At 63.2% G+C, this 221997-nt stretch carries 219 protein-coding genes, 2 tRNA genes, 2 pseudogenes and 1 riboswitch (2 of these 224 running past the window's edge); of the genes and pseudogenes, 123 read left to right on the forward strand and 100 right to left on the reverse strand.

Translation table 11 applies throughout. From position 1 onward, the window contains the following. From ruvA to ACYG9R_RS13365, 3 genes and pseudogenes are all read left to right on the forward strand, one after another. Window positions 1-241: the 3' end of a Holliday junction branch migration protein RuvA gene (gene ruvA / locus ACYG9R_RS13355; protein WP_023684176.1), read on the forward strand. The gene continues 380 nt to the left of window position 1, outside the view; only the last 241 of its 621 coding nucleotides appear in the window; the start codon falls outside the window, past its left edge; it ends in the stop codon at window positions 239-241. Between the two features lie 43 nt (window positions 242-284). Then, a complete protein-coding gene (gene ruvB, locus ACYG9R_RS13360; RefSeq protein ID WP_023688958.1) occupies window positions 285-1322 on the forward strand; it encodes a Holliday junction branch migration DNA helicase RuvB in 1038 nt (345 codons plus the stop codon). Between the two features lie 136 nt (window positions 1323-1458). Beyond that, window positions 1459-2361: pseudogene (locus ACYG9R_RS13365) on the forward strand (metallophosphoesterase). A 144-nt stretch (window positions 2362-2505) separates the two neighbouring features. Here the strand turns inward: ACYG9R_RS13365 and ACYG9R_RS13370 are convergent. Continuing rightward, entirely contained in the window at window positions 2506-3756 is a 1251-nt protein-coding gene (locus ACYG9R_RS13370; protein ID WP_023684178.1) for a glycoside hydrolase family 5 protein, read from the reverse strand. 65 nt (window positions 3757-3821) lie between these two features. Here ACYG9R_RS13370 and ybgC point away from each other — a divergent pair, with 65 nt between their 5' ends. The 9 genes from ybgC (at window position 3822) to ftsH (ending at window position 13832) form a co-directional block, all read left to right on the forward strand. After that, on the forward strand, window positions 3822-4292 hold the full coding sequence (gene ybgC, locus ACYG9R_RS13375) for a tol-pal system-associated acyl-CoA thioesterase (RefSeq protein ID WP_023824259.1): 471 nt from the start codon (window positions 3822-3824) through the stop codon (window positions 4290-4292). A gap of 312 nt (window positions 4293-4604) precedes the next feature. Continuing rightward, on the forward strand, window positions 4605-5315 hold the full coding sequence (tolQ, locus tag ACYG9R_RS13380) for a protein TolQ (RefSeq protein ID WP_023673844.1): 711 nt from the start codon (window positions 4605-4607) through the stop codon (window positions 5313-5315). Between the two features lie 9 nt (window positions 5316-5324). Next, the gene (tolR, locus tag ACYG9R_RS13385; protein WP_023673843.1) at window positions 5325-5777 is read left to right on the forward strand and encodes a protein TolR; all 453 of its coding nucleotides are present in this window, start codon (window positions 5325-5327) and stop codon (window positions 5775-5777) included. 7 nt (window positions 5778-5784) lie between these two features. Then, complete coding sequence (locus ACYG9R_RS13390; protein ID WP_023699374.1) at window positions 5785-6942, forward strand: energy transducer TonB family protein; 1158 nt, start codon at window positions 5785-5787, stop codon at window positions 6940-6942. A gap of 38 nt (window positions 6943-6980) precedes the next feature. Next, complete coding sequence (gene tolB / locus ACYG9R_RS13395) at window positions 6981-8285, forward strand: Tol-Pal system beta propeller repeat protein TolB (RefSeq protein WP_460221829.1); 1305 nt, start codon at window positions 6981-6983, stop codon at window positions 8283-8285. Window positions 8286-8544: 259 nt separating this feature from the next. Next, window positions 8545-9051, forward strand: coding sequence for a peptidoglycan-associated lipoprotein Pal (pal, locus tag ACYG9R_RS13400; RefSeq protein WP_023684182.1), 507 nt, complete (start codon window positions 8545-8547; stop codon window positions 9049-9051). Between the two features lie 211 nt (window positions 9052-9262). After that, on the forward strand, window positions 9263-10345 hold the full coding sequence (gene ybgF, locus ACYG9R_RS13405) for a tol-pal system protein YbgF (RefSeq protein ID WP_023733018.1): 1083 nt from the start codon (window positions 9263-9265) through the stop codon (window positions 10343-10345). Between the two features lie 51 nt (window positions 10346-10396). Further along, the gene (tilS, locus tag ACYG9R_RS13410) at window positions 10397-11803 is read left to right on the forward strand and encodes a tRNA lysidine(34) synthetase TilS (protein ID WP_023824258.1); all 1407 of its coding nucleotides are present in this window, start codon (window positions 10397-10399) and stop codon (window positions 11801-11803) included. A gap of 103 nt (window positions 11804-11906) precedes the next feature. Continuing rightward, entirely contained in the window at window positions 11907-13832 is a 1926-nt protein-coding gene (ftsH, locus tag ACYG9R_RS13415) for an ATP-dependent zinc metalloprotease FtsH (protein WP_023673598.1), read from the forward strand. 66 nt (window positions 13833-13898) lie between these two features. Here the strand turns inward: ftsH and ACYG9R_RS13420 are convergent, their stop codons facing one another. After that, complete coding sequence (locus ACYG9R_RS13420; RefSeq protein ID WP_023824257.1) at window positions 13899-14267, reverse strand: winged helix-turn-helix transcriptional regulator; 369 nt, start codon at window positions 14265-14267, stop codon at window positions 13899-13901. A 185-nt stretch (window positions 14268-14452) separates the two neighbouring features. Here ACYG9R_RS13420 and ACYG9R_RS13425 point away from each other — a divergent pair, with 185 nt between their 5' ends. Together ACYG9R_RS13425 and ACYG9R_RS13430 are read left to right on the forward strand one after the other, a co-directional pair. Then, entirely contained in the window at window positions 14453-15217 is a 765-nt protein-coding gene (locus ACYG9R_RS13425; protein ID WP_023726186.1) for an SDR family oxidoreductase, read from the forward strand. Window positions 15218-15245: 28 nt separating this feature from the next. Further along, the gene (locus tag ACYG9R_RS13430; RefSeq protein ID WP_023726187.1) at window positions 15246-16121 is read left to right on the forward strand and encodes an NAD(P)-dependent oxidoreductase; all 876 of its coding nucleotides are present in this window, start codon (window positions 15246-15248) and stop codon (window positions 16119-16121) included. A 73-nt stretch (window positions 16122-16194) separates the two neighbouring features. Here the strand turns inward: ACYG9R_RS13430 and ACYG9R_RS13435 are convergent, their stop codons facing one another. Next, a complete protein-coding gene (locus tag ACYG9R_RS13435) occupies window positions 16195-16647 on the reverse strand; it encodes a hypothetical protein (protein WP_023726188.1) in 453 nt (150 codons plus the stop codon). 239 nt (window positions 16648-16886) lie between these two features. Then, entirely contained in the window at window positions 16887-17891 is a 1005-nt protein-coding gene (locus ACYG9R_RS13440) for a hypothetical protein (RefSeq protein WP_023755560.1), read from the reverse strand. Window positions 17892-18234: 343 nt separating this feature from the next. Between ACYG9R_RS13440 and glmM the strand changes: the two genes are divergently transcribed. The 5 genes from glmM to serA all read left to right on the forward strand — a co-directional run bounded on the left by glmM (window position 18235) and on the right by serA (window position 24811). Next, the gene (gene glmM / locus ACYG9R_RS13445) at window positions 18235-19587 is read left to right on the forward strand and encodes a phosphoglucosamine mutase (RefSeq protein WP_023704880.1); all 1353 of its coding nucleotides are present in this window, start codon (window positions 18235-18237) and stop codon (window positions 19585-19587) included. A gap of 251 nt (window positions 19588-19838) precedes the next feature. Then, on the forward strand, window positions 19839-20684 hold the full coding sequence (locus tag ACYG9R_RS13450; protein ID WP_023824256.1) for an outer membrane protein: 846 nt from the start codon (window positions 19839-19841) through the stop codon (window positions 20682-20684). A 229-nt stretch (window positions 20685-20913) separates the two neighbouring features. Then, a complete protein-coding gene (locus ACYG9R_RS13455) occupies window positions 20914-21774 on the forward strand; it encodes an outer membrane protein (protein WP_023694608.1) in 861 nt (286 codons plus the stop codon). 201 nt (window positions 21775-21975) lie between these two features. Continuing rightward, window positions 21976-23151 (forward strand): phosphoserine transaminase, encoded by a 1176-nt coding sequence (locus tag ACYG9R_RS13460; RefSeq protein ID WP_023726191.1) that lies wholly within the window; start codon window positions 21976-21978, stop codon window positions 23149-23151. 58 nt (window positions 23152-23209) lie between these two features. Further along, on the forward strand, window positions 23210-24811 hold the full coding sequence (gene serA / locus ACYG9R_RS13465) for a phosphoglycerate dehydrogenase (RefSeq protein WP_023726192.1): 1602 nt from the start codon (window positions 23210-23212) through the stop codon (window positions 24809-24811). 64 nt (window positions 24812-24875) lie between these two features. Here the strand turns inward: serA and ACYG9R_RS13470 are convergent, their stop codons facing one another. Both ACYG9R_RS13470 and ACYG9R_RS13475 read right to left on the reverse strand, forming a co-directional pair. Further along, a complete protein-coding gene (locus ACYG9R_RS13470; protein WP_023726193.1) occupies window positions 24876-25340 on the reverse strand; it encodes a DUF2231 domain-containing protein in 465 nt (154 codons plus the stop codon). A 105-nt stretch (window positions 25341-25445) separates the two neighbouring features. Further along, on the reverse strand, window positions 25446-26351 hold the full coding sequence (locus ACYG9R_RS13475; RefSeq protein WP_023699181.1) for a DMT family transporter: 906 nt from the start codon (window positions 26349-26351) through the stop codon (window positions 25446-25448). A gap of 208 nt (window positions 26352-26559) precedes the next feature. Between ACYG9R_RS13475 and ACYG9R_RS13480 the strand changes: the two genes are divergently transcribed. Both ACYG9R_RS13480 and ACYG9R_RS13485 read left to right on the forward strand, forming a co-directional pair. Continuing rightward, complete coding sequence (locus ACYG9R_RS13480; RefSeq protein ID WP_023684197.1) at window positions 26560-27858, forward strand: adenylosuccinate synthase; 1299 nt, start codon at window positions 26560-26562, stop codon at window positions 27856-27858. Window positions 27859-27933: 75 nt separating this feature from the next. Next, window positions 27934-29592 carry a hypothetical protein gene (locus ACYG9R_RS13485; protein ID WP_460221830.1) on the forward strand — a complete coding sequence of 553 codons (1659 nt, stop codon included), beginning with the start codon at window positions 27934-27936 and terminating at the stop codon, window positions 29590-29592. Between the two features lie 26 nt (window positions 29593-29618). Here the strand turns inward: ACYG9R_RS13485 and ACYG9R_RS13490 are convergent, their stop codons facing one another. Genes ACYG9R_RS13490 through ACYG9R_RS13505 form a run of 4 tightly spaced genes read right to left on the reverse strand, consistent with a single transcriptional unit; the run spans window position 29619 to window position 32696 of the window. Further along, the gene (locus ACYG9R_RS13490) at window positions 29619-29918 is read right to left on the reverse strand and encodes a CcdB family protein (RefSeq protein ID WP_023825044.1); all 300 of its coding nucleotides are present in this window, start codon (window positions 29916-29918) and stop codon (window positions 29619-29621) included. Next, window positions 29918-30160 (reverse strand): type II toxin-antitoxin system CcdA family antitoxin, encoded by a 243-nt coding sequence (locus ACYG9R_RS13495; RefSeq protein ID WP_023709715.1) that lies wholly within the window; start codon window positions 30158-30160, stop codon window positions 29918-29920. The genes ACYG9R_RS13490 and ACYG9R_RS13495 overlap by 1 nt, the downstream gene beginning before the upstream one ends. Window positions 30161-30214: 54 nt before the next feature. Continuing rightward, the gene (locus ACYG9R_RS13500; RefSeq protein WP_023825043.1) at window positions 30215-32035 is read right to left on the reverse strand and encodes an ABC-F family ATP-binding cassette domain-containing protein; all 1821 of its coding nucleotides are present in this window, start codon (window positions 32033-32035) and stop codon (window positions 30215-30217) included. Window position 32036: 1 nt separating this feature from the next. Beyond that, entirely contained in the window at window positions 32037-32696 is a 660-nt protein-coding gene (locus tag ACYG9R_RS13505; protein WP_023702808.1) for a thiamine diphosphokinase, read from the reverse strand. A gap of 162 nt (window positions 32697-32858) precedes the next feature. Then, a riboswitch (TPP riboswitch) is annotated at window positions 32859-32973 on the forward strand. A 43-nt stretch (window positions 32974-33016) separates the two neighbouring features. On the opposite strand from ACYG9R_RS13505, the gene thiB reads away from it, so the two are divergent. The 4 genes from thiB (at window position 33017) to ACYG9R_RS13525 (ending at window position 38340) form a co-directional block, all read left to right on the forward strand. Then, complete coding sequence (gene thiB / locus ACYG9R_RS13510) at window positions 33017-34024, forward strand: thiamine ABC transporter substrate binding subunit (RefSeq protein ID WP_023825042.1); 1008 nt, start codon at window positions 33017-33019, stop codon at window positions 34022-34024. 220 nt (window positions 34025-34244) lie between these two features. Then, window positions 34245-35843 (forward strand): thiamine/thiamine pyrophosphate ABC transporter permease, encoded by a 1599-nt coding sequence (thiP, locus tag ACYG9R_RS13515; protein ID WP_023825041.1) that lies wholly within the window; start codon window positions 34245-34247, stop codon window positions 35841-35843. Beyond that, complete coding sequence (thiQ, locus tag ACYG9R_RS13520; protein WP_023707251.1) at window positions 35840-36604, forward strand: thiamine ABC transporter ATP-binding protein; 765 nt, start codon at window positions 35840-35842, stop codon at window positions 36602-36604. The genes thiP and thiQ overlap by 4 nt, the downstream gene beginning before the upstream one ends. A gap of 329 nt (window positions 36605-36933) precedes the next feature. Further along, window positions 36934-38340, forward strand: coding sequence for a M48 family metalloprotease (locus tag ACYG9R_RS13525; protein ID WP_245260137.1), 1407 nt, complete (start codon window positions 36934-36936; stop codon window positions 38338-38340). A 92-nt stretch (window positions 38341-38432) separates the two neighbouring features. Here the strand turns inward: ACYG9R_RS13525 and ACYG9R_RS13530 are convergent, their stop codons facing one another. Further along, window positions 38433-39290, reverse strand: coding sequence for an RNA polymerase factor sigma-32 (locus tag ACYG9R_RS13530; protein ID WP_023825040.1), 858 nt, complete (start codon window positions 39288-39290; stop codon window positions 38433-38435). Between the two features lie 397 nt (window positions 39291-39687). Between ACYG9R_RS13530 and ACYG9R_RS13535 the strand changes: the two genes are divergently transcribed. The 3 genes from ACYG9R_RS13535 (at window position 39688) to ACYG9R_RS13545 (ending at window position 42043) form a co-directional block, all read left to right on the forward strand. Next, window positions 39688-40461: an amino acid ABC transporter substrate-binding protein gene (locus ACYG9R_RS13535; RefSeq protein WP_023702802.1), complete on the forward strand. Its 774-nt coding sequence runs from the start codon at window positions 39688-39690 to the stop codon at window positions 40459-40461. Window positions 40462-40598: 137 nt separating this feature from the next. Further along, a complete protein-coding gene (locus ACYG9R_RS13540) occupies window positions 40599-41279 on the forward strand; it encodes an amino acid ABC transporter permease (protein ID WP_023693608.1) in 681 nt (226 codons plus the stop codon). Next, window positions 41276-42043, forward strand: coding sequence for an amino acid ABC transporter ATP-binding protein (locus tag ACYG9R_RS13545; protein WP_023673665.1), 768 nt, complete (start codon window positions 41276-41278; stop codon window positions 42041-42043). Before ACYG9R_RS13540 ends, ACYG9R_RS13545 begins: the two co-directional genes overlap by 4 nt. Before the next feature lie 196 nt (window positions 42044-42239). Here the strand turns inward: ACYG9R_RS13545 and ACYG9R_RS13550 are convergent, their stop codons facing one another. The 6 genes from ACYG9R_RS13550 to ACYG9R_RS13575 form a co-directional block, all read right to left on the reverse strand. Beyond that, the gene (locus tag ACYG9R_RS13550) at window positions 42240-42821 is read right to left on the reverse strand and encodes a CarD family transcriptional regulator (protein ID WP_023673664.1); all 582 of its coding nucleotides are present in this window, start codon (window positions 42819-42821) and stop codon (window positions 42240-42242) included. A gap of 426 nt (window positions 42822-43247) precedes the next feature. After that, window positions 43248-43586: a ferredoxin FdxA gene (gene fdxA / locus ACYG9R_RS13555; RefSeq protein WP_013529180.1), complete on the reverse strand. Its 339-nt coding sequence runs from the start codon at window positions 43584-43586 to the stop codon at window positions 43248-43250. Window positions 43587-43839: 253 nt separating this feature from the next. Further along, on the reverse strand, window positions 43840-44226 hold the full coding sequence (locus tag ACYG9R_RS13560; protein WP_023748301.1) for an RNA-binding S4 domain-containing protein: 387 nt from the start codon (window positions 44224-44226) through the stop codon (window positions 43840-43842). A 75-nt stretch (window positions 44227-44301) separates the two neighbouring features. Further along, complete coding sequence (locus tag ACYG9R_RS13565) at window positions 44302-47865, reverse strand: helicase-related protein (protein WP_023825039.1); 3564 nt, start codon at window positions 47863-47865, stop codon at window positions 44302-44304. A gap of 694 nt (window positions 47866-48559) precedes the next feature. Further along, a complete protein-coding gene (phbB, locus tag ACYG9R_RS13570) occupies window positions 48560-49285 on the reverse strand; it encodes an acetoacetyl-CoA reductase (RefSeq protein ID WP_023698448.1) in 726 nt (241 codons plus the stop codon). Between the two features lie 129 nt (window positions 49286-49414). Continuing rightward, entirely contained in the window at window positions 49415-50599 is a 1185-nt protein-coding gene (locus ACYG9R_RS13575; protein WP_023673832.1) for an acetyl-CoA C-acetyltransferase, read from the reverse strand. A gap of 302 nt (window positions 50600-50901) precedes the next feature. On the opposite strand from ACYG9R_RS13575, the gene phaR reads away from it, so the two are divergent. Next, on the forward strand, window positions 50902-51516 hold the full coding sequence (phaR, locus tag ACYG9R_RS13580) for a polyhydroxyalkanoate synthesis repressor PhaR (RefSeq protein ID WP_023685813.1): 615 nt from the start codon (window positions 50902-50904) through the stop codon (window positions 51514-51516). 45 nt (window positions 51517-51561) lie between these two features. Here the strand turns inward: phaR and ACYG9R_RS13585 are convergent, their stop codons facing one another. Both ACYG9R_RS13585 and ACYG9R_RS13590 read right to left on the reverse strand, forming a co-directional pair. After that, window positions 51562-51936, reverse strand: a complete 375-nt coding sequence (locus ACYG9R_RS13585) for a GNAT family N-acetyltransferase (protein ID WP_081726950.1) — start codon at window positions 51934-51936, stop codon at window positions 51562-51564. Between the two features lie 132 nt (window positions 51937-52068). Beyond that, window positions 52069-52488, reverse strand: a complete 420-nt coding sequence (locus tag ACYG9R_RS13590; RefSeq protein WP_023698451.1) for a rhodanese-like domain-containing protein — start codon at window positions 52486-52488, stop codon at window positions 52069-52071. An 89-nt stretch (window positions 52489-52577) separates the two neighbouring features. On the opposite strand from ACYG9R_RS13590, the gene ftrA reads away from it, so the two are divergent. After that, window positions 52578-53570: a transcriptional regulator FtrA gene (gene ftrA / locus ACYG9R_RS13595; RefSeq protein WP_023715058.1), complete on the forward strand. Its 993-nt coding sequence runs from the start codon at window positions 52578-52580 to the stop codon at window positions 53568-53570. On the opposite strand, the gene ACYG9R_RS13600 is transcribed toward ftrA, so the two are convergent. Further along, on the reverse strand, window positions 53567-54706 hold the full coding sequence (locus ACYG9R_RS13600) for a citrate synthase (protein WP_023825036.1): 1140 nt from the start codon (window positions 54704-54706) through the stop codon (window positions 53567-53569). The two genes, ftrA and ACYG9R_RS13600, sit on opposite strands and share 4 nt — an antisense overlap. Window positions 54707-54799: 93 nt before the next feature. On the opposite strand from ACYG9R_RS13600, the gene ACYG9R_RS13605 reads away from it, so the two are divergent. The 10 genes from ACYG9R_RS13605 (at window position 54800) to ACYG9R_RS13650 (ending at window position 66227) form a co-directional block, all read left to right on the forward strand. After that, window positions 54800-55888 carry a citrate synthase/methylcitrate synthase gene (locus ACYG9R_RS13605; RefSeq protein ID WP_023693621.1) on the forward strand — a complete coding sequence of 363 codons (1089 nt, stop codon included), beginning with the start codon at window positions 54800-54802 and terminating at the stop codon, window positions 55886-55888. A gap of 385 nt (window positions 55889-56273) precedes the next feature. After that, the gene (locus ACYG9R_RS13610; RefSeq protein WP_023825035.1) at window positions 56274-57404 is read left to right on the forward strand and encodes a patatin-like phospholipase family protein; all 1131 of its coding nucleotides are present in this window, start codon (window positions 56274-56276) and stop codon (window positions 57402-57404) included. 518 nt (window positions 57405-57922) lie between these two features. Then, on the forward strand, window positions 57923-59101 hold the full coding sequence (locus ACYG9R_RS13615) for an efflux RND transporter periplasmic adaptor subunit (protein WP_023825034.1): 1179 nt from the start codon (window positions 57923-57925) through the stop codon (window positions 59099-59101). Window positions 59102-59182: 81 nt separating this feature from the next. Continuing rightward, window positions 59183-62353 (forward strand): efflux RND transporter permease subunit, encoded by a 3171-nt coding sequence (locus ACYG9R_RS13620; protein ID WP_023825033.1) that lies wholly within the window; start codon window positions 59183-59185, stop codon window positions 62351-62353. Window positions 62354-62449: 96 nt separating this feature from the next. Then, window positions 62450-62608, forward strand: a complete 159-nt coding sequence (locus ACYG9R_RS13625; protein ID WP_023734747.1) for a DUF3309 family protein — start codon at window positions 62450-62452, stop codon at window positions 62606-62608. Window positions 62609-62956: 348 nt separating this feature from the next. Beyond that, complete coding sequence (locus tag ACYG9R_RS13630) at window positions 62957-63373, forward strand: DOPA 4,5-dioxygenase family protein (RefSeq protein ID WP_155923330.1); 417 nt, start codon at window positions 62957-62959, stop codon at window positions 63371-63373. A gap of 301 nt (window positions 63374-63674) precedes the next feature. Further along, entirely contained in the window at window positions 63675-64130 is a 456-nt protein-coding gene (locus ACYG9R_RS13635; protein WP_081725537.1) for a manganese catalase family protein, read from the forward strand. A 260-nt stretch (window positions 64131-64390) separates the two neighbouring features. Beyond that, on the forward strand, window positions 64391-64999 hold the full coding sequence (locus ACYG9R_RS13640; RefSeq protein ID WP_023825032.1) for a hypothetical protein: 609 nt from the start codon (window positions 64391-64393) through the stop codon (window positions 64997-64999). Further along, entirely contained in the window at window positions 64996-65388 is a 393-nt protein-coding gene (locus ACYG9R_RS13645) for a phage holin family protein (RefSeq protein ID WP_023693628.1), read from the forward strand. Before ACYG9R_RS13640 ends, ACYG9R_RS13645 begins: the two co-directional genes overlap by 4 nt. Beyond that, window positions 65385-66227, forward strand: coding sequence for a hypothetical protein (locus ACYG9R_RS13650; protein WP_352445323.1), 843 nt, complete (start codon window positions 65385-65387; stop codon window positions 66225-66227). The genes ACYG9R_RS13645 and ACYG9R_RS13650 overlap by 4 nt, the downstream gene beginning before the upstream one ends. 275 nt (window positions 66228-66502) lie before the next feature. Here the strand turns inward: ACYG9R_RS13650 and ACYG9R_RS13655 are convergent, their stop codons facing one another. The 5 genes from ACYG9R_RS13655 to ACYG9R_RS13675 form a co-directional block, all read right to left on the reverse strand. Then, window positions 66503-66748 carry a MoaD/ThiS family protein gene (locus ACYG9R_RS13655; protein WP_023684042.1) on the reverse strand — a complete coding sequence of 82 codons (246 nt, stop codon included), beginning with the start codon at window positions 66746-66748 and terminating at the stop codon, window positions 66503-66505. 23 nt (window positions 66749-66771) lie between these two features. Then, on the reverse strand, window positions 66772-69036 hold the full coding sequence (locus ACYG9R_RS13660; RefSeq protein ID WP_023825031.1) for a xanthine dehydrogenase family protein molybdopterin-binding subunit: 2265 nt from the start codon (window positions 69034-69036) through the stop codon (window positions 66772-66774). Continuing rightward, window positions 69033-69515: a (2Fe-2S)-binding protein gene (locus ACYG9R_RS13665; RefSeq protein ID WP_023825030.1), complete on the reverse strand. Its 483-nt coding sequence runs from the start codon at window positions 69513-69515 to the stop codon at window positions 69033-69035. The genes ACYG9R_RS13660 and ACYG9R_RS13665 overlap by 4 nt, the downstream gene beginning before the upstream one ends. Continuing rightward, window positions 69515-70375, reverse strand: a complete 861-nt coding sequence (locus ACYG9R_RS13670; protein ID WP_460221831.1) for an FAD binding domain-containing protein — start codon at window positions 70373-70375, stop codon at window positions 69515-69517. Before ACYG9R_RS13670 ends, ACYG9R_RS13665 begins: the two co-directional genes overlap by 1 nt. A 178-nt stretch (window positions 70376-70553) precedes the next feature. Continuing rightward, a complete protein-coding gene (locus ACYG9R_RS13675; RefSeq protein ID WP_023825028.1) occupies window positions 70554-71510 on the reverse strand; it encodes an SDR family oxidoreductase in 957 nt (318 codons plus the stop codon). Between the two features lie 94 nt (window positions 71511-71604). Between ACYG9R_RS13675 and ACYG9R_RS13680 the strand changes: the two genes are divergently transcribed. Next, on the forward strand, window positions 71605-72513 hold the full coding sequence (locus tag ACYG9R_RS13680; RefSeq protein ID WP_023825027.1) for a LysR family transcriptional regulator: 909 nt from the start codon (window positions 71605-71607) through the stop codon (window positions 72511-72513). On the opposite strand, the gene ACYG9R_RS13685 is transcribed toward ACYG9R_RS13680, so the two are convergent. The 3 genes from ACYG9R_RS13685 to ACYG9R_RS13695 form a co-directional block, all read right to left on the reverse strand. Further along, window positions 72477-73652, reverse strand: a complete 1176-nt coding sequence (locus tag ACYG9R_RS13685) for an MFS transporter (RefSeq protein WP_023825026.1) — start codon at window positions 73650-73652, stop codon at window positions 72477-72479. The two genes, ACYG9R_RS13680 and ACYG9R_RS13685, sit on opposite strands and share 37 nt — an antisense overlap. Before the next feature lie 155 nt (window positions 73653-73807). Further along, window positions 73808-74116: a DUF1244 domain-containing protein gene (locus tag ACYG9R_RS13690; protein WP_023673120.1), complete on the reverse strand. Its 309-nt coding sequence runs from the start codon at window positions 74114-74116 to the stop codon at window positions 73808-73810. A gap of 12 nt (window positions 74117-74128) precedes the next feature. Further along, a complete protein-coding gene (locus ACYG9R_RS13695; protein WP_023684035.1) occupies window positions 74129-74926 on the reverse strand; it encodes an N-formylglutamate amidohydrolase in 798 nt (265 codons plus the stop codon). Window positions 74927-75172: 246 nt separating this feature from the next. On the opposite strand from ACYG9R_RS13695, the gene ACYG9R_RS13700 reads away from it, so the two are divergent. Both ACYG9R_RS13700 and pyk read left to right on the forward strand, forming a co-directional pair. After that, on the forward strand, window positions 75173-75661 hold the full coding sequence (locus ACYG9R_RS13700) for a DUF1036 domain-containing protein (protein WP_023673118.1): 489 nt from the start codon (window positions 75173-75175) through the stop codon (window positions 75659-75661). Continuing rightward, window positions 75658-77103, forward strand: a complete 1446-nt coding sequence (pyk, locus tag ACYG9R_RS13705) for a pyruvate kinase (RefSeq protein WP_023673117.1) — start codon at window positions 75658-75660, stop codon at window positions 77101-77103. The genes ACYG9R_RS13700 and pyk overlap by 4 nt, the downstream gene beginning before the upstream one ends. Before the next feature lie 8 nt (window positions 77104-77111). Here the strand turns inward: pyk and ACYG9R_RS13710 are convergent, their stop codons facing one another. The 4 genes from ACYG9R_RS13710 to ykgO all read right to left on the reverse strand — a co-directional run bounded on the left by ACYG9R_RS13710 (window position 77112) and on the right by ykgO (window position 79590). Beyond that, on the reverse strand, window positions 77112-77576 hold the full coding sequence (locus ACYG9R_RS13710; RefSeq protein ID WP_023684034.1) for a hypothetical protein: 465 nt from the start codon (window positions 77574-77576) through the stop codon (window positions 77112-77114). 5 nt (window positions 77577-77581) lie between these two features. Continuing rightward, window positions 77582-78646, reverse strand: coding sequence for an alpha/beta fold hydrolase (locus ACYG9R_RS13715; RefSeq protein ID WP_023825025.1), 1065 nt, complete (start codon window positions 78644-78646; stop codon window positions 77582-77584). 123 nt (window positions 78647-78769) lie between these two features. Further along, window positions 78770-79351: a tetratricopeptide repeat protein gene (locus tag ACYG9R_RS13720; protein WP_023711628.1), complete on the reverse strand. Its 582-nt coding sequence runs from the start codon at window positions 79349-79351 to the stop codon at window positions 78770-78772. Between the two features lie 113 nt (window positions 79352-79464). After that, window positions 79465-79590 carry a type B 50S ribosomal protein L36 gene (gene ykgO / locus ACYG9R_RS13725; RefSeq protein ID WP_006327841.1) on the reverse strand — a complete coding sequence of 42 codons (126 nt, stop codon included), beginning with the start codon at window positions 79588-79590 and terminating at the stop codon, window positions 79465-79467. A gap of 47 nt (window positions 79591-79637) precedes the next feature. Here ykgO and ACYG9R_RS13730 point away from each other — a divergent pair, with 47 nt between their 5' ends. After that, window positions 79638-80261, forward strand: a complete 624-nt coding sequence (locus tag ACYG9R_RS13730) for a lysozyme inhibitor LprI family protein (RefSeq protein WP_245260135.1) — start codon at window positions 79638-79640, stop codon at window positions 80259-80261. A 38-nt stretch (window positions 80262-80299) separates the two neighbouring features. Here ACYG9R_RS13730 and ACYG9R_RS13735 read toward each other — a convergent pair whose 3' ends face one another. From ACYG9R_RS13735 to ACYG9R_RS13770, 8 genes are all read right to left on the reverse strand, one after another. Then, window positions 80300-81376, reverse strand: coding sequence for a 5-(carboxyamino)imidazole ribonucleotide synthase (locus tag ACYG9R_RS13735; RefSeq protein ID WP_023825023.1), 1077 nt, complete (start codon window positions 81374-81376; stop codon window positions 80300-80302). Continuing rightward, complete coding sequence (gene purE, locus ACYG9R_RS13740; RefSeq protein ID WP_023752880.1) at window positions 81373-81870, reverse strand: 5-(carboxyamino)imidazole ribonucleotide mutase; 498 nt, start codon at window positions 81868-81870, stop codon at window positions 81373-81375. Before purE ends, ACYG9R_RS13735 begins: the two co-directional genes overlap by 4 nt. Before the next feature lie 74 nt (window positions 81871-81944). After that, window positions 81945-83150 carry an aminotransferase class V-fold PLP-dependent enzyme gene (locus ACYG9R_RS13745; protein ID WP_031197096.1) on the reverse strand — a complete coding sequence of 402 codons (1206 nt, stop codon included), beginning with the start codon at window positions 83148-83150 and terminating at the stop codon, window positions 81945-81947. Window positions 83151-83170: 20 nt separating this feature from the next. After that, the gene (locus ACYG9R_RS13750; protein ID WP_023673109.1) at window positions 83171-83632 is read right to left on the reverse strand and encodes a RidA family protein; all 462 of its coding nucleotides are present in this window, start codon (window positions 83630-83632) and stop codon (window positions 83171-83173) included. A 117-nt stretch (window positions 83633-83749) separates the two neighbouring features. Next, window positions 83750-84544 (reverse strand): amino acid ABC transporter ATP-binding protein, encoded by a 795-nt coding sequence (locus ACYG9R_RS13755; RefSeq protein ID WP_023673108.1) that lies wholly within the window; start codon window positions 84542-84544, stop codon window positions 83750-83752. Window positions 84545-84548: 4 nt separating this feature from the next. Further along, on the reverse strand, window positions 84549-85199 hold the full coding sequence (locus ACYG9R_RS13760; RefSeq protein ID WP_023684027.1) for an amino acid ABC transporter permease: 651 nt from the start codon (window positions 85197-85199) through the stop codon (window positions 84549-84551). Window position 85200: 1 nt separating this feature from the next. Continuing rightward, window positions 85201-85866: an amino acid ABC transporter permease gene (locus ACYG9R_RS13765; RefSeq protein WP_023673106.1), complete on the reverse strand. Its 666-nt coding sequence runs from the start codon at window positions 85864-85866 to the stop codon at window positions 85201-85203. A 69-nt stretch (window positions 85867-85935) separates the two neighbouring features. Beyond that, window positions 85936-86766 (reverse strand): transporter substrate-binding domain-containing protein, encoded by an 831-nt coding sequence (locus tag ACYG9R_RS13770; protein ID WP_023673105.1) that lies wholly within the window; start codon window positions 86764-86766, stop codon window positions 85936-85938. A 156-nt stretch (window positions 86767-86922) separates the two neighbouring features. Here ACYG9R_RS13770 and ACYG9R_RS13775 point away from each other — a divergent pair, with 156 nt between their 5' ends. Beyond that, window positions 86923-87738: an IclR family transcriptional regulator gene (locus ACYG9R_RS13775; RefSeq protein WP_023673104.1), complete on the forward strand. Its 816-nt coding sequence runs from the start codon at window positions 86923-86925 to the stop codon at window positions 87736-87738. A gap of 24 nt (window positions 87739-87762) precedes the next feature. On the opposite strand, the gene ACYG9R_RS13780 is transcribed toward ACYG9R_RS13775, so the two are convergent. Then, the gene (locus ACYG9R_RS13780) at window positions 87763-87966 is read right to left on the reverse strand and encodes a YdcH family protein (RefSeq protein WP_023673103.1); all 204 of its coding nucleotides are present in this window, start codon (window positions 87964-87966) and stop codon (window positions 87763-87765) included. 239 nt (window positions 87967-88205) lie between these two features. Here ACYG9R_RS13780 and ACYG9R_RS13785 point away from each other — a divergent pair, with 239 nt between their 5' ends. The 6 genes from ACYG9R_RS13785 to ACYG9R_RS13810 all read left to right on the forward strand — a co-directional run bounded on the left by ACYG9R_RS13785 (window position 88206) and on the right by ACYG9R_RS13810 (window position 93482). Beyond that, complete coding sequence (locus ACYG9R_RS13785) at window positions 88206-88385, forward strand: YdcH family protein (protein WP_023684024.1); 180 nt, start codon at window positions 88206-88208, stop codon at window positions 88383-88385. Window positions 88386-88671: 286 nt separating this feature from the next. Further along, window positions 88672-89925 carry a flavodoxin-dependent (E)-4-hydroxy-3-methylbut-2-enyl-diphosphate synthase gene (gene ispG, locus ACYG9R_RS13790; protein WP_023825021.1) on the forward strand — a complete coding sequence of 418 codons (1254 nt, stop codon included), beginning with the start codon at window positions 88672-88674 and terminating at the stop codon, window positions 89923-89925. A 3-nt stretch (window positions 89926-89928) separates the two neighbouring features. Then, entirely contained in the window at window positions 89929-90789 is an 861-nt protein-coding gene (locus ACYG9R_RS13795) for a lytic transglycosylase domain-containing protein (protein WP_023825020.1), read from the forward strand. An 8-nt stretch (window positions 90790-90797) separates the two neighbouring features. Next, the gene (locus ACYG9R_RS13800) at window positions 90798-91349 is read left to right on the forward strand and encodes a chloramphenicol phosphotransferase CPT family protein (protein ID WP_023825019.1); all 552 of its coding nucleotides are present in this window, start codon (window positions 90798-90800) and stop codon (window positions 91347-91349) included. A 164-nt stretch (window positions 91350-91513) separates the two neighbouring features. Then, complete coding sequence (locus ACYG9R_RS13805; protein ID WP_155923329.1) at window positions 91514-92650, forward strand: sterol desaturase family protein; 1137 nt, start codon at window positions 91514-91516, stop codon at window positions 92648-92650. Between the two features lie 79 nt (window positions 92651-92729). Continuing rightward, window positions 92730-93482: a Stf0 family sulfotransferase gene (locus ACYG9R_RS13810; protein ID WP_023825017.1), complete on the forward strand. Its 753-nt coding sequence runs from the start codon at window positions 92730-92732 to the stop codon at window positions 93480-93482. Here ACYG9R_RS13810 and ACYG9R_RS13815 read toward each other — a convergent pair whose 3' ends face one another. From ACYG9R_RS13815 to ACYG9R_RS13825, 3 genes are all read right to left on the reverse strand, one after another. Further along, complete coding sequence (locus ACYG9R_RS13815; RefSeq protein ID WP_352545481.1) at window positions 93483-95825, reverse strand: response regulator; 2343 nt, start codon at window positions 95823-95825, stop codon at window positions 93483-93485. Between the two features lie 85 nt (window positions 95826-95910). After that, window positions 95911-96096 (reverse strand): hypothetical protein, encoded by a 186-nt coding sequence (locus tag ACYG9R_RS13820; protein WP_023684018.1) that lies wholly within the window; start codon window positions 96094-96096, stop codon window positions 95911-95913. A 37-nt stretch (window positions 96097-96133) separates the two neighbouring features. Next, window positions 96134-97153: a LacI family DNA-binding transcriptional regulator gene (locus tag ACYG9R_RS13825; RefSeq protein WP_031195645.1), complete on the reverse strand. Its 1020-nt coding sequence runs from the start codon at window positions 97151-97153 to the stop codon at window positions 96134-96136. A 218-nt stretch (window positions 97154-97371) separates the two neighbouring features. On the opposite strand from ACYG9R_RS13825, the gene ACYG9R_RS13830 reads away from it, so the two are divergent. The 4 genes from ACYG9R_RS13830 to ACYG9R_RS13845 all read left to right on the forward strand — a co-directional run bounded on the left by ACYG9R_RS13830 (window position 97372) and on the right by ACYG9R_RS13845 (window position 102703). Further along, window positions 97372-98205: an inositol monophosphatase family protein gene (locus ACYG9R_RS13830; RefSeq protein WP_050587494.1), complete on the forward strand. Its 834-nt coding sequence runs from the start codon at window positions 97372-97374 to the stop codon at window positions 98203-98205. Between the two features lie 34 nt (window positions 98206-98239). Further along, window positions 98240-99292: an ABC transporter substrate-binding protein gene (locus ACYG9R_RS13835; RefSeq protein WP_023727596.1), complete on the forward strand. Its 1053-nt coding sequence runs from the start codon at window positions 98240-98242 to the stop codon at window positions 99290-99292. Between the two features lie 91 nt (window positions 99293-99383). After that, window positions 99384-101588, forward strand: coding sequence for an ABC transporter permease (locus ACYG9R_RS13840; RefSeq protein ID WP_245260134.1), 2205 nt, complete (start codon window positions 99384-99386; stop codon window positions 101586-101588). Window positions 101589-101602: 14 nt separating this feature from the next. After that, window positions 101603-102703 (forward strand): ABC transporter ATP-binding protein, encoded by a 1101-nt coding sequence (locus tag ACYG9R_RS13845; protein ID WP_245260133.1) that lies wholly within the window; start codon window positions 101603-101605, stop codon window positions 102701-102703. Window positions 102704-102867: 164 nt separating this feature from the next. On the opposite strand, the gene ACYG9R_RS13850 is transcribed toward ACYG9R_RS13845, so the two are convergent. From ACYG9R_RS13850 to ACYG9R_RS13865, 4 genes and pseudogenes are all read right to left on the reverse strand, one after another. Continuing rightward, on the reverse strand, window positions 102868-105249 hold the full coding sequence (locus ACYG9R_RS13850; RefSeq protein ID WP_460221832.1) for a xanthine dehydrogenase family protein molybdopterin-binding subunit: 2382 nt from the start codon (window positions 105247-105249) through the stop codon (window positions 102868-102870). Next, window positions 105246-106238 carry an FAD binding domain-containing protein gene (locus ACYG9R_RS13855; RefSeq protein ID WP_023825013.1) on the reverse strand — a complete coding sequence of 331 codons (993 nt, stop codon included), beginning with the start codon at window positions 106236-106238 and terminating at the stop codon, window positions 105246-105248. Before ACYG9R_RS13855 ends, ACYG9R_RS13850 begins: the two co-directional genes overlap by 4 nt. Then, window positions 106235-106725: pseudogene (locus tag ACYG9R_RS13860) on the reverse strand ((2Fe-2S)-binding protein). The gene ACYG9R_RS13855 and the pseudogene ACYG9R_RS13860 overlap by 4 nt, the downstream one beginning before the upstream one ends. 239 nt (window positions 106726-106964) lie before the next feature. Next, the gene (locus ACYG9R_RS13865; protein ID WP_023825012.1) at window positions 106965-107798 is read right to left on the reverse strand and encodes an SDR family oxidoreductase; all 834 of its coding nucleotides are present in this window, start codon (window positions 107796-107798) and stop codon (window positions 106965-106967) included. 154 nt (window positions 107799-107952) lie between these two features. On the opposite strand from ACYG9R_RS13865, the gene ACYG9R_RS13870 reads away from it, so the two are divergent. After that, a complete protein-coding gene (locus tag ACYG9R_RS13870; RefSeq protein WP_023825011.1) occupies window positions 107953-108846 on the forward strand; it encodes a LysR family transcriptional regulator in 894 nt (297 codons plus the stop codon). 313 nt (window positions 108847-109159) lie between these two features. Here ACYG9R_RS13870 and ACYG9R_RS13875 read toward each other — a convergent pair whose 3' ends face one another. Further along, window positions 109160-109744 (reverse strand): TetR/AcrR family transcriptional regulator, encoded by a 585-nt coding sequence (locus ACYG9R_RS13875; protein ID WP_023825010.1) that lies wholly within the window; start codon window positions 109742-109744, stop codon window positions 109160-109162. A gap of 102 nt (window positions 109745-109846) precedes the next feature. On the opposite strand from ACYG9R_RS13875, the gene ACYG9R_RS13880 reads away from it, so the two are divergent. Both ACYG9R_RS13880 and ACYG9R_RS13885 read left to right on the forward strand, forming a co-directional pair. After that, entirely contained in the window at window positions 109847-110662 is an 816-nt protein-coding gene (locus tag ACYG9R_RS13880; protein ID WP_023825009.1) for an oxidoreductase, read from the forward strand. Window positions 110663-110730: 68 nt separating this feature from the next. After that, the gene (locus tag ACYG9R_RS13885) at window positions 110731-111732 is read left to right on the forward strand and encodes an NADP-dependent oxidoreductase (protein WP_023702756.1); all 1002 of its coding nucleotides are present in this window, start codon (window positions 110731-110733) and stop codon (window positions 111730-111732) included. 97 nt (window positions 111733-111829) lie between these two features. On the opposite strand, the gene ACYG9R_RS13890 is transcribed toward ACYG9R_RS13885, so the two are convergent. After that, window positions 111830-112747: a polyprenyl synthetase family protein gene (locus ACYG9R_RS13890; protein WP_023693656.1), complete on the reverse strand. Its 918-nt coding sequence runs from the start codon at window positions 112745-112747 to the stop codon at window positions 111830-111832. Window positions 112748-112879: 132 nt separating this feature from the next. Between ACYG9R_RS13890 and ACYG9R_RS13895 the strand changes: the two genes are divergently transcribed. From ACYG9R_RS13895 to ACYG9R_RS13910, 4 genes are all read left to right on the forward strand, one after another. After that, the gene (locus ACYG9R_RS13895) at window positions 112880-113587 is read left to right on the forward strand and encodes a biosynthetic peptidoglycan transglycosylase (protein WP_050587122.1); all 708 of its coding nucleotides are present in this window, start codon (window positions 112880-112882) and stop codon (window positions 113585-113587) included. A 153-nt stretch (window positions 113588-113740) separates the two neighbouring features. Next, window positions 113741-113923, forward strand: a complete 183-nt coding sequence (gene rpmF, locus ACYG9R_RS13900; RefSeq protein WP_008834724.1) for a 50S ribosomal protein L32 — start codon at window positions 113741-113743, stop codon at window positions 113921-113923. 198 nt (window positions 113924-114121) lie between these two features. Beyond that, a complete protein-coding gene (locus ACYG9R_RS13905; RefSeq protein WP_023693659.1) occupies window positions 114122-115069 on the forward strand; it encodes an agmatinase in 948 nt (315 codons plus the stop codon). Between the two features lie 193 nt (window positions 115070-115262). Continuing rightward, entirely contained in the window at window positions 115263-115664 is a 402-nt protein-coding gene (locus tag ACYG9R_RS13910; protein WP_023670154.1) for a hypothetical protein, read from the forward strand. A 122-nt stretch (window positions 115665-115786) separates the two neighbouring features. On the opposite strand, the gene ACYG9R_RS13915 is transcribed toward ACYG9R_RS13910, so the two are convergent. The 3 genes from ACYG9R_RS13915 to ACYG9R_RS13925 form a co-directional block, all read right to left on the reverse strand. Next, window positions 115787-116218 (reverse strand): GlcG/HbpS family heme-binding protein, encoded by a 432-nt coding sequence (locus tag ACYG9R_RS13915; RefSeq protein ID WP_023690074.1) that lies wholly within the window; start codon window positions 116216-116218, stop codon window positions 115787-115789. Between the two features lie 175 nt (window positions 116219-116393). Next, window positions 116394-116627 (reverse strand): hypothetical protein, encoded by a 234-nt coding sequence (locus ACYG9R_RS13920; RefSeq protein ID WP_023684002.1) that lies wholly within the window; start codon window positions 116625-116627, stop codon window positions 116394-116396. 79 nt (window positions 116628-116706) lie between these two features. Continuing rightward, entirely contained in the window at window positions 116707-117234 is a 528-nt protein-coding gene (locus ACYG9R_RS13925) for a winged helix-turn-helix transcriptional regulator (RefSeq protein ID WP_023684001.1), read from the reverse strand. 115 nt (window positions 117235-117349) lie between these two features. On the opposite strand from ACYG9R_RS13925, the gene ACYG9R_RS13930 reads away from it, so the two are divergent. The 5 genes from ACYG9R_RS13930 (at window position 117350) to ACYG9R_RS13950 (ending at window position 120167) form a co-directional block, all read left to right on the forward strand. Beyond that, window positions 117350-118183 carry an alpha/beta fold hydrolase gene (locus ACYG9R_RS13930; protein WP_023727309.1) on the forward strand — a complete coding sequence of 278 codons (834 nt, stop codon included), beginning with the start codon at window positions 117350-117352 and terminating at the stop codon, window positions 118181-118183. Window positions 118184-118299: 116 nt separating this feature from the next. Continuing rightward, complete coding sequence (locus tag ACYG9R_RS13935) at window positions 118300-118956, forward strand: glutathione S-transferase family protein (RefSeq protein WP_023683999.1); 657 nt, start codon at window positions 118300-118302, stop codon at window positions 118954-118956. 5 nt (window positions 118957-118961) lie between these two features. After that, on the forward strand, window positions 118962-119288 hold the full coding sequence (locus ACYG9R_RS13940) for an ArsR/SmtB family transcription factor (RefSeq protein ID WP_023699361.1): 327 nt from the start codon (window positions 118962-118964) through the stop codon (window positions 119286-119288). 23 nt (window positions 119289-119311) lie between these two features. Continuing rightward, the gene (locus tag ACYG9R_RS13945; RefSeq protein WP_032887163.1) at window positions 119312-119686 is read left to right on the forward strand and encodes a nuclear transport factor 2 family protein; all 375 of its coding nucleotides are present in this window, start codon (window positions 119312-119314) and stop codon (window positions 119684-119686) included. Between the two features lie 16 nt (window positions 119687-119702). Further along, a complete protein-coding gene (locus ACYG9R_RS13950; RefSeq protein ID WP_023715031.1) occupies window positions 119703-120167 on the forward strand; it encodes an SRPBCC family protein in 465 nt (154 codons plus the stop codon). Between the two features lie 29 nt (window positions 120168-120196). Here ACYG9R_RS13950 and ACYG9R_RS13955 read toward each other — a convergent pair whose 3' ends face one another. The 3 genes from ACYG9R_RS13955 to ACYG9R_RS13965 form a co-directional block, all read right to left on the reverse strand. Beyond that, window positions 120197-120460, reverse strand: coding sequence for an ArsR/SmtB family transcription factor (locus tag ACYG9R_RS13955; RefSeq protein ID WP_023670147.1), 264 nt, complete (start codon window positions 120458-120460; stop codon window positions 120197-120199). 32 nt (window positions 120461-120492) lie between these two features. Continuing rightward, complete coding sequence (locus ACYG9R_RS13960; protein ID WP_023670146.1) at window positions 120493-121731, reverse strand: MFS transporter; 1239 nt, start codon at window positions 121729-121731, stop codon at window positions 120493-120495. Between the two features lie 96 nt (window positions 121732-121827). Further along, entirely contained in the window at window positions 121828-122022 is a 195-nt protein-coding gene (locus ACYG9R_RS13965; protein ID WP_023825008.1) for a DUF1192 domain-containing protein, read from the reverse strand. Between the two features lie 146 nt (window positions 122023-122168). Here ACYG9R_RS13965 and ACYG9R_RS13970 point away from each other — a divergent pair, with 146 nt between their 5' ends. The 3 genes from ACYG9R_RS13970 to ACYG9R_RS13980 all read left to right on the forward strand — a co-directional run bounded on the left by ACYG9R_RS13970 (window position 122169) and on the right by ACYG9R_RS13980 (window position 124696). Continuing rightward, window positions 122169-123179, forward strand: a complete 1011-nt coding sequence (locus tag ACYG9R_RS13970) for an NAD(P)H-quinone oxidoreductase (protein ID WP_032887144.1) — start codon at window positions 122169-122171, stop codon at window positions 123177-123179. Window positions 123180-123536: 357 nt separating this feature from the next. Beyond that, window positions 123537-123677 carry a DUF1127 domain-containing protein gene (locus ACYG9R_RS13975; protein ID WP_023670143.1) on the forward strand — a complete coding sequence of 47 codons (141 nt, stop codon included), beginning with the start codon at window positions 123537-123539 and terminating at the stop codon, window positions 123675-123677. Window positions 123678-124003: 326 nt separating this feature from the next. Further along, window positions 124004-124696: a DUF1013 domain-containing protein gene (locus ACYG9R_RS13980; protein ID WP_023670142.1), complete on the forward strand. Its 693-nt coding sequence runs from the start codon at window positions 124004-124006 to the stop codon at window positions 124694-124696. A 63-nt stretch (window positions 124697-124759) separates the two neighbouring features. Here the strand turns inward: ACYG9R_RS13980 and ACYG9R_RS13985 are convergent, their stop codons facing one another. The 3 genes from ACYG9R_RS13985 to ACYG9R_RS13995 form a co-directional block, all read right to left on the reverse strand. After that, the gene (locus ACYG9R_RS13985; protein ID WP_023683994.1) at window positions 124760-125479 is read right to left on the reverse strand and encodes a helix-turn-helix transcriptional regulator; all 720 of its coding nucleotides are present in this window, start codon (window positions 125477-125479) and stop codon (window positions 124760-124762) included. 126 nt (window positions 125480-125605) lie between these two features. Beyond that, window positions 125606-126016, reverse strand: coding sequence for a hypothetical protein (locus ACYG9R_RS13990; protein ID WP_031199867.1), 411 nt, complete (start codon window positions 126014-126016; stop codon window positions 125606-125608). Between the two features lie 182 nt (window positions 126017-126198). Next, window positions 126199-126369: a hypothetical protein gene (locus tag ACYG9R_RS13995; RefSeq protein WP_023670139.1), complete on the reverse strand. Its 171-nt coding sequence runs from the start codon at window positions 126367-126369 to the stop codon at window positions 126199-126201. Between the two features lie 204 nt (window positions 126370-126573). Between ACYG9R_RS13995 and ACYG9R_RS14000 the strand changes: the two genes are divergently transcribed. Beyond that, on the forward strand, window positions 126574-126735 hold the full coding sequence (locus ACYG9R_RS14000) for a hypothetical protein (protein ID WP_023683991.1): 162 nt from the start codon (window positions 126574-126576) through the stop codon (window positions 126733-126735). 9 nt (window positions 126736-126744) lie between these two features. Here the strand turns inward: ACYG9R_RS14000 and ACYG9R_RS14005 are convergent, their stop codons facing one another. From ACYG9R_RS14005 to tkt, 8 genes are all read right to left on the reverse strand, one after another. After that, window positions 126745-127065: a hypothetical protein gene (locus ACYG9R_RS14005; protein ID WP_155923328.1), complete on the reverse strand. Its 321-nt coding sequence runs from the start codon at window positions 127063-127065 to the stop codon at window positions 126745-126747. Between the two features lie 25 nt (window positions 127066-127090). Further along, a complete protein-coding gene (locus ACYG9R_RS14010; protein ID WP_023706280.1) occupies window positions 127091-127804 on the reverse strand; it encodes an SGNH/GDSL hydrolase family protein in 714 nt (237 codons plus the stop codon). A gap of 63 nt (window positions 127805-127867) precedes the next feature. Next, the gene (locus tag ACYG9R_RS14015; protein WP_023825005.1) at window positions 127868-128608 is read right to left on the reverse strand and encodes a DUF899 domain-containing protein; all 741 of its coding nucleotides are present in this window, start codon (window positions 128606-128608) and stop codon (window positions 127868-127870) included. 173 nt (window positions 128609-128781) lie between these two features. Further along, complete coding sequence (locus tag ACYG9R_RS14020) at window positions 128782-129807, reverse strand: class I fructose-bisphosphate aldolase (protein WP_023825004.1); 1026 nt, start codon at window positions 129805-129807, stop codon at window positions 128782-128784. 121 nt (window positions 129808-129928) lie between these two features. Beyond that, window positions 129929-131131, reverse strand: a complete 1203-nt coding sequence (locus tag ACYG9R_RS14025) for a phosphoglycerate kinase (RefSeq protein WP_023727301.1) — start codon at window positions 131129-131131, stop codon at window positions 129929-129931. A 145-nt stretch (window positions 131132-131276) separates the two neighbouring features. Next, the gene (locus ACYG9R_RS14030) at window positions 131277-133163 is read right to left on the reverse strand and encodes a potassium/proton antiporter (protein ID WP_023825003.1); all 1887 of its coding nucleotides are present in this window, start codon (window positions 133161-133163) and stop codon (window positions 131277-131279) included. A 210-nt stretch (window positions 133164-133373) separates the two neighbouring features. Further along, complete coding sequence (gene gap / locus ACYG9R_RS14035) at window positions 133374-134384, reverse strand: type I glyceraldehyde-3-phosphate dehydrogenase (protein ID WP_023683984.1); 1011 nt, start codon at window positions 134382-134384, stop codon at window positions 133374-133376. A gap of 155 nt (window positions 134385-134539) precedes the next feature. Next, window positions 134540-136531 (reverse strand): transketolase, encoded by a 1992-nt coding sequence (tkt, locus tag ACYG9R_RS14040; RefSeq protein ID WP_023825001.1) that lies wholly within the window; start codon window positions 136529-136531, stop codon window positions 134540-134542. 273 nt (window positions 136532-136804) lie between these two features. Here tkt and ACYG9R_RS14045 point away from each other — a divergent pair, with 273 nt between their 5' ends. The 4 genes from ACYG9R_RS14045 to ACYG9R_RS14060 all read left to right on the forward strand — a co-directional run bounded on the left by ACYG9R_RS14045 (window position 136805) and on the right by ACYG9R_RS14060 (window position 139323). Next, entirely contained in the window at window positions 136805-137077 is a 273-nt protein-coding gene (locus tag ACYG9R_RS14045; RefSeq protein ID WP_023670128.1) for a DUF4164 domain-containing protein, read from the forward strand. 12 nt (window positions 137078-137089) lie between these two features. Beyond that, window positions 137090-137455: a cell division protein ZapA gene (locus ACYG9R_RS14050; protein ID WP_023735225.1), complete on the forward strand. Its 366-nt coding sequence runs from the start codon at window positions 137090-137092 to the stop codon at window positions 137453-137455. Window positions 137456-137645: 190 nt separating this feature from the next. After that, the gene (locus ACYG9R_RS14055) at window positions 137646-138305 is read left to right on the forward strand and encodes a peroxiredoxin (RefSeq protein WP_023825000.1); all 660 of its coding nucleotides are present in this window, start codon (window positions 137646-137648) and stop codon (window positions 138303-138305) included. A 145-nt stretch (window positions 138306-138450) separates the two neighbouring features. Continuing rightward, window positions 138451-139323 (forward strand): MBL fold metallo-hydrolase, encoded by an 873-nt coding sequence (locus ACYG9R_RS14060; RefSeq protein WP_031199864.1) that lies wholly within the window; start codon window positions 138451-138453, stop codon window positions 139321-139323. Window positions 139324-139631: 308 nt separating this feature from the next. Here ACYG9R_RS14060 and rpoH read toward each other — a convergent pair whose 3' ends face one another. Continuing rightward, entirely contained in the window at window positions 139632-140543 is a 912-nt protein-coding gene (gene rpoH, locus ACYG9R_RS14065; protein WP_023670124.1) for an RNA polymerase sigma factor RpoH, read from the reverse strand. Between the two features lie 242 nt (window positions 140544-140785). After that, the gene (locus tag ACYG9R_RS14070) at window positions 140786-141844 is read right to left on the reverse strand and encodes an RluA family pseudouridine synthase (protein WP_023824999.1); all 1059 of its coding nucleotides are present in this window, start codon (window positions 141842-141844) and stop codon (window positions 140786-140788) included. A gap of 25 nt (window positions 141845-141869) precedes the next feature. Here ACYG9R_RS14070 and ACYG9R_RS14075 point away from each other — a divergent pair, with 25 nt between their 5' ends. The 6 genes from ACYG9R_RS14075 (at window position 141870) to ACYG9R_RS14100 (ending at window position 145231) form a co-directional block, all read left to right on the forward strand. After that, on the forward strand, window positions 141870-142250 hold the full coding sequence (locus ACYG9R_RS14075; RefSeq protein WP_023690093.1) for a hypothetical protein: 381 nt from the start codon (window positions 141870-141872) through the stop codon (window positions 142248-142250). Window positions 142251-142263: 13 nt separating this feature from the next. After that, window positions 142264-142671 carry a VOC family protein gene (locus tag ACYG9R_RS14080; protein WP_023824998.1) on the forward strand — a complete coding sequence of 136 codons (408 nt, stop codon included), beginning with the start codon at window positions 142264-142266 and terminating at the stop codon, window positions 142669-142671. A 92-nt stretch (window positions 142672-142763) separates the two neighbouring features. After that, a tRNA-Glu gene (locus ACYG9R_RS14085) sits at window positions 142764-142838 on the forward strand. A gap of 594 nt (window positions 142839-143432) precedes the next feature. Next, window positions 143433-144056, forward strand: coding sequence for a VOC family protein (locus tag ACYG9R_RS14090; RefSeq protein WP_023824997.1), 624 nt, complete (start codon window positions 143433-143435; stop codon window positions 144054-144056). After that, a complete protein-coding gene (locus tag ACYG9R_RS14095) occupies window positions 144040-144915 on the forward strand; it encodes a glutathione S-transferase family protein (protein WP_023824996.1) in 876 nt (291 codons plus the stop codon). The genes ACYG9R_RS14090 and ACYG9R_RS14095 overlap by 17 nt, the downstream gene beginning before the upstream one ends. Before the next feature lie 55 nt (window positions 144916-144970). Further along, window positions 144971-145231 carry a hypothetical protein gene (locus tag ACYG9R_RS14100; RefSeq protein WP_032887139.1) on the forward strand — a complete coding sequence of 87 codons (261 nt, stop codon included), beginning with the start codon at window positions 144971-144973 and terminating at the stop codon, window positions 145229-145231. Between the two features lie 135 nt (window positions 145232-145366). Here ACYG9R_RS14100 and ACYG9R_RS14105 read toward each other — a convergent pair whose 3' ends face one another. Next, the gene (locus ACYG9R_RS14105) at window positions 145367-145582 is read right to left on the reverse strand and encodes a hypothetical protein (protein ID WP_023696431.1); all 216 of its coding nucleotides are present in this window, start codon (window positions 145580-145582) and stop codon (window positions 145367-145369) included. A 292-nt stretch (window positions 145583-145874) separates the two neighbouring features. Between ACYG9R_RS14105 and ACYG9R_RS14110 the strand changes: the two genes are divergently transcribed. After that, the gene (locus ACYG9R_RS14110; protein WP_023754145.1) at window positions 145875-146786 is read left to right on the forward strand and encodes a DUF2865 domain-containing protein; all 912 of its coding nucleotides are present in this window, start codon (window positions 145875-145877) and stop codon (window positions 146784-146786) included. A gap of 118 nt (window positions 146787-146904) precedes the next feature. Here ACYG9R_RS14110 and ACYG9R_RS14115 read toward each other — a convergent pair whose 3' ends face one another. Continuing rightward, window positions 146905-147261 (reverse strand): hypothetical protein, encoded by a 357-nt coding sequence (locus tag ACYG9R_RS14115; RefSeq protein ID WP_023696429.1) that lies wholly within the window; start codon window positions 147259-147261, stop codon window positions 146905-146907. Window positions 147262-147449: 188 nt separating this feature from the next. On the opposite strand from ACYG9R_RS14115, the gene ACYG9R_RS14120 reads away from it, so the two are divergent. From ACYG9R_RS14120 to phoB, 7 genes are all read left to right on the forward strand, one after another. After that, complete coding sequence (locus ACYG9R_RS14120; RefSeq protein ID WP_196813633.1) at window positions 147450-152012, forward strand: PAS domain-containing protein; 4563 nt, start codon at window positions 147450-147452, stop codon at window positions 152010-152012. Window positions 152013-152508: 496 nt separating this feature from the next. Continuing rightward, window positions 152509-153537, forward strand: a complete 1029-nt coding sequence (locus tag ACYG9R_RS14125) for a substrate-binding domain-containing protein (RefSeq protein WP_023670113.1) — start codon at window positions 152509-152511, stop codon at window positions 153535-153537. 95 nt (window positions 153538-153632) lie between these two features. Beyond that, complete coding sequence (gene pstC / locus ACYG9R_RS14130) at window positions 153633-155093, forward strand: phosphate ABC transporter permease subunit PstC (RefSeq protein WP_023806534.1); 1461 nt, start codon at window positions 153633-153635, stop codon at window positions 155091-155093. Further along, window positions 155090-156406 (forward strand): phosphate ABC transporter permease PstA, encoded by a 1317-nt coding sequence (pstA, locus tag ACYG9R_RS14135; protein ID WP_023824994.1) that lies wholly within the window; start codon window positions 155090-155092, stop codon window positions 156404-156406. Before pstC ends, pstA begins: the two co-directional genes overlap by 4 nt. Before the next feature lie 17 nt (window positions 156407-156423). Beyond that, a complete protein-coding gene (gene pstB / locus ACYG9R_RS14140; protein WP_023670110.1) occupies window positions 156424-157248 on the forward strand; it encodes a phosphate ABC transporter ATP-binding protein PstB in 825 nt (274 codons plus the stop codon). 41 nt (window positions 157249-157289) lie between these two features. Further along, on the forward strand, window positions 157290-157994 hold the full coding sequence (gene phoU, locus ACYG9R_RS14145) for a phosphate signaling complex protein PhoU (protein WP_023670109.1): 705 nt from the start codon (window positions 157290-157292) through the stop codon (window positions 157992-157994). 16 nt (window positions 157995-158010) lie between these two features. Beyond that, window positions 158011-158700, forward strand: coding sequence for a phosphate regulon transcriptional regulator PhoB (gene phoB, locus ACYG9R_RS14150; protein WP_031193203.1), 690 nt, complete (start codon window positions 158011-158013; stop codon window positions 158698-158700). A 30-nt stretch (window positions 158701-158730) separates the two neighbouring features. On the opposite strand, the gene ACYG9R_RS14155 is transcribed toward phoB, so the two are convergent. Next, window positions 158731-159966: an ROK family protein gene (locus ACYG9R_RS14155; protein ID WP_023683969.1), complete on the reverse strand. Its 1236-nt coding sequence runs from the start codon at window positions 159964-159966 to the stop codon at window positions 158731-158733. Between the two features lie 266 nt (window positions 159967-160232). On the opposite strand from ACYG9R_RS14155, the gene xylF reads away from it, so the two are divergent. The 4 genes from xylF (at window position 160233) to ACYG9R_RS14175 (ending at window position 165347) form a co-directional block, all read left to right on the forward strand. Continuing rightward, window positions 160233-161273, forward strand: coding sequence for a D-xylose ABC transporter substrate-binding protein (xylF, locus tag ACYG9R_RS14160; RefSeq protein WP_023683968.1), 1041 nt, complete (start codon window positions 160233-160235; stop codon window positions 161271-161273). Window positions 161274-161417: 144 nt separating this feature from the next. Beyond that, window positions 161418-162734, forward strand: a complete 1317-nt coding sequence (locus ACYG9R_RS14165; protein WP_023683967.1) for a sugar ABC transporter permease — start codon at window positions 161418-161420, stop codon at window positions 162732-162734. Window positions 162735-162746: 12 nt separating this feature from the next. After that, a complete protein-coding gene (locus ACYG9R_RS14170) occupies window positions 162747-163544 on the forward strand; it encodes an ATP-binding cassette domain-containing protein (RefSeq protein WP_023824993.1) in 798 nt (265 codons plus the stop codon). A 156-nt stretch (window positions 163545-163700) separates the two neighbouring features. Beyond that, a complete protein-coding gene (locus ACYG9R_RS14175; RefSeq protein WP_023824992.1) occupies window positions 163701-165347 on the forward strand; it encodes a CHASE domain-containing protein in 1647 nt (548 codons plus the stop codon). A gap of 39 nt (window positions 165348-165386) precedes the next feature. On the opposite strand, the gene ACYG9R_RS14180 is transcribed toward ACYG9R_RS14175, so the two are convergent. The 6 genes from ACYG9R_RS14180 to ACYG9R_RS14205 all read right to left on the reverse strand — a co-directional run bounded on the left by ACYG9R_RS14180 (window position 165387) and on the right by ACYG9R_RS14205 (window position 168849). Then, window positions 165387-165629: a YMGG-like glycine zipper-containing protein gene (locus tag ACYG9R_RS14180; RefSeq protein ID WP_023683965.1), complete on the reverse strand. Its 243-nt coding sequence runs from the start codon at window positions 165627-165629 to the stop codon at window positions 165387-165389. A gap of 83 nt (window positions 165630-165712) precedes the next feature. Continuing rightward, window positions 165713-166039, reverse strand: a complete 327-nt coding sequence (locus ACYG9R_RS14185; RefSeq protein ID WP_023824991.1) for a hypothetical protein — start codon at window positions 166037-166039, stop codon at window positions 165713-165715. A gap of 142 nt (window positions 166040-166181) precedes the next feature. Next, window positions 166182-166340 carry a hypothetical protein gene (locus tag ACYG9R_RS14190; protein WP_023706297.1) on the reverse strand — a complete coding sequence of 53 codons (159 nt, stop codon included), beginning with the start codon at window positions 166338-166340 and terminating at the stop codon, window positions 166182-166184. Window positions 166341-166468: 128 nt separating this feature from the next. After that, window positions 166469-167503 (reverse strand): sensor histidine kinase, encoded by a 1035-nt coding sequence (locus tag ACYG9R_RS14195; protein ID WP_023670099.1) that lies wholly within the window; start codon window positions 167501-167503, stop codon window positions 166469-166471. A 163-nt stretch (window positions 167504-167666) separates the two neighbouring features. Continuing rightward, on the reverse strand, window positions 167667-167834 hold the full coding sequence (locus ACYG9R_RS14200; protein ID WP_023670098.1) for a DUF1328 domain-containing protein: 168 nt from the start codon (window positions 167832-167834) through the stop codon (window positions 167667-167669). 220 nt (window positions 167835-168054) lie between these two features. Next, window positions 168055-168849, reverse strand: a complete 795-nt coding sequence (locus ACYG9R_RS14205; protein ID WP_023670097.1) for a response regulator — start codon at window positions 168847-168849, stop codon at window positions 168055-168057. A 212-nt stretch (window positions 168850-169061) separates the two neighbouring features. On the opposite strand from ACYG9R_RS14205, the gene ACYG9R_RS14210 reads away from it, so the two are divergent. Beyond that, window positions 169062-169265, forward strand: a complete 204-nt coding sequence (locus tag ACYG9R_RS14210; protein ID WP_023670096.1) for a NepR family anti-sigma factor — start codon at window positions 169062-169064, stop codon at window positions 169263-169265. A 3-nt stretch (window positions 169266-169268) separates the two neighbouring features. After that, window positions 169269-169820 (forward strand): sigma-70 family RNA polymerase sigma factor, encoded by a 552-nt coding sequence (locus ACYG9R_RS14215; protein WP_023670095.1) that lies wholly within the window; start codon window positions 169269-169271, stop codon window positions 169818-169820. Window positions 169821-169876: 56 nt separating this feature from the next. On the opposite strand, the gene ACYG9R_RS14220 is transcribed toward ACYG9R_RS14215, so the two are convergent. Next, a complete protein-coding gene (locus ACYG9R_RS14220; protein ID WP_050485906.1) occupies window positions 169877-170194 on the reverse strand; it encodes a response regulator in 318 nt (105 codons plus the stop codon). A gap of 339 nt (window positions 170195-170533) precedes the next feature. On the opposite strand from ACYG9R_RS14220, the gene ACYG9R_RS14225 reads away from it, so the two are divergent. From ACYG9R_RS14225 to ACYG9R_RS14235, 3 genes are all read left to right on the forward strand, one after another. Next, window positions 170534-171295 carry a Crp/Fnr family transcriptional regulator gene (locus tag ACYG9R_RS14225; RefSeq protein ID WP_023670093.1) on the forward strand — a complete coding sequence of 254 codons (762 nt, stop codon included), beginning with the start codon at window positions 170534-170536 and terminating at the stop codon, window positions 171293-171295. Between the two features lie 124 nt (window positions 171296-171419). After that, on the forward strand, window positions 171420-171746 hold the full coding sequence (locus ACYG9R_RS14230; protein WP_023670092.1) for an ElaB/YgaM/YqjD family protein: 327 nt from the start codon (window positions 171420-171422) through the stop codon (window positions 171744-171746). A gap of 11 nt (window positions 171747-171757) precedes the next feature. After that, entirely contained in the window at window positions 171758-172219 is a 462-nt protein-coding gene (locus ACYG9R_RS14235; protein WP_023706299.1) for a hypothetical protein, read from the forward strand. Between the two features lie 58 nt (window positions 172220-172277). Here the strand turns inward: ACYG9R_RS14235 and ACYG9R_RS14240 are convergent, their stop codons facing one another. Then, window positions 172278-173852, reverse strand: a complete 1575-nt coding sequence (locus ACYG9R_RS14240) for an HWE histidine kinase domain-containing protein (RefSeq protein WP_081726947.1) — start codon at window positions 173850-173852, stop codon at window positions 172278-172280. Window positions 173853-173967: 115 nt separating this feature from the next. Between ACYG9R_RS14240 and ACYG9R_RS14245 the strand changes: the two genes are divergently transcribed. Then, the gene (locus ACYG9R_RS14245; RefSeq protein ID WP_023735212.1) at window positions 173968-174195 is read left to right on the forward strand and encodes a hypothetical protein; all 228 of its coding nucleotides are present in this window, start codon (window positions 173968-173970) and stop codon (window positions 174193-174195) included. Between the two features lie 26 nt (window positions 174196-174221). On the opposite strand, the gene ACYG9R_RS14250 is transcribed toward ACYG9R_RS14245, so the two are convergent. After that, window positions 174222-175142 (reverse strand): diacylglycerol/lipid kinase family protein, encoded by a 921-nt coding sequence (locus ACYG9R_RS14250; protein ID WP_023751666.1) that lies wholly within the window; start codon window positions 175140-175142, stop codon window positions 174222-174224. Between the two features lie 257 nt (window positions 175143-175399). On the opposite strand from ACYG9R_RS14250, the gene ACYG9R_RS14255 reads away from it, so the two are divergent. Next, on the forward strand, window positions 175400-176704 hold the full coding sequence (locus ACYG9R_RS14255) for a PRC-barrel domain-containing protein (protein WP_023706302.1): 1305 nt from the start codon (window positions 175400-175402) through the stop codon (window positions 176702-176704). Window positions 176705-176801: 97 nt separating this feature from the next. Here ACYG9R_RS14255 and ACYG9R_RS14260 read toward each other — a convergent pair whose 3' ends face one another. Then, window positions 176802-178340 (reverse strand): alkaline phosphatase family protein, encoded by a 1539-nt coding sequence (locus tag ACYG9R_RS14260; RefSeq protein ID WP_031197104.1) that lies wholly within the window; start codon window positions 178338-178340, stop codon window positions 176802-176804. A 217-nt stretch (window positions 178341-178557) separates the two neighbouring features. On the opposite strand from ACYG9R_RS14260, the gene ACYG9R_RS14265 reads away from it, so the two are divergent. From ACYG9R_RS14265 to ACYG9R_RS14280, 4 genes are all read left to right on the forward strand, one after another. Beyond that, window positions 178558-179490 carry a VOC family protein gene (locus tag ACYG9R_RS14265; protein WP_023824990.1) on the forward strand — a complete coding sequence of 311 codons (933 nt, stop codon included), beginning with the start codon at window positions 178558-178560 and terminating at the stop codon, window positions 179488-179490. 4 nt (window positions 179491-179494) lie between these two features. Continuing rightward, window positions 179495-180127 carry an alpha/beta hydrolase gene (locus ACYG9R_RS14270; protein ID WP_023824989.1) on the forward strand — a complete coding sequence of 211 codons (633 nt, stop codon included), beginning with the start codon at window positions 179495-179497 and terminating at the stop codon, window positions 180125-180127. Further along, window positions 180120-180419: a GNAT family N-acetyltransferase gene (locus tag ACYG9R_RS14275; protein ID WP_023683956.1), complete on the forward strand. Its 300-nt coding sequence runs from the start codon at window positions 180120-180122 to the stop codon at window positions 180417-180419. Before ACYG9R_RS14270 ends, ACYG9R_RS14275 begins: the two co-directional genes overlap by 8 nt. 248 nt (window positions 180420-180667) lie before the next feature. Continuing rightward, the gene (locus ACYG9R_RS14280) at window positions 180668-181726 is read left to right on the forward strand and encodes a dipeptidase (protein ID WP_023824988.1); all 1059 of its coding nucleotides are present in this window, start codon (window positions 180668-180670) and stop codon (window positions 181724-181726) included. Window positions 181727-181729: 3 nt separating this feature from the next. Here ACYG9R_RS14280 and ACYG9R_RS14285 read toward each other — a convergent pair whose 3' ends face one another. The 4 genes from ACYG9R_RS14285 to ACYG9R_RS14300 are packed head-to-tail and all read right to left on the reverse strand — an operon-like array spanning window position 181730 to window position 186427. Beyond that, window positions 181730-181975 (reverse strand): hypothetical protein, encoded by a 246-nt coding sequence (locus ACYG9R_RS14285; protein ID WP_023690115.1) that lies wholly within the window; start codon window positions 181973-181975, stop codon window positions 181730-181732. A gap of 2 nt (window positions 181976-181977) precedes the next feature. Next, a complete protein-coding gene (locus ACYG9R_RS14290; RefSeq protein WP_023824987.1) occupies window positions 181978-183204 on the reverse strand; it encodes an aminomethyltransferase family protein in 1227 nt (408 codons plus the stop codon). Between the two features lie 51 nt (window positions 183205-183255). After that, window positions 183256-184821, reverse strand: coding sequence for a phytoene desaturase family protein (locus ACYG9R_RS14295; RefSeq protein WP_023824986.1), 1566 nt, complete (start codon window positions 184819-184821; stop codon window positions 183256-183258). Beyond that, entirely contained in the window at window positions 184808-186427 is a 1620-nt protein-coding gene (locus ACYG9R_RS14300; RefSeq protein WP_023670078.1) for a phytoene desaturase family protein, read from the reverse strand. Before ACYG9R_RS14300 ends, ACYG9R_RS14295 begins: the two co-directional genes overlap by 14 nt. Window positions 186428-186741: 314 nt before the next feature. On the opposite strand from ACYG9R_RS14300, the gene ACYG9R_RS14305 reads away from it, so the two are divergent. The 5 genes from ACYG9R_RS14305 (at window position 186742) to ACYG9R_RS14325 (ending at window position 191762) form a co-directional block, all read left to right on the forward strand. After that, window positions 186742-187428: a class I SAM-dependent methyltransferase gene (locus tag ACYG9R_RS14305; RefSeq protein WP_245260131.1), complete on the forward strand. Its 687-nt coding sequence runs from the start codon at window positions 186742-186744 to the stop codon at window positions 187426-187428. 27 nt (window positions 187429-187455) lie between these two features. Next, window positions 187456-188136, forward strand: coding sequence for a transcriptional regulator BetI (gene betI / locus ACYG9R_RS14310; RefSeq protein WP_023670076.1), 681 nt, complete (start codon window positions 187456-187458; stop codon window positions 188134-188136). Window positions 188137-188194: 58 nt separating this feature from the next. Then, window positions 188195-189277 (forward strand): ABC transporter substrate-binding protein, encoded by a 1083-nt coding sequence (locus ACYG9R_RS14315; protein WP_023824985.1) that lies wholly within the window; start codon window positions 188195-188197, stop codon window positions 189275-189277. Between the two features lie 116 nt (window positions 189278-189393). Beyond that, window positions 189394-190470, forward strand: a complete 1077-nt coding sequence (locus ACYG9R_RS14320; RefSeq protein WP_023727280.1) for an extracellular solute-binding protein — start codon at window positions 189394-189396, stop codon at window positions 190468-190470. After that, window positions 190467-191762 (forward strand): flavin monoamine oxidase family protein, encoded by a 1296-nt coding sequence (locus ACYG9R_RS14325; protein WP_023727279.1) that lies wholly within the window; start codon window positions 190467-190469, stop codon window positions 191760-191762. Before ACYG9R_RS14320 ends, ACYG9R_RS14325 begins: the two co-directional genes overlap by 4 nt. Before the next feature lie 40 nt (window positions 191763-191802). Here the strand turns inward: ACYG9R_RS14325 and ACYG9R_RS14330 are convergent, their stop codons facing one another. From ACYG9R_RS14330 to ACYG9R_RS14340, 3 genes are all read right to left on the reverse strand, one after another. Next, complete coding sequence (locus ACYG9R_RS14330; RefSeq protein WP_023824984.1) at window positions 191803-192876, reverse strand: ABC transporter ATP-binding protein; 1074 nt, start codon at window positions 192874-192876, stop codon at window positions 191803-191805. 91 nt (window positions 192877-192967) lie between these two features. Then, window positions 192968-193792, reverse strand: a complete 825-nt coding sequence (locus tag ACYG9R_RS14335; protein WP_023693704.1) for an ABC transporter permease — start codon at window positions 193790-193792, stop codon at window positions 192968-192970. Further along, complete coding sequence (locus ACYG9R_RS14340; protein ID WP_023701363.1) at window positions 193789-194706, reverse strand: ABC transporter permease; 918 nt, start codon at window positions 194704-194706, stop codon at window positions 193789-193791. The genes ACYG9R_RS14335 and ACYG9R_RS14340 overlap by 4 nt, the downstream gene beginning before the upstream one ends. Window positions 194707-194998: 292 nt before the next feature. Here ACYG9R_RS14340 and ACYG9R_RS14345 point away from each other — a divergent pair, with 292 nt between their 5' ends. Then, on the forward strand, window positions 194999-196411 hold the full coding sequence (locus ACYG9R_RS14345; RefSeq protein WP_023824983.1) for an aminotransferase: 1413 nt from the start codon (window positions 194999-195001) through the stop codon (window positions 196409-196411). A 15-nt stretch (window positions 196412-196426) separates the two neighbouring features. Here ACYG9R_RS14345 and ACYG9R_RS14350 read toward each other — a convergent pair whose 3' ends face one another. After that, window positions 196427-197629 (reverse strand): aromatic ring-hydroxylating oxygenase subunit alpha, encoded by a 1203-nt coding sequence (locus tag ACYG9R_RS14350; protein ID WP_023696407.1) that lies wholly within the window; start codon window positions 197627-197629, stop codon window positions 196427-196429. A 503-nt stretch (window positions 197630-198132) separates the two neighbouring features. Here ACYG9R_RS14350 and ACYG9R_RS14355 point away from each other — a divergent pair. After that, window positions 198133-198513, forward strand: coding sequence for a hypothetical protein (locus ACYG9R_RS14355; RefSeq protein WP_023670066.1), 381 nt, complete (start codon window positions 198133-198135; stop codon window positions 198511-198513). A 234-nt stretch (window positions 198514-198747) separates the two neighbouring features. Here ACYG9R_RS14355 and ACYG9R_RS14360 read toward each other — a convergent pair whose 3' ends face one another. Together ACYG9R_RS14360 and ACYG9R_RS14365 are read right to left on the reverse strand one after the other, a co-directional pair. After that, a complete protein-coding gene (locus tag ACYG9R_RS14360) occupies window positions 198748-200838 on the reverse strand; it encodes a hybrid sensor histidine kinase/response regulator (protein WP_023670065.1) in 2091 nt (696 codons plus the stop codon). A gap of 222 nt (window positions 200839-201060) precedes the next feature. Continuing rightward, window positions 201061-201789, reverse strand: a complete 729-nt coding sequence (locus tag ACYG9R_RS14365) for a response regulator (RefSeq protein WP_023670064.1) — start codon at window positions 201787-201789, stop codon at window positions 201061-201063. Window positions 201790-201883: 94 nt separating this feature from the next. Between ACYG9R_RS14365 and ACYG9R_RS14370 the strand changes: the two genes are divergently transcribed. Then, the gene (locus ACYG9R_RS14370; RefSeq protein ID WP_023670063.1) at window positions 201884-202588 is read left to right on the forward strand and encodes a response regulator transcription factor; all 705 of its coding nucleotides are present in this window, start codon (window positions 201884-201886) and stop codon (window positions 202586-202588) included. A gap of 71 nt (window positions 202589-202659) precedes the next feature. Here the strand turns inward: ACYG9R_RS14370 and ACYG9R_RS14375 are convergent, their stop codons facing one another. Then, window positions 202660-202830 carry a hypothetical protein gene (locus tag ACYG9R_RS14375; protein ID WP_023670062.1) on the reverse strand — a complete coding sequence of 57 codons (171 nt, stop codon included), beginning with the start codon at window positions 202828-202830 and terminating at the stop codon, window positions 202660-202662. A 33-nt stretch (window positions 202831-202863) separates the two neighbouring features. After that, entirely contained in the window at window positions 202864-203196 is a 333-nt protein-coding gene (locus ACYG9R_RS14380) for a hypothetical protein (protein ID WP_023670061.1), read from the reverse strand. A gap of 331 nt (window positions 203197-203527) precedes the next feature. On the opposite strand from ACYG9R_RS14380, the gene ACYG9R_RS14385 reads away from it, so the two are divergent. Further along, window positions 203528-203989 (forward strand): L,D-transpeptidase, encoded by a 462-nt coding sequence (locus tag ACYG9R_RS14385; RefSeq protein ID WP_023730774.1) that lies wholly within the window; start codon window positions 203528-203530, stop codon window positions 203987-203989. A gap of 165 nt (window positions 203990-204154) precedes the next feature. Here ACYG9R_RS14385 and ACYG9R_RS14390 read toward each other — a convergent pair whose 3' ends face one another. Next, window positions 204155-207238 carry an efflux RND transporter permease subunit gene (locus tag ACYG9R_RS14390; RefSeq protein WP_023696405.1) on the reverse strand — a complete coding sequence of 1028 codons (3084 nt, stop codon included), beginning with the start codon at window positions 207236-207238 and terminating at the stop codon, window positions 204155-204157. Beyond that, window positions 207235-208539, reverse strand: a complete 1305-nt coding sequence (locus ACYG9R_RS14395; RefSeq protein ID WP_023735209.1) for an efflux RND transporter periplasmic adaptor subunit — start codon at window positions 208537-208539, stop codon at window positions 207235-207237. Before ACYG9R_RS14395 ends, ACYG9R_RS14390 begins: the two co-directional genes overlap by 4 nt. A 149-nt stretch (window positions 208540-208688) precedes the next feature. Here ACYG9R_RS14395 and ACYG9R_RS14400 point away from each other — a divergent pair, with 149 nt between their 5' ends. The 8 genes from ACYG9R_RS14400 to ACYG9R_RS14435 all read left to right on the forward strand — a co-directional run bounded on the left by ACYG9R_RS14400 (window position 208689) and on the right by ACYG9R_RS14435 (window position 216347). After that, window positions 208689-209225, forward strand: a complete 537-nt coding sequence (locus tag ACYG9R_RS14400) for a TetR/AcrR family transcriptional regulator (protein WP_023824982.1) — start codon at window positions 208689-208691, stop codon at window positions 209223-209225. A 333-nt stretch (window positions 209226-209558) separates the two neighbouring features. Beyond that, window positions 209559-210347 (forward strand): 3-hydroxybutyrate dehydrogenase, encoded by a 789-nt coding sequence (locus tag ACYG9R_RS14405; RefSeq protein ID WP_023824981.1) that lies wholly within the window; start codon window positions 209559-209561, stop codon window positions 210345-210347. A 140-nt stretch (window positions 210348-210487) separates the two neighbouring features. Continuing rightward, window positions 210488-211306, forward strand: a complete 819-nt coding sequence (locus ACYG9R_RS14410) for a chromate resistance protein ChrB domain-containing protein (protein ID WP_023683941.1) — start codon at window positions 210488-210490, stop codon at window positions 211304-211306. Continuing rightward, complete coding sequence (chrA, locus tag ACYG9R_RS14415; RefSeq protein ID WP_023751679.1) at window positions 211303-212694, forward strand: chromate efflux transporter; 1392 nt, start codon at window positions 211303-211305, stop codon at window positions 212692-212694. Before ACYG9R_RS14410 ends, chrA begins: the two co-directional genes overlap by 4 nt. Window positions 212695-212931: 237 nt before the next feature. Beyond that, entirely contained in the window at window positions 212932-213918 is a 987-nt protein-coding gene (locus tag ACYG9R_RS14420; protein WP_023824980.1) for a methyltransferase, read from the forward strand. A gap of 378 nt (window positions 213919-214296) precedes the next feature. Further along, the gene (locus ACYG9R_RS14425; RefSeq protein WP_460221833.1) at window positions 214297-215502 is read left to right on the forward strand and encodes a pilus assembly protein TadG-related protein; all 1206 of its coding nucleotides are present in this window, start codon (window positions 214297-214299) and stop codon (window positions 215500-215502) included. 19 nt (window positions 215503-215521) lie between these two features. Next, window positions 215522-215947, forward strand: coding sequence for a TadE/TadG family type IV pilus assembly protein (locus ACYG9R_RS14430; RefSeq protein WP_245260130.1), 426 nt, complete (start codon window positions 215522-215524; stop codon window positions 215945-215947). After that, window positions 215937-216347 (forward strand): TadE/TadG family type IV pilus assembly protein, encoded by a 411-nt coding sequence (locus ACYG9R_RS14435; protein WP_023708223.1) that lies wholly within the window; start codon window positions 215937-215939, stop codon window positions 216345-216347. The genes ACYG9R_RS14430 and ACYG9R_RS14435 overlap by 11 nt, the downstream gene beginning before the upstream one ends. A 278-nt stretch (window positions 216348-216625) precedes the next feature. On the opposite strand, the gene ACYG9R_RS14440 is transcribed toward ACYG9R_RS14435, so the two are convergent. Continuing rightward, window positions 216626-216702 (reverse strand) — tRNA-Arg (locus ACYG9R_RS14440). A 106-nt stretch (window positions 216703-216808) separates the two neighbouring features. Next, window positions 216809-217972, reverse strand: a complete 1164-nt coding sequence (locus tag ACYG9R_RS14445) for a M20 aminoacylase family protein (protein WP_023699100.1) — start codon at window positions 217970-217972, stop codon at window positions 216809-216811. A 233-nt stretch (window positions 217973-218205) separates the two neighbouring features. Here ACYG9R_RS14445 and ACYG9R_RS14450 point away from each other — a divergent pair, with 233 nt between their 5' ends. Then, a complete protein-coding gene (locus ACYG9R_RS14450; protein ID WP_023694057.1) occupies window positions 218206-219384 on the forward strand; it encodes a D-alanyl-D-alanine carboxypeptidase family protein in 1179 nt (392 codons plus the stop codon). Window positions 219385-219387: 3 nt separating this feature from the next. Then, the gene (locus tag ACYG9R_RS14455) at window positions 219388-220485 is read left to right on the forward strand and encodes a CobW family GTP-binding protein (RefSeq protein WP_023822508.1); all 1098 of its coding nucleotides are present in this window, start codon (window positions 219388-219390) and stop codon (window positions 220483-220485) included. Window positions 220486-220497: 12 nt separating this feature from the next. Here the strand turns inward: ACYG9R_RS14455 and ACYG9R_RS14460 are convergent, their stop codons facing one another. Both ACYG9R_RS14460 and ACYG9R_RS14465 read right to left on the reverse strand, forming a co-directional pair. Next, window positions 220498-220746: a sulfurtransferase TusA family protein gene (locus tag ACYG9R_RS14460; RefSeq protein WP_027050749.1), complete on the reverse strand. Its 249-nt coding sequence runs from the start codon at window positions 220744-220746 to the stop codon at window positions 220498-220500. 60 nt (window positions 220747-220806) lie between these two features. Further along, window positions 220807-221997, reverse strand: the 3' portion of a protein-coding gene (locus ACYG9R_RS14465; RefSeq protein ID WP_023706316.1) for a L,D-transpeptidase family protein. 105 nt of this gene lie beyond the right edge of the window; only the last 1191 of its 1296 coding nucleotides appear in the window; its start codon lies beyond the right edge, outside the window — the gene reads right to left on this strand; it ends in the stop codon at window positions 220807-220809.

Raw genomic sequence — 221997 nt, forward strand, 5'->3', positions numbered from 1 at the left:
CGAATTGAAGAACAAGGCGCCGGCCTATGCCGGAACCGCCTCCGGCGCCATCGGCCTGAAGCAGGAACTCGGGGAAGGCGTGGCGCCGGCGCCCATCACCGACGCCGTCTCGGCGCTGGTTAATCTCGGCTATTCGCGCGACACCGCAGCCAATGCTGTCGCGGCGGCGCTGAAGACGGCCGGCGAGGACGCCGATGCCTCGAAGCTCATTCGTTTCGGGCTGAAGGAACTGGCGCGGTGAGTGATTGCTTGTCCGGTCCTTTGCCCTGTGCGAGGAAGGCCGCATGAGCCTTTCACCCCGCCTCATTGCCCCGGAAAAGCGCGGCGAGGATGCTGAGCAGACCTTGCGGCCGCAGACGCTCGCCGATTTCGTCGGCCAGGCCGCGGTGCGGGCCAACCTCAAAGTCTTCATCGAGGCCGCCAAGGGCCGCAGCGAGGCGCTTGACCATGTGCTGTTCGTCGGGCCGCCGGGGCTTGGCAAGACAACGCTGGCGCAGATCATGGCGCGCGAGCTCGGCGTCAATTTCCGCTCGACCTCCGGTCCGGTGATCGCCAAGGCCGGCGATCTCGCCGCACTTCTCACCAATCTGGAAGACCGCGATGTACTGTTCATCGACGAGATCCACCGGCTCAATCCGGCAGTCGAGGAAATCCTCTATCCGGCGATGGAGGATTTCCAGCTCGACCTGATCATCGGCGAAGGTCCGGCGGCACGCTCGGTCAAGATCGATCTTGCCCGCTTCACGCTCGTCGCCGCCACCACCAGGCTCGGCCTTTTGACCAACCCGCTGCGCGACCGTTTCGGCATTCCGGTGCGGCTCAATTTCTATTCTGTCGAGGAACTGGAGCAGATCGTGCGGCGCGGCGCCCGCATCCTGCAAATGCCGCTTGGCGACGATGGCGCGCTGGAGATCGCACGTCGCGCCCGCGGCACGCCGCGCATCGCCGGCCGGCTGCTGCGCCGGGTGCGCGACTTCGCCTCCGTTGCCGGCGACGGTCACGTCGACAAGCAGGTTGCCGACGAAGCCCTGACGCGGCTGGAGGTCGACGCGCTCGGCCTCGACGCGCTCGACCGCCGCTATCTCTCGATGATCGCGCGCAATTTCGGTGGTGGGCCGGTCGGCATCGAAACCATCGCCGCCGGCCTGTCCGAGCCGCGCGACGCCATCGAGGACATTATCGAGCCCTATCTGATCCAGCAGGGTTTCATCCAACGCACGCCACGCGGCCGCGTGCTGACCGCCAATGCCTGGCGCCATCTCGGCCTCGACGCACCGAAGGATCTGGCGCAGCAGCAGATCAACCTGTTCCAGGAAGAGTAACGGAGATTTGTCCTCCGGAACGGGCTGTCTGCGCAGAATTTCCTCAAGCCTGCCAGCGTGAAGGCGCATTCCTGGATGCTATCGGGCGTCGTAGTGTCGGCGCGAACTGCTCCGATCAAGCGTCGGAGCCAGAAAAGTGATCACCAGACGCGGGTTCCTGAAATTCGTCGGGGGTTCGTTCCTCTCGCTGGCGTCGCTCAGTGCCTATGCGGTCGGCATCGAGCCGATGCTGTTGACCCATGTGAAGCGCTACCGGCTGACGCCGCCGCATTGGCCGGCGGGCTTGAAGCTGCGCGTTGTAGCACTTGCCGATATTCACGCCTGCCGCCCCTGGATGACGCCTGAGCGGATCGCTTCGCTCGTCGAGGGTGCGAACGTGCTGCAGCCCGATCTGATCGTACTGCTCGGCGACTATATCTCAGGCATGTCCCTGGTGACGAACCGGGTGGAGGCCCATGAATGGGCGCCGGCCTTGTCAGGACTGAAGGCGCCGCTTGGTGTCCTGTCGATCCTCGGCAATCACGACTGGTGGCACGATCCTTTCGCGCAGCAGGCCGGAGCGGGGCCGACTGTGGCGCGCAAGGCATTGGAGGAAGCCGGCATCTCGGTTCTGGAGAACGACGCTGTGCGTCTGGAAAAGAATGGATACGGCTTCTGGATCGCCGGACTCGCCGACCAGCTGGCCCTGTTACCGAACAAGGCCGCAGGCCGCGACAAATTTGAAGGCCTCGACGATCTCGACGGCACGCTGGCCAAGATCACCGACTAGGCACCGATCATCCTGCTTGCGCATGAGCCTGACATTTTCCCGAAAGTGCCGTGGCGGGTTTCGCTGACGCTGTCGGGCCACACACATGGCGGGCAGGTCAGGCTGTTCGGCTATTCACCGGTGGTGCCGTCCCGCTTCGGCAACCGCTTTGCCTATGGCCATGTCGTCGAGAATGACCGCAATTTGATCGTGTCAGGCGGGCTCGGCTTCAGCATCGCGCCGGTGCGCTTTGGCATGCGGCCGGAGATCCTACAGATCGACCTCGGTTAGAGCATGCCGGTATTCAGGTGATGCCGGCCTGCAAATGAGGTGTTCCTGCGCTTCCGGTAGTCACGGACCAAAGTCCGCTCCGTTCCGGTTCTCGGACCCCTCATTTCCGACTCGGCCTGATCTGGATCTCGACATGCCCTAGGGCTAATGGAGCGAGCGGATTGCATCCATCACGGCGGGTTCGGCCTTTTCGCCGTTGAAGGCATCGACGATGCCGAAGGCGCCGCCAAAACTCCACACCGACCATGAGAAGCCATGCGCCTCGGCGCGCGCGATCATGTCCTTGACATAGGCGGCGCGGTATTTGGGCGGCATCACATAGGGGTTGCCATACTCCTGGCGGATCATGCCGAACTCGCCCAGCGTGATGTTTTCCGGCTTGATGGCGTTGGCCTTTGCCCAGGCCTCGACCTTTTCAAACGGCGCATCCATGACGCCGAGCAGCTTTTCGTCCGTGTCCATGCTGGCGGCTTGTTCATCGAGATAGGCGAGCAGGCCGTTCCGTTTGGTCCATGGCGCCTCGGCTTTTATCTTGGCGCGGATCGCATCCAGCGTCGCATCGAGCTCGGCGCGCGGCACCGCGGTCAGCGGATAGGGCAGCCCGGTAACATAAAGAATGAAATCGCCGGCCCAGGTCGCGCCCTGATGCGTCAGCAGGAACGGGTCGTAGGAGTGGAAGGTCCAGATGAGGTTGTCGTCGGGGATCGACTTTGGGTCGATCCTGACCAGCGAAGCCGCATTCGAATAACAGGCGCCGGTCAGGATCAGCGTCAGCCTGGTGGCCGAGGCGCGCGCGGCCGCGAACAGCTTTTGCTGACGCTCCGGCCACAGGCTGGTGCCATCGCTGTCGCAGTCGACGATAGGCTCGTTCATCGGCTCGAAAGCGACCTGCGCCGGGTCCTCAGTGGCAAGCGTGCGCGCCATTTTGCGGACGACCTCGACATAGGCGTCGAAGGTTGCGGGATCGTCCATCACCTGGCCCATGCCGATCTCGCGGCCGCCGCCGGCCGGGATCAGGTGCATGTCGACGATCACTTTCAGACCGGCCCGGTTGATCATGCGCGCCGAGTCCCGCACGCTGGCATAAAGGTCGTCACGCAGCGCCAGTGTCTGATCCGACATAAACGGCGAGGGATCGACCGGCATGCGCAGAAAGTCGAAACCGGCGGCCTTCAGCGCCTTGAGGTCACCCTCGTCGAGGAACTTGCGCCATTCCGGATAGGGCAGGATGGCTTGTCGGTCGTTCCATTTGTCTTCCCCGACCCAGGTCGTCCACTGGTCGAGGTTGAGGCCGCGCTTCATCGAAAAGCTCGCGGCCTGACCGGGAAGCGCAGACGCCGCCAGCACCAGCAGCGCTGCCATCAAGGTCTTGATCCTCGCCGTCAACAGTGCCATCCGGTTTGCTGCGCTGGTGATTTTGGCAAGACAGGTGCCCCGCCGGGGGCAAAAAGGAAAGCGCGATGGACGATCATGGTGAATCGGCGGCGCTTGCCGGCGGGCTTTCCGGAGCCTTGACGGAATTCGGCCATCGGCTGATGGCGCGGGTCTACTATGCCGACACCGACTTCTCCGGCGTCGTCTACCACGCGCGCTATCTCGAATTCTTCGAGCGCGGCCGCTCGGACTATCTCAGGCTGGCGGGCGTCCACCACACAGAACTTCAGGAAGGCAAGCACGGCGAACGGATCGTCTGGGTGGTGCGGCGGATGGAGATAGATTTCCGCTCGCCTGCCCGCATGGACGACATCCTGACCATCGACACATCAACGCAGGATATTTCCGGCGCCCGCATCGTCATGGCGCAGCAATTGAAACGCGGGACAGAGGTTCTGGTCGAAGCAAAGGTCGAGGCGGCGATCATCGGCGAGAACGGCCGGCCGAAGCGCTTTCCGAAAGAATGGATCGCGGCCTTTCTACCAGGAGCAAGCTGATATCCAGGCCTGCCGGCCGGCAACGAGCGGCCAATCGGCAGCGCATTCGATTGTGGATGGATGGCCCGCGTCGTGCCTTGGCGCGGCAATGCGCCGCGCCATATTTCCTAACCCATCCTTAACCATAACGGTTCATGAAGAGATCGGTGAAGATTGGAAGAATCCGCGCGCCTTCCTTTCACCAATATTTGCCCTGAAAAGGCCGCCAACGGTGCATTTTGGGGTTAATCCGGAAGCCAAGCGCGAACGGACCACAAGGGATGCCCATGGGCCAGCCGCCAGCGATGCCCGGAAAATCTTAAGGACTGAAGCATGGAAACTACCGCACTCGCCGATCCGGCAGCGCAATTGTCGATTTGGGCGCTGTTCACACAGGCCAGCTGGGTGGTCAAGCTGGTCATGATCGGTCTGCTCTGCGCCTCGGTCTGGACCTGGGCGATCATCGTCGACAAGCTGGTCAGCTATGCCCGCATGCGTCTGTCGCTCAATCGCTTCGAACAGGTGTTCTGGTCGGGGCAGTCGCTGGAAGAGCTCTATCGCACGCTTGCCGACCGCAAGACCACGGGCATGGGTGCGATCTTCGTTGCGGCCATGCGCGAATGGAAGAAGAGCTTCGAGAAGGGGGCCAAATCGCCGCTCGGCCTGCAGACCCGCATCGACAAGGCGATGGACCTGGCGTTGACGCGCGAGATGGAGAAGCTGGAGGGCCGTCTCGGCTTTCTCGCCACCACTGGTTCGGCCGCACCCTTCATCGGCCTGTTCGGCACCGTCATCGGCATCATGACCTCGTTCCAGGCGATTGCCGGTTCGAAGAACACCAGTCTCGCGGTTGTTGCACCCGGCATTGCCGAAGCGCTGCTGGCGACGGCCATCGGTCTTCTCGCCGCCATACCGGCGGTTATCGCCTACAACAAGCTGTCATCCGACGCGAACAAGATCGCGGTGCGGATGGAAGGGTTCTCGGATGAGTTCTCCGCCATACTCTCGCGCCAAATCGATGAAAAAGTAGCGCCTAAGGGCTGAGGTAAGAAGATGGGTATGTCGGTTGGCATGGCAGGACGCGGCGGGCGCGGACACAGGCGGCGCGGCCGCCACCATGCATTGATGTCGGAAATCAACGTCACGCCGATGGTCGACGTGATGCTGGTGCTCTTGATTATCTTCATGGTCGCCGCACCTATGTTGACGGTCGGAGTGCCGGTCGACCTGCCGGAGACGAAGGCCAAGGCTATGAACGCCGACACCCAGCCGATCACCGTTTCGATCGACGCGGCCGGCAAGATTTTCCTGCAGGAGACCGAAATCCCAAGGGAAGAGCTGGTCGCCAAACTGCAGGCGATTTCCAAGACCGGCTACGAAGAGCGCATCTTCATCCGCGGCGACAAGGCGACCAACTATGGGGCCGCGATGGAGGTCATGGCCCTCATCCAGGCCGCCGGCTACAAGAATATCGGCCTGATTTCACTGCAGCAACAGGATCAGTAGACGCACGATGAAGACCGGCCTCACCACATCGGTGATACTGCATACGGTGGCACTGGCTTTCGGCCTGTTCACCCTGTCGGCGCCGGCCGCGCTGCCGTCCACGGATGTGGAGTCGATAGCGGTCGACATCGTTCCCATGGAAGCCATTGCGCAGACGCTGCAGGGCGACAAGAAGGCGGTGATGCACGAAAAGCCGGCGCCGATGCCGACCAAGCGTCCCGACATCGTGCCAGATGCACAGAAAATCGGCGAGAACAGCGTTGATACCGACAAGCCGGTGACGGACGAGCCCAAGCCGAAGCCGGTGGAGAAAACAGCGACGGCTGCTCCGGCGCCGACCCCGACCGAAAAGCCGAAGACCGAGGACACGCCGAAGCCAAAGGAAGCGCCGAAGCCGACACCTGCGACGGAGGTGGCGCCGGAGCCGCAGCCGAAGGAAGAGGTCAAGCCCGAGCCGGTGAAGCAGGTTGAACCGAAGCCGACCCCGGTGAAGGAGCCTGCACCAACACCGCAGCCGGACACGACCGCCGCCATAGAGCCGAAGCCACGCGTGAAGCCCGATGCGGTCGCCGAAGCCATATCGGATCAGCAGCCTCTGGAAGAAGCGCAGCTTCCGACTTCCGCTCCTGCTCCCGAAGCACGGCCGAAGCCGCAGCCGGCGCAGGCCGAAAGCGCGAAGGCACCGGACCGCAAGGACGCTGACAAGCCAGTCAAGGAAGCCTCGTCGAAGCCGAAGTCGGATGACAAGCAGTTCAATGAGGCTGACATTAAGGCTTTGCTCGACAAGCAGAAGCCATCCGGCGGCGGCGCCAAGCGCTCGACCCAACAGGCATCGCTAGGCGGCGACAAGGATCAAGGCCAGAAGCTGTCGAAGTCCGAGCAAGGGGCATTGGAAGAACAACTCGGTGGCTGCTGGACCCTCCCGGTTGGGCTTGAGGGTTCTGAGGATTTCACCGTGGTGATCCGTTTCAGCCTGGATGCCTCCGGCAAGCTGGAGGGCCGTCCGACCGTCGAGAAGTCCAGCGGCAACCCCCAGTTCGACAGCAGCGCGGTTCGCGCTGTGCAGAAATGCGATGTCGCCGGCCTGCAGGTGCCCGCCGGAAAGCATGACATTTGGTCCGACGTTCGCGTCAACTTCGATCCCAGAGCGATGCTTGGCCTGTAGCCTGAGCACCCAGAAATCAGCAAGAGAAGCGAGAAGACATGAAATCCATCCTCAAGCCGCTCCTGATGGTCGCCGCGATGGCGATGGGCATGAACGCCGTCGTCACCTTGCCTGCTCGAGCAACCCTCGAGCTCAACGTCAACAAAGGCAATGTCGAACCGATGCCGATCGCCATCCCAGATTTCCAGGGAGGGCTCGGCGCGCAGATTTCCGAGATCGTCACCGCCGACCTGAAGCGCTCCGGTCTCTTCGCACCGATAGACAAGAACGCCTTCATCGAGAAGATCGCCAATCCGGATGCGCAGCCCCGTTTCGACGACTGGAAGGTGATCAATGCGCAGGCGCTGGTCACCGGCAGCGTGAGCAAGGAGGCGGACGGCCGAATCCGCGCCCAGTACCGACTATGGGATATTTTTGGCAACCAGCAGATAGCCGGGGAGCAGTTTTTCGCCAACGACGCAAATCAACGCCGTGTCGCCCACATCATCGCCGATGCGATCTATGAGAAGCTCACCGGCGAGAAGGGCTATTTCGACACACGCGTCGTCTTCATCGACGAATCCGGCGCCAAGAATGCGCGTAAGAAGCGGCTCGCCATCATGGACCAGGACGGCGCCAATGTGCGCTATCTCTCCGATGGCCGCTCGATCGTGCTGACGCCGCGTTTCTCGCCGAATCGGCAGGAAATCACTTACATGTCGTATGAAAGCGGCCAGCCGCGGGTCTATCTGCTGCAGATCGAGACCGGACAGCGCGAACTGGTCGGCAACTTTCCCGGCATGACCTTTGCGCCGCGCTTCTCGCCCGACGGCCAGAAGGTGATCATGAGCCTGCTGCGCGATGACGGCAATTCCAACATCTTCGCCATGGACCTGCGAAGCCGCTCGACCACCCGGCTGACCAACTCGACCGCCATCGACACCTCGCCCTCTTATTCGCCCGACGGCAGCAAGGTGGTATTCACTTCCGATCGTGGCGGCCGTGCGCAGATTTATGTGATGGGCGCCGACGGCTCGGGCCAGACCCGCATTTCGTTCGGCGACGGCGTCTATTCGACGCCGGTGTGGTCGCCGCGCGGCGACCTCGTCGCCTTCACCAAGCAGACCGGCGGCGAATTCCAGATCGGCGTCATGAAGACCGACGGTTCGGGCGAGCGCATCCTCTCCTCGGGCTTCCAGCAGGAGGGACCGACCTGGGCGCCCAACGGCCGCGTGCTGATGTTCTTCCGCGACTCCGCCGGCGGCCCAAAACTGGTCTCCGTCGATCTCACCGACCGCAACGAACAGTCGATCCCGACCGCGAATTTCGCGTCGGACCCCGCTTGGTCGCCGCTGCTGGAGTAACCAACTTTCGGCCTGGTCCGCTCGCTTCGTTGCAACTCGGCAACACTACCTTAAAAGCCCCGTTTTGGGGCTTTTTTCACGCCAAAGTCGCGTTTTGGCCGCATTTCCGCCTACGGTCCGCGACCATTGTGGCATCAGGTCATTTTGGCTGGGGACGGCGGCTGAAACCAAATTTTAACCGTGTTTCTTGAATGCCGGTTAACCCAAACGTGGTTACTGGGTGATCAACGAAGTCACTCGAATACGAAGGAGAGGCGGCATGGGCCGTATCGCAGCACTTACCAGAAACCCGGCGATGATCGCCCTGATCGCGATGCTCGCCATCACCGGTTGCGCCTCGAAGAAAACCCCGAACAACGCTGCCGATCTCGGTCTCAATGGCGCGGGTGCGGCAACGCCGGGCTCGGCGCAGGACTTCACCGTCAACATTGGCGACCGCATCTTCTTCGACACGGACTCGACCGCGATCCGCGCCGATGCGCAGACGACGCTGTCGCGCCAGGCGCAGTGGCTCAACCAGTACAAGCAGTACGCCATCGTCGTCGAAGGCCATGCCGACGAACGCGGCACGCGTGAATACAATCTGGCTCTCGGCGCCCGCCGCGCCGCCGCCACCCGCGACTTCCTGGTCGCCAGGGGCGTTTCGGCGAGCCGATTGAAGACGATTTCCTACGGCAAGGAACGTCCGGTCGCGGTCTGCGACGACATCTCCTGCTGGTCGCAGAATCGCCGCGCCGTCACCACGCTCTCCGGCGCCGGCTCCTGATGAGTAAGACGGCGGCCTTAGTCGCATAATTGCAACACCTCCATGCGAAAGGCGGCCTTGTGGCCGCCTTTTTCAGTTTCGGCCCCGGAAACAAACCCGGAAACAAAATTTGGCCGAAGTCTCCCCTCCTGCTAAGAGCCGAGGGCGTCGTGCCGGTCCCACTGTGATCGGAAGGCGCGAACAGGCTCACGATATTCACGGCGAGAGGCACATGCATTTCAGATCGGTCTTGAGCGGCACGCTTGCGCTGCTGCTCGTATCAGGCTTCGCGGCTTCTGCGAGCGGCACCGGACAACCCGCGGATAGCGGCTTTTCCTTCCATCTGCCGACGCTCGGCATTTTCGGCAAGAAGGAGAAGCCGGAGCAGCAACAGATCGCGCAGCAGCAGGACGGCACCGCCGCCGCGGGGCTGGAAGATCAGCTCCGGCAGATGAACGGCAAGCTCGAGGAACTCAACTTCCAGATCCTGCAGATGCAGGAGCAGATGCGCAAGCAGCAGGAAGACAACGAGTTCCGCTTCCAGCAGTTGGAAGGCGGCTCCAGCGGGCAGCCGCCGGCCCAGAAGAAATCGGAGGCCGCGCCGCAGGACGGTGGCGCGGGCACCGGCGTCGCCGAGGCCCCGGCAGACCAGGCGCCGGCCGATGCCGGCGCGCAGTCGGATGGCGGCCAGAGCGTCGGCGAGGTCATCGTCGAATCGCAGACCGGCGATCCCGGCAAGGTGATCAACGGCACGCCGCCCAAGACCTTCGGCACCATTACCGTCGACAAGAACGGCAATGTAATCGACGCCGGCGGCAACACGCAGGCAGCGGCGCCGGCGGAAGGTGCGGCTCCCGCCGCCGAGGCGCCGGCTGCCGGGGCTAAGACCGGCAAGTCGGACGGCACGGTGGTGGCGGCGCTGCCTGCCACCAACAACCCGGAAGAGATCTACCGCAACTCCTACCAGTTCATCCTGTCGGGCGACTACAGCACCGCCGAGCAGGGTTTTCGCGACCACATCGCCCGCTTCCCGAAGGACGCCAAGGCGGCGGACGCGCATTACTGGCTTGGCGAATCGCTGCTTGGCCAGCAGAAGTATCATGACGCTGCCGAGGTTTTCCTCTCCGCCAGCAAGGACTATCCGAAGGCCAAGAAGGCGCCTGACATGCTCCTGAAGCTTGGCGTGTCGCTGGTCGGCCTCAAGCAGAAGGATGTCGCCTGCGCCACCTTCGGCGAGATCGGCAAGCGCTATCCCGATATTTCGGCCGCGCTCAAGGAACGCGTCAAGCAGGAGAGGGCGCTGGCGGCGTGCTAGTCTTTGCCGTGTTGTCCCAGAACCGGGACCACTTTTGCGCGACATGCATTGATGCTCGATACCGAGCCTGACCTTTCGAATTTTTCGCAGATCGACTTTACCAACGGCGCGCTTGCGGCCGTGTCCGGCGGCAGCGACTCGACCGCCCTCCTTCTTCTCCTCAAGGCTCACCTCGACCGCAGCGCCCCGACAGCCCGGCTGCTGGCGGTGACGATCGACCACGGCCTGCGTCCGGAAGCAGCAGTCGAAGCGCGCAGCGTGGCAAAGCTTTGTGCCGAGCGCGGCATCGCGCACCGGACGCTCAACTGGTCCGGCGCCAAGCCGTCGGCCGGCCTGCCCGCGGCGGCGCGAGAGGCGCGCTACCGGTTGCTGGCCGAGGCAGCGCAGGCGCAAGGCATCGGTGTGATCGTGACCGGCCACACCGCCGACGACCAGGCCGAGACCGTCCTGATGCGAGTCGCGCGGAATGACGGGCGAGAGCTTGCAGGCCGAGGTCTCGCCGGCATGGCGCCGGCCACCCTCTATGACTGGCGGATCTGGATCGCGCGGCCGCTGCTCGGCGTACGGCGCGCGGCGTTGCGCGCCTTCCTGCAGCGCGAACATGTCGGCTGGGCGGAGGATCCGACCAACATCGACACGAATTTCGAACGCCCGCGCATCCGGGCCGTGCTCGGCGAAGACCGGAGCGGGCAGCGTTTTGCCGAGGCAATCGGCCTGGCTGGGCGGGCTGCCGGCGATCGCGAGGAACTCGGTCGCCGCGCCGCCGCCCTGATCGGTGAATTTGCCAGCCGGCCGGCGAGGGGTCTCATCCGTCTCGATCTCGGTTTGGCGGAAGCGGATGACACGCAAGCCGCGGTCTATGCGCTGCGTGTTCTGCTGGCGGTGACGGGCGGCACCGCCTTGTTGCCGGACCAGGCGCGCAGCGAAGCGCTGTTCGAGCAAATGCGGGCCGGTCGGCTTTGCGCCACATTGTCGCGGGCGGTCGTCGATATCAGGCGAAACGGCATCTTCCTGCGCCGTGAATCGCGCGACCTGCCGCGTCCCGCGCCGGTAGCTGGCACTCTGCTTTGGGACGGTCGCCGGCGGATCACGCCACACATCGAAGCCGGGGCGATCACATTGGACGACAGTCCGGGTGCATGGTTGATCGCGCCGCTTGGCGCCGCTGCCGCCGCCAAAACGCCGATTGCCGGGGATGGCGCGCCGCCAAGCCTTGTGCGCGCCGCCCTGGCTGCGGAACCGGCGCTGTGGCGCGGCGGCGAATGCCGTGGTTTTGCAGGGGATGTAGCGGCGGCGGCGGCAATCGCGGTCAGCCCCGCCGCTGCCCCCTTTGCCCGTTTCCTGCCTTGCTTCGATCTGGTGTTGGCGCAGCCCGTCGCCGAGTTGATCGGCGCACCGCCTGTTCCGGCTTGCCCTTTGGCCGCCACAGTGCCGGTTGATCATGGCGCGAAAGCTTAACCCAGACGTGCTGTTATGCTTGGCAAGGGGGGGCGCTCTCCCTATGTTAGGCGCAAGTTTCCTCTCATGACGCGTGTCCCAGCGGGCACCAACGGGACAATTGATGAATCCGAATTATCGCAATCTCGCGCTCTGGGCGATCATAGCGGTCCTGCTCATTGCTCTCTTCAATCTGTTCCAGACGCCGCAGACTCGCGGGGCCTCGACCGACGTTCCCTATTCGCAGTTCCTGCAAGAGGTCGCGGCCGGCCGGGTCAAGACGGTGGTCATCGCCGGCGCCCGCATCACGGGCACCTACGCCGACAACGCCAATGGCTTCCAGACCTATTCGCCTGGCGATCCGCAGCTGGTCTCGCGGCTGCAGGACAAGAACGTCACCATCAATGCGCGGCCTGAGTCGGACGGTTCCAACTCGCTGTTCAGCTATCTGATCTCCTACCTGCCGATGATCCTGATCCTTGGCGTGTGGATATTCTTCATGCGCCAGATGCAGTCCGGCTCCGGCCGCGCCATGGGTTTCGGCAAGTCGAAGGCCAAGCTTCTCACTGAGGCGCATGGCCGCGTCACCTTCCAGGATGTCGCCGGCGTCGACGAGGCCAAGGAAGATCTGGAAGAGATCGTCGAGTTCCTGCGCGATCCGCAGAAGTTCCAGCGCCTCGGCGGCAAGATCCCGCGCGGCGTGCTTCTGGTCGGACCTCCCGGCACCGGCAAGACGCTGCTCGCCCGCTCCGTCGCCGGCGAGGCCAATGTGCCGTTCTTTACCATTTCGGGTTCCGACTTCGTCGAGATGTTCGTCGGCGTCGGCGCAAGCCGTGTCCGCGACATGTTCGACCAGGCCAAGAAGAATGCTCCCTGCATCATCTTCATCGACGAAATCGACGCTGTCGGCCGCCATCGCGGCGCCGGCCTCGGCGGTGGCAATGATGAGCGCGAACAGACGCTGAACCAGCTGCTGGTCGAGATGGACGGCTTCGAGTCCAACGAGAGCATCATCCTGATCGCCGCCACCAACCGGCCCGACGTGCTCGACCCGGCGCTGCTGCGTCCGGGCCGTTTCGACCGCCAGGTGGTGGTGCCGAACCCCGACATCGTCGGCCGCGAGAAGATCCTCAAGGTGCATGTGCGCAACGTGCCGCTGGCGCCGAATGTCGACCTCAAGGTGATCGCACGCGGCACGCCGGGCTTCTCGGGCGCCGACCTGATGAACCTGGTCAATGAATCCGCTCTGATGGCGGCGCGCCGCAACAAGCGACTTGTCACCATGGCCGAGTTCGAGGACGCCAAAGACAAGATCATGATGGGCGCCGAGCGCCGCTCGTCGGCCATGACCCAGGCCGAAAAGGAACTCACGGCCTATCACGAGGCCGGCCACGCCATCCTGGCGCTCAACGTGCCGTCGGCCGATCCGCTGCACAAGGCGACCATCATCCCGCGCGGTCGCGCGCTCGGCATGGTCATGCAGCTGCCGGAAGGCGATCGCTATTCGATGAGCTACAAATACATGATCTCGCGGCTTGCCATCATGATGGGCGGCCGCGTCGCAGAGGAGTTCAAGTTCGGCAAGGAGAACATCACCTCCGGCGCCTCTTCGGACATCGAGCAGGCGACAAAGCTGGCGCGCGCCATGGTCACGCGCTGGGGCTTCTCCGACAAGCTCGGCCATGTCGCCTATGGCGACAACCAGGAAGAGGTTTTCCTCGGCCATTCGGTGGCGCGCACGCAGAACGTCTCGGAAGAGACCGCGCAGATCATCGACGCCGAAGTGCGCCGGCTGATCGACGAGGCCTATGTCACGGCCAAGTCCATTCTGACCAAGAAGAAGAAGGAATGGATCGCTCTGGCGCAGGGCCTGCTCGAATACGAGACGCTTTCGGGCGAAGAGATCAAGCAGCTGATCGCCGGGCAGAAGCCCGCGCGAGATTTGGGGGATGACACCCCCACAAGCCGCGGCTCGGCTGTGCCGAAGTCCGGCCGCCGCAAGAAGGGTCCCGAGCCCGAAGGCGGCATGGAGCCTCAGCCGTCGAGCTGAGCTGACATCACTTGATGCAAGAAAACGCCGCGGCTCAATCCGCGGCGTTTTGCTATTCAGGGTCTCTCAAATAGCATGCGGGACGGATGCATTTGCTTTGCCGGGGCGCACACCGTCAGTCCGGCCAGCATGTTGCTTGCCCCATCTGGCCAGCGGGATCAGGGCATTGTCCAGCTCGATGCCGAATTCGGTAATCGAGTATTCGACCCTCGGCGGCACCTCGGGAAAGATTTCGCGATGGACGATGCCGTCGGCCTCCATTTCGCGCAGCTGTTGGATCAGCATCTTTTCGCTGATGTCAGGCACCAGCCGCTTCAGCTCACCGAATCGTGCCGGCGCCTTGTGAATCTGCCAGAGCAGTAGCGCCTTCCATTTGCCGCTGATGACCTCCAGCGCCGGCCCCAATCCGCAACTATCTGTCTGTTTCTTTCCCATGTTTCATCCAATTCTGAGCAATCGGTGGGTAGCTTACATTTTTGTCGGTACTTGAGAAAAACCAAGCCGGTCCATAGCTTCAAACCAGCTCGCCGGCATCGGCGAACACCACAACATCATATCGGTACCTCGCTTCGACCTGCAAAGGCCGTCGGCGGCCGGATTTTGTCAAAAAGGGATGGATCATGACACGATACGCAAACAAGAAGGCCGTTGTCATCGGCGGGACGCACGGCATGGGGCTCGCCGTTGCCGAAGCCCTGATCGAAAGCGGCGCCGAGGTCCTGGTCACCGGCCGCGACCAGCGCAACATCGAGGCCGCGCGAGTCAAGCTGTTTTCGCGAGCTCATGTCGTGCGGTCCGATATCTCAGACATGGCCGATATCGTCACGCTCGGTGCCGAAGTGGGGCAGAAGCTTGGCCAGATCGACTTCCTTCACGTCAATGCCGGGGTGGCCAATCTCGAACCCGTCGAGCGGGTCACCGAGGACAGTTACGATCGCACCTTCGACATCAACACCAAAGGCGCTTTCTTCACCGCGCAGCGCCTGCTGCCCCTCATCAGGGATGGTGGCGCCATAGTCTTCACCTCGTCGATCGCCGACGAATCCGGCACTGGCGGCATGAGCGTCTATTCCGGATCGAAGGCGGCACTGCGCGCCTTCGCCAAGGTCCTGGCCGCCGAGCTTCTGCCGCGCCGGATCCGCGTGAATGTGGTCAGCCCTGGTTTCATCGATACGCCGACGATGGGTGTGGCCGACGCGTCGGCCGAGGAGCGGGCCGCCTTCATGGCGATCGGCGACGCGGTCACGCCGATGAGGCGCCACGGCACGATGGAGGAGGTGGCGCGCGCAGTGCTGTTCCTGGCGTTCGACGCGACCTTCACCACGGGCGCGCGGCTGACCGTGGACGGTGGCCTTGGCCAGGACCTGAGCCCGACACCGGCGTAACCGCGCAACCAAACCAAGGAGAAGCAGAATGAGCGACATAACAGTGATCGGTCTCGGCGCCATGGGCACGGCGCTTGCCGAAGCCTTTCTGAACCAGGGACATGCGGTGACGGTGTGGAACCGTTCTCCGGCAAGGGCTGAGGCTTTGGCAGCCAAGGGCGCCATTGTGGCCAAGAGTGTCGAGGAAGCCGTCAGATCGAGTCCACTGATCGTGGCGTGCCTGCTTGTCTATGACACCGTTCGTGAGGTGCTCGGCCCAAGCCGAGAGGCGCTGTCGGGCCGCACATTGGTCAATCTCACCAACGGCACGCCCGAGCAGGCGCGGGCGATGTCGGGCTGGGCGGTGAGCCAAGGCGCCAGCTATATCGACGGCGGCATCATGGCGGTGCCGCCGATGATCGGCGGGCCGCACGCACTGATTCTCTACAGCGGTTCGCGCCAGGCGTTCGATGCCTGTTCGGGGCAGCTCGGAGCGCTCGGCACCAGCAAATTCCTCGGTGAGGATGCTGGCCTCGCGCCGCTCTATGATATCTCGCTTCTGACCGGCATGTACGGCATGTTCGCGGGCGTTCTGCAGGCGTTGGCATTGACGGGCGCAGCAGGAATCCCGGCCGGCGAGTTCATGCCGCTGCTGGCCTCCTGGCTTCAGTCGATGCAAGGCCTGCTGCCGAAGTGGGCCGAACAGATCGACAGTGGCGATCACACCAGCAATGTCGTTTCCAATCTGGGCATGCAGGCTGATGCCTACGTCAATCTCATCGATGCCAGCAGGTCGGCTGATGTCAGCACCGAACTCGTCCTGCCGATGCAAAGCCTGATGAAGCGCGGGGTGGCTGCCGGCCAGGCCAATGCCGATCTTACAAGCCTGGTCGCACTGCTCCAGCTCTCGAAACAAGGCGCTTGACGGGGCAAGACCCGAGAGAAGGCCCGCCAACCTTGCGGTTGGGGGCCTTCGATCTTCAAACGCTGCTGGTCGATCAGCTCTTCAGCTTGGCGTTGCAGAGGCTGTAATAGCCGCCGCCCTTCTGGATCCAGCGAAGGCCGTTCAACGTACCCGCGTCCTTGTTGCCGTGGTAGCCCTGCAGGCAGGTCTTCATCCGCGCCTTCGAGGGCTTCTCGGTCTTGAATTCGGCGGCGAGGGTGGTCGGGAATGTCACGCCCGTCGGCGCTACAGCGGGGGCGATCCCCGCGCTGGCTTCCTTCTCCGGCTGCGGCTGGGTTTTGACCGCATCCGTACTGGCACTCTCCGCAGCTGACGTCGCGCATTTCTCGGTGCGGAAAGCGGTCCAATCCATGCCGTTCAGAGTGCCGCCTTCCTTGGCTGTGCGATAGGCCTCGCCGCATTCCTTCATCGTCAGTGCGCTTGCAGGGGCGACGCTCCAAGCAATCCATACCGTCACAGCGAATGCCGCCAATTTCAATCTGGACATAAGACCCTCCTGGTTGACAAAAGTTCGATGTCCTTTTGTATACCATTTGTTCTACATATGTTCAATTGGAATCTTGCGAACCACCGATATGTCTGGCGGTGGGCAGTGTGGGCGATAGATGATGCCGACAGCTTCCGCGGTATGTAGACGCGAGCAACTCCGGGTGTGTTCGAGCGCAACAAAAAGGCCCGCGCATGCTGCGATGCGCGGGCCTCTGTCTGGAGAATATGGCTACGCGATCAGCTCTTCAGCTTGGCATTGCAGAGGCTGTAGAAGCCGCCGCCCTTCTGGATCCAGCGCAGGCCATTCAGCGTGTTGGCATCCTTATTGGCGTAGTAGAGTTCGAGGCAGGTGTGCATGCGGCCCTTGGCCGGCGTCTCGCCGGCGTATTTCTTCGAGATCGCGGCCGGGAACTTCACGCCCTTGGGAGCGGTGACCGAGGGCTTCTCGGGCTCGCTGGTATAGGTCGCCTCGCTCGGAGCGGGCACGGTGTCGTCGTCATCTGCGCCTGCGCCGCATTCGGCCTTGCGGAAGTCGTTCCACTTCTTGCCGCCCAGAGTATTGGCAGACTTGGCAGCCTGGTACTTGGCGCTGCAATCGGCCATGCTCAGGCCCTTGCCGCTGCTGTCGGCAGCTGCCTTGGTGGTTGCCTTGGCGGGTGCTGCCGCGGCCGAGGCCCCGGCGGCGCATTCGGTCTTGCGGAAGTCGTTCCACTTTGCGCCATTGAGCGTACCGGCGGCCTTTGCCGCCTGGTACTTGGTGCTGCATTCCTTGGCCGTCAGGCCCTTGGCGCCATCGTCGGTTGTGGCTGCGGCCTTGGTCGTGGCCTTGGCGGGTTCTGCCGCGGCGGATGCGCCGGCGGCGCATTCGGTCTTGCGGAAGTCGTTCCACTTTGCGCCATTGAGCGTACCGGCGGCCTTGGCAGCCTGGTATTTAGCGCTGCATTCCTTGGCCGTCAGACCCTTGGCGCCGTCATCAGCAGCGGCGGCGGCCTTGGTCGTGTCCGTCTTGGCCGCAGCGGCCTTCTTGGCCGCCGGCTTTGCGGTCTCGGTGGTGGCCGCCGCGTCGGTGCCGCACTCGGCCTTCCGATACTGATTCCAGGTCTGCCCGTTCAGCGTGCCGGCGTCCTTGGCGGCATTATACTTGGTACTACACTGGGCCATGGTCAGCGCGCTGGCGGGCGCCGCCATGAACAAGGTTGCGACGGCAAGACCCGTCAAAGTTGCAAGTCGGTGGATGAGCATGGCGTTCTCCCGTTGCTGCGCCCATAGGTTGTACCTGTGTCAATCAATAGCTCTCAACGCTAGGCTGCGCCAGATGCTAAACGGCGTTCTCCCGATAAGGTGATGGACCCTTGCGATCTGCCGCTCCAACAGTCCGGCTTACCGGCCCAATCTGCGCAGTGTGGCCCAGTGTGAATGCTATATTGCGGCAACACCGTGTCATGATACGCTGCCAACGCTCCGAACAGCCTGCTACAATGATTTTCTAAGAATTGGTAATATACAATCACACAATGTGATAGTCGGGCTCGGACCAATTGTGGCATTACGAGCCGGCTGAAAACCGACGGGGATTCTGGCAAGCATGGCAGGACGTTATTTTGGCACCGACGGCATTCGCGGGCGCGCCAACAAGTTTCCGATGACGGCTGAGATCGCGATGCGGGTCGGCATGGCCGCCGGCCTGTCGTTCCAGCGCGGCAGCCATCGCCACCGCGTCGTGCTCGGCAAGGACACCAGGCTGTCCGGCTACATGATCGAAAACGCCATGGTGTCCGGCCTGTGCGCGGCCGGCATGGATGTGTTCCTGCTCGGCCCGATCCCGACACCGGCGGTCGCCATGCTGGTGCGCTCGCTGCGCGCCGATATCGGCGTCATGATCTCGGCCTCGCACAACCCTTATTACGACAACGGCATCAAGCTGTTCGGTCCCGATGGCTACAAGCTCTCCGACGAGATCGAGGAGCGCATCGAGAGCATGCTCGACAAGGATATCGAACTGGCGCTCGCCGATTCCGACGGGCTCGGCCGCGCCAAGCGCGTCGACGGCGTGCATGACCGCTACATCGAATTCGCCAAGCGCACGCTGCCGCGCTCGATGTCGCTGTCGGGTCTCAGGATCGTCGTCGATTGCGCCAATGGCGCAGCCTACAAGGTGGCGCCCGCCGCACTTTGGGAACTGGGCGCCGAGGTCATTGCCATCAATGTCGATCCGAACGGTTTCAACATCAACAAGGAATGCGGCTCGACCCATCCGGCCGGCCTGCAGAAGAAGGTGCATGAAGTGCGCGCCGATATCGGCATCGCACTCGACGGCGATGCCGACCGTGTCGTCATCGTCGACGAGAACGGCACCATCGTCGACGGTGACCAGATCATGGCGCTGATCGCCGAGTCCTGGCACCAGAGCGGGCGACTGGCCGGCGGCGGCGTCGTCTCGACGGTGATGTCCAATCTCGGCCTCGAACGCTTCCTTGGCGACATGAAGCTGCAGCTGCATCGCACCAAGGTCGGCGACCGCTATGTCGTTGAGCATATGCGCGCGCACGGGTTGAATGTCGGCGGCGAGCAGTCGGGCCACATTGTGCTGTCCGATTTCTCGACCACTGGCGACGGGCTGGTCTCGGCGCTGCAGGTGCTGGCCTGCATCAAGCGGCAGAACCGGCCGGTCAGCGAATTGTCGAAGAAATTCGAGCCGGTGCCGCAACTGTTGAAGAATGTCCGCATCGCCGGCGGCAAGCCGCTTGAAGAAGCCTTGGTCAAGGCGGCGATCGAAGATGCGCGCAACCGTCTAGGCAAGGCCGGCCGCCTGGTTATCCGGCCCTCGGGCACCGAGCCGCTGATCCGCGTCATGGCCGAGGGCGACGACCCACAGCTGGTCGAGGCCGTGGTCAACGACATCGTCGACATCATCTCGGAAACGCGCAGCGCCGCCTGATTGCGCTGCCTCCGACGGGAGGGGCGAACTGCCGGCTCAAGACTTCAAGCCCGCCTGCAGGCGGGCTTTTTGTTTCGGCCAGGGTTGGTCCCAGCGTCATGGCGGCGGAGGCCGTTTGCTAAAATGTCGAGAATTCGTGGTTAATCGACAGGGTTAAACGCCTTTTAACTTTTGCAATTCATTATCCACAACTGAGGTCAAACACATTCGAGCGGATTCAAAGTTCCGACGGGTTCTCAGGGGTGACAAACATGTTCAATGCAGCAAAAATGGCTTTCCTTGCCGCGCTGTTCGCAGGCGTGGCCGGGCCAGTATTCGCCGCCGATCTGGCGGAGCCGCCAGTGGTCAAAGAGGCGCCGGCGCCGATCGCCTATGAACAGCCGGCCGATTTCGGCGGCTGGTACATCCGCGGCGATATCGACTATCACTGGTCGAAGTTCCGCGGTGGTGACTACACCACCTACAGCCCGGCACCGCCCCAACTCCCCGGTTCGTTCGCCTCCGGCAAGTTGAAGAGTTCCTTTTCGGCCGGCGCCGGTGTCGGTTACCAGGTCAACCGGTACTTCCGCACCGATCTGACCTTCGACTGGATGGGCAAGTCCAATTTCCGCGGCTCGACCAATGGTTTCTGCGGCGGCGGCATAGCTTGTACCTCCGTCGACACATCGTCCTATTCGGCGATGCTGCTCCTGGCCAATGCCTATGTCGATATCGGCACCTGGCACGGCGTGACGCCCTATGTCGGCGCCGGCATCGGTGGTGCCTGGGTCAAGTGGGATACGCTGCACAATACCGATCTCGATGGCTCCTTCGAGCACAGCGGCGGCAAGGGCTGGCGCTTTGCCTATGCCCTCATGGCCGGCGCCTCCTACTGCCTGACCGACCGGGTCAAGCTCGATCTCGGCTATCGCTACAGCCACATCAATGGTGGCAAGATGTTCAACTACGCCTCCGACAGCGATGTCGGCCCGGGCTTCGATCGCGGCATCAACGTGCACGAAGTGCGCGGCGGCCTGCGCTACCAGTTCGGCCGGTCGGACTGCGCCCCGCCGCCGGAGCCCTACGTTCCCGAACCGGAGCCGGTCTACACCAAGTAGTCGCTTCGAAATCCAGGAATTTGCGAACCGCCCGGCCATGCCGGGCGGTTTTTGTTTGCCGATTGCGGTGCACTTCCAGGCCGCGGCGTGCGGAGAGAAAGCCTATCGAAATCAAATCGGTAACGTCGCGTTATCCTTAACCCGCACTTAACCACTATGGTTAACAATGCCTACTGAAACGGCGCTTGCGATCAAAATGAAGAGCGCCAATTTCAGGAGCCGGGGACCCATGAATTTCAAATTGCTGACAGCGCCGGCACTTGCCGCACTCGCGCTTGCGCTGCTGACGCCGGCGCAAGCCGCGGACTACGATCCGCCGATCTATGTCGATCAGGCGCCGGACTATCAACCGGTCGAGGTCGGCTCGGGCTGGTATCTGCGCGGCGATGTCGGCTACGCGTTCAGCCATCCCTTCGAGCATGAGGAAGCGACAACCGGCCCGCTTAACAGCTTTACCGATGAGAGCAGCCTTTTCACAGGCAGTTTCGGTATGGGGTATCATGTCAACGACTATCTTCGGGTCGAGCTGAACGGCGGGATTCTTCCGACCGACAAATTCGGGGAACACGCCAAGTTGGCAGCCACTTGCGACGGCCATACGCTTGTGGACGACGGTTTTGGCACCATCAATTCCGTCGCGGCTACGCAGGCATGCGATCTTTCCGACAATGCTTCCAACAAAGGCTACAGCATCATGGCCAATGGCTATGTCGATCTCGGCACCTATGTTGGAATCACTCCATATCTTGGCGGAGGGGTCGGTGTCGCATACAATAAATATTACAGGAGCATTGGGGCGAAGGATTGCGTGGAAGTGGCCCCCAATTCGTCCGGCACGGGCGGGTTCTCTTGTGATGATCCGGCCGGTTACGAGGGTGCAACGGATAAGGAGGGCAAATTCAACCTTGCCTATTCGATCGGGGGCGGTCTTTCCTATCAGGTGGCCAAGAACGTGTCGGTTGACCTTGGCTACGAATATTTCTCGGTGCCGGGCGCCAAATACGTCGCTTATGACAGCGGCGCCTTCAACATCCACAAGGGCATCAATTATCAGACGGTCAAGCTCGGGCTGCGCTACGACCTCTGGTAGGCTGGCTGCAGATACGAAACCCGACGGCGGATCTCTTCGATCCGCCGTTTGCGTTTGGGCTCACGACATCCTGATCCCGGACTGCTTCTATCTTGTCAGCGACAAAAACTTTCCTCTTGACGCCTGAGGGCTGAACGCATATCGCCGTCCGTGGGCCACCCCTCCCCAACGAGGGGCCACTATCTGGAAGGATAGACCACGATGACGACGCATACGAAGCCCGGACTCCGTCCGGCAAATCCCAATTTCTCCTCAGGTCCCTGCGCAAAACGCCCCGGCTGGTCGGTCGAGGCGCTGAAGAATGCCGCGCTCGGCCGTTCCCACCGCGCCAAGATCGGCAAGACCAAGCTCGAACAGGCGATCGAGCTGACTCGCGAAATTCTCCAGGTTCCGGCGGATTACCGTATCGGCATCGTGCCGGCGTCGGACACGGGTGCTGTCGAGATGGCGCTGTGGTCGCTGCTCGGTGAACGCGGTGTCGACATGGTGGCATGGGAAAGCTTTGGCTCGGGCTGGGTGACCGATGTCGTCAAGCAGCTGAAGCTCGCCGATATCAGAAGGATCGAGGCAGGCTATGGCGAACTGCCGGATCTCACCAAGATCGATTTCGACCGCGATGTGGTCTTCACCTGGAACGGCACGACCTCAGGCGTGCGCGTGCCGAATGGCGATTTCATACCGGCGGATCGCAAGGGCCTGACCATCTGCGATGCCACCTCAGCGGCATTCGCGCAAAAGCTCGATTTCCAGAAGCTCGATGTCGTCACCTTCTCCTGGCAGAAAGTGCTGGGCGGCGAGGGCGCACACGGCATGCTGATCCTGTCGCCTCGCGCCGTCGAGCGACTGGAAACCTACAAGCCGGCGTGGCCGCTGCCGAAAATCTTCCGCCTGACCTCGGGCGGCAAGCTGATCGAAGGCATCTTCAACGGCGAGACCATCAACACGCCGTCGATGCTGTGCGTCGAGGACTATCTCGATGCGCTTCATTGGGCGAAGTCGATCGGCGGTCTCGATGCGTTGATTGCCAGAGCCGATGCCAATGCCGCCGTGCTCGATGGCTTTGTCGACAAGTCGTCCTGGCTCGGCCATCTCGCGGTCGATGCGGCGACACGGTCCAACACGTCCGTATGTCTGTCCTTCACCGACGCCGATGTCGCGGCGCTCGACGCCGACGGGCAGGCGGCTTTCGCCAAGGCGATCGTCTCTATGCTCGACAAGGAAGGCGTCGCGTACGACATCGGATCCTATCGCGATGCACCTTCCGGCCTGCGCATCTGGTGCGGTGCCACCGTCGAGACATCCGATCTCGAGGCGCTGCTGCCTTGGCTCGACTGGGCCTTCGCCACGCAGAAGGCTTCGCTGAAGGCCGCAGCCTGAGATTTCGTGGTGGCCTGCGGGCCGCCCTTTCCCGACAATCCAGTTCAAGGAGGCCGCCATGGCGCCCCGCGTTCTCGTCTCTGACAAACTCTCCACCACCGCCGTCCAGATATTCAAGGACCGCGGTATCGAGGTCGACTATTTGCCCGATCTCGGCAAGGACAAGGAAAAGCTGCTCGAAGTCATCGACCAGTATGATGGTCTTGCCATCCGCTCGGCGACCAAGGTCACGGAAAAACTGATCAACGCAGCGACAAGACTCAAGGTCGTCGGCCGCGCCGGCATCGGTGTCGACAATGTCGACATCCCCGCGGCGAGCCGCAAGGGCATCATCGTGATGAACACGCCCTTCGGCAATTCGATCACCACGGCCGAACATGCGGTGGCCATGATCTTTGCACTCGCCCGGCAGATCCCGGAGGCCAATGCCTCGACCCATGCCGGCAAATGGGAAAAGAACCGTTTCATGGGCGTCGAGATCACCGGCAAGACGCTGGGTGTCATCGGCTGCGGCAATATCGGCTCGATCGTCGCCACGCGCGGCGTCGGCCTGAAGATGCATGTCGTTGCCTTCGACCCGTTCCTGTCGGACAAGCGCGCCGAGGAACTCGGCGTCGACAAGGTCGAGCTGGACGAGCTTTTCGCCCGCGCCGATTTCATCACGCTGCACACGCCGCTGACCGACAAGACGCGCAACATCATCGACGCGGCGGCGATCGCCAAAATGAAGAACGGCGTGCGCATCATCAATTGCGCGCGTGGCGGGCTCATCGTCGAAGCCGACCTGGTCGCGGCGCTGAAGAGCGGCAAGGTGGCGGGCGCCGGCGTCGATGTGTTCGAGGTCGAACCGGCGGAGAACAACGCGCTGTTCGGCATGGAGAATGTGGTGGCAACGCCGCATCTCGGCGCCTCGACAGCGGAAGCACAGGAAAATGTTGCGCTGCAAGTAGCCGAGCAGATGGCCGACTATCTGATCAAGGGTGCGGTTTCGAATGCCATCAACATGCCCTCGATCACGGCCGAGGAAGCACCGCGGCTAAAGCCGTTCGTCAAGCTCGCCGAAGTGCTCGGCGCCTTTGTCGGCCAGGTCACCGAGGACCCGATCAACGAGGTCGAGATCCTGTTCGACGGCTCGACCGCGACGATGAACACGCGCGCCCTGATCAGTGCGACGCTCGCCGGGCTGATCCGGCCGCAGGTCGCCGACGTCAATATGGTGTCGGCGCCGATCATGGTGAAGGAGCGCGGCATCATCGTCGCCGAGGTCAAGCGCGACAAGTCGGGCGTGTTCGACGGCTACATCAAGCTGACGGTGAAGACCGAGCACATGACGCGCTCGATCGCCGGCACCTGCTTCTCCGACGGCAAGCCGCGCTTCATCCAGATCAAGGGCATCAATCTCGACGCCGAGGTCGGCCAGCACATGCTCTACACAACCAATGCCGATGCGCCCGGCATTATCGGCCTGCTCGGCACGGTGTGCGGCGAGAACGGCGTCAACATCGCCAACTTCCAGCTCGGCCGCAACCGGCCGGGCGGCGACGCGATCGCGCTGCTCTATCTCGACGCGCCGTTCCCGGAGAAAGTGCTGGAACAGGTCAAGGCGCACAAGTCCATCGACTCGGCCAAGCGGCTGCAGTTCGACGTCAACGCAATGTAGTTGACGGCGTGGCGGATGCGGCGGTCCTCCCCCCATCATTGGGGCGGCCGTCGCAGAGGCCGGTTCAGGTCAATTCGTCTGAGCCGTCGGAGACGCCCACGCGATGCCGATAGACCAGTTCCCAGCCCTTCCACCCTGTAAACAGCAGGATCAGAACCACGATCAGCGATAAGATAAAGCCGGTCGGGATCACAGCCGCCGCTCCACCGGCATAACGCGAGTACCAGTTATAAAGCTCGATCAGCACGACGAGCACGTTGCCGCCGGCATGGAGCCATGCCGTCGTGAGATTGCGGATCTGAACATCGCCGAGAACATCCGTCAGGCCGGTAAGAGCGGCCAAGGCGCCCATGATCAGGCCGGCGCCGAGAAGCCAAAGCGATCCGGTGACCCACCCGGGATCGGCTGTTTGCCAGAAAATCAGATCGCAAACGAAGGTGCCGACAAAGAAGGCGATCGGAAACGGAATCAGCATTGGATGAATGGGGTGACCGGCAATGCTTGCCGTGCTGCGAGGGTTATGGCTCATCTTGTTGCCTCCCACGCAAGCAAACTCCGCCAGAGGTAAAATGTTCCAGGTCGGCGCGCGGCAGCAGTTATCGCGACGGCGGCGCAGCGCGGCAGCAGCCAAATGTTATCCGCGGCGGTTCGGTGCCGCCATCTTGCGCCCGCTGTATTCGGCGAGCGAAATGCCGCCCAGCACCAGGACGAGCGCCAGCGCCTGGTAGAGCTGGAATGTCTCGCCGACGATCAGCACTGACAGCAGCGTGCCGAAGATCGGCACCAGATTGATGAACAGCCCGGCACGGTTGGCGCCGATCAGTTCGTTGCCCCTGATGTAAGTGATCTGCGAAATGACCGAAGCGCCGATCGCGGTATAGACGATGACCACCCAGCCGCTGATATCGGGGACGATAACCTTGCCGGCGGCGACCTCCCACAGGAAGAACGGCAGCGAGGTGATGAGGGCAGCGATCGCCAGGGACAACATCAGGCTCTGCCAGCGCATCACCGGCTTCAGCCGCAGCCCGACCGAATAACCGCTGTAGAGGACGACCGCGACCAGCATGATGGCGTCGCCGAAATTGAGTTCCAATGTGAGCAGCCGGCGCGGATCGCCGTGGCAGGCAGTCAAGATGACACCGAAGATGGTCAGCACCACGCCCGCAATCTGCGCCCAGCTCACGCGCAGGCGGAAGAAGAAGAAATTGGCAATGATGATCAAGACCGGCATCGCCGCCTGTTCGATCGAGACATTGATCGCCGTCGTGTAGTTGAGCGCGGTGTAGAAAATGGTGTTGAATAGAGTGAAGCCGCTGGCGCCAAGTGCAGCCAGGACGAACCAGTGTTTGCGCACCACCGGCCAGTCCTCCCTGATCGTGCGCCAGCCGATCGGCAGCAGGATCGCGACGGCCAGCACCCAGCGCAGGAAGACCAGCGTCATCGGCGAGACGTGACCGACCGCCAGCTTGCCGGCGACGGAATTGCCGCCCCACAGCAAGGTGGTCAGCAGCAGGAACAGGTAGGCGCGTCGATGCATGCGGGATTCCGGCCGCCTGGGAAGTTGTGTTTGCCGGCCTATTGCCCCCGCCGACGCAAGTAAATGATGTCAAAGCCGAAAATTGTTGTGCCTCAGGGCATTTTCGACGGCAAAGAAAGGTCGCGCTTGCGAGGTCTTGACGCTATAGAGGCCTGTCGTTTCGAACCATATCCAGGCCGCCAGGGCGGCATCTCAAGGGAAAAGAAACATGGCCAATGTGGTGGTCGTCGGCTCGCAATGGGGCGACGAAGGCAAGGGCAAGATCGTCGACTGGTTGTCGGAGCGCGCCGACGTGGTCGTGCGCTTCCAGGGCGGCCACAATGCCGGCCATACGCTGGTCGTCGACGGCAAGGTCTACAAACTGTCGCTGCTGCCGTCGGGCGTGGTGCGGCAAGGCAAGCTGTCGATCATCGGCAATGGCGTCGTCTTCGACCCGCACGCCTTCGTCGCGGAAGTGGCAAAACTCAAGGCGCAAGGCGTCGAGGTCACGCCGGACCGCCTGAAAATAGCCGAAAACACGGCGCTTATCCTGTCGCTGCACCGGGAGCTGGACGGATTCCGCGAGGACGCCGCCTCCAATTCCGGGACGAAAATTGGCACGACGCGTCGTGGCATCGGCCCAGCCTATGAAGACAAGGTGGGCCGGCGCGCGGTTCGGGTGATGGATCTGGCGGATTTGGAAACGCTGCCTCTCAAGGTCGACAGGCTGCTGACGCATCACAATGCGCTGCGTCGCGGGCTTGGCCATGGCGAAGTCACGCATGAGGCGATCATGACCGAGCTGACCTCGGTCGCCGATGAGATCCTGCCCTATATGGACCGCGTCTGGAAAATCCTCGACGACAAGCGCCGCGCCGGCGAACGCATCCTGTTCGAGGGCGCGCAAGGCACGCTGCTCGACATCGACCACGGCACCTATCCGTTCGTCACCTCGTCCAACACCGTTGCCGGCCAGGCAGCCGCCGGCTCGGGGGTGGGCCCCGGCGCCATCGGCTATGTCCTGGGCATCACCAAGGCCTATACGACGCGTGTCGGCGAAGGCCCGTTCCCGACCGAGCAGAAGAACGAGATCGGCGAATTTCTCGGTACGCGTGGCCACGAATTCGGCGTCGTCACCGGGCGCAAACGCCGTTGCGGCTGGTTCGACGCCGTGCTGGTGCGCCAGGCCGTCGCCGTCAACGGTATCAAGGGCATCGCCCTGACCAAACTCGACGTGCTCGACGGGCTGGATGAGATCAAGGTCTGCACCGGCTACCGTCTCGACGGCGAAACGATCGACTATCTGCCGGCCAGCCAGGGCGCGCAGGCGCGTGTCGAGCCGGTCTACGAGACGCTCGAAGGCTGGAAAGGCACCACCGCCGGCGCGCGCAGCTGGAACGACCTTCCGGCGCAGGCCGTCAAATACGTCCGTTACATCGAGGAGCTGATCGGCGCACCCGTCGCGCTCCTTTCCACCAGCCCGGAACGGGACGACACGATACTTGTGACCGATCCGTTTCAAGACTAGTTTTCTGAAGCCTTTCCGGGCATCGCGGCCGATTTGCGGGGGCCGGCGCGGAAACAAATACAGGTCGACTGAAGCATGGCAGATTTCGTTGCTATTCTGAAAAAGGCGCTCGACAAGCACGGCGACGAAACGCCCGAAAAGCGTACGCGGATCTATGAAAGCGTTCGTACCATGCTGGCGAAGAAGCTTGCGGAGTATTCGCCGCCGCTGGCCGCCGAAGCCATAAGCACGCAGAAGCGATCCCTGGAAGATGCCATCTCGAGCGTCGAGCGCGACTATGCCAGGGCACTGCCGGCATCCGATCCGCTGGCGGAGCTGGAGCACATCTTCTCCTCCATAGACCGCAACAAGAACCAGTCCAGTCATGTAAAGCCTTCCGCCACGCCTGCGCCGGCCTGGCAGCCGGCGAAACCCGTGCAGCCGGCGCCGACCACCAGGACAGAGCCGAGCTGGCAGAGGCCCGCTCCGACACCGCCTTCGCCTGTGGCGCGTGCAGAAACCATCGACAAGCAAGCCGCGGAGCTGGACGCCGACGACGATAGCGCCGATGTCTTTGCCAATGACGAGCAGCCGGCGGCGGACACGTTCCAACGCCTGCGCCCCGCCGAGCGCAGGCGCAGCTATGGCGGGTTGATCGCGGCTGTCGTCGCGCTTTTGGTGGTGGCCGGCGGTGGCTATGGCATCTGGCTTAACAAGGATGCCTTTGGCTCGATGCTGGGCCTCGGCGGCGACACCAAGACGGTCTCGACCGAACCGCTGGTAAAGCCGGCGCCGGCCAAGCCCGCGGCCGATGCACCCGCACCGGCTCCTGCCGGCGAGGGAACGAAGTTCACCCAGCGCCTGTCGCCCGAAGGCGGTGAAACCGACCCCGGTCCCGCGGCCGGTCAAAGCGGCATCGGCGAGGGCGAGTCCGTCGCCGCGCTGACCACACCGCCACCCCCGGCTCCAGCGCCACCTGCGGCTCCAGCGCCTGCGACCCCGCCGGCCGGCGACGCCGCAGCCACGGGCGCGCCCGCCACGCCGGCGCCCGACGCTTCCGCCACGCCACCGGCAACGCCGCGCGCCGATGGCGTCGCTCCGCCGGCCAACGGGGCAGCACCGGCTGATGCCGCCGCCACGCCGCCCGCGGCCGGCACGCCGCCCGCTGCGCCGGCGGCCGCCGCTCCCGCGCCGACCGTTGCGGTCGGCCAGAAGGCGATCTTCTACGAGGAACGCACCTCGACCGCGCAAGGTTCGGCCGAACCCGGCAGCATCGTCTGGTCGCTGGTGCAGGAATCGCCCGGCGGCGACCTGCCGCCCGAGCCGGCGATCCGCGCCGAGGCGACCATTCCCGGCAAGGACATCCAGCTGCGCATGACCATCCGCCGCAATACCGACCAGACGCTGCCGGCCAGCCACATCATCGAGATGATCTTCCTGACGCCCGAGGGCTTTGACGGCGGTGGCGTCGACAACATCCTGCGCGTCGCCATGAAGAGTTCGGAACAGGATGCCGGCAGCCCGCTGATCGGCATTCCGGCCAAGATCGCCGACGGCTTCTTCCTGGTGGCGCTCAACGACACCAAGGCCGACGAGGACGCCAATATGACCTTGCTTCGAGGCCAGGACTGGATCGACGTGCCGGTGGTCTACAAGACCGGACGCCGGGCGCTGCTGACCATGGAAAAGGGCATTCCGGGCGAGAAGGTGTTCGACGAGGCGCTGAAGGCCTGGCAGGCCAAGACGGCAGGTTGACGGGCGGCAGTAGCGGCTGCCTTCGCTCAGAAGCCCTGGAACAGCATGTCGAGGGCGGCGACGATGTCGTCGTGATGTCTAGAAAGGTTTCCCTCTGGCATCCGCAATTCGGACGCGCTGAAGGCCGACACAAACTGTTTGACCATCACAAGATCTTTGCCGTTTATAGCGAAGGTCGGGTTCAGGCGGCGGCCAGGAAGCGGGGCAATCTCGGGCGGCATCAAAGGAACGACCACCGTCGTGCTCAGCCCTTCAAGCATATCTGACTGCACGTCGAGAAGATAACCGTCGCTCTCGGTACTCCGATAGAAATCGTAACGCGCCATCAGAACGGCCGGTGTTTAGCCAATGGCAGTCCGTTCTTTCGGACATATTCGTTGGAGCTTTCGATGGCTTCCCTGTTTTCTTCTTGCCATCGACGCGTTTTCTCCGCCGCAATCGCTTTCGCGATCCCTGCTTCGGCAGCGCGGGAGATGTTGATGCCCAACGCTTTGGCGTCCTTGATCAACTGAGAGTCAATGGACGTGTTGACAGAGGCCCGCTGAGTTTTTGGCGTCGATTGAAGCACGGAGATGCCTCCTTTCATGCGCACAATATACGCGCATAAAGACCGCAAGCAATGCTACCCCTCCATCTCCTCACGCAGCATTTCCAGCTCCAGCCACTCTTCCTCGAGTGCGGCCAGCGTGGCGCGTTCCTTGTCGAGGGCGGCGATGGTCTTTTGGAACGAGGCCGGGTCGCGTTCGTAATAGGCGGGATCGGCAATGTTGTTTTCCAACCGCGAGATCGAGGCCATTACCGCCTCGATCTTCTTGGGCAAGGATTCCAGGGCGAATTTCTGCTTGAACGACAGTTTCTTCGACGGCCCTTTCGGCGCTGCCGGCTCGCTCTTGCCCGGCGCCGGCGCATCGCTGGCTTCGGCCTTGGCGCGCGCCTTGCGGTCGTCGAGCCGGGTGCCGCCGCGCTGCGCCAGCATGTCGGAATAGCCACCGGCATATTCGATCCAGCGGCCGCCTCCGTCCGGGGCGATGATGCTGGTGACGGTGCGGTCGAGGAAGTCGCGGTCGTGGCTGACCAGGATGACCGTGCCGGCAAAGCCGGCGACAAGTTCCTGCAACAGTTCCAGCGTCTCCATGTCGAGATCGTTGGTCGGCTCGTCGAGCACCAGAAGGTTGGCCGGCCGCGCCAGAACACGCGCCAGGAGCAGCCGCGCCCGTTCGCCGCCGGACAGCTCGCGCACCGGGGTGCGCGCCTGTTCCGGCTTGAACAGGAAATCCTTCATGTAGGACACGACATGGCGCTGCTCGCCATTGATGACGAGGTTTTCGCCGCGCCCGTCCGTGAGATACTGCGCCAGGGTCTCGGCCGGATCGACCGCCTCGCGCTTCTGGTCGAGCGTGGCGATTTCCAGATTGGTGCCGAGCCGCACCGAGCCGGCGTCGGGCTTCATCTCGCCGGTAAGCATCTTCAACAGCGTCGTCTTGCCGGCCCCGTTCGGCCCGACAAGGCCGACGCGATCGCCGCGCTGGATGCGGGTCGAGAAGCTTTTGACCACGGTGAGGTCGCCAAAGCTCTTTTCGATGTTCTTGGCCTCGATCACCAGCTTGCCGGATTCGGCGGCGTCGCTGGCCACCATGGTGGCCGAGCCCTCGGCGCCGCGATGGCCGCGAAAACGCTGGCGCATGGTCTGCAGTTCGCCCAGGCGGCGCATGTTGCGTTTACGGCGAGCCGTCACGCCATAGCGCAGCCAATGCTCCTCGCGCACGATCTGGCGGCCGAGCTTGTGCTGTTCGCGCTCTTCCTCTTCCAGCACAAGGTCGCGCCATTCCTCGAAATGGCCAAAGCCCTTGTCGAGGCGGCGGGTCTGGCCACGGTCGAGCCAGACAGTGGCGCGCGAGACGCGTTCGAGGAAGCGACGGTCGTGCGAGATGACGATCAGCGCCGAAGACGTCCGGACGAGCTCCTCTTCCAGCCATTCGATGACCGACAAATCGAGATGGTTCGTCGGCTCATCAAGCAGCAGAATATCGGGTTCGGGCGCCATGACGCGGGCAAGTGCTGCGCGGCGCGCCTCGCCACCGGAGAGATCGTTGGGGTTCTCCGTGCCGGCGAGGCCGAGATGCTCCATCAGATATGTGGCGCGGTAGGGATCGTCGGCAGGCCCAAGCCCAGCCTCGACATAGGCATGCACATTGGCAAAGCCGTCCATGTCGGGCATTTGCGGGAGATAGCGCACCGTTGCCGAAGGCTGGCGGAAGACCTCGCCGTCTTGCGGCTCGATCAGACCGGCGGCAATCTTCAGGAGCGTCGACTTGCCGGAGCCGTTGCGGCCGACGAGCGCGATCTTGTCACCGGCGGACGCCGTCAGTTCGGCGCCGTCGAGCAGCGGCGTGCCGCCAAAGGTCAGTCTTATGCCGTCGAGGTTGAGAAGGGGCGGGGCCATGTCAGCTTTCAGGCAAGGGGTAGGGGTGGGCGAGCAGCAGCGCGCGGCCATGGCCGAGCGCGATTTCGAGGCCGCCCCCGGTCGTGTTGGACTTGACCTCGTTCGAGATGGTCAGCGACGAGCCGAACACGACCTCGACATGGTCGAGCGGCCACTTCGCGCCGGACACGGTGAGGCCCGAAAGATCGGAAAAGCCGAGCACCGAAAACAGCGTTCCGTCGGCATAGTCGAAGCCGGCCTTGCCAGGCAGCAGAGGGGCGCCTTCCTGCGCTCCGCTGGTCAACAGCACTTTTGTGCCTGTCTCTGCCAGCCGCAGGCTGAGCGCCAGATGGAGGAAGGCGTGGTCGGCGCGCTTGCCGCCGAAAGCGCCGGCCAGCACCAGGCTGGTGGCGCCGCGTTCCAATGCCGCCGCGATCGCCAGTTCGCCATCGGTCTTGTCCTTTTCGGGAGGAAACACCTCCCGCGGCACGGCGGCGAGATCGGCAGGCAGGTCCGCCGGCACGGAATCGAAATCGCCGACCCACAGCTCCGGCATCAGGCCGAGCAGGCGGGCATGATCGATGCCGGCGTCGGCGGCGATGACGCGCGTGCCCGCGACCTGCCGGTCGAGCCGCGGCGTGCGGACGAGATCGCCGCCAAGCAGGATGGTGAATGTGCTCATATCCGCTGGCCCTTACCAGCCCCGCCGACGAAACGGAAGGCCGAGCGGCACCGTCACTCTTTGTTGGAGCATGATCTTTTTCCGGAAACGGATTCCACTTTCCGGGATCATGCTCGGGCAAACTTCCACTTGCGTGGCACCTTGGCCGGGCCTATGTGTCGAAACGCTCTAACGGGGTGCCGGACGCGATCTTCGCGGACCGGCTGAGAGGCAGTCTCGCCAACCCGCTGAACCTGATCCGGTTTGTACCGGCGGAGGGATTAGACGCTTCGGACAGCCCGACGCCTCAATTCCTTTCAACACGAATGAAGGAGGCGCCGATGCGCATGTTTTTGTCCCGTCTTGTCCCAGCGCTGGGGCTTGCTGTTTCGCTACTGGCAAGCCCTGCGTCAGCGCAGGAAAAACTCACGATCTATACCTATGAGAGTTTCACTGCCGACTGGGGTCCGGGCCCCCAGGTGAAGAAGGAATTCGAAGCCGAGTGCGGCTGCAGCGTCGACTTCGTCTCGGCGGCCGACGGCGTCGCACTTCTCAACCGCGTCAAGCTGGAAGGAGCCTCGACCAAAGCAGATATCGTGCTTGGCCTCGACACCAACCTCACCGCGGAAGCCAAGGCTTCCGGCCTGTTTGTCCGACATGGCGCGGTGGCTGAAAACAACGTGCCGGGCGGCTGGAGCGACGACACTTTCGTGCCCTATGATTATGGTTATTTCGCCGTCGTCTACGACACCGAGAAGCTGAAGAACCCACCGAAGAGCCTGAAGGAACTGGTCGAGGGCGATGCCGCCGACAAGATCGTCATCCAGGATCCGAGGACGTCGACGCCGGGCCTCGGCCTGCTGCTGTGGGTTAAGTCGGTCTATGGCGACAAGGCGCCGGAAGCCTGGGCCAAACTCAAGGGCAAAGTGCTGACGGCGACGCCCGGCTGGAGCGAGGCCTATGGCCTGTTCACCAAGGGCGAGGCGCCGATGGTGCTGTCCTATACGACATCGCCGGCCTACCACATGGTGGCCGAGAACACCGGGCGCTTCCAGGCGGCGTCGTTCGAAGAAGGCGAGTATTTGCAGGTCGAGGTCGCCGGCATCACCACCACGGGCGCGAAGAACCCGCTGGCGGCAAAGTTTCTGGCCTTCATGACCGGGCCGAAATTCCAGGATGTCATTCCGGAGACCAACTGGATGTTCCCGGCTGGGAAAACCGACAAGCCGCTCAATCCGGCTTTTGATAGGCTGGTCAAGCCGGCGAAGACCTTGCTGTTCAGCCCGGAAGAGGTCGCGGCAAATCGCAAGGCCTGGGTGGATGAATGGCTGGCGGTGATGAGCAAGTAGATTTGGCTGTATAGTCAAAAGATGAGTGCTCTACGGCGCCCCCCTCTGTCCTGCCGGACATCTCCCCCACGAGGGGGGAGATTGGCCTTTACGTTGACTTTCGCCAATCTCCGAAGCTGCAGGAATGAGCGGAGCGCTAAAACCGCCAATCTCCCCCCTCGTGGGGGAGATGTCCGGCAGGACAGAGGGGGGCGCGAAGGAACGCGACGCCCGGTAAAGAGTGCAACGCTCTGACCCCCGCATCACGGCCGGCATTGTCGCGCTTGCGGCAATCGCGCTGCTGATCGGTGGCGCCTTCGCCGGCCTTATCCGCGAAGGCGCGCACGACCTTTCCGGCGCCGCGTCCGCCTTTGACCTCTATCTCCTGCGCGTTGTCCGCTTCACGCTCTGGCAGGCTGCGCTCTCGACTCTGCTTTCCGCCGTACCGGCGCTCTTCGTCGCCCGGGCGCTGTCGCGGCATCCGCGCTTCTTCGGACGCGGCTTCATCCTGCAGCTATTCACTGTGCCCCTTGCCTTGCCGGCAATTGTCGGAGCGCTGGGAATACTGGCGCTCTATGGCCGCGCCGGTTATTTCGCCGCGATCGGTGGCCAGAGCTGGCCCGACATCTATGGGCTGTCGGGCATCCTCGTCGCCCACGTCTTCTTCAACCTGCCGCTGGCCACCCGGCTGTTCCTCGAAGCGCTGGGAACGGTGCCGGCCGATCAATGGCGGCTGGCGAGCCAGCTCGGCATGGGGGCGAGGCCAGCCTTCCGGCTGATCGAGTGGCCGGTGCTGCGCGCCGCGCTGCCGGGCGTCGCCGGGCTTGTCTTCATGCTTTGCATCACCTCCTTCACCATCGTCCTGATCCTCGGCGGCGGGCCGGCGGCGACGACGCTGGAAGTCGCCATCTATCAGGCGCTGCGTTTCGACTTCGATCCGGCGCGAGCGGTGACGCTGACGGTGCTACAGATCGCGCTGACTTTCGCCGTCATGCTGGCGCTGACGCGGCTCGGCGCCAATGTGACCGGCGACGCCAATTTGCCTGTCGCGCCGCGCCGCTATCACTTGGCCGGCAAAGCAGAAACAGCGTTCAACGCCGTCCTGATCGTGCTCGCCTTGCTGTTCGTCGCCGGACCGATGGCGGCCACCGTTGCCTCCGGCCTCGGCGCCGATCTCGGCCGGCTGGCGGGCGAGAGTGCCGTGCGTCAGGCGACGCTGACCAGCGCCGGTCTCGCCTTCTCGGCGGCGCTACTTTCGGTGGCGCTGGCACTGTCGCTGATCATGGCGCGGCGGGCACTGTCGCTGCGCCGCCGGTCCAGTGCCCGTTCATTGCTCGAACATGCCACCGACACCGGCGCCGGCTTCGTCCTCGTCGTGCCGCCCATCGTCATCGGCGCCGGCTGGTTTCTCCTGCTGCGCACGATCAGCGATGTCTTTGCCATCGCGCCGGTCATGGTCGTCACCGTCAATGCGGTGATGGCGATGCCCTTTGCCATCCGCGCGATGCGCCCGGCCTATGATGCGGCGAGCGAGCGCCATGAAAAGCTGTGCGCGCAGCTCGGCATTGCGGGCTGGAACCGGCTGCTTCTGGTCGACTGGCCATCGCTCCGGCGGCCGCTGGCCACCGGCTTTGCCTTCGCCATGGCACTGTCGCTCGGCGATCTCGGCGTCATCGCGCTGTTCGGCAGCGATTCGGTGCAGACCTTGCCCTATCTCCTGCTGGCGCGCATGGGCAGCTATCGCACGGCCGATGCTGCCGGGCTGGCTTTGCTGCTCGGGGCGGTCTGCCTTGCATTGGTGGTCGCGGCAGACTGGCTGGGACGGGGAGAGAGATCGTGACGTCCGCTGTGGAGAAAGGCACGACTGTCCGGCTGGACAAGGTCTCGTTCAGCTATGGCGAAACGCCATTCCTGTTCGATGTCGAATTCGATACATCGAAGATCACCGCCATCATGGGGGCAAGCGGTTCGGGCAAATCGACCTTGCTCAATCTGGTGGCTGGTTTCGAGACGCCAGAGTCCGGTCGTGTGCTGATCGGCGCCGCCGATGTCGGCGCCGAGCCGCCTTCGGCGCGGCCGGTGTCGATGGTATTCCAGGAAAACAATCTGTTTGCTCATCTCTCGGTGGAGAAGAATGTCGGGCTCGGCCGCTCGCCATCGCTCAACCTGACCGACGCCGATCGCGCCGCAATCGCCGAGGCGCTTGACCGCGTCGGCCTGGCCGGCAAGGAAATGCGCCTGCCGCGCGAACTCTCCGGCGGCGAAAGGCAGCGCGTGGCGCTCGCCCGCGTTCTGGTGCGCGACCGGCCAGTGCTGCTGCTCGACGAGCCGTTCGCTTCGCTCGGGCCAGCACTGCGCGACGACATGCTCGACCTGGTGGCCGGCGTTCATGCCGAGCGGGCGATGACGGTGCTGTTCGTCACGCATCAGCCGGAAGACGCTCGCCGTATCGGCGAGCAGATGGTTTTTCTGGACAATGGCAGGGTTGCCGCGACGGGACCTGCCGGCGATTTTTTCGACGGCACTGGCCCTGAAGCGTTTCGGCGCTATATCGGCGCAAGTTCGGGCGGATCACGCGATATTGCCCGGAAGCGGACATAATTTACGACCAAACCGGCTACAGGTGATGTGGCGCTTGCTTGCCATGGTCCAGTCGATGTGGCTAGGTCCGCTTAGTACTGGTCCGGCACGAGCCGTGATTTGCCCCTACAGCGCCGCACCCGGCCGGATGCGTAAACGCTGTAGGTTTTTTGATGTGTGCAGGATTGCCAACGAAACCGATTTTTCGCTGGCGCGGACCCCGGTCCAAATCATGCGCCGAGAGCTGAAGGAACGCCGTGCTGCCGACCGGCACTGACACTTTGAAACGCAGACCGCTGGTGCGCTTCCTCGCGCTGGCCGGCCTTGCCGTGGCGCTGGCCAGCTGCCAGATGTTCACGCCTCCCGAAGTGCAGGAATCCGGCTTCCAGCCTTCCGACAAGCCGATCACGGTCGACAATGTCGCCGCCAACAGCAAGCTTGCCGAACTGGCGAAGGCACAGCATCCGCGCATCCTTGCCACCTATGGCGGCGAATATTCCGATCCCAAGCTCGAGCGCATGGTGGCCAAGGTTGTCGGCAGCCTGACCGTGGTGTCGGCCAATCCGACCCAGACCTATCGCATCACCATCCTCAATTCGCCCAACGTCAACGCTTTCGCGCTGCCGGGTGGCTATCTCTACGTCACCCGCGGCCTGCTGGCGCTGGCCAATGATTCGGCCGAACTCGCCGCCGTCATCGCGCATGAGATGGGCCACGTCACCGCCAATCACGGTCTGCAGCGACAGCAGCTCGAGGCCGAGGAAGGCCTGGCGACCAAGGTGGTCTCCGATGTGCTGGGCGACAGCCCGACCGCCAAGCAGGCATTGATCCGCGGCAAGCTGAGGCTGGCGCAGTTCTCGCGCAACCAGGAGCTGGAGGCAGACGCCATCGGCATCAAGTCGATCGGCGAGGCGGGTTACGATCCCTATGCCGCCGGGCGTTTCCTGCAGTCGATGTCGGCCTACACCGATTTCCGCTCGATCAGCGGCGCCACCGACGCCAGCCTCGACTTCCTGGCCACGCACCCCAACACGCCGCAGCGAATTGATCTGGCGCAGCGCCACGCCCGCCAGTTCGGCGCGCCGGGCATCGGCACCCGCGACCGCGATTCCTTCCTGGCCGGGATAGACGGCCTGCTCTATGGCGACACGCCGGAAGAGGGCTATGTGCGCGGCCAGACCTTCCTGCATCCGGGCCTCGGCGTTTCGTTCACGGTGCCCGACGGCTTCATCATCGACAATTCGGCGGCGGCGGTGACGGCGACCGGTCCCGGCGACATGGCGATCCGCTTCGACGGTGTGTCGATCGACAAGGATCGTGCGCTGACCGACTACATCAGAAGCGGCTGGGTGGCCGGTCTCGACGAGACCAGTGTGCGCCAGGAGACGATCGACGGCAACCAGGCGGCGACCGCGCACGCCGGCGCCGATGGCTGGCAGTTCGACATTGCGGTGATCCGCGCCGGCGGTCAGGTCTACCGGCTTTTGACAGCGGCCCCCTCGGCCAGCACGACACTCGATCCGGTGGCACGCTCGGTCAGCGGTTCGTTCCGCGTGCTCAGCCCCGCCGAGAAGGCGGCACTGAAGCCGCTGCATATCCGCGTCGTCACGGTACAGGCCGGGCAGACGATGGGCACACTTTCGGCGCAGATGGTCGGCGTCGACCGCAAGCTCGATCTGTTCCGCGTGCTCAACGCGATGTCGCCGGGCGCCTCGGTTTCGGCCGGCGACAAGGTCAAGATCGTCACGGACAGATAGCGCCGGTCTTCGTCAGAAACCCCAGCCTTCGTAGTGCTTTTTTCTGAGATAACTTTTCTGAGATAACTCGGGGTACCCCGTTCCTGGCAATCTCAGGCCGCCATGAACTCCGGATTCTGCTTCACCAGCGCGAGCTTGAGCTTTTCCATGGCGCGGGCCTCGATCTGCCGGACACGCTCCTTGGAAATGCCGAGCGTCTCGCCAAGCGCCTCAAGCGTCGCACCTTCGTCGCTCAGCCGGCGCTCCTCGATGATCCTGAGTTCGCGGGCATTGAGCGCGCGGAGCGCCGTCTTCAGCCACATCAGGCGCCGTTCGACGTCGATGGTGTCGCCGGCGACCTCGTCAGGCAATGGATCGTCCGAAATCAGGAAGTCCATCCGCTCGGTGGTGCCAGCTTCGTCGGCGAGCGGTGCGTTGAGCGAAGAGTCAGGTGCTGAAAGCCTGGAATCCATCTTCTCGACATCGGCCTCGGAGACGCCGAGGGCTACCGAGACTTCGCGGTAGAGCGTGGCGTTAGAGATCGGCTCGGCGCCGTTGGCAAGACGGGCGCGCAGGCGCCGCAGGTTGAAGAACAGCGCCTTTTGCGCCGAAGAGGTGCCGCCGCGAACGATCGACCAGTTGCGCAGGATGTAGTCCTGCATCGAAGCGCGGATCCACCATGTCGCATAGGTCGAGAAGCGCACCTCGCGCTCCGGCTCGAAACGCGCGGCTGCTTCCAGCAGCCCGACATGGCCCTCCTGGACCAGATCGCCGAGCGGCAGGCCGTAATGTCGGAATTTCGAAGCCATGGAGATGACCAGCCGCATATGGGCGACGGTAATCTGATGCAGCGCCTGCTGATCCTGGTCTTCCTTCCAGCGCAAGGCGAGAACATGTTCCTCATCGCGCTCGAGGTAAGGGGCTTTCATTGCCGTGCGGACCATGGTCCGTCCTGCCGTGTCTTCGATCATGCCGCGCTCCTGCTCCCGGACATTTTCGGACGGCCTGGCGGCCGTTATCTCTGTTTGACGCAATTCCGACGGAAACCGCTTTCCCACTTTCCTGGAATTGCTTCGGGCCTAGCGCAGCCAAGGGTTCTTGAAATGGAAACGCGGCGCCCTACAACAAGCCATGAACGTGCCACACCGGGGATTGGTTCCGCCGCCGATGGCGGTTGTTTTGTGCGGTCCGACAGGGCGCATCGACACCGCAGATCGGGACTATTGGCACCGATCCGAGCTGCTTTGAGAATCTGATTTCTGGATCGCCGTTTTTTTGAAATCTGGTTCCTTATTTTGCTGCGCTGTATCTGTCAGTTTCCGGCTCTCACAAGCGCCGGACACCGGCCAAGGACGGGATCACATAGAAATGAAATGGCTCAATTCGCTCATCGTCGCCGGAACGCTTCAGGTTCTGGCTGTTACATCAGGCCATGCCGGCGCCAATCTTGACCAGATCAAGCAGGCCGGCACCCTCAAAGTCGGCACCGAAGGCACCTATGCGCCCTTCACCTATCATGATGCTTCCGGCGCGCTGGTCGGCTTCGACGTCGAGATCGCCAAGGCGATCGGCGACAAGCTCGGCGTCAAGGTCGAGTTCCTCGAAGGCAAATGGGACGGGCTGATCGCCGGCCTCGACGCCAACCGCTACGACGCCGTGATCAACGAGGTCGGCATCACCGACGCGCGCAAGGCCAAGTACGATTTCTCCGATCCTTACATCGCCTCCAAGGCCGTGCTGATCGTGCGCGGCGACAACACCGACATCAAGACCTTCGCCGACCTCAAGGGTAAGAAGTCGGCACAGTCGTTGACATCGAATTTCGGCAAGCTCGCCGAGACCAACGGCGCCGAACTCGTCGGCACCGACGGCTTCGACCAGTCGATCCAGCTGCTGCTCACCGGCCGCGCCGACGCCACCATCAATGACAGCCTGTCTTTCCTCGACTTCAAGAAGCACAAGCCGGACGCCAATGTGAAGATCGCCGCGCAGGAAGAGAACGCCGACTATTCCGGCGTCATCGTGCGCAAGGGTGATCCGGAGCTGGTCGCGGCGATCAACAAGGCGCTGGCCGACATCAAGGCCGACGGCACCTACAAGAAGATCGCCGATACCTATTTCGGCCAGGATGTCTCGCAGTAAAGACCATCTCCCGGCGGTTTGCCGGCAATGACAAATAGCGGCGGGCCGTCTTTGACGGCTCGCCGTTATTCGCATGATATGAGAAGCACACAATCGCACTGCCGTCACCGCGGCGGTCTGTGAGGGAGGAGCCGTTCGTGCCGCACTGGCTACACCTGATGCTGGACTCGTTGCCGACACTGCTGTGGGCGGCGTTGATCTTCACCGTACCGCTGACATTGCTATCGTTCGCACTCGGCCTGTTCGTCGGCCTGGTTGTCGCCCTGGTGCGGCTGTTCGGCCCCAAGCCTCTGGTTGCCGTGGTCCGCTTCTATGTCTGGATCTTTCGCGGCACGCCGCTTCTGGTGCAGCTGTTCCTGATCTTTTACGGCCTGCCTTCGGTCGGCATATTGCTGGACGCTTTTCCGGCGGCGCTGATTGGCTTCACCCTCAACATAGGCGCCTACAGTTCGGAAATTATCCGCGCCGTGATCGGCTCGGTGCCGAAGGGCCAGTGGGAAGCGGCCTATTCGATCGGCATGACCTGGAGCCAGGCGATGCGGCGCACCATCCTGCCGCAAGCCGGCCGCGTCGCCGTGCCGCCGCTGTCCAACACCTTCATCTCGCTGGTCAAGGATACGTCGCTGGCCGCCGCCATCACCGTGCCGGAGATGTTCCAGGCGGCGCAGCGCATCGTCGCCACCACCTATGAACCGCTGATCCTCTATGTCGAGGCGGCGATCCTTTATCTGGCGATGAGCTCGGTGCTTTCGGCCTTGCAGACGCGGCTGGAGGAGCGGCTCAACCGCTATGGCGGCTTCCTGGAGGCGCGCTCATGATCGGCCTCACCGATATCGAAAAGCGCTTCGGCGACAATCTGGTGCTGAAGGGCGTGACGGTCACCATTGCCGAAGGCAGCGTCACCGCGCTTGTCGGTCCCTCCGGCGGCGGCAAGAGCACTCTGCTGCGCTGCATCAACCTGTTGGAGATCCCGACCTCGGGCATGGTGCGCATCGGCGACGAGACGCTGGAATTCCGTCCCGGCATCAAGATCCCCAGCCGCGACATCCAGCGCCTGCGGCTGCAGACCGGCATGGTGTTCCAGAACTTCCAGCTGTTCCCGCATCGCACCGCGATCGAGAACGTCATGGAAGGCCTGGTGACGGTGCTCAAATGGCCGACGGCAAAGGCGCGCGAGCGGGCACTGGCGCTGCTCGAGAAGGTCGGCATGGCGCACAAGGCGGACGATTGGCCGGCAACGCTGTCGGGCGGCCAGCAGCAGCGTGTGGCCATCGCCCGCGCCCTGGCGCCGTCGCCCAAGGTTCTGCTTTGCGACGAGCCGACCTCGGCGCTCGATCCGGAACTGGCGCAGGAAGTGGTCGACGTGCTCGGAAAACTCGCCAGCGAAGGCACCACCATGGTGATGGCCACGCACGACCTTCGCCTTGCCTCCAAGATCGCGCAGGAGGTGGTGTTCCTCGATGCTGGTGTCGTCGTCGAGAAGGGGCCGTCCACCGTGGTGTTCAGCAATCCGGAGCGGGAACGGACCAAGCGTTTTATTGCGACGCTGAAGCAGGAGGCGGAGAAGGAAGCCGGCGGCTGAGCCTTCTACGTTCCCCTTGTGGGGAGGTCGGACGGAAGGTCCGGGTGCGGTCTGGTGTCGTCCCCATCCTCGCTGCTTCGCAGCGACCCTGCCTGGGCGAGCCACGGGTCTCGCCCGTCCTTGGAACCCCACAAGGGGGTAAAAACAAAAACCCGGCACAAGGCCGGGTTTTTCATGATTTCGACGGTGAAAGCGATCAGGCAGCTTCTTCCTGCTCGGCTTCCTCATTGTCGGCCTTGGCGCCGCGCTTCGGGCCCTTGTTGAGGTTGACCTCGATCAGGCGCACGGCTTCGGTTTCCGACATGCGGTTGACTGCCGCGATCTCGCGCGCCATGCGGTCGAGTGCCGCCTCATAGAGCTGACGCTCGGAATAGGACTGTTCCGGCTGGTTGTCGGCACGGTAGAGGTCGCGCACGACTTCCGAGATCGAGATCAGGTCGCCCGAATTGATCTTGGCATCATATTCCTGCGCACGGCGCGACCACATGGTGCGCTTGACGCGGGCGCGGCCCTGCACGACCTTCAGCGCGCGCTCGACATAATCCTCTTCCGACAGCTTGCGCATGCCGATGGAGGTCGCCTTGGCGACCGGAACCTTCAGGCGCATCTTGTCCTTCTGGAAGTCGATGACGAACAGTTCCAGCTTGTGGCCCGCAACTTCCTGCTCGTCGATCGAGACGATCTGGCCGACGCCGTGTGCCGGATAGACGATGTACTCGCCGGTCTTGAAACCGTGGCGTGCCGAGGTGGACTTCTTCTGCGGGGTGATCGTTGCCATTACGCCCTGAACTCCTTGTTGTGGCACCGGCGGCCTGCCGGTCCGAACGCATGCGACCGGGGACACCGATCGTTAGCCGCACAACAGATGAACCCATCGGAAAAAGCCGGGACCGGCAAACCGCATACATAGCGACTGCCTGGCCCAGATCGCTCTGGTCCGATTGGGGATTTCACCTTTCAGTGATTTGGGGCGCTTGCGCCATAAATCGACGTTGTGTCACCGGCATGTTTCAACTGGTGTAGCACAAAAAGTCGGAAGAATCAAGGTTTTGCTGCAAACGCGAAGGTCGAGCGCCATCGCCGCCTGTCAAGGCAGTTAATGTATGATGCGCGTTACGCAGCGTTATGACGATCCAATAGGCCGCACTTTTTTGCTTTGCGCATCACCCTTTCCGAAATCGATTCCGATTCCAGCGTCATGTGCTCAGTCGCCTTCGCCGGGCTCGGCGGAGAAATATTTCTCGAACTTGCCGGCTTCGCCGTCGAAGCTCTTGGCATCTGCCGGAGGCTCCTTCTTGGCGGTGATGTTGGGCCATTTCTCGGCGTATTCGGTGTTGACCTGCAGCCATTTGTCGAGGCCCGGCTCGGTGTCGGGCTTGATTGCATCGGCCGGGCATTCCGGTTCGCAGACGCCGCAGTCGATGCACTCGTCGGGATGTATGACAAGCATGTTCTCGCCCTCGTAGAAGCAGTCGACCGGACAGACCTCGATGCAGTCCATGTACTTGCATTTGATGCAGTTGTCGGTCACGACATAGGTCATTGGTCGGCTCCGGGACGTCCCGTTCTTGCTAGAGCGACGTGCGTCCAATTGGACGCACAAAGTACGCTCTGACACTTTGAATCTGCGCATCGTGCCTTCCGAAAAATCGATTTCCGATTTTCGGGCCGATGCGGCGGCTTTTTTGGTGAGGTAACGCCTTTGCCTGCCGCTTGCAAGGGCAGCCATTGCAGGCGGGGCCCGCGTGTCCGGAATGAAATTCCAGACCGCCGGCATGGCGCAGACGGCCAAGGCTTCAGTCTTCGCCGAACAGCCGGTCGGTTTGCCTGCGCTCTTTCTTGGTCGGCCGGCCGCTGCCGGCGTCGCGCAGCGCCGGAATGGCATCGGCAACAGCCTCGCCTTTTGGGACCGGCGGCGGGGACATGTCCTCGTAGAGCGTGCGCGCTTCCTCGGCCGGACCGCGCCGCACGCCGGTGCCAAGCACCTTCCAAACGAAGATGCGGCGCTCGTGCGTAATGGTCAAAACGTCGCCAGGCTTGACCAGATCGGAGGCCTGCGCTGCTTTGTCGCTGTTGATGCGGACGCGTCCGGCGACGACCAGCTTGGCCGCCAGCGAGCGCGATTTTATCGCGCGCGAAAAGAACAGCCACTTGTCGATGCGCTGACGACCTTCAGCAACCATCGCAGCGAGTTATCTCTTGTTGGAGCATGATCTTGTCCGAAAACCGGTTCCACTTTTCGGGATCATGCTCAGAGCCTACTTCTTCAGCTGGTCGCGCAAGGCGGCGAGCTTGGCGAAGGGCGAGTCCGGATCGAAGCGCGCCGGGCGTTCCTCGCGTGGCTTGGCCTGGAAAGCCGGCTTGGCGCCTTGCGGTCCGCCTTTGCCTTCCGGCCTGCCGCCTTTCCAGTCGGGCCGGCCCTCGCGCGGACGCTCGCCTTGCGGCTTGCCGTCGCGGCGCTGTTCGCCCTCGGCCTGCGGCTTGGGCTTGAACTTCGAACGGTCGAAGCGTGGCTTGGCGGCACCGTCGCGCTGGTCGCGCCGGCCTTGGTAGGCCGGCCGCTCGCCCGTTGCGGGCTGTCCGCCGGCAGCGTCGGCCGGCGCGTCGGCGCGGGCAGCCTGGCCGTTACGCGCGCGATTGTCCCGGCCTTGACGAGGGCGCGGGCGCTGCTCGAAACGACCCTGCCGCCACAGCAAGATGGGCTTTGGCGCTTCGGCCTCGGCGCTTCCACCCTCCCCCTCGTGGGGAGGGTCGGCGCGCAGCGCCGGGGTGGGGGCAGCGCCGGCGTCGGTGGTTGCGCCTGAAGCGTCTGCTGTGTCTGCACCTGCTTCGTCAACGCTGTCACCCCCACCCGCGTCGCTTCGCGCCGCGACCTCCCCCATCGAGGGGGAGGTAAGGGCGTCGGCGTTTTCGGCGACGGTGGCGTCGGTGCTTTCGGGGACGGTGTCGTCAGCTTCTGCAACAGCCGGAGCTTCTTCCGTGATTTCTATGGGGGCTTCGACTTGGGGAGCTTCGACCTGTTCTTCCGCGACGGGCTCTGCCGTTGCTTCCGCGATGGCTGGAGCTTCGGCGGTGGCTTCAACGGCCGCAGTTGGCTCCGAACCCTCGGGAGGTGCGCCATGAGCGTCCGCAGCAACAGCCTCCGCTGCGGCTTCGGCGACGGGCTGCTCAGCCGCAGGCTCAGCGGCGGCAACCGCATCCGGCTCCGATCCAACGGCCGGCGCTTCAGCGACGGCTTCACTTGCAGCGGCTTTCGCCGCCTTGGCCTGTTCAGCTTTTGCAGCCGCGTCCGCAGCCAGCTTGGCGGCAGCCGCTTCCCGTGCCGCGTTGTCCTGTGCTTCCAGCCGCGCCTTGACCTCTGCCGGCGGCTTCGGCTCGGCGCGGTAGCCGAGGCCTTTCAGGATCTCTTCCATGTCGTCGGCGGTGGCGCCGAGGATGGACATCATCGGCGGCGTCACCATGAAGGACTGGCCGTCATAGGCGCCGTCCGGGCGCTGTCCCAGACCGGGCTTCCAGTTGGTCGCAGGCCGGATCAGGTCGGCCAGCCGTTCCAGAATGTCGATGCGCACGGCGCGGCGGCCGAGATTACGGTAGCCGGCGAGCTTGTAGAAGCTCTTGTCGAAAGCCGGATCGATGACCACCGAGGTGCGGCCGGAGGCCAGCGCGTGCACGACGTCGCCAAAGCCGGGCTTGTCCTTGCCGTCGTTCTTCAGCGCCCACAAAAGCGTGATCAGTCCGGCGGGCGCCGGCTTGATCAGCGCCGGCACGAAGACGTGGTAGGCGCCGAAGCGCACACCGAGCCGGCGCAAGGCGGCGCGACCCTCCTGGTCGAGCGACTTCATTTCCTCGGCGATGTCGCGGCGGTTGATGAGGCCGAAATGCTCGACGAGTTGGAAGGCGATGCCACGGCCGATGCCGGCGATCTGCTCGGCATTCTTCAAGTCGACCAGCGGCTTCAGCAAGGATTCGATCTGGAAATTGACGAAGCGCTCGGCGCGCGCGGCGACCTTGTCGCGGGCGGGACCGGTCAACTGCTCGTCGGCCAAAAGCACCAGGCGCGGCTTCAGCGCGTCCTCGCCGGCAACCAGCGTGCCGATCGGCGCGCCGATCCAGCGCAGCGTGCCGTCGGAGCCGAGCGCAAGGTCGCCATTGGCGCAGGCGCCGAAGCGTTCGGCACGTGCCTCGAACTCGGCGGCCAGCGCTTTTTGCGCTGCCGTACGCACGGCCTTGGCGTCTTCGCCGCCGGCGCTCTGATCGGCGGTGAAGCGGAACCCTTGCAACTCGCCGACATGATGGCCTTCGACAAGGACGGTTCCGGTAGGACTGATTTCGGCTTCAGGCATTGTATTTTCTCTAAGGCGCCGCATGAGGACGGAAGTCCTGCGGTCTACAAACCGTTTCGTCAACCGCTCATGCAGCGCATCCGACAATCTGTCTTCGATTTCGCGCGTCTTTTCCCGCCAGTGTGCCTGATCGGCCAGCCAGCCCGGCCGGTTGGACACGAATGTCCAGGTGCGGATCTGCGCAATGCGGTGCGACAGCGTGTCGATGTCCCCCTCGGTCGTATCGGCGCGGCGCACCTGCTCGGCCATGTAGTTCTCGTCGACATGGCCGTGTTTGGCGAGGTCGGTGTAGATAGAAGCGATCAGGTCGGAGTGCTGGGCCGGCGCGATCTTGCGGTAGTCCGGCAACGCGCAGGCTTCCCACAGCAGCGCCACGCGCTTGGCATTGGTAGCCAGCGCGCGGATGTCCTCGTCGCGGGAGAGATGTTCGAGCGCCTGCGCATCGACCGCCGGCAGCGCCCGCGTCAGGCCTTCGACCGGCGCGTTGGTTTCGATCGAGCGCTTCAGCGCGTCGAGGCTGGCGAAGTCGAAATGCGCGGTGCGCCATTGCAGCACCTTCACCGGATCGAACTCGTGCCCCTCGATGCGCTTGACCAGTTCCTCGTCCAGCGGATCGACCTGGCCGGTGACGCCGAAGGTGCCGTCGCGCAGATGCCGGCCGGCGCGGCCGGCGATCTGGCCGAGCTCGGCCGCAGTCAGGTTGCGGTACTGGTAGCCGTCGAATTTGCGGTTCTGGGCGAAGGCGACATGATCGAGATCAAGGTTGAGGCCCATGCCGATGGCGTCGGTGGCGACGAGATAGTCGACGTCGCCTGCCTGGAACATTGCCACCTGGGCGTTGCGGGTGCGGGGCGACAGCGCGCCGAGCACGACTGCCGCTCCTCCTTGCTGGCGGCGGATCAGCTCAGCGATGGCATAGACCTCGTCGGCGGAGAAGGCGACGATGGCCGTACGCCGCGGCAGGCGGGTCAATTTCTTCGAACCGGCATAGGCCAAGTGCGACAGGCGAGGGCGCGTCACCACCGAGACGCCTCTCAGCAGCTTTTGCAGGATGCCATGCATGGTGGCCGCGCCGAGCAGCAGCGTTTCCTGGCGGCCGCGCAGGTGCAGGATACGGTCGGTGAAGATGTGGCCGCGCTCGAGGTCGCCGGCGAGCTGCACCTCGTCGATGGCGACGAAGGCAACGTCGGTCTCGCGCGGCATGGCTTCGACGGTGCAGACCGAATATTTCGCGCCGGGCGGCTGGATTTTTTCCTCGCCGGTGATGAGCGCCACCTTGTGGGCGCCGACCTTTTCGCAGACGCGGGCATAGACCTCGCGCGCCAGAAGGCGGAGCGGCAGGCCGATAATGCCGCTCTCATGCGCCACCATGCGCTCGATGGCGAGATGGGTCTTGCCGGTGTTGGTCGGACCCAGCACGGCAGTCACGTCGCGGCCCGACAGGATCAGCGGCTCGGTGTGTTTCGGCTGGATGTTCATCGGCCTGGAGATGAGGCTTTCTGCATCGTGTTGTCGGGAGCGCGCCTCGCGTGGCGCGTATGACAGGCGACACATAGGGATTTCAGGCGCGAAGCGAAAGCGGAATGTTCCGGCCGGCAATCCCACGGTTCGTCTTTGAGGTCTCAATTAACAGTTGGAACGAGTCTGGAACGAATCGGCGACGAATCAGTGACTCCGGTAGATTCAGCTTTTGTTCACGGCTACATGTGGATTTTGCGAGCCTGAGTCTCACCATATGCTGAATCGCGGAAACTGGCCCGATTCCTGCAAGGCGACCATTGGCGTTAACCTTTGCCGGCGGGGCATCGTCGTGATCCGATACGCCTCGGCCAACATTATGAAATTGTTGAATTTTCTTAATCGGCCTTAACCATTTGCCGGTGATTTTCGGCCTTGGTCGTTAACGTTGCGCTCAAAGCCGGAACGAATCGGCTATGAATCAGCGATGGCGGGATTTTCCTGGTTTGTTCACCCCAACATGTTGTGTTATCCACAGCTTGTCCACCGAGAATTCACAGCTTGCGAACCGGGTTTTGCACAGGGCGCCTGGAAATCGTTAATCTTTGCGTGCCGGAACGGGTCAATGTCTAGCGCGCAGCCCGGGAACATCGCCGGCCGGCGATGAAAAAACGGGCCATAAGCCGGCCCGTCCTACCGGGCGAAATGCTGTCGTTCAGGCGAAATACTGGCCGCCATTGGCTGTGATGGTCGAACCGGTGATGAAGCCGGCGTCTTCGGAAGCGAGGAAGACGACGCAACGCGCGATCTCTTCCGGTTCGCCGAGGCGGCCGACCGGAATCTGCGGGATGATGCGTTCATTCAGCACCTTCTCGTCGATCGCCTTGACCATCTCGGTGGCGATGTAGCCGGGGCAGATGACATTGACTGTGATGCCCGCGCGCGCGCCCTCCTGCGCCAGCGCCTTCGAGAAGCCGATGTCGCCGGCCTTTGCGGCGGAATAGTTGACCTGGCCGGCCTGGCCTTTCTGGCCGTTGATGGAGGAAATGGTGATGACGCGGCCGAATTTGCGGTCGCGCATGCCGCCCCACAGCGGATGCGTCATGTTGAAGACCCCAGACAGATTGGTGTCGATGACTTCCTTCCACTGCTCGCGCGTCAGCTTGTGGAACATGGCGTCGCGGGTAATGCCGGCATTGTTGACCAGCACCGAGACCGGGCCGAGATCGGCCTCGACCTGTTTGATTCCGGCGGCACAGGCGTCGTAGTCGGCGACCGACCATTTGTAGGCCTTGATGCCGGTTTGTGCGCTGAACTTCCCCGCTGCCTCGTCATTGCCGGCATAGTTGGCGGCAACGGTGTAACCGGCATTCTTCAGGCCGATCGATATGGCGGCGCCGATGCCGCGCGATCCACCGGTGACGAGCGCTACTTTGGTCATTGAAAGTTCTTCCTCCCTTTGGTCGGAAGAAGGGAATAGGGAGTAGGGAATAGCGAGTAGGGATCGATATCCCGCCGCGCTGCTCCTTCTTCCCTATTCACTACTCCCTATTCACTACTCACTTCTTGTTCACAGCGCTTCCACGCACAGAGCGACGCCCATGCCGCCGCCGATGCACAGCGTGGCAAGGCCCTTCTTGGCGCCGCGGCGGCGCATCTCGAAAACCAGCGTGTTGAAGACGCGGGCGCCCGACGCGCCGATCGGATGGCCGATGGCGATGGCGCCGCCATTGACGTTGACGATCGACGTATCCCAGCCCATGCCCTTGTTGACGGCGCAGGCCTGCGCGGCGAAGGCTTCATTGGCCTCGACAAGGTCGAGGTCCTTGACCGACCAGCCGGCCTTCTCGAGCGCCCGCTTCGAGGCGGGAATAGGTCCGGTTCCCATGATCGCCGGATCGACGCCGGCCGTCGCCCAGGATGCGATGCGCACCAGCGGGGTGATGCCGCGCCTTGTGGCTTCAGCCTCGCTCATCAGCAGCGCGCCGGCGGCGCCGTCATTGATGCCCGACGCGTTCGCGGCGGTCACGGTGCCGTCCTTGTCGAAAGCCGGCTTCAGCTTGGACATGGCGTCGATGGTGGCGCCGTGGCGGATGTACTCGTCCTGGTCGACGACAGTGTCGCCCTTCCTGCCCTTGATCGTGAAGGCGACGATCTCGTCCTTGAACTTGCCGGCCTTCTGCGCGGCCTCGGCCTTGTTTTGCGAGGCCAGCGCAAACTGGTCCTGGTCGTCGCGGGTGATCTGGAACTGGCGGGCGACGTTCTCGGCGGTGTTGCCCATGTGGTAGCCATTGAAGGCGTCCCACAACCCGTCCTTGATCATGGTATCGATCATCTTGTAGTCGCCCATCTTGACGCCGGCGCGCAGGTGCTCGGCATGCGGCGACAGCGACATCGATTCCTGGCCGCCGGCGATGATCACCGTGGCGTCGCCGGCGGCGATCTGCTGCATGCCGAGCGCGATGGCGCGCAGGCCAGAGCCGCAAACCTGGTTGAGCCCCCAGGCGGTGGTCTCCTTGGGCAGGCCGGCATTGATCGACGCCTGGCGGGCGGGGTTCTGGCCCTGCGCGGCGGTCAGCACCTGGCCGAGAATGACCTCGTCGACTTCACCCGGCTCGACGCCGGCGCGCGCCAAAAGCTCCCTGATGACGACGGCGCCAAGTTCATGCGCCGGGGTGGCGGCGAAGGCGCCGTTGAAAGAGCCGACAGCCGTGCGTGCGGCGCTGGCAACGACGATTGAATTGGAAGCGGACATTTTTCTCTCCAGACTTCGAGGTGTCGTGTTCTTGGGGGCTTGTTGGGACTTTTCTTGCTCGTTCCACACCCCAAGTCAAACCGGAAATGGGCATGCCGGCCAAGCGCCGCAAGCAGGGCGTGAGCGGCCGGCGGGATCGCCCAACCTTTGCTGCGCAGCATAATTGGCCGGCCATGCAGCAATAAATGATGCCGCACTGCACAAAGCGCTTGGAATTATAGAGCTTTTGCGCATATCCTTAAAAATGGCGCAATCGTTACCGGCGGCTTACTCAGGCGCGCCGGTGTCCCGGGAGGATGCTGATGGCCGCGAAAGACGACCCTATCATTATCAAGAAATATGCCAATCGCCGGCTCTACAACACCGGCACCAGCACCTATGTCACGCTCGAGGATCTGGCCGAGATGGTCAAGAAGGGCGAGGAGTTCACCGTCCAGGACGCCAAGACCGGTGACGACATTACCCATCCGGTGCTGACGCAGATCATCTTCGAACTGGAGAACAAGGATGGGCAGAACATGCTGCCGATCCCGTTCCTGCGCCAGTTGATCGCTTTCTATGGCGACCAGATGCAGCAGATCGTGCCGAGCTTCCTCGAACAGTCGATGATGGCCTTCTCCAAGGAACAGGAGCGGTTCCGCGAGCAGATGAAGGGCGCGATCGGCAAGTCGCCGCTGGATGTGATGAAGATCGCCACGCCGATCAAGGCGCTGGAAGAGCAGACACGCCGCAACATGGAAATGTTCCAGAACGCGATGCGCCTGTTCACGCCCTTCCCGACCGCCGCCACAAATGCTGCGGCCGCGGCTGCACCCGAGCCGGCCCGCAAGGACGTCCCGGAAAAGAGCGGCGACGACCTTCAGGAACTGAAGCAACAGATCGCCGCCATGCAGCGCAAGCTCGACACCATGTCGTAAGCGACCGCCGCATGGTCGACCGCCCTCAGTTGGTCGAGGCGGCCGTCACGGGTCGATTTTCAGCTGCCACGGTTCCCAGATATCGTCGGGCTGGCCGTCGAGCGAGCGGTAGAAGGCTTTGGCCGGCGAGTTGGATTTCAGCACCGTCCATTTGATGGCGGAGGCGCCAATGCTCAAAGCGTGTTGGCGAAGCTGTTCAACAAGCGCATGGCCGACCCCCATGCCGCGCGTCGCTTCAGTGACGTAGAGTTCCTTCAGCCAGACAACCGGCTTCAGGTCGTAGGTCCAGGGGATGAGGTAGTGGACGGCGATGCCGACGATCACGCCCTCTCGCTCCGCCACCAACACGCCGAACCGGGGCGATGGCCCCAGCCCGTGCTCGAATGAGGTTCGCTTCGGTGACGCGAAGCTTGTCGTCATAACCCTCGAAGACAGCTAGCGCCCGCATGAGGGCGAGCACCGCACCGACATCCTGGCGCTCGAATGGACGAATTCTAACCATCGCCTTCTGCATGCTTGCTCAGTCTTCAAGGCCGACCATATCGCGTGGCCTCACGCGTGCAAGACACCGGGCTCCTTGCCTGAAGCGAAAGGAAGGTCCTCGTCCTGCCAACCGGTTATGCCGCCGATCATGATCTTCACGGGACGACCGAGGCTGGCCAGCTTGAAGGCCGCCTGATCCGCGCCATTGCAATGCGGTCCCGCGCAATAGACGACGAACAGCGTCTTTTCGGGCCATTGCGCCATCCGCTCGGCCGATATTTCGCGGTGCGGCAGATGCAGCGCGCCCGGCACATGGCGGCGTCCATAGGCTTCCGGCGAACCGACCACATGCAGGAGAACAAAGTCCGGCTCCCCGGCACGCAGTGCGGCGGCGACGTCGGAACAGTCGGTCTCGACGGAAAGCCGGCGCAGAAAATGGTCGCGGGCGATATCCGGCGATGCCGCCGGAATGTCTGTCACGTGGCTCATCCTCGTATCTCCATTGCTGATGCGACGGAGAGATATGACAGGAAGCAGGGCGATTGCAGCTGGCAGCTTTGCCATATATCGTCAAGATCATGCCATCCTCTGCCAATCCGCGCCCTGCCAACCCTCTTGTCGTTGCCGTTGCCTATGACGGCCTGTGCACGTTCGAGTTTGGCGTGGCGGTTGAGATCTTCGCCTTGCCCCGGCCGGAAATGGGTGAGGATTGGTACCGTTTTGCAGTTGCCGGTATTGATACCGGTGAAATGCGCGCGCTGGGCGGCGTGCGTATTGTTGCCGACGGCGGGATCGATCTGATCGGCCAGGCCGGCACGGTGATCGTACCGGGATGGCGCGGAACGGAGGCTCCGGTGCCGCCGGCGCTGATCGAGGCGCTTCGAAAGGCACACGAGCGCGGCTCTCGCATTCTTTCGATCTGTTCGGGCGTGTTCGTGCTTGCCGCCGCCGGCCTGCTTGCGGGCAAAAGAGCGACCACGCATTGGCGCTACAGCGAGAAGCTGACGGAGATGTACCCCGACATCACCGTGATTCCGGACGTTTTGTACATCGATGAGGGCAATGTGCTGACATCGGCAGGCAGTGCCGCGGGCATCGACCTCTGCCTGCATCTGGTTCGGCGCGACTTCGGCACCAAGGCTGCAAACATGGTGGCGCGCCGTCTGGTCGTGCCGCCGCATCGCGACGGCGGCCAGGCGCAGTATGTCGAGAGCTCCGTTCCCGAGCCACATGAGCGCAGCCGGCTTGGACCGTTGATCGACAGGATGCGCGCCAATATTTCCGCCGACTATCCCGTCGCCATCTTGGCCGAGCTTGCCGGGATGAGCGAGCGGACGTTTCTGCGCCGCTTTGCGGCCGCAACCGGCGTCACGCCGGCGCGCTGGCTGCTGTCGGAACGGCTTTCGCGGGCGCGCACGCTGCTGGAAGACACCGCCATGCCGATCGAACGGATTGCCGAGACCGCCGGCTTTGGCGCGGCAGGCACGTTGCGGCATCACTTCCGCCGGCAATTCGCCACGACGCCCGTCGCGTACCGTGCGCGTTTCGGGAACACGGCCAGGTCGGCTTAAGTCACGCGTCCCTCATAGCGGCCACGCGGCCTGATGATGCTGCCGCTAATGATCTGTTCGACCATATGCGCGGCCCAGCCGACGCTGCGTCCAAGCGCGAATAGCTGGAACGGTGCATCGCGCGGCAAGCCAAGGCCGCGCGTTAGTGCGGCCAGGGCGAAGTCGATGTTGGGCTGGGCACCGGCTGCCGCCATGGCGGCTTTTTGCAGCTGTTGCAGCGTCTCGTCGACAGGGATGACTGCCAGAAGTGCGGTGGCACGGGGATCGCCGTCGGGATAGAGCGGATGGCCGAACGCCGGCAAGGGCCGATCATGGCCGAGCCAGCGCCGGATCGCCGCATCCGCGCCGTGGGCTGCTGCATCTTCAGCCAGTTGCATCACCGCTTCGCCGGCGCCGCCGTGGCGCGGGCCGGACAGCGTTGCCAGGCCGGCCAACAGGCATGCGGCAGGCGAGGCCCCTGTGGACGCTGCGACGCGGGCGGCGAAGGTCGATGCGTTGAGTTCATGATCGGCGAGCAGGACGAGGGCGCAGCGGATCGCTTCCGCTCCCGTCGCATCTACCGACCAGACCTGCGCCAGGCGCTTATGGACGGGCGCTGTGCCGGCTTCAGCGCCCAGCGACTGCGCCAGCGCTCCGACTGTGCGCGCGGCCTCGGTGCACAGCGAGGCGGCGCTGCGTCCTAGCGAAGGCCGCCCGTGGCCTGCAAGCATGGCAAGCTGCGCAAAGGCCGAGGCGCGGCCGACTGGATGAGGCGCTTCAGATGACGGAGCTTTGAAAGCCACCGGTTCAGGCGAGGCCCAGAGCACAGCAGCGGTTTCCTCCAGCGTCGCCGCTTTGGAAAGCGCAACGGCGTCTTGCCCTCGGTAGATGAGGCGCCCGTGCAGAACGGTTGAAATTGCTGTTGCGATCGAGGGTTCGCCCCAGGCGATCGCACTCTCGGCGATGGCCGAGGGACTGCGGCCCCGCGCCCGGCGGGTCGCCAATGCCGCGATGTCGTCGGCGCGGTACTGGCTGCGGCGCGGGTCGCTCTCATCCGGCCGCATGCCGATGCGGCCACGGCTGACATAGGCGTAGAGCGTCTGCGGCCGGACCTTGAGCCGTTCCAGCGCCTCATCCCGCGACAGCCATTCGGACATTTTTAGCCCATGCATTGATTATATTGATCAAGATTGATCGAGGCGCAGCCTAACCCTTATCTCCCATGCAGAAAAGCTGCAAGGAGATGAGATATGCCGAACGGGCTCGATGATGTGGTGGCGGCGGAGACCGTGCTCTCCGATGTCGATGGCCTTGGCGGCCGCCTGACGATCCGCGGTCATTCGCTGCCGGAATTGGCGGGACGCTGGCGCTATGCGCAAGTGGTTCGCCTGTTGCTCGACGGCTTCTTCGACGGCCTTCCCGGCGATGCCGAACTGGCAGCGAGGCTGGGCAAGGCTCGCGTCGAGCTGTTCGAGCGGCTTGCACCCTCGCTGCCGCTGCTCGCACCGATTGAGATCTATGGCGCCATGCGCGCCGGCATGGCGCTGCTGCCGGATGGCGAGACACCGACGGACGCCTTGCGGCTGATCGCGGCGCCCGCCGTGCTGACGCCGGCTCTGCTGCGCCTGGCGCGTGGCGAGCAGCCGATCGCACCTGACGCGAAGGCCGATCATGCCGCCGACATGCTGAGGATGCTCGAGGGATCCGTCCCGTCGCCGGCGCTGGCAAGGGCACTCGACACCTATCTGGTGACCGTCTGCGATCACGGCCTCAACGCCTCGACCTTCGCCACCCGCGTCGTCGCATCGACGCTGGCCGGGCTGACATCGTCGGTGCTGGCTGGGCTCGGCGCGCTCAAGGGGCCGCTGCACGGCGGCGCGCCCGGCCCGGTGATCGAGATGCTCGATGCAATCCAGGCGCATGGCGACGCGGCCGGTTGGCTGCGCGAGAAGGTCGCGCATGGCGAGCGCATCATGGGTTTCGGCCATCGTATCTACCGCGTGCGCGATCCGCGCGCCGATGTACTGAAAGCCGTCGTGCGGCAGCTCGGCAGCGAGGGCGAAGCCGGCCGCCGCCTGGCCTTCGCCGAACAGGTCGAGCACACGGCGCTCGAAGTGCTGCGGATCGCCAAGCCGCAGCGCTCGCTGCAGACCAATGTCGAGTTTTACACAGCGCTTGTGCTTGAGGCGGCTGGCTTTCCGCCACAGGCGTTCAGCAATGTCTTTGCCGCCGGACGTGTCGCCGGCTGGATCGCGCATGCGCGCGAACAGCAGACGACGGGGCGGCTGATCCGTCCACAGTCGCGCTATGTCGGGCCGGTGCCGGACCTCGTGGCCTGAGGTTCCAAGTTCAGATTGTTGCGAAGAGGACCCCACCCTAGCTTGCCGGGGCGAGCCACGAATCTCGCCCGTCCTTCGGACCCCCACAAGGGGAGGGCAGCTGGCGCGCGCCGCCGAAACGTCGGTGGTTTGCTGAGATCAGCGTCTACCAAGTCTCCCTCCCCCTTGTGGGGAGGGATCAAGGGTGGGGGTATTCGTAGGGCGAAGACCTGGGCGTGGAGGAGCATTCCCCATGACCAAAATTTCATGTGATCACGCGACCGTGTTCGTGTTCTTGCCTTGGTCATCCCTTATATGCTGCACTGCAATATAAGTCCGCTGCCGTCGAACCCGCCCGATTTCCGGGCGGAATGAGGCAGCAGCGACCAAACCGAACAGGAACGCCATGACCAAAAACGGCAAGGCGGAGGAAACGAAGAAGATCAACATCGCGCTGCAGGGCGGCGGCTCGCACGGGGCTTTCTCCTGGGGTGTACTCGACCGGCTGCTGGAGGATGGCAGGCTCGACATTTCAGCCGTGTCCGGCACCAGCGCCGGCGCCATGAATGCGGTGGCGCTGGCCGATGGTTTTGTGCGCGGCGGCGTCGAGGGTGCACGGCAAAAGCTCGACGATTTCTGGCGCGCGGTGGCGGCCAAGGGCCGCTTCAGCCCGGTGCAGCGCATGCCGTGGGACGTCGCCTGGGGCAACTGGTCGATCGAGAATACGCCCGGCTATTTCTTCTTCGACACCATGTCGCGAGTGTTTTCGCCCTATGTCGCCAATCCGCTGGGCTTGAACCCGCTGCGCGACGTGGTCGAGCAGGAGATCGATTTCAAAAATGTTCACGCCTGCAAGTCAATGGAGCTGTTCATTTCGGCGACCAATGTCGAGACCGGCCAGCTGCGCGTCTTTTCCGATGGCGAGATCGACCTCGACACGGTGATGGCCTCGGCCTGCCTGCCGCAATTGTTCCGCGCCGTCGAGATCAAGGGCGTGCCCTATTGGGATGGCGGCTATGGCGGCAATCCGGCGCTGTTCCCGTTCTTCAAGACGGCGGCGACCGAGGATGTGCTTTTGGTGCAGATCAATCCGGTGGTGCGCGAAGGCACGCCGAAAAGCGCCAACGAAATCCAGAACCGCATCGACGAGATCACCTTCAATGCCGGGCTGCTGAACGAATTCCGCTCGATCGCCTTCGTCAAGGAACTGATCGCCGCCGGCCGGCTGCCGCCTGGCGAATACCGCGACATCCGCATGCACCGCATCGATGCCGACGAAGCGTTCAAGGATCTGTCGGCGTCATCCAAGGTCAACGCCGAATGGGCTTTTTTGACCTATTTGCGCGACCTTGGCCGCATAGCGGCGAGCGACTGGCTGGAGGAGAATTACGACGCCGTCGGCAAGCGGCCGACGCTCGATCTTTCCGGCGAACTCGATGACGGCTTCAAACCGGTGCGCGGGCCGGCACCGGGACGGCGGGTGAAGGAATTTCTCGCCGCCCGCAAGAAGCCGGACGCGGAACGCCGGCGGGCCTGAGTCCGCCCGGATTGATCAAGACGATCAGCGAAGTGTTCGGAAAATCGGAGTAGCGCCGATGACTTTCCGTCCCGGAACAACCGTTGCGTGTGACGGTATACAAAATCATACTGACGCCTGCTGCCATTCACTGAGTGGCTACGCAGGTCGCGCCCACATTTGAGCGTCAAAAACTAGTGCGGGCACAGGGGGTGTCGGTGCTCAAAACGCCTTGAAAACAAAGCGCCTCCAACATCCGTATGGTTCCGAGACTGTGGTTCCGCCGCCTGACGGGGCGCCGATAAAACCGTTTTCGTTGGCCACACTACATCGCCTGGCACAATGTTCCTGCAACTTTTCGACTGTATTGCGATGCAACTTTGATGTAGAAGCGCGGCTTCGCCGTTCACGGCAAATTGAACACGGCCTGGCGCGCACCCATATCGGCGACGCGCCCGAGTTGGAAGACACGGTAGCTGTTAGACGACGGACTCCTGTTGGATAACGACTTGGCCGAACCCCGCAGTGGAAAAACAATGATGCCGAAGATCAGGTTTCACAAGCTTGCCGCTATTGTCGTGCTCATCGGCTTCGCCGCCTGGATGGGAACAGGCGCGTTCTCGTCCGTCGGCAGCGCCGCTGTCGAAGGTGCTGGCAAGGCAGGCGATCAGGCCAAGCCGGGCGATCAGGCCAAGGCGCCGGATGGAGCCAAGACCGCCGAGGCCGAACCGAAGGCGCCGCTGCGCACCGTCGCCGTGGTGACGCCGCCGCGCAAGACCCATGCCCGCGCCATCCGCATTTCCGGGCTGACCGAGGCCGACAAGCGCGCCGTGCTGGCGACGCGCGTCGCCGGCGTCATCGAAAAGCTGCCGGTCAAGCAGGGCGATCACGTCAAGACCGGCGACCTCGTGCTGATGCTTGCGGCGGAAGAAAAGATCTCGATGGTCGACAATGCCAAGCAGCTCGTCGTGCAGCGCCAGGCTGAACTCGACGCATCGCTGCGGCTCATGAAGACCGGCAATCTGCCCAAGCTGCAGCTCGACACGGCGCGTTCGAACCTGACCGCTGCGCAGTCGCAGCTGGAAACGGCGCAGGCCGAGCTCGACCGCAATCTGGTCAAGGCGCCCTTCGACGGCGTCATCGACCGGGTGCCGGTGGAGCTCGGCAGTTCCGTCATGCAGGGCGGCGAGGTGGCAACCATCCTCAAGCTCGATCCGGTGATTGCGCGCGGCGAAGTCAGCGAACGCGACCTCGGCTATCTCAAGCTCGGCGACAAGGCCACTGTCCGGCTGGTCAGCGGCCAGACCGTCGAAGGCACCGTGCGCTACATCAGCCGCGACGCCTCGTCGGCCACCCGAACCTTCCGCGTCGAGATCGCCGTCCCCAATGCCGACGGCTCGGTGCCGGCCGGCATGACGGCAGAGATTGCGCTCAGCGCGCAGCCGACCGACGCCGTCATGTTGCCGCGCTCCGTGGTGACGCTGGGCGACAAGGGCGATCTTGGCATCCGTGCCGTCGACAAGGACAACAAGGTGGTGTTCTTCCCGATCGACCTCGTTGACGACTCGCCGAAGGGCCTGGTGCTTGGCGGCATTCCAGCCGATGCCCGCGTCATCGTCGCCGGCCAGGAACTCGTCAAGGAAGGCGACGTAGTCAAGCCGGTCGAGGCCGACCAGGCGACCATCCAGAAGCTGTTGGGCGAAGCGACAACGCAGTAGCGCCGGAACGGCCCCGGCCGGGGACAGCCGGGGCGGGGACAACCGGCCGCAATGCGGCTCCTGAAATCTTGAGAACAGGCCATGGATATCGTCAAACTCGCGATCAACAATGCCCGGCTGACCATTGCGGTGCTGGTGTTCCTGCTGCTGGCGGGCTGGGTCGCCTATCAGTCGACGCCGAAGGAAGCGGAACCCGACGTTCCTACCCCTTATGTTTATATAAATGTTGCCTATCAAGGCATCGCGCCCGAAGACGCTGAAAGACTTCTGCTTAGGCCTCTGGAGGCAAAGCTTAAGAGTCTCAAGGGGTTAAAGGAGATGAAATCATCCGCCTATCAGGGCGGTGCCTTTGTCTTCCTTGAGTTTCTGCCGTCTATAAAAGTCGACACCGCGGTGACTGATACACGCTCGAAGGTTCAGGACGCGAAGGCTGACCTTCCCCAAGCGGCAGAAGAACCGGTTGTTACCGAGGTCAACATTTCCGAGTTTCCCGTCCTGGTCGTCACGCTGTCCGGCGATGTGCCCGAGCGTGTGCTTACGGCGGCGGCGCGCGAACTGCGCGACCGCATCGAGGAAGTCCCGGGCGTTCTTGAGGGCACCATACAAGGCGCGCGCGACGATCTCGTCGAGGTCGTCATCGACCCGATGAAGCTGTCCTCCTACGGCCTGCAGCTCGACCAGTTGATCGGCGCGGTCGGCGCTTCCAACAGCCTGGTCGCCGCCGGCAATATCGAGGGTTCGGAAGGCAAATACGCGGTCAAGGTGCCGTCGCTGATCGAGACACCCGAGGATGTCGCGTCCTTGCCGGTGGTCGCCGGCCCCAATGCCGTCGTGCAGGCGAAGGACATCGCCACGGTGCGTTCGACCTTCGCCGACGCCGAGACCATCACTCGCCTCAACGGCAAGCCGGCCATCGCCATCGAAGTCAAGAAGCGCATCGGCGCCAACCTGATCGACACGCTGGCCAAGGTGCGGGAAGTGTCCGACGCCTATGTCAAGACGATGCCGGAAGGCATGAACATCACCTACACGCAGGACAAGTCTGTCTTCGTCAACCAGCTGCTGGGCGACCTGCAGAACCACGTGATGATCGCCGTCATCCTGGTGTTCATCGTCATCCTCTATGCGCTGTCGGGCCGCGCCTCGCTGCTGATCGGGCTTGCCATTCCGTCATCCTTCCTGATCGGCATCCTGCTGCTTGCGATGATGGGCTACACGATCAACATGATCGTGCTGTTCAGCCTTATCCTGGCGGTCGGCATGCTGGTCGACGACGCCATCATCGTCACCGAATTCGCCGAACGGCGCATGGGCGAAGGCATGCCGAAGGCGGAAGCCTTCACGCTTGCCGCCAAGCGCATGGCCGGTCCGGTCATCGCCGCGACGATGACGCGCATCGCGGCGTTTTCGCCGCTGCTGTTCTGGCCCGGCATCATCGGCGACTTCATGAAATACATGCCGATCACGCTGATCGTCACGCTGTCGGCCTCGATGCTTTATGCGCTGGTGTTCGCGCCGACGCTTGGCGCGCTCTTCGCCAAGGCGCCGGAGCATCACGAGGAACACAATCGCGACGGCTGGTACATGGCGCTGGTCAAGCAGGCGGTGCGCTTCCCCATCACCGTGCTGGTGCTGACCGCCGTGCTGCTCACCGGCGTCGGCTTCGCCTATTCGAAATATGGCGCCGGCGTCGAGTTCTTCCCCAGCGTCGAGCCCGATTACGGCCTGCTCTATGTGCATGCCCGCGGCAATCTCTCGCTGGCCGAAATGGATACGGCAACCAGGATCGCCGAAAACCGGCTGCTCGGCTGGCCCGGCGTGAAATCGGTTTACACCCGCGTCGGCAAGACGCAGGGCGGCGGCCAGGATGTGCCGGAGGACGTCGTCGGCGTCATCCAGTATGAGTTCATCGACTGGCGCGAGCGCAAATCGGCCAACCACATCCTGGACGAGCTGCGCACTGTCATGGCCGGCATTCCCGGCGTCGATGTCGAAGTGCGCGTGCCGGAGGCCGGTCCTCCCACGGGCAAGGCGGTCCAGCTCCGGCTTTCGGCCATCGATCCCAAAGGGCTCGACGACCAGGCCCGCGCCGTTGCGGCGCGCATCGCCAAGGTGCCCGGTGTCATCGACGTTTCCGACGGCCTGCCGCCGCCCGGCGTCGACTGGGCGCTCGAGGTCGACCGCGCCAAGGCGGCGCAGTACGGCATCAGCCCGACCGCCGTCGGCACGGTGGTGCAACTGGTGACCAATGGCCTGAAGCTGTCCGAGTACCGGCCGGCCGGCGCCGACGATGCCGTCGACATCAGGCTGCGCCTGCCCGAAGACCGGCGCACGCTGTCGACGCTCGACGAGCTCCGGGTTCAGACCGCGCAAGGCTCGGTGCCGATCTCCAACTTCGTCGTGCGCAAGCCGGAGCCGACGGTCGGCATCCTCAACCGCATCGACGGCGCCCGCACCGTGGTCGTCCAGGCCAACGTCGCCGCCGGTAACCAGGTTGCGGCGGTGCAGGCGGAGGTGACCAAGGCGGTCACCGACATGAAGCTCGACAGCGGCATACGCTGGAAGCTGGCGGGGTCGAACGAGGACAGCGCCGAAGCCAGCGCCTTCCTCGGCAAGGCCTTCGGCGCGGCGATCTTCCTGATCTTCCTGGTGCTGCTGATGCAGTTCAACAAGTTCACCAGCGTGCTTCTGGTGCTGTCCTGCGTGGTCATGGCGACGATCGGTGTGTTCCTGGGGCTGCTGCTGACCGGCGAAGCCTTCGGCATCGTCATGTCGGGCATCGGCGTCATCGCGCTGGCCGGCGTGGTGGTGAACAACAACATCGTGCTCATCGACACCTATGACCGGCTGCGCGAAGAAGGCTGGGACAAGATGGAAGCGGTGCTGCAGACCTGCCGCGAGCGCGCCCGCCCGGTGGTTCTGACGGCGGTCTCGGCCATCCTCGGCGTTCTGCCGATCGCCTTTGGTCTCGGCCTCGAAATCTTCCATCACGAGACGACGATCAACGCACCGTCGACGCAATGGTGGATTTCGCTGTCCTCGGCCATCGTCTTCGGCCTGTCGTTCGCCACCCTGCTGACGCTTGTGGTGACGCCGTCGATGCTGATGATCTTCACGCGCAGCAAGAACAGCCGCTTCTATGCCTTCTTCCGCCGGCTGTTCGGCCGCGACAAGAAAAGGGATGCGTCCACAGGGCCGAAGCCGGGTCCGCTCGATGAGCCGGCAATCGCCTTCCCGAAAGCCGCGGAATAGCTGCATTCGACCAGTCAGACGAAAGGCCGTCCGGAACAACCGGGCGGCCTTTTGCATTGTCCCCCCGTATCCGACCAGCAAGGCGAGGGACTCTTAATGACCGTCAGCACCATCCTCATCATCGTTCTAGTCCTGATCCTGATCGGCGCCGTACCGGCGTGGCCACACTCGCGCTCCTGGGGTTATGGGCCATCGGGCATCGTCGGCATTGTGCTGGTGGTGCTGCTGATCCTGGTGCTGATGGGCAGGGTTTGATCGGGGCAAGAGACCTCTGCGATCAGCGTTTCCTCGCCCGATGAAGTGCTGGCAATAGGCATACGGCGGCGCCCGCCCCCACTCCGGCCGCTGGGCGGCCACCTCTCCCCCATGTCCATGGGGGAGAGGAAATGCCAAGCTTTTCAAGGCCACGACCTCGGCGGTTAGCATTTCCTCTCCCCCACGAATGTGGGGGTAGAGGTGGCTCGGCGAAGCCGAGACGGAGTGGGGGAACGCCTACGCGATTGGCCTGAAATTGAGATGACGAGCACACGCTGTTCCCCCTTGGCCGCCCCGCTCCCTTGCGTATACGCTGCCCGCACATCAATCACCGAGGGAGCCATCAAGGTGAACACCGCCAGCCCGCCCAGGCCGCTCGCCGAGATCGCCAGCTATCACGCCCACATCTACTATGACGGGCAAGCCGAACGGCAGCAGGCCGAATGGCTGCGCCTGCGCATCGGCGAACGCTTCCGCGTGCGACTGGGCAACTGGCGCGACGAGCCGGTCGGCCCGCATGAGCGGGCCATGTACCAGGTCTCCTTCGCCACCGAGATCTTCGCCACGCTGGTCCCATGGCTGATGCTGAACCACGGCGGCCTGAGCATTCTCATCCACCCCAACACCACCAACCCCAAACGCGACCATCTCGTCGATCCGATCTGGATCGGCCGGCCGCTGGGGGTGCATGGGGAGGTGCTCGGCGAGGAAGATGAGGCGGAAGAGGCGCTGGAGGTGAATACGGAGCCGACGTTGGGGGCGTAGGGAGGCGTTCTGCAAAGTAGAGACTTGGCCTTGGAGACGCGTTCACCAGTAGCCTAGCTCAGGCATGCCTCAGGTCTTTGAGCTGGCCCCAGCGGAATCCCAAAGGCAGAAATTCGAGCGTACAGGCGGACCGGCACGATCCACCCCAGAAAAGTACGCCCAGCAGTCATTAGCGATGAGTGCAATCTCCAGCCGCAGAGTCGGCGAGCTGGTGGGCATGGCGTCAAAGCAGCGGGGGTAAGGTGGTCGCGGAAGCGCTACCGCCTTTCCCCGACAGGTCGGCGGCTCGGCCCTCAACGGGATGAACGTCCGCCAAATCTTGTCGACCGGCCTGGCCGCACTGCCTGAAAACGCCAACGGCGTTTCCCTTCAATGCTTCGCATCCCTACGCCGGCGGCAATCTTGCGCAGATATGGTCGCAAACGTCACTGCGGAAGGAAGTGGCCGCGTACTTGCTACCCGCCTGTACAACATGACCAACGATCCCGGCATGAAGGACATCGTGTCCTTCCTTATTGCGCGCGACACCATGCACCCACAGCAGTGGCTCACGGCCATTGAAGACATGGGCGGACTTAACGCGTTTCTGCCGGTCCCAACTCCTTCCCGTGTGTATCAGGACGTATCCTATGCCTTCATCAATTGCTTCGTCGAAGGTATCGAACCAGCGCGGGGCCGTTGGAGGATGGACCGTCGATGGACGGCAAGGGAGAGTTCTCCCTGGTCGCCGGTACGCCGAGGCGGGGCCGCCGAATAGGCAAACATTGCAATACAGGAGGCAGCCGGCACTCGGCTCCTGCCCACGAGGGACAGGGCAACTCACTGGTGACTGGGTGCGTGCCTGACGAAGCTCTTCGTTTCGGCTGAGATAAATGCTCTCACTTACGGAACATCGCAGGTTCGTCGAAGTTGGAAAGCTACGGAGGACGTGCACATGAACAGTGTAATCTATCTTATCGGCCTTATCGTCGTCGTGCTCGCGGTCCTCTCCTTCCTCGGTTTTCACTAGGTGGCCTCATGCAGCATGAGAAGGATCAGGGTGGACAGCCCACCGATTTCGACAAGGCGAAAAGCGACGTCTCCGAAAGACTTCGCCAGGAAAATGAGCGTGCCAGCGAGTTGCTTCACGACGCGCGGGACGAGGTGACCCGTAAGGCTGGCGACTATGCATCTGAAGCCACGCAGGTCATCTCCGACAAGGCGGAGGAGGCGCAGCGCGACATCGGATCGAGCTTGGCGGCGTTGGGTGGTGCACTGCGAGCGGCCAGCGATCACCTTGCCAGCAACGATGAAAGGAACGCATCGAAATTCGCTTTGGATGCTGCCAGTGGCCTTGAGCGGCTTTCATCGTCCTTGAAACAGAAGCCCTTTAGCCAAGTCCTTGATGACGTCCAGTCCTTCGGCCGGCAAAATCCCGGTGTCCTGCTTGCGGGATCGGTGTTGGCCGGATTGGCTCTCGGGCGGTTCATCAAGGCTTCTCCGCCGGCAACGCCCGATTCTGAGGCCGCTCCGGGAGGCCTCAGATCACACACCGATCAGCCACAGGGTTGGTCCGCTGATCGTCCACAAGATTTTGGCGTGGTCGGCGATGATGGCGCCACGCAGATCGCGGAGCAGGACAGATGAACAACCAGGACAATCCCAGCCTTGCCGGGCTAGTCACCGATTTGGCCCAGAATGTAACCACTCTGGTGCAAACCGAGGCGAGGCTGTTTCGGGCCGAGCTCTCTGAAAAGCTTACCAAAGCCGGAGCAGGTGCCGCGGAAGTGCTGGGCGGCGCGATTTGCCTGCTCGCCGCGCTCTTGGTGTTGCTGCAGGCGCTCATTATCGCACTGACGCGGGCAGGGCTTGGCGCGGGATGGTCTTCCCTGCTGGTCGGTGTGGTCGTGGCGGTCCTCGGCGTCATCCTGCTGCGGACGGGGACGGCCAGCATGGCGCCTTCGGAACTTACCCCCGACCGGACCCAGGGACAGCTCAAGCGCGACGCGAGCGCGATTAAGGAACAGGTGAGATGAACGAGAAATCCGCAGCCGAACTTGAACGCGAGGCCGAGGCTGCTCGCGCTCGGGTGATGGAGACCGCCGAATCCATTCGAGGCAAGATGACGCCTGGACAATTGCTGGATGAGTTCACCGGGCTGTTCTCGGGAGGGGAGAGCGCGGCCATGCTCAGAAATCTCAGAACGCAGGTCCGAGACAATCCTTTGCCGGTCACCATGGTGGGCGCAGGTCTGGCCTGGCTGATGTTCGGCAGCGGTACCTCAAACACAGCCCACCGTTCGGCTGGCTATCCATTGCCTTCAGCGCCGGGACGACATGATGTAGCAGGGGAGCGCGGCGGCTTGGGCGGCACGCTCTCCGACGCCGCGGAATCGCTCTCCTCGAGCGCTGCCAGCGTCGGCGACACCATATCGAGCACCGCAAGAGCCGCTGCGGCGGGTCTGACGGGAAGCGCTGCCAATGCAAGCTCGACGACTGGGGACATGGCGGCGAAAGCCAGCCGCTCCGCGCAAGATCTGTTGGAGGACCAACCCTTGGCCGTAGCGGCCGTCGGTCTCGCCATCGGCGCCGCTATAGGTGCAATGCTGCCCCATACCGCAACGGAGGACGAGCAACTAGGCGCCTATGGCGACAAGCTTCGCGATTCCGCCGAAACTTTGCTCAATAGGGGCCTCGATGAGGCCAAGCAGGTCGCCGCCGAAGCCTATGAGACCATCAAGCAGGAAGCTGGCCGGCAAGATATGGAAGCAGACACGATAGCCGATCAGCTCGGCGAGATCGTGAAGTCCACAGCAGACAAGACCGAGCATGCCGTGCGCGAACGTATTTCCGATACGTCTCAGCGCCAAACCTAGCTTGATGATCCTGGATCAACGATAGCCGGCCTCTCCAGAAAGGGGCCGGTGTTGTCCGTCAAACGGTGACCCGCTCGAGTCACTTCAGAGCGGTGTGCGGACTGATGTCCCTTGCCGATAGTAATCCAGCGGATCAGGTTCTCTGGATTATTGGCCAACCCGCCGCCGATAACACGCGGTCAGCAAAACTGGTATCTAGGCGAGGACCGACCTGCACTTGAAGGTCGCAGACCGAGGATGCCGGTCCGCTCTGGGACGTAGGGCGACACCCCACTTCACCCCCCAGCCAGCCGCGGCAGCAGAAAAATCTCCGCCCCCGGCGGCAGTTCCTTCGACCACGTATCGCGATAAATCGTCCCGTCAATGGCCACCGCGATGCCCTTCTCGATCCAGGGCTCGATGCCGGGATACTGTTCAGCCAGTTTCCTGAACAGCTCCCTGATGTCCTTGGCCTCGACCTCGACCTTGCTCTGGCCGCCGGCGAGCTGGCCCAGCGCGCCCCAGAGCGTCACTTCGACCATTAGGGCAAGAACCTCATTTTGCCCTAGCCTCCCCGTTCCGCCTCGATCGCGGCGAGAACCCGTGGCGGCGACATCGGGATGTGGGTCATGCGCACGCCGGCTGCGTTGGAGACGGCATTGGCGATCGCCGCCAGCGGCGGCACGATCGAGGTTTCGCCGACGCCGCGCACGCCATAGGGGTGGTTGGGATTGGGTATCTCGAGGATCTGCGTGTCGATCATCGGCAGGTCCGAGCAGACCGGGATGCGATAGTCGAGGAAGCCGGCATTCTGGAGGCGCCCGTCCTTGCCGTAGATATACTCCTCGTTGAGCGCCCAGCCGATGCCTTGCGCGGCACCGCCCTGGTACTGGCCCTCGACATAAGTCGGGTGCACCGCCTTGCCGGCATCCTGGATCACCGTGTAGCGGATCACCCTGGTCGAGCCGGTATCGGGGTCGACCTCGATGTCGCATATATGGGTGGCGAAGGAGACGCCGGCGCCGTCGGCGACGAGTTCGCTGTGGCCGGCGATCGGCCCGCCGGTCTTGCCGGAAGCGGCGGCGATCTCCTTCAGCGACAGGGCTGCAAGATTGCCGTATTTTTCGCCCTTGGCGATGGCGTGGCCGTTTTCCCAGACCACGTCGTCGACGGGGATGTCCCATGTCTGGGCGGCGCGCTCACGCAGGATCTTGATCGCGTTGCGGGCGGCCGAGATGGTCGCCATCGAGGACGAGAAGGTGCCGCGGCTGCCGTCGGTCATGTCGTTGTAGCCGAGCGAGGACGTGTCGGCGACCACCGCCTTGAGCTGGGCATAGTCGATGCCGAGCTCCTCCGCCGCCACCAGCGACAGCGAGGCGCGCGAACCGCCTACGTCCACCGTGCCGACGGCCAGCGACACCGAGCCGTCCATGCCGATGTTCAGGTCCACGCAGGTCTGCCCGCCGAAATTGAACCAGAAGCCGCATGCCATGCCGCGGCCCTGGTTCTTGCCCAGCGGGGCCTTCATGTGCGGATGGTGCTTGGCCGCCTCCAGCGTCGGGCCGATGCCGATCGGGCCGTAGACGGGGCCATAGGAAGAGCGGGTGCCTTCCTGCGCGGCGTTCTTGATGCGGAACTCGACCGGATCCATTCCAAGCTCCTTGGCCAGCTCATCCACAGCGCTTTCCACCGCGAACGCCGCCATCGGTGCGGAGGGTGCGCGATAGGCCGCGGTCTTCGGCCGGTTGACCAGCACTTCGAAGCCGACCGTCTTGACGTTATCGAGCTTGTAGCAGGCGAAGGCCGTCATGGCGCCGATCTCGGCCCATGTGCCGGCATAGGGGCCGCTGGTGTAGCGCAGCGTCGCTTCGGCGGCGGTGATGGTGCCGTCCTTGCGGGCGCCGATCTTGACGTCGATCGAGGTGGCGCTGGTCGGACCCGAGGCGCGGAACACCTCGTCGCGGGTCATCACCAGCTTCACCGGCCGTCCTGCCTTGCGCGACAGAGCGAGTGCCACCGGCTCGGCCCAGACATGGGTCTTGCCGCCAAAGCCGCCGCCGATCTCCGAGGAGGTGACGCGCAGCTTGGAGGCTTCCAGCCCGAGCAGTTGCGCGCAATGCTGGCGGTAGACGAAATGGCCCTGCGTGCAGACCCAGAGGTCGGCGGTGCCGTCGGACGAGACGCTCGCCACGCAGGCATGCGGCTCGATATAGCCCTGGTGCGTCTGCTCGGTCTTGAACGAGCGCTCGACGATGACATCGGCATGGCCAAAGCCTTGATGGACATCGCCATGGCCAAACTGGCTGCGCTTGGTGACGTTGGAGGGTTTTGCCGGCTTTTCCTCGAGGCCCTCGGTGAAGATGGCGTCGTTGATCAACGGGGCGGTGTGCTTCATCGCCTCGTCGACATCGGTGACGTGCGGCAAAAGCTCGTACTCGACCTCGATGAGCTTCAGCGCCTGCCTGGCCGTGCGGGCATCGACGGCGGCGACCGCGGCCACGGCGTGGCCGTCATAGAGCGCCTTGCCGCGCGCCATGCAATTGTCGAGGACGTCGTACATGGCGGCATCGCCATCGGTGAGATCGGGCAGGTCGGCGGCGGTGATCACCGCTTTCACGCCGGCCAGCTTTTCCGCTTTCGAAGTGTCGATCTTGAGGATCCTGGCATGCGCATGCGGGCTGCGCAGGACACGCCCGACCAGCTGTCCCGCCATGTTGAAGTCGGCGCCGTAGCGGGCGCGGCCCGTCACCTTGTCGACGCCGTCGGGACGGATAGGCCGCGTGCCGACGGAGGAGAATTTGCGGCCCGAAAAGCGTGGATCGAAGTTCATGCGTGCGCTCCCTTCATCACATTGGCCGCATCCTGGACCGCGCGCACGATCTTGTCGTAGCCGGTGCAGCGGCAGAGGTTGCCGGCGAGGCCGAAGCGGATTTCTTCCTCGGTAGGATCGGGGTTCTTGGCCAGAAGATCCTTCGCCGCGATCAGGAAGCCCGGCGTGCAGATGCCGCATTGCAGGGCCGCATGCTCGAGGAATTTCTGCTGCAGCGGATGCAACTGATCGCCATGCGCCATGCCCTCGACGGTCTCGATATGCCTGCCTTCGGCTTCAGCGCCGAGCACAAGGCACGAGCAGACCAGCCGATTGTCGAGAACGATCGAGCAGGCGCCGCAGTCGCCGGTGCCGCAGCCTTCCTTGGCGCCGGTCAGGCCGAGCCGATCGCGCAGGACGTCGAGCAACGTCTCGTCGGGCTGGCAAAGGTATTCGACGCTGTCGCCGTTGATCGTCGTTGAAACTGCTACACCGGCCATCATTTGCCTCCTGCGCGTGCGTAGGCGGTGGTCGCGGCCCGTCCGGCCAGCACGCCCGCAACTTTTCGTCTGAACTCGATGGTGCCGCGCTTGTCGTCGATGGGGCGGCAGGCCCCAGCGCAGATCTTGGCGAGCCGCTCAAGTGCCGCCTCATCCAGCTTCCTGCCGATGAGAGCCTCGGCTGCTTCTTCCACCAGAAGCACGGTCGGGGCCGCGGCGCCCAGCGCGACGCGGGCGGCTGTTATGACGCCATGCTCGTCGAGCGTCAGGTTCACGCCGGCGCTGACCACCGCGATGTCCATCTCGGTGCGCGGGATGAATTTGAGGTAGGCGTCGCCCGAACGCGGCGCGCGCTTGTCGAGCAGGATCGCCTCGACGATCTCACCCTTGGTGAGCGAGGTCTTGCCAGGCCCGATCGGCACAGCCTCGACCGGAATGGTGCGCTTGCCCGAGGGACCGGCAACCACGGCCTTTGCGGCGGCGGCCACCAAGGCCGGGACGCTGTCGGCGGCCGGCGAGGCGTTGCACAGATTGCCAACGATGGTGCAGCGGCCCTGGACCTGTTTAGAGCCGATCAGCTTCGACGCTTCGACGACACCGGGCCAGGCCTTCTTCAGAACCGCGCTCTCGCCCAGGACGGCGCAGGGGACGGTGGCGCCGATGCTGAAGCCGTCGGCCGTCTGCCTGATCTCGCTCAAGCCCTCGATCGCCTTGATATCGACGATCAGGTCGGGATCGACAAACCCGCCCTTCATCCGAACGAGGAGGTCACTGCCTCCAGCGAGAATGGCTGATGTGCCGGAAGCGTCGGCCAGCAGGCCAACGGCGTCTTCGATTGAAAGCGGACGTATGTAACGCATCGTCTCCCCTTGGTGATGGTGATCTCGCCGACCGTTATAAACAGTCTCCTCATAATGACCATCCGGTTGCTGATTTCCAGCGATTGGGCCAGCACCGCGAGAGAGATTTTTGTCTAAAGTCTTTGTTTTGATGCATGTCGTTGTCCCAGAACCGCGCACACTTCTGGGCGACATGCATTTAAGCGGCGTCTTTTGCATTGTCGAGGCTGATGCCGATGTCCTTCAATGCCTCGGCCACGGCCTCGTCCAGCGGGGTGTGCGGGACTTCGCCGATGATGCCTTCCAGCCGGTCGGACACGAGCCGGTGCGGTTCGAAGCGCAGATAGGACATCGAGACGATCGCGCGCCACATCGCCACGAACGGGCTGCCGGCGCGCAGCACCCACCAGGGCATGAAGGTCAGTTTCAGCGGACGGCCCAGCGCCTTCTCGGCCGCGGCCTTGATGTCCATGTCGGTGACGGCGTGGCCGGGGAAGTTGAGCGCCTCAAAGAAGCCGAGCTTGCCCTGATTACGCGCCAGGCCGACGAAGCCGATGGCGAAGTCCGGCAAATAGGCCCATTCATGCACGAGGTTGGCAGGGCCGGGCGCGGTGTAGACGCCCTTGCTCATCTTGGCGGCGACGACGAGGTCGAACCATGATCCGCTGCCGGTGCCGCCGAAGAAATCGCCGGCGCGCAGGATGATGGTGCGGACGAGGCTGGCATCGGCCTCGCGGCGAAACAGCGCTTCCATGGCGCAGCGGATGCGGCCCTTCTCGGTGGTCGGACGGAATGGCGTGTCTTCGGTGACCACCTCAGGCATCGGCGAGCCGTAGTTGTAGACAGTGCCGGGGAAAAAATGCAGCGCGCCGTTGGCATGGCAGGCGGCCATGACGTTCTCCGCCATCGGCAGACACTTGCCCCAGTCGGTGTAGATCGGGTTGAGGCCGTTGAAGATGATGTCGACCCCTTGCGTGGCGCGGATCAGCGCCTCGCGGTCGAGCGCATCGCCGGCGACGGCGGTGGCGCCCTTGAGTTCGGCCGGGACCTTGCCGCTGCGGGTGACGGCGCGGACATCGAAACCGGCGTCGATGAAGGCCTTGCCAACCACGCGGCCGAGCCGGCCATTGGCGCCCAGAATTGCGATCTTGGTCATTTTCTTCTCCGTGTCTGTGTTTGCACGGCGAATATGATGCGTTCATACGCGAATGAAAATTGACTATGGATGCAGATTTGTTATTCATAAATGAATGGAAGACATCGACTGGAACCTGATCAAGAGTTTCGTCACCGTGGCGGAGACCGGCAGCCTGTCGGCCGCAGCGCGCAAACTGTCGGCCAGCCAACCGACGCTCGGGCGTCACATCGGTGAGCTCGAACAGGCGTTGGGCGTCACCTTGTTCCGGCGCGGGCGGCGCGGCTATGCGCTGACGGAAGCAGGCGCCACGCTGTTCGAACGCGGCAAGGCCGTGAGCGAGCAGGCGAGCGCGTTCTCACTATTGGCATTGGGCTCGGTCGAGGCGATCGAAGGCACGGTGCGCATTGCCGCCAGCGAGGTGGTGGCGGCCTATGTGCTGCCGAAGATGACGGCGCGGCTCGGCATCGAGGAATCCGGCATCGAGGTCGAGATCGTCGCCTCGAACCAGGTCGAGAACCTGCTGCGAAGGGATGCCGATATCGCCATCCGCATGGTCAAGCCGGCGCAGAACGAGCTGACGGCGCGCAAGGTCTGCGATATCAAGCTCTGCTGCTGCGCGGCGAAATCCTATCTCGACCAGCACGGCCGCCCGCTCAAGCCCGCCGATCTTCTCGACCATCCGCTGATCGGCTTCGACCGCAGCGACGAGATGATCCGGGGCTTTACCCAGGCCGGCATCCCCGTCACCCGAAGCAGCTTCCGCTTCAGGGCCGACAACCAGATCGTGCTGTGGGAAGCGCTGCGGGCGGGAAACGGCGTCGGTCTTGGCCAGGAGCCGCTGACGGACAGCGACCCGTCGCTGGAGAAACTGCTGCCCGGCCTGCCACTGCCCAGCCTGCCGGTGTGGCTGGCCATGCATCGCGACGTGCGCACCAGTGTGCGCATCCGCCGCGTCGCGGATTTCCTCTACGAGGAGCTGAAGCGCTATTCGGCGGGGGCGACCGCGAATTCGGCGCGGTGAGCGAGCCCAGCCATCAACAACACGACGACCAGCAGCGCCGACATGGCGACGAAAATCGGGCCGAAGCTGGAATGCTCGGCGACGAAGCCGATCGCCGACGGCGCTACCAATATGCCGGAATAGCCCATGGTGGTGACCACGCTCATGCCGGTGCCCGACGACATGCCTTCCTGGTTGCCGCCGGCCGAGAAGATGATCGGCACCATATTGGCGATGCCGAAGCCGCACAGGGCAAAAGCCGCGATGGCGATCCAGGGCGAAGGCGACAGGCCGGCGACCAGCATGCCGGCGGCGGCGACCACCGCCGAGCCGCGCAGCGTCGCCACCGCGCCGAAGCGGTTGCGCACGCCGTCGCCGAAAAAGCGCATGACAGCCATGACGCCGGAGAAGGCGGCGTAGGCAAGGCCGGCGATGGCGAGGTCGGCGCCGAGCTCCTGCCGGAGATAAAGCGCTGCCCAGTCGAGCACGGCGCCCTCGGAAATCATCGTCAGCAGCGCCATCAGCCCGACAAGATAGACCAGCGGGTTGGCCGGCAGCGTTAATCTGTGATGCTCGGCGGCCTGCGGCTTGTCCTCGGCGATGAGGTAGCCGACCGCCACGGCGATGACGGCAAAAGCAATGATCGTGACTACAGCCGCATGGGCGAGGTGGCCGTAAGTCTGGATGGCGTAACCGCCCAGACCGCCACCGGCGAAACCGCCGAGGCTCCAGAAGCCGTGCGACGACGACATGATGGCGCGGGAGAGCCGGCGCTCGACCACCACCGCATTGGCGTTCATGGCGACATCCATGCCGCCGATCGAGCCGCCGAAGATGATCATGGCGATCGACGCCAGCGGCACGTTGGGCGTCAGCGCCACGACCAGCAGGCCGAGGCTGCCGCACAGGCCGAACCAGCGCAACACGGTGCGCGAGCCATGCCTGGAGATCAGATGGCCGCACCAGCTCATGGCCGCGACCGCGCCGACGCCGAACAGAAGGATCAGCAGACCGAGGGTGAATTTCGAGATGTCGAGCCGGGTCAGGAACACCGGAATCTGCGGCGCCCAGCTGCCGGTCAGGAATCCGTTGGCGAGGAAGATCGCGGCTACGGCCCATCGCCCCTGAAGGGCGCTCTGCATGGTGTTTTGCGCGTTCATGGCCCGAATCCGGTCAAGGAATGGCTTTGCGCGGCAAATTAGATCGATTCAATTTCTCGTCAAGCGCTTGGCTGCGAAAAGCTTGTGGGCCACATCTAAGGGGAAACCGTTAGGCGCTGTCCCGCCGACGTCAATCCTGTGAACCGCGCGCTACTTCAGTGATCCCTCGGCCGTCTTGCCTCGAACTCCGCTTTCTTGGCGTCCGAAGCCTCGGTCTGGTTCAGCGCCTGCCATTGCGCATAGGGCATGCCGTAGACGATTTCGCGCGACTGATCCTTGCCGAGATCGACGCCCTCAGCCTCGGCCGCTTCGCGATACCAGTTCGACAGGCAGTTGCGGCAGAAGCCGGCGAGGTTCATCAGGTCGATGTTTTGCACATCGCTGCGCTCGCGCAGATGATCGACAAGCCGGCGGAAGGCCGCGGCCTCGAAATCGCGTTTCTGGTCATCGCTGAGTTCGGTCATTGCCTTGGATCCTCACAGCGGCCCGGTGCGCGAGCCGAACATCTTCACCTGATGTATATCGGGACGGCGGTCGATGGCGTCAACGATCGGCGCCAGCCGTTCCGCCCAGGCCAGCGCCCCCTTGCGGTCTGATATCAGGTCCTGGCGGATCTCGATCAGCGCATGGGCAAAGCCGTTGACGATAGCGTGCTTGAACATGGTGTCGCCGCGCAACGCGCCGTCATAGGGTTCATTGTCGCCGACAACGAGGTTTTTATCCTGCGCCAGCATGTCGATCAGCGGCCGCGCCACGCGGTCGTCGAGGTCCCACAATATGCCGACATGCCAAGGGCGGATGAAGCCCTGCATGACAGGGGTGAAGGAGTGTACGGAGAAGATGAACGGCGCTTTGCCTGAGGCGTGCGCCACCGACGCGATCATGGCGCCGACCGCGTCCTGATAAGGCCGGTAGAAGCCGTCGAGCCGCCTTTCGCGTTCGGCCGGTGCCATGGGATAGTTTCCCGGCACGACGGTGCCGTCATAGAGCTGGCGGATCAGCGTCGGGTCGTCCTCGCCGCGATTGGGATCGATCAGCAGCCGCGAAAAATTGGCGATCACCGCCGGCACGTCGAGCGCTGCGGCAAGTTCGCGCGTCACCGTCTCGACACCGATGTCGTAGGCGATATGGCGATCGAGTTCCGCCGCCGGCAGGCCTAGACTGCCATACTCCTCCGGCAGGTCGCGGCGGGCATGGTCGGCGACAAGCACGATGCCTCGCTTGCGGTCGCCTTCGACAATATCGAAAGGCGCGAAAACTGTGGATCGGGTCATTGGCTGGAAAGGTCTGTTCGCTGGCTTCCGGGGAGGGTGGTATCGTCATTCCCACGAAGAGGACTGTTGCGCAATGCCGTTGTTTGGCCACGGTTTCTGCGAAAATCCTGTGACGCGCGGCAGATCGCGTGTCGGGGGCCTTTCTAAATCGATTGGAATTGGACAGAACGGCGCGTTGACATGCGCCCGGACTTTTCCGAAAAGGGGCGTTGAGAGATGCAGATGACGTTATTGAGGGGTTTCGGGATGGGTTCCGCCGGCAGGCCGCGTGCGCGCACCGCCTTTGCCGTGCCGCTCCTGACCCTGACGCTAGGGCTCACCGCGCTGGTCGCGGCTTCGCCCGCCCGCGCCGATTTCCGCGTCTGCAACGCCACGCAGAACCTGGTCGGCGTCGGCATCGGCTACCGCGCCAAGGCAGGCTGGATCACCGAGGGGTGGTGGCACATCGAAGGATCGAGCTGCAAGACGCTGATCGAAGGTCCGCTGTCATCGAGGTTTTACTATCTTTATGCAGAAGACGCCGAGCGCGGCGGGCGCTGGGATGGCCCGATCAACATGTGCGTGGCTGAAAAAGAGTTCAAGATCGCAGGCGTTACCGATTGCGTCGCTCGGGGCTTCCAGCGCGCCGGATTCCAGGAATATGACACGGGCGAGCAGGCAAGCTGGATGGTCCAGCTGACCGATGAGTCCACAACGGGAGGCGCTCCAGCCGCCCCGGGAACAAACAGTCAATGAGACGTAGCCGCAAGGTCAAGATCCTCGCCACCATCGGTCCTGCCTCCTCGTCCGAGGAGATGCTGCAGAAGCTGTTCGAAGCCGGCGCCGATGTCTTCCGCATCAATATGAGCCACACCGATCACGAGTTGATGCGCACGCTGGTCGGCCGCATTCGCGCGGTCGAGGAGAAAGTTGGCCGTCCGATCGGCATCCTGGCCGATTTGCAGGGACCGAAGCTGCGCGTCGGCAAGTTCGCCAACGGCAAGGAGGTTCTGACGCCGGGCCAGACCTTCACCCTCGACAACAATCCCGAGCCCGGCACGTCGACCCGGGTCTACCTGCCGCATCCCGAAATCCTGAGCTCGGTCGAGGCCGGCCACCGTCTGTTGATCGATGACGGCAAGCTGGAGCTCAGGGCGGTGAAGAGCGACGGCAAGTCTATCACCTGCACCGTCGTCGCCGGCACCACCATTTCCGACAAGAAGGGCGTCAGCCTGCCCGACACCGACCTGCCGGTCGGTGCGCTGACCGAAAAGGACCGCAAGGACCTCGATGCGGTGCTGGCGGAAAGCGTCGACTGGGTGGCGCTGTCCTTCGTGCAGCGGCCGGAGGATTTGGCGGAAGCCCGCAAGATCGCGCGCGGCCGGGCACTGATCATGGCCAAGATTGAAAAGCCGCAGGCCGTCGCCCGGCTGGCCGAAATCATCGAACTTTCCGACGCGCTGATGGTCGCCCGCGGCGATCTCGGTGTGGAAATGCCGCTGGAAGCGGTGCCCGGCATCCAGAAGCAGATCACGCGCGCCGCGCGCCGCGCCGGCAAGCCGGTGGTGGTCGCCACGCAGATGCTGGAATCGATGATCACCGCGCCGGTGCCGACCCGCGCCGAGGTGTCCGACGTGTCGATCGCCGTGTTCGAGGGCGCCGACGCAATCATGCTTTCAGCCGAATCCGCTGCCGGCGCCTATCCGGTCGAGGCGGTGGCGATGATGAACCGCATCGCCACCAAGGTCGAAACCGACCCGACCTATGCCGGCATCATCAACGCGCAGCGCTCGGAACCGGAAGCAACCGGCGCCGACGCCATTTCGCTCGCCGCCCGCGAGATTGCGGAGACGCTGAAACTGTCGGCGATCATCACCTATACGGCGTCGGGCACCACGGGCCTGCGCGCCGCGCGCGAGCGGCCGCAAGTGCCGATCATCGCGCTGTCGCCGATCCTCAACACGGCGCGGCGGCTGTCGCTCTTGTGGGGCACGCATTGCGTCGTCTCGCCCGACGCCAGCGACCTCGACGACATGGTCGACCGCGCCTGCCGCATCGCTTTCGAAGAGGGGTTCGGTCAGCCGGGCGACCGCGTCATCATCACGGCGGGCGTGCCGCTGAGGACGCCGGGTTCGACCAACATGCTGCGCATCGCCTATGTCGGGTCGGACGTGCAGGCCACCCGCAACATAGGTTGACAGAGGCTTCAACTCATCACAGTTCGCAGCGCTCTTGCCGCACCTTCGGCGTGATCGATACGCTGAAGGAAGCGGTGTGCGCGAGGAACGGGGTCGTGCAGGTACTGGTCCGGACCCAGCATCTTTCGCCGGTTGAGTTCGACTGTGTCGAGCAGATCGAAATCGACCGTGGCGATGGTGCAGTGCCACCCGGGATTGCGCGACGCCCAGCCCCTCTTGTGGTGTTCCAAAAGCCGCTCGCGGGCTGAATAGCCGTGGTAGTCGAACGCGATCACGCCGTTCGTCGCGTAAATATGGTTCCCGGAAAAGCCCTCGCCAGGAATGATCCGTTCGCCGTAAAAGCCGTCCAGAGGAGGACGCTCGAGAAAGGCGCCGGCAAGAATGGCGCACGCGCCATAGCCGAAGAAGATGCGGTCCGGCAACGCCCATCGCTTCTCCGGGTTTCTCTTGATGCCGTGTTTCAGGACATACATTGCGATCAGGTCGGGGCCAGTTCCGCGTCGGGCACCGTAATGTCGGGGCACTGTGCATCGTTGTAGGCATCGCCGGCGATGCGTGCTTCCACGGTTTTTGCCATTGCCTGCAGGTCGACGACCTTGCCGGCGACTTTCTCGATCGCGCCGACGACGAGGTCGGAGGCGATCCAATCCGGCTTGTGGCCCAGATTGTGGACCCAGATCAGTTCGGCGCCGGGGATGTCCCTGACCAGGCCGACCGAATGGATCGAGGCATAGACCACCTTGTCGCGGTCGCCCGAGATGACAATCGTCGGCGCTCTGATGTCGCGGTAATGCGGCGCGGCCTTCAACGTATAGTCGTAGAGGCCGGCGACATCGATGGCGTTGGCGCGGAAAGCGCCGGGACGCAGCACCAGCGGAATCGAGGCATTGCCGACATAGCCTTCCGGCACCTTGTTGGGAGAAAACACGCAGGCCGTGGCGCTGTCCATCTGCAGCGTGCCTGCCGGATAGGTCAATGTCTCCGAGAACAGCCAGCCGATGATGGGGGTGGCGGTCAGCTTGTAGTACCAGGCGGTCGCGCCGCCCGGCCAGGGGTGGCTGACCGGCGACAGAAAGACCAGCCCGAGCGTCTTCTCCGGGTGTTCGCGGCCAAAGGCGGCGGTGATCACGCCGCCAAAGGAATGGCCGACCATGATCGCATTGTGGATGCCGAGACGGCCCATCAGTCTGGCGATGGTGTCGGCCTGCGCAGACGGGCTCTCTTTGCCGGGGCCGCGCGCCGACCAGCCGAAGCCCGGCCGGTCGAGGAAGACCATCTCGGCGCGGCCTTCGAGCAAAGGCCTGATCGGCAGCATCTGATCCCTGAGGTTGGCGCTGGCGCCATGGATGAAGACGATGGCCGGCAGCTCTGCATTTTGCGGCGCCGGCAGGTGGACATAGTGGATGCGGGTGCCGTCGATGTCGGCAAATTCGCCGGCCGGCGGGTTTCGCCACTCGATCAGCCACGCGCCGGCGCGGGTGACACCGGCCAAGGCAAAGACGAGCGCGAGGAGCAAAGCACAGGCGGCGTAAATGAGGTTCATGCGCGGAGATACGGGGGTGGAGGGGGATAAGTTCTAGGGAGTAGGGAGTAGGGAGTAGGGAGGTGGCGTCTCGACCAATCTTCTCTACTGACTACTCACTAATCCCTAATTCCTACTGCCTAATCAAATTCCTTCGCCGGCAAGCTCTTCCGAAATTGCCGCGACCTGGTCCTGGGCGCTGCGCATCATCGGATAGATGGTAAGCACCTTCTGCCAGGCTTCGAGCGCCGATTGCTTGTGGCCGGTGGCGGCCATGATCTGGGCCAGGCCGGAAAGCGCGCCGAAATGGCGTGGTTCCAGCTGCAGCGTCTGGTCGATGTCGGACATCGATTTCCCGAAATTCTTCATCATGTAATGCACGGTGGCGCGCCGGTTCCAGCCTTCGGCATATTTTGGCTGCAGGACGACGACCTGGTCGAGGAAGTCGAGGGCGACGTCGAACTTCTGGTCGTCCATCGCCTTTTGCGACCATTGCATCATCAGGTCGATCGAGGCGCTGCCGGACTGGAACCATTCGCCCCAGATGCGCCCGGCGATGCGCTCGGCCGCCTTTTCGTTGCGCTCGCGCTTCAGCTCGGCAAACAGTTGGTCGAGCCTGGCTTCCCTGGTCAGGGCAACCGGCGGCTTTGCCGGCGGATCGTCCGCCGACGCCGGAGCGACGCCGAAAAGAAACAGGGTCGCCAAAAATGCAAAAAGAATCCGCATCACCGGAATCTAACCCCGGACGGCGGATCGTCAAACTGAAATTAGCGTGAAAGTGCCTGAAACCAGGCAATTACCATCATATGGACGGAGGCAACGAGCCCCCGGCCGAACGCTCAGCCCTGGCGCGCCTTGTAGCGCGGAGCGGTCTTGTTGATGATGTAGACGCGGCCCTTGCGGCGAACCAGCTGGTTGTCGCGGTGACGCGCCTTCAGCGCCTTGAGCGAATTCTTGATCTTCATGGTCTTGCCCGTCGGTCTGGGCCCTGTCCGGGCCGAATTATTAAGGCGTGCCTGAAAAGCGCGCCTTTGAACTTGCGGTGGCTCATAAACGAGGAGCCTTGCCCGTGTCAACCGCAAGCGTGCTGGATAGAGGCCGAGAATGGCTTTGGCAATCAAATATCCGCCATCTCGGCTCCACGCCATTGCGCGGCCGAAGGCGGGCTGGAATGGTGCGGCACCCGCAAGCCGATTTGGAGACCTCCATGCGCCTGTTGTTTGTGTCCGCGAGCCTTGCCGTTATGGCAGCGGCATCCACCGCGCAGGCGCAGGAATGCGACCGCAACGACGACAGCCAGCAGATGATGAACATCTGCGCCGGCGAGGACTATCAGGCGGCCGATGCCAAGCTCAACCAGGCCTACAAGGATCTCATCGGTCGCAACGACGACAAGGGCAGGAAGCTGCTGCAGGTCGCGCAACGCGCCTGGATCGCCTTCCGCGACACCGAATGCGCCTATACGACGACAGACAGCGAAGGCGGCTCCATCCATCCGATGGAGGTTTCACAATGCCTGACCGAACTGACGGACCAGCGCATCAAACAGCTCACCGCGGGCGCCAATTGTAGGGAAGGCGATGCGAGTTGCGCCAGCCCCGACGAAGACGGGGATCTGAACAACGAGTTGCAATAGGGCTCGAGCCACGCCCTCGCGCAAAGTGCCGGAATGGCTTAGCTACGGCGGCTGATGCGCGTGAAATGGCCCATCTTGCGGCCTGGGCGCGCTTCCGCCTTGCCGTAGAGATGCAGCATCAGATCGGGCTCGGCGAGCAAAGCGGGTACGCGCAGCACATCGTCGCCGATCAGGTTTTCCATGACGCAGTTTGAATGCCGGCCAGGGTTGCCCAGCGGCAGGCCGGCAATGGCCCGGATATGCTGCTCGAATTGCGAAACGATGCAGGCGGCTTCCGTCCAGTGGCCGGAATTGTGCACGCGCGGCGCCATTTCGTTGGCCAGCAGCGTGCCATCGGCAAGAACGAAGAACTCGACGCCGATGACGCCGACATAGTCGAGGGCCGACAGGATTTTCGCCGCCGCCCCCTGTGCCGTCGCCGCCGTCTCCAGCCTGATCTGGGCCGGCAGGGTCGAGGTATGCAGGATGCCGTCGCGGTGGACGTTCTCAGCCGGATCGTAGGCGGCGACCGCGCCGTCCAACCCGCGCGCGGCGATGACCGAGATTTCTCGCTCGAAAGCGACGAAGGATTCGAGGATCAGCGGCACATTGCCCATGGTCTCGCATGTGCCGGCAAAGCCGCCCGTCTCCATGTTGCGGAAGACGCGCTGGCCCTTGCCGTCATAGCCCATGCGGCGGGTTTTCAAGATGCCGCTGCCACCGAACTCTCTCAGCGCCGCCGTCAGCTCGTCGTCATTGTCGACGGAGCGGAAATCCGCTGTCCTGATGCCGATGCTGTTAAGGAATAGCTTCTCCGCCACCCGGTCCTGGGCGACTTCCAACGCCCTGGGCAGCGGATAGACCGGGACCTTGGCGGCGAGCGCGCCGGCAGCCGCTACCGGCACATTCTCGAATTCGTAGGTGACGACGGCGCTGACTGCCGCCAGTTCGGCAAGGGCGTCCGCATCGTCATAGGCGGCGGTGATCTGGCGGTTGGCGACCTGAGCCGCCGGGCAATCGGCCTGCGGTTCGAGGATAATTGTGCGGTAGCCGAGGCGCGCTGCGGCGACAGCCAGCATGCGGCCGAGCTGGCCGCCGCCGATGATGCCGATGCTCGATCCCGCGGGCAGGCTCACGGCGCGTCCGTCGGTTCGGTGGCGACCCTGGCGGTTTGGGCGGCGCGCCAGGCATCCAGGCGGGCGGCAAGTTCTTCGTCGTTCAGCGCCAGCACGGCGGCCGCCAGAAGGGCGGCGTTGGCCGCACCCGCCTTGCCGATGGCAAGCGTGCCGACCGGAATGCCGGCCGGCATCTGGACGATGGAGAGCAGCGAATCCTGGCCGGACAGCGCCTTCGATTCGACCGGCACGCCGAACACCGGCAGCGGCGTCATCGCCGCCGTCATGCCGGGCAGGTGGGCGGCGCCGCCGGCGCCGGCGATGATCACCTTGTAGCCGGCCGCCTTGGCGCCCTTGGCGAAATCATAGAGGCGGTCCGGGGTGCGGTGGGCGGAGACGATCAGCCGCTTGTGCGGAATGCCCAGCGCCTCCAGCGTTTCGGCGGCGTGGCGCATCGTCGCCCAGTCGGACTGGCTGCCCATGATGATGGCGACGTCGGCGCGGTGGTCGGTCAAGCGCATGCTCCCGGCGGTAAAGGCGCGCCTTAGCGGAATTCGGGCTGGCCCGCAAGGATGGCGGCCGCCGCAGCCTAGTCCGGCCAGCGCAGGGCGCCGGATGAATCCTTTCGCGGCTGTCTCATCGCATCCGCCGGCCTGTCGGCCGCGGTGAGCACGGCGCGGAGGCGTTCGGCGACGATCTCGGCCTCGCCTGGGTGCAGGTTGCACGGGTCGAGGAAGAAATGGCCACGCTCGACTTCGTGGTTGCGCACGATGATGGGCGGCGATCCGGCCGCCAATGCCGAGGCGAGGCCGGCGGCACTGAAGCGGCTTTCGGGGGAGACGAAGATCTGCAGCCGGTCGAGCGGATTGGCGGTCGGGTCGGGAATGATGTTTGCGACGATGCCGGGTATTCCCTGCAGCGAATCCCTCCATAGATGGAGCGCCGCTTCCTCGCGTCGGCGGATGCCGGCATGGTCGCGCTTTTCCCAGGCTTCGAGCGCCGCGATGGTGCCGGCGATGCTTTCCTTGCCGACCTTCATGGCGCGGGCGACGCCGCGGTTCTGCAGATAGGCGGCGCGGACCAGATCCTTGCGGCCGGTGACGATGCCGCTGGTCGGCCCCGAAAGGAATTTGTGGCCGCTATAGACGACGATGTCGGCGCCGCGCGCCAGGAAGCTGCGCAGGTCATATTCGGAAGCCGCATCGACGATCACCGGCACGCCCCTGGCGTGGCAGATATCGCAGAATTCCTCAAGGGAAAGCATGCCGTATTGCACGGTGTGGTGCGCCACGACGTAGAGCGCCGCCGCCGTGCGCTCGTTGATAGCCTCGCGCACATGATAATCCTGCGTGACGCTGACCGTGCCGGCCGGAATGACCTTGGCGCCGGCGACGCGGATCGACTGGTCGATCGGTGCGCCGTAATTGACGATATGGCCGAGCTGGATGACGACTTCGGACTTCAGCCCTTCGGTATCGTCGGGCAGCCGTTCGATCGCCAGCAAATTGGTGCCGGTCATCGCCCCGGCGATCGCCATTGTGATGCCTGAGGCGCAGCAGGCGGTGATGAAGCCGGCCTCGCCGCCGGTGAGGCGGGCGGTGATCACGCTTGCGGCGCGCTGCAGATCGTCCATCTCCACCCATTGCGAGGCGATCTCGGCCATGGCGCTGATCGCCTCGGGAACGATGATCGAGGCGCCGAGCGTCGTCATCGTGCCGGAGACGTTGATGATCGGCCGCAGTCCCAGCCGTTCACGGATCGTGGTGTTGGAGCCGGTGTCGGAATAGGTTTTCATGTTCAGCAATCCCTTGACGGTCAGGCGGCGATCTCGACGACCGCTTCGATTTCGACGGTGATGTTTCCAGGCAGCGAGCCGACCCCGATCGCCGAGCGGGCATGGCCGCCGATCTTGTCGAAGACGCTGGCGAACAGGTCCGAGCAGCCATTGACCACTTTCGGGTGGTCGCTGAAGGTCGGCGTCGCATTGACGAAGCCGAGCAATTTGACGACGCGCACGATGCGGCCGAGATCGCCGGCGGCGGCGTGCATGACGGCGAGCAGGTTGAGGCCGGTGAGGCGGGCATGCTCATAGGCCTGCTCGACGGTGACGTCCTCGCCGACCTTGCCGGTGCACAGCGTGCCGTCGGCGCGCAGCGGCCCTTGACCCGAAAGAAAGATCAGCCGGCCGCTTTCCGCATGGGTGACGAAATTGGCGATCGGTGTCGGCGGCTCGGGCAGCGTCAGGCCGAGTTCGGCGAGCCGGATGTAAGGCGTCATGGAAGAATTCTCCTTGGGCCGGCCTGTTGTTTTACGCAATTCCCAGGGGAAAGCGCTTCGCGCTTTTCCCGGGAAAACCGCTTACACTTCTCCTGGAATTGCTTTGGGCCGCCCATGTCAGAAATGGGAGGCGCGGAAGCGCGCCAGGAAAGAGCGGAGGCGCTCATTGGTGGTCTCTTCGGCAAGGATCTCCTTCGGCGGGCCAACAGCGCTGACACCGCCATCGGCCATGAAGACAATGCGGCTCGAAGCGTCGCGGGCGAAGGCCATCTCGTGCGTGACCATCACCATGGTCATGCCGTCTTCGGCCAGGCTGCGCACAACGGCCAGCACCTCGCCGACCAATTCGGGATCGAGCGCGGAGGTGATCTCGTCGAGCAGCAGGATCTTCGGCTCCATGGCGACTGCCCGCGCTATGCCGACGCGCTGCTGCTGGCCCCCGGAGAGTTCCGCCGGCAGGCTGTCGGCCTTGTGGGCCAGGCCGACGCGGCTCAGCCAATGCTCGGCGATCTGGCGCGCCTCGGCCTTGCTCTTGCCGCGCACCTTGGTGAGGCCGAGCATGATGTTGCCGGCGGCGGTGAGGTGCGGAAACAGGTTGAAGCTCTGGAACACCATGCCGGTTTCGGCGCGCATATTGGCAAGGTCGCGCTCGCTGCGCCGCTGGCGCGCGCCGGCCTCACGAAAACCGACCTCCTTGCCGTCGATTCGGATCGAGCCTGAGTCGTAGCTTTCGAGAAAGTTGACGCAGCGCAGCAGGGTGGTCTTGCCGCTGCCGGAAGGGCCGATGACGGTGACCACCTCGCCCCTGTCCACCTTGAGGCTGACCGAGCGAAGCACCTCGACCGAACCAAAGGCTTTCGAGACCCCGGCAATGTCGAGAAGGGCAGCATTGTCGTTCGAGCTTGTGGCCATCGTGCTAGTCCCGGATGAAGGCAAAGCGCCGTTCCAGCCGCCGGCTGGCGTAGGAAAGCGCATAGTTGACGGCGAAATAGATCAAGGCGCCGAGGATGTAGAGCGGCATCGCCTCATAGGTGCGGCCGATGACCTGGTTGATCGCCTGCATCAGGTCGGTGATGCCGAGCAGCGAGACCAGGGCGCTGCCCTTGACCGCATCGGTGACGCCGTTGATCCAGGGCGGCAGGAAGCGCCGGAAGGCCTGCGGAAAGATGACGTAGGTGAGCCGCTGGCGAAAAGTCAGCCCAATGGCCATCGCCGCTTCTGACTGGCCCTTGGGAATAGAGCCGACGGCGCCCCGGAGATACTCAATGACCTGCGCCGTCTTGAACAAGGTCAGCGCCAGCACCGCCGCCGAGAAGGATTGCAGATGCAGGCCGATGGCCGGCAGGCCGTAATAGACGAAGAACATCAGCACCAGGATCGGGATGCCGCGGATGGTGTCGGAGAAGATGCGCACGGCCCAGCGCAGCGGCGCCGGGCCGTAGACCAGGCCGACGCCGAGCGCGACGCCGGCAATCAGCGACAGCACCACGACCAGCAGCGACACCCACAAAGTGATGGCGAAGCCCTGGGCGAGGAACGGTACGGCGTAGAGGATCTGGCTCAGCATGTCAGCGCGCAGCCCTGAACCGGCGTTCGACCAGCCGCAGTCCGAACAGCAGGGTGTAACCGGTCACCAGATACATCGCCGTCGTCACCAGATAGACCTCGACGATGCGGAAGGTGTTGAAGTTGATCCACTGGGCGCCGAAGGTGAGCTCGGGCACCGAGATCACCGAGGCGATCGACGTGTCCTTGAACAGCGAGATGAAGGTGTTGGACAGCGCCGGCAGCGTGATGCGCAGCATGGTCGGCAGGCGCACATGAACCAGCCGCTGCCAGGGCGTCAGGCCGATGGCTTTGCCGGCATCGAGCTGGCCGCGCGGCACGGCTTCCAGGCCGGAGCGGAACACCTCGACCAGATAGGCGCCGCTATAGACCGACAGCGTCAGCACGAACGAGGTCGGCGCGTCGTAGGCGACGTCGATCACCGTCGGCAGGCCGTAGAAGACGAGATAGACGAGCAGGATCAGCGGCACGTTGCGGATGAATTCGACGTAAGCCGCAATGATGGCGCGCACCACGCGTCCGGCCGAGACATACCAGACCGCCAGCATCAGGCCGATGACGACGCCGATGGCAATCGAAATCACGGCAAGCTCGAGGCTGAGCAGAAGGCCGCCCCACAGCTTGTCGAAATGCCGCCAGATCAGGTTGAAGTTGAGCGTATAGCCCATGCGTCTCCCGCAATAACCAAGGGGATGCGAACTAGAAGGCGGAAGGGCTAACCCTTCCGCCAGCACTTGTCAGACAACCGGGAAACCCGGATGGCGGGCCGGCGGCTCTTGGCCGAAATAGTCCTTGAAGGCGGCGTCGTAGAGTGCGGTCTCATGGCCGAACATGGCGATGGTGAAGGTCTGGTTGACGAAGGTCAGCCAGTCCAGGTCGCCCTGCCTGACCGCCGCGCCGTAGAGCATCGAGTACCAGCTCTTGCCGGCATCGAAATATTTGTCGGGGTTGCGCGAGGCCAGCCAGCGCACGGTTGAAAGATCGACAGCGGCGGCATCGGCGCGTTTCGATTCCAGTGCCTGCAGCACATTGGCCTGGGTGTCGATCTGCAGCACCTGCGCCTCCGGCAGGGCGTAATGGACCGAGCTTTCGGCGTCGACATTCTGCAGGATCGAGATGCGCGTCGCCGAACCGCCGGCGAGCAGCTTGTCGAAGGTCTTGTTTTCCGCCGTCGGCAGCGTCAGCAGGGCGACGCCCTCGACATAGTATGGTCTGGAGAAGTGGATCAGCTGCGAGCGCTGCGCGGTCATGGTCATGAACTGGATGGTAATGTCGACCTTGTTGGTGGTGACATTGGGGATGCGCTGCGCCGGATCTTGCATGACGAACTCGACCTTGCTCGGATCGTCGAACAGACCCTTGGCCAGGATGCGGCCCATGGTGATGTCCATGCCGACCAGCTCGCCGGCATCGTTTTCGAAATGCCATGGCGCGTTGGTGCTGCCGGTGCCGACGATCAGCTTGCCGCGGTCAAGCGCGGTGCGCAGAACGCTGTCGGATGCGGCTTGTGCCGCCGCCTTTTCGGCGCTGACAGCGGTCATCACGCCCGCCGTTGCAAGCCCGGCCATGCCCAGTTTCAGAAAATCTCGCTTGGATGCGTCGTTCACTGCGACCTCCTGTTGTTTGAGTTCCCCTTACAGACACACGTGTCGCCGACCTGAATTGTCTCTTACAATAGACACATGTATCCTATACAAGACAGATACTAACATCAGGAATCAGTTATGCAAGACAGCAATGGACTCACGGATCGGGCGGAGCTTGGTCCAGCCGAGAGCCCGACGCCCGACAAGACCTCCGGCTCGCGCGAGAAGGGCCTCAACCGGGTGCTGGAGATCCTGGAATTCCTGCATGTCACGCAGCGCGCCATCGGCATTGGCGATCTCGCCAAGGGGGTGAATGCGCCGCGCTCCACCACCTATACGCTGGTGCGTTCGCTGGTCGATGCGGGTCTCCTGGAGATGGAGGGCGACGGCAACCGGGTCTATTTCGGCAAGAAGCTCTACCTCTATGGGATGGACTATGTCAGGGGCAACGACCTGCTTAGGCGGGGCCGGCAGGAGGTCGACAATCTGTCGCGCGAGACCGGCGAGACCTCCGAATTGTGCATGCTGCAAAGCGGGCGCTATACCATCGTCCATTCCAGCCCCGGCACCAGGCCGTTCCGCATCAGCTCGGCCACTGGCTTGCAGATCCCGCTGCCATGGACGGCATCGGGGCGGCTGCTTCTGGCCGGATTGGAAAGGGCCGCCATCCAGGACATGGTCTCGGAAGACGACCTTTTGCTGCCCGACGGCCGCAGGCTGCAGTTCGACGACTTCATTGCCGATATCGCGACGGCCAGAACGACCGGCTATTGCATCACTTCGGGGCTGGTCGACGCCTACACCAAATGCCTGGCCGCCCCTGTCTTCGCGGCCGCCGGCAAGGTCGAGGCGACGATGTGCCTGGTGGTGCCGATCGACACTTCAGCGGAGAAGACCGACGAATTGCTGACGTTGCTGCGCCATCGCGCGGCGCGGCTGTCGATAGCGGGGTGAGCAGTTAGGCCCCGAGGCCGTCGGCTAAGCGATGATATCCGGAATGATCTTGTCTTCCAGCGCCATCAGCCGGTCCTTGAGGAAAAGCTTCTTCTTCTTCATGCGCTGGATCTGCAAGGGGTCGCAGCCCATGGCGATCATCGCATTGATGGCCGCGTCGAAATCGGCATGCTCCTGCTTCAGGCGGGAAAATTCGAGGCGGACATCGGCCTTTTCCTGGTCGGACATTCTCTACCGTCTGCATGTCTGCGGCGCCCGGCAATGGGCATGATTGGGCGGGGGCGGCATCAATTGCCGCCGGCGCGCAGCCAATATCACATATCACATTGTCGTGGAATGCTACCACGCAGCATTCGACATCGCAGCCGGATGGTGGCAGACTGTCATGGTGCCGTCACAGATGCGACCTGCGGTGGACGTGCCTTTGACGGCTGCAATCGAGGAAACCATGAAAGGGAGAACCAATCATGTCTCTTGCATCCCATCTTGATGAGTTGCAGCGGAAACACGGTGATATCGAACGCGAGATCGACGATGCGATGAACCATCCATCGGTCGACGACCTCGAAATCGTGAATCTGAAGCGACGCAAGCTGGCACTCAAGGACGAGATTGAAAAACTGAAGGCGAAACCGACGAGACACTGACGCCCTTCCAGGATTAGACGCGCCGCCTTGGCGCGTGACTATCGCTCCGGTGGCGACATGCCGCCGGAGGCCTGTGTTTGCTACTGATTCCGATACTGTTGCCGGCGAAACCCGTCTGTGGGGTCGCCGCGCTGCTGCGATTTGGCGGCTCTGCTTGTCTGTCGCCATTGACAAGCCATCTTTGCTCCTCCACCTCATGCCCGAACCTCAGCGCTATGCGCTGATAGCTGATTGAGCGTGCGTCGACGTGGACGTGTGTCGCTCGGGTGATCAAGAGGCTGCCGGCATGACCGGGTATTTTTCCTCCCCCTTTGGGCGCCGGACATCGGTCGGCGTCGATGTCGGCGGCGTGGTCGTCGGCGGCGGCGCGCCGGTCGTCGTGCAGTCGATGACTAACACCGACACGGCCGATATCGACCAGACCGTCGCGCAGGTTGCGGCTTTGCATCGCGCTGGCTCCGAGATCGTGCGCATCACCGTCGATCGTGACGAGAGCGCCGCCGCCGTGCCGCGCATCCGCGAACGGCTCGAGCGGCTCGGCATCAATGTGCCGCTGGTCGGCGACTTCCACTATATCGGCCACAAGCTGCTGGCCGACCATCCGGACTGCGCCGAGGCGCTGGCCAAATACCGCATCAATCCCGGCAATGTCGGCTTCAAGGACAAGAGGGACCGCCAGTTCGCGGCGATCGTCGAAATGGCGATCAGGCATGACAAGCCGGTGCGCATCGGCGTCAATTGGGGGTCGCTCGATCAGGAGTTGCTCACCCGGCTGATGGACGAGAACCAGCGCCAAGGCTTCCCGCTGACGGCGCAGGAAGTAACCCGCGAGGCGATCGTGCAGTCGGCGATCCTGTCGGCCGAAATGGCTGAAGAGATAGGCCTCGCCCGCGAAAAGATCATCCTGTCGGCCAAGGTCAGCGGCGTGCAGGATTTGATCGCCGTCTACACCGAGCTTGCCACGCGTTCCAACCATGCGCTGCATCTCGGCCTCACCGAAGCCGGCATGGGCTCCAAGGGCATCGTCGCCTCGTCGGCGGCCATGGGCATCCTCTTGCAGCAAGGCATTGGCGACACCATCCGCATCTCGCTGACGCCGGAGCCGAATGGCGATCGCACTCGCGAGGTGCAGGTCTCGCAGGAACTGCTGCAGACCATGGGCTTCCGTCAGTTCGTGCCGATCGTCGCCGCTTGCCCCGGCTGCGGCCGCACGACATCCACCGTGTTCCAGGAACTCGCCCAGAACATCCAGGCCGATTTGCGCAAGAACATGCCGGTCTGGCGGGAGAAATTTCCCGGCGTCGAGAACCTCAAGGTCGCGGTGATGGGCTGCATCGTCAACGGCCCGGGCGAATCCAAGCACGCCGATATCGGTATTTCGCTGCCCGGCACCGGCGAGACGCCGACCGCGCCCGTCTTCGTCGACGGCAAGAAGTCGGCGACGCTGCGCGGTCCCTCGATCGCAGCGGATTTCGAAAAAATGGTCGCCGATTATATCGAGCAACGGTTTGGGCAGCACGGCAAGGCCGCCGCGGAATAGATGATGCGGCGTTTCCTCAGGGCGACGCTGATCCTGCTTTGCGGTCTGTCATGGTCGACCGCTGCCCTGGCCGATCCACCGCAATCGCGCTCGGCGGCGAAACGATTGATCGGCCGTGTCTGTGACCTGATCGAGACGCATGCCGAGCGGAACGGCCTGCCGAAGGATTACTTCGCCCGGCTGATCTGGAAAGAAAGCCGCTTCGATCCCAATGCGGTTAGCCCGGTGGGCGCCGAAGGCATCGCCCAGTTCATGCCGGGCACCGCCAAAATGCGCGGGCTGGCCGATCCTTTCGACATCGAGCAGGCGATCCCGGCTTCGGCGAAATATCTCGGCGAGATGAAGCTCGCCTACGGCAATCTCGGCCTGGCGGCGGCCGCCTACAATGCCGGCGAGAACCGGGTGTCGCGCTGGCTGGGTTCGGGCGGCTTCCTGCCGATGGAGACAGAGAGCTATGTCTTCGACGTCATGGGCGAACCCGTCGACAAGTTTTCCGACAGCGCTTACACCGGGACGGTCGAGCCGCTCGACGCGAAAACCAGCTTTGCCGTCGCCTGCCGCAAGCTGCCGGTGATCATGTCGAGAACCGTGGCGATGGCGTCGATCAATGTGAAGCCATGGGGCGTCCAGGTGGCCGGCAATTTCCGCAGGGGCGCGGCGATCAATCAGTGGCTGAGGGTCAGGAGCCGGTTTCCGGCGCTGCTTTCCGGTCGTGACCCGGTGGTCAGCCGGGTGCGCACGCCGATCGGCCGACGCGGCATCTACGCCGTCAGGATCGGCGTCGACGACCGCGCCGCCGCCAACGTCATCTGCCAGAAACTGCAAAGCGTCGGCGGCGCCTGTATCGTCGTGCGCAACCGATAGGGGGCGACATGACGGCCAAAATCGTCCTGCTTAATGGCGTCGGCAGCGCCGGCAAAAGCTTGATCGCCAGGGCGCTGCAAACAATCGCCACCGAGCCCTTCCTGCATGTCCAGATGGATGCTTTCATCGACATGCTGCCGCCGGCGCTGCAGGATCATGCCGACGGGTTTTCCTTTGAGACCGTGCTGGAAGACGGCAAGCCGTCGGTGGTGATCAGGAGCGGGCCGGTCGGCGCGCGAGCCATGCGCGGCATGCGCCATGCCATCGCCGCCATGGCCGGGCAAGGCAACAATCTCATCGTCGACGACGTGATCTTCAATGAAGAGATAGCGGAGTATGTCGAGTTGCTGTCGAGCTTTGACCTGCATCTGGTCGGCGTCATGGCGCCGCTGGAGGTGCTGGAAGCGCGCGAGGCCGCGTGCGCCGACAGGCTGCTTGGCCTGGCGCGCTGGCAATATGGACGCGTCCACAAGGGCATGGACTACGACCTCGAAGTCGACACCAGCCTGCTGACGCCGCTTGAATGCGCCCGTCGCATCCAGGAAAGATTCCGACTATAGTGGCCGGTGTCTTTGACACGATCGCAGCTTTTACCAATTGCCCAAAACGCAGATAGCCGTCTCTGGCCTGCAAAGTCGTGTCGATTAATATTTATGAGCCTTGCTGTAGTAAGACGGGTCGAAATTTCTGGCGAGACCTTTGGGGCCGTTAACGGGGGAACATCATGCCGGTGACAAATTTCCTTAGACGCGTCGTCGGTGAACTTGAAACGCCGCGCGCCAAACGGCCGTTCGGTTCTGGCTGGCTGTCCGGCTCGATTGGCTTGCTTGCCGGGGTCACCGCCCTGCTGATGGTCATCGTGCTGCGCTACCCGTCGCTTACATCGATGCCGGATCTGGCCCCCATCCACCAGATGCTGTTCTTCAAGCCGGTGCTCTATTTCGTCCTCATCTCCGGCTATATCCTGGCGATCCTCAGCATGACGCTGCGCAGGCAAAAGACGCTCGGCGCGGCAGCCATGTTCACTGTGCTGCTGGCGTCGCTGGTCGGCATGCTTCCGGTGCGCCATCAACTGCACATAGACGGGGTGTTCTTCGGGCTCGATTTCTTCATCCTGAACGCCTTGTTCATGGGTGTGCTGTTCGTCCCGCTCGAACGTCTTTTCGCGCGCAACAAGGATCAGACCGTGTTCCGCGACGAATGGCGCGAGGACCTGTTCTACTATCTGGTCTCATCGCTGCTGGTGCAGATTTTGACCTACCTGACCTTGGCGCCGTCCAACTTCGTCAATGCGCAGGGCGCCCTTGGTTCGGTGCGCGCCTGGGTCCACGACTTGCCGTGGCTGGTGCAACTGCTGGCGGTAATGTTCCTGACCGACTTTGCCCAGTATTGGGTGCATCGGGCCTTTCATCGCATTCCCTGGCTGTGGAAGTTCCATGCCGTGCACCATTCCGCCAAGTCGATGGACTGGATTGCCGGTGCGCGCATGCATTTCCTGGAAATTATCGTGCTGCGCAGCCTGACGGCCACCCCGATGTTCGTGCTGGGGTTCGATGAATCGGCTATCCAGACGTATATATTGATCGTCTACGTCTATTCGTCTTTCATCCATTCCAACATCGGAACCAGTTTCGGTCCAGTCGAAAAGGTGCTGGTGTCGCCGCGTTACCACCACTGGCATCACGGCCTCGAGAAAGAAGCGATCGACGTAAACTTCGCCATCCATTTCCCGCTGCTCGACCGGCTGTTCGGTACCCACCATATGCCTGAAGGACGCTGGCCGAACGGCTACGGCATTCACGGACATCCCGTTCCGAACGGATACTGGCAGCAATTCCTCTATCCCTTCCGGCGCGGCTAGACTGGATCCATTAGCGAACCGCGCGTGTCACCGCGCCTGGCGAGGTAGCCCAATCCATGACAAGCGACAGAGCCCCCAGATGCGTGACGGCTACATAATCTGCGGCACGCCGAGAACCGGAAGCACATTGCTGTGCGGTCTGCTGGCATCGATGAAAACAGCCGGCGATCCGCACTCCTTCTATAGGCGGGAGGACAAGGCGGAATGGGCCGAAGAGTGGAAATTGCCGCATCCCGAGACGATGAGCGCGCATGACTTCGATGTCGCCTACCTCAAGGCGGCAATCAGCGCGGGAAAGGGCGGAACAGCCGTCTTCGGCTTGCGCCTGATGCGGGAGAACCTGGGTGAACTCTCGGCCATCCTCGACCGGATCTACCCAGACCTGCCATCGGACAAAGCACGCTTTGAAAAGGCCTTCGGGCGGGTCCTCTACATCCATCTTTCGCGCGAAAACAAGCTGGCGCAGGCGGTGTCGCTGATCAAGGCCGAGCAGACCGGGCTTTGGCACATCGCGCCCGACGGAACCGAGATCGAACGAGTCGCACCGCCGCAGGAACCCCGCTACGATTTCAAGCGGATCCAGCGCGAGCTTGCCGAACTCGAAGCCTATGACGGGGCCTGGAACGTCTGGTTCGCGGAGCAGGGGATCGTCCCGCTGCGAATCGGCTATGAGCGCCTGTCAGCCGATCCGGCAGCGGCATTGGCATCCATCTGCGAGGCCCTGGGTGTTCCGGCGCCGAATGCCGCCGACATAAAGCCTGGCGTCGCCAAGCTCTCGGACGAGACCAGTCTCGACTGGATGCACCGCTATTGTCTGGACGCGGCGATTTGATCAAGCCCTCTTTACCGCCACCGTTTCGCTGAGCCATGTGCCGATCTTGCTGCCGAGACGGTCGGGCGACACCGGCTTGGGCAGATAGTCGTCCATGCCGGACTCGATACATTTGTCGCGGTCGCCCTTCAGTGCGTGCGCGGTGACGCCGATGATTGGTGTGTGATTGCCACTCGCTGCCTCCGCCGCCCGGATGGCGCGGGTCGCCTCGTAGCCGTTCATCTCCGGCATGGAGACGTCCATGAGGATCAGCTTCGGTCCCAGCGCCCGGTACATCTCGACGGCCGTGCGGCCATTGCTGGCGATGCGGTAGCTGAGGCCAAGCCCATTGAGGATCTGGCCGAACACCAGCTGGTTCACGTCATTGTCCTCGGCGATCAGAATATCGATCGGGCCGTTTGGCGTGGCGATCGATTCAGGCACTGTGGCCGCCGGAATTGCCGGGCCGCGAATGACGGTGAAGGCGGGTGGCGCCACAGGTGCCGCCTGCGGAACAACAGGCTCGCGAACAAACTGGGCCTTGCCGATCTGGGCCCGCACTTTCTGGATTGCCGAGATGACGGTGCCGAGCAGGACGGCCGAGCGCGCCGGCTTGGTGAGATGCGCGGCGATGCCGAAATCGATGACCATCTTGCCGAAATCGACCTGATCGACCGAGGTCAGCAGCACCACCGGGATGGCGGAGAGACGGCTGTCGGCGGAAATCGCCTTGGCGACATCGGCGCCGTTCATGCCGGGCATCTGGTAGTCGAGGATGATGCAGTCGACCGCAGCACCGAGTTGGCTGGCCCGGTCTAGAAAGGCGAGGCCGACGGCGCCGCTTTCGGCGGCCGCGCAGTCGAAGCTCCAGCTTCTGAGCTGCTCCAGCAAGATCTCGCGGTTGACCGGGTTGTCGTCGATGACCAGCACGCGAGCGCCGGTGACATCGACCGGCACGACCTCGTTGCGCGTGTCCTGCTGATGCGCCGGCAGCGGCACGGCGAACCAGAACACCGAGCCGCGGCCGATCTCGCTTTCGACGCCGATCTTGCCGCCCATCAGATCGATGAGGCGGGCGGCGATGGCAAGGCCGAGGCCGGTGCCTTCATGGCGGCGCGTCGACGAGCCGTCGACCTGCGCGAATTTCTCGAACACGTTCTCGAGCTTCTCGGCAGGAATGCCGATGCCTGTGTCCTCGACGCGGACCTTGAGCTGGACCATGCCGTCGACCACCTCGCCGCCGACATCGATCAGCACATGGCCCTTCTCGGTGAACTTCACCGCATTGCCGAGCAGATTGGTGACGATCTGACGGAACCGTCCGGCATCGCCGACGACATGGGCAGGCAGGCGCGGGTCGACACGCACGATCAGCTCGAGGTTCTTTTCGGCGACGCGCGCCGACACCAGTGTGGCCACGTCCTCGACCGCTTCGGCAAGCCGGAAGGGTGCAGGATCGAGCGTCAGCTGACCGGCATTGATCTTGGAGAAATCGAGGATGTCGTTGATGATGGTGAGCAGCGCATTGCCGGACTTGACGATGACTTCGGTGAAGGTTTTCTGGCGCGCGTTAAGCTCGGTCTTGGCGAGCAGTTCGGCCATGCCCAGCACGCCATTCATCGGCGTGCGGATCTCATGGCTCATATTGGCCAGGAATTCCGATTTGGCGCGGTCGGCCGCTTCGGCCTTGAACAAGGATGCGGCGGATTCGGTGAAGGCGCGGCGGATCGCCTTTTCCATCGGCCGGAAGATCCAGAGGGCAACGATGGCAAGAACCGCGAACAGAAGGCCGCTTGCCCACAACAGCAGCCTGTCGCTGGAGGCGTCGGCCAGATGGCGTTCGCCATCCATGGCGGTACGCACACGCACCAGCATCGGCTGGACGAACAGGTCGTTCTGGTTGAGGATTTCGCGCGAACTCCATTCGTCGGTCTGTTGCGCCGCCGACATCTGGTTGAAGTTGCGCACGATGTCGCGCGACGACCAGAACAGGTCGCCGTTGACGGCGGCCGACGAGAGTTCGTCCAGCGTTTTGGCCGACAGGCTCGGCTTGATCGCGGCCAATTCCGCGGACAGTGTTTCGATCTCGCTGGTCAGGCGTTGCGAATGGCCGCGCGCTGCGGCGGCAAGGCCGTCACGGGTTTCGGTGCGCCAGGTCGTGCTGGCGGTTTCGGCAAAGCTGGAGGCGTTGCGCAGGTCGCGGGTGAAGACGACGAGATTGCTGCTCAGCGCGTCGATGTCGTGGCGGAAGGAATTGACGCGATTGAGCGCAAACATCACCGCGGTGGAAGCCAGCGCAAAGATGAGCAATCCCGAGATGTAGCGGATCCGGATCGAGCGGATGAAGAAAGAATATTCCGGCATGCGCAACCCCAACACATACGCATCATTTTAACGGTCGGGATTACGCTTGATTTACATTAAAATTCCGTTCGCGCCTGGCGGGCCGTCAAGATCCTGGCTGCACGTGCCCGGAGTTGGCGCCATAGAGGGTGGCATCGCATTCGCGCATCATGCGCAGTGCTTCTTCCTCGGTCAGGCCGAACTTGCGCATCATGCTCCGGATTTCGGGGCCTACAGCTATCTCCACCGGTCTTGCCGCCTGGCGGGTCTTCCTGGCCTTTTTCTTGGACATCAGTACGTTTCCCGTCTTGACCGACACATGTTTCGCATCAGCCCTGACCCGGCCTCACCGTGCTGCGCCAGACCATGGGCGCATGGCAGATCAGGCGGCTGCCAGCCTCCTCCCGCGCGCCGGTCGCGAGCCGCACGGCGCGCCTGGCGATCTCCTCGATCGGCGGCGAGAACGTCGTCAGCCGGTAAGAGGCCCAGTCGGCCTGTTCAATGTCGTCAAAGCCGATGACGCAGAGATCGCGGGGTACGTTGATGCCGAACTCGTGGCGGGCCGCATCGAGAAAGCCGCACGCAATCAGGTCGGTCACGCAGAACGCCGCATCCGGCCGCTGCCGGCCGGAAAAGAGCCGCCTGGCGCCATCGGCTCCGGTGGCATAGCCGGTGCGGCCCTCGCGCCACACGGTCACCTCCAGCCCTTCCTTCTGCGCGGCGGTAAGGAAGGCGGTTTCGCGGGAGAGCAGGCTGGGCGTGCCGGCAGCCGAGGTCACCAAAGCGGGGCGGGTACAGCCGGCCCGGATGAAGGCATGCAGCGCTGCCTCTGCGGCTGCAGCGTTGTCGACACCGATATTGTGCGGGCCGTCGAAGCGGTCATCGCGATTGATCAGCACCAGCCGCTGGCCGTTCTCAAGACAGGTGCGGATCAGCAACTGCGGCGGCGAGCCGGACAGAACGATGCTCGCATCGGCGCGATAGTTCAGCGTGTTGCGCAGCGCCTGGTCGACATGGTGGCTGGGGCCGGAGGTGTTGAACACCATGGCCATTTTGCCGGCGTCCCGCAGATGTTGGGTCAGCGCCTTCTGCAGGCGGGCATGATAGGGCGTGTCGCCATCGGCAACGATGAGGCAGACAATGCCGGTCGAGGCCCGCATCAGGCCGCGAGCCAGATGGTTGACGTGATAGCCGAGTTGCTCGGCGGCCAGCATCACCCGCTCGCGGGTTTCCCCGGAAACGGAAGCGCCGGGCGTGAAGGTACGTGACACCGCCGAACGTGAAACCCCGGCGAGGTCGGCAACCTGCTGGGCGCTGGAAAAACCGGTGCGGATTCTCGGAACCGTCAAGCGAACGCTCTCGCTGCTGTTTTCGTGATTCTTTGCACGCCAGTGCAATGTAATGCAACTCTTCTGCCATTGCCACCCACCGCACTTGACAGGCATGGCCGAATGCAACAGCTTTGCACAGCCGTGCAATACAAGCCGGCTCAAGAGTGGCATCGGAGGAATACCCTGTCCATTTCGCCGAAGACGGCATTGAGGGCGCGATTGTCCGGACCGGCTGCATGAGCAGGGCGGCGGCGCATCCGAAGGCGGACCGGCTGTCCGAGGCCGAGATGGACAGGCGTGCCGAGGTCTGCCGGAAACTGCTTGTCACGGCCGGGCAACTGGCGATGGAAGGCTATGCCCGGCAGGGCGCCGTCCAGCCGGTGGCGATGAAAGGCCCGCAGGATTTTCTCACTGAAACCGACGGCAAGGTCGAGGAGCACATCCGCGCGACGCTGGCAGAGGCTTTTCCGCAGGACGGGTTTTTGGGCGAGGAAGGCGGTGGCATCGGCTCTGCCCGCATGTGGGTCGTCGACCCCATCGACGGCACCGCCAATTTCATGCGCGGTATTCCGCATTTCTGCATTTCGATAGCTTTCGTCGAGGACGGCCGCAGCGAGATCGGCGGCATTGCCAATCCGGCCATCGGCGAAACGTACTTTGCCCGTCGCGGGCACGGCGCGACGCGCAATGGCGCGCCGATCCATGTGTCGCCGACGCAAGCGTTCGACCGCGCCTTTGTCGAGTTCGGCTGGTCGCCCAGGATTCCCAATCGCGACTATCTGGACAAGGTGAGCCTTGTCTGGGCACTCGGCGCCAATGTGCGGCGCTCCGGCTCCGGAGCGCTTGGGCTGGCCTATGTGGCCGACGGCCGCTCGGATGCCTATGCCGAGCTGCACATCAATTCGTGGGACTGCCTGGCCGGATTGCTGCTGGTGGAGGAGGCCGGCGGCCGTGTGAACCGGTTCCTCGACGGCGACGGCATGGCGAAGGGCAATCCCGTGCTTGCGGCAGCACCCGGTGTCGCGGCGACATTGTCCCAGGTGATCGGAGTGCCGCTCGACGACGGGTAGATCGTTTCCAGTGAGAAGACAGGGAGGAATATCGATGAAGACATTTGACAGTAAGCAAGGCTTGCGCGCCGCCTGGCTTGGCCTTGGCGCGGCGCTGGCCATGTTCGGATTGGCGGGTGCCGCCCAGGCGGCCGACCGCAGCCTCACAATGTATTGCGCCGTCGACGAGGCCTGGTGCCGGGCGATGGCGACCACCTACCAGAAGGAGACGGGCGTCAGCGTCGACATGACCCGCATGAGCGCCGGCGAAATCTACGCCCGCCTCCGGGCCGAGAAGGACAATCCGCAAGCCGATATCTGGTGGGGCGGCACCGGCGACCCGCATCTGCAGGCGGCGGAAGAGGGCCTCACCCAGGAATACAAGTCGCCGCAACTGGCAAACTTGCGCGACTGGGCGCTGAAGCAGGCCGACAGGTCGAAGAACCGCACGGTCGGCATTTATCTCGGTGCGCTCGGCTATGGCTACAATGAGGAAGATCTGAAGCAGCGCGGGCTGACCGCGCCGGCGTGCTGGGCCGATCTGGTCAAGCCGGAATTCCAGGGCGAGATCGAGATGGCCGACCCGAATTCATCGGGCACGGCCTGGACCATGCTTGCCACCATCGTCCAGCTGATGGGCGAGGACAAGGCATTCGACTATCTCAAGCAGCTCAACAAGAACATCGCCGAATACACCAAGGCAGGGGCTGCGCCGGCGCTCGCCGTCGGCAAGGGCGAGACGCTGATCGGCATCTCCTTCCAGCACGACGTGATCAATGCCGCGAAACAGAACCCTGCCGTGAAGGTGGTGTCGCCTTGCGAAGGCACCGGCTTCGAGATCGGGTCGATGAGCATCGTGACGGGCGCCAAGCATGCCGAAGAGGCGCAGAAATTCTACGACTGGGCGCTGAGCCCGGACGCGCAGAAGCTCGCGGCGCCGAACGGCAGCTTCCAGATCCCGTCGAACACCGCCACGCCGGTGCCGCCCGAGGCGCCGGACCTCTCGAAGATCAAGCTGATCGACTACGACTTCGCCAAATACGGCTCGTCGGCCGAACGCAAGCGGCTGTTGAAGAAGTTCACCGACGAGGTCCGCAATGGCGGCTGAGCGCGTTCTTTCGCGCTCACTCTAGCATCTGATCGCCGGCTGCCCTTCGCGGCAGCTGGCGCACCGTCCTTTGGCAACAGAAAGACATTGAATGGCCGCGGCCGGTTCCATGGTCAGTTCCGCTCCTGGACGCAGCGCGCTCCCCTGGGTAATGGCCGCGTGGGCGAGCTTCGTGCTCTTGCCTTGGTACAAGGTCGAAGGCGGCTTCCTTTCGTTCGACTGGCTGGCACAGCCGGCGGATGCGACGCCGGCCATCATGCTGGCGCTCGGTGGCCGGCCCTGGCTGTTGCCGCTTATCCTGCCGCTTCTGCTGGCGAGCTGGCTGGTGGCGCGCAACAACCCCAAGAGCCTGGCGGTTGCAGGCGCGGCGGGCCTGCTGTGGCTGGCCATCGAAGGCTTTTCCATCATCCATTCGGGCTGGGGATTTGGCTTGCTTACCCGGATCGCCGGCACGCCGGGACCGATGCAGCCGGGGCTTGGCTGGGGCGCGGCGCTCTATGCCGTGGCGATGCTGATGTTCATCGCCGAGGCGCTCGCTGCGCGGGGATGGTGCAAGGGCGACCGTTTCGTCGTCGGCTCGCTCTCAATCGTGATTGCTTCGCTGATCCTGTTCGTCGCCTATCCGCTGCTGTCGATCCTCACCTCGGCCATCAAGGACAATGACGGCAATGTCGTGCCGGCGCTGTTCTTCGATAAGATCTTTAGCGCCAACATATGGAGCCTGCGCTGCCTCTATGGCGAGGGCTCCTGCGGCGTGGCGTGGAACACGGTGGCGATCGCAGTCCTCGTCGGCTTTTTCTGCACGGCGCTCGGCCTAGCGCTGGCGCTGATCGCGCTACGCACCAAGCTGCCGGCCAAATGGTTGCTGCGCGGCCTGTCCATCCTGCCGATCATCACGCCGCCCTTCGTCATCGGCCTGGCGCTGATCCTGCTGTTCGGCCGCGCCGGCATCGTCACCAACCTCATGTCGGTGCATCTCGGCATTCCGCGCAGCCGCTGGATCTATGGCATGGCCGGCATCACCATCGCGCAGGTGCTGGCCTTCACGCCGATCGCCTTCCTGGTTTTGGTCGGCGTGCTGCAAGGGGTCAGCCCGAGCATGGAGGAGGCGTCGCAGACCTTGCGCGCCAGCCGCTGGCGGACGTTTCGCACCGTCACCTGGCCGTTGATCCGGCCGGGCCTGGCCAGCGCCTTCCTGATCTCGTTCATCGAGAGCATGGCCGATTTCGCCAATCCGCTGGTGCTGGGAGGCAATTTCAACGTGCTGTCGACCGATATATTCTTCGCGGTGGTTGGCGCGGCGCACGACCAGGGCCGCGCGGCGGTGCTGGCGATCGTGCTGTTGATGTTCACGCTGGCAGCCTTCGTCATCCAGCGCCGCTGGATCGGCAGCCGCAGCTACGTCACCGTCGCAGGCAAGGGCGATGGCGGCGTACCGGCGACGCTGCCCAAGGCCTTGCGGATCGGCTGCTACGCCGCCGTCGTTCCGTGGCTGGTTCTGACCATCGTGGTCTACGGCATCATCCTGGGCGGCGGTTTCGTGCAATCGATCGGGCGCGACAACACGCCGACGCTCCAATATTTCCTCACCGCCTTTTCGATCGAGAAAGGCGTCAATGGCTGGTTTTTCAGCGGCTCGGCCTGGCCGTCGCTGCTGATGACCATCGGCCTTGCGCTGGTGGCGATGCCGTTCACCGCGGCGCTCGGCATCCTGACGGCCTATCTGCTCGACCGGCAGCGTTTCGCCGGGCGTACCATGTTCGAGTTCCTGGCCATGATGAGTTTCGCCATTCCCGGCACGGTGATCGGCGTCAGCTATATCCTTGCCTTCAACGTGCCGCCGGTGCAGTTGACCGGTACCGGGTTGATCATCGTCATCTCCTTCATCTTCCGTAACATGCCAGTGGCGATCCGTGCCGGGCTCGCCAATCTGGGCCAGATCGACAAGAGCCTGGACGAGGCATCGCTGACGCTTGGGGCGCGGTCTTTTGCTACCTTGCGGCGGGTGATCCTGCCGATCCTGAAGCCGGCGATCGTGACCGCGATGATCTACAGTTTCGTGCGCGCGGTGACGGCGGTCAGCGCCGTCATCTTCCTGGCGAGCGGCCGGTTCAACCTTGCCACGGTCTACATTGTCGGGCGCGCAGATGTCGGCGAATACGGCATCGCGATTGTCTATTCGGCGGTGATGATCGTCGTCATGATGGTCATCCTGATCGGCATCCAGCTGCTGGTCGGCGAACGCCGGCTCGGCCGGCGCCGGCCTGGTCCGGAAGCCGTTGTGGCAGCAATCTGATGGGGAGAAGCGGCGTGGATCAGACGGCGAAGACTGCTGCCCCGGTTGCGACGGACAGGCCAGCGGTGCGGTTCGAGGGCGTCACCAAGAAATATGGCGCGGTGACCGCCGTCGACAACGTCAGCTTCGACATCGCGCCGGCCAGCCTGGTGACGCTGCTCGGGCCCTCGGGTTGCGGCAAGACCACCACGCTCAGGCTGATCGCCGGGCTGGAACAGACCAGCACCGGGCGCATCCTGATCGACGACAAGGACGTCACCTTGCTGTCCGCCGCCGAGCGCGATGTCTCCATGGTGTTCCAGTCCTATGCGCTGTTTCCGCATATGAACGTGATGGAGAATGTTAGCTACGGCCTGCGGGCGATGGGGCTTGGCAAGGCGCAGGCAGCCGAGCGCGCCGCCGAAAAGCTGTCGCTTGTCGGCCTGTCCGGCTACGAGAAGCGCCAGCCGAGCGAATTGTCCGGCGGCCAGCAGCAGCGCGTCGCGGTGGCGCGCGCCATCGTACTGGAGCCGAAGGTGCTGCTGTTCGACGAGCCGCTGTCCAATCTCGACGCCAAGCTGCGCCGGCGGGTGCGCGACGAAATCCGCGGCCTGCAGCAAGATCTGGCGCTGACCATGGTCTATGTCACGCATGACCAGGAAGAGGCGCTCGCCGTCTCCGACCGCATCATCGTCATGAACGCCGCTCGCGTCGCCCAGGACGGCACGCCGCGCGACCTCTACAACGAGCCGACCAACCGTTTCATCGCCGACTTTATGGGCGACGCCAATCTGCTCGACGTCGAGGTGCTTTCCAGCAATGCGACCAGTGCAAGGGTCAAGGTCGGACCCTTGCTGCTCGACATGCCGGGTCGCGGTAACGCTCCGGGGCCGGCGATGCTCGCTGTGCGCCCGAATGCCGTGCGCATCTTGCCCGGCCAGCCAGCGGGCACCATGAAGGGCCGGGTGGTCAAGAGCTCGTATCTCGGCGACCACATGGAATACCGGATCGCGATCAGCAATCCGGCGGTCGAACTGTTCGCGACATCGCCTGATGTCACACCCGCCGTGGCGGAAGGGACGATGGTCGGGATCGATTTCGATCCGGCGAAGATCGTGCTGATCAAAGACGATTGAACGCGCCGGGAAAACCGTTGCACACTGTCTGGCGTTGCTTGGTGACGCGTCACAACAGGCGGCGACCAGGGATTAGCGTTCCAGTTTGCATTGGGTTTAGATCGTTCTGTTTGCATGCTCGCCTGTTGCGAGCCTGTGGATCACCAAGGGCGCATCGACCGAACTCAAACGAGCTTTTCCAGCGTGATCGGAAGGCTTCGAATGCGTTTGCCGGTCGCGTGGAAGACGGCATTACCGATCGCAGGTGCGACCCCTACGACACCGATCTCGCCGACGCCTTTGCCGCCAAGAGCGGTTGCCTGCATGTCCGGAATTCCAACCGAAATCACCTGGATGTCGGGCACATCGGCGTTAACCGGGACGGCGTAGTCGGCAAAATTCGCGTTGATGGTGCGCCCGTCTCGCTGGTCGGCGTAACCTTCTTCCAGGAGAGCCTGCCCGAGACCCATGACCATACCGCCGATCCACTGGCTTTCCGCAAGCTTCGGATTGAAGATCCTGCCGCTATCGAATGCCGAGACCATGCGCTTGACGCGGATCGTGCCAAAATCCTCATCGATCCGAACTTCCACGAAATGCGCACACCAGCTATGGGCCGAGACGCCTCCTTCCACAGCGCCCTTCAACTGTGCAAAACTGCGGTCAGCTCCGTTCTTCATCTCCTCGGTGGCGCCGGGAGCAAAGGTGTTACCCTCGATTTCCAGTTTGTCTTTGCCCACTGCCTTCAAGAGTTCCGCGATGCCGATACCGCCGTTCGGCCGTCGGGTCGGTTGCACCGAGCCGTTTTCGAACGTGAGGTCAGTCGCCTTCGAGGTTGCCAGCGGCGACTTCGGATCGGATGCGGCAAGCGCCAGCAAGGCGTCCCGTGCATTCCTGGCCGCCTTGTCCACCGCTCCCGTCAGGTTGTTGGCCTGCTGGGAACCGCCTGCGAGCGCCGATCTGGGGAGGAGGGTATCGCCCAGCCGCACCGCGACTGTCTCAACAGGAACGCCCAATGCGTCAGCCGCTGTCTGGGCGAGAATGGTATAGGTCCCCGTTCCCATGTCGGTGCCCGCGCTGAGGACTTCGATCTGTCCACTGGCATGGAGTACGATCTTGGCTTCGCTCGCGGTACGGATCATGGGGTATGACCCGGCGGCCATTCCATAACCGATCAACTCGCGGCCTTCGCGCATCGAGCGAGGGGCCGGGTTCCGGTTCCACCAGCCGAAGGCTTCCGCGCCCACGGCATAGGCTTCGCCTAACTGTCGAGTGCTCCACTTCATCCCATTGCTGGGATCCGTCTCCGCCCAGTTGGCAAGGCGCAGCGTGACCGGATCCATGCTGAGCGCGTACGCCAGCTCGTCGATCGCGCTTTCCACAGCATAGGCACTGGGGTTTTCGCCGGGGCCCCGTTTCCAGCCGGGCTGGACCGTATTGACCGGGACGACGTTGAGACGCGAAGAAAAGTTCGGCGTCGCATACATGATCTTCGTCACATTGTTGCAAGCCTCGATATGGACTTCGTCAATCGCCGTCTCGTTCCAGCTCTCATGGACGATCGAGCTTATCTTTCCGTCCTTCGAGGCTCCGATTGAGAGTGTCTGCCGTGTCGCCGGTCGGCCGCCAAGGCCGGTAAAGGTCTGCGGCCGCGTGAGAGAAACCTTGATCGGCCTGCCCAGTTTCCGCGAGGCCGCGCAAGCCAGCCCCACATGCGGATGTGCCCCGATCTTGGACCCGAACCCACCGCCGACATAAGGCGAGATCACCCGCACATTCTCGATGCCGATGCCGAGCCATTCCGACACGACGCTCCGTGCCCCGCCAACCCACTGGCTGGGCTCCCAGACGGTGATTTTCCCGTTCTCCCAGGAAGCGATGCACGCATGCGGCTCCATCGGCACATTGTATTCGCGTGACGTCGTGTAAGTTACGTCTACCTTGACCTCGGCATTGGCCAACGCTGTCGCCGCATCGCCCCACGCGGCACCCATCTCATCGATGGGCTGCACTTTTGCCTTGGGATCGTTGATGTCGAGAATAGGGTCGCCGTCCTCATATTCGATCTTGAGAAGACTTGCCGCTTCCGTTGCCTGCTCAAAGGTTTCTGCGACCACGAGCGCGATATGCATGCCGTTGAAACGGACCACATCGTCTTGAATTGGGGTAAATTCCTCGGTCGCTCCGCCGCCCTTGCTGTAGACGGTCGGCTTGTTGAGCTTCAGGGAATTCTGCGCGGTGTAGACATCCAGGACACCCGGTAGAGCCTTGGCGGCCGACGTATCGATACTGACGATACGCCCTGCCGGCCGCGTCGATTGGACGGTAACGCCATAGGCCAGGTTCTCCAGCTTCTGCTCGATCGCATAGCGAGCCTGCCCGGCTACTTTCAACGGGCCTTCGGCGCGGGAAAGCCTGGCACCGAGAGCTGGCGCCTTGGCGGGGACGGTCTCAGCCGCAACGGCTTTTGACGAGAGATCGACAGCGGCGCGAGCGACAGCGGCTACGCCGGCGCCGAGCTTCAAGACGGTGCGGCGGTTGAGTTCGAACGCGTTACCATGTGTCATGCGATACCTCCTACCGTCATCAGGGCGCGGGCCACGACCTTCGGTGCCAGTTCAATCTTGAATGCGTTGTGTCCGCTCGACTTCGCGCCGTCGCCGGCGGCTGACGAGGCGCTTCGAAGCGTCGCCTCGTCGAGCGTCTTTCCCTTGAGCAAATTTTCGACGGCGCGCAGGCGCCAGGGTTTGGTGGCGAGGCCGCCGACCGCAATGCGTACTTCGCGAATTGTCTTGCCATCGGCTTCCAATTCGATTCCGACAGCGGCGCTGGCCGCGGCGAACTCGTACGACGCGCGATCCCGGACCTTGAGATAATGCGAGCGTTCCAGGGCTGCCGAACGCGGGATCTCGATCCCGACGATCATCTCTCCGGGCGACAGATTATGCTCAAGGTGTGCGGTATCGCCAGGGAGCAGGAAGAATTCGTCGGCGGGAATTTTGCGTTCGGAAGCTCCCCGGATGATGACCGTGGCGTCGAATGCCACCAGGGAAACCGCAAAATCTCCGGGGTAGATTGCTATGCACGCGTCACTCGTGCCGAGCACCGCGTGGTTGCGGTTGACGCCGCCAAGGGCAGCGCATCCGGAACCTGGATTGCGCTTGTTGCAGTTCGAATAAGCGCCCGGGTCGCGGAAGTAAGTGCAACGGGTTCGCTGCATCAAGTTTCCACCGATGGACGCCATGTTGCGCAGCTGTGCCGAGGCAGCGCGCCACAGGCTTTCGGAAAGCACCGGCGCAGCCTGCTTGATATCGGCGTGGTCGGCGACCTTGCTCATCTTGGCGAGCGCACCGATGCGAATGGCATCCGCCGATACCTCGATCGTGTCCAGGCCGGGAAGGCGCGTGATGTCGACCACCCGCGCAGGACGCTCGACATTCAGCTTCATGAGGTCAAGAAGCGTGGTCCCACCGGCGAGAAATCTTGTCTCTGGCTTGGTAGCCTCGGCAAGCGCCCTCGCGGCATCTTTGGCGCGGAGATACTCGAAAGGTCTCATAGTGCTGCCTCCTTCTTCAGGCGGCTGGCGGCATCGCGCACCGCGGCGACGATATGGGGGTAAGCGCCGCACCGGCAGATGTTGCCGCTCATGTATTCGCGGATGTCCTCGTCCGTATCGGCGTGGCCCTCACGAATGCATGCAACGGCCGACATGATCTGACCGGGGGTGCAATAGCCGCACTGGAATGCATCGTGCTCGATGAACGCGGTCTGGACTGCGTGCATCACGCCGTCGGCAGCCTGGAGGCCCTCGATCGTCGTGACCTGACGGCCTTCGACCTGGGCCGCCAGCGTCAGGCAGCTCAATACCCGCTCGCCGTGACGTGGACGGTACAGGCGCCGCACTGCCCATGATCACAGCCTTTTTTCGTGCCGGGCAGGTTGGCATGCTCGCGTAGTGCGTCCAGCAGAGTCACGCGTACATCAAGATTAAACTGGTGGCGCCGGCTGTTGATGTCCAAGGCTAGCTGTCGGGGCTCTGGCATGTCGTCTCCTCGGTGGCGGGCGGGATTGGGACTTCTCGCGAAATCGATCGGACCGACGAAGCCTACGGCATCGGTCGGAAAGGGACGTCTATTCAAAGGCCTGTCATTGGCCGGTTGCCTAAGGGTCAACCCTCAGGAGAGCACGGACGCGACATCCGAATTAGCCCTCAAAATTCGCATGAGCCTATCGACGGCGCTCATAAATAGACCTGCGACGACGGCAGTGCTGAATGCGACGTTCAGCTGTCGAAGGCCAGCGACCCGGATAGCTCCTCATGGGCATCGACCTGCTGCTGCAGCAGAGCGAGTTTCTGCCTGACCATTGCAAGAGCATCGGCGCCGGCGATGAACCGACGGGGCAACTCCGGCTTGTCGACCAGAGTGATCAACGCCTGCGCGAGTTTCGCGGGGTCGCCGACTTGCTGGCCGTTCGCGGCTTTCCAACCCGTTATCTGCTGGGCGCGACGTTCGCTGTAATCGCTGACGAATGACGGAGCATATTGTGTGGATTCGTCCGTCAGCAGCTCCGTGCGGAAAAACCCGGGGTTCACGATCATCGTTTCAATGCCGAACGGCGCCACCTCGGCTTGCAGTGACTCGATCCAGCCATCAACGCCGAACTTTGCCGCGGCGTATGCAGAACAGAACTCAAAGCCGACCAGGCCGGCCGTCGATGAGATGGCAATGACCTTGCCAGAACCCTGCGCGCGCATGACCGGCAGGACTGCGCGCGTGACATTCATGGCGCCGGTCAGGGTGGACGCGAGCTGAAGTTCGATATGGGCCGGAGTCAGGTCCTCGAAATAGCCGGCATAGAAGCCCGCGGCATTGTTGACGAGCACGTCCAGGCGACCAAAGCGGTCGAGGGTTGCCTTCACCGCAGCATCGGCGTCGGCCGGCTTGGTCACGTCCAACGTCGCGACCAAAAGATTGTCCCGTTGGCCGATCGCCTCGGCGACCCGATCTGGGTTACGACCGGTCGCAACGACCTTATCGCCGATGGCCAGGACCGCTTTGGCAAAGTCGAGGCCCATACCTCGCCCTGCGCCGGTGATCATCCATACTCTACTCATAGTCGTATCCTTCCTGGTCGGTATCTTTCAGTTTATGCCGCGTTGGCTTGGCACGTCCGTCTCAGCGTTTCGTTGTCTGCCAAGTGAAATAGGGAATAGGACTCGATACGATTAGCCTCTATAATCTGCATGAAGTTAGAAATGGGATTGATAAATGAGGCGCGGAGATTTCAGCGAGTTGGCAGTCTTCATCGCCGTAGCAGAGGCGGGCAGCTTCACGCGCGCCGCAGCAAAGCTTGGTCTATCGCAGTCGGCGCTCAGCTACGCTGTCAGAACGCTGGAACAGCGCATGGGAGTCCGGCTGATCTCACGCACCACCCGCAGCCTGTCCGTGACGGTAGCTGGAGAGCGCTTGCTGCGAAGCCTGCGACCGGCCTTCGATCACATCGAAAGCGAGATCGCCGCCGTCGCCGCCCTGCGCGACAAGCCCACTGGCCTCATTCGCCTGACGACATTCCGGTATGCTGCCAAATCAGTACTGTGGCCCGTCATCGCCAGACTCCTTCTGAAGTATCCGGATATCGAAGTAGAATTGAGCCTGGACGAAGGTCTGGTTGACATCGTTGCAAACAAATTCGACGCCGGTATCCGGATCGGCGAGCAGGTCCAGAAGGACATGGTGGCAGTAAGGATCGGCCCGGACCTGCGTATGGCGGTAGTTGGATCACCGTCGTATTTTGCAACCCGAACGGTTCCAAAGACACCGCGCGAACTTGGGGAACACAAAGGCATCAGCTACCGTCAGAAGACCGGCGGCGGGCTCTTTGCCTGGGAGTTCGAAAAACGCGGTGAGGAACTTGAAGTCAGGATGAATGGCCCACTCATTATCAATGACGGGGAAATGCTGGAGGCTGCGGCCCTCGACGGGCTCGGACTAGCATACACATTTGAAAGCCAGGTCGCTCCGTTCGTCGCAGACGGACGCCTGATCCGGGTGCTGGAAGACTGGTGCCAACCCTTCCCGGGCTATCACCTCTATTATCCCAGCCGACGCCAGCACACTGCAGCGTTCGCTCTTCTTGTGGAGGCACTCCGTCTCAAGGCGTGACGGAAGGGCGAAAACACGCCGCTCTAACTTGGCAAAGTGAGTTATCCCTCCCTCATCAGCACAATTTTCGGGCCTCCAATCGATTCCTCCGTCGCAACTTATCCCTTACGACTGCGTCGCGGTGGCCGTCCGATTCCGAGCCTTGAAGCTGCCAGTCGCTTCCGGCCCCTAATGCGGTCATTCCCTGATGCAGGTTGAGATGGCCTCGTGCTGGCAGTGGCTGACAACTTTTAGGCAAAGCGGATCCTTCTTGTAATGCGGCCCGCCATGATGAGGATGTCGGGCTCTTTGCTGCTTCTGCTCTATCTCTAAATTAGGATGCCTTCTCACCCTCAGATGTCTGGATCAGCCTGCGCGCGGCATCTGCTCCTGCCGCAAGGAAGCGATCCGACAATTCGGTCCCTGCCACCGCGCGGGCCAGTTGAAGCGCGCCGATGAGGGTCGCAAAGACGCCCATGGCAACGCCTTCCGGATCCCTGGCCTGCGGAAGCGCTGCAGACAACTGGCGCACCAAAACCAGCAAGCGTTCGGTGTAGACTTGGCGCGTTTCGAGCGGCTGACGCGCGAGTTCCGGGAGCAGCGCGGCGTTGGCGCAGCCCGTTCCCGGATTGTCCCGGTGCCCGGCTGACAGATACGCCGCTATCCCCATCTCCGGACCACCGGCGGCCAATACCTCTTGCAGTTGCTGCACCTGGCTCTCTAGCGCCGCTACCAGGCTTTCACGCACAAGCTCCGCCTTGGATTGGAAATGCGGATAGAAGGCTCCGTTCGTCAGTCCGGCGTCGCCCATGATGGCTGCCAGTCCGGACGCGGCGATGCCGTCACCGCGAAAACGCTGGGCTGCGACCTCGACGATGCGATCGCGGGAGGCGTCCTTTCGGCCCTTTTCGTAGCGCATGGCGCTCTTCCTTTCTGCTATTGCATTATGGGTGTAATGTGATATTACGATCATAATTCAATCAACGGCAAAAAGCTAGCCCTCATGTCTGTGGAGTATCAAATGAGTACCCTTTCAGAAAGAACCGCAGTCGTGACCGGAGCCTCTTCGGGCATCGGCCGCGCCAGTGCCGAGGCCTTGGCGCGGGTGGGGTATACCGTCTTCGGGACAAGCCGCAGCAAGGCCGGCAACGGCCCGGCTAAGGTGTCCATGCTGACCTGCGACGTGACCGACGGGGAGTCCGTCAGCGCCCTCGTTGCAACCGTGCTGGCCCAGACCGGTCGTATCGATCTGCTAGTGAACAATGCCGGTGTCGGCCTGCTTGGCGGCGCCGAGGAATCTTCGGTCGCACAGGTGCAGGCTCTGTTCGACGTCAATCTGTTCGGCGTCATGCGCATGACCAATGCGGTGTTGCCGTCGATGCGGCGCCGCGGCCAAGGGCGCATCGTCAACATCGGCTCGATTCTGGGATTGGTGCCCGCGCCATACTCAGCGCACTACTCGGCGGTCAAGCACGCGCTGGAGGGCTATTCGGAATCGCTCGATCATGAGGTTCGCGCCTTCAACATTCGCGTCTCGGTCATCGAGCCGGCATTCGTGCGCACCGTCTTCGACCAGAACGGCATCGAGCCGGATTCCCTGTTGAAGGAGTACGATCAAGCGCGCGCCGGGCTCAAGGCGCTGCTTGCCGATGTGATGCCCAAAGCCGATCGGGCGGAAGTGGTGGCGGATGTGGTCGTCAAGGCAGCGACCGACGCCCGTCCGCGACGGCGCTATACCGCAGGGAAGGCAGCGCGCCAGGTCAGCCTGCTGCGCCGCTTCGCCCCCGCGGGGATGTTCGACAAGACCTTGCGCAAGCAGTTCCGCCTGCCGGTCTGAACAACGGTGGGACGGAGAATTTCACGCACAGACAGCAGGCCAACAGACACTCTCAGAAAGTCACTGCCATGAAGGCATTCGTTGTCGACAAATATAACAAGAAAGGCATTTTGCGGCTGGCCGAGATGCCGGAGCCGGAGCTGCTGGACAATGACGTCCTGGTCGAGGTCCATGCCGCCGGGGTGAACCTGCTGGATTCCAAAATCAGGACCGGCGAATTCAAACTCGTCCTTCCCTATCGCCGGCCCTTCATCCTCGGTCACGACGTTGCCGGGAGGGTTGTCAGGGTGGGCTCGAAAGTCCGCAAATTCAAACCCAGCGACGCCGTCTATGCGCGGCCGCGCGACGGCCGGATCGGGACATTCGCCGAATTCATCGCAATCGATGAAGCCGACGTGGCGCTGAAGCCGGCGAACCTCAGCATGGAAGAGGCGGCCTCGATCCCGCTGGTCGGTCTGACCGCCTGGCAGGCTCTCATCGAGAGGGCGGGTCTGAAGACAGGCCAGAAGATCTTCATCCAGGCTGGCTCCGGCGGCGTGGGGACATTCGCCATCCAGTTGGCAAAGCACCTCGGCGCGATCGTTGCGACAACAGCGGGCGCGGCAAGCAACGATCTGGTCAGGGATCTCGGCGCCGATGTCGTCGTCGACTACAGGAAGGACGACTTCGAGAAAATCCTGTCGGGCTACGACGTCGTCCTGAACAGCCAGGACGCCAAGACGCTTGAGAAATCCCTGACTGTGCTGAAACCGGGTGGGAAGCTCATCTCGATTTCCGGTCCTCCGGATCCCGAATTTGCCAGGAAACAGGGACTGAACGTGGTGCTAAGGCTGCTGCTGCGGCTGCTGAGCCGTGGTATCAGGACCAAAGCCAAGCGCCGGGGCGTGGGATTTTCGTTCCTGTTCATGTCGGCGCAAGGTGAGCAACTGAGCAAAATCACGTCCCTCATCGAAGATGGGGCGATTCGCCCGGTCGTCGACAGGGTCTTTCCTTTTGAAGCGACCAATGAGGCGCTGGCTTACGTCGAAACAGGACGCGCCAAGGGCAAGGTCGTCGTCAAGGTCAGATAGCGCGCCCAGTTGCTTTGGGGCATTTGAGAGACACCAAAGCAAGGCAGCGCAAGGCCGACAAATTCCGAAAACGGTTCGGCATCCGATCGCCCAAACCTCAGTTGTTGCGGATTGCAACGAAGCTTGCCGCTGCCTTCAGCAAGGCTGCCTGTCCGCCGTAAGGCTCGAGCAATTCATGGGCCTGCTTGACCAGCCCATGGAGCTGGCTGCGCGCCCAGTTCGCGCCATGCAGCGCCACCAGCGTCGCCTTGCCGGCGGCTGCGTCCTTGCCGGTCGCCTTGCCCATCTGGCTGGCATCGGCGGTCAGGTCGAGCAGGTCGTCGGCAAGCTGGAAGGCAAGCCCGACCGCCGAGCCGAATTCGGCCAGCCGGTCGCGGTCCTGCGGTGCGGCGCCGGCAATGATCGCGCCGGCTTCGCAGGCGAAGCGGATCAGCGCGCCGGTTTTCATCGCCTGCAGCCGGATAATGCCGGCTTCGTCCGGCCTGTTGCGCTCGGCTTCGAGGTCGAGCGTCTGCCCGCCAACCATGCCCCCGGTGCCAGCCGCGCGCGCCAGCGCCAGCACCAGCGCCGCCCTGCGCTCCGCCGGCAGCGCCGTCGCCTCATCGGCGAGGACATCGAAGGCAAGCGTCAGAAGCGCATCGCCGGCAAGTATGGCGGTAGCTTCATCGAAGGCCTTGTGCACGGTCGGCTGGCCGCGGCGCAGATCGTCGTCGTCCATGGCAGGCAGATCGTCATGGATCAGCGAATAGCAATGCACGCATTCGAGCGCCGCCGCCACGCGCATCGCCGCCTCGCCATCGGCGCCAAAAAGGGCGGCACTTTCCATGACCAGGAAGGGGCGCAGCCGCTTGCCGCCGTTCAGCACGCCATGGCGCATGGCCGCCATCAGACGCTCCGGTCGGGCGATCTCGCCGGCAAGCGTGCGGCCGTCGAGCAGCAGCCTGAGCCCGGCCTCGATCGCCGCCGCCCGCCCCAGAAGTGCGGCCTCAAAGGCCAATTGCTCGTCTTTCGTCATGGCCGGGAGCGGTAGCCGACACTCAGACGTTGCGCAAGAAGCCTCGCGCCATTATGCCGGAGGCGGGAGAGTGGCGCGGGTGGGGGCGGCTTGACGGAACCGATCGTCGATCATGAAACCGAAGGGTTTGAGATGGCGCGACCAAGGCGCGTGAACCGCGCCGGTCTGAAGCGCCTGGCACGGCGCGGCCTGGTCGTCGCCGTCGTGCTGGCGGCGATACCCATTGTGCTGACCTTCCTCTATCTGCCGTCCTTCGTGCATCCGATATCGACCTTGATGGTCAAAGACCTCGCGACCTTCTCCGGTTACGACCGGCGCTGGGTGTCGATCGACGATGTGTCCCCGGTGCTGGCCAATTCGGTGATCATGTCGGAGGACGGGCAATTCTGCTTCCATCGCGGCATCGATCTCGGCGAATTGCGCGGCGTCGTCGACGATGCGCTGGCCGGCGAGGCGACGCGCGGCGCCTCGACCATCACCATGCAGACGGTGAAGAACCTTTTCCTGTGGTCGCGGCCGCTGGGCTCGGTGCGCAAGGTGGTCGAACTGCCGCTGGCCGTCTATTTCGACGCGGTGATGTCGAAACGGCGGATCATGGAGATCTACCTCAACATCGCCGAATGGGGGCCGGGCATTTACGGCATCGAGGCGGCGGCGCAGCACCATTTCGGCGTTTCGGCCAAACAGCTGTCGCGGCGGCAGGCGGCATTGCTGGCCGTCTCGCTGCCCAATCCGATCGCCCGCAATCCGGCCAAGCCCGGTCCGGGTCTGCGGCGGCTGGCGTCGCTGATCGAACGCCGCGCCGGCCGTTCGGGCGCGTATGTCGGTTGTCTTGATTAGGTAGAACCGCTGCCAGTTCAAAAAAAATCGCCACGGTGCTGGCCAAAACGGCGCAGGGCGTGTATAGGCACCCGACTTTCTCAGATTATGGCCCTGACGCGGCCCTTTCACGAGGGCTATCGGGGCATTTTGACCATGTAGTGGAGCATATCCATGGCCGTTCCGAAACGAAAAACCTCTCCGTCCAAGCGCGGCATGCGCCGCTCGGCCGACGCTCTCAAGGCCCCGACCTATGTCGAGGACAAGAATTCCGGCGAAATGCGCCGCCCGCACCATATCGACCTGAAGACCGGCATGTATCGCGGTCGCCAGGTGCTGACGCCCAAGGAAAGCTGAGACCAGCTTTCGAAGGGTTTGAATGCCAAAAGAACCGGCCATTGGCCGGTTTTTTTTGCGTTTGGTGCGCCGCGCCGCCAACTATGCCAAAGACCGGGCGTCCGTGGCGATACAAGCTGCGGCGGCGGTGCTGTATTGAGTCCGCATGCCTTGTCGCGGCGCTTCCGCGCGATGATCGACCGGCTTCAGAGGGACCGCATGACCAAGCTCACCACAGCACCCCGCGATGTCTTCCAGACCTTCATGAACTTCCCGCTGGTCGAGGACCTCGATGCGCTGAAGGCGGATGTCGCCATCATCGGCATGCCTTACGGCAGTCCCTACACGATCGACGAGCTGGTCAACGACCAGACCAACGCGCCGACCGCGGTGCGGCGCGCCTCGCAGCGCATCAGCCTCGGGCTCGACCGCTATGATTTCGACATTGGCGGAACCCTGTTCGACGGGCAGGACGTCAAGGTGGTCGATGTCGGCGATGTTCCCGGCGATGCCGCCGGCGGCCACTACAGGTTGGCCGAAACGGCGATCCGCAAGATCCGCGTCGCCGGCGCCTTGCCGATCACCATTGGCGGCGATCACGGCATTCCAATCCCGATCCTGCGGGCGCTTGACGACGAAGGGCCGATCACCCTGGTTCAGATCGATGCCCATCTCGACTGGCGCGACAATGTCAACGGGGTCAGGGAAGGCTATTCCAGCCCCATCCGCCGCGCTTCGGAGATGGCGCATATAGCCGGGATTTTCCAGCTCGGCATCCGCGGCCAGGGCAGCGCCCGGCTCGAGGAGGTCGAGGCGGCCCGCGCCTACGGCTCCAACATCGTCACCGCCAATGAATGGCAGGATATCGGTACGGCGGCGCTGCTCAAGCGCATCCCGGACCGTGGCCGCTATTACCTGACCATCGATGCCGACGGTCTCGATCCCGCTGTCATGCCGGCGGTCGAAGGGCCGGCGCCTGGCGGCATCAGCTACCGGCAGACGATCGAACTGATCAAGGGCCTGTTCGCCAAGGGACGTGTCGTCGGCATCGACATCGTCGAGATCGCGCCGGCGCGCGACGTCAACGAGATCACCTCGATGACCGCCGGCCTTTTCATCCTCAACGCTATCGGCGCCGCCGTGCGGACAGGCCAGTTCAAGCGCTGAATCCCGGCGTGTCGGTGGTCAGCCGGGGCAACTGTGGCTGACAGGGTTGTTTCGCGCGGTCTTTTTCCGTGTTTGCGGGCGCTAGCGAAAAATCTTGACGGCGTGCCTGCGGGGCATTCTACAGAAGGTGCCCCCATTGTTTAGGCAATTCCTTGGGAAACCGCTTTCCTGGAATTGCTAGAGGAGACGCCTGATGTTCGGTGCCATCCCGCTGCTGATCGTGCCCTTCGTGGCCTACAATCTCGGACTCCTCGGAATATTCGGCAGCGGCGACGATCCGTGGGCGACCGAGATCTTCTCGTTCAGCATGATGTCGGGCGGAGTGTTTTCGATGACGCTCGGCGACTTGATGGTCGTGATCGGGCTGATCTTCCTGTTCCTCGAAATGGTGAAGTCGGTGCGCACCACGAACGCTTCGATCATGGACCATCTGTTGTCGACGCTGGTCTTCGTGGCGTTCCTGGTCGAGTTCCTGCTGGTGAAGGGCGCGGCGCACTCCGTCTTCTTCACGCTGATGGTGATCGCCCTGTTCGATGTGCTGGCCGGGTTTTCGGTGTCGATGCGGTCGGCGAGTAGAGACATAAATTTGAACTAGCCGCCTTCGTTGGATGGTCGCATCCGTTCGCGATTGGCGTGGCTGCTCTTTCTGGTCGTCATCCCAGGGTCTTCGCGACGGAGTTTCGCTCCTGCTTCGCCCTGGGATGACGAAGCTCCCCCTCAGCCCGGATCGGCGGTGAAGCCCGCCGCTTCGATGCCGGCGATGGCGGCGGCCTCGTCATTGTCCGACGTATCGCCCGAAATTCCGACGGCGCCGATGACGGCGCCTGCCTTGTCGCGGATCAACACGCCGCCGACGACCGGCAATACGCGTCCACCCGAAACGTCCGAAATGCCGGCGACGAGATGCGGCCGCTCCTTGGCGAAAGCCTCGACACGGCGCGAGCCCATGCCGATGGCCAGCGCCCCATAGGCCTTGCCGGCCGACATTTGCGGGCGCAGGAACGAGGCGCCGTCCTGACGCTGGAAGGCGACGAGATGCGCGCCGGCATCCAGCACGGAAACGCCGAGCGGCTTGAGCTTCAGCTCGGCGCCCTTGGCGAAGGCGGCGTCGATGATGTGCTTGGCTTTTTCGAGGGTCAGTGCGGTCATGGCTGTCTCCTGATCAAAACGCGTCAATCATCGCCTGACATGCGGGATGCGAAATCCCGGTTGCGGTTGAAATTGCTTCGCGTGGGAAAGCGGAAATGGCGGGCATTGCTGATCGTGGCACATGGCCGATACGATCCGCCGGCATCCAGATCGGGCGTCGATGAAGAAGGCCGCGCTATTTTTTCTTGGCTCGGGGCGCTTTCTTGACCGGAACGGCAGGGGCGTTGGCGAGGTCTTCCGCTTCCTTGGCAAGGCGCAATGCCCGGAGCTTGTTGGTCTTGGCCTGGCGGGCGTCGGCCTCGGCGACATACTCCGCCATCGCCTTTTGCCGCACCGTGGCTGCCTCTTCCTGCTTCTTGAAACGCATATCTGCCCTGGCGCGGGCAGTATCCTTAGAGTTCTCGACCAAGAGCGTTATCCAATCCCGTAAATTATGTTTTTCAGCCCCTTGATAGCAGAGCCGGCCTGATAATGGGGAAATAAGTTGGTCAAGCGGCCGGGGCCTCGATGCCGCTCGACGCCTTGCGGGCTACCACCGCCTCATATCCGGCCTGCAATGTAGCGCGGACGGAAGGCTGCGCGGGTGTGGCGACAGGCGTGCCCAGATGGTCGTGGCGCAACTCGTCCATGAACTGCTCCCACATTGGCGGCCCGCCTTTCTCCAGCAGCTCGGCGCGGATCGAAAGCTCCTCGCTCACCGGCAGCCAGACGCGGCCCCAAGCGCCGAGATGCGCCATGATCGGCACCAGCGTGATGGCCATCTCGGTCAGGCTGTAGATCGCCTTCTGCTTGTGCGAGGGGTCGTCGGCCTTGGTCAGCATGCCGAGTTCCATCAGCCGCTTCATCCGGTCGGCCAGGATATTGGAAGCGATGCCCTCGATCGAGCCGTTGAGCAGTTCGCGAAAGTGGCGTTTGCCGCCAAAAATCATGTCGCGCAGGATGATCAGGCTCCAGCGATCGCCGAACACTTCCAGCGACAGATTGATAGGGCATCCCGAGCGGTGTTCGGTTTTCATCCGACTCTCCTCAAAAAACCGGTTGCATTATCGTATCAGTTTTATTATCGTGCAACCGATTGCAAAATGCAACCAGTTTGATTGGCCTTTGATTGGCCGATAGGAGGAGAGTCCCATGACAAGGGCCGCAGCACCCGAAATCGTCTCCCAGACGTTTGGCGATCCCGGAGATCCAGCCATTCTGCTGATCATGGGCGCCATGGCCTCGATGCTCTGGTGGCCGGAGGCGCTCTGCAAAAAGCTCGCCGGCGAAGGCCACTTCGTGATCCGCTACGACAATCGTGACACCGGCCTGTCGACCAAATATACGCCGGGCGAGCCGCCGTATACGTTCGACGACATGGCGGACGATGCGGTGCGCGTCCTCGACAGTTGCGGCATCGGCAAGGCGCATGTGATCGGGATGTCGATGGGCGGCATGATCGCGCAACGACTGGTGTTGAAACATCCCTTGCGTGTCATCTCGCTGACCGTAATCAGCAGTTCGCCGGTGGGGATCGACACATCGCAGCTGCCGGGAACGACCGAAGCCTATATGGAGCACTCGGCCGATGGCGCCAGAGTCGACTGGTCGAACCGCGACCAGGTGGTCGGCTTCGTCGTCAAGGATGCGCGTGCGATCGCCAGCACCGCGCATCCCTTCGACGAGAAGGCGATGCGGGCGTTCGTCGAACGGGACTACGACCGATCCGGCGGCTTCCTGAGCGCGACTAACCATTTCATGCTGAAGAGCTGCGAGGATCTGAAAGGACGCCTGCGCGAGATCAAGGTTCCGCTGCTCGTCATTCACGGGACATCGGATCCGATCTTTCCGGTCGAGCATGGCGCAGCCCTTGCCGACGCTGTTGCCGGCGGGCGGCTTGTCCGCGTCGAAGGCGGTGGCCACGAACTGCATCCCGACGACTGGGGCACGATCGTTGCCGCCATCGTCACGCATACCAAACCCTGAAGGCAGTCTGGAACCTTGACACATTCGCCTCACGGAAATAGTTAAGTAATTGCTTCAGTGTCGGCGCAGGCTGGCACCGCTCCAGCATCGGCGAACCACAAACAGACGAGCAAAAAATGTCCCTGACCTTCCATTTCCATCCGCTGGCATCGTTCTGCTGGAAACCGCTGATTGCGTTCTACGAGAACGACACGCCCTTCACGCCGGTTATCGTCGACCTCGGCGACGAGCAGTCGCGGGCAGCATTCCTGAAGGTGTCGCCGACCGGCAAGATGCCGGCGCTGCGTGACGATGCACGCAATCGCACGGTGCTGGAATCGACCATCGTCATCGAATATCTGGCCGCGCATTATCCCGGGCCGGTCGAGCTCATCCCGGCCGAGGCCGACCTTGCTCTCCAGGTCCGCCAGGCCGACCGTTTCTACGATTTCTACGTGCAGGCTCCGATGCAGAAGATCGTCGGCGACAGGTTGCGCCCGCAGGACAAGACCGATCCGTTCGGGGTCGAGGAAGCGCGCGCGCAACTGCGCAACGCCTATGCGATCATCGAGGAGGAGATGCGTTCGAAAATCTGGGCGGCCGGCCCCACCTTCACCATGGCCGACTGCGCGGCCTCGCCGGCGCTGTTCTACGCCAACAAGGTCGAGCCGTTCGGCGACAGCTATCCGGCCGTGAAACACTACCACGACCGCCTGCTCAAGCGGCCGTCCTTCGCCCGGGTGGTCGAGGAGGCGCAGCCCTACTTCAAGTTCTTTCCCTACAATAACGGCTGATCGCGATGCTGCACGATCCCGCCCAGCTCGACCTGATGTTCCAGGCGCTCGCAGACCCGGCCAGGCGCAGCATGGTCGAACGGCTGTCGCGTGGGCCGGCCTCGGTCAGCCAGTTGGCCGAACCGCTGGCGATGTCGCTGTCGGCCGTCGTCCAGCATCTCAACGTGCTCGAAGCAAGCGGGCTGGTGCGCTCGGAAAAGCTCGGCCGCGTGCGCACCTGCCAGATCGCGCCGCAGGCGCTGCGCAGCGCAGAACACTGGATCAACGAACGGCGGCTGACATGGGAGCGTCGGCTCGACCGGCTCGGCGATTTTCTCGCCGGGACCGAATGACCTGAAGCAGAGGAGAAATGACCATGCCCGGCAAAAGCAGAGCGGAGTTGATCCGCGGCTATTTTTCCGCCTACCAGGCGAATAACAAGGCTGCCGTCGCGGCGGTGCTCGCCGACGATTTCACCTTCACCAGCCCCTATGACGACGCCATCGACCGTGCGACCTATTTCGAGCGCTGCTGGCCGGACAGCCCGGCCTTCAGCTCGATCGTCATCGAGCGGATATGCGAGGACGAGGACGCCGCCTTTGTCCTCTATCGCTGCGAGACGGCGGACGGAAAGACCTTCCGCAACACCGAACTGCATCTGTTCCATGACGACAGGTTGCGCGCCGTCGAAGTCTATTTCGGCGCGTCCTATCGCGACGGCGTCTTCGTCGCGCAGAAACCATCAAGCTGACCAAGAGGACCCGACCATGGCCGAACGATCCGTCGTCCACTCCACCTTCGTCCTCGAGCGCCTCTATCCAGTTGCACCGGCGAAAGTCTATTTCGCGCTCAGCGATCCGGCCGCCAAGCGGCGCTGGTTCGCCGACCCCGACAACCCGATGACCCACAGGCACGAAATGGATTTTCGCGTCGGCGGCCAGGAGGTCAATGCCGGCGGGCCGAAGGACGGGCCGATCCACACCTATACCGCCACCTATCAGGACATCGTGCCCAACCAGCGCATCGTCTACAGCTACGACATGCTGTTCGGTGATGTCAGAATCTCGGTCTCGCTGGCGACAATTGAGCTTCGCCCGGAAGGCACGGGCACGCGTCTGGTGCTCACCGAGCAGGGCGCGTTTCTCGATGGGCACGACACACCGTCATCGCGCGAGCATGGTACCGGATTCCTGCTCGATGCGCTGGGCAAGGCGCTGGCAACGGACACTTGAAAGCCAGGGAGGCGAGCTGGAATCGCGGCCTATGCTTCCCAGAACTGATCAAGCCAAATATTGAGCTTGAGGAAGCCGCCACTGCTGACTGTATAGACCCGCCTCGTGCCCTCGGCCTTGGCCTGAACCAGACCGGCGTCCAGCAACACTTTCAAATGCTGGGACACGGCCGGGCGGGAGACTGGCAGGCCCGAAGCCAGTTCGTTGACGGTTTTCGGGCCACGCCGGAGCTCTTCCAGAAGATAGCGCCGGTTGGGGTCGGCAATCGCCATGAAGGCGTCAGAAAAGATCATGCCTATACTTGTGGGGCAAAGCTTTTCAAATCTCAACCGTCGGCTTCCGCTTTTCTGAGCCGCAGTGCTTCAGGGGTGACCGAGCGATCGGCCGGCTGGGTCTTGAAGGCGTCGCGGTCTTCGATAGGCACCGGCGCGCGGCGGCTGATGCGCAGCAGCGTGTAGGCGGCGAGGCTGAGATGCGCCAGCGCGGTGGCCAGGAACAGGCCTTCGGGGCGGAGCCAGCCCATCAGGGCGGCAGCCAGCAAGGGCCCGATCATGGTTCCGAAGCCATACAGAAGCAGCAGGCCGCCCGAGACCTTGACGAAATCCTCCGATCGGGCGTGGTCGTTGGCATGCGCCACGGCGATCGAATAGAGCGTGTAGGCAAAGGCGCCGTAGGCGGCGGCGAAGACAATGACGAGGACGGCGGAACGCGGTTCGAACAGGAAGATCAGGATGGCGAACAGTGCGGCGCCGAAAGCCGCGCCCGCCAGCACGAAACGGCGGTCGGTCTTGTCGGAGAGGCGTCCGGCCGGAAGCTGCATGGCCGCGCCGGCAATAACGACAAGGCTCATCATCAGTGCGATCTGGGCGGTGGAGATGCCGATACGGGCGCCGTAGACGGCGCCAAGCGTGCCCCAGGCGCCATTGGCGATGCCGACCAACAGGCAGGCGATCGCCGACACCGGCGAGTTGGCGTAGAGACCTTTGACATCGAGCTTGACGTCCTGCAAAGGCTTGGGAGACGAAGCCGACGACACCGCGGTCGGGATCAGCGACAGGCAGAACAATATGCCGGTGATCATGAACAGCGACGCCGATCTGACGTCGCCGCCCGCAACGATCATCTGGCCGCCCATGATCGAGGCATAGGTGACCATCATGTAGAGGCCGAAGACGGTGCCGCGGTTCTCGTTGGTGGCCTTCTCGTTCAGCCAGCTTTCGATGACCATGAAGGCTCCGGCCATGGTGAAGCCAGTGAAGGCGCGCAGCAGGATCCAGACATATTCGTCGATGATCAGGCCGGTAAGCAACGCCACGATGGCGCCCGAAGCGGCAAAGGCGCCGAACGCCCGGACGTGGCCGGCGCGGCGCACCAGGCGCGGTGCGAAGAAGCAGCCGGTGACGAAGCCACCGGCCCAGGCCGTGCCCATCAGACCGAGCGATGCGGTCGAAAACCCTTCGATCTGGCCGCGCAACGGCAACAACAGGCCGTGCAATCCCGAAGCCGCAAGCAGGAAAGCGGTGCCGCGAAGCAGCGAGAGGATCGGCCTGTAGCTTGCAAACATTGTTTGATCCGTCTGGAGATTCGGTGGCGGGGTCTGAAGACAGGCGCATTCGGGCTTTTCGGCGGCGGATGCTCAACGCCGAAACTAACGCGAAAACTAGCCGCGGCGAAACAGGGCTTCGGCCGCCGATTTGGTGCTGCCCTTGGTCTGGAGCTCGGCTTCGAGCCGGGCAATCTCCTCGCGCAGGATGCTGATCCGTTCGGTAAGGTCACCGACCGAAAGCAGCGACAGATCCTGTCCGATCTCATGCGGGCGGGCTTTCTTTTTGGGTTCGTCGTCGGAGATCGCCATCGTCGCTCCTCCCTATTCAGTATTGGGCTGATTTGGCCATTTGCCTGATCCGGCAATCAGCATACATAGGGCAGGGGCGCAGATGCAAACAGCCGGCAAGAAGCTGGCAGCCGGCGACAGACCGGCGGACCGAGACGGGAAATTTCATGGCGAGCGGACATAAAATTCCAGCCACGATGACGGCCATCGCAATCTCGCAACCGGGCGGGCCGCGGGTGCTGAAACCGGAAACGCGCGACGTGCCGGTGCCTGGTCCCGGCGAAATCCTGATCCGGGTGCGTGCGGCCGGCGTCAACCGCCCCGACGTGCAGCAGCGCAAGGGCGCCTATCCGGCGCCGCCCGGCGCCTCCGACCTGCCCGGTCTCGAGGCATCGGGCGAAGTGGCCGCCCTTGGCGACGAGATATCGCGCTGGCGCATCGGCGACCGGGTCTGCGCGCTGACGCCGGGGGGCGGTTATGCCGAATATGTAAAGGTTCATGCCGGCAGCGTGCTGCCGCTGCCCGCCGGCTTCACCCACACGGAGGCGGCCGCGGTTCCGGAAAACTATTTCACCGTCTGGCACAATGTGTTCGAGCGCGGCGGCCTGAAAAAGGGTGAGACGCTGCTGGTCCATGGCGGCTCATCGGGCATCGGCACCACGGCGATCCAGCTGGCGTCGGCCTTCGGCGCCTATGTCGTCACCACCGCCGGCAGCAAGGAAAAATGCGACGCCTGCCTGAAACTCGGCGCCGACCGGGCGATCAACTACCGCGAGGAGGATTTCGTCGCGGCGGTCAAGGATGCGACCGGCGGCAAGGGGGCCGACGTCATTCTCGACATGGTCGGCGGCGACTATATCGCGCGCAACTACGAGGCCGCCGCGGTCGAGGGCAGGATCGTCCAGATCGCCGTCCAGGCCGGCGCGGTGGCGAGCGCCGATTTCTCGAAAATCATGGTCAAGCGGCTGACCCACACCGGCTCGACGCTGCGGCCTCGCACGGTCGAGTTCAAGGCGGCGCTCGCCGCCGCACTGGAAGCACAGGTGTGGCCGCTGCTCGGCACCCGGAAGGTAGCGCCGGTGATGGACATGATCTTCCCGCTGACCGACGCCTGGCGGGCGCATGAGCGCATGGAAGAGGGCGAGCATATAGGCAAGATCGTTCTCGACGTCGGCTAGATGGGGCGAGATTCAGGTGAGGCCGGCCTGCGAATGGCGGCTCCCTGCGCTTCCGGGCCTTCGCCGGCCGAAGCCCTCATGAGGGGTTGCGGCAGTTAAGGCTACGGCCGGCGTAGGCCGGTGCTTCGTACTGAAGTACGCTCCGCTCCGGTTCTCGGGAGCCGCCATTCTCTGCTCGGCCTGACCTGAACCTCGCGCCATGCTCCGCGCTCAGCCTGTCGGCAAGATGAACAGAAGCTTAATGCTGCAATGCAGCATTTGCATTGCGGCTATGCAAAGACGTCTGTTCAATTCGTGGGCAGCACTGCCTATCTAAGCGTCATCGAAACGATTTGATCCAACAACTGGAGGACAACCATGAACCCGATCCGCGCTTTCCGTAACTGGCGTATGTACAACGAAACCGTGCGCGAGCTGAACAAGCTCAATGCCCGTCAGCTCAGCGATCTCGGCATCAGCCGCGGCGACATTGAGAGGATTGCCCGCAAGGCCATCTAATTCGAAGCCTGGTCGACCGATGAGGCCTGACCACGCGGCAGAAGCAAGAGCCGCCGCAGACGGTATCCCGTCGCCGGTTCCGAGCCCGCTGGACCCTGTCCGGCGGGTTTTGTCGTTTTGGACCCCCTGTACAACTCGGCATCAATGATCGCCGGAGCCGAGGTCCTCCTGGCCTCCCCCGCTGTCCGGTGTCCGACGGCTGCGCCCTGCGCCAAAAACATTGCGAAACGGCAGCGGAGCGGTTATACAGGCCGCGAATTTCCCATTTTGGTGGCTCTAAACCACCGCCCGCGCGGGAACGCGGGCGAACGAGAAGGATTTTTGAAATGGCCAATACGCTGCTGATGCCCAAGGCGACCGCCGTCTGGCTGGTCGACAACACCGCGCTTTCCTTCGAGCAGATCGCGCAGTTCTGCGGGTTGCATCCGCTCGAGGTCAAGGCGATCGCCGACGGCGAATCGGCGCAGGGCATCAAGGGCATGGATCCGATCATGACCGGACAGCTGACCCGCGACGAGATCGCGCGCGCCGAGAAGGATCCGAACCAGCGCCTGAAACTGTCCGACCCCAAGGTGCGGGTGCCGGAATCCAAGCGCAAGGGTCCCCGCTACACACCGCTGTCGAAGCGCCAGGACCGGCCCAACGCCATCCTGTGGCTGGTCCGCAACCATCCGGAATTGAAGGATGCGCAGATTTCGCGCCTGGTCGGCACGACCAAGTCGACGATCGAACAGATCCGCGAGCGCAAGCACTGGAATTCGGCCAATCTGCAGCCGATGGACCCGGTGACGCTGGGTCTCGCTTCGCAGATCGACCTCGACATGGAAGTCAACCGCGCCTCGCGCGGCCGCGAGCAGGCGCAACCTGTCGGCGACACGCTGCTGCCGGCTGCCGTGACCGAGCGCCTGGTGCCGGCGCCGGAGAAGCCGAAGGACGAGGATGCCGAACTCGACGCCAACGCCGTGTTCGCCAAGCTCTCGGCGCTCAAGTCCAAGAAGGAAGATGCGGACGACGAGTGAGGTTTGCGACAGTTCAACAAAAAAGCCCGCTTCGAGCGGGCTTTTTCATTGATTGTCGAAGTCTCAGCTGCGCGCCGCCCGGTCCGGCGTCATGCCATAATCCTCGCTGCGCTCGACCGCGCGGTAGAAATCGGCGAGCTGCTTGCCGCGCTCCGGCTTGAAGATGCGGCCGGCGATGACCACCGAGGCGATGCGGTCGATGCGGAAGGCGCGGAAATCGTCGCGCATCTCGCACCAGGCAACCAGCGTCCATACCTTGCCCCAGAACCACAGACCGAGCGGACGGATGTCACGCCCGGTGCCGCGGCCGGCCTCGTCGCGGTAGTCGATGGTCAGCACCTGTCGCTTCTCGACAGCGCGCTCGATCACGTCGATCGCCTCACGCGCGGCGTCGCTCACCACCCACATCGGGGTGTGGATCTCGGTGCGGGCGATGCGGTCCTTCTCGGCGTCGGGCAGGACGGCGCCGATCTTGACCAGCGCCTCGTCGGCCGCACGCGCCATGGCAGCGCCGCCAAAGGCCCGCACCATGCGGGCGCCAGCGACCAGCGCGACGATTTCGTCACGCGTGAACATCAGCGGCGGAAGGTCGAAACCCTCCCTCATCATGTAGCCGACGCCGGCCTCGCCGTCGATCGGCACTCCGGTCGACTGCAAATCGGCGATATCGCGGTAGATGGTCCGCTCGGAAACCTCGAGCCATGTGCCGAGCTTCTGGGCGGTGACCAGCCGGCCGCCACGCAGGTGCTGCACGATCTGAAAGAGCCTGTCGGCACGTCGCATCGTATGGTCCCTCGGCTGCTTGTCTATGAATGTCATGGTCCCAAAACCGGTTCCGGGTGACATCCATGTCCTGTTTTATGCTTGTCGTTCTCCCAAAAACCGCTGCGCACTTTTGGGCGACACGCATTATGGTTTAAGTCCTTCGCGCTTGCGCTGCACGGCGACGAATTCCGCGCCGAAGGACAACTTCTTCGTTGTCGGCGTGTTCACGTCGAGCACACGCCAGTACGGCGTGATATCGTTCAGCGTCATGCCGCGTTCGAGATCCTCATTGGCGGCTTCGGCGACGGTGCGCAGATGATAGCCGATGGTGACCGGACATGTCACTTGCGCCCCATGCTCGATGGCGAGGGCGGTGCGCAAGGCGCGTACATCCATCTCGAGGCCGTTGGGGATCGTGCGGATGAAATCATCGACCTGACGGGCCGTCGGCACCAGCATCGGCTGGCCCTCGACGACGTCGCCCATTGTGCGTGGCGTCGGCTTCACGCCGTTGACGCCCGGCGTGTTCAGCCTGTCGTTCCAGCTTTTCACCATCCATGTCTCCTGACACGTTTATGGCATGGTGCTCCTGACAGCATTCTGTCAGGAGCCTTCAGCATTGTCCGTAGCAGGCGCCAAAAGTCTTTGCGCCAGCCCAAGGCGTCGCCGCCCGGGGGTCCATGTCAATGATCCGGGCGTTGCGGGGTCCGCATCCAAGCATTGTCATGTAAAACGCCTCAGATCTCGCGAATGCGGCTGTGACCCTCATACATATCCGGCCAGCCAATGTCCTTGCGGATGTCAGCCGGCAAGGAGTTCAGGAAGCGCTGGGTACGGACTTCATTACGCATCGTGCGGATCTTGCCGACATAGTGCTGTACGCTGTTCAAAATACCAAAGCTGTTCATGACCATCTCCTCTTCTCTGATGGAGACACTATCGCATACCCCTCCTGACAGCAGTCTGTCAGGAGCATGTCAGCTCGTTGAAGAAAGCTGCGAGGTGCTTGGCGGTCGGTTCGGAAACGAGCCTTTTGTCAGGAATGGCCAAGTCGAACGAGACCATGCAAGAACCGCTTTGACAGCCTGTCGCGATGCTGCTCAAAGGCGGGCATGTCGAAACTCCTCGCGCTCGTCATCATCGGCATGATGGCCATTCAGCTGATCAAGCCGCTCGGCTGGCCGGGCCTGAAGCGGCGCGGCGATTTCTGGAAGCTGGCCCTGATCGCCATGGCGGCCATCGCGCTGGCGGGTGCGCTGGGGCACTGGGCATAGCCTTGAGGGTCAGGTCGGGTCCACCGTTCCCATGGCAATCATCCGGATGGCGTTGAGGCTGGGCACGAAGAAGTAATCGCCACCGCGCGTCGTCATGAATTCCGGCAGGTTCGCCGCAATAAAAGGCGTGGCGTTGGCCGGGCCGGCCGGAATGACATGCTTGCTCGATTCGGCGCGGTTGCCGGTCAGCGTGCAGGTGTCCTTGCCGGTTTCGGAATCCAGGCCGTAGCTCATCCATTGCTGCTGGATGATATTCTGGCTCAGATCCATTGGAAGCAGGCTGCAATCAACAGTATTTGGAAATACTCGCGTCAGTTCTCTGAAGCCCACCAGTCCGAGCTTGTGCTCCCTCAGGTCAATCGGCGAGCACCCATCCGACCAGATGTTCGGCCCAGGCGCGGTAACCGGCTTCCGAGGCATGAAAGCCATCGGAGGCAAAGCCGGCCTCAGGGTTGGTGATCGGCAGCCGTGGCGCCGGCACGGCGCCGCGCTCGAAACAGAGGCGCTCGCCCATGCGGTTCATTGCGGTAGCGCGGATTTCGAGTATCTTGCCGAGCAGCGGCGGCATGGCCGGCGCACGGGTGAATTCCAGCACCGGCGACCAGACGACGCGGGCCTCCGGCCATTTGGCGCGCAGCGCGTAAAGCAGGCCGCCGAACTCTTTCTTGAAGCGCGGCACCGAGTGGAAATTCTTGGTGTCGTTGGTGCCGATGGCCAGCACTATATGCGTCCACCGATCGGCCGACAGATTGGGCAGCACATGGTCGCGGATCTGGCCCGACGTTGCCGAGTTGAATCCGGCGGCGCGCCAGCGCACGGCAAGGCCGGTTCGTTTTGCGACCAGCATTGCAAGCTGCGCGGCAAGCCCGTTCTCGGAATTGCCGATGCCGACGGAAGCGGCCGAGGAATCGCCCAGCACCAGCAGCGAGATGGCCGGCGCCTTGCCCGATATTTCGTGCATGACCGGCCCTTGTGCCGGCAGCATGCGGGTGGTGCGGCGGCGCACGCCGAGGCCCTGCCAGACATAAACGGGGTAGGCGAGCCAGGTAAGAAGGGCCGGGAAGCGCATGGCGATACCGTTTAGAGATCAGCGGCAGCCTTAGCGCAAGTTTCGCCTGAGGTGAACGAGCTTCTAGTCGCAGCAGTTCGGCTTGTCCGCCTGCTTGTCCTGATATTCGTCATGCAACCGCACCCAGTCCATCAGGCTATGATAAGGGCCATTTTCGCCGCGGCCCTTCGGTGTCATGTCGAGATAGTCGTAAGTGCCGATCTGGGCCTCGCCGCCGCGGGCGCGCGACATAAAGGTAAGGAATATGTCGCCGTTCTCTTCCTTGTAGAAAACACTGGTGCCGGGAAGGTCCTTTGACGTGCGCGGACGCGTCTCGAAATTGTAGGTGGTGTCGCCGCCCGCGATCTGCTTGTCGGTGAAGGAGACCTGCATGTCGAAGTTGAAATCCGAGGCGTAGGACGACACCCAGTCGAATTTCCAGCCCATACGCTGCTTGTAAGGCAGCAGTTCCGCCAGCGGCGCGCGCGCAACCACCACCAGCGACACGTCGTGGTGCCTGAGATGCTGATCGGCGCCGTCTATATGGTCGGCAAGGAAGGAGCAGCCTTCGCAGCGATGGTTCGATCCTGGCGTCATCATGAAGTGGTAGACGATCAGTTGGCTGTTGGCGCCGAACAGTCCGGCCAGGTTCTTCGGACCCTGCTCGGTCTCGAAGACATAGTCCTTGCGGATTTTCATCCAGGGCAGTTCACGCCGCTCGGCGGCGATGCGCTCACGCAACCGTGTCAATTCCTTCTCGCGCGCCAGATGCGCCTTGTGCGCCTCAAACCAGTCTTCACGCGAAACCACCTTGTTGCGAGTCATGAAGTTCTCCCTGTCTGTTCACCCAAGGACGTTTGGGGTGGGCAGAAACCGACATCGCTGTCAGCTTTTGCCGAAAGGTAGATAAGGATGAACGAACTCCGTCCAAGCCGGGCTTTGCATAAACAAAACCCGGGCGCATCGGCCCGGGTTGTATGACAACGGGAGGACTGCGCTCAGGCGGCCTGTTCGAGGCTCGCCGTCCATTGTCCCAGCGCCGCCAGATGGTTCATGTGGGCACGATGGGTGAAGGCGGCCTGGCCGGCGGCGACGTTCGATGCCTTGCCGCTCCAGGCCTTTTGCGGGGCGGCCTGCAAGGCGCGGCCATAGGAGAAGGTCAGCTTCCACGGATGCGGCCCGATGGCGTTGATGGCGTTGAGGTTGGCGGTCGCCTCCTCGTCCGACTGCCCGCCCGAAAGGAAGGCGATGCCCGGCACCGCTGCCGGTACGGTTTCGCGGAACAGTTTTATGGTCTTTTCCGCGACCTCTTCGGGGCTGCTCACCTTGCCTGATTTCCTGCCGGCCAGCACCATGTTCGGCTTCAGGATGGTGCCTTCCAGCACAACGCGCGCCGCATGCAGCTCGTCATAGAGCTTGATCAGCGTTGCCTTCGAGATGTCGTAGCAGGTGGCAATGTCGTGCGCGCCGTCCATCAGCACTTCCGGTTCGACGATCGGCACGATGCCGGCCTCCTGGCACAGTGCGGCATAGCGGGCCAGCGCATGGGCATTGGAGGCAATCGAATTGGCCGAGGGCACGCCCTTGCCGGTGTCGATGTCGATCACCGCGCGCCATTTGGCAAAGCGGGCGCCGAGCTTGTAATAATCCGCGAGCCGCTCGCGCAAGCCGTCGAGGCCTTCGGTAACGGTATCGCCGGGAAAGCCGGCGAGTGGCTTGGCGCCGGCATCGACCTTGATGCCGGGAATGGCGCCCGCCGCCTTGATGATGTCGACCAGAGGCGTGCCGTCGGCAGCCTTCTGACGGATGGTCTCGTCGTAGAGAATGACGCCGGAGATGTACTTCGTCATTGCGTCCTTGGCGCGGAACATCATCTCGCGGTAGTCGCGGCGGCTATCGGCGGTCGATTCGACGCCGATAACTTCGAAGCGCTTCTTGATGGTGCCGGAGCTCTCATCGGCGGCCAGCAGGCCCTTGCCGCCGGCCACCATCGCGGCGGCAATGTCTTCGAGACGTTCGCTCATTTTTGCTTCTCCTTGACGGTGTTGTTCCGCGCTTAAGGGAAGTCTACCGCCAAAGGAATGGCATCGGAAAGCTCGAATCGATTGAAAGTTTCCAGCGCCTCGTTTGACGCCCTCGTCCCGATCAGGCCTGCTTCTTCAGGACGTCGACGCCGGGCAGCGGCTTGCCTTCCATCCATTCCAGGAAAGCGCCACCGGCGGTCGAGACATAGGTGAAGTCGTCGGCGACGCCGGCATGGTTGAGGGCGGCCACCGTGTCGCCGCCACCGGCGACCGAGACCAGCTTGCCGGCCCTGGTGCGGGCCGCCGCGTGCCTGGCCGCCGCCACCGTGGCGTGGTCGAAAGGCTCGATCTCGAAGGCGCCGAGCGGGCCGTTCCAGACCAGCGTCGCGGCGCGGTCGATCCATTCACCGATCGTCTTCACGGTCTTTTCGCCGACATCGAGGATCATGCCGTCAGCCGGGACATCCGAAATGGCAACGGTCTCGCTGGCGGCACCCGCCTTGAATTCCTTGGCGACGACACCGTCGACAGGCAGGATGATGGCGCAGCCGGCTTCGGCGGCCTCGATCATGATCTGCTTGGCGGTCGCGGCAAGGTCATGCTCGCACAGCGACTTGCCGACAGCGGTGCCACGCGCGGCGAGAAAAGTGTTGGCCATGCCGCCGCCGATCACCAGCGCGTCGACCTTCTTCACCAGGTTCATCAACAAGTCGATCTTGGTCGACACCTTGGCGCCGCCGACAATGGCGACGACAGGGCGGACCGGATTGCCGAGCCCCTTCTCCAGCGCCTCGAGCTCGGCCTGCATGGTGCGGCCGGCATAGGACGGCAACAGCCGCGCCAGGCCTTCGGTCGAGGAGTGCGCCCGGTGGGCGGCGGAAAAGGCGTCGTTGACGAAGATATCGCCATTGGCGGCGAGCCGCTCTGTAAAGGCCGGGTCGTTCTTCTCCTCGGTCTTGTGGAAGCGGGTGTTTTCCAGCAGCAGCACATCGCCCTTGTTCATGGCGGCGACCGCACTGCCCGCCGTGTCGCCGACGCAGTCGCCGGCAAAGCCGACGGGGCGGCCAAGCACCTCCGCGGCAGCCTTGGCGATCGGCTCCAGCGAGAATTCGGGCGAGGGACCATTCTTCGGGCGGCCGAAATGCGCGAGCAGGATGACCTTGGCGCCCTTGCCGGACAGCTCGGCGATGGTCGGCGCGATGCGTTCGATGCGGGTGGCGTCGGTGACCTTGCCGTCGGCGACGGGCACGTTGAGGTCGACGCGCACCAGCACGCGCTTGCCGCTGATATTGCCGATATCGTCGAGTGTCTTGAAGGCGGCCATGCGGGTTCCTTTCCGTGGAAAATCGCCGGGACCATACCTCGCATCGATGACGATGCAAGGCTTGAGCCGGGGTGCGAGCTAAATTTTGAGATCAAGGCGAAGGCTGTCGTGATGATGCGGGACGTCAGCGTGAACCGATCGCTTGTCAGCCTTCGGTCGTTATCTTTTCCGCCGTCGGCTCAAGGGCCTTCTCATTGGCTGTCGCCTCTGCATTCTGCGTCTCGGTCGGCTTGCGCCAGTTGCGGATGAAGGCGGAGACACGATCGCCGATCTCGCCGGCGCTCAGGAACACCGGAACCCGCGCCACCGGCGCGGTCGGCTCGAAGGAGAGGCCGAGACCGGTGATCTTGCCCTTGTCGTCGACGTCGCGGACGATCAATTCGATCGGGCCGATCAGCACCCGGTCGGCATATTCGGCATGGCCGCCAAGCCTTGCCGTCACCAGCGCGCCGACGGTGAGCTTCTGCTCGGCTTCGCTCAATCCCGGTGTGTATGCGGCCTCGAGCTCTGCGGCCGAGCGGGCGGGATCGACGGCGAAGGCGCCGAAGAAGTCGGCATCCTCGGGGTCGACTACGGCGCGGCTGGCAAACAGCTTGTCAAGCAGGCGCGGATAGCGGTCGGGCACGAAGATGTAAACCTGGTCGCCGGCCGCGAGCCGGCCCATGTCCTGGAAACGCATCGAGCGGCCGTCGCGCAGCACCAACGAGGGCCGTGCCCAGCGCGGGATACGCTCGCCGCGCGCCACCGGGCTGCCGGGCGCCACGCGGTAGGCGAGCAGTTCGTGGTGGGCGGAGCCCGGCAGTTCGAGTTCGACCTTGTCGAGCGGCCCGAGCCTCGCCGGCACGATCAGGCCGAGCCGGCGCGCCAGCGGACCGACCGACCAGCCCTGCACCACCAGCGATACCAGCACGATGATGAAGGCGACGTTGAAGATGGTGCGGCCGTTCTCCAGTCCGCCGAGCAGCGGGGTGATGGCAAGCAGGATGGACACGGCGCCGCGCAGGCCGACCCAGGAGACGAAGGCGATCTCGGGACGCGGCAGGCGGAACGGGATAAGGCAGAGCCAGACGGCGACCGGGCGCGCTACAAACATCAGGAACAGGCCGAGCAGCACCGCCGGCACCATGATCGCCGGAAACTGCGAGGGTGTCGCGAACAGGCCGAGGATCAGGAACATGATGATCTGTGCCAGCCACGACATGCCGTCCTGGAAGCGCTTCAGGATGGTGACGGCGCGGATGTCGGAGTTGCCGGCAATCAGCCCGGCGAGATAGACCGCCAGGAAGCCCGAGCCGCCAATGGCGCCGGCCGCGGCGAACACCATCAGCGACAGGGTTAGCACGAAGATCGGCAGCAAGCCATGGTCGAGGTTGAGCCGGTCGACGAGGCGCACGATGCCGAGCCCGCCAAGCACACCGACGACGGCGCCGAGCCCCATATTGAGCAGGAAGCCGAGGATCAGGTCGGTGACCAGCACATGGGTCTCGGGATTGGCGTGGGCGGCGATGATCTCGACCAGCGTGATGGTCAGGAAGATGGCGATGGGGTCGTTGGTGCCGGATTCGACTTCGAGCGTGGCGCGCACGCGCTCGCGCAGATTGATTTCGCCGGCGCGCAGCAGGAAGAACACCGCAGCCGCGTCGGTCGAGGCGACGGCAGCTCCCAGAAGGAAGGATTCCAGCCAGCTGAGGTCGAGCAGATAATAGGCGGCGGCGCCGAACAGGCCAGTGGTCAGGATTACGCCGAAGGTCGCCAGCGACAGCGCCGGTCCGGCCGCTTGGCGCAGCGCGTTGAGCGGCGTGCCGAAACCGGAATCGAACAGGATGACCGCCAGCGCCAGTGAGCCGGCAAAATATGCCACGCGCGCATTGTCGAATTCGATGCCGAGACCATCGACGCCGCTGGCGAGGCCGATGCAGAGGAAGAGCAGCAGCAAAGGGGCGCCGAAGCGAAAGGCGATCAGGCTCGAGAACGCTGCGGCGACGACTAGCGCTGTGCCGACCAGCGTGACGAGATAGATCGCATGCTCCATCCGTGATTTGCCCCTCGAATTCCTCTTTCTACCGATTCACGGGAGAGTGGGGCGAAGGCATGGCCGGTGCAAGGCGCAAGGATGGCTTTTTGCCTTATGCCGCTGATTTTCCGGCGTTTGGCGGCTCGGCGCGCCTTGCCCGGCGCGCTGACTGACGAAAAACGCCCGGGCAAAGCCGGGCGTTCGAAGCTGCGAGACGGTGCCTTCAGATCAGGCGATGGTCTTGCCGAAGGCGACCGAGGTGTCGGCCATGCGGTTGGAGAAGCCCCACTCATTGTCGTACCAGGACAGCACCGAAACGAAGTTGCCGTCCATGACCTTGGTCTGGTCGAGCGCCAGGATCGACGAGCGCGGATCGTGGTTGAAGTCGATCGACACATTCGGATGATGGGTGACGCCGAGAATGCCCTTCAGCTTGCCGTTGGAGGCAGCGATCACCGCTTCGTTTATCTCCTGCACGGTGGTGGCGCGCTTGGCGATGAACTTGAAGTCGACGACCGAGACGTTGGGGGTCGGCACGCGGATCGAGATGCCGTCGAGCTTGCCCTTGAGGTCGGGCAGCACCAGGCCGATCGCCTTGGCCGCACCGGTCGAGGTCGGGATCTGCGACAGGGCAGCCGCGCGGCCGCGGTAGAGATCCTTGTGCATGGTGTCCAGCGTCGGCTGGTCGCCGGTGTAGGAGTGGATCGTCGTCATCATGCCCTTTTCGATGCCGACGGTCTCGTGCAGCACGGCGGCCAGCGGCGCCAGGCAGTTGGTGGTGCAGGACGCATTCGAGATGACGATGTGGTCCTTGGTCAGCTTGTCGTGGTTGATGCCGTAGACGACGGTGAGGTCAGCACCTTCGGCAGGCGCGGAGACGACGACGCGCTTGGCGCCGGCGGTCAAGTGCGCGGCAGCCTTGTCGCGGGCGGTGAAGATGCCGGTGCATTCGAGCGCGATGTCGATGCCGAGCTCCTTCCACGGCAGCTGCGCCGGGTCCTTGATCGCGGTGACCTTGAAGGTCTCCTTGCCGACGGTGATCTGGTCGCCCGAGACCGACACTTCGTGCGGGAAGCGGCCGTGCACGCTGTCATAGCGCAGCAGATGCGCGTTGGTCTCGACCGGGCCGAGGTCGTTGACGGCGACGACGTCGATGTCCTTGCGGCCGGATTCATGGATGGCGCGCAGGATGTTGCGGCCGATGCGGCCAAATCCGTTGATGGCAACTCTGACGGTCATTTTACTCTCCCTGGGAGCTGGAGGCGGCAGATGGGTCCGCAGCTTCATAGCGGCGGATGGCACAAGAATCCAGCCGCAGAAGGCCGAATTTAAATCGATTAGGTTGGTCCAGCCCCGCGAATCCGCCTTGGAGGTGCGCGGGACTGACCCTGATCTTACTTGCCGTGCAGGCGGGCTTCCGCCGCCTTGGCCGCGGCTTCGGCGGTGATGCCGAAATGCGGGTAGAGCTGCTCGATGGTGCCGGAAGCGCCGAAGCCGGTCATGCCGATGAAGATGCCGTCGGAGCCGATCAGGTGATCCCAGCCCTGACGGATGCCGGCCTCGATCGCCATCTTGATCGGCGCGTTGCCGATCGTCTCCTTGCGATAGGCGTCGCTCTGCTGGTCGAACAGTTCGAAGCAAGGCACCGAGACGACGCGGGTCGGGTGCCCATGCTTTTCAAGCAAATCACGGGCGCCGAGCGCGATCTCGACCTCGGAGCCGGTCGCGAAGATCGTCACCGCCGCTTCGCCGCTCGCCGCGGCCAGTTCATAGGCGCCCTGGCTCGAGAGGTTCCTGGCCGAGTGCTCGGTGCGCACCGTCGGCAGGTTCTGGCGGGTCAGCGCCAGGGTGGACGGGGTCTTTTCCGATTCAATGGCAATCTGCCAGCATTCGGCGGTTTCCACCGCGTCGGCCGGACGGAAGACATTGTGGTTGGGGATGGCGCGGAGCGCCGCCAGGTGCTCGACCGGCTGGTGGGTCGGGCCGTCTTCGCCCAAACCGATCGAATCATGGGTCATGACGAAGATCGAGCGGATGCCCATCAGCGACGCCAGCCGCATCGACGGGCGGGCATAGTCAGAGAAGCACATGAAGGTGCCACCATAGGCGATGAGGCCGCCATGCAGCGTCAGGCCGTTGAGGGCGGCCGCCATGCCATGCTCGCGGATGCCGTAGTGGACATAGCGCTGGCCGTAATCGTCCGGCGTGATGTTCTTGGTCTGGCTGGTCTTGGTGTTGTTGGAGCCCGTCAGGTCGGCAGAGCCGCCGATGGTTTCCGGCACCGCGCCGTTGATGACTTCCAGCGCCATTTCCGACGATTTGCGGGTGGCGACCTTCGGCTTGTCGGCCGACAGCTTCTTCTTGTAGTCGGCAATGACGGCATCGAAATTCGACGGCAGCTTGCCGGCGAGGCGGCGCTCGAACTCGGCCTTCAGCTCGGGCTTGGCCTTGGCGAGCCGGCCTTCCCAGTCGGTGCGCGGCTTGAGGCCGGCCTTGCCGGCGGTGCGCCAGGCGTCGAGAATGTCGGCCGGAATTTCGAAGGGCGCGGAGTCCCAGTTGAAGAATTTCCGCGCGCCGGCGATCTCGTCGGCGCCGAGCGGTGAGCCATGCGCCTTGTTGGTGCCGGCCTTGGTCGGGGCGCCGAAGCCGATGGTCGTCTTGCAGGCAATCATCGTCGGCTTGTCGGAATGGCGGGCGGCTTCGATGGCGTAGGCGATTGCCTCGGGGTCGGTGCCGTCAATGTGGCTGGCGTTCCAGCCCGAGGCCTGGAAGCGGGCGACCTGGTCGGTGTTGTCTGCAAGCGAAACCGGACCGTCGATCGAGATGTTGTTGTTGTCCCAGAAGACGATCAGCTTGTTGAGCTTGAGGTGCCCGGCCAGCGCGATGGCTTCCTGGGAAACACCTTCCATCAGGCAGCCGTCGCCGGCCAGCACATAGGTGTAGTGGTCGACGAGGTCGTTGCCGAAGGCGGCGTTCATGATGCGCTCGCCGAGCGCGAAGCCGACCGAATTGGCGAGACCCTGGCCGAGCGGGCCGGTCGTCGTCTCGATGCCGGTGGCATGGCCGTATTCGGGATGGCCGGCAGTCTTGGAACCCAGCTGGCGGAAATGCTTGATCTGGTCGAGGGTCATGTCCTCGTAACCGGTCAGATGCAGCAGCGAGTAGAGCAGCATCGAACCATGGCCGGCCGACAGGATGAAGCGGTCGCGGTCCGGCCAATGGGGGTTCTTCGGATCATATTTCAGAAAGCGGGTGAACAGCACTGTGGCGATGTCGGCGCAGCCCATGGGCAGGCCGGGATGGCCGGACTGGGACTTCTCGACGGCGTCCATGGAGAGAAAACGGATCGCATTGGCCATCCGGTCATGTTGTTCACGCGACGTCATGGTACCTCCGGGGTGGGGATTTGTGGGCTTGGCAGAGCCCAGGAAAGAGTGCGCGACACATAGCAGCCACGGGCTTTTAGTCAACAAATCGGCTGCACATTTGCCGGTCTTGTGATGGCTTTGAGACCTTATGGGGCGACCTACATTAGCGTTAGCGGGGGACAGTCGCGAGAGCTTTGTTGACGTTGCCTTCACCCGGTGCCTAATGTTTCCTTGTTAACGCGTTCTGAACGCGAAGCGATTCGGTGATGGGCAGGGCACAGGACGAAGGCCATGACCGGCGAAACCACACTCAAGGAAGTCATCCACAGGCTGGGCAAGGCCATCGAGGGGCTGGAAAACGCCGTCGCGGCCAAGCTCGAGCACGAGCGCGACTATTCCGAAGCCGAGGCTGAGGTGCAGCGCATGAACGCCGACCGTTCACGGCTGGCGCAGGAACTCGACAATTCCGAAGCCCGCGCCGAACGGCTGGAAGATGCCAACAAGGAAGTTTCGCGCCGCTTGGTGACCGCCATGGAAACCATCCGCGCGGTGCTGGACAGGTAGGAGCTGCAGGCCATGGCACAGGTCACGGTTTCCATCGACGGCAAGCAGTATCGCATGGCTTGCGACGAGGGTCAGGAAGAGCACCTGATCGACCTCGCCGAGCGGTTCGACCGTTATGTCTCGCATCTGAAGGATTCGTTCGGCGAGATCGGCGACCAGCGGCTGACGGTGATGGCCGGCATCATGGTGATGGACGAGCTTTCGGAGCTGCAGAAGCGGGTCAAGGGCATGGAGGCCGAAGTGCAGACGCTGCGCAAGACGCGCGACGAAGCGCTGACCAAGGCCGACAAGAACGACACCGTGCTGACCAGCGCGCTCGGCGCGCTCGCCCAGCGCATGGAAGACCTGGCCACGTCGCTGGCGGTCAACAAGGCCTGAGCCTTTCCCGCACAAACGAAAGATTGTCGGCCCAACGTCGGTCCGTAGAACGAAAGTGCTCGTTCCGTCGCCAATAATAGTTTCCTATTGTCCTGCAGCCGCGATTTTTGCGCTAAGATGCGGCAATGCCGGAGCGTTGACGCCGTCCACGGCCGCTCCTGACGAAATCTGTTGCTGGGGAAATAATGCCATGAGCCTTCGTATCAACGACATCGCGCCTGACTTCACCGCCGAGACCACGCAAGGGCCGATCAAGTTTCATGACTGGATCGGCGACGGCTGGGCGATCCTGTTCAGCCATCCGAAGAATTTCACCCCGGTCTGCACCACCGAGCTGGGCACGATGGCGGGGCTCGAAGGCGAGTTCAAGAAGCGCAACGTCAAGGTCATCGGCATTTCCGTCGATCCCGTTGCGAGCCACGACAAGTGGCAGGCCGACATCAAGACGGCGACCGGCCAGACGGTGAACTACCCGCTGATCGGCGACAAGGACCTCAGGGTGGCCAAGCTTTATGACATGCTGCCGGCGGGCGCCGGCGAGACGTCGGAAGGCCGTACGCCGGCCGACAACGCCACGGTGCGCTCGGTCTATGTCATCGGGCCGGACAAGAAGATCAAGCTGGTGCTGACTTACCCAATGACGACGGGCCGCAACTTCGACGAGATCCTGCGCGCGGTCGATTCCATGCAGCTGACGGCCAAGCACCAGGTGGCGACGCCGGCCAACTGGAAGCAGGGCGAGGATGTGATCATCACCGCCGCGGTTTCGAACGAAGATGCGGTCAAGCGTTTTGGCGCTTTCGAGACGATCCTGCCCTATCTCAGGAAGACCAAGCAGCCGTCAGCCTAGGTTTTCTCCGTCGGAGCTATTTGGGGCTTCAGTCCTATTTGTGGCAAGGCGTGCTTGACCGGCGCGCTTTGCCAGATGACCATGCTCTTGTTCAACCCGACGGAGAAAACGGTTCCTGTCGGGCAAGGGGCAGGGGGGCCGGACATTGGACATCGCTTCGGCCAAACCTGAGGTCGCCGGCTTCTACGACAAGCCGACCGGCGCCATCCAGTATGTCGTCACCGACCCGGTGACGAGACGCTGCGCCGTCATCGACCCGATCCTCGATTTCGACGAAAAATCCGGCGCGACGGCGACGAAGAATGCCGACGCCTTGCTGGATTTTATCCGCGAAAACGGGCTGGAGCTCGAGTGGATCCTGGACACCCATCCGCATGCCGATCATTTCTCGGCGGCGCACTATCTCCGGGAAAAGACCGGCGCGCCGACGGCGATCGGCGACAGGATCATCGAAGTCCAGGCGCTGTGGAAGGCGATCTACAACTGGCCGGATTTCCCCGCAGACGGCTCGCAGTGGGACCGGCTGTTTGGGGAAGGCGAAACGTTCATGATCGGCAACCTGCCGGTCAAGGTGCTGTTCTCGCCCGGCCACACGCTGGCCTCGATCACCTATGTCATCGGCGACGCAGCCTTCGTCCACGACACGCTGTTCATGCCCGACAGCGGCTCGGCAAGGACGGACTTTCCCGGCGGCAGTGCCGCGCGGCTGTGGCATTCGATTGAGGGCATTCTGGCGCTGCCGGACGATACGCGCGTGTTCGTCGGCCACGACTATCAGGCCGGCGGGCGCGAGCCGTACTGGGAGAGCACGGTCGCCGAGCAGAGGGCAAAGAATATCCACCTCGTTGCGGCGCGCAGCGAAGCCGAGTTCGTCGACTTGCGCGAAGCGCGCGACAAGACACTGCCGATGCCGCGGCTGATCCTGCATGCGCTGCAGGTCAACATGAATGGTGGACGGCTGCCGGAACCGGAGGCCAACGGCCGAAGGTATCTCAAGTTTCCGCTGGATGGGCTGTAGATCGGTTCATGCTGTTGGCGCCGTCGCCGAAGCTGCCAACCTCCCCACTTGAGGGGGAGATGCCCGGCAGGGCAGAGGGGGGTGCTGTCCCGCCGACCTTTGCTGTGTGCTCGAACAATTCCAGGTTGGGGATAGTTAAAATCGCAAGCTGCGATCCGTCACGCCCCCCTCTGTCCTGCCGGATATCTCCCCCTCAAGGGGGGAGATCAGCTGTTGCCCGACTTTCGCTAACCGCCGACGGACGACAAAACAAAAAAGGCGGCGCCGGTTTCCCGACGCCGCCTTCTGTTCCTTAGCCGAACCCGGCTTTACGCCGCGGGCTGCGCCTCGATCGTGCGCAGCGCCTGCATCTGGCGCTTGGCGGCGGCCTTGACCGCGTCCTGCACCTTCTCGAAGGCGCGCACCTCGATCTGGCGCACGCGCTCGCGGCTGATGTCGAACTCGGACGACAGTTCTTCCAGCGTCAGCGGCTCCTCGGCGAGGCGGCGGGCCTCGAAGATGCGCCGCTCACGATCGTTGAGCACGGCCAGAGCGCCCGACAGCATGCCGCGGCGGTTTTCCAACTCGTCCTGCTCGATCAGCATGTCTTCCTGGCTTTCGTGGTCATCGACCAGCCAGTCCTGCCATTCGCCGGATTCACCTTCGCTGGCGCGGATCGGCGCGTTCAGCGACGCGTCGCCGGACAGGCGGCGGTTCATCGACACGACTTCAGCTTCCGACACGTTCAGCCGGGTGGCGATCTCGGTGATCTGGTCGGGCTTGAGGTCGCCATCGTCCAGCGCCTGGATCTTGCCCTTCACCTTGCGCAGGTTGAAGAACAGGCGCTTCTGATTGGCGGTCGTGCCCATCTTGACCAGGCTCCACGAGCGCAGGATGTACTCCTGGATCGAGGCCTTGATCCACCACATGGCGTAGGTCGCGAGGCGGAAGCCACGCTCGGGTTCGAATTTCTTGACGGCCTGCATCAGGCCGACATTGCCTTCCGAGATCACTTCGCCGATCGGCAGGCCGTAGCCGCGATAGCCCATGGCGATCTTGGCGACGAGCCGAAGATGGCTGGTGACGAGCTTGTGCGCAGCGGAAGTGTCTTCATGCTCGGCGTAGCGCTTGGCGAGCATGTACTCTTCCTGCGGCTGAAGCATCGGAAAGCGGCGGATTTCTTCCAGGTAGCGGCTGAGGCCGCCTTCGCCGGAAACAATACTGGGTAGTGACTGGGCCATGATTGCGCCCCCTCTCTATTGGAGTGATGCCCCCGAAACGCGGCGGGCATGTGACGCGAGCACCAAAAGGCTCGCCCGCGGCAACTGATTTATATAGGAACAAAACCAGAAAAGACAGGCATTTGTTCAACACGAAACAGTGTGTCACGCTGAAGTGAACAATGCCGCTCAGGTTTTAGCTGGCTTGTTTAGACGCAATTCCGGACGGAAACCGTTTCACACTTTTCTGGAATTGCTCGGGTTCAGAGTTTGCGAAAGCCGCCGACGAGTTCCTCCATGTCCCCCGGTATCGGCGCCTCGAACCTCATCGATAAATGGGTAGCCGGGTGCCGAAATGCAAGAAGCCAGGCATGCAAAGCTTGCCTGGAAAATGCCTTGACCTGACCCTTCAGCAGTTCGGGCAGCCGGTTGGCCTTGGTGCGGAAGGCCTGGCCGTAATCGGGGTCACCGATGACGGGATGGCCGATATGAGCCATGTGAACGCGGATCTGGTGGGTGCGGCCGGTTTCCAGCCGGCATTCGACCAGGCTGGCGGTGGCGAACGCCTGCTGGCCCTCGCCGAAACGCTCCTTGACGGTGAAATGGGTCACGGCGTGGCGGGCATCGTCACGGCCTTCCGGCACGACGGCGCGGCGCACGCGGTCGGCGGCACGGCCAAGCGGCGCGTCGACCGTTCCGGTCGGCCGTGGAGGGATGCCCCAGACCAGCGCCAAATAGGCACGTTCGAGGTCGCCGGTGCGGCCGTGGTCGGCAAAGGCCTTCGACAGCGCCTTGTGGGCGCGGTCGGTCTTGGCCACCACCATGACGCCGCTGGTTTCCTTGTCCAGCCTATGGACGATGCCCGGCCGCCTGACGCCGCCAATGCCTGAAAGACTGTCGCCGCAGTGGTGGATCAGGGCATTGACCAGCGTGCCGGTCCAGTTGCCGGCGCCGGGATGGACGACGAGGCCGGCCGGCTTGTTGATGACGATCAGCTCGTCGTCCTCATAAAGCACGTCGAGCGCGATGGGCTCGCCTTGCGGTTCGGCCGGTTCCGGCTCGGGCATGACGACCGATACGCGCTCGCCGGCACTCATCTTGCGCTTGGTCTCGTCGACCGGCTTGCCGTCGATCGAAACGGCACCTTGCCGGATCAGCATCTGCACCCGGCTGCGCGACATGTCGGGACCAAGGGCGCTCGCCAGCCACTGGTCGAGGCGCTGGCCGGCCGCTTCCGCGCCGGCTTCGAGCACGGTCGGCGCCGCCTCTATGAATTGTCCAGCCTCTATCAATTCAGGGGTCTCTTCGCTATGAGCGCTCATCGAAAAAAGTTCCGGAAGTTCTGCCATGGCCCGGCCCGTTGCCGATGAAGAAGAAAAGCCGCTCGATCCCGAGATCGAAAAGGTGCGCGGCAGGCTCATCCGTTTCATGGCCATCAATCTCGGCCTGCTTTTGCTGGCCCTTATGGTGGTGATCGCGGCCATTGTCTACAAATCGCGCAAAGCGCCGCCCGCGAACCCGCCGCTCGCCAACGACATTCCAGTTCCGCCCGGCGAGCCGCTCGCGGCCGACATAGTGCTCCCGGTCGGAGCCAAGGTGATCAGCCAGGCTCTGTCGGGCAATCGCATTTCGATCGACGCCGAGCTCAGCGACGGCAGCCGCACCATCTTCGTCTACGACATCGCCGAGCGCCGTATCATCGGCCGCTTCGCCATCCGCAACAAATAGCCGGGCCGAAACAATGACCGGGTTTGCCGACCATCGCCGCATAGCAACCGTCACGCTCGTGGTCGCCGATTATGACGAGGCGATCGCCTGGTATATCGGCAAGCTTGGCTTTGCGCTGTGCGACGACATCGAGCTCGGTGACGGCAAGCGCTGGGTGACGGTGACGCCTGCGGCCGGGCAAGGCCCGCGGCTGCTTCTGGCGGAAGCGTTGGACGATGTGCAGAAAAGCCGCGTCGGCGACCAGACCGGCGGCCGCGTGGTTTTGTTTCTCGAAACCGACGATTTTGCCAGGGACCATGCGACGATGCTGGAAAACGGCGTCGATTTCCACGAAACGCCACGCCATGAGCCGTACGGCACCGTGGCGGTTTTCGCCGATCTCTACGGCAATCTGTGGGACCTGATCGAGCCGAAACGCTAAGTCCGCAAACCGAGATTGCACAGAAGCGGTCCGGCCGTTCGAAGCCCAGTTGCTTTTTCCAAACCGTCAGCCTATATCGCCGGTTCTTGAACGCGCCCATCGTCTAGCGGTCAGGACACCGCCCTCTCACGGCGGGAACAGGGGTTCGATTCCCCTTGGGCGTACCAAGCAACCGCTTTCCTTCCGCATCATCGACAATTTCGGGCAGCAGCCGCGCGGATCGCGTGTGACCGCGAGGGTCGGCGGCATCAGCGAAAACCCGGCAAATCCGCGTCACAGATACACCCAATTTAAGTCAGACCGCGACGCTTGAAAGCGTAGCGATCTCTGTTACTTGCGGTGCGGGGATAGCATCTGCGGCAACGCGGATTTGGTTGGGCATAGCAGGTATGAGTTCGGCAAAAATGATATGCCCGTGCTGTCACGGCAGCGGGCAGGTTTTCGATTGCTTGAAATGGCGCGAGTCGAAAGGGCATTGCTGCCCGCAAGGCACGCATCGGGCCGGCTGTCCCGGGCAGACCATGGCATGCGCCGAATGCGCGGGCCTGGGCACGCTGGCGGAAGCCGAGCTCAGAGCGGTCGCGTAGCCTCAGGTCATGCAACCTTAAGCCTCTTTCACCATCCAGCGCCGGCAGTCTCCGCGAGCTTCTGGCGCGGCGCTGCCAATTGCACTAGCATCATGTACGAAGCCTTGCCAAAGGGCTCGTTGCGGCGCGCAAGACGCCGGGGAACATAGGCGAGGGTCGGCGAGGAGGAGACCGATGCAGAAACTGCAGTCGCAGGGCGTCCATCACATCACCCTCGTCGGCGCCGGCCGCCAGACCTCGATCGATTTCTGGGAGGGCGTGCTCGGCATGCCGTTCATTTTCGAGCAACCCAATCTCGACAAGCCAAGCGAAAGCCATCTCTATTTCGATCCCGGCGACGGCAGGTTGATCACCGTCTTCACCGACGAGAGCCGCACGCCGGTCAAGCGGCGCACGCCCACCGAACCGGGCTGCGTCCATCATATTGCGTTCTCGGTGTCGCGCGTCACTTTCCTGCAGGCGGTCGCCCGGCTCGACGAACGCGCCATCAAGCACAGCGGCGTCAAGGATCGCGGCTTCATGGATTCGATCTATTTCGAGGATCCGCTCGGCCTGTTGATCGAGCTGGCGTCCTACCGCTTCGAGCCGCCGGCCGGCTTCACCCACGCCGATGTGCTGATGCAGGCGCACAAGCTGCGCGTTGTGCGCGGCGACTACAACATCGCCGAAGTGCACCTTGCCGACGCAATCCAGACGCTGGTCGAATGGTCGCGCGCGACCTTGTCAGACGACCGGACGCCGAAGAATCCATACCGACGGCCAGCAAAAGGGGAGGACCACAATGGCAAAGACAGTTAAGAGCGCTGGCAAACCAGCGGCCAAGCCAGCAGTAAAAGAGGCAGTGAAGCCGGCGGCAAAAGCGGCCGTAAAGGCCGCGCCGAAGGCAGCCGCAAAGCCGGCCGCCAAAACCGCGACGACGCCGGCTGCCAGGAAATCCGCGCCGAAGGCCAAGGCGGCGAAAAAACCTGCGCTGAAGCTCTCGATGCTGAAGCCAAGCGTCAACAACATGACCGTTCGGGTGTTTGCCCGTGCAGCCGGGTTCGACGCCGCCGAGACCGACGCCTGGGGCCACACGCGGTCGCCGGAATATATGGCGCGCAATCCGGCGCATCTGACGCCGATGATCGAGGACAAGGGGCTGCCGCGCGGCGTGCTGTGGGAGAGCTGTGCCATCATGCAGTATCTCGCCAACAAGCACGGGCTGGAGAAATTCTATCCCAAGGCACCGGCCAAGCGGGCGATGGTCGACAGCGCCATGTTCTACCTGATCGGCACGCTCTACCCCTATGTGGCGCGCGCCACCTATCCGGCGCTGGGTTTCCCGCACTATGCCGGCGAGGTCGGCCATAGCGACGCTCATCCGGAGAAGAAGTCCGAGGCGCAGAAGGCCGCCATGGCGGCGATTGCCGAGCCGCTGGAGGTGTTTCACTCCTTCTTCAGGGACGGCAAGCCGTTCATCGGCGGCAAGCACCCGTCGATCGCCGACATACGCCTGGCATCGACGCTGGAGTTCCTGGCCGTCATCGACTATGCGCTGCCAAAATGGGCCAAGGAGTATGTCGCGGCGATGGAGAAGAAACTCGGCAAGGCCTATGCCGAGCCGGCCGGCGACGTGCGCGGCTACATCGCCTATGTGAAGTCGCAGGCCAGCGCGTAAAGCTAAGGATTCATTAACCAGAACGCTGTCTATTGAAGGCACCGCGCGACCACGGATGTACTGGCGCAAGGGTGAAGGGAAAGGTCGGCGCAATGCCGGCCTTTTGCTTTTCGCCGATGCGCCATCAGGCCCGTCTCATGCCGTAAAGTCTGACATCAGGATCAAGGTCGATGGCGATGCGGATACCAGGAAGTCGTTCGTCGACGCCGCAACCACTGCCCTGCAAAAGTGCCTGCCGTTGAGCTTCTCGCCGACGCTGGCGCAAGGCGTCGCGGGCAATGTCTTCACCGTGCAATTCGCTTCGCCCAAGCAGTAGGCGAGCGGGCGAGCGTTTCACCGTTTTCACAGAAACGGCGACCCCCTCTCTCGTTGTCTTGACGCAATTCCCAGGGGAAAGCGCTACGCGCTTTTCCCGGAAAAACGACTCACACTTTTCCTGAAGTTGCTCTGATCAGTTGTGCAGGCGTCTGATATCGACATGCCGCTGCAGTTCCGGCGTCTCGAAGACGTAGTCGGCCCAGGCGGATTCCGGAATCTGTCCGGCCAGATAGCATTCCAGCAACAGGCTCTGTTCGGGATCGAGCGCTCTCGGCGCCCGCTCATGGTCCAGCCCCAGCGAGTGGAACAGGTTCCTGGTCAGGCCAGAGACAGTGAAGTGAATAGACATCTTGGTCTCCTTTGCCCGACACAACGCGAGACACCGGAGAAAGGTTTCATCCGCAAGGGCCCGATAACGCGGGATCGATGATTGCGGGCGGCCTGGCTCGCCCGAGCCTGGCTTCGTCTCATCTTGAAACAAAAGTGTAATAGCGAATTTACAGGAACCGGCATAATACACTCGGCATAAAATACCTGGCGGTTGCTGGCGTCTCTTGAATTAGACTTACCTCCCGCATTGAGGCTCAATCGGCTGGAGCGGCGATCGGCTCCACAGGGGTACAAGGAACCAGGTGTCGCCGATGATGCGTTTGTGGCTTGTCGTGACCTTTGCACTGGTGTCGGTAGCGGCAAGCGTCCTCGGCATTTCGGCTTCCCTTGCCGATCCATGCGCCGCGCTCAGGAGCCAGCTGGCACCGTCCGGCCGCAGCGGCGGGATCAGCTCCGAGCTTGCGCAGCTACGTCGCCAGCTTGCGGCGATCCAGGGGCTGGAGAGGCAACGCCGGTGCACGGCGCAAAGTGCGGTGGGGGGCTTCTTCAATGCTTGCGCCGACCTCGCCAAAAGCCGCACACAGGTGCAACGCCAGATCGCCGGCGCCGCGATTTCGCGCCGGGATGCGTCCGGACTGCAGGCCAGGCTCGTCGCGCTCGGCTGCACGCCCGCCGCCGGGCAACAAAGACAGCGTCCGGCTGGCGCCATGATCGGCAGCAATTCGATGCTGTTTTGCGTTCGTCTCTCGGACGGCTATTTCTTCCCGGCGCCGAAATCGCAGTTCGTGCAAGGCGGCGATGCCAAGGAGATGGTCGATCAGTGCCGCTACATCTGCGACGATGCCGGCGTCGACCTATACACGCTCAGTGACCCAAGCCTTGAAACCGAAGAGATGGTCGCGCTCGATACGCGCACATCCTACAAGGACCTGCCGACGGCCTTCAAATATCGCAATGATGCGAACTTCAGGGCCTGCGACCTCAAGCGCTATCACCGGCGCGTTGCCGAGCTGAGAGCGCGCACGGTGACGCCAGCCAATATGGCCAACGCGATCATTCCTTTGCCGTCAGCGAAGCCGGATCTTGGCACCGTGGCGCAACTTCTCCAGCCTGGCGCAGACGCTGCAGAGGCCAGGGGCGCCGCCCAGCGACAGTCGGTCGAGCCATTGGCCGGCTCGCGGCCGGTCAGGGTGGTCGGGCCGGCTTTCTTCCCGGCGGAGTAACCTGCGCCTAGAGCGTTTCACCGTTTCACCGAAACGGCGAACCGCTCTATGTCTTTGTTTTACGCAATTCCGGACGGAAAACCGTTTCACACTTTTCCTGGAATTGCTCTAGTACCAGCTATTCGCAAACCATCCTGTAGCGTTTGCCGGGTTCGCTGACATTCTTGCAGGTGAGCGGATTGGCCGGTTCGGAAGCCATGCTGGGCGGGCTGGACCTGACGTGCCGCCTTGGCGCAGCTATTTGTGTCGTGTGCCTGCGTGCCGCGGGCCGGTAGGGCTCCTGCGGCGGTGGCGTCGGAAACACACCGGCTGCCGCCTGCATCTGGCTGGCCTCAGTCTGCGACGGATCGCGATCCCAGACCCGCCTGATATCGAGCGGCTTCGGGATCACCACCGTGCCGTCATAGCTGCGTGCGCAGCCGCTGCCCGCAAGCAGCGCCAGGCACAGGAAACAAGGCACGATCCAACCGGTCATCAGCAACACCCCCGCTGACTTATAGCCCGGCTGGGGTTCCGCCGACAACCGGCGGAATACCGCAGGGCAATGTGGCTCTGGCCGCAGTCTGGATTGGTTATGGTTAGCGGATCATTAATGCTTCTCGGGCACATTCCGCCGGCGAACCGCTGAGGGGGTTCGGCCTTGGCTTTCGGGGTGGGAACGGGATGGCTGACGGGACTGTTGGAACACGTGGCGGACGCGGTTCCGGAAAAGGGGTGGTGAACGGCGAGGATACGTCCGTCGGGGGTTCGCCCGAAGCGCTGCGCGAACTGGTCGGGGCCGGCGCCGACTGGGTCTGGGAGACCGACGCCGAGCTGCGCTTTTCCTGGCTTTCGGAGAACTACCAGGCCGCCACCGGCATCGATCCCGCCAGCATTCTTGGCCGTTTCCGCTTCGATTTCCTCAAGCAGATGGTGCACGGCAATCGACACGCCGCCGCGCATCTGGAGGATCTGCAGGCGCATCGGCCGTTTCGCGACTTTGTTTATGAGTTGAAGGGCGGCCGTCCCGGCTGCCGCTGGGTTTCGATCACCGGTTCCCCGCGGTTCGACGGCGAAGGCGAATTCATCGGCTATCGCGGCATCGGCCGCAACGTCACGGCACTGGCCGGTGCGCTGGACGAACTGCGGCAGGACGAGAGCGATCCGCCGGCCGGCGAGGCTACGCAGCACCTCGCCGATCTCGAGCGGACAATGGATGCCATGCATATGGGCGTCGTGGTGCTTGACGCGAAGTTCGACACGCTCATCGTCAACAAGGCCTATCGCGAGCTCTCCAGGATCCCCGACGGCGCCGTCACGGTCGGCGCGCCGTTCAGCCTGTTGATGGAACTCAACCGCCGCAACGGCATCTACGGCGATCTCGATGGACAGCAGTGGCAGCACTACCTCGCCACCCGCATCGAGGAGATCAGCGCCGGCTCGGTTGCGCCACGCGAATTTCTCCATGCCAATGGCAGGACGATGATGTTCTCCGTGACGGCGTTGTCCGGCGGCAAGCGGCTGTTGACCTACTACGACGTCTCCGAGCTCAAGCGTCGCGACGCCGAGATCGAGAGTGCCAACGCCAAGATCACCGAGACCTTCGCCAATCTTCGCACGATGGTCGACCAGATGCCGATCGGCGTGCTCGTCCTCGATGCCGACATGCGCGCGGAGGTGATCAACCGCGCCTTCTATGATTTCTGGGAAATCGATCCCCGGCGCGCCGGCATCGGCTGCGGCTTCCGCGAACTGATGCAGGCCAGCCGCGATATGGACCCGTACGGTGCTGACGATGCGGAATGGCAGGACCACATCGCCGAGCGCGAAGCAGAAATCTCGGCCGGCCTGGTGGGCTCCAGGCAACTGCCACGCAATGACGGCCGTACGCTGATTGCCTCGCTGGCGCCGCTCGCCGGCGGCAAAAGGCTGATCTCCTATGTCGACGTCACCAACATGAAGGATCGCGAGGCTGAACTCGCCCAAGCGCTGGAGAAATCGCGGCTGGCCGAGGCGGTGATCAACGGCGTCAAGGACCCGATCTTCGTAAAGGACGACAATCTGCGTTTCGTCTTCGTCAATGAGGCGTTTTCGGCACTGTTCGGACAGAGCCCGCAAGCGATGCTGGGCAGGCCCGGCGGCGACTTCCTCAAGCAAAAGGACGCCGCGCAATTCGAAGACAGCGAACGCGCCGTGCTGGCGACCGGCACGCCCTACGAGGTCGAGGAGACTTTCGACGCCGAGGGCGCCAGCCGCTCGCGCATCGTGCGCAAGAACCGCGTCGGCATGCCCAGTGGCCGCAACTATGTCGCCGGTTTCCTGTTCGACATTTCCGACATGAAGCGCCGCGAGACCGAGGCCGAGGACGCGCGCAAGAACCTCGCCACGGTGCTGGAGTCGCTGCCGGCGGCCGTCATCATCTATGACCGCGACGACAAGTTCATCTTTGCCAATCGCAAGCTGCAGGACACGCTGCCGGCGCTGAAACCGGCATGGCAGCCCGGCCGCACCTTCCGCGAGGCGTTGGAACTTGGACATTCCGTGGGATATTTCCGCTTCAGTGGCGATCCGGAGACCGACAAGCTCTATGACGGCGATCGAGACATCTGGCTGGATGCCATTCTCGCCCGCTACCGCCTGCCGAACTCCTCCTACGAACGGAGCAATCCCGACGGCCGCTGGTATCAGGTCTACGATATGCGCACCGAGGACGGCACCTTCATCGGCGTGCGCGTCGACATCTCGGAGATCAAGAGCCGCGAAAAGGCGCTGCAGGAAAGCATGCGCCAGATCGACCTGTTCCGCCACGTCATGGACGAACTGCCGGTCGCCGCCTTCATCAAGGCGCAGGATCTGAGCATGGAATTCGTCAACAAGGCCTGGTGCGCGCTGACCGGCATCCCCAAGGAGGAGGTCATCGGCCGAACCGATCTCCAGCTTTTCGGCATAGACGACGCCGAAACCTACACCCATGACGACACCCAGGTCGTCGTCACCGGCCGCGGCCGCGAGATCGAGGAGCCCGTTACCCATCGCGACGGCACGGTGCGGCAATTGATGACGCGCAAGAGCCGGCTGGTGGCGCTCGATGGGTCGGTGCACCTGGTCGGGTCCAGCACCGACATCACCGACGTCAAGGCGCGCGAGCAGGCGTTGGAAGAGAGCATGCGCGAGAACGAGGTGTTCCGCAATCTCATCGACAACGTGCCGGTGTCGATCTACGCCAAGCGCTCCGACCTCAGGCAGTTCTACGTCAACAAGGGCTGGTGCGACCTCACCGGCCTCCGCAGGGAAGACGCGATCGGCAAGACGGACATCGAGATTTTCGGCGAGGACGGCGAAGCCTTCGTCAACAGCGATCTCGCCGTGCTGCGCACAGGCGATACACAGGAGATCGAGGAAACGGTGACGCTTGCCGACGGCAGCGTGCGCCACCAGTTCGCCCGCAAGGGCGCGATGATCGCGTCCGATGGTTCGCTCTATCTGATTGGGTCGACCACCGACATCACCGAACTGAAGCTGCGCGAGGCCGAACTGCGCGAGGCGCGCCAGCGCGCCGTACTGGCCGACCGCGCCAAGTCGGAATTCCTGGCCAATATGAGCCACGAGATCCGCACGCCGATGAACGGCGTACTCGGCATGGCCGAGTTGCTGGCCAAATCCGACCTCGATCCCAAGCAGAAGACGTTCACCGACATCATCGTCAAATCGGGTAACGCGCTCTTGACCATCATCAACGACATACTGGACTTCTCCAAGATCGATGCCGGACAGCTGGTGCTCGACCCTGCGCCCTTCAACCTGCCCGAAGCGATCGAGGATGTGGCGACGCTGATATCGACGCGCGCCAAGGAGAAGGACCTCGAGCTCATCGTGCGCGTCGAGCCGGGCCTGGAAAGCCTGTTCGTCGGCGATGTCGGTCGCATGAGGCAGATCGTCACCAATCTGGTCGGCAACGCGGTGAAGTTTACCGACGAAGGCCACGTGCTGGTCGACGTGACCGGACAAAGGGGGCCGACGGGGACAAAGCTTACCGTTTCGGTCACCGACACCGGCATCGGCATTCCGCAGCAGAAACTGAAGCTCGTCTTCGAAAAATTCAGTCAGGCCGACACCTCGTCGACCAGACGCCACGAAGGCACAGGGCTCGGGCTCGCCATCACCTCGCGGCTGGTCGAGTTGATGGGCGGCGAGATCGGTGTCGAGAGCGCCGAAGGCAAGGGCTCGACCTTCTGGTTCACCGTGACATTGCCCAGGGCCGAGGAACAGACCGGACGGCGGATCATGCCGGTCGACGTGACCGGCTCACGGGTGCTGATCGTCGACGACAATGCCGTCAACCGATCGATCCTGAGCGAGCAGATGGCGTCATGGACCTTCGATTCCTGCGCCGCCGAAAGCGGACCCGAAGGGCTCAAGGTGCTGGTTGCCGCGGCTGCCTATGGCGTGCCGGTCGATTGCGTCGTGCTCGATTATCAGATGCCGGGGATGAGCGGCGCCGAAATGGCGCGCGTCGTGCGCAGCACCGCAGGGCTGGCCGACACGCCGATCATCATGCTGACTTCGGTCGACCAGTCGCTCGCCAACACCAGCTATCGCGATCTCGGCATCGACGCCCAGCTGATCAAGCCGGCGCGCTCCTCGGTGCTTCTGGAAACGCTGGTCGCCACCATCCAGCGCCACCATCACAATATCACGGGTGGCCGTGTGCTGCCGGCGGCAAGCAGCGGTTCCGGCGGCGGCAGGAACGAACCGTCGCCGGCAAAGCCGCCGCTCGCTGCCTCGGAACGGGCCCTACTGCAACCGCCGCCGGTTCGTGCCCGCGCCCGGGCCGCCGGGGATGAACGCCGGCTCGACATCCTCGTTGCGGAGGACAATGAAGTAAACCAGATGGTGTTCACCCAGATAATCGGCGAAACCGGCTACAGTTTCGAAATCGTCGGCAACGGGCGCAAGGCGCTCGATGCCTTCGGCCGGCTTAATCCGCGCATGATCCTGATGGACGTCTCGATGCCGGAGATGAACGGGCTCGAGGCCACCGCCGCAATTCGCCGGCTTGAAGAACATACGGGTATGCATATCCCGATCGTCGGCGTCACCGCGCATGCCTTGAAGGGCGACCGCGAGCGCTGCCTGGAAGCCGGCATGGATGACTATTTGCCCAAGCCGATCAGCCCCAGGGCGCTGCTCGAAAAGGTCGAGCGCTGGGTCGGCATATCAGGCGAAGCCCAACGAGACGCTGGATAGCAACCTGCGGCGCCGCCGGGATTCGGCCGCGCCGCAACAGCCAAGGCTATGGTGCGATCGCACCATATCAAAGCTAGCGCCCAGTCAGGACAATGGTCGCAACGAAACCGCTCATTCAGTTACGGGCGGGAGCAAGCGACCGCCGACAAGAAACAGCGTCGAATCTACCCCAACGGACCTGTTTTTGGCGATGGCTCGGCCAAGATTCGCTCTGGCCACGGGCAACGCGCTCCCGTCCGGTTTTTCTTTCTCGGCATCGCGGCCTGCGGTGTGCCGGGACTTGATGCCAGCACGAATTGCGCAAGCGTCTGATTCCAGCGGCAACTTCCATTCCCACCAACCGGCTTAAAGGGTGCGGCCCACAAGACGTCTGTGCGACGTTACCGGGCTGACACGAAACTGTCATGCGACTGTAATAATCGAAGGCTATTGGCCTCAGCGGGCGCCGGTTTGAAGAGGGCGCCAAGAGACCATCTTCCGAACAGGAGCAGGCCACATGAAGAAATTCCTCGTTACGGCATCGGCCGTGGCGGTAGCGTTCGCCGCATCGTCCGGTGTCGCCGCTGCGCGTGACCAGATCCAGGTCGCCGGTTCGTCGACCGTGCTGCCTTACGCCAAGATCGTCGCCGAGCAGTTCGGCGAAACCTTCACCAACTTCAAGACCCCGGTGGTCGAGTCCGGCGGCAGCGGCGCCGGCATCAAGGAGTTCTGCAAGGGCGTCGGCGAAGACACGATCGACATCGCCAACTCCTCGCGCCCGATCAAGAAGGACGAGCTGAAGTCCTGCGCCGACGCCGGCGTCAAGGACGTCCAGGAAGTCCGCATCGGCTATGACGGCATCGTCTTTGCCACCGACATCAAGGGTCCGGACTGGGCGCTGGTTCCCGCCGACATCTACAAGGCGCTCGCCGCCAAGCTGGTGGTCGACGGCAAGCTGGTCGACAACCCGAACACCAAGTGGAACCAGGTCAATCCGAAGCTGCCCGACTGGGATATCGCCGCCTATATCCCGGGTGAGAAGCACGGCACCCGTGAAGTGTTCGAGACCAAGCTGCTCGACGCCGGCTGCGACAAGGCCGCTTTGAAGGCTGCCGGCATCGCCGACGACAAGGAAATCGGCAAGACCTGCATCGCCATCCGCAAAGACGGCAAGGCTGTCGACATTGATGGCGACTACACCGAGACGCTGGCCCGCATCGACTCCAACAAGACCGGCGTTGGCGTGTTCGGCCTCGCCTTCTACGAGAACAATGCCGACAAGCTGAAGGTCGCCACCGTGGAAGGCATCGTGCCTTCGACGCAGACCATCGCCGATGGCACGTATCCCGTGTCGCGGCCGTTGTTCTTCTACGTCAAGAAGGCGCATCTGGGCGTCGTTCCCGGCCTCAAGGAATATGTCGAGTTCTTCCTTGATGACCAGATGATCGGCCCGGAAAGCCCGCTCGCCCAGTACGGCCTGGTTTCCGCTCCCGACGCCGAACGTCAGGGCCAGCGCGACGCCTTCGCCGCTGGAAAGACAATGTAATCAACGGACGGATCAGGGCGCGGATGAACTCCGCGCCCTGACTTCGCCGCTTGCCGCAACGGCTGCGGCGATCTGAATTTTCCCTGGGGTGGGTTATGTCGTCCTTGCTCGTACTCGCCATAGTCATCGCCATAGGCGTGGTCGCTTTTGTGGTCGGCCGCCAGCGCGCCGCGGCGCAGGATACCGGCAAGGTCAAGCCGCATTCGCGCGCGCATTATCATGGCTGGTGGGCCTTTCTGCTCGCGGTCCTGCCTGCCGTCCTTTTGCTCGCCGTCTGGGATATCGGCTCTTCCTTCTATCTCGACCGGCATATCCATGCCGCTTTGCCCGAGCGCACCGCCGACACAAAGGTGGCCAGCGAAGCGCTCGACGCCAGCCTGGTGAAGAGCCTGGCCAAGGGCCTGCGCCGGCTCGATGGCGATACCGCACTTCCCGCTACTTTCGCCGAATTGCAGCCGCTGCTCGCCGCCAAGGGCGTGGCACTGGCCAGCGACACCCAGGACTATATGATTCCGATCGCGGTCGAGGCGAACCAGGTCCAGGACCGGCTCGGCCTGTTCAGCGCCGTGCTGACCTTCGCGCTGTCGGTCGCCGGCGCCTTCTATGCGCTGAGGCAGATCGCGCCGCGCGCCAGGGCGCGCAACAATGTCGAGAAGCTGATGCTGTGGGGGCTGCTTGCGGCCTCGACCATCGCCATCCTGACCACGGTCGGCATCGTGCTGTCGATGCTGTTCCAGACCATCACCTTCTTCGAGAGCGTGTCGCCGATGAGCTTCTTCTTCGGCACGGTGTGGGATCCGCGTTTCGCCGCCGCCGGTTCCGGCGGCAGCCAGGGTCAGTTCGGCCTGATCCCGCTTCTCGCCGGCACGCTCTACATCGCCGCCGTCGCCCTTCTGGTGGCAGTGCCGGTCGGGCTGATGTCGGCGGTCTACATGTCCGAATATGCCTCGCGCGGTGTGCGCTCGGTGGTCAAGCCGGCGTTGGAACTGCTGGCCGGCATTCCGACCATCGTCTACGGCATCTTCGCCGTTGTCACGCTCGGACCGTTCTTGCGCGACCTGTCGGCGGCACTCACCGGCGGCTCGCCCTTCATCCAGGGCCAGAGCATCTTCACCGCCGGTCTGGTGATGGGCGTCATGTTGATCCCGGTCGTGTCCTCTTTGTCCGACGACATCATCACCGCGGTGCCGCGCGCAATGCGTGACGGCTCGCTCGGCCTCGGCGCCACGCGCTCCGAGACGATCAAGCGGGTGATCCTGCCGGCGGCACTGCCCGGCATCGTCGGCGCCATCCTGTTGACGGCGTCGCGCGCTATCGGCGAGACGATGATCGTCGTGCTGGCGGCGGGCGTCGCCGCCAATCTGACGGCCAATCCGTTCGAGGCGATGACGACCATCACCGTCAAGATCGTCAACCAGCTGACCGGCGATCTCGAGTTCAACTCGCCGCAGACGCTGGTCGCCTTCGCGCTCGGCCTGACGCTGTTCGCGCTGACGCTGGTGATGAACATCGTCGCCCTCTACATCGTGCGCAAGTACCGGGAGCAGTACGAATGACCGACATCCCCCTGGACACGATGGCGGGCGCCGTCGCGCGTCCGCGCCGCGACATCGGGCTGAAGGCGCGCTATGCCGCCGAACGCCGGTTCCGCATCTATGGCGTGATTGCGATCTCGGTGGGCCTGGCGTTCCTGGCCATCATGTTGATCACCATCGTCTCGAAAGGCTACACCGCCTTCTGGCAGACGACGGTGACGCTTCCGATCACCTTCGATGAGAAGGTCATCGACCCCTCCGGCAAGCGCGCGACCGACCCTACCGTGCTGATCAAGGCGAACTATCCCAAGCTCGCCGAAAACGCGCTGGTGGCCAAGCTCGGCATCGATCCGGCCAACAAGCCGATGATGCTGAAGCTCAAGGGCTTCCTGTCGGAAGGCGCCCGCGTCCAGCTGCGCGACATCGTCTCCGCCGATCCGTCGGTGATCGGCAGGACGCGTGACGTCGACATCCTGGCTGCCGCGAACCTCGACTCGGCCTTCAAGGGCCAGATCGACCTCGGCGTCGATGAAGCGCGCCGCAAGGTGTCCAACCAGCAGATCGACTGGATGAACAAGCTTAAAGCCGACGGCGTGATGGCCGAGCATTTCAACACCGGCCTGTTCACCTATGGCGCCTCCAGCCGGCCCGAAACGTCGGGCATGGGCGTGGCGATCATCGGCTCGTTCTACATGATGGTGATCGTGCTGTTGCTGGCGCTGCCGATCGGCGTCGCCGCCTCCATCTATCTGGAGGAGTTCGCCAAGAAGAACCGCTTTACGGACCTGATCGAAGTCAACATCAACAATCTCGCGGCGGTGCCGTCGATCGTCTTCGGTCTGCTTGGCCTTGCCGTGTTCATCAACTTCCTCGGCATGCCGCGCTCGGCTTCCTTCGTCGGCGGCCTGGTGCTGACCTTGATGACATTGCCGACCATAATCATCGCCACGCGCGCCGCCCTCGCCACGGTGCCGCCGTCGATCCGCTCGGCGGCCCTAGGTCTCGGCGCCTCCAAGATGCAGATGGTGTTCCATCACATCCTGCCGCTTGCCGCCCCAGGCATCCTTACCGGCACCATCATCGGCCTGGCGCGTGCGCTCGGCGAGACAGCACCGCTGCTCTTGATCGGCATGGTCGCTTTCGTCGCCGATTATCCGACGACGCCTTTCGATCCGGCGACCGCGCTGCCGGTTCAGATCTATATGTGGGCAAACGAGGCTGAGCGCGCTTTTGTCGAGCGCATGTCCGGCGCCATCATCATCCTGCTCGTCTTCCTCATGGCCATGAACATCACCGCGATCGTGCTCCGGCGCCGGTTCGAGCGGCGCTGGTAGAAAAAAGGCAATTTGGTATGAACATCATGACCGAACAGTCCCTTGAAAATGCAGTGGGCGACAAAATGAACGCCAAGTCGAACGAAGTCATCAAGATGCGCGGCGACAAGGTCGGCGTCTTCTACGGCGAGAAGCAGGCGTTGTTCGACGTCAATCTCGACGTCCGCCAGAACCAGGTGACGGCGCTGATCGGCCCGTCCGGCTGCGGCAAGTCGACCTTCCTGCGCTGCCTCAACCGCATGAACGACACCATCGATTCGGCGCGGGTGACCGGCAAGATCACGCTCGATGAAGACGACATCTACGACAAGAACATCGATGTCGTCGAACTGCGCGCCCGCGTCGGCATGGTGTTCCAGAAACCCAACCCGTTCCCGAAGTCGATCTACGAGAACGTCGCCTACGGCCCGCGCATCCATGGGCTGGCCAAGCGCAAGTCCGACATGGACCAGATCGTCGAGCAGAGCCTCAAGAAGGCAGCGATCTGGAACGAGGTCAAGGACCGCCTGCAGGAGCCCGGCACCGGCCTGTCCGGCGGCCAGCAGCAGCGCCTGTGCATCGCGCGCGCCATCGCCGTGTCGCCGGAGGTGATCCTGATGGACGAGCCCTGCTCGGCGCTCGATCCGATCGCCACCGCCCGTGTCGAGGAGCTGATCGACGAACTGCGCCAGAACTACACGATCGTCATCGTCACCCACTCGATGCAGCAGGCGGCGCGCGTGTCGCAGCGCACGGCGATGTTCCATCTCGGCTATCTCGTCGAGGAGGGCGCCACCGACAAGATGTTCACCAACCCCGACGACAAGCGCACCCAGGACTACATTACCGGCCGCTTCGGCTGAGCCGTCCGGCGGGTGAATTTTCAGGCACGAGGACCAAGATCATGGGTGAACATACCGTCGCCTCCTTCGATGAAGAGCTCGGGCAGATCAGCAAGCTGATCCGCGACATGGGCGATCTGGCAGGCTCGATGGTCAGCGGCTCGACCAGGGCGCTGCTCAATTCGGACAATGCGCTGGCACAGCGTGTCGTTTCCGACGACGCCATCATGGATGCGCGCCAGCGCGAACTGGACGACCGCGCCATCACGCTGATCGCCAAGCGCCAGCCGATGGCCAACGATCTGCGCGCCGTGGTCGGCTCGATCCGCATGGCCGGCGACCTCGAGCGCATCGGCGATCTCGCCAAGAACATCGCCAAACGCGTCGGCACCGTGGGCTTGAGCGTCACGCCGCGCGACCTCTCGCACTCCATCGATGCCATGGCGCAGCTGGTGCTGATCCAGGTGCAAGGCGTCGTCGAGGAATATGCCGCCACCGATGCGGCAGCTCTTGCAAAACTCAGGAATGACGACGAGCGCATCGACGTCAAATACACGTCCGTGTTTCGTGAGCTCTTGACCTACATGATGGAAGACCCTCGCAACATCACCGCCTGCACGCATCTCTTGTTCTGCGCCAAGAATCTTGAGCGCATCGGCGATCATGTCACCAACATCGCCGAAAATGCGTATTATGTGCTGACCGGCCAGCAATTGCCCGCCAATCGTCCGAAGCAGGACGAGACGGCGATGGCCACGCCGGCCTGATGAGGGTGAACTGCCTATGATCGCGCCACGCATCATGGTCGTGGAGGACGAGGAGCCGCTAGGCGTGCTCCTCCGCTACAACCTCGAATCCGAAGGCTATCACGTCGAGGTGGTGACACGCGGCGACGAGGCCGAGATCCGCCTGCAGGAAAACGTGCCCGATCTCCTGGTGCTCGACTGGATGGTGCCCGCTGTTTCCGGCATCGAGCTCTGCCGGCGGCTTAGAGTGCGGCCCGAAACCGAGCGGCTGCCGATCATCATGCTGACCGCGCGCGGTGAGGAAAGCGATCGCGTGCGCGGCCTGTCCACCGGTGCCGACGACTATCTGGTCAAGCCATTCTCGACGCCGGAGTTCATGGCGCGCGTGAAGGCGCTGCTGCGCCGGGCCAAGCCGGAAGTGCTGTCCAGCGTGCTCAAGGTCGGCGACATCGTGCTCGACCGCGAGTCGCACCGTGTCTACCGCAAGAAGAGCGAGATCAGGCTCGGACCGACCGAGTTCCGGCTGCTCGAATTCATGATGCGCCATCCCGGCCGCGTGTTCTCGCGCAGCCAGCTGCTCGACAATGTCTGGGGCGAGACGATCTACATCGACGAGCGAACCGTCGACGTCCATGTCGGGCGCTTACGCAAAGCGGTCAACAACGGCCGCATGCCGGATGTCATCCGTACCATTCGCGGCGCCGGCTACGCGATCAGGGAAGACTAGGATGCTGCGCGTCGCGCCGTTGCCGGCCATTCAGGCGACATGCTTGCCGGATTTGGCCTGAATGCCCGGCGCGAAAATCTCCTGATCGACGAAGCCGAGCGCGCGCATGGCACAGCCTTCGCGGATCAGCGGCAGCTCGTTGGGCTCGGTGTCGAAGGAGATCGATTTCGAGTGCTGGCCGCCGGCGGTCTGGGCGATCGCTTCGCGCAATGCCGGCTCGATCAGGTCGAAGGCGGCGGCGCTGACGCCAACCATGGCGACAGGCGCCGGGTCGATCAGCGCAAACAGGCTGCCGAGGCCGAAGCCGAGCGCCTCACCGGCCTTGCGATAGGCTTCGCGCTCCGGGCCATCGGTTTCGCGGGCGCGCGCGGCGAGTGCGCGCATATCAGCGTCGCCGATATCGACCGGCTCGGCATCTTCGCTCATCATTTTGGCGCTGCGCCAGATGGCGTAGTTTCCGGCATAGGCCTCGACGCAGCCGCGCCGCCCGCAGCGGCAGAGCGCGCCGCCCGGACGGTGGATCATGTGGCCGAACTCGCCGCCGGAGGAATGGGTGCCGGTGAACAGTTCGCCTTTCAGCACCAGCCCCATGCCGATGCCGTGCGACAAGAGGATCGCGATGAAATTGTCGCGGTAGCGCTCGGGCTGGCGCCATTGCAGGGCCACCGCCATCATATTGCAGTCGTTCTCCATGGTGGCAGGAATGCCGAATTCCGCTTCCAACATGTCGGCGAAGGCAATGTCGGTCAGTGGCGTGATTGGCGACCACAGCATGGCCCGCGCCTGCGAATCGGTGATGCCCTGGATGCCCATGGCAATGCGGGCGATGCTCTGGACATCGAGGTCCGGGTCCGCGAGACGCCGCCCGACGATTGCTACGCATTCGCCGATCAGCTCGTCGCGCGGCATGGTCAGCGTGTCGAGCCGGCGCTGTTCTTCCGCGACCACCTGGCCGGCATAGTCGATGACGGTGACGGAGAGGAAGTTCAGCGACAGCACCACGGTCATGACCGCCGCCGCTTCCGGGTTGAGGCCAAGGCCGACCTGCGGCCGGCCGCGTTTCAGCGAGCCGGTCTCGCCAGGCTTGCCTTCAATCAGGATGCCTTCTTGAATTAGATCAGACGAGATTGCCGATATCGTCGAATGGCTGAGGCCGGTGGTCGCCGCAATCTCGGTCCGCGACGGCTGGCCGGCCCGGCGCACGGCCGAAATCACCATCGCACGGTTGCGACGGCGCAGATCGTCGTGGCGGATCCCAACCGACATTTGTTTTCCTCCCGGCCTCCTCGCGCCTCATGATAGTGAAGGCGTTCGACGGCACCAGCCAAATATTGGCAGACGCCGGCAGCCCTGTCATTGTTTATTGCGGAGCTCGAAAAAATTCGGCAACGCCATCAGAATCCATCATAATCGATGTTGACAGTGCCTTATCATTGAACCAGTATTTTTTCGAGGCTCGAAAAAATGGAGCCTCTTTGTGCAGGCCTTCGGGCCGGTTTTGTCGCGCCGTGGGCGGCGCAGGGAGGGTTATAATGAACAGATTTGCAGCCGCCATGCTGGCGGGTGTCGCCATGTCGCTGGCGCTGATGTCGGTCGCGCAGGCGAAGGACAAGGTCATCGGCGTGTCGTGGTCGAACTTCCAGGAAGAGCGCTGGAAGACCGACGAGGCGGCGATGAAAACGGCGATCGAAGCCGCCGGCGACAAGTACATTTCGGCCGACGCGCAGTCCAATCCCGGCAAGCAGCTGACCGACGTCGAAAGCCTGATCTCGCAGGGCGCCAACTCGCTGATCATCCTGGCGCAGGACGCCTCGGCCATCGGCCCGGCGGTGCAGAAGGCGCTGGACGAAGGCATTCCGGTCGTCGGCTATGATCGCCTGATCGAGAACAAGGACGTCTTCTACCTGACCTTCGACAACAAGGAAGTCGGCCGCATGCAGGCCCGCGAAGTGTTCAAGGCGAAGCCCGAAGGCAACTATGTCTTCATCAAGGGCTCGGGCTCGGATCCGAATGCCGATTTCCTGTTCTCGGGCTCGATGGAAGTGCTCAAGGAAGCCATCGACTCGGGCAAGATCAAGAATGTCGGCGAGGCCTATACCGATGGCTGGCTGCCGGCCAACGCCCAGAAGAACATGGAACAGTTCCTGACCGCCAATGACAACAAGGTCGATGCCGTGGTTGCGGCCAATGACGGCACCGCCGGCGGCGTTGTCGCCGCGCTGACGGCGCAGGGCCTTGCCGGAACGGTTCCGGTCTCGGGCCAGGACGGCGACCATGCCGCCCTGAACCGCATCGCGCTCGGCACGCAGACGGTGTCGGTGTGGAAAGACGCGCGCGAACTCGGCAAGAACGCCGCCGAGATCGCCTCGCAGCTTGCCGATGGCAAGAAGACGGGCGACATTGCCGGCGCCAAGGACTTCACCACGCCTGGCGGCAACACCGTCAAGTCGCTGTTCCTGACCCCCGTCGCGATCACCAAGGACAACCTCAACGTCGTCATCGACGCCGGCTGGATCAAGAAGGACGAAGTCTGCACAGGCGTCGCCGCCGGCAGCGTCGCGGCTTGCAACTGATCTCGACGACTTGAAGAAATGAGGCGCCGCGGCTGTCAAGCCGCGGCGTTTTCTCTACGAGAATTGTGTGTTTCCGCCATCGGCGGCAAACTTCTAGGCTGTGGTCCGGCATCCGCGCCAGACGGCAAGCCGCTGGAGGACATCATGACCGACACGACCTCAAATCCGCAGGCCGATACGGCACGAGCGTCTGAACTCGGCGCGGTCGCCCGGTTCCTGAAAGCGACCGAGCTCGACACGCGCATGCTCGGCATGGTCGGCGCGCTGCTGGTCATCTGGGTCGGCATACATATCCTGTCGGGTGGGCTTTTCCTGACGCCGCGCAATCTTTGGAACCTGTCGGTGCAGACGTCCTCGGTCGCGATCATGGCGACCGGCATGGTACTGGTCATCGTCATGCGCAACATCGACCTTTCGGTGGGCTCCGTCGAAGGCGTGATCGGCATGATCATGGGCGTGGCACAGGCCGAATTCCTGATTCGCGTCATCGGCTTCCAGCTTGGAAACCCCTGGCTCTGGGTCGTCGCGCTTGCCGCCGGCGTGGTGCTTGGTCTGCTGATCGGCGCGTTCCAGGGCTTCATCATCGCCTATATGCAGGTTCCGGCCTTCATCGTGACGCTTGGTGGCCTGCTGGTCTGGCGTGGCATGGCATGGCTCATCACCAGCGGGCGCACGGTCGCGCCACTCGACGCCACCTTCCAGCTGATGGGCGGCGGACCACGCGGCTCGATTGGCGCCGCTGCCAGCTGGATCGTCGGCATCGTCGCCTGCGCGGCGGTCGCCTTCGCGCTGCTCAACGGTCGCTCACAGCGCAAGCGCTTCAGCTTTCCACTGCGCCCCGTCTGGGCCGAGACCTTGCTTGGCGTGGTCACTTGCGCGGCCATCCTCGGCGCCGTGTGGATCGCCAATTCCTATCCATGGCCGATCGGCATCGTGCGCCAGTACGCACAGCAGAACGGCATCACCGTTCCCGAAGGCGGGCTGTTCATCGCGCATGGCATCGCCATACCGGTGCTAATGGCGGTGATTGTCGGCATCATCATGACGTTCATCACCAAGCGCACGCGTTTCGGCCGCTATGTCTTCGCCATCGGGGGCAATCCGGAGGCAGCGGAACTCGCCGGCATCAACACGCGCTGGGTGACCATGAAGGTGTTCATGATCATGGGTGTGCTGGCTGCAATCAGCGCGGCGATCTCGTCGGCCCGTCTCAATGCGTCAACCAATGCGCTGGGCACACTGGACGAGCTTTTGGTGATCGCGGCCGCTGTCATCGGCGGCACGTCGCTCGCGGGCGGCGCCGGAACGGTGATGGGCGCCATGCTCGGCGCGCTACTGATGCAGTCGCTGCAATCCGGCATGGTGCTGCTCGGCATCGACTCGCCGCTGCAGAGCATTGTCGTTGGCGCTGTCCTGGTCATCGCCGTCTGGCTCGACACCGTCTACCGCAAGCGCGTCTAGGGAGGAACGATTATGGAAAAAACTGCTCCCACCGGTACGCCACTGATCGACGTGCGCAACATCTCGATCGCGTTCGGTGGCATTCGCGCCGTCGACGATGCGTCCATCGATCTTTTCCCGGGCGAAGTGGTGGCGCTGCTTGGCCACAACGGCGCCGGTAAGTCGACGCTGATCAAGATCCTGTCGGGCGCCTACAAGCGCGATGCCGGCCAGATCTTGGTCAACGGCCAGGAGGCCTCGATCTCCAATCCGCGCGACGCCAAGAAATACGGCATCGAAACGATCTACCAGACGCTTGCGCTGGCCGACAATGTCGACGCTGCCGCCAACCTCTTCCTCGGCCGCGAACTGATGACCGCGTGGGGGACACTCGACGATGTCGCCATGGAGGCCGAGGCGCGCAAGGTGATGGGCCGGCTCAATCCGCGCTTCCAGCGCTTCAAGGAGCCCGTGATCAAGCTATCGGGCGGCCAGCGCCAGTCGGTGGCGATCGCACGCGCCATCCTGTTCAACGCCCGCATCCTGATCATGGACGAACCGACGGCCGCGCTTGGGCCGCAGGAGACGGCGCAGGTCGGCGAACTGGTAAAGCAGCTCAAGGCCGACGGCATCGGCATTTTCCTGATCAGCCACGACATTCACGACGTGTTCGAGCTTGCCGACCGGGTCTGCGTAATGAAGAACGGCCAGGTCGTCGGCACCGCGCTCACCACCGATGTGACGCAGGACGAAGTGCTCGGCATGATCATCCTGGGAAAGTGCCCGCCCGGCGCCATTCCCGGTCCGGGTGCGCTGAAGATCGCGGCCTGAGACCACGCTATCGTCAGCTGTCATGTTCACTGATGCTCGAGATCGATAAGCCGGCTAAATATGCATGATATGCCAGCTGTCATTATGGCTTGGCCGCGCCATTGTCTTGCCGCGGCGACTTGCCCATAAAGGTCCCGAACCGTCCATGGGCCTGCGTTGAAGAAGTTTTTCCCGATCCTTGCCTTCATTGCCGTTGCACTGATCAGCCTGACGATGGCGGGCTTCGCCTATTTCGCGACCCAGGAAGCGGCGCGCATCAAGTTCGAGGCGACGGCCGACGACGCGCTCAACCGCATCGAAAGCCGTATCGATCTGCATCTGTCACTGCTGCGCTCGACGCAGGCGCTGTTCGACGCCCGCAATGGCGAGATTTCAGGTAGCGAATTCAAGGCCTTCTTCAGCGCCCTCGATGTCGATAACAATTTCGCCGGCCTGCGCGGCATCGGCTATCTCAGGCTGGCCAAGACCGGTGACGAAGCGGCGGTCGAGCGCGACATGTTGCGCGACCGCGGCGCCGCCCACACGGTCTATCCGGACACGACACAGCCATGGCGCACGCCCGTCGTGCTGTTCGAGCCGCTCGACCCTGCCAACGAATCCACCATCGGCTACGACATGTTCACCGAGCCGGTGCGGCGCGAGGCGATCGAAAAAGCGATGGCCGATGACGCACAGCACGCAAGCGGTCTGGTCCAGCTCGGCCAGGACACTGGCGCGGCGCAGACCTTTACCGGTTTCCTGGTCTTCGTCAGGCTCAATGTCGAAACCGCGCCGGATGGTATCAATGCGTCCAGATCATCGACATCAGGCCTTCTCTACGCGGCCTTCCGCGCCCGCGACCTGTTCCAGACCGCGCTCAGCCGCACGCCTTTGCTGCCGGTCAACACCGCGGTCTATGACGGCACGGCCGACGCCGACAATCTTCTGTTCCAGTCGGAAACGCCGCCGGTTGCGAGCTTTGGCGACAGGCTGTTGGTGACGCGCAAGATCATCGTCGCCGGTCGGCCGTGGACGGTGCTGTTTCGGCCGACAAGTGCATTTTCGCAACCGTCCTCGCGCGCCATTCCGGTCATGCTCGGGCTGTTCGGCCTGCTTCTGGCCGGGGCCATCGCGTTGGTGGCGCGCTACCAGGAGCGCGCCTACGACGCCAAGTCGCTGCTGCATGAAACGACGGAAAAAAGCCTGCTCGAAAAGGATTTGATGCTGCAGGAGATGAAGCATCGGATCAAGAATTCGATCACGCGGGTGCTGGCGATTGCGCGCCAGACGGCAGCGCAAGCAACCGACGTGAAGGAGTTCTCAACTTCCTTCTCAGCCCGCCTCCAGGCAATGGCGGCTTCCCAGGATATGCTGACGCGTTCGCGCTGGCAGAAGGCCGATCTTGGCGACCTGCTGCGCATCGAGCTCGGCCAGGTGTTCGGCAAGGAGCTTCCGGAAGGGATATTGTCAGGGCCTCAGGTGCTGCTCGACGAGAGGACGACGCAGGCGCTTGGCCTGACCTTTCACGAACTGGCGACGAATGCGCTGAAATATGGCGAGGCCGGCAATTCCGTGGGTGCGCTCAAGGTCGACTGGTCGTTCGAGGGGCGCGGGTCCGAGCGGATGCTGGTTCTGAACTGGCGCGAGGCCGGGCAGAAGGAACTCGAAGCGCCGGCGAAGACCGGCTTCGGCACCAAGCTGATCGACCTCAATGTCACGCGCGAATTGCGCGGCGCGATTGCCCGAGATTTTCGCATCGATGGGCTTACGGTGGAAATCAGGATCCCGCAGCCTGATGCAGTCAAACAAACGGAGACCGGCTGACCGGTCTCCGTCGCGATTGTCTGACGCTTTTGAAGCGGATCAGCAGCGAGCGGTGTAGAGCCGGCCGCGATTGTCGCGATACTGGCAATAGCCGTTGCGCAGGTTGCGCACCAGCAGGCCGGAACCGGCGCCAACGGCTGCGCCGATCAGCGCACCCTTGCCGCCGCCGATCAGTCCGCCGGCCAAAGCACCGACACCGGCGCCGACACCGACATCCTGCTCGGTCGTGCTGCAGCCGCTGACGGCGACCACCGTAACCATGGCAATAATCAATTTCCGCATAGAATCTCTCCTCACTTTTGTCCTCACTTTAGTAAGCTCCAGCCGCTATTTAGCACGAAACAGCAGCCTTTGCCCGCTCGATCTTATTGTTGGCTAAGAGAGTCTTTTTCGCGGCGCGTGGCGTTCGACGCGACCACGACACTGAAAATCTGCAAAGACGCGTCGAGGGTGCCGTCCGGGCGCACGTTCCAGACGATCTGGTCGTAATCATCCTCCAGCGCGGGGTCGACCGTAAGACATTTGGCAACGACGTGCTCGGCCTGACCCTGCACGTCGCCGGCAGCGAATGGACGTTCTGCCGTGCATGCTTCGGCGGTTTCGAAAACACTGACCGGCACCGGCAGTTCACGACATTCGGTCATGTTGTTCGAACAGCCAATTACCAAAAGCAAAGCGGCGATGTGTTCCACGGCGATACGTCCTCTCGCCATAAGAACGGTCCACAGCCGTCAAAGTTCCTGTGCCGAAAGGGGCGTTAATAATTGGTCGGCTACGAGCTGGACAGCTTCTGAGCCAGGCTGCTTGGGAGCAGCGTGAACCTGAGCATCTGGCTCAGGCCAATTGCGACGCCACGATCAGCACAACAGCGGCGAAGCGAAGCAAGGGGTGCCAGGCGTGCTGCAAAGGCGAGGCTGAAGCATCAGGATCCTGAAAGCCGCTCATCGAGACCCGCGCGGCCTGCTCCAGCCTGTTCATATCGGCCACCGTCATGATCATTCCTCCCATACTTGCGTTGCAGGCCGCGGCCGAACATCGGTTGAATCGGTCAAGATCCAGCAATCTCTGGGAACCACAGCATCGGATTTTATGGTGAACAGCCGGTTAAGGAATCCCGCCGCTCATTCGGTTTCGAAATTGCCGTGCGGAACCACCAGGCGATATTCGAGGCGGTCACTGGTGATCTCCAGCGTCGCCGTGCCGTTCAGCGATGCCGGCACGACACGTTCGAGGGCAACGCTGCCGAAGCGTTTCTCGGTGCGTCTGTTATCATTGGCGACAATGGCCTCGACCCAGGTCAGCGACAAAGCCGGCTTGTCGGCGGCCTCTGCGACGTTCGACAGATCGGCAGTTACCTCGACAAAGCCGTCCGGCCGCGCCAGGGCGCCGTAGCTGAATGAATTGACGGCGAGTTCGTGCATTGCCAGTCCGATATGAATGGCGGCGTTGGGATTGAGGTAGGGGTTGACGCCATTGAAGCGCAGGCTCTGCGCGGGATCGGCGCCGTAGCGAACGACCTGGCCGCGGATAAGCTCGCGAAGTGCTGCACCCCGCCAGTTCGACGACGTTACCAGATCCTGGGAGGAAGCCAGTGACTGCAGGCGGCCGCGAAAGCGCTTCAGGAAATCGTCGGGTGTCTCGGAATAGCGGCCGGTCTGGGTGGCAATACTCTGGATGATGGCCAACAGGTTCTTGGAGCGGTGGCTGACTTCGCGCAACAGCGTCTTCAGCGTCTGTTCGCGGCGTTTCTGCTCGGTGGTTTCCACCATCGTGGTGACGACGCCCTGCACGTCGCCGCGATGGCCCCGATCGGCATCGACCCATACCTGGAACCAGCGCATGCCATCACCGGTGGGAACACTCAGTTCAAGGCGTTCCGGATTGCCGGAAGCGATCACATTGCTTTTGGCGGCGGCGATTTGCTCAGCTTGCGCCGGTGGCAACGCGCCGTTGCTGTCGGCTGTGTCGGAAACCCACGGCGCACGCATGTTGCGGGCCCATACAGTCTTCAATTCACGATCCTGATAGAGGACGGAAATGCCGGCATTGTGCAGAGCGTGAAGCAAGGCCCGGCCAAGCTGCATTCCGCTTTCAGCCGGGTGCAGTGCGATCACCTCGTCGCCCTGTCCGCTCTCGCCTCCGCCAATGGAACGCATCAATCACCTGTCCACCTGATCAGGACCGAACGATTCACTTGGACTCAGTTCCTGAGTAGGTCCCCAGAAAAGGTCCGCCGGACGATGTCCCGTTGGAGGACATCGCCCGGCGGTGGCTGGAAACCGTTTGAGGGGTGCGGCTTCCAGTGTTCTTCGCCCGCTCCTACGATGCCCGTCTGAACAGGCCGGCCAGAAGCGAGATGACGAGGAAGGCGAGAAAGATGAAGAACAATATTTGCGCGATACCGGCCGAGGTACCGGCGATGCCGCCGAAACCAAGCGCGCCGGCGATGATCGCCACGACGAGAAATACGAGCGCCCAGTAGAGCATGATCTGTCTCCTTCCGATACTGGATCAAGAACGTGAGTGATTGCTGTTTGTTCCACCATTTGCCGAAAAAGAAGGTCTTTGGAAGAGGCCCGGACGCGAATTGATTCGCGCGCGTGAGCGCGATACGGCGCGACGGGCAGCCGCCGATCGCCGGGTTAGGCGATCGCCAGTGCCGCCAACGCTGTGAGGCGGCGAAAAGTTGGAGATTGAAGGCCCTACTTCACGCGGCGGCCTTGGCCTGCCGGTCGAAGAACAGCGCTTGGCTGATCAGCGCCTTGACCATGTCGGGATTGAACGGCTTGGTGACGAGGAAGGCCGGTTCAGGCCGCTCGCCGGTCAGCAGACGTTCGGGGAAGGCGGTGATGAAGATTACCGGCACCGAAGTCGACGACAGGATTTCGTTGACCGCATCGATACCCGAGCTGCCATCGGCAAGCTGAATGTCGGCCAGCACCATCTTCGGCCTTGTCTTGCCGAACATCGCCACCGCCTCGGTATGGGTGCGCGCGGTTCCGACCACGTGGTGGCCGAGGCTCTCGACCATTTCCTCGATGTCCATGGCGATCAGCGGCTCGTCCTCGATGATCAGCACATCGGTCGCCACCTGGCGAGAGATCTCGTTGCTCGCCTGGGCAAGCAGTTCGGAGAATTCCTTGGCGTCGACATCGAGAATTTCAGCTGCCTCGTCTTCACCGAAGCCTTCGACCGCGACCAGCAGGAAAGCCTGGCGTGGCCGTGGCGCAATGGCGTTCAGATTGGCGGCGGCGCGCTGCTCCCATGCCGATTGCGCCTGCTCCTGCGGAACGCGGATGGCAATGGAGGTGAACAGTTTGGCGAATACCTTGTAGAGCGCGATGCGGTCGCTTGACGCTTGCGGGAAGATGTCGACGTCGGCGATGATGGCTTCGAGCATCGCGGCGACCAGCGCATCGCCACTCTCCTGCGATCCGGATACGGCGCGTGAAAAGCGGCGCAGGAACGGCAGGTGCGGAGCGATGGTTGCGGAAAGGCTCATGGTAGACGTCTCCCTCAGATGACGTGATTGCATAGATTGCAGGTCAAGCTGATTGCAAGCCCCAACACCCAAACGCGGGTTTTGCGAAAAAGTTCCGACACTTGTGGAACGAAACTGCACGGGCGACGTTTGTGGTGCGATGGGCAACCAGACGAGGGGGCCGCTTTGCGTTGTGTAATGGGGCGGCTCGGGGCGCTGGATTTAAGGGCGAAATGAAGGACATGAATAAAGAAACGCTGGCTGGCGCCGCTGACAGGCGCCGGGCCAATTCCGGCGACCCGCTCGGGGCGAATTCGGAAATTGGCCGTAAACTCAAACAGTATTATGACGAGCTGGTCTCGGACAATGTGCCGGATCGCTTTGCCCAGTTGCTCAGCCAACTGGAAAAGGCCGAACCCGCACAGAAGAAGGACTGAGGCATGGCAGCTGTCTCACAAGGGTTCAAGACCGACCTGCTCGGCTCGATCCCGAGCCTGCGGGCTTTTGCCGTGTCGCTGACGCAGAATGCCGACAAGGCCGACGATCTCGTGCAGGAGACGCTGGTCAAGGCTTGGGACAAGCATGAGAGCTTTCAGCCCGGCACCAATCTCAAGGCATGGCTGTTCACCATCCTGCGCAACGAGTTCTATTCCCAGATGCGCAAGCGCGGCCGCGAGGTGCAGGACAGCGACGGCATCATGACGGCCAGGCTTGCCGTTCATCCGGCTCAGCACGGCCAGCTTGACCTCAAGGATTTCCGCGGCGCGCTCGAGCAACTCCCCGAGGACCAGCGCGAAGCCATCATCCTCATCGGCGCTTCAGGCTTTTCCTATGAAGAGGCCGCCGAAATCTGCGGCTGTGCGGTCGGAACGATCAAGAGCCGGGTCAGCCGGGCCCGCACGCGGTTGCAGGAGATCCTCAAAATCTCCGGCGAAGACGAATACGGGCCGGACGCGATCTCGTCCCAGGTGACGGGTTCAAACGCTGCCTGACGGCGGAGGCCCCGTTTGCGGGCCTGGGCTCTCTACACATACGCATCGAAGATATCTCAGACTGGCGCGCGGCCGCAGGCCGCCGCCAGAGCCTCGACGAGATCGGTCCCCGAATAGGGCTTGGTGACCAGGCGGATGCCGGGAAAAGACCCTTTGATCTCATCGGGGTCCGAATAGCCGGAGGCAAAGACAAACGGCAGGCCCGATTGGCGCAGCCGCGCGGCGAAATCGAGTGTGGACGTTCCGCCCAGCATGAGGTCCACGATAGCGGCGTCGAACTCGCCAACGACCTTCTGCTCATCGATCTCGGCCAGAGCGCGGGCAATCACTACGTCGTTCGCGCCATGGTCGCGGCAAAGCTGCTCGACATCCATGGCGATCAGGAATTCATCCTCCAAGACAAGAATTCGCAATCCCTCAAGCAATGGCGGCACTTGGCAATCTCTCCTCAATTCTTGCAGCATCGGGTACCGTGACTCCAGTCAACCGCATCGTGGACCTTGGGGGATCGGTCAGGCCTTAATCCGAAAAGTTCGCCCACCGGCTCTACTCCACAAGCGAGCTTCGAATTCGCCTCAGTGGAGTGTAGCGAGTCATGATCGCTATTTGCCATCCTGTCATTTAAAAAAGACATGCCATCGGCAGCGGAACCGCGGCCTTGCAAAGGCGTAGCACTCAGTCTCTGGCAAGAGACTTTCGAAAGAGGGATCGAAATGTCTGGCCAGAATGGTCGTTCGTTTTCCAGCCGTCAGTACCCATGCGAGATCTGCCCGCTTCGGCCATTGCCGGTGTTCCGGGAATTCGAGAAGCAGGAGCTTGCCTATGTCAGCATGTTCAAGAAGGGCGAACTGGCCGTCGACAAGGGCGCCACAGTGCTGGTCGAAGGCAGCCAAAGTGCTCATCTCTACACCGTGCTTTCGGGCTGGGCCTTCCGCTACAAACTATTGTCGGACGGCAGGCGCCAGATCCTGAACTACTCCATGCCCGGCGATCTTATCGGGCTGCAGGGCAGCCTGATGGGCGAAATGCAGCACTCGGTCGAGGCGCTGTCGCCCATGCTGTTGTGCGTCTTCGAGCGTGAAAACCTGCACGAGCTCTACCGCAACCATCCGGGCCTTGCTTACGACATTACCTGGCTGGCGTCGCGCGAGGAGCGCATGCTGGACGAGAACCTGCTCAGCGTCGGTCGGCGCACGGCGGTCGAGCGCACCGCCTATCTCATTGCCTTCATCGCCAGCCGCGCGGCGGCAGTCGGGCTCAACGGCAAGGCGCCGGTGCAAATCCCGATTACCCAGCAGCATGTCGCCGATACGCTCGGCCTGTCGCTGGTCCACACCAACAAGACGATCCGCAAGCTCATCGATCGCAAGCTGATCGCTTGGCGCGACGGCGGTTGCGAAGTGATCGACGGGGAGGGGCTGAAGGATCTCGCGCGCTGGGAGGGCCTAAGCGAAGGCCGTCGGCCGCTGATCTGACAGGCAGGCCTCCATCTGGGGCTGGACTCGCACTTGCAAACACCCTTTCATGGATACGGTCTCCGATTTCGGAACCATGATGTGTGTCGGGCGTTTGAAGCCAAGCAAACGCAAGGAGTTTAGAATGGCAACTGCCGCAGGAAAAACCGCCAACGAAAGTCAGACGAACGCCGACCTCGAGGCCGACATTCGGCAGTTGAAGGCGGATATCGAAAAATTGACCAAGCAATTGGCCAAGACCGGCGAACATGGTTACGGCACGGCGCGGCGCGCTGCTGCCGAAGGCGTCGACCAGTTGCGCGCGCAGGGCGAAGCCGTCTTCGACAGCCTGCGTGGCAACGCCAAGGATCTTGAGGCCCAGATCACGGCCAATGTGCGCGAGAAGCCGGTAACTTCACTGGCGATCGCGGCCGGCGTCGGCTTCCTGTTTGCGCTTCTTGCCCGGCGCTAGTTTCGACAGAGATGGGCATGCTGGCACCGCTTATCTCGGCCTTGGCCTCGGGTGAAGCCATTGCCGCCATGCGCCGCGCGCGCACGGCGGCAATCGTCTATGGGCTCGCCGCCGTGGCTGCCCTGTGCGGCCTCGGGTTTCTCCTGGGGGCGGCCTACATCTGGGCGGCTGACCGTTACGGCTCGATGGCCGCCTGTCTCGGCTTCGCGGCCGGTTTCCTGGTAACGGCCGGGCTTATCGTGCTCATTCATCAACTTGCGGCCGGAACGCGTGCGCGCCGACGTGCGCGAAGGCGCAATGCCGACCTGAAGGCGCTCGGTATCACCGCGGCGCTTGCCGTGCTGCCGGCCTTGCTCAAGGGGAAAGGCGGGAAGGGCGTCATTCTCGGCCCGATGATCGCGCTCGCGGCCTATGCCATCTACCGCGAGAACGTCAAACCGGATCCGGGCGATCCAGACAGCGAAGCCGACTAAAGCGCGTCGCGCTGATACGCTGTTCCCGGGAAAACCGCTTCGCACTTCTGAAATTGCTTTAAGCCGGCAGATCTTCAAGCGGCATCGATATTTCGGCGAACACGCCTTCGCTGCGGAATTCGTGGGTCACTTCGCTCGATAAAACCTTGGCGAGGCTGCGGCGGATCAGGATAGAGCCGAAGCCCTGGCGTTCCGGCGGGTCGACTTTCGGCCCGCCGCTTTCGCTCCAGGTCAGCACAAGGCGGCGCGCGCCTTTCTTGCCCGCCGCCTTCCAGTCGACATCGACCTTCCCCGAGCCAACCGACAGCGATCCGTATTGCAGCGCGTTGCTGGCCAGTTCGTGCATGATCAGGCCGAGCCCCACCGCCTGGTCGGGCGAAAGCAGCAGCTCCGGACCGGAGATCACGATGCGCGGCCGTTCTGCCGAATCGAACGGCTTCACCTCGATCTGCATCAGTTCGCGAATACCGATGCCGCGCCATTCGCGATCCGACAGCAGGTTATGGGCAGCGCCCAGCGCCTGCAGCCTGGCGCCGAAGGCTTCCAGGAATTCGCTTGGGCGGCGAGCGTGGCGAACGGTCTGTGTGGCCAGCGCCTGCACGGTCGCCAGCGTGTTCTTGACCCGATGGTTGAGCTCGCGCAGCAGCAGCCTTTGCCGGTCCTCGCCGAGCTTGCGTTCCGAGATGTCGTAGTTGACGCCAAAGATAAGCGTCGGCTTGCCTTCGCCGTCGCGCTCGATGACGCGGCCGCGGGTGACTATCCAGCGCGGCGGATCGAAGCCTTTGACCCGGTATTCGCCGAAATAGTCGTCGCTGCCGGTCAGGGCATCGCGAAAGCGCGTCTCGGTCTGGTAGACGTCGCGCGGGTCGATGGCGGCCAAAATGTCGCGCGCCCGCAGCCGGTTCGAACGCGGCAGGTTGAACAGCTCCGACAAACGCACGTCGCATTCGATCATGTCGGTGCGGATATCCCAGGCCCAACTGGCGAGCGAGGCGGCATCGAGCGCTATGGCTCGGCGCTTTTCCTCCTGCGCCAAAGCAGCCGTGGCAATGGCGCCGCTGCGGGTGGCGTCCTTGAGGGTAAACAGGCTGGCGGCGAGGCTGGCCAGCGATTTCAAATGATCGAGCGCGGCAGCGGACGGAAATTCATGCGGCTCCCGGTCGAGCACGCACACCGTGCCGACGCGCGCGCCGGCGACCACCATCGGCGCGCCGACATAAAAGCGGACATGGTGTTCGCCGGTGACCAGCGGGTTGCGGGAGAAGCGAGGGTCGATGCTGGCATCCGGCACCACCATGGGCTCGTCGCCGGCGGCAATGGTATGGGCGCAGAACGATATGTCGGTCGCGGTTTCGGTCTCGTCGAAGCCGACACAGGATTTGAACCACTGTCGTTCGGTGTCGAGCAGCGTGACGAGCGCGATCGGCGCCTGCATCACGGCTGCGGCAAGGCCGGTGATGCGATCGAAGTCGGGATCGGAGTCGGTGTCGATCGCGTCAAGCCTATGCAGTACGGCAAGCCGCTCCGGCGCCGCCACGGCGCGGCGGACCTCAACCGGCAAACCAGCCTGCTTCGCCACCTTGCTATCCACCAAGCCCCCTCTCTTGCAGGCCCCACCTGCGGTGGCGCGCATCTCGCGCGGCCGTCGTCGCGCGCCGGAACTTTTGTAGCAAGCAATCGTTACCCCACCATGCTTCGCTGGCGATGGTTTTATCCACCATCCCGGTTGCGCGACAGGAACGCCGCCAATGACCAAGATCGCCCCTGAAAACAAAGCCCGTCAGGGGCGCTGGGGTTGGCACGGCCTGCGCATATTGGTCGCCGGGTTGCTCCTGGCTTTCATTGCTTGGGGAGCGGCCGAGATTTATGGCCAAAAGATCGATCCAGATACCCCTGAAAGCCAGGGGCAGCCCACCGGCCAGAGCGCGCCGGCCAACCAGAGCGCGCCAGCCGGCGAGGGGCAGTCGGGCGGCTAGGGTTTTCCGCGTCATTCGTAATCGCATCAGGCGGCCTTCGCCTGGGCGGCTTGCGCCGGAACCAGGACGTTCAGTGCGCCAGGGTGGATCTGGATTGTCGTTTCGCGCTCCAGCTTGACCAGTTCGCCGTCGATGACGGCGCCGAATTTCTTGCTCCCGGTATGGATCGTCACGATTGCCTTGTCGGCCTGATGAGTTTCGACATGATCGCTGTCGCGCCACCTGCCTCGAGCCATGTCGAAGAGCGCCCTGACCAGCTCGCCACGCTGCCGCGCCACGGTTACATAGATGCCGAGCACGCCGCCGGCAGGATTGTCGGCATAAGGCAGATGGCCTTCGCCAAACAGATTGTTGGAAATGCCGATGCCGCTGATGCGGGTCACGATTTCGGCTTCGCCGACCGTCAATGTCACCTTCATGGCTGGAGGATTGTTGATCGTCGTCCAAGCGGCCTTGGCCGAAGCGCGAATCTTTCCCAGGCGCGAGGCGAATTCCATATTGTCGCGCAGCTTCACCATCCTGGCGTGCAGGCCGATCGAGAACTGATGCACGAACGGCCGGCCATTCGCGCTCGCGATATCGACCGCCATGATCTCGCCGTCGGCAAAGGACTTCAGCGCGCCATCGATGGTCTGCGGAATTCCAAGGCCGCGGGCGAACAGGTTCATGGTTCCTGCAGGCAGGACGGCCAGCGCCTTCTTGTCATTCATCAGCCGCCCCGCGGCGGCCGAAATGGTGCCGTCGCCGCCACCGGCCAGCACGACGTCGATGTCGCGCCGCGCGGCGACCTTGTCGAGCGCCGCGACAATCTCCTTGCCGGCGACGATGTCGATATCGACGGAGTGACCAGCCGCCTCGAGCGTCTGGCGCATGCGGTCTGTTAGCGCGGAAAGATCGGTGGTCCGCAAGGTGCCGCCGTCCCGGTTCAGCACCGCTGCAAATCGCATGCCCCGCTCCGTATTCTTTTTAGCGGCCGGAATGCCAGCCGCAGGCTGAAACGGGCAAGCTTGGCAAAGGTTCCATCGGCCGGGCGGAATGTCGGGCGATTCCGCGGACTTGCCCAGGGTATTTCGATGCTCCCGTTTTTTCGGAACAAGCGCCTTGTCACAACGTTGTGATCCCATTGGAGGCGCCGCCTTCGGTCTCCCGGCAAGTGGTTTGCCGATTGCGGCGCGCATGAGATCACGCAAGAGGAGACTTAATCATGATCCGCACACTGTTCGCGACGACTGCACTCGCAACGCTGATCGCTACCGGTGCGTTTGCGCAGTCAACGACGGCCCCGGCGACGACCCCAGCGCCGGCTGAAGCCCCTGCTACCATCGCGCCGGCGCCGCAACAGGCCGACGGCGCGCTGATGACCAATATCATCGGCGAGTCCGTCTACAATGGCACTGGCGACGATGCGCAGAAGATCGGTGACGTCAGCGACGTCGTCCTCGATGAAAACGGCCAGGCGAAATCCGCCATTATCGGCGTTGGCGGCTTCCTCGGCATAGGCAGCAAGAACGTCGCCTTCGACTACGGCAAGTTGCAATGGGTCGAGAGGAATGGTGACCGCTGGCTCGTCGCCGAGACGACGAAAGAAGCGTTGACGGCGCTGCCCGATTTCGACCGCAAGCCCTACGATCCGGCCCCGGCCACTGCTTCCACGGCGCAGAACGACCCGCAGAAGCCGGTTGATCTCAACGCCGCGCCGTCAGAACCGGCGGTGAAACGCGCTGACGGCAATCTCGCAACCAACATCATCGGCGAGAATGTCTACAATGGCACTGGCGACGATGCCCAGAATATCGGCGACGTCAACGACATCGTGCTGACCAAGGATGGCAAGGCGCAGTCGCTGGTGATCGGCGTCGGCGGCTTCCTTGGCATGGGTGAAAAGAATGTCACCTATGATTTCGCCAAGGCGCAGTGGGCCGAAAAGAACGGCGATCGCTGGCTGGTGGCGCAGACCACCAAGGAGGAACTGCAGGCGCAGCCTGATTTCGACCGCAAGCCCTATGATCCGGCGCCGGTGACGACAACGTCCGACGCGACGCAACCGACTGCTCCGGCTGCCCCGACGGCCGTTGCACCGGCTGACAATGCTCAGCCCGCGGACAAGACCGCGGAAGCTCCGGCCGGTACAAAAGCCACCGATCCGACGCAAACGGCAGCGATCGACAAGTCCACACTGACCGAAATGCCGGTCGGTAACATCAGAGGCGACGACCTGAAGGGCACCACCGTCTATGGCGCCAACGACGCCAAGGTCGGCGAGATCGGCGACGTCGTGCTCACGCCCGACAGCAAGCCGGATGCCGTCATCATCGATGTCGGCGGCTTTCTAGGCATCGGCGCCAAGGAGGTCGCGGTCGGCATGGACAAGCTCAAATTCATGACCGACAAGGACGGCAACAAATATCTCTACACCAACTTCACCAAGGAGCAGCTGCAGGCGCAGGCTGCGTATGACAAGGGCAGCTATGCCGAGAAGCGCGACCAGCAGCGGATGATGGTACAGTAAGGGAATAGGCAGTAGGGATTGGGCAGTAGGCGAAACCGAGTGACGAGGCAATCAGGCCGCCAGAACATTCTACTGCCTACTGCCTACTGCCTACTGCCTACCACATATCCACCACCCCTTCGTCCGTCAGCTCTGCAAGCGCCAACGACTGGTCAAGATGCTCGGCGCGCCAGGCAAGCAGTCGCTCGGCAAATTCAAGCCGCACGCTGAGATAGGCCGGGTCGGCGGCAACGTTGGCCAGTTCGCCCGGATCCTTCTGCATGTCGAAGAGCAGCGGCGGCAGGCCGCCGCCGAAATGCACGTATTTGAATTTTTCCGTACGGATGACGGCGAGGTTGCACTGGCGCGAGCCGATGCCGAAATGCCGTTCGGCCTCACCGCTGGCAATCGAGCGGAAGTCGAACTCCCAATGCGCCGCGTCGCGCCAATCCTTAGGCGGTTCATCTTGCAGGAACGGTTTTAGCGAGCGGCCGTCGAGATGCAGCTGGGCGTCGGCGTCCAGCAGATCGAGCAAGGTCGGGAAGATGTCGACGGCCTCGGTGAAGTGGTTGACGGTCGAGCCGGCTGCATTGCCGTGACGCGGGTCGCGCACGATCAATGGGATGTGATAGCTGCCGTCGAAGAAGCCGCCTTTGCCCAGCATGAAATGGTCGCCCATCATCTCGGCGTGGTCCGAAGTCAGCACGATGATGGTGTCATCCCATGCATTCGCCGTCTTGATCGCTTGCCAGATGCGGCCAAGCTGCGCGTCGACCTCCGAGATCATGCCGTAATAGATCGCGCGGATGGCCCGGATGTTGTCGTCGCCCCAGTCGCGCACGTGGCCGTCGGTGCCGGGGCGGAAGCTTCTCCGCTTCTGGCGACCAAGGTCGTAAGCCAGATAGGGATGCCTTTGCGCCTCGGCCTGCCAAGTCTCGACATGGCGGAAGGGCGGTCCGTCCGCCGGATCATACAGCGTGTTGTAGGGCCGCGGTACGACAAAGGGCGGATGCGGGCTGATGAAGGAGACATGCGCGAACCATGGCGAATCCTGTTCGTCCAGCCAGCGAATGAATTCGCCGGCAAGAAAAGCGGTCGGCGTCTCGTCCCTGGAATAGACAGGCGGCGCGCTGGTCACGGCGTCGCCCGCTTCCCCGCCTACGGGGCGGTGAATGCCGGGAGAGCCCGCGCTGGTGTCGACGCCACGTGCCTTCAGCCATGACAGCCATGGTTTCTGATGCTCAGGCAGGAACTGGCGAACGCTGAAGCCGGGCAGCACGCCCTCATAGCTTTTCAGCCGGGGATCGCCCGGCGCCATCGTGCGCGGATCGGGCGAGACGTCGGTGTAGCCGAACAAAGTCGGATCATAGCCGAGGGCGCGGGCCGAAAGCGCCATGTTGCCGTGGCGGGCGTCGAGCGGCGTGCCGTTGCGGCAGACGCGATTGTTCATCTGGTAGAGGCCGGTGTAGAGGCACGCGCGGGCCGGCGAGCAGGGCGCCGCGCCGCCGTAATGCCGCATGAAAAGGACGCCTTCGGCGGCGAGCGCATCGGCATTCGGCGTCTTCACCACGGCATGGCCGGCAGCCGACAGGCAATCGCCCCGCCATTGGTCGCAGGAGATCAATAGGATGTTCGGGCGTCTGCTTTTCGCGGCCAATGCTCTATCCTGTCACGTCGGGAAGACGTTCAATGAACCGGAATTTGGCGGCAGCGCAAGCCTGTCAGTCTTGCTTAAATGGTGAACGAAAATTTCCTGCTGTTCACTATTGGGATACAGTCCATTCTGAGTTTGCCGCCTTTGCCATTGCCAGGCGGCCCCTCATATAGGCGTGGACAGCGGCAAGAGCCGCAAACCGAAGGGAAGGAGCAAGACAATGCTCGACCAGATCAAGGGCCTGCATCACGTGACGTCGATGGCCGGCGATGCGCGCCAGAACAATAATTTCTTCACGCACAAGCTCGGCCTGCGCCGGGTCAAGAAGACCGTCAACTTCGACGCGCCAGATGTCTATCACCTCTATTATGGTGACGAGCACGGTACGCCCGGCTCGGTGATGACCTATTTTCCGTTCCCGGACATTGCCAGGGGTCGCCACGGCGTCGGCGAGGTCGGGACCACGGCCTATTCGGTGCCGGCCGGCACGCTCGGCTATTGGGAAAAGCGCTTCGCCGATGAAGGCGTTGCGGGTGTCTCCGGCGAAGAGACGTTCGGCGAGAAGCGGCTGGCCTTCGCCGGTCCCGACGGCGACGGTTTCGCGCTGGTCGAAGACAAAGCGGACAGCCGCGCGCCATGGTTGAAAGGCGGCATTCCCGCTGATGAGGCCATACGCGGCTTCCACTCGGTCTCCCTCAGATTGAAGGATGGTGGCGCCACGGAAGAGCTGTTGAAGTTCATGGGCTATGAGCAAGTGGACAAGTCCGGCAATGTCAGCCGGCTCGCCATCAAGAACGGCAACGGCGCTGACGTCGTCGATATTGAATCGCTGCCTACGGCGGGCTTTGCCAATCTCGGCGCCGGCTCGGTCCACCATGTCGCCTTCGCGGTGGAGAACCGCGCCAAGCAGCTCGAAGTGCGCAAGGCGCTGATCGATACGGGTTACGGCGTGACGCCGGTGATCGACCGCGACTATTTCTGGGCGATCTACTTCCGCACGCCGGGCGGCGTGCTGTTCGAAGTTGCGACCAATGAGCCGGGTTTCGACCGCGACGAGGACACTGCCCATCTCGGCGAGGCGCTGAAGCTGCCGACGCAGCACCAGCATCTGCGGCCCTATCTTGAAGAGCATCTGCAGAAGCTGGAGGGCTGAGACGATGAGCAAGGAAGCTTACTTCCATAAGGCGCTGCCGGGTTCGCCCGGCGGCCCCCTGCTCTTCGTCTTTCACGGCACCGGCGCGGACGAGAGCCAGCTGCTGTCGCTCGGGCGCGACCTCGCACCGCAGGCGACGATCGTATCGCCGCGCGGCGATGTTTTCGAGCATGGTGCGGCGCGTTTCTTCCGCCGCACCGGCGAGGGCGTCTACGACATGGACGACCTCGCGCGGGCGACCGCCAAGATGGCCGGTTTCATCAAGGCGCAGGTGGCAGCGGCAAGGCCATCTTCGGTCTTGGGTCTCGGCTATTCCAACGGCGCCAACATCCTGGCGTCCGTAATGTTCGCCGCGCCCGAGCTGTTCGATGCCGCGGTGCTGATGCACCCGCTGATCCCGTTCGAACCGCACGTGCAGGGCAGCCTTGCCGGACGCCGCATCCTGGTCACCGCCGGCAAACGCGATCCGATTTGCCCGCCCAACCTGACATCCCGGCTGGAGGCCTATTTGCGCGCCGATGGCGCCGATGTCACAGTGGAGTGGCACGATGGCGGCCACGAAATTCGGCCAAACGAGATCGAAGCGGCGAGGCGGCTTTTTGCCGATGCGCCGGTTGAAGGAGCAAGCGATGCCTGACGAATTGCCTGAGATCGAACTCGAGGACCGCGGCTCGAAGGGACGTTATGTGCTGCGCGGACCCGGTGGCGCCGAGGCGGAAATGACCTTCACCAAGGTCGGCGAGCACCAGATCATCATCGATCACACCGAAGTGCCGGACGTGTTTCGCGGCCAGGGCGCCGGCCTTCGGCTCGTCACCCGCGCCGTCGAGGATGCGCGGGCAGTGGGCAAGAAGATCATCCCGCTCTGCCCCTTCGCCAACGCCCAGTTCCGCCGCCATCCGGAATGGGCGGATGTGCTGAAGCAATAGACCTTTTTCCCTTCTTCCCTTGTGGGGTGAGTTGCCGGTCGCCGAAGGCGAATTCATCGTGCCGGTGGCATGATGAAAGGCCGGCGAACGCCGGGACGCTGCGAAGCAGCGGGGACCGGCAGGTGGTCGGAGTCGCTCAGCCACAAGAGCGAACGCCTCTCTGGCATTTGCGCAGTTCGGCCTTCTTGCCTAAGTACACAGTTCGCTGCGGTTCGTCCGCTCCTGCCAACTGACCGAATGGCTTCCTGATGACCGAATCCGATCTCGTCCCCGTCTTCGACGGCCACAACGACACGCTGCTGCGACTGTACCAGTCGAAAGACACCGACGTCGAAAAGCTGTTCATCGAGGGGACGCAGGGCGGTCATATAGACCTGCCGCGCGCCAAGAAGGGCGGCTTTGCCGGCGGCATGTTCGCGATCTTTCCACCGCCGGTCGAGAAGAGCAAACGTGCTGCGGTGCCGCCGGCGCCGAGCGACAATGAGCCATTGCCGCCGGAACTGCCACGCGCTGATGCGCTCAATTCCACCATCGGCATGGCCTCGATCCTGTTTCGGCTGGAGCGCGCGGGCGCGCTGACCGTCTGCCGCAGTGCCGGTGACATTCGCGAGGCGATGGCGAAAGGTTCGATCGCGGCGGTGTTTCATATTGAAGGCGTCGAGGCGATCGATCCCGAACTTACCTTGCTCGACGTGCTCTACGAAGCCGGCCTGCGCTCGCTCGGCATTGTCTGGAGCCGACCCAACGCCTTCGGCCATGGCGTCCCGTTCCGCTTTCCGTCGTCGCCCGATACCGGACCGGGGCTGACCGATGCCGGCAAGGCGCTGGTCAAGGCCTGCAATCAGCTCAAGATCATGGTCGACCTGTCACATCTCAACGAAAAGGGCTTTCGCGATGTCGCCGCGCTCAGCGATGCGCCGCTGGTCGCCACTCATTCCAACGTGCATGCGCTGTGCACCCATTCGCGCAACCTGACGGACTGGCAGCTCGGCGCTATCCGCGAGACCGGCGGCATGGTCGGGCTCAACTTCGCCACCGGCTTCCTGCGTGAAGACGGACGGATGAATTCGGACACCAGCCTCGACATCATGGTGCGCCATGTCGACTCGCTGCTGCAGGCGCTGGGCGAGGACGGCGTCGGTCTCGGCTCGGATTTCGACGGGGCGATGATTCCGGCCGTCATCGGCGACGTTGCCGGTCTGCCGAAGCTGATAGATGCGCTGGCCGCGCGCGGTTTCGGACGCGCGTTGATCGAGAAGATAGCCTATCGCAACTGGCTGAACGTTCTCGAAAGAACCATAGGCTGAGGCTTAAGCGCCCATGCGCTTCAGCCAATCCTGGCCGCCGCGATCCCTGATCATCGGCAGCGGGTTCTCCCAGTCCAGCCGCGCGCAGATGCGGTAGACTTCGAGCGTCTCGGCGCTCATTTCGCCGCGCTTGTAGAAGTACATGGCGGCGGCATAGCGGGTACGACCCGACCATTTTTCGCCGAGCGGCGTGTTGACCAGCTGCCACTGTTCGGCGGCTTCCGTCTCATCATCCGGTTCGTCGGCCATGATCAGAAATCCGCCGGCGGATTGGCGGTGCGGCGGTCGAGCTTGATGAAAGGACGGGCCACCACCTTGGCCCGCTTCATCAGCTTCTGGTACTGCAACTCGCGCATGGCGTAGATCTCGACCCAGAGGTCTTCCACCATCGTATCACCATAGGGACGCGTCAGCGAGGCGATGGCGATATTGCGCTTGGCCATCGGCGACCAGATGGCGGCGCTGACCAGCCCGACCTCCTGATGCTTCTTGTGGTAGACGATGGCGTGCTCGGCCGGGATGTTGCCTTCGATCTCCAGCCCGACCAGCATGTGGCGCAGCTTGCGTTTGGCGCGCGCTTCGAGCATGGCGCGGCGGCCATTGAAATGGCCTTTTCCCAAATCGACCATAAAGCCGAGACCGATCTCGTCCGGCATGCGCAGACGGTCGGCGCGAATGGCATGCTCGGCGGTGGTGAAGTCGGCATTGGCGACGATGAGGCCGGCTTCCAGCCGGGCGCGGTTGAGGGCGGCGTAGCCGATGGCGCGGATGCCGCGCAGTTCGCCTGCCGTCATCAGGCGGTCCCAGAGGCTGAGCGCTTTTTCGGCCGGCACGAACAGTTCGTAGCCGAGATCGCCGGTGAAGCCGGTGCGTGAGATGGTGACGGTGCTACCGTCATGCGGGAACTCGGCGAGATCGAACACTTTGAGTTTTTCAACGCCGGCAAAGCCGGCCTCGCGCAGCACGGCGAAGGAGGTTGGGCCTTGCAGAGCGAGACCAGCGACGCTTTCAGTCTCTTCTTCGACGGTCACTTCGAAACCGATGGCGCTGTCGAGCAGCCAGGGCAGGTGCCGCTCCTGCGAACACAGGCGGAAGCGGGTCGGCGACAGCCGGAACAGCGTGCCGTCATCGAGGACAAAACCTTCGTCGTCGCACCATGCGGTGTAGTGGACGCGGCCCGGTTTCAGCTTGGTGACATCGCGCAGCGTGACGCGATCGAGGAAGGCTTCGGCATCCGGCCCCTCGATGCGGTATTTGGTCATCGGCGAGATGTCGAACAAAGCCGCCTGGCTGCGGATGGCGAAATATTCGAGTTCCTCGTCCCACAGCGAATGCGGCGCGCGATAGCCGGCCCAATTGTACCAGTCCTGAGTTTTGGCCAGCGCATCGATGCGCGGCTGGAACGGCGTGCCGAGACGCAGTGTGCGGAAATGCGACTGCGCTGTGGTGCGGGCGGCGTTGTTGATCGGACTCGTCATGACGGCATTCCTTCGCCGTAAAGTGCGGCGTTGACTGGCTGAAACATCCGATCATCCCCTCATCGCGATGATGCGCCGCGCCGCATTCAAACCGGGAGCACCCGAAACGCCGCCGCCCGGATGCGAACCGGCGCCGGCCAGGAACAGCCCCTCGATCGGCGTGTCGTAGCCCGACCAGCCGGAGACGGGCCGCGACATCAACATCTGGTCGGCCTGCAATTCGCCGTGGTGCCAATGGCCGCCCGGCATGCGGCAATTGGCTTCGATATCGGCTGGCGTCAAAAGCTCGGCATGCAGCACGGACTTGCCGATACCGGGGGCGTACGCTTCGAGCTGCGCCATAACAGCCTTGAGGAATTTCGGCTTGCCGGCATCCCAACCCTCTTTCAGCGCATAAGGCGCGTATTGCACGATCGCCGACAGCACGCAGGCGCCGCTTGGCGCGAGCGACGGGTCGGAGAGCGACGGCAGTGTGATCTCCATCACCGGTTCGGCTGAGAACTCGCCATATTTCGACGGGTTGAAGGCGCGCTCGACATGGTCGGGCGAGGGCGCGATAACCAGACGGCCCTTGTGATTATCGGCGTCGACGCCGGAAAATTGCGGTGGCCGATCGAGCGCCAGATGGAGCTTCGCCGCGTCGCCCCTCATGCGGATGTTCTTTACCTTGCGCACGAAACCCGTGTCGATCTCGCGCGGGCCGACGAGATCGAGCATTGTGGTCGCCGGGTTGATGGCGGAAACGATCGTTCTGGCGTGAAGCACCTCGCCGCCGTCGAGCGTCACGCCGAGGGCGCGGCCTTTCTCGACGACTATCCTGGCCGCGGGCGCTGCCGTGCGGACGGTGACGCCGGCTTTCTCCGCCGCCGCGCGGATCGTGGCGACGACTGCACCCATCCCACCTTTCGGCAGCATCTGCGCGCCGGTTTTGCCGCCGGTCTCGCCGGCCAGCCGATAGTAGAGGCCGAGCAGGGAGGTCGGCGAACGCGGGCCGAGGTGGCTACCAAGCGTGGCGTCGAAGGCAAGCAGGCCCTTCAGCCTGATATCGGCAAGCTGCTCGTCGAGCAGGTCGGCGACGTTCATCAGGAGAACGCGCAGGAAGTCGCGCATGTCTTCCTTGCCGAGCTTTTTCAGCGCCACGGCCGTCTGGCCGAGCGCTGCGGTTTCAAGCAGCGACATGCCACCGAGATCGGGCGGGCGCCGCGACAGGAACGGTTTCAGGATGCCGGCATAGCGCATGAGTTGCGCGCGCAATTCCTTCCAGGCGGACTGCTCGGACGGAGTGGAGCCGGTCAGCACTTCGCCATAGGCGCCATGCAGGACAAGCGGCGGGCCGTCCCTCGCCAAGGCGACCGACGGAATGAAGTCTGCGCGGGTGACCTGCAGCCCGTGTTTCTCCAGCTCCAATGTCTTCACCACGTCGGGGTGCAGGCGGTTCAGCACATGCGCGATCGAGGAGACCCGAAAACCCGGCGCAAACTCTTCGGTGCGCGCCGCGCCGCCGACATCGCCGGCCGCTTCCAGCACCAGCACCTTGCGGCCGGCTTTCGCCAGAGTGGCGGCAGCGACAAGGCCGTTATGGCCGCCGCCTATGATGATGGCATCAAATGACGTCATGGGCCGGGCTCATATGGGAGGTCGATTTGGCGAGGTCGCGCAGGATCTCGGCTGCCGCATTGCGGCCGGGTGCGCCCATGACGCCGCCGCCGGGATGTGTCGAGGAGCCGCACATATAGAGCCCGCCGACCGGCGAGCGGTATTGTGCGTAGCCCGGCACCGGGCGGTTGAACAGCAGCTGGTCGAAGGTCAGCTCGCCCTGGAAAATGTTGCCTTCGGTGAGGCCGACCTCGGCTTCGATCTCGCGCGGCGTGCGCACCTCCATATGGACGATGCGGTCGCGGAAGCCTGGCGAGTATTCGGCGATCTGCGCAACTACGCTTTCGGCGAAACCGTCGCGGTCGGCATCGGTCCAGTCGCGGCCGTTCACCTTGGGCGGTGCGTACTGCACGAAGCAGCTCATGAAATGCTTGCCCGGCGGCGCCATGGTCGGGTCGAGCGTCGTTGGGATGACCATGTCGAGGAATGGGTCGGCCGACCAGCGACCGGCCTTCCAGTCGTCATAGGCGCGCTCCATGCGCTCCATGGAATCGGTGAAATGCATGTCGCCGCGATAAACGGGTGAATCCTTCGGCAGTGCCGGGAATTCCGGCAGAGAATCCAGCGCGATGTTGACCTTGCCGGAGGAGCCGCGGATCTTGAAGTTCCTGACCCGCCGCAGGAAAATGTCGGGCAGTTCCTTCTCCTCGACCAGTTTCAGGAATGTGCGTTTGACGTCGGCGTTGGAGACGACGAGCTTGCCGTAGACCTCCTCGCCGCCGGCCAGCACCACGCCCTTGGCCTTGCCTCGGCTCACCAGCACATGGTCGACCTCGGCGCCGGTGCGGATAGCGCCGCCGGACGCCTTGAATGAAGCGGCGAGCGCCTTGGTGACGGCGCCCATGCCGCCGCGCGCATAGCCCCAGGCGCCGACCGAGCCGTCGACCTCACCCATATAATGGTGCAGCAGCACGTAGGCTGTGCCGGGCGACATCGGCCCGAGCGCGGTACCGATAATGCCGGACAAAGCGAAGTTCGCCTTGATGACATCGGTCTCAAAATATTCGTCGAGGAATTCCGAGATCGACATGGTCCAGAAGCGCAGCGTCAGCGCCATTTCTTCTGATGACAGGCCGACGAATTTCTTGCCGAGATAGAGAAGCTCTCCGAGGTCGCGCGGCTTGAGACTGGCCGGGTCCGGTGCGGTGCGCATCAGCAGCGGCTGGATGAAACGGCACTGCCGCGTCACGTCGCGCGAATAGCGGTCATAGGCCTCCGCGTCGCGCCTGGAGAAGCGGGCGAATTCGCGCCGGTGCGCATCGTGGTCACGGTAGTTGGCGAGGTAGTCGCCGTCGCGGGTGAACACGGCGCCGCCTTCATAGGAAATAACCTGCAAGCCGAAACGCGGCAGTTCGAGGTCGCGCATGATCTCGGGGCGAAACAGCGAGCAGACATAGGAGCAGTTGGAGTAGAGGAAGCCCGGCGTCAGCTCGCGGCTGGTGGCGGCGCCGCCGACCCAGTCGTTCTTTTCCACCACCAGCACGTCGAGCCCGGCGCGTTGCAAATAGCAGGCGTTGACCAGGCCGTTGTGCCCGCCGCCGATGACGATCGCATCCCAAGCTTTCATTCGCGCCCAGCCTTCATGGTGCTCGACCCTTCATTTTCGCGTGATTTGTCGCCGAATGCGCGGAATTTGGCACGGCAGCGGCTATTCTGTCCAGCCATTCTGAATGAATGTTCAACAAATAATATTGCGTTTTCCTGTTAATACGCTACGCTTTGCCGGCATTCGAACCTGCGCAATTCGGCTGATGGGACTTAAAGTCTGATGATCGAAACGGCAGATGGCGAGCCGGAATATGACGACCCGCGATCCGCTTCCTCGAGGCGCTGTGGGGCGAGGGTTATCTGTCGCCGGGCGGACCCGACGAGGTCGACCGGGTGGTCGAAGGCCTGTCGCTCAAGGGCAAGACGATCCTCGACATAGGCTGCGGCTCCGGCGGCATCGCGTTGCATCTGATCGAGCGCCACGGTGCAGCCCATGCCACCGGCTTCGACATCGAACGCCCGGTGATCGAGGCGGCCAGAACGCGGGCTGCTGCACGCGGGCTCTCAGACCGCGCCAGCTTCATCCAGGCGTCACCCGGAGCGCTGCCTTTCACCGATGGCGCCTTCGATGTTGTGTTCTCCAAGGACGCGCTTTTGCATGTGCCCGACAAGGACGCGCTGTTTGCCGAAATCTTCCGCGTGCTCAAACCGGGCGGCGTCTTTGCCGCCTCCGACTGGCTGATCGGCCATGACGGCGAGCCGTCATCTGAGATGAAGGCCTATGTCGCGGCCGAAGGCCTGTCCTTCGCCATGGCCTCGCCGGCACGCTATGCGCAAGCGATGCGCAGCGCCGGCTTTGCCGATGTCACTGTGAAGGACCGCAATTCTTGGTATCGCAAGGTCGCGCGCGGCGAGCTGGAAAGGCTGAAAGGCCCGCTCTACCAGACGGCGGCAGCCGCAGTCGGAGCGGCCTATATCGACAAGAACATACGAACCTGGGAGGCCATGCAGAAGGTGCTTGACAGTGGCGAGCACCGTCCCACTCATCTTCGCGGGTGGAAGCCGGCTGTGGTGGGATAGCCGGCAATGTGGAGCATGACGGCACCGATGAAAGCTGCAGCGCGCGAAGAGCGATCCTCCGACACGTCTGGAAAAACCGAGCCGGAAAAACGCGGCCGCAAGGCGTCGAAGGAGGTCAGGCAACAGCAGCTGATCGAAGCGACCATCGATTCGCTGGCCAAGCGCGGTTATTCGGAAACGACGATGGCCGATGTCGCTGACGGCGCCGGCCTGTCGCGCGGCATCGTCAACTTCCATTTCGAGAGCAAGGAGAAGCTGCTCGTCGCCACGCTGGCCTATATGGCCGACGAATATGCGGCGCATTGGCGCGTCGCGCTGACCAAGGCCGGCGAGGATCCAGCCCGGCAGCTGCGGGCGCTGGTCGCCGCCGATTTCGACCGTTCGATCTGCAACAAGCGCAAGCTCGCGGCGTGGTGCGCGTTCTGGGGCGAGGCCAAGTCGCGGCCGACCTACCAGGCGCTGTGCGGCGCGCGCGACGCGGCCTACCAGAAGATCTTCATCGACCTCTGTGCCACGCTCAAGCAGGGCGGTGGTTATGCCTATGAGCCGCAGGTCATGGCGCTCGCGCTCAGCGCCATGCTGGAGGGCTTGTGGCTGCGGCTGATGATGGGCACCGAGGACGTCACCCGTGAGAGCGCGCTGCAGGCGGCAAACGAATTCCTGTCAGCCGCCTTTCCGAAACACTATCCGCCGGACAGCGGACGTTGACAACAACCGGCGGATCCAAGCCGGAGCGAACAATCAGAAACAAAGAGGATGGAACAGCATGAAAAGAACAACCCGACGCCTGACACTGACATTGGCGCTGACGGCGACGCTGGCGGCTTCGGCCGCCGCGCTTGCGGTCGCCGCCGACAAGGACCTGATCGTGTTCGACTGGTCCGGCTATGAGGACCCGAGCTTCCACCCCAGATATGTCGAGAAGAACGGCGACTCGCCGACCTTCGCCTTCTTCGGCGACGAGGACGAAGCCTTCGAGAAAGTGCGCTCCGGTTTCAAGGCCGATCTTGGCCATCCCTGCTCGCAGAGCGTGACAAAGTGGCGTGAGGCGGGGCTGCTGCAGCCGCTCGACACCTCGAAGATCACCGGCTGGAAGGATCTCAATCCCGGCATCATGGCGATGAAGGATCTGGCCACCACGTCGGACGGCAAGGCCTGGTTCATGCCGTGGGACTGGGGCAACACCCAGCTCACCTACAACTCCGACAAGATCGACGCGAAGGATGTGCAGTCGCTGAAGGCCTTCGCCGATCCCAAGTTCAAGGGGCGGGTCTCAATCGGCGACAATGTCGACGACGCCTATGCGCTGGCCAACCTTGCCATCGGGCTCAAGGACTGGACCAAGATGACGGACAACCAGTTCAAGCAGGCTTCCGACTTCCTGCGTCAGGTGCACAAGAATGTCCGCTCCTACTGGACCGATACCACCGACGTCGTGCAGTTGCTGAGCGGCGGCGAGGTCGATCTCGCCTGGGCATGGAACGATGCCACGGTACAATCCGTCGCTGCCGGTGTGCCGATCAAGTCCAAGAAGGATACGGACGAAGGCATCTCGACCTGGGTCTGCGGCTACGTGCTGTTCAAGGACGCACCCGGCAATGTCGACAAGGCCTATGACTACCTCAACGCGATCAACGATCCCGAGATCGCCAAGGTGCTGGTCAAGGACTGGGGTTATGGCCAGGCCAACGCCAAGGGCATGGCCGGCGTCGACCCGGCGATCCTGAAAGAAAAGGGCTATGACGACGTGCAGAAATTCGTCGACAAGACCCTGTTCCAATCGCCCGTGCCGTCGTCGCTCAAGCTCAAGATGATCGCCGAATTCGAGAAGATCAAGGCAGGCTACTAAAGCTCTGTCCGGCCTCCTCCGTCTGCCTGTCAGTGCGCCGGGCAGACGGTCTCGCCAAGGCCGCTGAAATTCCGTAACGTCGCCCGGCCGCTTTTCGCGATGAGGAGTTTCGCGCCATGAATTCCATGCTTCGCCGCCTCGCCCTTGCCGCTGCTCTTACAGTCGGCGCCGGCGCCGTGCTTGCTTATGCCGAAGGCGGCGGCGACCTCGTCGTGTTCGACTGGTCAGGCTATGAAGATCCGTTGCTGCACCCCGACTACACCGCCAAATACGGCGCCGAGCCGACCTTTGCTTTCTTCGGCGACGAGGAGGAAGCGTTCCAGAAGATGCGCGCCGGCTTCAAGGCCGACATCGCCCACCCCTGCTCGCAAAGCGTGACCAAGTGGCGCGCGGCCGGCATTCTGCAACCGCTCGACACCTCGCGGATCGCCGGCTGGAAGGATCTCAATCCCGGCATCATGGCGATGAAGGATCTCGCCGTCACCGCCGACGGCAAGGCCTGGTTCATGCCGTTCGACTGGGGCAACACTTCGCTGCTCTACCGCACCGACAAGGTCACGGCGGAGGAAGCGCAGTCGCTGAAGATTTTCGCCGATCCCAAATTCAAGGGCCGCGTCACCATCGGCGACAATGTCGATGACGCCTATGCGCTGGCCAGCCTGGTCATCGGCCTCAAGGACTGGACCAAGATGACCGACAAGCAGTTCCAGGAGGCGTCCGCCTTCCTGCGTGACGTCCACAAGAACATCCGCTTTTACTGGACCGACGACACCGACCTCAACCAGGCCTTTACCGGCAATGAGGTCGACCTCGTCTGGGGCTGGAATGAGACCTTCGTGACGCTCAAGGGCCAAGGCATGCCGATCGCCATGAACCGCGACACCAGGGAAGGCATATCCACCTGGGTGTGCGGCTATGTGCTGATGAAGGATGCGCCGGGCAAGCTCGATCAGGCCTATGATTTCCTCAGTGCGGTCAACGCGCATGCCGTGTCCGATTACTTGGTCAAGACCTTCGGCTACGGCCACGGTAATAGCGCCGGGATGGCCGCGATCGACCATCAGGTGCTGAGCGACCGTGGCTTCGACAATCTCGACAAGTTCTTGGACAAGACGCTGTTCCAGCAGCCGGTGCCGCCTGAGCTCAAGCAGCGCATGGTCACGGAATTCGAGAAGATCAAGGCCGGCTATTGAGCGACAGGACTGAAAGAACCGATGTCGTCATCGTCGGCGCCGGTTTCACCGGCCTGTCGGCTGCGCTTGAGCTGAGAAAGGCCGGCATCGATGTCGTGCTGCTCGAAGCACGCGACCGGGTCGGCGGCAGGGTCGAGGCTATTCGCAACGGGCTTGGCGAGCGCATCGACAGCGGCGGACAGTTTTTCTGCGAAGACATGCCGGAGGTCACGGCGCTGGCCGCGTCCCGTGGCAAGGCCTTCGTCGAAACCTATGTGAATGGCGATTTCATCACCCATCCATCGCTGTCGGTCGAAGAGGCCGAACGGACCTATCATGGCGCGATGGCGATCCGCGAGCGGATGAATGCGATCGAGCCGGACGATCCCTCGATCGCCGGCATGAGCGCTGCCGCCTGGCTCGAACGCCAGCCTGATCCCACTGACGCGAAGACGGCTTTCCGCTCGATGATCGAAGGCCTGTGGTGCCTTGCGATGGACAAGGTGCCGCTGTGGTACCTCATCGACAATGACCGCCGCATCACCAACGAGGTGCCCGAGCTGCAATATTCACTGCTCGAAACCATGCAGTCGCTGGCCGAGGACATGGCGGGAGATCTCGGCGACAGGGTTTGGCTGAACGAACCGGTTACGCGCATCGAGCACGGGCCGCAACGGGTTCGTGCCGTCTCGGCGAGCAGCTCCATCGAAGCGCGAAAAGTGCTGGTCGCGCTGCCGCCGGCGACGGCCGCGAAGCTGGATTTCGCGCCCGCTCTGCCGCCGGCGCTCGCAAAGGCGCTCGGCGTCTGGGAAAGCGGTGCGGTGATCAAGATCCTGGTGCGCTATCCCACGCCGTTCTGGCGCGAGCGCGACCTGTGCGGCATGGTGATGTGGCGCGACCTGCCGGGCCTGTTCGCCTGTGACGCCAGCAAGGATGCGCAACATGCCGCGCTGGTCGTCTTCGTCGGCGGACCGCTGGCCTTGCATTGGCGTCCGCTCGCGGACGCGGCGCTGCGTGCGGAGGTCACGGCAAGGCTCGTTGATGCCCTTGGCCCGGAGGCGGCCGGCATTATCGATTTCAGCCAGCGCGACTGGATCGATGACCGCTGGAGCGGCGGCGCCTACAGCGACCTTATTGTCGATGTGACGGCACGGGATGCCGAGCGCACGATCCGTGCCGGCGCTGCCCCGGTTCATTTAGCATCGTCGGAACTGTCGCCGTCATTCCCGGGCTATGTCGAAGGCGCTATCGTGATGGGGCGGATCGCAGCCAAACAGATCGCGACGGAACTTAAAATTCTTAGTGGAGCATGATCTTATTCCGAAAACCGGTTCCCACTTTTCGGGATCATGCTCAGTCCGCCATCGCCACCAGGGCCTCGGGATCGTAGCCGAGGCGGATCGAAGTGCCGACGGGGATATCGTCGGCGCCGAAATCGTTGGTCTCGGTGACCGACAGTGGCTTTTCCAATCCGGGTATCTCGACGATGAGGTGGGTGATCTCGCCAAAATAGTGGCGTTCGACCAGCTTGCCGGCCACTTCGAATTTCGCCGTCGCATTGTCCCACAGCACGCGCAATCGCTCCGGCCTGATGCCCAGCGTGGCGCCGCCGCCATTGCGCACGAAGGCCTTCGGCTTGTCGGTCCGGACTCGGCCGAAGCCCAGCGTGTCGACGACCAGCGAGGCGGCATTCTCCTCGACGATCTGCGCTTTTACAAAATTCATGCCGCCGAGGAAGTCGGCGACCTGACGGTTGACCGGCCGCTGGTAGATTTCCTTGGGCGAGGCGACCTGGGCGATCTTGCCGCCGAACATTACGGCGATGCGGTCGGACATAGCGAGCGCCTCATACTGGTCATGGGTGACCAGCACGAAGGTGATGCCGACCGCCTGCTGCAGGCGGCGCAGTTCGACCTGCATCTGCTCGCGCAATTTCTTGTCGAGAGCCGACAGCGGCTCGTCGAGCAGCAGCACCTTGGGCCGCATCACCAGGGCGCGGGCGAGCGCCACGCGCTGGCGCTGGCCGCCCGAAAGCTCGGTGGCGAGGCGTTTGCCGAGGCCGGTGAGCGACACCTGCGCCAGCGCTTCCTCGACGCGGCGCTTTTCTTCCGTTCCTCCCAGCCTGAGCCGTTTCAGCCCATAGGCGACATTCTGCTCGACATTGAGATGCGGGAAGATGGCATAGCTCTGGAATACCATGTTGGTCGGCCGGCGGTTGGCGGGGATGCCTTCCATCGACTGGCCGCCGACCGAGATCGAGCCGCTGGTCGGGTTGTCGAAACCGGCAATCATGCGCAGCAGCGTGGTCTTGCCGCAGCCGGAAGGGCCGAGCAGCGAAAAGAACTCGCCCTCCTTGATGGTCAGCGAGGCGTCGTCGAGCGCCTTGAACGTCCCATAGCTGCGGGTAACGCTGCGGATTTCGATCATTGCTCGGTCGGTTTGGGGTCGATCAGATTGGGCCCGCTCGGACTTATCTTGCTTGGATGGCTCATCCTGAGGCCGTTCGGCCCGGGACTGCTCAGGCATAGAGGCCTCCCTCGCTCTGGGTGCGTCTGGCCGCATGGCGGCGCAGGATCTCGGCAACGGTCATCAAAACGAAAGAGGCAACCAGCAGCAGCGTGCCCAGCGCCAACACACCCGGCAGCTTGGCGGCAAAGCGCAGCTGGCCCCAGATATAGATCGGCAGCGTCGTCTCGGTGCCGGTCAGGAAGAAAGCGATGACGAACTCGTCGAGCGAGATGGTGAAGCAGACCAGGAGGCTGGAAATGATCGCCGGCGCCACCATCGGCAGCGTCACCCGCCGGAAGGTGCCGAAGGCACTCTCGCCGAGATCGGCGGAGGCCTCTTCGAGGCTGCGGTCGAAACCCTCGAAGCCTGCGGTCAGCACCGTCATCGAATAGGGAATGCAGATCAGGACATGGCCGAGTACGACGGTGAACAGCGAAAGGCTTAAGCCCAGTTGCAGCATGACCAGCAGCATGGAGATGGCGAGGATGATTTCCGGCAGCACCAGCGGCGCCATGATCAGGCCATTGATTGTGCGGCGGCCGGGATAGCGGTAGCGGGTGATCGAGCGGGCGGCGAGGATGCCGAGCAGCGTCGCCAGCACCGATGCCGAGATACCGACGATCAGGCTGTTCCAGGCGGCGTCAAGCAGCGCCGGCGTCTTCGGCAGGTCTTGGTACCATTTCAGCGTATAGCCGGTGAGAGGAAATTTTGGCGTCGGCGCGGTGTTGATCGAGAAGATCGGCAGGAAGATCACCGGCAGATAGAGAAAGACGACGTAGAGGAGGGCGTAGGCGGACAGCCAGCCGCCGGGGAAAAGGCGCCGCCTCGCTGTCATCGCGCCAGCCTCTGCAGCGCGCGGATGATGAGCACGGTGGCGCCCGCCATCAGCGTCACGACCAGCATGGTGGTCACGGACAGTGCCGCGCCGAGTGGCCAGTTGGAGGCCTTATGGAACTGCGACTCGATGGCATTGGCGATCATCACGCCATCCTTGCCGCCGACCAGCCTTGGGGTGACGTAGTCGCCGACGGTGGGGATCATGACGATGAGAGCGGCCGAGATGACGCCCGGCGCCGACAGCGGCAGCGTCACGCGCAGGAAGGAGCGCAGCGGGCCGTCGCCAAGATCGGTGGCAGCCTCGACCAAGGTGCGGTCGACCTTCTCGAGCGAAACGAAGATCGGCAGGATGGCGAAGGCCGCCCAGGCGTGTGTGAGCGTGATGATGACGGCGCTGGAATTGTAGAGTAGCGCGGTCGATGGTTCGTCGATGATGCCGAGGCCCATCAGGCCGGAATTCAGCACGCCATTATAGCCGAGGATGACTTTCCATGACATCACGCGCAGGAGATAGCTGGTCCAGAACGGGATGGTGATCAGGAACAGCCACAGGCTCTTGTGGCGGCCGCCATGGAACGAAATGAAATAGGCGATCGGATAGGCGAGGATGACGGTGAAAAAGCTCACCGTCAGCGAAATGTAGAGCGAGCGCCAGAGCAGATCGCGGTAGATCGGCTCGGTCAGCGCGATGCGATAATTCTCCAGCGTGAATGTATGGTCGATGGTGAGGTAGTTCTGCGTCCAGAAGGAGTGGGCGAAGACCACCAGGATCGGCACGAGCAGCAGGATCAAAGCGTAGACCAAGGTCGGGCTGATCAGGGCAAGGCCCTGGACGGACTCGGACTGCAGAAGGGCGTTTCGCCTTGCTCGCGTCATGCGCCGCGTGGGCACCCCTTCGGCAGCTACCGTCATTGCAGCGACCCGGGCGTGATCTCGGTTGCTGGCTCGAACTGTTCCGCCATGATGCTCCCATCGACCGGGCCGGCTGCCTGTTCCCAATTTTTGCGGAGCGCGCTTTGCTGGTTGCGCTCCAAGCTTGCCGGCTTTCTTTCATCATGAGCGCATCCGTGCATTGAAATCAAGCGCCATTTCTGTAATATTGATTGAACGGACATTCAAAATGAAGTGAAGAAAGCCGGCTTTCCTGCCCTTGGCGCTTCGCTTTCTGTCCGGTGAAATTACGCTCAGACGATGCGAGGCAATGATGGCGGCTGCAAGAGACCTAAGAGCGATGGAAATGGCTGACGGTGGCGATGCGGTCGAGCTGGCCAAGCGCCATCTCATCCAGCCCTGGCCTTATGCCGGCTCGGTCGGCAATGAAGCGCGTGCGCTGATTGGCGAGGGCGATGGCATCTACATCACCGATGTAACAGGCAAGCGACTGATCGACGGGCCGGCCGGCATGTGGTGCATCAATGTCGGCCACCGCCGCGAGGAGCTGGCCAGGGTGATGTACGACCAGGCGATGATGCTGTCCTACAACACGCCCTGGTATACGATGAATGCGCCGTCGGCCGAGCTCGCCAAGCGCCTCGCCGATCATGCGCCGGGCGATCTCAGCCATACCTTCTTCACCACCGGCGGATCGTCGGCTGTCGAGACGGCACTGCGCTTCATGCAGTTCTACAACAATGTGCGCGGGCGGCCGGAAAAAAAGCTGATCCTCAGCCGCGGCGGCGCCTATCACGGCTCGACCTATCTGTCGGCCTCGCTCAACGGCCGGCCGCGCGACCGCGACTGGATGGACGGCGCCGACGATCTGGTCGTCAAACTGTCCTCGCCAGACCCGTTCCGGCGGCCGAAAGGCATTGACATCGCCGCCTTCTGCGATTTCCTGGTCGAGCAGTTTCGCGATACGGTCGCCCGCGTCGGCGCAGAGAAGATCGGTGCTTTCGTCGGCGAACCGGTGCAGGCATCCGGCGGCGTCGTCGTGCCGCCGGATGGCTATCTCAAGCGCATTCGCGAAATCTGCAGGGACAACGATATCCTCTATATCTCCGATGAGGTGGTGACCGGCTTCGGGCGGCTCGGCCATGTCTTTGCCTCCGGCGATGGCTTCGGCATCGGCCCCGACATGATCACCTTCGCCAAGGGCGTTACATCAGGCTATTTCCCGCTTGGCGGCGTCATCATCTCGGAGCGGCTGCTTCAGGAAATGCGCCGTTCCAACCATCCCGATGCGATGTTCGGCCATGGCCTGACCTATACCAGTCATCCCATCGGCTGCGCGGTGGCGCTGAAGAACCTCGATATCCTGGAAGACAGCGTGCTGGCCCACACGCGCGATGTCGCGCCCTATTTCCAGGCGCAGTTGAAGACGCTGGAGGAACTGCCGCTGGTTGGCGAAGTCCGCGGCATGGGCCTGATGGGCTGCGTCGAGTGCGTAGCCGACCGCGAAAGCAAGGATCCGCTGCAGCTCGACAAGGATGTCGGCAAGCGCATCGACGCGCATTGCCACGAACTCGGCCTCCTGGTCCGGCCGCTGATCAACATGTGCGTGATGTCGCCGCCGCTGATCATCACGCGAGAGCAGATCGACGACATGGTGGCGATCCTGCGCGAAGGCATTTCGCGGACCATGGATGATCTGCGCAAAGAGGGCGTGTGGCAGGGGTGACTGGCAGTTCCGCCCCTACACCTGCGAGCGCATAGCCTCATTGAGGTTCCACATGTCCTTCTCCTCCGGCGCCGTCTCCAGGCCCAGCACCGGGATCTGCTTGCGCAGATGGTCGTGGTGGGTGCGCACACCGTATTCGAGGTCGGAGAGATAAAAACCCTCGAAGGCCTCCGAGATCATGGACTCGTTTGACCAGACGGAAAGCTGCACGTCCTCGTTCATGGTATCGCGGTCGATGCGGTAGGCGAGATAGCGGGCGGCCGCCTGTTCCCGGGTCTCGTCGGGGTAGCGGTAGATGGCGCCGCGCAGCAGCGTCTCGCCGGTCGACAGCGGGAACTCCTGATAGAACTGCACCGATTCCGGCATGATCGACAGCGCGTTGTTGGGGAAGATGCCGTAATAGATCCAGGCCCTGCGCAGATGCTCCGGCAGGTGTGAGGCATCGGGCGTGAGCTTGATGTATTCGCGCACGCTCCAGCGCCGGCCGGCATGCGGATTGTAGGTGGCAAACGAGCGCGACACGCCGTTGATGAACGGCTCGTCGAAATAGGTCGAGCCGTAGAGATCCTGCAGCGCCGGATGCGCCATGGCGACGTGGTAGCCTTCATTGTCGACGTCGCGCACCGACTTCCAGTTGACCGGCGTTTTCTGTGTCCAGATGCCCCAGGACGGCACCATCTCGGCCACGTTGTAGTGTGCCATCTCGGCCTCGATCGGCTTCAACAGTTCGGCCACCGAAGGCTGCGGGCCGCCCTTGCGAAAGCGGACAAAGATGAAGCCCATCCATATCTCAAGGTCGAGCGGCATCAGGCCGAATTCGGTCTTGTCGAGCTCGGGGAAGGAGCGCGGCCGGGCGGCGCCGCGCAGCGTGCCGTCGAGATTGTAGACCCAGCCATGGAACGGGCAGACCAGCGCGTTCTTGCAGGTGCCCTGGCTGTCGGCGACGACGCGGCTGCCGCGATGCCGGCACATGTTGTTGAAGGCGCGCACGACGCCGTCCTTGCCGCGCACGATGAGCGCCCGCTCGCCGACCACGTCCATAGTCAGATAGTCGCCGGCATTCGGCACGTCGCAGACATGGCCGGCGATCTGCCAATGGTTGCGGAAGACGTATTCCTTCTCAAGTTCGAGAAGCGCGTCGGAGTGATAACTCCAGCCCGGCAGACCCCGCCGGTCCCAATCATTGGGGATCGCCACGTCACGGAGATGCGGGTTCATAAAAAAGCTCTTCTTTTATTGAATACTCATTCAATAAAACCATATTTTACATTGAAATGCAATGGCTTGTAGAAATCACAACTTTTCAAGTCGGCACAACAGGACCAGCTGAAAGCCAGAAAATCCCGGAATATCCGGGCGTTAACCGGGGGCGTGAAATAGCTGTCCGGCATGCGGATTTGGCCGTGCCGAGCTTGCAAACACGGCCCGCTCCGAGACGAAAATACCTGGCGTCCGCAAATTCGATCCGCAGTGTGAGCTTGTTCATAGTGCGGCCGACAGGAAGCGGGCTTGGTGCGTTCGCGGCCCGCCTGTCGTCAACATTTGATTGCCCGGATGAAACAGCTTCGCAAACGCATCTTGCCGTCGGCACATGACCGGATCTGTCCGGATATGCCCGAATTTCTTGTTTCAAACCTGTTACGCGGGCAAGCCAAGCGCATCATTCGCCCGTTACCAGGCGCGCTTAGGTTCGTTTCATAAGAAAACGAAGGGGAGCAGCAATGCATACGAAAGTCGAGATCACTAGCAACGAACGACGCGCCAAACTGGCACTGCGTCAGCGCGCCAGCGACCATCCGGTTGCGATGTTCTCCATGCTGGGCGCCTGCGCTCTGGCCGTCATGTTCCTGACACCGGCTTCCGGTCCGGCTTTTGCTTCGCTCAACCCGCCGGCCAATGTTGTCCAGGGCGCGCCGACCACCATCAAGACCGCCCGGCTGCCGGAGCCGGAAATCGATTTTGCCTGCCAGGGTCAGGCCTGGGGCGCCGAGAGCGCGGAGTGCCTGCGCGTCATCGCCGCCCAGTCCGGCGTGCACAAGGCGCGTTCCGTCCGCATGATCGCCAACGCAGCGCCGCTGACCACGACACCCAACGTTTTCTGAACCTCCCGAGCGCTTCCTCCCGCGCTCGTTCTTGGCTCCCGCCGCTTCCCTCGGTCGGGAGCCTCTTTTTTAGGGCCTATCGATATTCGGGTGAGGCCGGCCTGCGCATGGAGGTTCCCTGCGCTTCCGGTGCTCGCGTACTTCAAGTACGCTCCGCTCCGGTTCTCGGGAACCACCATCTCGACTCGGCCTGACCCGAATCTCGATAGACCCTACATGGGTGCTTCCGAAAACTTAGCCGGCGGCGGCGACCTGGTCGGCTATTGCCGAGAGTACGCCGCGGACGTCCAGCGTCGAGAACGGCTTTTCCAGGATTTGCGGGCGCTGCGGCGCCGGCAAGGCTTCGATCTCGGCCTTGGCGCCGATCAGGTCGCCGGTGACCAGCACGAAGCGTTTGGCCAGGGCCAGGTTGTCGGCGAGCAATTCGCGGTAGATGGCAATGCCGCTGGTGCCGGGCATGCGCAAGTCGGAAAAGACGATGTCTGGCGGCATGTGGCCGGTCAAGGTCGCCGCCGCCGACGTCCAGGCCGGCACGACCCGCGACTTGATACCCATCAGTTCCAGGATGTCGGAGAGGGAGCCGGCGACGTCGGGTTCGTCGTCGATGATCAGCGCATGGCGCAAGCCGCTGGAACGAGCCGGGCTGTCGCCGGCTGCTGCCGCGCCGCCGGTGATTACCGGCAGCTGGACGACGAAGCGCGCGCCACGCGGCAGCACCTCCTCGAACCAGATATTGCCGTTGTGGCGCTCGACGATCGATTTCGAGATCGACAGGCCGATGCCGGTGCCGACGCCGACCGGCTTGGTGGTGAAATAGGATTCGAAGATGCGGCTGCGGATCGCCTCGGGAATGCCCGGTCCGTTGTCCTCGACCGAAAACCCGGGGTTGCCGCGATCGCTGCGGAATGTCCGCACCTTGATCAGGCGGTCGCCGCCGATACCGGCCAGAGCGTGTTGGCTGTTGATCAGGAAATTGGCGGCCACCTGCGTGACGTGGTCGGCATCGGCCATCGCCAGCAGCGGGCCGGGCGCGAAATCGGTGTCGATGATGATGCCGCTCGAGCGTGCGCCATAGGCGGTTACTTCGAGTGCGGCGCGGATCACCTGGTTGAGATCGGTCTCGGCCTGCGCCGCCGGATGCAGGCGCACCATCGACAGGAAGCTTTTGACGATGCGGCCGCAGCGCTCGGCAGCGGCGCGCACTTTCTCGGCGCGAACCTTGGTCTGCGGGTCGGTGGCGAATTCATGCAGCAGCGTCGACTGCGCAACGACCACGGCGAGCGGGTTGTTGAGCTCGTGCGAAACACCGGCCAGCAGTGAACCCATCGCCGCCATCTTCTCGTTCTGGTGCAGTTTTTCGCGCTGGCGGTTGATCTCTTCTTCGGCGCGCAGCTTATCGCGCAGATCGCGGATCGAACCGAAGATGAGCTGACGGTCAGCCACCCGCATCTCGGTCGCCGTCAATTCGATGGGAAACACCTCGCCGGCCGCATTCTGTGTCACGGTCTCAAGCCGTTGGCCAACCATCGGCGCGCCGCGGCCAGACATGTATTCGGCGCCCGAGACATAGCCCTTGCGGTAATATTCCGGCACCACGGTATCGAGCAGGTCCTTGCCGAGGATGTCGCTGCGCTGATAGCCGAACATCTTTTCGGCGGCCGGATTGAATTCGATGATCGAGCCGGTCTCGTCGATGACGATGATGGCGTCGAGCGACGCCTGCAGCATGGTGCGGCGGATGACTTCGCTGGCATGGGCGTCGGACGGCGAGTGCTCGATGGCGTCGCCGATGGCGAGCGCGATGATGTGCATCGTCGCCTCTTCCTCTTCGGTCCATTCGCGCTCGTTTAGGCAGTCATTGACCGCGAACGTGCCCCACAGATGACCGTGCGCGAACACCGATACCGACAGGAACGACTTGATGTGCTGCTTTTCGAAATCGGCCCTGAGGAACCCGTCGAGATCGCGCGTATGGCCGGCGAAGATCTTGCCTTGCCGCTCGTCCTCTCCAATCCGCTCCAGCAGCGGATCGGTATCGACGATCGACTGCATGATCACCGTCGGCGAAGCCAGTTCGCCGCCGAAGCGAGGATCGATCCAGTAGGCGGCGACCGATTGGGCGAAGCCCTGGCCGGGCAATTCGCGCAGCCTGAACAGGATGCCGCGCTGGCAATTCATGGCGCTGCAGAGCGTTTCGAGGATGGTTTCCATCTCGCGCTGCCAGTCGCCGGCATCGCGCAACCGGCGGACGACGCGCACAGCCGCCATCGCGGCGCTCTGGCGAGCGCCTTGCGGGTCCATACGTGGTGCTGGTTCAGCGGTCATGTCAGCCATCAGTAAAGGGCCGTCGAATTAGGCAGCTATGGAGCATTTCACGAAAAAGGTGAAACGCTCCATGTTTCAATGCAATCCCGAACGGAAATCGCTACGCACTGTTCCTGGAATTGCTAGAGCGTTTCACCGTTTCACGGAAACGGAGAAGCCTCTATCTCTTTGTTTTTACGCAATTCCGGGCGGAAAACCGCGTACACTTTTCCTGTAATTGCTCTAGTGCCCGTCACCGGTCGGCAGCGAGAAGATATAGCCTTCGCCGCGCACTGTGCGCAAAAATTTCGGATTGGCCGGATCGGTTTCGATCTTCTTGCGCAGCCGCATGATGCGAATGTCGACGGCGCGCGACGATTCAGGATCCTCAACAAAACCAATCGCCTCGGAGATCGCCGATCGCGTCAACAGCCGGTTGGCGCGGGTCAGGAAAACCTCCAGCACATCGAACTCGCTCTTGGCCATGTCGATGACGGCGCCGTTGGCGCCGGTGACAAGCCTGCCGTCGAGGTCGGCCTGGAACGGGCCGAAGGTCAGGCGGCGGCCGCCATCGGCTTGTGTCTTCGCCGCCTGGGGCGGGCTCGGCTGCGGAACGCGGCGCAGCACGCTGCGCACACGAGCCAGCACCTCACGCAACTCGTAGGGCTTGACGATGTAGTCGTCGGCGCCAAGCTCCAGCCCGACAATGCGGTCGAGTGCGGTGCCGGCAGCCGTGGCATAGATGATGCCGACCGGTATTTTCGAGCGCAGCCAGCGGCCGAGCGACAGTCCGTCCTCGCCCGGCATGGCGATGTCGAGAATGGCCAAATGAAACGATTCCGTCTCCAGCAAGGCGCGCGCCTCGGCCGCGCTTCCGGCCTGGGTCACATCGTAGCCGTTGGCGCCGAGATACTCGGCGACCGCGTCCCGGAGATCGGGCTCGTCCTCGACGATGACAATCCGTGCCCGCACTATGGCCTCGCTCCCGCTTTCAGCGGAAAGTAGATTGGGTATAAACATGATGTCCAGCACTCATATCCGGTTGCGGGGGAACGGGAAGAAAAACATGGCTGCACGATCCGTCATCGCGCTGGTTTCCGTCGCCGATGTGGTGGCCGGCGATCTTGCCGATCATCTCGACCGGCGCGGCCATGACGTGCGCGAGGCGCGGCAGCCCTGGGAAGCTGAATCCCTGCTTTCGGCCGGAGGCATCGATATCGTCATCGTCGGCGACAGCCTCAGCCAGGCGGAAGGGCGGGACCTGCTCAGGCGTTATGGCGGCGGCCAGAGCGCGGACGGGAAGGCGGGGCCGGATTTCATCCTGATCTGCCGGCCGGCCGATCTGGTCGACAAGGTGCTGGCGCTCGAGCTTGGCGCCGCAGATGTCGTCGAAAGTCCGCTCAATGTCAGGGAGCTTGCCGCGCGCATCGGCGGCCTGCTGACGCGGCGCGGCAGGTCCGCCCAGGAACTGATCGTGCTGGAAAATGCCACCGTCGATTTGCGGTCGGCCATCGTCATGCACCGTTCGGGTACGGAAGAACAGCTGTCGCCGGGCCAGGTGGCGCTGCTCAGGCTGTTTCTGGCCAGCCCGCGCAAGGTGCTGACGCGCGACGACATCATTGCGGCGGCGCCCGCCGAAAATGCCGATGCCTTCGACCGCTCGATCGATTCGCGCATCGTGCGGCTGCGCCGCAAGCTCGACACCGAAACCATCACAACTATACGCGGCGCAGGCTACCGGTTCGACCCGCCGACGCAGCGCGCCGACTGAGGGTCGGGAGGCTGGATTGTTCCTCGGCTCGCCCAAAAAAGCTGCGCAATCTCGGGCGCCATGCATAGGCGTCAGCGCACCACCAGAAGCGATGGTCCCGACGGCAATTCGCTGGCGACTACGATTTCGCTGGCGGCATGCGCGCGGTCCTTCAGGAGAACCGTGGCGAGACCGGCAAAGCCGAGCAGGCCTTGTGCATAGAGCAGTACCGAAAGCACGGAGGCTGCAGATTTCGTCTTCATCGGTTGTCCCCAAAAATCAGAACCGCGGGTGCTTCAGGATAAACCCGAAGTGCCCGCGTCGCCCACGGAGCCCCCCGTTGCGACGCGGGCCTTCGGTCCTCTCGGCAGCAAGTTGCCGGAGGGGCCGCGCATCCACTTCAACCCGAGGCCGACCCGCCAGAGGGCCCTGAGACGGTTGATGCGCAGACTGGAGACAATCCAGACCAAGGCTATGAACAGCGCGGCATGCAGCGTCGAAATCTCACCCGAATTCATCACCGCCAGTTTCGTCATCGGGGTGCCGGCTACTGTGCCGATGCCGCCGACGACAAATGCGGCGATGCTTATCCTGAAGAGCCAGGACAGGGTGGTCGATTTGATGCTCATTTTCGTTGGCGCCGGCTGTTCTCGTTGGGATGACTGTGCCGCGAGCCTGTAACCAGATCATGCCGCCCAGGCCGCGCTTTGTTGCAAGTCGGTTTCGAGCGAAGCCAATCTTCTTTCATATAAGGACATCAGCACTTTCGTTTGGGGGCGCGGTGCGTGATCGGGAGTGCGCAGCGAAGGCGGAGCACGCTTCCCTTGTCCACCTTGCTTGTTAACCAGAGGAAACAGATTCGAAACACAAACGAGCCTCAGCGAAGTCAGTCTGAAACAGGGCGCGGGGATAAGGCGGCCACCGAATTGACGCCGGCAGGACCGGCAAAGAGGAGCCATCATGTACAAAGCCATTTCCGCCAAACTCATCAACGTCGCCGCCGCCGCTGCCGGCGCCGCGCTTCTGCTTGGCGCTGCCAACAGCACCGCCCATGCCGCGGCAAACCAGATCGTCGCGCGTGTTTCGCTGTCGCAGCAGACCATGGAAGTGCTGGTCGATGGCCGGCCGACTTTCGCCTGGAAGGTCTCGACCGGCGACAGTGCGCATGTCACGCCGACCGGCTCGTTCAAGCCGACCCGCATGCACGAGATGTGGCATTCGAAGAAATACGACAACGCGCCGATGCCGCACTCGGTCTTCTTCAGCGGCGGCTACGCCGTGCATGCGACCAACGCCATCAAGCGGCTGGGACGGCCGGCGTCGCATGGCTGCGTGCGGCTGCATCCCGACAATGCCGCCGACTTCTACCAGTTGGTCGAAACCTTCGGCCCGACCAACACCAGCATCGTCATCGTCAAGTAGCAGACTGCGTTTGGAGCGATGGTGCAGCGCAGCCGGACAGGTCATGCCGCACCGCAAGTTCCCGCCTTGGAGCTCCATCGGGGCTTCGCGGTAAATCAATCCAGTCAAAAAAAGAGGCCGGAAATTTCCGGCCTCTTTTCGTTTGTTCGCTGACGCCGTTCGCGCTCAGTCCGCGTGCACCGGCATCAGCTTCGGGTCTGGCTTTTCGGCGTGGTGCGGCAGGTCCTTGCTGGCGATGAAGGTGTAGAACATCGGCACCACGAACAGGGTGAACATGGTTCCGACCAGGATGCCGGTGAAGATTACGAGGCCCATCGAATAGCGCGCCGCCGCACCAGCACCACTGGACACGATCAGCGGCACGACGCCGAGCGCCATCGCCGCTGTCGTCATCAGGATCGGCCGCAAGCGCACCTTGGCCGAGGCGACGATCGCATCGCGCCGCCTCATGCCATGCAACTCGCGCTGCTGGTTGGCGAACTCGACCAGAAGAATGCCGTGCTTGGTGATCAGACCTATCAGTGTGATCAGGCCGACCTGCGTGTAGATATTGAGCGTTCCAAGCCCCAGATTGAGCGGCACGATGGCGCCAAAGATCGACAGTGGCACCGCCATCATGATGATCAGCGGGTCGCGGAAGCTTTCGAACTGCGCCGCCAGCACCAGATAGATGACGATTACGGCGGCTGCGAACGCGATAAGGATCGTGTTGCCTTGCTCCTTCTCCTGCCGGGACTGGCCGGAATAATCGATGAAGAAGGTATCGGGCAGGCTCTCCTTGGCAAGGTTCTCCAGGGTCTGCAGCCCGTCGCCCGTGGTGACGCCGGGAAGCGGCAGCGCTGATATCGTCGCCGAGTTCAGCTGGTTGAACTGCTCGATCGCGGCCGGCGCGGCGTTGGTCGAAATCTTCACTACCGCTGAAAGCGGCACCATTTCGCCGGTCACGCTACGCACGAAATATTCGCCGAGCTTCTCGGGATTGTCGCGGAATTCCTTCGGCACCTGCGGGATGATGTCGTAGCTGTTGGAATCGCGGTCGAACTGAGCCACTTCGGCGCCGCCGACCAGCAGCGTCAGCGTCTGGCCGATGTCGGCGATCGGCAGGTTGAGAGCCGCCGCGCGGTCGCGGTCGATGGTCACCGTCACCTGCGGAGCGTCAAAGGACATCGAGTTTTGCACGACGATGAAGCGGCCGGAGGCCTGCGCCTTGTTCTTAATCTGCTCGGCCGCCTCGTAGACCTCGGCGGAACCACCGGTCGAGCGCACCACCATGGAGATCGGCAGGCCGCCGCCGGAGCCCGGCAGCGTCGGCGGCGCGAAGACGAAGGCCTCGACGCCGGCCACCTTGCCGAGGCGTCCCTGGATATCGGCTTGAAGCTCCTTTGAGTTGCGCTGGCGCTCGGCCCAATCCTTGAAGGCGAAGCCGACAAAGGCGCCGTTGGTGGCGCCGCCAAAGGCAACGGCGGAGAATTGCGCCCTGGTTTCGGGAATGTCCTTCACCAAGCCGAGGATCTGGTTGACGTAGGTCTCGGTGTAGTCCGAGGTCGCGTAGCGCGGTGCCGTCACGATCGACAACAGGAAGCCCTGGTCCTCTTCCGGCGCCAGTTCGCTCGAGGTCTTGGTGAACATGAAGCCGGTGAGCGCAACCAGCGCCACGACCATCAGCAGCGTCACCGGTCGATTTCTCAAGGAGGCGGTTACCGCCCGCTCATAGACATGCTCGACACGGCTGAAGGTTCCGTCGACGACGCGCTGGAAGCGACTGTGCGATCCCGCCTTGAGCAGACGCGCCGCCATCATCGGCGTGATGGTGACGGCTATGAGGCCGGACAGCACCACCGAACCGGCGAGCGTCACCGCGAACTCGCGGAACAGCGCACCGGTCAGGCCGCCGGTGAAGGCCAGCGGCGCGAACACGGCGGCGAGCGTGATGGTCATGGCCACGATGGCGGAGAAAATCTCGCGCATGCCGTTGAAGGCCGCCTGCATCGGCGACATGTGGTCCTCCTCCATGTGGCGATGGATGTTCTCCACCACCACGATAGCGTCGTCGACGACAAGGCCGATGGCCAGCACCATGGCCAGCAGCGACAGAAGGTTGATCGAATAGCCGACCGCAAACAAAAGGAAGCAGACGCCGACCAGCGACAGCGGGATGGTCACGATCGGCATCATCACCGAGCGGAATGAGCCGAGGAACAACAGGATGACCACGACGACGATGGCGACGGCTTCGGCGATGGTCTTGAACACTTCATCGATCGAGGCGCTGATCTGTTCGGTGGAATCGTAGACGATTTCGATGGTCATGCCTTTCGGCAGCGTCTCTTGAATCAAAGGCACGATCTTGTGGATCGCCTCCGCCGTTGTCAGCGGGTTGGCGGCCGGCGTCGGGAAGATGGCGAGGAAGGTGCCGGGCTTGCCATTGAAGCTCACCCTCGTGTCGGTGCTCTCGGCGGCAAGCTCGACTCGCGCCACGTCGCGCAAGCGCACCACCTGGCCGTCCGTCGAGCGCAGCGGAAGCTCGGCAAAGGCCTCAGGCGTCTGCAGCGTCGAGCGAACCGTGATCGAGGAGACGACATATTCGTTCTCGGTGTTGCCGGGCGCCGACAGGAAGTTGGAGTTGTTGATCGCCGCCAGCACTTCGGCGGCGGTGACGCCACGCGCAGCAAGCTTGACCGGGTCGATCCAGACCCGCATCGAATATTCCTCGGCGCCGAAGATCTGCACGTCGGCGACACCTTCGACCGTCGACATGCGGGGCCGCACGACGCGCTCGATATATTCGGTGAGTTGCTCCTTGCTCATGTTCGGATTCTGCATCGAGATGTACATCATCGCGAACTCTTGGCCGGTGCCCTTGACGATGACCGGGTCCTTAGATGCATCCGGCAAGGTGCCGCGTACGCCCTGCACTTTCGACAGGACCTCGGTCAGCGCGACATCCGGATTGGAGCCGAGCTTCATCTGGACGACCACAGTGCTCGAAGACGGCCGGCTGGACGAGGTGACGTAGTCGATGTTCTCGGTCGAGGCGACGGCCCGCGCGATCGGGGCGGAGATGAAGCCCTGGATCAGGTCGGCGCTGGCGCCGGGATAGGCGGTGGTGATGGTGATCGCCGTCTCGTCAACCTTGGGATACTGCCGGATCGACAGGTTGAAGATGCCCTGGAACCCGAGGAGCAGGATCATGCAGGCGAGGACGGTGGAGAGGACCGGCCGGCGAATGAAGATGTCGGAAAAGTTCATTGCTGAGCCTGCTGGTTAGCCGACTTGCTGGGATCAATGGTGTTGTCGACAGCGACGGACATGCCGTTGAAGAGACGGTTCTGACCGGCGGTGACGACCTCGTCCCCGGCCTTGATGCCCTCGATGATCTCGACCATGCCGTCGTTGCGGCGGCCGGGCTTCACGAACACCTGCGACAGCACGAGCGCCGGCTTTTCCGGTTCTGCCGCGGGCTTCGCGGGGTCGACAGCCGGCTTGTCCGCGGGCTTCGCCGCGGCGTCTTCGGCAGCCGGTTTCGCGCCGGCCGGCTTTGCATCTGCCGCCGGCTTTGCCGCGTCGGCCCCTGCAGCAGGCTTTTCCTCGGGTTTCGCGGCTGGGGCGCCTTCCGCCGGCTTCGCCGGAACGACGACGAAGACGAAGTCGCCATAGAGGCTCGACGTCAATGCCGTCTGCGGCAAGGACAGAATGTTTTTCTCCTGCGGCAGCTCGACGCGAACCTGGACGAACTGGCCGGGCGTCAGCTTGCCGTCGGGGTTGGCGACCTCGCCGCGCACGGACACCAGGCGGCTTGAAGCGTCGATCTTGGGATCGATGCCGCGAATGGAGCCGGCAAACGGCATGTCGGCGCCGCCGCCGGTGCCGCCGAGGCCGAGCCGCACGGCCTGGCCTATCTTGAGCAGCGGCAGCTGCTGTTCGGGTACCGAGAAATCGACCCGCATGGTGTCCAGATCCTGCAAGGTCACCACTGCGTTGCCGGGCGAGAGATATTGGCCGAGGTCGATCTTGGGGATGCCCACGGTGCCGGCGAAAGGCGCCGTCAGCTGCTTCTGATCAAGCACGGCCTGCAGCTTGTTGACCTGCGCGGCGGAGGCCGATGCAGCGGCTTGAGCGGTGTCGAGCGTGGCATCCGTTCCGACGCCGCGCCGCTGCAGTTCCAGCGCGCGTTCGAGCGCCGTCTTGTCGGACACGGACTGCGCCTTGGCCGCGACGAGATCCGCGCGTTCGACGGCATCGTCGAGCTGCAGCAGGACCGAATCGACAGGCACCTTCTGGTTGGCGTGGAAAAGGATGTCCTTGACGATGCCGCTGGTCTCGACGGTAAGGTCGACACCGCGCACGGCGCGTACCGTGCCGATCGCCTCGACGCCCGGCGTCCAGTCGGAAGGCTTGACGACAACCGTCGATACGGTCGTCGCCGGCGGCTTCATGGTGGCGAAATACTGTTTGATAGCGTTGTCGCGGAACAGGTTGAAGCCGACAACGCCGACGCACACCAGAGCGAGCAGAAGCAGAATTGCGGTGATAGAGATGAAGCGCTTCACGAACTGTCCCCTCGGCCGGTTTCCGGCAAAATAGCCGAATAGCGGGACACTTATCGACGCCAGGTCCCGATTACAAATGACGGCGAACTTACTGTACCGTCTGGACGGTCTTGTCAATTCCGCCTAGGCTGGTGCGGGGGAAGGGATCGATGAAGACCCAAAGGGCAAATTCGCGCGACAAGATACTCGCCGCCGCCGCCGATGTCGCACGTGAGGCCGGTCCCGGCAGCCTGTCGCTTGACGCCGTCGCCAGCCGCGCCGGCGTGTCAAAAGGCGGCCTGTTATATAACTTTCCGACCAAGGCCAAACTGATGCAGGGCCTGGTGGAGAATTACCTGCGCGCGTTCGAGCTGGCGCTGGAATCGGGCCGTGTCGCCGGCGCCAGCGGTGAGAACCTGCTCGCCACCTATATCCGGCTCTCGGCGGATGATTGCGAGGAGCCGAAGCCGACGGCTTCGTGGATATTCTCGGCGATCGCCGAGGATCCGGATTTCCTGACGCCGATAAAAGCCTTCAAGTCGCAGCTGCTGCAGCGGCTGAAGAGCGAGACGCCGGACCTGAAGACGCTGCTGGTCTGCTTTCTGGCCATCGAAGGGCTGCGCAGCATGAACCTCTTCGATTCCGACGTGCTTTCCGCCGACGAACGCCGCTTGCTGGTATCGGCCCTGCTGGAGATTGCGGGATAGCTCAAGGCGTCGGGTCGAAGAAGCGATACGGGCCGGGCGGAAAGGACGGTTGGTGAGCGGCATGGCATAGCCACGCATCACGACATCGGCGATTTCAAGCTACAGCCCCCCTGATTCGTTGGATCGATGGTTCAGGAATGACTGCGCGAATGCGCGGCCGACTATGTTGCGCCGCACCATAACACTGCCGTGTCAGCCTTGAGACGGCGCTCGGCGAGGCCGGCAAAGCGCGTTTTAGGGCTGTGATGGCGCCGACCTATGGTTATGGCGTTGTCATGTTGTGGCGCACAAACTATGTGCCTTTGTAGTCCTCCTAACAGTCGCGAGATCTCCATGGGTTCCCTTTCTTCGAAGAATGCGCTCGTCACCGGATCGACCAGCGGCATTGGCCTGGCCATTGCCCGCGCCCTTGCCGCCGAGGGCTCCAACGTCACGATCAACGGCCTTGGCGAAGCCGCGGCGATCGAACAGGAGCGCGCCGGCATCGAGAAGGATTTCGGCGTCCAGTGCCGCTACTCCGGCGCCAACATGATGGACGGCGCAGCGGTGACCGCCATGGTGCGCGAAGCCGAGCAGGCCTTGGGCAGCCTCGACATTCTGGTCAACAATGCCGGGATACAGCATGTCGCGCCAATCGAGGAGTTTCCCGACGACAAGTGGGAAGCCATCATCCGCATCAATCTGCTTGCCGCCTTTTACGCGATCAAGGCCGTGGTGCCCGGCATGAAGGCGCGCAAATGGGGCCGCATCATCAACACCGCGTCGGCGCATGCACTGGTCGCCTCGCCGTTCAAGTCGGCTTACGTCTCGGCCAAGCACGGCATAGCGGGTCTGACCAAGACGGTAGCGCTGGAAGTCGCGCAGGACGGCATCACCGTCAACGCCATCGCGCCCGGCTATGTCTGGACGCCACTGGTCGAAAAACAGATCCCCGACACGATGAAGGCGCGCGGCATGACCGAGGAACAGGTCAAGCGCGACGTGCTGCTGGCAGCGCAGCCCACGAAGGAATTCGTCACCGTCGAGGAGCTCGCCGCGCTGACGCTGTTCCTGTGCTCTGACGCAGCCAGACAGATCACCGGCACAACCTTGCCGATGGATGGCGGCTGGACGGCGCAGTAGGCGCGGTCCCCCGGCGCCGCTCTTTCCTTGACAAAGACGAAGGATCAATCCAGCATTGTGGCAAGGGGTTCCTTCGCGACGACCCCGTGAGGCGTCAGCCCAATGATCGCGTCCAAACTCTCACTCTGGAGGTGGACGCCATGCCGTCAACAACCGCAATCACCGTAGCGCAGCTTTCCCGCCTTGTCGGTCTGTCCGACGCGCCTGTTCTTGTCGATGTCCGCATCGACGAAGACTACGACGTCGATCCGCGGCTGCTTCCGGCCTCGTGCCGGCGCGACTTCAAGTCTGTTTCGAGCTGGGCGGCCGAGTTCACGGGGGCTCATGCTGTCGTCATCTGCCAGAAGGGGCTGAAGCTCTCGCAAGGCGTTGCCGCATGGCTGCGCCATGAGGGCATTGCTGCCGAATCCCTTGAAGGCGGCTTCGAGGCGTGGCAGGCGGCCAAGGGACTTCTGGTCAAGGCCGACAAGATACCGCCCCGCGACGACAAGGGCCGCACGGTCTGGGTGACGCGTGCCCGCCCCAAGGTCGACCGCATCGCCTGTCCCTGGCTGATCCGCCGCTTCGTCGATCCCTCGGCGGTGTTCCTGTTTGTCGAGCCGTCTGAAGTGCTGGCGGCCGCCGATCGGTTTGGGGCGGTTGCCTTCGACATCGACGACGTGTTCTGGAGCCATCGCGGCGAGCGCTGCACCTTCGACACGATGATCGAAGAGTTCGGGTTGCGGTCCGAAGCGCTCGATCGCCTTGCGCTGATTGTGCGTGCAGCCGATACGGCGCGCCTCGATCTCGTACCGCAGGCGGCCGGGTTCCTCGCTGCATCGCTCGGGCTGTCGCGCATGTTCCGCGACGATCTCGAACAGCTTGATGCCGGCATGCTGCTCTACGATGCGTTCTTCAGATGGTGCCGCGATGCCACTGACGAAACCCACAATTGGCCCAGCGCGGGCAAAGCGCCATGAGCGCCCTTGCCGCGGACGACGATGCACAGGCTACCGAGGCTCCGATCGTCCCGACCTTCCGCCAAGCCGCGAAACTGTGGGCAAGGATCGGCCTGCTCTCCTTCGGCGGGCCGGCCGGACAGATCGCGCTGATGCACAAGGAATTGGTCGAGGATCGCCGCTGGATCGGCGAGCAGCGGTTCCTGCATGCGCTCAACTACTGCATGCTTCTGCCAGGCCCCGAGGCACAGCAGCTCGCCATCTATATCGGCTGGCTGCTGCACCGGACCGCCGGCGGCCTCGTTGCCGGCATCCTGTTCGTGCTGCCCGGTGCGTTTGTCATGCTGGGCCTCAGCATCTTCTACGTGCTTTACAATGATGCGCCCGTCATCGAGGCGCTGTTTTTCGGCATCAAGGCGGCGGTGCTGGCCGTCGTCGTGGAGGCGGTCCTCCGCATCGGGAAACGGGCGCTCAAGAACCGGGTGATGATGGCGATCGCGGTGGCCGCGTTCCTTGCCATTTATGTCATCAGGCTGCCGTTTCCGCTGATCATCCTGGTTGCAGGGCTGACCGGCTGGATCGGCAACCGCCTGGCACCGGCGCGTTTTTCCGGAGCCGCACGCGGCAAGGACAATTTGCCCGATGTCAGGGGCGCCGTCGACGTCATGTTCGAACGCGGCGAACTCGCTCACACCAAGCCGACGAAATGGCACGCGCCGCGCACCATCGCGATCTGGGTGCCGATCTGGCTCGGGCCGGTCGTACTGATCCTGGCGCTGACCGGCCCTGCCAGTGTTTGGGCACAGCTTGGCGGCTTCTTCAGCCTGATGGCGGTGGTCACATTCGGCGGCGCCTACGCCGCACTCTCCTATGTCGCGCAGGCAGCGGTGACGTCGTTCGGCTGGCTGGCGCCGGGTGAAATGGTCGATGGGCTTGGCCTGGCCGAGACGACGCCGGGACCATTGATCCTGGTGCTGCAATTCGTCGGCTTCGTCGCCGCCTACCGGCACGCCGGTGCGATGGGACCGCTTGTCGCCGGATCGCTCGGCGCATTGCTGACGCTCTGGGTGACGTTCGTGCCGTGCTTCTTCTGGATCTTTCTCGGTGCCCCCTACATCGAAGCGCTGCGCGGCAACAAGGCACTGTCGGCGGCGCTGAGTGCGATCACGGCGGCTGTCGTCGGCGTGGTGATGAACCTTGCGCTGTGGTTCGCACTGCATGTCGTCTTCGGCGCGGTGCACCGCGTTGGCCTGGGCATGGAGGTGCCGGTGCTGTCGTCGCTGGATTGGCGTGCCGCGCTGCTGGCGGCAGCCGCTATGGTCGCCATGCTGAAACTGAGGATCGGCATGCTGCCGACATTGGCCGGCTCGGCGCTGGCCGGACTGGCGCTGCTGGCCTTGCCTGCGTAGCGTCCGAAGGCGCGACCAGCCATTATCACAGCCGGATTTTTGAGGTATGCCGGGCCGGCGCACAACGGTCGCGGGCGCTGGTAGGATCAGCGCTGGCCCCGGAGATACGCTTTACGTCGAACCCGATACCGCCAAGCTGAACCTGCTCGACGCGGAGAGCGGCGCGCTGGCGAACTGATTTGACGAGGTTGGCCGAGCTGTTCAAAGTCGATCCTGGATCGCACAACGGGATATGACATGGTGGATTCCGATCGGATCGACAAGCTGATCGCAGGGGTGCCCCCCGCCTTGGCGCTTCGTGCCGGGCTGGACCTTGGCATCTTCACCCGGCTCGGCGGCGATGCTGCGACTGCCGACAGCCTTGGGGCAGCGCTCAAAGTCGAGCCCGCTCGTCTGTCGCGGCTCCTCTACGCGCTCGCCAGCATCGGTCTCCTCGACGTCAAGGATGGTCAGTTTCGCAACGGAGCCGAAGCGTCGAAGTTTCTCGACGCGTCCAAGCCGACCTATCGCGGCGGCGATCATGTGCTGCTGCGCGAACTCTGGGGAGCCGACCTTTTGACCGCAGAGTCGCTGCGGCAGAACCGGCCGGCCGCGCTGCATGACTTTTCCGAAGCGGGGCCAGAATCCGCAGCGGCCTTCAGCCGCATGCTCGAACCGGGAGGGGTGATTTTCGGCCGGAATCTGGCCCGTGAGCTGGACCTCTCGGCGGTCCGTTCGGTGATCGACATCGGCGGCGGCGCCGGGACCATTCTGGTCGGACTTCGCGAGCGATGGCCGCATATTGCGGCGACTTTGATGGAACTCCCGACGGTCGCAGCGGTCGCACCAGCGATCCTGTCGGAATACGGTGCCGGCGATATGGTTGTCGAAGAAGGCGACATAACGGTCGCGCCATCGACCGGCCGGCATGACTTGGCAATCCTGAAGGCCGTCGTCCAGGTCCTGCCGCCGGACCAGGCGCGCAGTTCGATCCTGAACGCGGCGCGTTGCCTCACCCAAGGAGGCGAGATCGCAATTGCGGGGTGGGGTGTCGTCGATGACGACCGTCTCGGCCCGCCTGAGGGTGTGTTTCTCAATCTCACCTTCCTGAATCTCTATCGCGCAGGCGAATCGTACACGGAAGGTCAGTATCGCGCGTGGATGACCGAGGCTGGGTTCCGGGATATTTCCAGGTCGCAGCTGACCGACGGCACCACGTTCTTTCGTGGGCGCCTCACGGACTGAACGTGGCTGGAGTGGTTGGTTTCGGGCGTGTGGCCCTCAAAGCCAGCCCCGGACGGATTGCACAAAGTTCCTGAGGCGGCGTGAGCCGATCTTTCCCCTTACCGGGCAGCGCGGTGTCCCCTGTCTTCTCGATAGCTTCTTCGCAGAGGGGGCATTTAAATGTCACTTGGTCGACAACAAAGTTCGGGATAGCGGCATATTTCGCATTCGTCGATTGGGGCGGAACCTCCGACAGGATGTTGCGCGGTCGCTGCAACTTGCGCCTAGCTAGCCCGTTCGACTACGTCGAATCGGAATGGAGTTTTTAGACATTCGTTTATCTATTCGTGGTTTCTAATACATATGGCATCCAACGCGTTCACCCGGATTTGGTTTGCTTTGGGCCGCCCAACGCGCGCCACGAACGGTAACGTTGCCGTCATCTTTGCCTTCACCTTGCCGGTCGTGGTCGGCGGCGCCGGCCTCGGTGTCGAGACATCCCTCTGGTACTACAGCAGCCTCAAGCTGCAGGCCGTCGCCGATGCCGCGGCCTATGCCGGTGCGCTCGAGAAAGTCGCGGGTTCCGATAACCCGACCATCATTGCCGCCGCCACGCAGTCCGCCACCTCGAACAATTTTGCCACGCCGGGCACGATTCAAGTCAACACGCCGCCATTGTCCGGCCCGAACACCGCGAAGAAGGCGGTAGAGGTCATCGTCAAGCAGAATCTCGACCGCTACTTCACGGCGATTTTCAACCAGGCGCCTGTTGCCGAACAGGCAAGGGCGGTGGCGCTGATCAATGACGCCTCCAAGGCTTGTGTGCTGGCGCTCAGTCCTTCGGCCTCCCAGGCTGCGCTCTTTTCCGGCAACACCACCGTCAACCTCACCGGCTGTTCGGTCATGTCGGACTCGATTGCCTCGGACGCCATAAAGACGCAGGGCTCGGCGGTGCTCAAGGCCGACTGCCTGATCACGGTCGGCGGCATGGTGCTGAACAATCCAGCGACCACGGTCTGCAAGTCCAACATCACCCGAGCCTTGCCGGCAGCCGATCCTTTCTCCGGCTTGGCGACGCCGACAGCAGGCAACCCTTGCAAGAATGTCAACGGCAACAAGACGTCGCAAACACTCCAGCCTGGCACCTACTGTAGCGGCATGAGCCTCAGCGGCAACGTCACCCTGCAGCCCGGCGTCTACGTCGTGCAGGGCGGTATGAAGGTCAACGCCAACGCGGTCGTCGCCGGCAGCGGGGTAACCATCTTCATGGCAGGCAGCAACACCGTCAGCATGAACGGCAACGCCAAGGTGACGCTGAGCGCGCCTACCTCCGGAGCCTATTCCGGCGTGCTGTTCTACGGCGACAGGACCGGGACCGCGGCGCAGAGCACCTTCAACGGCACCGCGGCCTCGCTTTTGACCGGCGCCATCTATTTCCCCAGGCAGCAGGTCAACTACCTTGGCAACTTCTCCGGGAACGGCGGCTGCACTCAGGTCGTCGCCGACACCATCCAGTGGTCCGGCAGTACGACCATCAAGCAGGACTGCACCAGCCTCGGGATGAAGAACATTCCGGCGACGCAATCCGTTCAGCTCGTCGAGTAGCGGGATGGGTGGGCGGACCTTGCGCATTGTCCTGGACAAATCCGGGATAGCTGCCGTCGAGTTTTCCATGTTGCTGCCCATCCTGTGCCTCGTCTGCCTCGGCATCGCCGACGGCTGGTCCTACGTAACGAGTTACCTGCAGATGCGCGCGGGCGTTAAAACCGCGGCCAATCTCGTAATGGCCGGCGCGTCCAATGACACCGGAACGCAGGCGGTCGCGCTTTCGAGCTGGAACGACAAGCCCGAGGACGCCGCGGTCGTACTGGTCCGCTCCTATTTGTGCGGCGCCACGGTCGTGGATGCGACCACCATTTGCGGCGGAACGAAGCTGCCGACCGTCTTCGTCCAGATAACGGCGACGGGCACCTGGGTGCCCCCGTTTAACTTCGGTGTCTTCCCGGACCCGCGCGCGATCAGTCATCAGCAGGTGATCCGTGTCCGCTGAAAGGATCGGATCCAGGTGGCGCCGTGACTGCTCCGGCGCAGCCGGGCTGGAATTCGCCTTGATCGCGCCTTTCCTGGTGATGCTTTTGTTCGGAATCTTCGCCTTCGGCTGGGCCATGAATGCCGTGTCGACCGTCCGCTATACACTGGAAACCTCTTCCCGGGCGCTGCAGCTGAACAACACGCTTTCGCAGAGCGACATCCAGGCCATCGCCACGCAGAAATTGGTGAACCTGGGTCTGAAGAACGTCATTGTGACGATCGCGACCGACCCTGCCAGCGGCGGTTTCAAGATGGCGCATCTGACCGCCAGCTATGCCTTCGTCATCGCTTTCCCGTATTTCGACCAGTATCCGATAAATTACGCCACGACCGTCACGGTGCCCCTGGTGGCCAGCTAGGATACGGCCGGCTTCGTTGAGTTGGCGGCGCCGAACTCAGACGGTAACGGATCGACTGGGAACCATCGCTCGATCTGGAATTGTACTTGCAAGAGGTCGATTCTCTTCGCGGCTGTAGATGCTTAAAGCTCGCTCCTGAGACCTCAGGGATGGACTTTTTCTATGGAACTAAAGTCAGGCTGCTTGCTTGGTCGCGTCCGTGAAAATCACCGAAAAGCAGTCCATCAGTGCTGCAACATGCCGACAGGCTATCTCAGTCACCAAGCCTTTGATCTTGCTGGTGATCCCGACAGGAATCGAACCTGTGACCTACAGATTAGGAATCTGCCGCTCTATCCTACTGAGCTACGGGACCACGCGGCCCGACACATAGCCGCTTCGGATCGTTTCGCCAAGAGGCTCGCCGAAGGCAATGAAAAGGCCGGCCGAAGGCTAATCGGCCGGCCTTTCGGCGGCATATGTCAGGCTGCGAGCGCCGTTTCGGCCAGTTTCACCCAGTAGCTCATGCCGTGCGGGATGACTTCGTCGTTGAAGTCGTAGGCCGGATGGTGGAGGCCGGCGGTCTCGCCATTGCCGATGAAGATGAAGGCGCCAGGGCGGGCTTCCAGCATGTAGGAGAAGTCTTCGCCGCCCATCACCGGCTGGATGGCGCGGTGGACCTGGGTGTCGCCGGCGACATGTGCCGCGACATCGCCGGCAAAGACCGTTTCTTCCGGATGATTGAAGGTCACGGGATAGTTGGCGTCATAGTCGACAGTGATCGTCGCGCCGAAGGCGGTGGCTATTCCTTCGCAGATGGTGCGGATGCGCTCTTCCGACTTCTTGGCGATCTCTTTCTTCAGTGTGCGCACCGTGCCGGCAATCTCGGCGGTCTCGGGAATGACGTTGTAGGCGTCGCCGGCGTGGAACTTCGTCACCGAAACCACCACCGCCTCGACCGGATCGGTGCTGCGCGAAGCGACCGTCTGAAGGGCGCCGACCAACTGGCTGGTGATGACGATCGGGTCGATCGTGCCGTGCGGCATCGCCGCATGGCCGCCGCGGCCCTTCACGGTGATGGTGAACTCGGCGGTCGCCGCCATGATCGGGCCCGGCCGGATGGCGAACTGGCCCACCGGCAGGCCCGGCATGTTGTGCATGCCAAAGACGCGCGAAATATCGAAACGCTCCATCATGCCGTCCTTGACCATCTCGTTGCCGCCGCCGCCGCCCTCTTCCGCCGGCTGGAAGATGACCGCGACCGAGCCGGCGAAATTGCGCGTTTCGGTCAGATATTTGGCGGCGCCCAAAAGCATCGCCGTATGGCCGTCATGGCCGCAGGCATGCATTTTGCCAGGAATGGTCGAGGCATAGGGCTTGCCGGTGATCTCGTTGATCGGCAGCGCGTCCATGTCGGCGCGCAAGCCGATGGTCGCGCCTTGCCCCTTGCGGCCATGGATGATGCCGACGACGCCGGTCTTGCCGAGGCCCGTCACCACGTCGTCGCAGCCGAATTCCTTCAGCTTCTCGGTGACGAAGGCGGCGGTCTTGAAGACATCGAAATTCAGTTCTGGCGTCTGGTGCAGATGGCGTCGCCAGCCGGCAACTTCATCCTGCATCTCGGCGGCGCGGTTGAGAATCGGCATAATGGTTCCATCTCGCTGTTGGAGCAGACGATCTGGCCTGCTTGATTGCAATTGTGATTGCCATGCTTGTTGCCATCTTGGCACTTTGCCATCTTGGCGTCACATAGGGTAAATAGCACCCCAGACAATGTGATCCGGAAATTGAGGGCCGGATCAGGTCATGCTGGCCATCGCGTAACGAAATCTTACGGAGCCAGGGGCGACTACGGCAAGAGGCGATTTCGGATTCCATGATGCGGCACAGCCATATCCTCAAATTACTGCTAACGGGCGGCTTGGCGCTACCTATGCTGGCTGGGCCAGCTTTGGCCAATCCGGTGATCCTGTTCGACCTCAACAGCGGCAAGGTTCTGCAGCACCAGGACGCCTTCAAGCGCTGGTATCCCGCTTCGCTGAGCAAGCTGATGACCGCCTATGTCACCTTCCGGGCGATTGCCGCCGGCGAGGTCCAGCTCGATTCACCGATCAAGGTGACCAAGCATTCGGCGGGCGAACCGCCGAGCAAGATGGGCTTCAAGCCGGGCTCGGTGATGCGGCTCGACAATGCGTTGAAGATGATGCTGGTCAAATCGGCCAACGATATCGCCATGGCCATCGGCGAAAACATAGGCGGCTCGCAGGCCGGATTCGCCGTTCGCATGAATGCGGAGGCGGCGCGGCTTGGCATGACCGGAACGCATTTCGTCAATCCGAACGGCCTGTTTTCGCCGGAGCAGTACACGACGGCGCGCGATCTTGCCCTGCTGGTGATGGCGATCCGCAAGGAATTCCCGCAATACGCCCCCTGGTTCTCGATCGAAGGCCTTGCCGTCGGCAAGAAGGCGATCTCAAACTACAATCTCTTGATCGGGCGCTATCCCGGCGCCGACGGCATGAAAACCGGGTTCGTCTGTCCCTCGGGCTTCAACATGATCGGCTCGGCGACACGCAATGGCCGCACGCTGGTCGCGGTCGTGCTCGGCGAAAAATCGGCGATCAGCCGTGCCGAGACCGCCGCCAGGCTGCTCGACCAGGGCTTTGCCACGCCCGACCCGAACTGGCTCACGGTCGCGGCCATGCCTTCCTATGGCGATACAATGTCACCCAACGACATGCATGATGAGATCTGCAGGAAGAAGGCGCCGCACGAGCAGTCCGAGGCGGCTCCGCCGGTGGCCGCGAAGGGTGCCGACGTGCCGAAATCGCCCTATCAGGAAAAGCTCGACCACGTGCCGACGCTGGTTGCCGTGGGCCTCGGCGGCGCCACCGGGCCGGCGCCGAAGGCGATGCTCGACCAGGGCGGCCAGGAATACGCCGATGTGCCGCTGCCGAGCTGGCGGCCAGACATTCCGGCGCCAAAGGGCGCCGAACCGGCCGTGGTGGGCCAGGCAACCGCGGTGCAGGGCGACCAGCTGGTCAAAGCCGCGAACTAGGCGATGGCTGGCTTTCCGATACCCGTCACGGTGGTCACCGGCTTCCTCGGCGCCGGCAAGACGACATTGCTCAACCGGCTGCTCAAAGATCCGGCACTGGTCGACACGGCCGTCATCATCAACGAATTCGGTGAGGTGGCGATCGACCACCTGCTGGTCGAGCAGGCCTCGGACGGCATCATCCAGTTGTCCGACGGCTGTCTGTGCTGCACGGTGCGCGGCGAACTGGTCGATACGCTGGCTGACCTCGTCGACCGGCTGCAGACCGGCCGTATCGCCCGCCTTGCCCGCGTCGTCGTCGAAACCACCGGGCTCGCCGATCCGGCGCCGGTGCTGCAGTCGATCATGGCGCATCCCGCCCTTGTGCAGGCCTTCCGACTTGATGGCGTCATCACGCTGGTCGACGCGGTCAACGGCAATGCGACGCTCGACGGCCATGTCGAGGCGGTCAAGCAGGTGGCGGTCGCCGATCGCATCGTGCTGACCAAGGTCGATCTGGCCAGCGATCCCGGCGACGTCGATGCTTTGCGAACGCGACTCCATCAGCTCAATCCAGGCGCCGTGGTGCTGGAGGCCGGCGACGGCCGAACCGGCGTCACGGCGCTGTTCGATTGCGGCCTCTACAATGCGGCGACCAAATCCGCCGATGTCCGGCGCTGGCTCGGCGAAGAAGCCGCCCATGAGCACCACCATCATCATGATCACGGCGAACATGAGCACCACCACCGCCACGATTCCCGCGTGCGCTCCTACTCGCTGGTCCATGACGGCCCGGTGCCGTTTTCGGCGATCGAGATGTTCCTCGACCTGCTGCGTTCTGCGCATGGCGACAAGCTTTTGCGGATGAAGGGCGTCATCGAGCTTGCGGAGGACCCGTCGCGGCCGCTTGTCGTCCACGGGGTGCAGAAGATCCTGCATCCGCCGGCGCGGCTGCTGGCCTGGCCGGACGGCCAACGCGGCACCAGGCTGGTGCTGATCACGCTCGATATGCCGGAAGATTATGTGCGCCGGCTGTTTTCCGCCTTCACCAACCGGCCGTCGATCGACACGCCGGATCGCGCGGCGCTGGAGAGCAATCCGCTGGCGATAGCCGGGGGCTGATTGTCAGGCTCGCTATGCGCCGCGTTCGACCAGGAAGCGGTGGCCGCCGCTGACGGCTGATGTTTCAACAAGCTGGTGGCCAGCGTCGGCGCAAAAGGCGGGGATGTCGATGACCGCCAGCGGGTCGGTGGTCTCCAGCCAAAGCCGGCTGCCCGGCTGCATTGCCGCCAGGCGTTTTTTCGCCTTGAGAACGGGCAGGGGGCAGTTCAGGCCCTTGAGGTCATAGATCGCGGTGTGATTTGTTTGTTTGTCTTCATGCATGTCTTTGTCCCAAAACCGCTGCGCACTTTTGGGCGACATGCATCGGCAAGGCGAAAAACCTCAGCCGCCGAACATGCCTAGCAGCTTGTTCTTGATCTTCGACATCCGGCTTTCGTCCGCCGGCGGTTCTGCAGGCGCCGCCTCGACGCTCGCAGTGGCGACCGGCTGCTGGGGGGCCTGCTTGGCTGCTTCCTTTTCGGCCAGCGCTTGGGCCTTTGCGGCTTGCTTTTCAGCCAGTGCCTGGGCCTTGGCGGCTTTCGCAGCCTCGATGGCAGCAACCCGCTGTTCCTCGGCCTTGCGCTTGGCTTCCTTCTCTGCGTCCAGCGCCGCCATCTTGCGGCCGGCGGGCGAATCGATGCGGCCCATGCGCGCCGTCTCGGTCAGCGTGCCGTCGGAATTCAGCGACGGCGGTTCGATCGGCACGCGCTCGCCCCGGGCGCGGCGCTTCGACCATTCGGAAACGATGGCGGCTTCCTTGATGCCGGCAATGGTCGGCTTGGGCGCCGGCACGCTGGCTTTGACCGCGCCGGTGAAGGCCGCGTCATAGCTGCTTTGATAGGCGTTGAGTGCGCTCTTCAGCGAATCCGGCTGCGTGGTCGCCGGGCAGGCGCCGGTCGGATCGAATGTCGTGCCCTCGGGCGCCACCTGGTTGAAGACATAGCGCTTGTCGCAGACATCGACTTTCGGCGGCACCTTGGTGATCTCGAAATTGTCGTAACCGACCTTCAGCATCTTCCAGAACTCATAGTTCGGGTCGTTGCGGTAACGCGCCATGTTGGCGGCGGTCATGCGGAATGGGAAAGCCTGGATCTGGAACTCGGTCTGGCCGCCCTGGAAGGCATCGCGACCAAAAGCGTAGATCTGCTCGATCTGCGGATCGGTCATCGAATAACAGCCCGACGACGAGCAGGCGCCGTGCACCATCAGATTGGCGCCGGTGCGGCCATTGGCACGGTCATAGGCGTTGGGATAGCCGATGTTGAAGGACAGGTGATAGTTCGAGCGCGGATTCATCTGCGACGGGCGGACCGTATAGAAACCTTCCGGCGCCTGGCGGTCGCCCTCGGTGTATTTCGGGCCGAGCTTGCCCGACCATTTGCAGATGTCGTAGCTGGCGACCATCTCGTAGCGGCCGGTGGTCTTGGCCTTCCAGATTTCGAGCTTGCCTTCTTCCTTGAAGATGCGAGCCATCACCGACGAGGTGCGGATCATGCCCTTGGCCTTCATGTCGGCCAGGATCTTGTCCGGCAG

Source organism: Mesorhizobium sp. RSR565B (genome assembly GCF_054719465.1).

What these genes read in the sequence shown, in the direction of transcription:
- ACYG9R_RS13665 (WP_023825030.1), bottom strand. Translation starts at nt 69,515, where the DNA reads ATGGCCGGTGTAGCAGTTTCAACGACGATCAACGGCGACAGCGTCGAA.
- ACYG9R_RS14090 (WP_023824997.1), top strand. Translation starts at nt 143,433, where the DNA reads ATGCAGAAACTGCAGTCGCAGGGCGTCCATCACATCACCCTCGTCGGC.
- ispG (WP_023825021.1), top strand. Translation starts at nt 88,672, where the DNA reads ATGACCGGGTATTTTTCCTCCCCCTTTGGGCGCCGGACATCGGTCGGC.
- rpmF (WP_008834724.1), top strand. Translation starts at nt 113,741, where the DNA reads ATGGCCGTTCCGAAACGAAAAACCTCTCCGTCCAAGCGCGGCATGCGC.
- ACYG9R_RS13890 (WP_023693656.1), bottom strand. Translation starts at nt 112,747, where the DNA reads ATGACGAAAGACGAGCAATTGGCCTTTGAGGCCGCACTTCTGGGGCGG.
- ACYG9R_RS14370 (WP_023670063.1), top strand. Translation starts at nt 201,884, where the DNA reads ATGGCTGCACGATCCGTCATCGCGCTGGTTTCCGTCGCCGATGTGGTG.
- ACYG9R_RS14390 (WP_023696405.1), bottom strand. Translation starts at nt 207,238, where the DNA reads ATGAACTTTTCCGACATCTTCATTCGCCGGCCGGTCCTCTCCACCGTC.
- betI (WP_023670076.1), top strand. Translation starts at nt 187,456, where the DNA reads ATGAAAGCTGCAGCGCGCGAAGAGCGATCCTCCGACACGTCTGGAAAA.
- gap (WP_023683984.1), bottom strand. Translation starts at nt 134,384, where the DNA reads ATGACCGTCAGAGTTGCCATCAACGGATTTGGCCGCATCGGCCGCAAC.
- ACYG9R_RS13690 (WP_023673120.1), bottom strand. Translation starts at nt 74,116, where the DNA reads ATGACCGAACTCAGCGATGACCAGAAACGCGATTTCGAGGCCGCGGCC.
- ACYG9R_RS13620 (WP_023825033.1), top strand. Translation starts at nt 59,183, where the DNA reads ATGGATATCGTCAAACTCGCGATCAACAATGCCCGGCTGACCATTGCG.
- ACYG9R_RS14215 (WP_023670095.1), top strand. Translation starts at nt 169,269, where the DNA reads ATGGCAGCTGTCTCACAAGGGTTCAAGACCGACCTGCTCGGCTCGATC.
- ACYG9R_RS13970 (WP_032887144.1), top strand. Translation starts at nt 122,169, where the DNA reads ATGGCGAGCGGACATAAAATTCCAGCCACGATGACGGCCATCGCAATC.
- ACYG9R_RS14290 (WP_023824987.1), bottom strand. Translation starts at nt 183,204, where the DNA reads ATGACGAGTCCGATCAACAACGCCGCCCGCACCACAGCGCAGTCGCAT.
- ACYG9R_RS13535 (WP_023702802.1), top strand. Translation starts at nt 39,688, where the DNA reads ATGAAATGGCTCAATTCGCTCATCGTCGCCGGAACGCTTCAGGTTCTG.
- ACYG9R_RS13480 (WP_023684197.1), top strand. Translation starts at nt 26,560, where the DNA reads ATGGCCAATGTGGTGGTCGTCGGCTCGCAATGGGGCGACGAAGGCAAG.
- ACYG9R_RS13655 (WP_023684042.1), bottom strand. Translation starts at nt 66,748, where the DNA reads ATGGTCGAAGTGACGCTCTGGGGCGCGCTGGGCCAGCTCGCCGGCGGC.
- ACYG9R_RS13895 (WP_050587122.1), top strand. Translation starts at nt 112,880, where the DNA reads ATGGCGCGACCAAGGCGCGTGAACCGCGCCGGTCTGAAGCGCCTGGCA.
- ACYG9R_RS13660 (WP_023825031.1), bottom strand. Translation starts at nt 69,036, where the DNA reads ATGAACTTCGATCCACGCTTTTCGGGCCGCAAATTCTCCTCCGTCGGC.
- phbB (WP_023698448.1), bottom strand. Translation starts at nt 49,285, where the DNA reads ATGACCAAAGTAGCGCTCGTCACCGGTGGATCGCGCGGCATCGGCGCC.
- ACYG9R_RS13680 (WP_023825027.1), top strand. Translation starts at nt 71,605, where the DNA reads ATGGAAGACATCGACTGGAACCTGATCAAGAGTTTCGTCACCGTGGCG.
- ACYG9R_RS13915 (WP_023690074.1), bottom strand. Translation starts at nt 116,218, where the DNA reads ATGACCGCACTGACCCTCGAAAAAGCCAAGCACATCATCGACGCCGCC.
- ACYG9R_RS13430 (WP_023726187.1), top strand. Translation starts at nt 15,246, where the DNA reads ATGAGCGACATAACAGTGATCGGTCTCGGCGCCATGGGCACGGCGCTT.
- ACYG9R_RS14000 (WP_023683991.1), top strand. Translation starts at nt 126,574, where the DNA reads ATGTCGAAACTCCTCGCGCTCGTCATCATCGGCATGATGGCCATTCAG.
- ACYG9R_RS13695 (WP_023684035.1), bottom strand. Translation starts at nt 74,926, where the DNA reads ATGACCCGATCCACAGTTTTCGCGCCTTTCGATATTGTCGAAGGCGAC.
- ACYG9R_RS13910 (WP_023670154.1), top strand. Translation starts at nt 115,263, where the DNA reads ATGTTCGGTGCCATCCCGCTGCTGATCGTGCCCTTCGTGGCCTACAAT.
- ACYG9R_RS14030 (WP_023825003.1), bottom strand. Translation starts at nt 133,163, where the DNA reads ATGGAGCATGCGATCTATCTCGTCACGCTGGTCGGCACAGCGCTAGTC.
- ACYG9R_RS14335 (WP_023693704.1), bottom strand. Translation starts at nt 193,792, where the DNA reads ATGACAGCGAGGCGGCGCCTTTTCCCCGGCGGCTGGCTGTCCGCCTAC.
- ACYG9R_RS14375 (WP_023670062.1), bottom strand. Translation starts at nt 202,830, where the DNA reads ATGAAGACGAAATCTGCAGCCTCCGTGCTTTCGGTACTGCTCTATGCA.
- ACYG9R_RS14250 (WP_023751666.1), bottom strand. Translation starts at nt 175,142, where the DNA reads ATGCGATTTGCAGCGGTGCTGAACCGGGACGGCGGCACCTTGCGGACC.
- ACYG9R_RS13390 (WP_023699374.1), top strand. Translation starts at nt 5,785, where the DNA reads ATGAAGACCGGCCTCACCACATCGGTGATACTGCATACGGTGGCACTG.
- ACYG9R_RS13650 (WP_352445323.1), top strand. Translation starts at nt 65,385, where the DNA reads ATGAACGAGAAATCCGCAGCCGAACTTGAACGCGAGGCCGAGGCTGCT.
- ACYG9R_RS14315 (WP_023824985.1), top strand. Translation starts at nt 188,195, where the DNA reads ATGAAAAGAACAACCCGACGCCTGACACTGACATTGGCGCTGACGGCG.
- ACYG9R_RS13990 (WP_031199867.1), bottom strand. Translation starts at nt 126,016, where the DNA reads ATGGTGAAAAGCTGGAACGACAGGCTGAACACGCCGGGCGTCAACGGC.
- ACYG9R_RS14460 (WP_027050749.1), bottom strand. Translation starts at nt 220,746, where the DNA reads ATGCATGAAGACAAACAAACAAATCACACCGCGATCTATGACCTCAAG.
- ACYG9R_RS13670 (WP_460221831.1), bottom strand. Translation starts at nt 70,375, where the DNA reads ATGCGTTACATACGTCCGCTTTCAATCGAAGACGCCGTTGGCCTGCTG.
- ACYG9R_RS14420 (WP_023824980.1), top strand. Translation starts at nt 212,932, where the DNA reads ATGGTGGATTCCGATCGGATCGACAAGCTGATCGCAGGGGTGCCCCCC.
- ACYG9R_RS14205 (WP_023670097.1), bottom strand. Translation starts at nt 168,849, where the DNA reads ATGAGCCTTTCCGCAACCATCGCTCCGCACCTGCCGTTCCTGCGCCGC.
- ACYG9R_RS13880 (WP_023825009.1), top strand. Translation starts at nt 109,847, where the DNA reads ATGAGTACCCTTTCAGAAAGAACCGCAGTCGTGACCGGAGCCTCTTCG.
- ACYG9R_RS13955 (WP_023670147.1), bottom strand. Translation starts at nt 120,460, where the DNA reads ATGATCTTTTCTGACGCCTTCATGGCGATTGCCGACCCCAACCGGCGC.
- glmM (WP_023704880.1), top strand. Translation starts at nt 18,235, where the DNA reads ATGGCAGGACGTTATTTTGGCACCGACGGCATTCGCGGGCGCGCCAAC.
- ACYG9R_RS14080 (WP_023824998.1), top strand. Translation starts at nt 142,264, where the DNA reads ATGACCGGGTTTGCCGACCATCGCCGCATAGCAACCGTCACGCTCGTG.
- ACYG9R_RS14180 (WP_023683965.1), bottom strand. Translation starts at nt 165,629, where the DNA reads ATGCGGAAATTGATTATTGCCATGGTTACGGTGGTCGCCGTCAGCGGC.
- ACYG9R_RS14100 (WP_032887139.1), top strand. Translation starts at nt 144,971, where the DNA reads ATGTACTGGCGCAAGGGTGAAGGGAAAGGTCGGCGCAATGCCGGCCTT.
- ACYG9R_RS13525 (WP_245260137.1), top strand. Translation starts at nt 36,934, where the DNA reads ATGTTCACGCCTCCCGAAGTGCAGGAATCCGGCTTCCAGCCTTCCGAC.
- ACYG9R_RS13505 (WP_023702808.1), bottom strand. Translation starts at nt 32,696, where the DNA reads ATGAGCACATTCACCATCCTGCTTGGCGGCGATCTCGTCCGCACGCCG.
- ACYG9R_RS14110 (WP_023754145.1), top strand. Translation starts at nt 145,875, where the DNA reads ATGATGCGTTTGTGGCTTGTCGTGACCTTTGCACTGGTGTCGGTAGCG.
- ACYG9R_RS13865 (WP_023825012.1), bottom strand. Translation starts at nt 107,798, where the DNA reads ATGAGTAGAGTATGGATGATCACCGGCGCAGGGCGAGGTATGGGCCTC.
- ACYG9R_RS14345 (WP_023824983.1), top strand. Translation starts at nt 194,999, where the DNA reads ATGGCGGCTGCAAGAGACCTAAGAGCGATGGAAATGGCTGACGGTGGC.
- ACYG9R_RS13755 (WP_023673108.1), bottom strand. Translation starts at nt 84,544, where the DNA reads ATGGCCACAAGCTCGAACGACAATGCTGCCCTTCTCGACATTGCCGGG.
- ACYG9R_RS13720 (WP_023711628.1), bottom strand. Translation starts at nt 79,351, where the DNA reads ATGCGGATTCTTTTTGCATTTTTGGCGACCCTGTTTCTTTTCGGCGTC.
- ACYG9R_RS13985 (WP_023683994.1), bottom strand. Translation starts at nt 125,479, where the DNA reads ATGCGACGTGCCGACAGGCTCTTTCAGATCGTGCAGCACCTGCGTGGC.
- ACYG9R_RS13840 (WP_245260134.1), top strand. Translation starts at nt 99,384, where the DNA reads ATGGCCGCGGCCGGTTCCATGGTCAGTTCCGCTCCTGGACGCAGCGCG.
- ACYG9R_RS14255 (WP_023706302.1), top strand. Translation starts at nt 175,400, where the DNA reads ATGATCCGCACACTGTTCGCGACGACTGCACTCGCAACGCTGATCGCT.
- ACYG9R_RS13475 (WP_023699181.1), bottom strand. Translation starts at nt 26,351, where the DNA reads ATGCATCGACGCGCCTACCTGTTCCTGCTGCTGACCACCTTGCTGTGG.
- ACYG9R_RS14190 (WP_023706297.1), bottom strand. Translation starts at nt 166,340, where the DNA reads ATGACGGTGGCCGATATGAACAGGCTGGAGCAGGCCGCGCGGGTCTCG.
- phoB (WP_031193203.1), top strand. Translation starts at nt 158,011, where the DNA reads ATGATCGCGCCACGCATCATGGTCGTGGAGGACGAGGAGCCGCTAGGC.
- ACYG9R_RS13455 (WP_023694608.1), top strand. Translation starts at nt 20,914, where the DNA reads ATGAATTTCAAATTGCTGACAGCGCCGGCACTTGCCGCACTCGCGCTT.
- ACYG9R_RS14200 (WP_023670098.1), bottom strand. Translation starts at nt 167,834, where the DNA reads ATGCTCTACTGGGCGCTCGTATTTCTCGTCGTGGCGATCATCGCCGGC.
- ykgO (WP_006327841.1), bottom strand. Translation starts at nt 79,590, where the DNA reads ATGAAGATCAAGAATTCGCTCAAGGCGCTGAAGGCGCGTCACCGCGAC.
- ACYG9R_RS14025 (WP_023727301.1), bottom strand. Translation starts at nt 131,131, where the DNA reads ATGGCCGCCTTCAAGACACTCGACGATATCGGCAATATCAGCGGCAAG.
- ACYG9R_RS13945 (WP_032887163.1), top strand. Translation starts at nt 119,312, where the DNA reads ATGCCCGGCAAAAGCAGAGCGGAGTTGATCCGCGGCTATTTTTCCGCC.
- ACYG9R_RS14380 (WP_023670061.1), bottom strand. Translation starts at nt 203,196, where the DNA reads ATGAGCATCAAATCGACCACCCTGTCCTGGCTCTTCAGGATAAGCATC.
- ACYG9R_RS14405 (WP_023824981.1), top strand. Translation starts at nt 209,559, where the DNA reads ATGGGTTCCCTTTCTTCGAAGAATGCGCTCGTCACCGGATCGACCAGC.
- xylF (WP_023683968.1), top strand. Translation starts at nt 160,233, where the DNA reads ATGAACAGATTTGCAGCCGCCATGCTGGCGGGTGTCGCCATGTCGCTG.
- pstC (WP_023806534.1), top strand. Translation starts at nt 153,633, where the DNA reads ATGTCGTCCTTGCTCGTACTCGCCATAGTCATCGCCATAGGCGTGGTC.
- ACYG9R_RS13560 (WP_023748301.1), bottom strand. Translation starts at nt 44,226, where the DNA reads ATGGTTGCTGAAGGTCGTCAGCGCATCGACAAGTGGCTGTTCTTTTCG.
- ACYG9R_RS13835 (WP_023727596.1), top strand. Translation starts at nt 98,240, where the DNA reads ATGAAGACATTTGACAGTAAGCAAGGCTTGCGCGCCGCCTGGCTTGGC.
- ACYG9R_RS14010 (WP_023706280.1), bottom strand. Translation starts at nt 127,804, where the DNA reads ATGCGCTTCCCGGCCCTTCTTACCTGGCTCGCCTACCCCGTTTATGTC.
- ACYG9R_RS14105 (WP_023696431.1), bottom strand. Translation starts at nt 145,582, where the DNA reads ATGTCTATTCACTTCACTGTCTCTGGCCTGACCAGGAACCTGTTCCAC.
- ACYG9R_RS13815 (WP_352545481.1), bottom strand. Translation starts at nt 95,825, where the DNA reads ATGCCGGAATATTCTTTCTTCATCCGCTCGATCCGGATCCGCTACATC.
- ACYG9R_RS14120 (WP_196813633.1), top strand. Translation starts at nt 147,450, where the DNA reads ATGGCTGACGGGACTGTTGGAACACGTGGCGGACGCGGTTCCGGAAAA.
- ACYG9R_RS14245 (WP_023735212.1), top strand. Translation starts at nt 173,968, where the DNA reads ATGACCAAGATCGCCCCTGAAAACAAAGCCCGTCAGGGGCGCTGGGGT.
- ACYG9R_RS13370 (WP_023684178.1), bottom strand. Translation starts at nt 3,756, where the DNA reads ATGGCACTGTTGACGGCGAGGATCAAGACCTTGATGGCAGCGCTGCTG.
- ACYG9R_RS13500 (WP_023825043.1), bottom strand. Translation starts at nt 32,035, where the DNA reads ATGGCCCCGCCCCTTCTCAACCTCGACGGCATAAGACTGACCTTTGGC.
- ACYG9R_RS13770 (WP_023673105.1), bottom strand. Translation starts at nt 86,766, where the DNA reads ATGGCCGGGCTTGCAACGGCGGGCGTGATGACCGCTGTCAGCGCCGAA.
- ACYG9R_RS13745 (WP_031197096.1), bottom strand. Translation starts at nt 83,150, where the DNA reads ATGAAAACCTATTCCGACACCGGCTCCAACACCACGATCCGTGAACGG.
- ACYG9R_RS14050 (WP_023735225.1), top strand. Translation starts at nt 137,090, where the DNA reads ATGGCACAGGTCACGGTTTCCATCGACGGCAAGCAGTATCGCATGGCT.
- ACYG9R_RS14170 (WP_023824993.1), top strand. Translation starts at nt 162,747, where the DNA reads ATGGAAAAAACTGCTCCCACCGGTACGCCACTGATCGACGTGCGCAAC.
- ACYG9R_RS14015 (WP_023825005.1), bottom strand. Translation starts at nt 128,608, where the DNA reads ATGACTCGCAACAAGGTGGTTTCGCGTGAAGACTGGTTTGAGGCGCAC.
- ACYG9R_RS14055 (WP_023825000.1), top strand. Translation starts at nt 137,646, where the DNA reads ATGAGCCTTCGTATCAACGACATCGCGCCTGACTTCACCGCCGAGACC.
- ACYG9R_RS14210 (WP_023670096.1), top strand. Translation starts at nt 169,062, where the DNA reads ATGAAGGACATGAATAAAGAAACGCTGGCTGGCGCCGCTGACAGGCGC.
- ACYG9R_RS14240 (WP_081726947.1), bottom strand. Translation starts at nt 173,852, where the DNA reads ATGCGCGCCACCGCAGGTGGGGCCTGCAAGAGAGGGGGCTTGGTGGAT.
- pstB (WP_023670110.1), top strand. Translation starts at nt 156,424, where the DNA reads ATGAACATCATGACCGAACAGTCCCTTGAAAATGCAGTGGGCGACAAA.
- ACYG9R_RS14445 (WP_023699100.1), bottom strand. Translation starts at nt 217,972, where the DNA reads ATGCCGATTCTCAACCGCGCCGCCGAGATGCAGGATGAAGTTGCCGGC.
- ACYG9R_RS13935 (WP_023683999.1), top strand. Translation starts at nt 118,300, where the DNA reads ATGTCCCTGACCTTCCATTTCCATCCGCTGGCATCGTTCTGCTGGAAA.
- ACYG9R_RS13615 (WP_023825034.1), top strand. Translation starts at nt 57,923, where the DNA reads ATGCCGAAGATCAGGTTTCACAAGCTTGCCGCTATTGTCGTGCTCATC.
- ACYG9R_RS14125 (WP_023670113.1), top strand. Translation starts at nt 152,509, where the DNA reads ATGAAGAAATTCCTCGTTACGGCATCGGCCGTGGCGGTAGCGTTCGCC.
- ACYG9R_RS13610 (WP_023825035.1), top strand. Translation starts at nt 56,274, where the DNA reads ATGACCAAAAACGGCAAGGCGGAGGAAACGAAGAAGATCAACATCGCG.
- rpoH (WP_023670124.1), bottom strand. Translation starts at nt 140,543, where the DNA reads ATGGCCCAGTCACTACCCAGTATTGTTTCCGGCGAAGGCGGCCTCAGC.
- ACYG9R_RS13470 (WP_023726193.1), bottom strand. Translation starts at nt 25,340, where the DNA reads ATGAGCCATAACCCTCGCAGCACGGCAAGCATTGCCGGTCACCCCATT.
- ACYG9R_RS13700 (WP_023673118.1), top strand. Translation starts at nt 75,173, where the DNA reads ATGGGTTCCGCCGGCAGGCCGCGTGCGCGCACCGCCTTTGCCGTGCCG.
- tkt (WP_023825001.1), bottom strand. Translation starts at nt 136,531, where the DNA reads ATGACGTCGCGTGAACAACATGACCGGATGGCCAATGCGATCCGTTTT.
- ACYG9R_RS14360 (WP_023670065.1), bottom strand. Translation starts at nt 200,838, where the DNA reads ATGACCGCTGAACCAGCACCACGTATGGACCCGCAAGGCGCTCGCCAG.
- serA (WP_023726192.1), top strand. Translation starts at nt 23,210, where the DNA reads ATGGCGCCCCGCGTTCTCGTCTCTGACAAACTCTCCACCACCGCCGTC.
- ACYG9R_RS13965 (WP_023825008.1), bottom strand. Translation starts at nt 122,022, where the DNA reads ATGGCGATCTCCGACGACGAACCCAAAAAGAAAGCCCGCCCGCATGAG.
- ACYG9R_RS14235 (WP_023706299.1), top strand. Translation starts at nt 171,758, where the DNA reads ATGGGCATGCTGGCACCGCTTATCTCGGCCTTGGCCTCGGGTGAAGCC.
- ACYG9R_RS14320 (WP_023727280.1), top strand. Translation starts at nt 189,394, where the DNA reads ATGAATTCCATGCTTCGCCGCCTCGCCCTTGCCGCTGCTCTTACAGTC.
- ACYG9R_RS13875 (WP_023825010.1), bottom strand. Translation starts at nt 109,744, where the DNA reads ATGCGCTACGAAAAGGGCCGAAAGGACGCCTCCCGCGATCGCATCGTC.
- ACYG9R_RS13635 (WP_081725537.1), top strand. Translation starts at nt 63,675, where the DNA reads ATGAACGTCCGCCAAATCTTGTCGACCGGCCTGGCCGCACTGCCTGAA.
- ACYG9R_RS13870 (WP_023825011.1), top strand. Translation starts at nt 107,953, where the DNA reads ATGAGGCGCGGAGATTTCAGCGAGTTGGCAGTCTTCATCGCCGTAGCA.
- ACYG9R_RS14400 (WP_023824982.1), top strand. Translation starts at nt 208,689, where the DNA reads ATGAAGACCCAAAGGGCAAATTCGCGCGACAAGATACTCGCCGCCGCC.
- ACYG9R_RS13885 (WP_023702756.1), top strand. Translation starts at nt 110,731, where the DNA reads ATGAAGGCATTCGTTGTCGACAAATATAACAAGAAAGGCATTTTGCGG.
- ftrA (WP_023715058.1), top strand. Translation starts at nt 52,578, where the DNA reads ATGCCATCCTCTGCCAATCCGCGCCCTGCCAACCCTCTTGTCGTTGCC.
- ACYG9R_RS13625 (WP_023734747.1), top strand. Translation starts at nt 62,450, where the DNA reads ATGACCGTCAGCACCATCCTCATCATCGTTCTAGTCCTGATCCTGATC.
- ACYG9R_RS14330 (WP_023824984.1), bottom strand. Translation starts at nt 192,876, where the DNA reads ATGATCGAAATCCGCAGCGTTACCCGCAGCTATGGGACGTTCAAGGCG.
- phaR (WP_023685813.1), top strand. Translation starts at nt 50,902, where the DNA reads ATGGCCGCGAAAGACGACCCTATCATTATCAAGAAATATGCCAATCGC.
- ACYG9R_RS13950 (WP_023715031.1), top strand. Translation starts at nt 119,703, where the DNA reads ATGGCCGAACGATCCGTCGTCCACTCCACCTTCGTCCTCGAGCGCCTC.
- thiB (WP_023825042.1), top strand. Translation starts at nt 33,017, where the DNA reads ATGCGCATGTTTTTGTCCCGTCTTGTCCCAGCGCTGGGGCTTGCTGTT.
- ACYG9R_RS13760 (WP_023684027.1), bottom strand. Translation starts at nt 85,199, where the DNA reads ATGCTGAGCCAGATCCTCTACGCCGTACCGTTCCTCGCCCAGGGCTTC.
- ACYG9R_RS14410 (WP_023683941.1), top strand. Translation starts at nt 210,488, where the DNA reads ATGCCGTCAACAACCGCAATCACCGTAGCGCAGCTTTCCCGCCTTGTC.
- ACYG9R_RS14300 (WP_023670078.1), bottom strand. Translation starts at nt 186,427, where the DNA reads ATGAAAGCTTGGGATGCGATCGTCATCGGCGGCGGGCACAACGGCCTG.
- tolR (WP_023673843.1), top strand. Translation starts at nt 5,325, where the DNA reads ATGGGTATGTCGGTTGGCATGGCAGGACGCGGCGGGCGCGGACACAGG.
- tolB (WP_460221829.1), top strand. Translation starts at nt 6,981, where the DNA reads ATGAAATCCATCCTCAAGCCGCTCCTGATGGTCGCCGCGATGGCGATG.
- ACYG9R_RS13605 (WP_023693621.1), top strand. Translation starts at nt 54,800, where the DNA reads ATGCCGAACGGGCTCGATGATGTGGTGGCGGCGGAGACCGTGCTCTCC.
- ACYG9R_RS13440 (WP_023755560.1), bottom strand. Translation starts at nt 17,891, where the DNA reads ATGCTCATCCACCGACTTGCAACTTTGACGGGTCTTGCCGTCGCAACC.
- ACYG9R_RS14220 (WP_050485906.1), bottom strand. Translation starts at nt 170,194, where the DNA reads ATGGATGTCGAGCAGCTTTGCCGCGACCATGGCGCGAACGACGTAGTG.
- ACYG9R_RS14195 (WP_023670099.1), bottom strand. Translation starts at nt 167,503, where the DNA reads ATGCGTTCCATTGGCGGAGGCGAGAGCGGACAGGGCGACGAGGTGATC.
- ACYG9R_RS13780 (WP_023673103.1), bottom strand. Translation starts at nt 87,966, where the DNA reads ATGTCCGACCAGGAAAAGGCCGATGTCCGCCTCGAATTTTCCCGCCTG.
- ACYG9R_RS13485 (WP_460221830.1), top strand. Translation starts at nt 27,934, where the DNA reads ATGGCAGATTTCGTTGCTATTCTGAAAAAGGCGCTCGACAAGCACGGC.
- ACYG9R_RS13550 (WP_023673664.1), bottom strand. Translation starts at nt 42,821, where the DNA reads ATGGCAACGATCACCCCGCAGAAGAAGTCCACCTCGGCACGCCACGGT.
- pal (WP_023684182.1), top strand. Translation starts at nt 8,545, where the DNA reads ATGGGCCGTATCGCAGCACTTACCAGAAACCCGGCGATGATCGCCCTG.
- ACYG9R_RS14045 (WP_023670128.1), top strand. Translation starts at nt 136,805, where the DNA reads ATGACCGGCGAAACCACACTCAAGGAAGTCATCCACAGGCTGGGCAAG.
- ACYG9R_RS13795 (WP_023825020.1), top strand. Translation starts at nt 89,929, where the DNA reads ATGCGGCGTTTCCTCAGGGCGACGCTGATCCTGCTTTGCGGTCTGTCA.
- ACYG9R_RS13765 (WP_023673106.1), bottom strand. Translation starts at nt 85,866, where the DNA reads ATGGGCTATACGCTCAACTTCAACCTGATCTGGCGGCATTTCGACAAG.
- ruvB (WP_023688958.1), top strand. Translation starts at nt 285, where the DNA reads ATGAGCCTTTCACCCCGCCTCATTGCCCCGGAAAAGCGCGGCGAGGAT.
- ACYG9R_RS13710 (WP_023684034.1), bottom strand. Translation starts at nt 77,576, where the DNA reads ATGTATGTCCTGAAACACGGCATCAAGAGAAACCCGGAGAAGCGATGG.
- ACYG9R_RS13830 (WP_050587494.1), top strand. Translation starts at nt 97,372, where the DNA reads ATGAGCAGGGCGGCGGCGCATCCGAAGGCGGACCGGCTGTCCGAGGCC.
- chrA (WP_023751679.1), top strand. Translation starts at nt 211,303, where the DNA reads ATGAGCGCCCTTGCCGCGGACGACGATGCACAGGCTACCGAGGCTCCG.
- ACYG9R_RS14275 (WP_023683956.1), top strand. Translation starts at nt 180,120, where the DNA reads ATGCCTGACGAATTGCCTGAGATCGAACTCGAGGACCGCGGCTCGAAG.
- ACYG9R_RS14155 (WP_023683969.1), bottom strand. Translation starts at nt 159,966, where the DNA reads ATGTCGGTTGGGATCCGCCACGACGATCTGCGCCGTCGCAACCGTGCG.
- ACYG9R_RS13930 (WP_023727309.1), top strand. Translation starts at nt 117,350, where the DNA reads ATGACAAGGGCCGCAGCACCCGAAATCGTCTCCCAGACGTTTGGCGAT.
- ACYG9R_RS13585 (WP_081726950.1), bottom strand. Translation starts at nt 51,936, where the DNA reads ATGACGACAAGCTTCGCGTCACCGAAGCGAACCTCATTCGAGCACGGG.
- ACYG9R_RS13490 (WP_023825044.1), bottom strand. Translation starts at nt 29,918, where the DNA reads ATGGCGCGTTACGATTTCTATCGGAGTACCGAGAGCGACGGTTATCTT.
- ACYG9R_RS13590 (WP_023698451.1), bottom strand. Translation starts at nt 52,488, where the DNA reads ATGAGCCACGTGACAGACATTCCGGCGGCATCGCCGGATATCGCCCGC.
- tilS (WP_023824258.1), top strand. Translation starts at nt 10,397, where the DNA reads ATGCTCGATACCGAGCCTGACCTTTCGAATTTTTCGCAGATCGACTTT.
- ACYG9R_RS13775 (WP_023673104.1), top strand. Translation starts at nt 86,923, where the DNA reads ATGCAAGACAGCAATGGACTCACGGATCGGGCGGAGCTTGGTCCAGCC.
- ybgF (WP_023733018.1), top strand. Translation starts at nt 9,263, where the DNA reads ATGCATTTCAGATCGGTCTTGAGCGGCACGCTTGCGCTGCTGCTCGTA.
- ACYG9R_RS14280 (WP_023824988.1), top strand. Translation starts at nt 180,668, where the DNA reads ATGACCGAATCCGATCTCGTCCCCGTCTTCGACGGCCACAACGACACG.
- ACYG9R_RS13750 (WP_023673109.1), bottom strand. Translation starts at nt 83,632, where the DNA reads ATGACGCCTTACATCCGGCTCGCCGAACTCGGCCTGACGCTGCCCGAG.
- ACYG9R_RS14385 (WP_023730774.1), top strand. Translation starts at nt 203,528, where the DNA reads ATGTACAAAGCCATTTCCGCCAAACTCATCAACGTCGCCGCCGCCGCT.
- ACYG9R_RS13995 (WP_023670139.1), bottom strand. Translation starts at nt 126,369, where the DNA reads ATGAACAGCTTTGGTATTTTGAACAGCGTACAGCACTATGTCGGCAAG.
- ACYG9R_RS13425 (WP_023726186.1), top strand. Translation starts at nt 14,453, where the DNA reads ATGACACGATACGCAAACAAGAAGGCCGTTGTCATCGGCGGGACGCAC.
- ACYG9R_RS13855 (WP_023825013.1), bottom strand. Translation starts at nt 106,238, where the DNA reads ATGAGACCTTTCGAGTATCTCCGCGCCAAAGATGCCGCGAGGGCGCTT.
- ACYG9R_RS13820 (WP_023684018.1), bottom strand. Translation starts at nt 96,096, where the DNA reads ATGTCCAAGAAAAAGGCCAGGAAGACCCGCCAGGCGGCAAGACCGGTG.
- ACYG9R_RS13905 (WP_023693659.1), top strand. Translation starts at nt 114,122, where the DNA reads ATGACCAAGCTCACCACAGCACCCCGCGATGTCTTCCAGACCTTCATG.
- ACYG9R_RS14095 (WP_023824996.1), top strand. Translation starts at nt 144,040, where the DNA reads ATGGCAAAGACAGTTAAGAGCGCTGGCAAACCAGCGGCCAAGCCAGCA.
- ACYG9R_RS13435 (WP_023726188.1), bottom strand. Translation starts at nt 16,647, where the DNA reads ATGTCCAGATTGAAATTGGCGGCATTCGCTGTGACGGTATGGATTGCT.
- ACYG9R_RS14455 (WP_023822508.1), top strand. Translation starts at nt 219,388, where the DNA reads ATGGCTGGCTTTCCGATACCCGTCACGGTGGTCACCGGCTTCCTCGGC.
- ACYG9R_RS13785 (WP_023684024.1), top strand. Translation starts at nt 88,206, where the DNA reads ATGTCTCTTGCATCCCATCTTGATGAGTTGCAGCGGAAACACGGTGAT.
- ACYG9R_RS13980 (WP_023670142.1), top strand. Translation starts at nt 124,004, where the DNA reads ATGGCCAATACGCTGCTGATGCCCAAGGCGACCGCCGTCTGGCTGGTC.
- pyk (WP_023673117.1), top strand. Translation starts at nt 75,658, where the DNA reads ATGAGACGTAGCCGCAAGGTCAAGATCCTCGCCACCATCGGTCCTGCC.
- ftsH (WP_023673598.1), top strand. Translation starts at nt 11,907, where the DNA reads ATGAATCCGAATTATCGCAATCTCGCGCTCTGGGCGATCATAGCGGTC.
- ACYG9R_RS14070 (WP_023824999.1), bottom strand. Translation starts at nt 141,844, where the DNA reads ATGAGCGCTCATAGCGAAGAGACCCCTGAATTGATAGAGGCTGGACAA.
- ACYG9R_RS14020 (WP_023825004.1), bottom strand. Translation starts at nt 129,807, where the DNA reads ATGAGCGAACGTCTCGAAGACATTGCCGCCGCGATGGTGGCCGGCGGC.
- ACYG9R_RS13810 (WP_023825017.1), top strand. Translation starts at nt 92,730, where the DNA reads ATGCGTGACGGCTACATAATCTGCGGCACGCCGAGAACCGGAAGCACA.
- pstA (WP_023824994.1), top strand. Translation starts at nt 155,090, where the DNA reads ATGACCGACATCCCCCTGGACACGATGGCGGGCGCCGTCGCGCGTCCG.
- ACYG9R_RS13685 (WP_023825026.1), bottom strand. Translation starts at nt 73,652, where the DNA reads ATGAACGCGCAAAACACCATGCAGAGCGCCCTTCAGGGGCGATGGGCC.
- phoU (WP_023670109.1), top strand. Translation starts at nt 157,290, where the DNA reads ATGGGTGAACATACCGTCGCCTCCTTCGATGAAGAGCTCGGGCAGATC.
- ACYG9R_RS14165 (WP_023683967.1), top strand. Translation starts at nt 161,418, where the DNA reads ATGACCGACACGACCTCAAATCCGCAGGCCGATACGGCACGAGCGTCT.
- ybgC (WP_023824259.1), top strand. Translation starts at nt 3,822, where the DNA reads ATGGACGATCATGGTGAATCGGCGGCGCTTGCCGGCGGGCTTTCCGGA.
- ACYG9R_RS13800 (WP_023825019.1), top strand. Translation starts at nt 90,798, where the DNA reads ATGACGGCCAAAATCGTCCTGCTTAATGGCGTCGGCAGCGCCGGCAAA.
- ACYG9R_RS13450 (WP_023824256.1), top strand. Translation starts at nt 19,839, where the DNA reads ATGTTCAATGCAGCAAAAATGGCTTTCCTTGCCGCGCTGTTCGCAGGC.
- ACYG9R_RS13645 (WP_023693628.1), top strand. Translation starts at nt 64,996, where the DNA reads ATGAACAACCAGGACAATCCCAGCCTTGCCGGGCTAGTCACCGATTTG.
- ACYG9R_RS13715 (WP_023825025.1), bottom strand. Translation starts at nt 78,646, where the DNA reads ATGAACCTCATTTACGCCGCCTGTGCTTTGCTCCTCGCGCTCGTCTTT.
- ACYG9R_RS13545 (WP_023673665.1), top strand. Translation starts at nt 41,276, where the DNA reads ATGATCGGCCTCACCGATATCGAAAAGCGCTTCGGCGACAATCTGGTG.
- ACYG9R_RS13575 (WP_023673832.1), bottom strand. Translation starts at nt 50,599, where the DNA reads ATGTCCGCTTCCAATTCAATCGTCGTTGCCAGCGCCGCACGCACGGCT.
- ACYG9R_RS14340 (WP_023701363.1), bottom strand. Translation starts at nt 194,706, where the DNA reads ATGACGGTAGCTGCCGAAGGGGTGCCCACGCGGCGCATGACGCGAGCA.
- ACYG9R_RS13420 (WP_023824257.1), bottom strand. Translation starts at nt 14,267, where the DNA reads ATGGGAAAGAAACAGACAGATAGTTGCGGATTGGGGCCGGCGCTGGAG.
- ACYG9R_RS14265 (WP_023824990.1), top strand. Translation starts at nt 178,558, where the DNA reads ATGCTCGACCAGATCAAGGGCCTGCATCACGTGACGTCGATGGCCGGC.
- ACYG9R_RS13640 (WP_023825032.1), top strand. Translation starts at nt 64,391, where the DNA reads ATGCAGCATGAGAAGGATCAGGGTGGACAGCCCACCGATTTCGACAAG.
- ACYG9R_RS14355 (WP_023670066.1), top strand. Translation starts at nt 198,133, where the DNA reads ATGCATACGAAAGTCGAGATCACTAGCAACGAACGACGCGCCAAACTG.
- ACYG9R_RS14230 (WP_023670092.1), top strand. Translation starts at nt 171,420, where the DNA reads ATGGCAACTGCCGCAGGAAAAACCGCCAACGAAAGTCAGACGAACGCC.
- ACYG9R_RS13975 (WP_023670143.1), top strand. Translation starts at nt 123,537, where the DNA reads ATGAACCCGATCCGCGCTTTCCGTAACTGGCGTATGTACAACGAAACC.
- ACYG9R_RS13940 (WP_023699361.1), top strand. Translation starts at nt 118,962, where the DNA reads ATGCTGCACGATCCCGCCCAGCTCGACCTGATGTTCCAGGCGCTCGCA.
- ACYG9R_RS14285 (WP_023690115.1), bottom strand. Translation starts at nt 181,975, where the DNA reads ATGGCCGACGAACCGGATGATGAGACGGAAGCCGCCGAACAGTGGCAG.
- ACYG9R_RS14270 (WP_023824989.1), top strand. Translation starts at nt 179,495, where the DNA reads ATGAGCAAGGAAGCTTACTTCCATAAGGCGCTGCCGGGTTCGCCCGGC.
- ACYG9R_RS14350 (WP_023696407.1), bottom strand. Translation starts at nt 197,629, where the DNA reads ATGAACCCGCATCTCCGTGACGTGGCGATCCCCAATGATTGGGACCGG.
- ACYG9R_RS13925 (WP_023684001.1), bottom strand. Translation starts at nt 117,234, where the DNA reads ATGAAAACCGAACACCGCTCGGGATGCCCTATCAATCTGTCGCTGGAA.
- ACYG9R_RS13600 (WP_023825036.1), bottom strand. Translation starts at nt 54,706, where the DNA reads ATGTCCGAATGGCTGTCGCGGGATGAGGCGCTGGAACGGCTCAAGGTC.
- fdxA (WP_013529180.1), bottom strand. Translation starts at nt 43,586, where the DNA reads ATGACCTATGTCGTGACCGACAACTGCATCAAATGCAAGTACATGGAC.
- ACYG9R_RS13675 (WP_023825028.1), bottom strand. Translation starts at nt 71,510, where the DNA reads ATGACCAAGATCGCAATTCTGGGCGCCAATGGCCGGCTCGGCCGCGTG.
- ACYG9R_RS13805 (WP_155923329.1), top strand. Translation starts at nt 91,514, where the DNA reads ATGCCGGTGACAAATTTCCTTAGACGCGTCGTCGGTGAACTTGAAACG.
- ACYG9R_RS14295 (WP_023824986.1), bottom strand. Translation starts at nt 184,821, where the DNA reads ATGACGTCATTTGATGCCATCATCATAGGCGGCGGCCATAACGGCCTT.
- ACYG9R_RS13530 (WP_023825040.1), bottom strand. Translation starts at nt 39,290, where the DNA reads ATGATCGAAGACACGGCAGGACGGACCATGGTCCGCACGGCAATGAAA.
- ACYG9R_RS14115 (WP_023696429.1), bottom strand. Translation starts at nt 147,261, where the DNA reads ATGACCGGTTGGATCGTGCCTTGTTTCCTGTGCCTGGCGCTGCTTGCG.
- ACYG9R_RS14450 (WP_023694057.1), top strand. Translation starts at nt 218,206, where the DNA reads ATGCGGCACAGCCATATCCTCAAATTACTGCTAACGGGCGGCTTGGCG.
- ACYG9R_RS13565 (WP_023825039.1), bottom strand. Translation starts at nt 47,865, where the DNA reads ATGAACATCCAGCCGAAACACACCGAGCCGCTGATCCTGTCGGGCCGC.
- ACYG9R_RS13460 (WP_023726191.1), top strand. Translation starts at nt 21,976, where the DNA reads ATGACGACGCATACGAAGCCCGGACTCCGTCCGGCAAATCCCAATTTC.
- ACYG9R_RS14075 (WP_023690093.1), top strand. Translation starts at nt 141,870, where the DNA reads ATGGCCCGGCCCGTTGCCGATGAAGAAGAAAAGCCGCTCGATCCCGAG.
- tolQ (WP_023673844.1), top strand. Translation starts at nt 4,605, where the DNA reads ATGGAAACTACCGCACTCGCCGATCCGGCAGCGCAATTGTCGATTTGG.
- ACYG9R_RS14225 (WP_023670093.1), top strand. Translation starts at nt 170,534, where the DNA reads ATGTCTGGCCAGAATGGTCGTTCGTTTTCCAGCCGTCAGTACCCATGC.
- ACYG9R_RS13850 (WP_460221832.1), bottom strand. Translation starts at nt 105,249, where the DNA reads ATGACACATGGTAACGCGTTCGAACTCAACCGCCGCACCGTCTTGAAG.
- ACYG9R_RS13960 (WP_023670146.1), bottom strand. Translation starts at nt 121,731, where the DNA reads ATGTTTGCAAGCTACAGGCCGATCCTCTCGCTGCTTCGCGGCACCGCT.